Raw genomic sequence first — 229,209 nt, 5'->3', positions numbered from 1 at the left:
CCGGCATCATCTACATCGACGAGGTCGACAAGATCGCCCGCAAGGCCGAGAACCCCTCCATCACGCGCGACGTGTCGGGGGAGGGCGTTCAGCAGGCGCTGCTGAAGATCCTCGAGGGCACGGTCGCGTCCGTTCCGCCGCAGGGCGGCCGCAAGCACCCGCACCAGGAGTTCATCCAGATCGACACCACGAACGTGCTGTTCATCGTGGCCGGCGCGTTCGCGGGACTGGAAGACATCATCTCGTCGCGCGTGGGCAAGCACGGCGTCGGCTTCGGCGCCCCGCTCCACGACAAGGGCGACGATCTCAGCCTGTTCAGCGAGGTGCGGCCCGAGGACCTGCACAAGTTCGGCCTCATCCCCGAGTTCATCGGGCGTCTGCCTGTGGTCGCATCGGTCTCGCCGCTCGACCAGGAGGCCCTCATGGAGATCCTCGTCGAGCCGAAGAACGCCCTGGTCAAGCAGTACCAGCGCATGTTCGAGCTCGACGGCGTCTCGCTCGAGTTCGAGCGCGAGGCGCTCGAGGCGATCGCAGATCTCGCCGTGGCGCGCAAGACCGGTGCCCGGGGACTCCGCGCGATCCTCGAGGACGTGCTCGGGCCGATCATGTTCGAGATCCCGTCCACCGACGACGTCGACAAGGTGGTCGTGACCCGCGCCGCGGTCGACGAGGGCGCCGCCCCCACGCTGGTGCTGCGGGAGAAGCGCAAGAGCGCCTGATCGCGACCGGTCTGCGGGACTGCGGGCTGACAGGGACGCCGTACGCGTGGCTGTCGGGGGTGGCCGATAGCGTCGGCGTGTGACCGCGCGCCCCTTCTCGATCCACATCCCCGACGTTCAGCTGGCCGATCTGCGCGAGCGTCTCGATCGGTTCCGGCCGTTGCCGGATTCGCCGCGTCGGCCGGAGGCCGGCATGAGCGCCGACTACCTCGCGGATCTCGTCGCAACCTGGCGCACGTGGGACTGGCGAGCCCGCGAGGCCTGGCTCAACCGGCATCCCCAGTTCCTCGCAGACATCGGCGACAGCACCGTCCACTTCGCGCATCTGCGCTCCGGACGCGACGACGCGCCGGCGCTGCTCGTGATGCACGGCTGGCCGCACACCTTCGCGCTGCAGCTCGATTTCGCCGACCTGCTGCCTGACTTCCACGTCGTGGCGCCGAGCTTCCCGGGCTTCGCGTACTCCTCCGCCTACTCCGAGGGCCCCGTCACCGAGGTCCGCCTCGCGGCAACGATGCACGCGCTCATGACGGAGGTGCTGGGCTACGACAGGTACCTCACCTACGGCGAGGACGTCTCGGCCAACGTGAACGATCTGATCGCGGGCTCGTATCCCGACGCGGTGGCCGGCGTCATCGTGACCCACTCCCATTTCCCGTCGATGGCCGAGCGAGCGGAGCTGACGGCGCCCGACGAGGTGGCGTTCTTCTCACGCCTCGAGCAGTGGGGCGGCGCCAACGGCGCGTACGGCCACGTGCAGGCGACGCGACCCGACACGCTGGCGGCCGCACTGAACGACTCTCCGGCGGGGCTGGTCGCGTGGCTGGCGGAGAAGCTCGTCGAGTGGAGCGACACGCCCGCAGGCGATCCACGGGCCGTCGAACGCCGGATCTCGCGCGACCGCATCCTCACCGAGGCGATGGTCTACTGGACCACGCAGACCATCGGCTCTTCGTTCCGCCCTTACTACGAGGGGGCCGACCAGCCCGAAGAGATGCCACCGGTCGTGGTTCCGGCATCCGTCCACATCCAGCGCCACGAGGGCGACTACCCCGAATCACTGGCGCGCCGCTTCTACCGCGATCTGCGGGTCTTCGAGCGTCTCGAAGAGGGCGGGCACTTCGCGGTGGGGGAGGTGCCCGCCGTGATGGCCGCACGGGTGCGAGCTTTCGCCCGGAGCTTGGGCATGCTCTGAGGCACAGCTGACCGGAGCGGCGCGGCGACGGGCTCGACTCGCCGGCACGACCCGGGACTGGCCGGTTCGGGCCACCGGCGAATGGCCCGACCGTGCGACGCGGGCGGGCCGCCCTCGCACGTTCACTTGTGAGCATGTCAGCTCTCATCATCTCGCTTCACTCTCCGTCGACATCCGTCGAGACGCACGCATTCGGCTCGGATGACGGGCATGGCGCGCGTCCGGTCGGGACCGTCCTCATCGAGCGCCACCTCAACGGCCCCCGCGGCTCCGCCAACGGCGGGTTCGCGGCCGGCTCCATCGCGCAGCACGTCGACGGCGACACCGTGTCCGTCGTCCTGCAGAGCCCCGTCCCGCTCGGTCGGTCGCTCGGCGTCTTCGACGACGGCGCGGGCGGCGTGGTCGTCCGCGACCGGCGCAAGGACGTCGCGAGGGCGCATCCCGGCGCCCTGGTCGCCGCCGCCGCTCCGCTCGCACCCTCGTTCGCCGACGCCGTGCACGCGCGGGAGCGGCATCCGCTCGTCGGCGTGCGTCACGCGCTCTCGGACTGCGTCGTCTGCGGGCCGCGCCGGGCCGACGGCATGCACGTGACCCCCGGCCCCGTCGTCGGCCACGACGACCGGCTGGCGGCGCCGTGGACCGTGTCGGGCGCGTTCGCCCACGCGGGGCTCGCCTGGTATCCGGCGGTCTGGGCGGCGCTCGACTGCACCAGCTATCCGGCCGCGGCGCTCGAGCAGGGCATCCTCTGTCTCCTCGGCACGATGACCGCTCGTGTCGACCGCCGACCGCGCGTCGGCGAGCACCTCGTCGTGCACAGCTGGACGCGCGAAGCCCGCGGTCGTCGCTACGAGACGTCCGTCGCGATGGTAGACGCGCGTGGCGACGAGATCGCCCGCGCCGACGCGACCTGGATCGCCCTCAGGCATCAGAAGGCTGCGGCCGTGGCGAGCCGGCTGCGCTGAACCACCACCGGGATGGCCGGTTCCGGCCATCCCGCCCGATCCGCAATGGCAGATCCTGCCGATGCCGTCCACCGGCTCTGCCGGGTGGACTGTCCACCAGACGCGGGCATGCGCCCGGCGTCGCACCAGAAAGGAATCCGAATGTCCACCACCACGATCCTCGACCGCGCGGACGCGCTGTCAGAGCCGGTCATCATCGGCCCCGACGAGCAGGCGGCGGCACTCACGCAGCGCCTGCTGGAATCCGTCGGCCCCGCCCTCGAGCTGCTCACCATCGAGCTCGGACACCGGCTGGGCCTGTACGCCGCCATCGACGCCGCCGGCGGGGTCACGGCGCACGACCTGGCGGGCCTCACCGGATACGGTGAGCGTCAGCTGCGCGAGTGGCTCGACCAGCAGGCGATCGCCGGGATCCTCGAGAGCGAGGCGGGGACACGGCGGCGCTATCGGCTTCCGGCCGCGCATCGAGCGGTCCTGCTCGATCCGACGTCGCCCGTGCACGGTGCGGGGCTCGCCTCGATGTTCGCCGGCATCGCCTCGGCGTTCGATGCGGTCGCAGAGTCGTTCACCGCCGACGGCGCCGTGAGCTTCGCCCGCTTCGGCGCCCCCGTGCGCAACGGCCTGGAGGTCATCTACCGACCGGGCTACACGCACGCGCTGCCGTCGTGGCTCGAGCAGCTGCCCGACATCGAGTCTCAACTCGAGGCGGGCGGGACGATCGTCGACGCCGGTTGCGGCACCGGCTGGTCCACCATCGCCCTCGCCCGGCGTTTCCCGCGGGCTGTCGTCCTCGGCGTCGACCTCGATGCCGCGTCGATCGAGGAGGCGCGACGCAACGCCGAGACGGCGGGGGTCGCGGACCGCGTGCGCTTCGAGTGCGCCGACGTCGGCGACGACGCCGCGCTCCGGGCGCTGGTGGGCGGGCCGGCGACGCTGGTCACGGTCTTCCTCGCACTCCACGACATGAACGATCCGCAGCGGGCCCTGTCGTCGCTCGCCGGACTGCTCGCCCCCGGCGGCGCGGTCCTCATCGGGGACGCCAAGGTCGAGGACGAGTTCCTCGCGCCTGCCGGGCCGCTCGACCGGATGTTCTCGGCGTTCAGCGTGCTCCACTGCCTGCCCGCCACCCTCGCCGAGGGCAGCGGCCACGCCCACGGCACCGTGCTGCGCGCGCCGACCGTCATGGCCTGGAGTGCTGCGGCGGGGCTGCGACGCGCCGAACGCCTGCCGATCGAGCACCCGGCCTGGTCGTTCTACCGGCTGGACGCGTGACCGCGCTGCCCGCACCGACCCTCCGTGCGCCGCGGTCCGGCCCGCTCCCGGCGGGCCGGACCGTGGCCCATACTGATGTCGTGTCCACCCCCATCGACGTCCGGTATGCCTGGTCGGGCTCCGACGATGTCGCCTGGTCGCAGCTCGGCGACGGCGCACCGGTGCTGGTCGGCGGCTGGTGGATGAGCCACCTCGAGCGCGACTGGGAGTATGAGCCTTTCCGCCGGTTCGTCCAGGCGATGGCCCGCCACCGTCGTGTCATCCGGATGGACCCTCCGGGCAGCGGACTCTCGCGTTCCCGCACCGGCACCCCTGACACGCTGGAGCCGCACGTCGACGCGATGAAGGCGGTCCTCGACGCTGCCGACGCCGAGCAGGCGACGCTCTTCGCCGGCTCGTCGGGGTGCGCCGTCGCGGTCGCGTTCGCCGCACGCCACCCCGAGCGCGTGCGCCGGCTCATCCTGGCCGGCGCTTACCTCGACGGGGCCTCGATCGCGTCGGCGGGGGATCGGGCGGCGCTGGTCGACCTCGTCCGCAGCAGCTGGGGGGTGAGCTCGCGGGTGATGTCCGACATCTTCTACCCGGACGCGACGGCGGAGCAGCGCCGCGCGTATGCGCGCCATCAGCGCTCCACCGCGACGGCGGAGTCGGCCGCCGCCGGCCTCGAGGCGGTGTACTCGTTCGACGCGCGCGCCGACGCAGCCGCCGTGACGGCGCCCACTCTCGTGCTGCACCGCCGCGGCGACCGGGCCATCCGCCTCGCGCTCGGCACGGCCACGGCGTCCGCCATCCCCGGCGCGCATCTGGAGGTGCTCGACGGCTCCGACCACCATCCGTGGCACGGCGACTCATCTGCCTTCCTGAGGCGCGCCCTCGCGTTCGACGGCGTCCCGGAGGCCGCGCTGGCGGGCGACCTTGTGAAAGCTCCCCCTGCCGAGCCTGGCGCTCGCGAGGCCGATTCGCCCATCTCTGGCCGCGAACTCGAGGTCCTGCTGCTCGTGTCACAGGGCCTCACCGACGCCCAGATCGCCGCGGAGCTGTTCCTGAGTGTGCACACGGTGCACCGGCACGTGGCGAATGCGCGCACCAAGCTCGGCGTGCCCTCGCGGGCGGCCGCCGCGGCGTGGGCGGTCTCGCACCGGGACGGCGTCTAGCCTGCGAGACCCCGGCGCTCGAGGAGCGGCTGGGTGTCGGCATCCCGGCCCCGGAAGTCGCGGTACGCCTCCAGCGGGTCCTTGGAACCGCCGACGCCGAGCAGGCGATCACGGAAGCGATCGCCGTTCTCACGGCGCAGGCCGCCGTTCTCGCGGAACCATTCGACCGTGTCGGCGTCGAGCACCTCGCTCCAGATGTAGGAGTAGTACCCCGCGCTGTACCCGCCCGAGAACACGTGGGCGAAGTAGGTGGACGAGTAGCGTGTCGGCACCGCCGGGTTGTCCAGCCCGATGTCGGCGAGGGCGGATGCCTCGAACGCGGCGACGTCCAGGTCCGCCGCGGCGTCCTGGACCGAGAGCGAGTGCCACGCCTGGTCGAGCCACGCCGCGGCCAGGTATTCGCTCGTCGCGAAGCCCTGGTTGAAGGCCTCGGAGGCGTGAAGCCTCTCGACGATGCTGGCGGACAGCGGCTCGTCGGTCTCGATGTGCCGGGCGTACGAGGCGAGGATCTCGGGCCAGTAGATCCACATCTCGTTGACCTGGCTGGGGAACTCGACGAAGTCGCGGAACACGTTCGTCCCCGCGAAGTGCGGATATGTCACGGTTGCGAAGAGCCCGTGGAGGGCGTGCCCGAACTCGTGGAAGAGCGTGGTGACCTCGTCGAGGCTGAGGAGCGTCGGGCGCCCTGCGGCGGGCTTGGACACGTTGAGGTTGTTCACCACGATCGGAGCGGTGCCGCGCAGGCGCGACTGCAGCACGATCGAGTTCATCCACGCGCCCCCGCGCTTGGTGTCGCGCGTGTAGAGGTCGAGGATGAACAGCCCGAGCGCCGAGCCGTCCGCGTTGTGCACCTCGAACACCCGCGTATCGGGGTGGTAGCCGGCGAGGTCGTCGCGTTCGGTGAAGGTGATGCCGTACAGCTCGGTGGCCGCGCGGAAGACGCCGTCCTGCAGCACCCTCTCGGCCTCGAACCACGGGCGCAGCGCGGCACGGTCGAGGTCGTACTCGGCGGCGCGCACCTTCTCGGTGTAGAACGCCCAGTCGTGCGCCTCGACGGCGAACGGTGCCGGTTCGGCGTCGACGATGGCCTGCAGCTTCTCCTGCTCGCGGCGGGCGTTGCGGGCGGCGGGCACCGCCAGCCGGCGGAGCAGGTCGTGGACGGCGGCGGGGGAGCCCGCGGTCTGGTCGGAGGTGATGTAGGCCGCGTGCGAGTCGTAGCCGAGCAGTGCTGCGCGCTCCGCGCGCAGCCGCACGATCTCGAGGAGCGTCTTGCGATTGTCGTTGTCGTTGCCCCGAGAGCCGCGCGAGCGCGACGCCTCCAAGAGGCGCGCCCGCGACGCACGATCGGTCAAGGCGGCGAGGTACGGGTGGCCGGTGAAGAGCGTGAGCGTCACGACCCACTTGCCGTCCAGGCCGCGGTCGGCGGCGGCCTGGGCCGCAGCGGACAGCTCACCCTCCGAGAGCCCGTCGAGCTCGTGCGCGTCATCGAAGACGACCGCCAGGTCGTTCGTGTCGGCGAGGAGGTTCTTTTCGAACTGGGTGGTGAGGGTGGAGAGCCGCTGGTTCAGCTCCGTGAGTCGCTTCTTCGCCTCGTCTCCGAGGCCGGCGCCGGCGTGGGACATCTCGGTGTGGTGCCGCTCGACGAGGTAGCGCTGCTCCGGCGTGAGGTCGAGCTCGTCCAGCTGGTCGTGGATCGTCTTGATGCGCCAGTACAGGGCCGAGTCGAGCTGGATGGAGTCGTGGTGCGCCGACATGAGCGGCGCGAGCTCCTCCTCGATCGCCTGGATCTCCGGCGTCGCATCCGCGGACGAGACCGTGTAGAAGGTGCGCGCGATGTCGCCCAGCAGGCGGCCGCTCTCCTCGAGCGGGACGAGCGTGTTCTCGAAGGTCGGCATGGACCGGGCCCTCGTGATCGCCGACACCTCGGCCGAATGCCGGGCGAACGCCTCCTCGAATGCGGGGAGGTAGTGCTCGGGCCGGATCGCGGCGTAGTCGGGCAGTCCGTAGGGCAGCGCGCTGGGGGAGAGGAGGGGATTGCTGGTCGGCATCCCGCAAGCCTAGCCGCGGGCTCGACCGTTGCCGCCGAGACTTTGCAAACCAATTTATGCAAAGAATTGCTTGCAAAGAATCCTTTGCGGTCGTACGCTGAAGCCATGGACGAGGAGATCACGGCCCCGAGCACCGACGACCGTTCGCCGGCCCCGAGCGGGCGGCAGGACCGGGTCCTCGACGCCGGCGCGCTGCGGGCCCTGGCGCATCCGCTCCGCGTGAAGATCTACGACATCCTCAGCCAGTACGGCCCCCAGACGGCGAGCTCGCTCGCCGAGCGGCTGGGGGAGTCCTCGGGCGCCACCAGCTACCACCTCCGCGCGCTGGCCAAGCACGACCTCATCCACGAGGTGGCCGACCGCGGATCAGGCCGGGAACGCTGGTGGGAGCGTCCGGTCGGCGGCGTGTCGTTCGCGAACGAGGAGGCGCTCAAGACGCCCTCCGGCCGTGCGGCGACCCAGATCGTGATGAGCGAGTTCTTCCGGCTTCGCCAGGAGCAGCTCATGCGGTTCATCGACCGGGGCCTGAACGCGGAAGAGAACGCGTGGCAGGACGCGAGCTTGATCTCCACGGCCACCGTGCGCCTCACGCCCGAGCAGAGCAAGGAGCTCGCCACGGCGATCATGGCCCTCATCGACGAAGCGGTCGACACGTACCGCGAACAGAACGGCGAGGACGTCCGCCCGGTGACCATCCGGGCCGACCTGTTCCCGCTCCCCGGACTCGAAGGATAGGAGCGCAGTCATGACCACCATCACCCTCCCGGATGTGACGACGGGAACCCTCTCCGCCGCCGCCACGGGGCTCGACAGAGCCCTGCTGCGCGCGGCATCCGCCCTCGACGCCCACGTCCTCGGACGCGTCGAACGGCGCGCGGGCGTCGCCTTCCGACGCGCAGTGTCGGCTCAGGCGGCCGCCGACGGCGCCCGCCGTGACGCGACAGCTCGCGCGGCGATCGGGATCCTCCCGCGATGAGCGCCGCCACCGACACGCAGCCGCGGAAGGGGTCGCGCAGCGAGCGTCCGGCCAGGGTGCCGCTCGGCCGCGACTTCGGCAAGCTGTGGACCGCGGCAGCCTTCAGCAATCTCGCCGACGGTGTCGGACGCGTCGCGGTGCCGCTGATCGCGACGACGCTCACGCGGGATCCCCTCGCCATCGCGGCGATCAGCGCGCTCGCGTTCCTGCCATGGCTCGTGTTCGGGCTGCCGGCCGGGATGATCGTCGACCGCTTCGACCGGCGCTGGATCATGGCCATCGCGAACACGATCCGCGGCCTCGCCGCGGTGGGGCTCGCGACGCTGACGGTGTCCGGAGCGATCACGGTGTGGTGGCTGCTGGCCGGCGTGCTGGTCTTCGGCCTAGGTGAGACGCTCTTCGACAACGCGACGAACTCGATCGTCCCGACCCTGGTGCCCCGGCGAGGGCTCGACCGCGCAAACGGGTTCCTCCAGGCGGCGCAGATCACGATCGACAACTTCATCTCGGCGCCGATCGGAGGCGTCCTGTTCGCCTTCTCGCTCGCCCTGCCGCTCTGGGTGGGCGCCACCGGCTACGTCATCCCGATCGCCCTCGCACTGCTCCTTCCGCTCTCCGCAGCGCGACCCCTCCGCGAGCCGCGGGATCTCGACCGCGCGGCGACCATCGCCGCGCAGGGCGAGATCGCATCCGCGGAGCCGTTGGCCGCCGCCGAGCTGCCCGCCGCCGCACAGCCCCGTCCGGCGGAGGCGGTCTCGGCACGGGAGGCGCTGGGGTACCTCTGGAACCACCGCTTCCTGCGGGCGATGGTGCTCTTCACCTGCGTCGTCGGCTCGGCATTCGCCTTCGCCCAGGCCCCGATCTTCCTCTACTTCCTCGACGAGCTCGCGGTCGACCCCGCCGCCATCGGCTTCGTCACGGCGGGCATCGGACTGGGCGCCCTCGTGGGCTCGCTCATCGCCCCCGGTCTCGTGCAGCGGTTCGGACGGGGCCGCGTGATGCTCGCGGCGAACGTCGTCGCCGCGGCCGGGCTGTTCGGGGTGTGGCTGGCGCCGGAGGCGATCACCGGCACCGTGGCCTACGCGGTGATGGCGTGCGCCGTGTCGATCTGGAACGTGCCGTGGGGCGCTCTGCGTCAGTCGATCATCCCCGGCCACCTGTTCGGCCGCGTGCTCGGCATCATCCGCAGTCTGACGTGGGGCATCTTCCCCTTCGCGACGCTGCTGGGCGGCTGGGTGGCGCGCTTCGACCTCCGGCTGCCGTTCCTCATCGCGGCCGGCGTCACCCTCGTGGCGACGGCGGTCGCCGTGAGGCTCCTGCTCGAGGCGTCGCGGCACGACGCCCCGGAGGACTGACGGCGGATGCTACCCGAACCCGTCTTCCGGATCGTTCCGGGCGACGGGTTCGCCGTCGGCGTCGAGCGACACGATGATCCCGGTGTCGAGCTCGGCGATCGGCTTGCCTTCGAGCCACGTGAGCGTCCAGCGCGGCCGAGGCTGCCCGAACTGGTCGGCCGGGATCGTCGCGTCGACGGACTTGACGCCGCGGCGCAGCGCGTCCGGCACGGCGGCGGGGGGCTCGTCGCCCGAAGTCCAGCGTGTTCCGAGCTGCATGTCAGGCCTCCTGAGTGGCGAGCTGGATGTCGGTCACCGACACGGCGTCGGCGTCGGCGTACTCGATCCGCTCGATGCGGCCGACCGCCTTGAGGTCACCCTCGGCGAGCTTGAGCGCCTCGAGGGTCGCGGCCGGGGCGGCGATGACCGCCCGCGCCACCGGGGTCTTCTGCGACGCCTTGGCCTCCGTCTTGGCGCGACGCACGCCGACGAGCGCCGCGCTCACCGCGGTGAGCACGGCCGGGTCGCCCCACTCCTCGTCCGGCGCCACGGGCCACGCGGCCGTGTGCACGGAGCCCTCGTTGAACCAGGACCAGGCCTCCTCGGCGGCGAAGGCGAGCACCGGCGCGAGCAGCCGGAGGAGCGCCGACATCGCCAGGCGCAGCGCGAGTGCGGCGGAGGCCTGGCCGACATCGGTCTGGTTGTAGGCGCGCTCCTTGACCAGCTCGAGATAGTCGTCGCAGAACGTCCAGAAGAACGATTCGGTCACCTCGAGAGCACGGGCGTGGTCGTAGTCCTCGAGCGCCTTGGTCGCCTCGCGCACCACGCCGTGGAGCGTGGCGAGCATCGATGCGTCCAGCGCGTGGGTGACCTCGGCGCCCTCGGGGACCGGGAACGACAGGACGAACTTGGCGGCGTTGAGCACCTTGATCGCGAGGCGGCGGCCGATCTTGATCTGCGTCGGGTTCTGCGGGTCGAAGGCCGCGTCGGTGCCGAGACGGCTCGAGGCCGCCCAGTACCGCACCGCGTCCGACCCGTGCTGGGCGAGGATGTCGGCGGGCGTGACCACGTTGCCCTTGGACTTCGACATCTTCTTGCGGTCGGGGTCGACGATGAAGCCGGAGATCGCCGCATCCGTCCACGGCGCGCGGTCGTCTTCGAGGGCGCTGCGCAGCAGCGTCGAGAAGAGCCAGGTGCGGATGATGTCCTGTCCCTGCGGACGGACGTCGAACGGCGTGACGAGGTTCCACAGCTCGGGGTCGCGCTCCCAGCCTCCGGCCAGCTGCGGCGTGAGGGATGACGTCGCCCACGTGTCGAAGATGTCGTTCTCGCCGTCGAACCCGCCAGGGACGCCGCGCTGGTCCTCGGTGTAGCCGGGGGGCACGTCGGTGGAAGGGTCGATCGGGAGCGCGGCGAGGTCGGGCGTGAGAACGCGGCCGTAGTCGCGGTCGCCGTTCTCGTCGAGGGCGTACCAGACCGGGATCGGAACGCCGAAGAAGCGCTGACGGGAGACCAGCCAGTCACCGGTGAGACCGTTCGTCCAGTTCTCGAAGCGCACGCGCATGAAGTCCGGATGCCACGACATGCTCTTGCCCAGGGCGATGAGCTTGTCGCGCAGCGCCTCGTCCCGTGCGCCGTTGCGGATGTACCACTGGCGCGTCGAGACGATCTCCAGCGGGCGGTCGCCCTTCTCGTAGAACTTCACGGCGTGAGTGAACGGCTTCGGGTCGCCTTCCATCTCGCCGGACTCCTGGAGGAGCTCGACGATGCGCTTCTTCGCGCTGAAGACCGTCTTGCCGGCGATCTCGGCGTACGCCGCCTTGGCGGCATCCGTGGCGATGACGTCGGGCGCCTCGGCCATCACCCGGCCGTCCTGTCCGAGGATGGTGCGGTTCGGAAGCTGGAGCTCGCGCCACCAGACGATGTCGGTGACGTCGCCGAAGGTGCAGATCATCGCGATGCCCGAGCCCTTGTCCTGCTGGGCCAGCGGGTGGGCGAGAACGGGCACCTCGACGTCGAACAGCGGAGTGCGCACGGTGGTGCCGAAGAGCGGCTGATACCGCTCGTCGTCCGGGTGGGCGACGAGCGCCACGCATGCGGCGAGCAGCTCGGGCCGCGTGGTCTCGATGAAGACGTCGCCCGACCCGTCGGTCCTGTGGAAGGCGACGCGGTGGTACGCGGCCGGCTGGTCGCGGTCTTCGAGCTCGGCCTGCGCGACAGCGGTGCGGAAGTCGATGTCCCAGAGCGTCGGCGCCAGGTCCTGGAACGCCTCGCCGCGCTCGACATTGCGCAGGAACGCCAGCTGGCTGGTGCGCATCGTGTCGTCGGAGATGGTGCGGTAGGTCTGGGTCCAGTCGACGCTCAGGCCGAGCGAGCGCCAGAGCGCCTCGAAGTGCTTCTCGTCCTCGACGGTCAGCCTCTCGCAGAGCTCGATGAAGTTGCGGCGGCTGATCGGGATCTGGTCGGCGGCGCGGCTGGACTTGTTGTCGCCGCCCTCGTAGGGCGGCGTGAAGCCCGGCTCGTACGGCAGCGACGGGTCGCAGCGGACGCCGTAGTAGTTCTGCACCCGGCGCTCGGTCGGCAGGCCGTTGTCGTCCCAGCCCATCGGATAGAACACCGTCTTGCCGCGCATGCGCTCGTAGCGCACCTTGACGTCGGTGTGGGTGTAGCTGAAGACGTGGCCGATGTGGAGCGATCCCGAGGCGGTCGGCGGGGGAGTGTCGACCGAGTAGATGCCTCCGCGCCCGACCTCGACGGCGCGATCACGGTCGAAGAGGTACGTGCCCTGCGCGGACCACGCGGCGTCCCACTTCTGCTCGAGGCCCTCCAGCGCGGGCTTGTCGGGGATCTGTCCCTGTGCGGGGCGGGCGTCGGTCATGCGAACTCCTCGAGCGATATGTGCGGCACTGTGTGAGCGTGCCTGAGTGTGGGATGCCGCTCGATTCTAGCCCGGGCCGCGTGAAGGCGGAAAAGCGAGCGGATGCCGCGCGCTGCGGCATCCGCTCCCTCGATGTCTCGTCAGGCGTTCGCCGTCGCCGTCTCGGGTCGTGTCGCCAGCTCCGGCTCCACGCGGCGGCGGGACGCGAGGAAGGCCGCCACCAGCGTCACCGCCGACATGATCGCGAGGATGACGCCCGGGTGCCACCAGGCATAGCCGGTCGCCTCGCCGAGACTGAGCGTCAGGTACGGCACGAAGCCGCTCAGCGTCGCGGCCAGGGCGTACGCGAACGACAGCGCCGAGTACCGGAAGTGGTCGGGGAAGAGGTCGTTCATGAGCCCGCCCAGCGCCGCCCACGCCATCGTCGGCAGGATGCCGCCGACGATCATGGTCCCGACGAGGATCGGGAACGTCGCGAACTGCAGCAGGAAGTACATCGGGAAGGTGATGAGGAGCGTTCCCAGCGCACCCCACACCACCACGTTCGCCGAGCCGACGCGGCTCGCCCATGCGCCGAACAGCGGGATCGTCACGAGCTGCAGGAGACCGCCGATGGTCGTCGCGACCAGAAGGTCCTGGAAGCTGAAGCCGAGCTGCTCGACGCCGTAGTTGACGGTGTAGGTGTTCATGAGCGAGTACGACCCGATGCCCAGGAGCGCGGCGCCGACGGCGATCGCCATCGCACCGGGACGCTTCGCGAACATCGTCACGAACGGCACGCGGTCGCGGCGCCCCTCGGCGACGATCCCCTCGAACACCGGGGTCTCGGAGATGGACCAGCGCAGGTACAGCGAGACGAGCAGGAGGGGAAGCGCGAGGAGGAACGGGATGCGCCAGCCCCATTCGGCGATCTGCTCGGGCGGGAGCACGGCGGTGAGCACGATGAAGACCGTGGCGGAGAGGATCGAGCCGACGGGCGAGCCGAGCTGCGGGATCGCGGCGTAGAACGCGCGCTTGACCGGTCCGGAGTTCTCGGTGGCGATGAGGATCGAGCCGCCCCACTCGCCGCCCAGCGACAGCCCCTGGACGATACGCAGGACGATCAGCAGCACCGCGCCGAGCCATCCGGCCTGGGCGTAGGTGGGCAGCAGGCCGATGAGGCCCGTCGCGACACCCATGATGGCGACGGTCCACAGGAGGGTCGCGCGGCGCCCGACGCGATCTCCCATGTACCCGAAGATCACCGCGCCGATCGGGCGGACGACGAAGGCCAGCGCGATCGTGAGGAACGCCGCGCTGGTGGCGCCGAACTGCCCCAGCGGGTCGAAGAACAGCGGCCCGACGAAGAACGCCGAGAAGTACGCGAAGAGGTAGAAGTCGAACGACTCCAGGGAGGTCCCCACCATCGATGCCCATGCGACGCGGCGCGTCGGGGCGTTGTCGAGGGGGAGGGTGGATGCGGGTGCTGCGGCGGTCACGGACGTCAATCTTGGCACGAGTCCAGAAACCAGGACGCGGCCGTTCGCATTCCCGCCTTGCGCACGCCCGGTAGACTCGTGCGATCAGCACCGATCCGGCCATCACCGGGGAGCTCTCGGAAGAACAGGACGCCACCGAGTGGCGTCCCCATTAGAACCGAGCGGGTCAGGCCCGTCACAGCCGCAGTGAGAGAGGACGGATGCCTCCGCCGAGGCATCCGTCAATGCAGGGTGGTACCGCGGTCGGCCGGAGAGTCTCCGGTTCGGTCGTCCCCGCAGGAAGCACACGAGCGAGCACCTGCGAGAGATGATGACCTACCCACGATCTGAGTCACGGTCCCCGAGCACCGGCGAAGCCGCCGTCGTCCCGAGCCCCCGCTTCCCCGACATCGAGCGGGAGACGCTCGCCTTCTGGGAGGCCGACCAGACCTTCCGCGCGTCGATCGACCAGCGCGAAGGCGCCGACGAGTGGGTCTTCTACGACGGTCCGCCGTTCGCCAACGGCCTGCCGCACTACGGCCACCTGCTCACCGGCTACGCGAAGGATCTCTTCCCGCGCTTCCAGACCATGCGCGGCAAGAAGGTCGACCGCGTCTTCGGCTGGGACACGCACGGTCTCCCCGCCGAGCTCGAGGCCATGAAGCAGCTCGGGATCACCGAGAAGAGCGAGATCGAGGCCATGGGCATCGCCGCCTTCAACGCGAAGGCCCGCGAGTCCGTCCTCGCCTACACGCGGGAGTGGGAGGACTACGTCACGCGCCAGGCGCGATGGGTGGACTTCGAGCGCGGCTACAAGACGTTGAACCCGTCGTACATGGAGTCCGTGCTGTGGGCGTTCAAGACGCTTCACGACAAGGGTCTCGCGTACGAGGGGTACCGCGTCCTGCCGTATTGCTGGCGCGACGAGACACCGCTGTCGGCGCACGAGCTGCGCATGGACGACGACGTGTACAAGATGCGCCAGGACCCGTCGGTGACCGTCGCGTTCCCGCTGGTGGGCGCCAAGGCCGAGTCCCTCGGCCTCACCGGGGTGCGCGCGCTGGCGTGGACGACCACCCCCTGGACGCTGCCGACCAACCTCGCGCTGGCGGTCGGCCCCGGCATCCGGTACGTCGTGGTGCCCGGCGGGCCCGACGGCGCCGCCGACGTCCACCGCGGGCCCGACGGCCGGGCCGACGAGGCGGAGGAGGCGTACGCCCACCGCTACCTCCTCGCCGAGGAGCTGCTCGGTGGGTACGCGAAGGACCTCGGCTACGCGTCCGCCGAGGCCGCCCGCGCCGCCGTCGTCCAGACGGTCCTCGGGTCCGAGCTCGAGAACGTCGCGTACGACCGTCTGTTCGACTACTACGCGGATGCCGCGACCTGGGGCACCGAGAACGCCTGGCGCATCCTCGTCGACGACTACGTCACGACGGGCGACGGCACGGGCATCGTCCATCAGGCTCCGGCGTTCGGTGAGGACGACCAGCGGATCACCGAGGCCGCCGGCATCCCGCTCATCATGAGCCTGGACGACGGCGGGCGCTTCCTGCCGCAGGTGACCGACGTGGCCGGCGAGCTGTGGATGGACGCCAACCGGCCGCTCATCCGACTGCTGCGCCAGGAGGGCCGTCTCCTGCGCGAGGCGAGCTACGAGCACTCGTACCCCCACTGCTGGCGATGCCGCAATCCCCTCATCTACCGCGCCGTCTCGAGCTGGTTCGTGCGCGTGACCGACATCAAGGACCGGATGATCGCCGGCAACGAGCAGATCACCTGGGTGCCCGAGAACGTCAAGCACGGCCAGTTCGGCAAGTGGCTCGAGGGCGCGCGCGACTGGTCGATCAGCCGCAATCGCTACTGGGGCTCTCCGATCCCGGTGTGGAAGAGCGATGACCCGTCGCACCCGCGGGTGGACGTCTACGGCTCGCTCGAGGACCTCGAGCGCGACTTCGGCCGTATGCCGCGCAACGCGGAGGGCGAGGTGGACCTGCACCGCCCCTACATCGACGAGCTCACCCGCCCGAACCCCGACGACCCGACCGGCCGCTCGACGATGCGGCGCATCGAGGACGTCTTCGACGTGTGGTTCGACTCGGGGTCGATGCCCTACGCGCAGGTGCACTATCCGTTCGAGAACCAGCAGTGGTTCGACGAGCACTCGCCGGCCGACTTCATCGTCGAGTACATCGGGCAGACGCGCGGCTGGTTCTACGTGATGCACGTGCTGTCGACCGCGCTGTTCGACCGGCCGGCCTTCACGGGCGTCTCGTGCCACGGCATCGTGCTGGGCAGCGACGGCCTGAAGATGTCGAAGTCGCTGCAGAACTACCCCGACGTCAGCGAGGTGTTCGACCGCGACGGCTCCGACGCGATGCGCTGGTTCCTGATGTCGAGCTCGGTGCTGCGCGGCGGCAACCTCATCGTCACCGAGGAGGGCATCCGCGCGGGCGTCCGGGAGTTCCTGCTGCCGCTGTGGAACGCGTGGTACTTCTTCGCCACGTACGCCAACGCGGCGCGCGGCGCCGGCGGAGCGGGCTACGAGGCGTCGTGGCGCACCGACTCGACCGACGTGCTGGACCGCTACATCCTGGCGCTCACCGGCGACCTCGTGCGCGACGTCGCCGCCGACCTGGAGGCGCTCGACTCGACGCTGGCCGCGGCCAAGCTCCGCGACTTCGGCGAGGCGCTGACGAACTGGTACATCCGCCGCTCGCGCGACCGCTTCTGGACGGGCGTGTCGGACGACCCGGAGAGCCGCCAGGCGTTCGACACGCTGTACACGGTGCTCGAGACGCTCACCCGCGTGGCCGCCCCGCTTATCCCGCTGGTGGCCGAGAAGGTGTGGCAGGGACTCACCGGCGGCCGCAGCGTGCACCTGCAGGACTGGCCCGACGCCGAGGCGTTCCCCGCGGCGGACGACATCCGCGCCGCCATGGACGCCGTGCGCGAGGCATCGAGCGTCGCCAACGCCCTGCGCAAGAAGGAGGGCCGCCGCGTGCGCCTGCCGCTTCCCACGCTCACGGTGGCGGTCCCGGATGCCGCAGCCCTCGCGCAGTTCGAGGGCATCCTGCGCGACGAGCTCAACGTCAAGACGGTTCAGCTCATGGAGCTGGGCGACGACGTGTCGGAGCGCTACGGCATCAGCAAGCGCCTCTCCGTCAACGCCCGCGCCGCCGGCCCGCGCCTGGGCAAGCAGGTGCAGCACGTGATCGCCGGGGCGAAGGCGGGTGTGTGGGAGGAGCGCGACGGCGCCGTGATCGTCGACGGCATCGCCCTCCAGCCCGGCGAGTACGACCTGACGCTCGAAGCCGGGGGCGTGGCGGAGGGGACGGCGATCGCCCTCCTCGCGGGCGAGGGCTTCGTGCTGCTCGACACGACCACCACGCCGGAGCTCGAGGCCGAGGGGCTCGCGAGGGACGTCATCCGAGCCGTGCAGGACACGCGCAAGGCCGCCGGATTCGACGTCAGCGACCGCATCCGCCTGGCGCTGCTCTTCGACGAGGCCGCCGACGGCGAGGCCGTCGCGTCCGCGTTCGACGTCGCCGACGTCGCGGGTGAGACCCTCGCGGTCGCGCACTCGGTGAGCACCCGCGGCAGCCGGCTCGTCGTCTCGGGCGACGGCGACACGCCCGTCGAGTACGAGGCCGTCGTCGACGCGGGCACGTACGCCAATCGCGGCGCGTTCACCGTCTCGGTCGGCAGGGTGGGGGTCTCGGCATGAGCGACCGCGACCGCCGCAGGGCCGACGCCGTCTACGAGGCGCTGCTCCAGCGCCAGGGGGAGCGGTGGGTGCAGCCGCGCGTCGAGCGCACCCGCCGCGTGCTCGAGCTGCTCGACGACCCCCAGAAGACGTATCGCGTCGTGCACGTGACCGGCACGAACGGCAAGACCTCCACCAGTCGCATGATCGAGAGCCTCGTGCGTGCCCACGGCCTGCGCACGGGCCTGTTCACCAGCCCGCATCTCGAGCGGTTCACCGAGCGCATCATGATCGACGGAGAGCCGATCGACGACGCCGCCGTCGCCGACGCGTGGGACGAGATCTCGCCGTTCGTCGACATCGTCGATGCCGAGCTGGAGTCGAAGGACGATGCGCCGCTGACCTTCTTCGAACTGCTCACGGTGCTGGCGTTCGTGGCGTTCGCGGACGCGCCGATCGACGTGCTGGTGCTCGAGGTGGGAATGGGCGGGTCCTGGGACTCGACCAACACCGCGGACGGGGACGTCGCCGTGTTCGCGCCGATCGACGTGGACCACGCCGACCGGCTCGGCGACACGATCGCCGAGATCGCCGCGGTCAAGGCGGGCATCATCAAGGACGGCGCTGCAGTCGTCTCGGCGCGGCAGGATGCCGCCGCCGAGGCGGCGCTGCGCGAGGCAGCGACCCGCCACGGCGCCTCGATCGCCTTCGAGGGTGCCGAGTTCGCCCTCGCCGAGCAGCGTCTGGCCGTGGGCGGGCAGCAGATCACGGTGCGCGGGCTCGCGGGCACATACGAGGACGAGTACCTGCCGCTGTACGGCGCCCACCAGGGCTTCAACGCCGCCCTCGCGATCGCCGCGGTGGAGTCCCTCGTCGGGGGAGGAGCCCAGCGCATCGCCGGCGACGTCCTGGCCGAGGGTCTCGGCGCCGTCACCTCGCCGGGCCGTCTCCAGCTGGTCGGCGCAGCACCCACGGTGCTCGTCGACGCGGCGCACAACCCGCACGGCGTCCGCGCACTCGTCGGCGCCCTGCGCGAGAGCTTCGACTTCGACGAATGGGGCGTGGTGCTGGGCGTGCTCTCCGACAAGGACGCCGCCGGAATCGTGGCCGAGTTCGCACCGGTCGCCGCCCACGTCTTCGCCACGGCGCCGGACTCCGAGCGGGCCGAGGACGCCGACGCCATCGCCGACCTCGCCGAGGCCCACGACCTGCGGGTGTCGGTGCACCGCGACCTCGCGGATGCCGCGGAGGCGGCGCGCACGTGGGCGGCGGCATCCGATCGCCGTGCCGTCGTCATCGCGGGCTCGGTCGTCCTCGCCGGCGAGGCGCTGGCGCTGTCCGCCTCCGAGGACTGGAAGAGCGGGTCGAGCGATGAGCGCTGAACGGCCCGCACGGCCCCGCCGCGCCCGAGGGGCGGCGGAATCGCTGGGCGCCATCGTGCTCGGATTCGAGTCGCTCATCGCGTTCCTGGCAGGACTGGTGATCTACGGTCTGAAGGCGCTGCCCGCGCCGATCGAGCCGTGGTGGGGGATCGTCGCGGGCACCGTGGTGGCGGCGCTCATGATCGCCACCACGCGCGTGCTGCGCCACCGGTGGGGCATCGCGCTCGGCTGGGCCCTGCAGGTGATCGTGGCGCTCGGCGCCCTCTTCGTCCCCGCGCTGGCGCTCGTCGCCGTCATTTTCGGCGGCATGTACGGGTATGCGACGATCAAGGGGGCCGCTCTGGACCGGCGCAACGCGCAGCTCGCGGCGAATCCCCTCGAAGAAGCCTGATCCGAAACGAAAGGCCCGCATGCCCACCGAAGAGACCCTCGTCCTCGTCAAGCCCGACGGCGTCGCCCGCGGCCTCACCGGCGCGATCCTCGCCCGCATCGAGGCGAAGGGGTACGCCCTCGTCGACATCCGCCTGGTCGAGCCCGACCGCGAGCGGCTCGAGCGCCACTACGCCGAGCACGAGGGCAAGCCGTTCTACGAGCCGCTGCTGGAGTTCATGATGTCCGGCCCGTCCGTCGCCATCCGCCTGGCCGGCAACCGGGTCATCGAGGGGTTCCGCTCGCTGGCCGGGACGACGGATCCCACCACCGCGGCGCCCGGAACGATCCGCGGCGACCTGGGCCGCGACTGGGGCCTGAAGGTGCAGCAGAACCTCGTGCACGGCTCCGACAGCCCGGAGTCGGCCGCCCGCGAGCTGGACATCTGGTTCGCCTGAGCCGACCGGCGCGGGGGCCATCGTGCGCACGCGCGGTCGCGCCGGTCGACGGCGCGGCCGTCCGTCGCATCAGCCGAAGAGCGTCTGCCAGACGTTGACGATCGCGTTCATCTCGAGCTGCGCCAGCAGCAGGATGATCGCGTAGCTGAGGATCGCGGCCAGCGGCACCCACGCCATCAGCCGGTCGGCGACGCGCCGCACGCCTGCCGACGCCGGGAAGAGTCCCGCCCGCAGCAGGTGGAGGGTGACGGCGTAGAACGTCGGGATCGTCACCGACCACGTCACCATGCACCACGGGCACAGCGTATGCAGGTCATAGATGCTCTGGCCGATCAGCCAGATGACGAAGCCGAACGCGAAGGCGATCCCCGCCCAGAAGCACCACCAGAACCAGCGCGCGAACCGGGCCCGCGCGAGGATCGCCATTCCCACGACGATCGGCGCCATCCAGCCGGTGAGTCCGAGGATCGGGTTGGGGAAGCCGAACACGCTGCCCTGCCACGAGTCGAGGTTGGCGCTGCACTGGACCAGCACGGAGAAGTCGCACGACGCGATGGCGTCGGGATTCGCGAGCGCGTGGAGCTTCTCGAGGGTGAGCGAGAACGCCGCCCACCAGCCGATCACGCCGGCGACCACGAGCCAGACGGCGAGACCGGTCGGACGGGCGTGGCTGTGCTGCTCGGGCATGCCTCGGATTATGGCATCCGGCTCTGATCGGTTGCCGCACCCGGCGCCGTGCCAAATGCCCGAGACGGCGCTCCACCTCATCGGCGCGCCGCGAATGGGCAATATGGCGGGGGAAGTGCGATAATGGGGGTCGATCGATCACGGCCGCGCCGTGCCGGTCGCATACAGAAGACTTCAGGGCGACGAATGCCCTTGGCAGCGCGAACCTCCGCCAGAGCGCCGAGATCCGCTGCAGACCGAGTGAGTTCGCGGCACCGCCCCGTCCGGAGGGGCATGGGCGGCGCCGCACGAGATTTCGCCGGGCGACGCGCGGTGCCGCCCCGCTAGGAGTACGCCAGTGATGGCTGATGGAACCGATGCAGAATTCATCCCTGGGACCGATCCGGACGCTCCGCTGACAGCGGCGCCGGTCGACGACGCGACGTCCCCAGCGGCGGGCGCACAGGTCGAGGACCACGGGGTGGCCGACACGGACGGCGCGACGGCGGATGCCGGCGTCGCGACCGACGGCGACGGAGCCGACGGAGAGCCTGCGGCGACCGCCGACACCCCCGCGGGTGAGGCGGCTGAGGCAGCCGCAGCCGAGGGTGAGACGGCCCCCGGGGCCGCCGCCGTCCCGGCGCAGGAGTCGGCGGACGGCGCGAGCGCCGATGCGGACAGCCCCGGTGGTGCGCAGCCCGCGGACGCCGGTGGGCCGTCGCCCACGGAGCCGGTCACGGCGGTGAGCCTCGGCCTGCTGCCGCAGGAGTTCGTCTCGGCGGTCTCGACGCAGCTGCACTTCTACGCGCCCGAGATCGCCGTCCTCCCCGCCCGTCCCGGACGCGAGCGGGAACGGGAGCGGGAGCCCGAGGCCGACGCCTCCGGTTCGGGGTCGTCGCGCCGCCGCAGCCGTCGTCGCGGCGGCGAGGGCAGGGACGAGGCATCCGCGTCCTCCGATCAGCCGCAGCAGCCGCAGCAGCCGCGGCAGCGCGCGGTCGAGCTCATCACCGAGCCGCAGCGCATCAAGGGATCGACGCGGCTGGAGGCCAAGAAGCAGCGGCGCCGCGACGGCCGGGAGGCCGGTCGCCGCCGTGCGGTCGTCACCGAGGCCGAGTTCCTCGCCCGGCGCGAGTCCGTCGACCGCGTCATGATCGTCCGTTCGCGCAACGGCCGCATCCAGATCGCGGTGCTCGAAGACAACGTGCTCGTCGAGCACTACGTCGCCCGCAGTCAGGACGCCTCGCTGATCGGCAACGTCTACCTCGGCCGTGTGCAGAACGTGCTGCCGAGCATGGAGGCGGCGTTCGTCGACATCGGCCGTGGCCGCAACGCCGTGCTGTACTCGGGCGAGGTGGACTGGGATGCCGTCGAGACGGGCAACCAGCCGCGTCGCATCGAGCTCGCCCTCAAGAGCGGCGACCGCGTGCTCGTGCAGGTGACCAAGGACCCGGTCGGGCACAAGGGCGCCCGCCTCACCAGCCAGATCTCCCTTCCGGGCCGCTACCTCGTGTACGTGCCGGGCGGCGCCATGAACGGCATCTCCCGCAAGCTGCCCGACACCGAGCGCGCGCGCCTGAAGAAGATCCTCAAGGAGGTGCTGCCCGAGTCGTCGGGCGTCATCGTCCGCACCGCGGCGGAGGGGGCGACCGAAGAGCAGCTCACCCGCGACGTGCAGCGTCTCACCAACCAGTGGGAGCACATCTCCAAGCAGATCGAGTCCATCCAGGCGCCGGCGCTGCTGCACTCGGAGCCCGACCTGCTGGTCAAGATCGTGCGGGACGTCTTCAACGAGGACTTCTCGAAGATGCTCATCCAGGGCGAGGACGCCCACCACACGATCTCGAAGTACCTCGAGTCTGTCGCACCCGACCTCCTCGAGCGCGTCGAGCGCTTCGAGGGCGAGCACGACCCGTTCGACGAGTTCCGCGTCACCGAGCAGATCGAGAAGGCACTCGACCGCAAGGTGTGGCTGCCCTCGGGCGGCTCGCTGGTCATCGACCGCACCGAGGCCATGACCGTCGTCGACGTCAACACCGGCAAGTTCGTCGGCTCGGGCGGCAACCTCGAAGAGACCGTCACCAAGAACAACCTCGAGGCCGCCGAGGAGATCGTCCGCCAGCTGCGCCTGCGCGACATCGGCGGCATCATCGTCGTCGACTTCATCGACATGGTGCTCGAGTCCAACCGCGACCTCGTGCTGCGGCGGCTCGTCGAGTGCCTGAGCCGCGACCGCACCAAGCACCAGGTCGCCGAGGTGACCTCGCTCGGACTCGTGCAGATGACCCGCAAGAAGCTCGGCCTCGGTCTGCTCGAGACCTTCAGCGAGGCGTGCGAGGTGTGCGCGGGCCGTGGTCTGATCGTGCACCACGACCCCGTGGTCAAGCACCGCGCGCCGGCCGCGGGTGCGTCCTCGTCCGGTCGCCGGGGCCGCGGCGCGTCGCCCGCGCCGACGAACGGCGGCTCGAACGGCACCCATGTCATCACCGAGGGCGTGAAGTCGGCCCTGGCCCAGATCGCCGCCTCGACCATCCACCACCATGACGAGGCACCGGTGGCCGAGGCCGCCCCCGTCGTGGAGCAGCCGCAGGCCGAGCGTCCCAAGAAGCGCAAGAAGCGTCAGGACGCCGGCCAGAAGCGCGAGACGAAGACCGAGAAGGACATGCTCCTCGATTCGGTACTCAACGCCCTCCCCGAGCCCAAGGCTCCTGGTCAGGGGCGCTCGCGTCGGCGCGTGACCACGGCGGCCCTCACCGGCACGCCGGTTCCGCACACGCCCGCCGAGGACTGAGGTCGCCCGGGGCCCGGCGCACGCCGGGCCCCGGCGGCCACCCCCTGTCGGCGCTTCCCCGCCATCGCTAGTGTGAGCGCCGAGGGGCCGGGGGAGCGGGGGCGCCATGGCGCGCTACATGTTCGTCACGTGGGACGGCGGTGGGAACCGCGTGCCGACGATCGCCGTCGCGCGGGCTCTCGTCGATCGCGGGCACGATGTGCGGGTGCTGGGGCACGACTCGCAGGCCGAGGCCTATCGCGCCGCGCACCTGCGCTTCACGGCGTACCCCAGCGCGCCCGGATTCGTGCTCGATCCCCGTCCGGGCGGCCTGCTGCGGCTGTTCACGGACAGGGGACTGGCCGACGACGCCGTGGCCCAGCTGACCGCGGCTCCGGTCGACATCGTGGTCGTGGACTGCACCCTCGTCGCGGTGCTGGACGTACTCGACCGCATGGATCAGCGCTTCGCCGTGCTCGAGCACACCATGCACGACTTCCTCGTCCCCGGGTTCCGCGCCCTCGAGGCGATCGCCTGGACGCGAGGGATCCGCGTCGCGCGGCCGCGCTCGCATGCGACGCCGATCCTGGTGGCATCCGTCCCCCGCCTGCGTGCGCCCTTCCCGCCGCAGCGGCCGCTGTCGGCGGGGCCGGGGGAGGTCGTGTACGCCGGAGTCATGACGCCGGCGGTGGCGGCGCGCCCCGACGCGTCGACCGTCGTCCTCACCCTCAGCACCTTCCGGTTCCCCGATCTGGTCGCGATGTGGCAGCGGATCCTCGATGCCGCGGACGGGATCGAAGCGCCGGTGGTCGCGACGCTCGGCCGCGCGGTCGCGCCGGGCGAGGTGACTGCGCCGCCGGGTGTGCGGGTTCACGAGTGGATGCCCCATGACGAGCTGTTCCCGGACGCTTCGCTGATCGTGGGGCACGGCGGGCACGGGACGACCCTCGCGGCGCTCGCCCACGGCGTGCCGGTGCTCGTGCTCCCGCTGGACACCACGTCGGATCAGCCCCGCATGGCTCGCGCGGTGACGCTGGCCGGAGTCGGGGAGACCCTTCCGCGGCGGGCCGGTCCGGCGGCCATCCGCGCGACGATCGAGCGGATGCGGCGCGATGCGGCGCTGCACCGCCGTGCGCAGGAGCTCGGGGCGGCGATCAGACAGCTCGACGGACCCCGGCGGGCGGCACAGGTCCTGGAGCTGGCGGTTTCCGGCGGCCGGTGAGGCTCAGCGTCGGTCGCGGGCCTTCACCCGGAGCCCGGATGCGATGAGACGGCGCACCAGCTCGTGTCCGCTCACGTGCTGCGCTCCGGCCGCCACGAGCCTCGCATGCGCCTCTTCCGGGACGTCGTAGTGGTCGAGATCGAAGCCTCGTCGCGGGATGCCGTTGGCCGCGGCGAACGCGTGCAGCTCGCCGAGGTCGGAGTCCGTCACCAGGTGCGCCCACAGTCGCCCGTGCGCCGGCCAGCGCGGATCGTCGATGAGGATCGCCACGTCCGAATCCTACGCACGGATGCCGCGCGCGCCCGCTTTCGCGACCGCATCCGGCATCTGATAAAGTGGACCCTTGGTGCGTCGAGATATCCGCACCGAGTCTTTCATGACGTCCTGAGCGCGTGCGCGTGCTCCCAGAAGAAACAGGTGTGAAGTGGTTTACGCAGTTGTGCGCGCCGGTGGCCGGCAGGAGAAGGTCGAGGTCGGCACGATCGTCGTTCTCGACCGCCAGGCCGCGAAGGTCGGCGACAAGATCGAGCTCCCCGCGGTGCTCTTCGTCGACGGTGACACCGTGACGACCGACGCCGACAAGCTCGCGAAGGTCACCGTGACCGCCGAGGTGCTCGGCGAGGAGCGCGGCCCCAAGATCGTGATCCAGAAGTTCAAGAACAAGACCGGCTACAAGAAGCGCCAGGGCCACCGTCAGGACCTCACGCGCGTCAAGGTCACCGGCATCAAGTAAGCCACAGGAGACGCAGAGATGGCACACAAAAAGGGCGCAAGCTCCACCCGCAACGGTCGTGACTCCAACGCGCAGCGCCTCGGCGTGAAGCGCTTCGGCGGCCAGGCCGTCAACGCCGGCGAGATCCTCGTCCGCCAGCGCGGCACCCACTTCCACCCCGGCGCCAACGTCGGCCGCGGTGGCGACGACACCCTGTTCGCGCTCGCCGCGGGCGCGGTCGAGTTCGGCCACAAGGGCGGCCGCAAGGTCGTCAACGTCGTGGCGGTCGCGGAGTAATCCTCGACAGGCTCACGCACCGCGAAAGTGGCGCAGACTTCGAGAAGGGGCGGGCTTCGGCTCGCCCCTTCCCTTTATCCCTGAGGGGGACCGGATGGTCACGTTCGTCGATCGGGTGACGCTTCACCTGCGCGCAGGCAAGGGCGGCAACGGCTGCGTCTCGGTGCGCCGCGAGAAGTTCAAGCCGCTCGCCGGCCCCGACGGCGGGAACGGCGGGCACGGCGGCGACATCGTGCTCGTCGCCGACCCGCAGGTGACGACGCTGCTGTCGTACCATCACTCTCCGCACCGCAACGCCGGCAACGGCGGGTTCGGCATGGGCGACAACCGCTCCGGTGCCGCCGGAGAGGGCCTCGAGCTCCCCGTGCCCGTCGGGACGGTCGTGCGCGACCCCGACGGCGAGGTCCTGGTCGACATGATCGAGCCCGGCATGCGCTTCATCGTGGCGCCGGGCGGTCAGGGCGGTCTCGGGAACGCGGCGCTGGCCAACCCCAAGCGCAAGGCGCCCGGGTTCGCGCTGCTGGGCGTGCCCGGCTGGGAGGGCGATGTCCTCCTCGAGCTGAAGACCGTCGCCGACGTGGCGCTGGTCGGCTTCCCGTCCGCCGGCAAGTCGAGCCTCATCGCCGCGGTGTCGGCGGCACGGCCGAAGATCGCGGACTACCCGTTCACCACCCTCCATCCCAACCTCGGTGTCGTGCAGGCCGGCGACGTGCGCTTCACCGTGGCCGACGTGCCGGGTCTCATCGAGGGTGCGAGCGAGGGCAAGGGGCTCGGACTGGAGTTCCTCCGCCACGTCGAGCGCTGTACGGCGCTCGTGCACGTCCTCGACTGCGCGACGCTCGAGCCCGGCCGCGACCCCATCACCGACCTCGACGTCATCCTCGCCGAGCTCGGCGCCTACCCGGTCCCGGAGGGTCAGGTCCCGCTCCTGGAGCGACCTCAGCTCATCGCGCTGAACAAGGTCGACGTCCCGGAGGCGAAGGATCTGGCCGACCTCGTGCGACCCGACCTCGAGGCACGCGGCTACCGCGTGTTCGAGATCTCCACCGTCAGTCACGCAGGCCTGCGCCAGCTCACCTTCGCCCTCGGCGACATCGTCGCGGCGCATCGACTCGAGCAGGCGAAGACACCCGCGCCCGAGCGCATCGTGATCCGGCCGAAGGGCGCGGACCGGGACTTCACCGTGCGGGTGGAGGGCGGCACCTACGGCAACGTGTACCGCATCCTCGGCGACAAGCCGGTGCGCTGGGTGCAGCAGACCGACTTCCAGAACGACGAGGCCGTCGGCTTCCTGGCCGACCGTCTCGACAAGCTCGGCATCGACGACGCGCTGTACCGCGCGGGAGCCACGCCGGGGGCCACCGTCGTCATCGGCGAGGGCGACGGCATCGTCTTCGACTGGCAGCCGGCGCTGACGTCGGCCGCCGAGGTCATGACGGCCCCGCGCGGCACCGACCCTCGTCTGTACCAGGGCGGCCGGCGCACCAGCTCCGAGCGCCGTGAGCAGTACCACGAGCTCATGGACGCGAAGGCTCAGGCCCGCGCCGACCTCGAGGCCGAGCGCCTCGCCGAGCGCGGGTGGGCCGAGGAGGACGCCGAGTGAGCACCCCCGAGCGCCGCGACCTCCCGGCCGCGCGCCGCGTCGTGGTGAAGGTCGGATCGAGCTCGATCAGCGGTGACAACGCCCACAAGATCGCGCCGCTCGTCGACGCCCTCGCCGCGGCGCACGGGCGCGGGACCGAGGTCGTGCTCGTGTCGTCCGGCGCGATCGCGACGGGCATGCCCTACCTGCTGCTCGACGAGCGGCCCAGCGACCTCGCCACGCAGCAGGCGGCGGCGGCCGTCGGCCAGAACGTGCTGATCTACCGCTACCAGGAGGCGCTGCGACCGTTCCGCATCGTCGCGGGTCAGGTGCTGCTGACCGCGGGTGATCTCGAGAACCCGACGCACCGCTCCAACGCCCGCCGCGCGATGGAGCGCCTGCTCGGCCTCCGCATCCTCCCGATCGTCAACGAGAACGACACCGTCGCGACCCACGAGATCCGCTTCGGCGACAACGACCGCCTCGCCGCGCTCGTCGCACAGCTGATCGGTGCCGACGCACTGGTGCTGTTGAGCGACATCGAGTGCCTCTACACGCGCCCGCCGGACGAGCCGGGCGCAGCGCCCATCCCGCGCGTGGCATACGGCGACGACCTGCACGGCTTCCAGTTCGGGTCCGTCGTGGTCAACAGCGTCGGCACCGGCGGCGCGGCGACCAAGGTGTCCGCTGCACGTCTGGCGGCGGCATCCGGGATCGGAGTGCTCGTCACGAGCGCCGACCTCGTCGCCGAGGCGCTCGCGGGCGCCGAGATCGGCACGTGGTTCCAGCCGAATCCCGAGCCCGCTGCGCCCGCCGCGACCGGACCCGTGCGCACCGCCGCCGATAGACTGGTCCGATGACCACCACCGCCACGACGGCACGCGAACGGATGCTTCTGGCGAAGGACGCCGCCCGCACCGTGGGCCTTCTCGGCGACGATGCCAAGCGCGACGCGCTGCTGGCCATCGCCGATGCGATCGAGGCCGCGGCGCCCCGCATCGTGGCCGCGAACGCGGAGGATCTGCAGCGCGGCGCCGAGACGGGACTCTCCACGGCACTGCAGGACCGGCTGCGGCTGGATGAGCCGCGGGTCGCCGCGCTGGCGGCAGCGGTGCGCGAGATCGCGGCACTGCCCGATCCGGTGGGGCGGGTCCTCGACGAGCGCACCCTCGCCAACGGCGTCTCGCTGACGAAGGTCGCCGTGCCGTTCGGCGTCGTCGGGTCGATCTACGAGGCACGTCCGAACGTCACCGTCGACATCGCCGCTCTCGCCCTGCGGTCGGGCAACGCCATGGTGCTCCGCGGCGGCACCGCTGCCGAGCGCACCAATGCCGCTCTCGTGAGCGCCATGCGCGGAGCCCTGGCCGATCGCGGCCTCGACCCGGAGGCGATCCAGACGGTCGACGAGTTCGGGCGCGAGGGCGCGCGGGAGCTCATGCATGCTCGGGGGATCGTGGACGTGCTGGTGCCGCGGGGGAGTGCGCAGCTCATCGAGACGGTCGTGACCGAATCGTCGGTCCCGGTGATCGAGACAGGTGCCGGCGTCGTGCACATCGTGCTCGACGAGACCGCGCCGCTGGAGTGGGCCCGCGACATCGTGGTCAACGCCAAGACGCAGCGTCCCAGCGTCTGCAACGCGGTCGAGACCGTGCTCGTCCACCGGGCGGCCGCCGAGCGACTCGTGGGCCCCGTCGTCGAGGCGCTGCAGCAGGGCGGCGTCACCGTGCACGGCGACGAGTCCGTCGCGCGGCTCGCGCCGGGGGTGACACCGGCCACCGACGAAGACTGGGCGACGGAGTACCTGAGCCTCGACCTGGCGATGCGCGTCGTGGACGATCTCGACGATGCGCTCGACCACATCCGGCGCTACTCCACCCATCACACGGAGTCGATCGTGACGCGGGATGCCGCGAACGAGGCCCGGTTCCTCGCCGAGGTGGACTCTGCCGTGGTGATGGCGAACACCTCCACCCGGTTCACCGACGGCGGCGAGTTCGGGTTCGGCGCCGAGGTCGGCATCTCGACGCAGAAGCTGCACGCCCGCGGGCCCATGGGCCTGGCCGAGCTCACCAGCTCCAAGTGGCTCGCGCGCGGCGCAGGGCAGGTCCGCGCGTAACGGAATAGACTGGTCCAGTCCTGCGCCCCAGAGGCGAACCCGAACGGAGCCCGAATGACACTCGCCACGATCATCGCCCTCGCCGCCGAAGAGGCCGAGCACCACGGAAACGTCGCTCTCGAGACGGTCTGGTACGGCATCGTCGCGGTCATCGTCTTCGCCGCGCTGGCACTCGTGACGCTGTCGTACCGCAACGTGGCCAACCGTCACTCCCACAAGGCCGAGGCGTACGCCCGCGCCCACGCCGACGACCTCCAGCGAGCGGGGCACGGCCACTGAGGCTGCCCCATGACGGCGACGGCGGCCCCGCGGATCGGGGTCATGGGCGGGACGTTCGACCCGATCCATCACGGTCACCTCGTCGCCGCCAGCGAGGTGGCGCAGTGGTTCGATCTCGATGAGGTCGTCTTCGTCCCCACGGGCGAGCCATGGCACAAGGCCGACGTCTCGCCGTCCGAGCATCGCTATCTGATGACCGTCATCGCGACGGCATCCAATCCCCGCTTCACGGTCAGTCGCGTCGACATCGACCGCGAAGGAACCACGTACACCATCGACACGCTCCGCGATCTGAAGGCCCAGCGCCCCGATGCGGAGCTGTTCTTCATCACCGGTGCCGACGCCATAGCGCAAATTCTCAGTTGGAGAGACCATGATGAACTGTGGGACCTCGCCCACTTCGTCGCGGTGTCCAGGCCCGGACACGTTCTGAACACGGACGGTCTGCCCAGCGACGACGTCAGCCAGCTCGAGATCCCCGCCCTCGCCATCTCATCGACGGACTGCCGCGATCGGGTTCAGCGGGGACACCCCGTGTGGTACCTCGTTCCCGACGGGGTCGTCCAATACATTGCGAAGCACCACCTCTACCGGAGCAAGGAATGAGCACACCCGAGCACCCGGCGACACCAGCCCTCACGCGCAAGCAGATCCGCGAGCTGCGCAACACGGGATCCACCCCCGTGATCACCGGAACCCCGGCATCGGCCGACGAAATCACCGAGACCTCCGAGACCGAGGCGCCTGCCGACGCCGCGCCCGTCGCGCCGCCGGCCGCTGCGCCGTTCCCGCGTCCTGCCGAGCCGGTCGACGTGCCCCCGCCCCCGGTCGCGGACTCCGCGGTGGATCTCGGCGTCTCGCCGTTGACCCGACGGCAGGCCCGTCAGCAGGAGCGCATCCGCACCGCATCCGTCCCCGTCATCACGCCGGAGATCGTCGCGGCGCACGCCGCAGGCGTCCCCGCACCCGCCCCCAGCCTGCCTGCAGCGCCCGTGGCCGCCGCGCCGGACGCCGCGACGCAGGAGTCCGGGCGTCCGCTCTTCACCGCCCCGGACGACGCGTCGCAGGTGTCCACCGACAGCGGCGTGCATTCGCTGTTCGGCCTCTCGCGCGAGAGCGAGCCGGCGGCTCCCGCAGCCGGCCGCGATCAGGGCGCTTCGGCGTCGGCCAGCGTGGCGCCGGTGCTCGCTCCCGAGCGCACCGCCCGGACGGACGAGGACGAGGCCTCCGCCGACGCGTCCTCCGACCCCGAAGAGGATGAGTCGCGCGAGGAGGAGCAGCCGAAGTCGGTCGTCAGCCCTCACCTCGGTGCGAGCCTCCTCGACGCCGACCCCGTCGCCGGCACGCCGCAGGCCGTGGAGTTCCCGCCGTCGTTCGATCAGCTGCTGTCGCGGACCACGGGGGCGACGGTCATCCCGAACACCCTCATCGTCTCGCAGGCGCCGGAGGTGTCGCCGCTGGTGGCGCCCGTCACCGCGACCGGCGAGGTCATCGTGACCGGAACCTTCAACCTGCCCGAGGGACTGGGCTCGACCGGGCACGCGAAGGGGACCGCGGACGGCAAGGAGATCGACGCGACCCTCATCGACGGTGAGCTGCCGCGCCACTCCTCGCCGACGCCCATCGCCGCCAGCGCCGCGGTCAGCACCTCCAAGATGCCGGGCGAGGTCATCAAGCCGCCGGCACCGGAGAAGGGCGGCAAGCTCATGATGTCGCTGGCGATCACGGCGGGCGTCCTCGCCCTCGCGCTGGTGGGCGTCCTCATCCTCGCGTTCGTGACGGGAGTCTTCTGATGGTCGCGAGTGCGCAGTCGCACGACATGCTCCGGATCGCCGCGGCCGCGGCGGACGCGAAGGGCGGCGAGGATCTCATCGCCCTCGACGTGTCCGAGCCGCTTCCGCTCGTCGACATCTTCCTCCTCGTCACCGGTCGCAGCGAGCGCAACGTCGCGGCCATCGCCGACGAGATCGAGGACAAGCTGCTCGAGGCCGGCTACAAGCGACTGCGCCGCGAGGGACGCCAGGAGTCGCGCTGGGTGCTCATCGACTTCGGCGACCTCGTCGTGCACGTCTTCCACGAGCAGGAGCGCGTCTACTACGGCCTGGAGCGGCTGTGGAAGGACTGCCCGGTGGTGCCGGTGACCCTTCCCGCTCGTGCGGCCGCGGAGGAGTGACGGTGGTTCGGAGCACCCCGAGCGGTGTTGTAAGCTAGACGAGTTGCCCCGCGAGAGCGGGGAACGTCAGGGCCTGTGGCGCAGCTGGTAGCGCACCTGCATGGCATGCAGGGGGTCAGGGGTTCGAGTCCCCTCAGGTCCACCAAAACTTCCGGTAAAGCACCGAATCTTCCTTCCCTCATCAGGGATTGTCACTGGTTCGCAGTCGTCTTCTGGACCCTGAGTGTTCACCGTGATCCGGGACGGGATGCCGGCACCGGCGTAGCCTTGCCGCATGAGCAGCAGGAGCCGTGTGCTCGCCGGTCGTCCCCTCGCGTGGGTAGCGGCGATCGCCGCACCGATCGCGGTGGGCGCCGCGGTGCTCGTGCCGATGGCGGCCAGCGGAGCGGTCGATCTGCCCGACAAGTCCGTCGAGGAACTGATCGCGTTCGCGAGCGCCAGTGAGGTCGATGCGCTCAGCGGGACGATCGAGCAGTCGTCCGAGCTCGGACTGCCGGACCTGGCCGGGTTGACCGGCGGACCACGGGAGCGCGACGACGGGCCGCGCGCGGCAGAGGTCGACGATCTGATCGCCCTGGTCACCGGCTCGCACACGGCGAACGTCTACCTCGACGGCGATCAGGCGCGCCTGCAGGTGCTCGACCAGCTCGGCGAGCGCAACGTCTACGTCGACCACGACGCGGGGGAGGCCTGGTTCGTCGACAGCGAGTCGCAGACCGCCACGAGGCTCACCGTTCCGGCGGGCGCGTCACCCGGTGCGGGCGATGCCGACCGCACCCTGCCGACTCCCGACCGGATGCTCGACGAGGCGCTGGCCCGGCTCGACGCCACCACCGAGGTGACGGTGGGAACCGACGCGCGTGTGGCCGGGCGCGAGGTGTACGAGCTCCTCATCGTGCCGCGCACGGAGGACACCCTCGTCGGCGAGGTGCGCTTCGCCATCGACGGCCAGAACGGCGCTGCGCTCGCGGCATCCGTCACCGCGCGGGGCGCGAGTGCGCCCGCCTTCGAGATCGCGTTCACGCGCATCGACTTCTCCGCTCCGGCCCCCGACACCTTCGCCTTCGAGCCCGGTGCCGACATGGTCGTGGTGGAGAAGGACCTCACCGGGCCGGATGACGCCGAGCACGAGGGGGACGCAGAGAAGGGGGATGCCGCCCCTGTGGTCATCGGAGAGGGCTGGGCGACAGTGGTCGCGCTGACCGCGGCCGATGGCTCGGGCGTGCCGCAGGCGCTCGAGCCTGCGCAGCTCGCGATGCTGGAGAGCGTCACCACCGCCGTCGAGGGCGGCCGCGCCCTGCAGACCTCCCTGGTCAGCGTCCTGTTCACGGACGACGGTCGCGTGCTTGCGGGCGCCGTGCCCGCTGCGCGTCTCGTCGAAGCCGCCCGGACCGGCCGCTGACGGACCGCCGGTGACGATCCCGACTCCGGTGCGCCCGACCGAGGGCGCCGAGCCGGCCATCGTGACCACCGGCCTCACGAAGCGATTCGGTGCGCAGACCGCCGTCGACGCCATCGACCTCGCGGTGCCCCGCGGGTCGGTCTACGGGTTCCTCGGGCCGAACGGGTCGGGCAAGACGACGACGATCCGGATGCTGCTGGGACTGCTGAGGCCGACGGGCGGTGAGGCGCGCGTCCTGGACGCACCGATGCCCCGGTCGCTGGACACCGTCCTTCCCCGCGTGGGAGCGCTCGTCGAGGGCCCCGCGTTCTCGCCCTTCCTCACCGGGGAGCAGAACCTGACCCGCTTCGATGCCGCGGACCGTCATTCGCCGAGCCGCACGCGCACGGCGCGGGTGGCGGCGGCGCTCGAGCGCGTCGGCCTCGCGCACGCCGCGAGGAAGAAGGCGCACGCCTACTCGCTCGGCATGAAGCAGCGCCTCGGGCTCGCCAACGCACTGCTGATGCCGCGAGAGCTGCTCGTGCTCGACGAACCCACCAACGGGCTCGATCCGCAGGGCACCCGCGAGGTCCGGTCCCTCATCCGCTCCTTCGCCGCCGACGGCACGACGGTGTTCGTGTCGAGCCACCTGCTCGCCGAGGTCGAGCAGCTGTGCACCCACGTCGGAGTGATGAGCGGCGGACGGCTCGTGGCCCAGGGCACCCTCGACGACTTCCGCCGCCGCGGCGGACCCACCCGCGTCCGCGTCCGCACCCCCGACGTCGACGCGGCCCGGGCGGTGCTCGCATCGATGAAGATCCGCCCCGACGCGCAGGATGGGGCATCCGATCATGATCTGGTGACCGGGATGCTGCACGACGGCGTCCCCCCGGAGGCGCTGGTGGCCGCGCTCGTCGCGGCAGACGTGCGCGTGCGAGGGTTCGACGTGGTGGGCGAGACTCTCGAGCAGCGGTTCGTCGAGCTGACCGGCGAGGGCTTCGATGTCGTCGCGTGACGTCGCGACGGCCACACCCCGCGCCGGATCGGGGACGTTGCAGCTGTTCGGCAACGAGCTGTCCACCCAGTACCGGCGCCGGCGCACGTGGGCGATGCTGGCCGCTCTCGCGCTCATCCCGATCCTGCTGGGGGTCGCGATCCGGCTCGTGGGCGGATCGAGCCCTGGTCGCGGACCGGCGTTCCTCGATCAGATCACCGGCAACGGGCTCTTCGTCTCGCTGGCGGCGCTGACGGTCGCGATCCCGCTCTTCCTCCCCCTCACCGTGAGCGTCGCGTCGGGCGATGCGATCGCCGGCGAAGCGAGCCACGGCACGCTTCGCTATCTGCTCATCGCCCCGGCCGGACGCGTGCGCCTCCTCCTCGTGAAGTACCTCGCTGCGGTGGCGTTCTGCCTCTCGGCGACGCTCACGGTGATCGCGATCGGAGTGCTGGTGGGGTGGATCCTCTTCCCCGTCGGGCCGGTCACGCTGATCACCGGGACTCAGGTGTCGGTCGGCGAGGGCCTGCTGCGTCTTCTCGCCGTGGGCGCCTATGTGTCGGTGTCGCTGTGCGGACTGGCGGCGATCGGACTGTTCCTCTCGACGCTCACCACCGTGCCCATCGGAGCGATGGCGGCGACGGCGATCCTCGCGGTCGCCGCCCAGATCGTCGGTGCGATCCCGCAGCTCGACGCCGTGCACCCGTGGCTCTTCACCGACCGGTGGCTGGACTTCGGCGACCTGCTGCGCTCGCCGATCGCCTGGGACTCGTTCGCAGGCAACGCGCTGCTGCAGGGCGGCTACATCCTCGTGTTCGGGTTCGCCGCGATCACCAGGTTCACCACGAAGGACGTCCTCTCGTAGGACCAGGGGCAGGCCGCCCGACCGGCCGGCCCTTCCCCTTCCCGGGATGCGCCGGCCATTGCGCGAGGGGGCCGCGTCGGCGAGGGTGGGACGCATGAGCGGCGTGACTCCCTTCCTCTGGTTCGACGACTCGGCGGAGGAGGCGGTCAGCTTCTACACCGCGCTCATCCCGGACTCCGAGATCGTCTCGCTGGGCCGGTATCCCGACGAGGTGCCCGGCATGGGCGGCAAGGTGATGCACGTCCACTTCCGACTGGCGGGCCGGGACTACTACGGCATGGATGCGGGTCCGCAGTTCCCCTTCACCGAGGCCGTCTCGCTGTACGTCTCGTGCGCCGACCAGGCCGAGGTCGACCGGTACTGGGACGCGCTGACCGCCGACGGCGGCCAGGAGCAGCCCTGCGGGTGGCTGAAGGACCGCTGGGGGCTGTCGTGGCAGATCATCCCGGATCGCCTCGTCGAGCTCATCCGCCATCCCGACGCCGACGTCGCGCACCGTGCCGTTCAGGCGATGCTCCGGATGCGGCGCATCGACCTCGCGGCTCTCGAGGCCGCCGTGGCGGACACCGCCGTGGGCGACGGATGACGTCACCCGCCCGCGTGGCGGCGGCCGCGTTCCTCGTGCTCGCACTCCTCGCGGCATCCGGCTGCACCTCCCGCCCGCAGGGCGGGGCGCCGACGTCGCAGGCCCCCACGCTCGGGCCGAGCCCTGCCCCCGAAGCCGGCACACGGTGGCGCGCCGGCTCGGCGACCGGCACGCTGGCATCCGGCCTCGACGCGCCCTGGTCGGTGGTCCCGCTCCCGAACGGTGGAGCCCTCATCTCCCAGCGCGGGGACGGGACCGTGCTCGAGCTCACGGCACACGGCGGTCTGCGTCTCGCGGGGACGATCCCGGGCGTGGTCTCCGGAGGCGAGTCGGGCTTGCACGGCCTGGCACTGCGGGAGGCGGGGGAGACCACGCTGCTGTACGCGTACTTCGGCGCGGCGGAGGACAACCGGGTGGTCCGGATGCCGTTGCAGGGGGAGGCCGGGGCATACGCCCTCGGTCCGGCCGAGATCGTCGTCGAGGGCATACCGCGCGCGAGCACGCACGACGGCGGTCGCCTCGCGTTCGGCCCGGACGGTTACCTGTACGTCACGACGGGCGACGCGCAGCGGTCTGATGCCGCGCAGGATCCGGACGCCCTCGGCGGGAAGATCCTGCGCGTCACGCCGGACGGCGACCCGGCGCCCGGCAACCCCTGGGGCAACGCGGTCTACTCGATGGGACACCGCAACGTGCAGGGCATCGCCTGGACCTCCGACGGCACGCTGTGGGCGAGCGAGTTCGGCCAGAACACCTGGGACGAGCTGAACCGCATCGACGCCGGCGCGAACTACGGATGGCCGGTCGTCGAAGGCGTGGGCGGGCGGGCGGAGTTCGTGGATCCGGTCGTCACATGGGCGACGAGCGAGGCGAGCCCCAGCGGAATCGCCGCGTATGGCGACACCGTCTTCGTCGCGGGTCTGCGCGGCGAGCGGCTGTGGCAGATCGACACACGGGACGGCGAGGCCGTGGGGAGCCCGGTCGCCGCTCTCGACCGCGCGCACGGCCGGCTCCGCGACGTCATCGCGCTGCCGGACGCCTCGCTCTGGGTGCTCACGGGCAACACCGACGGCCGCGGAACGCCGCGAGAGGGCGATGACCTCCTGCTCCGCGTCCCGCTGACACCGGCGACCTGACGCGGGCCGTCTGCTGTCGCGGCGCGCTACGGTGAGAGCGTGAGCTCGCAGCCCCGCTGTCCGCATTGCCGCCATTTCGTCTACCTCGACACGCTGCAGTGCCCCAACTGCGAAGGGGAGATCGCGTACCACCTGCTGACGCGCGAGTTCTACGGCATCCGTCACGGTCAGGTCGTCATCGACGGCGCCACCTGGTACACGTGCTCCAATCGCGACTGGGCGTGCAACTGGCTGGTGTGGGAGAACGCACCCGCCGGGCGCTGCTTCTCGTGCCGCCTGACGCGCCGCCGGCCCGCGGCGGACGACACCGTCGCCCTGGACAAGCTGGCCAAGACGGAAGAGGCCAAGCGCCGGCTGATTCTGCAGCTGGCCGACCTCGGCCTGCCCATCGTGGGGTGGGACGTGCGTGAGGGCGGCCTCGGCTTCGACCTCATCTCCAGTCTCTCCGACGGCAAGCCGGTGACGATCGGACACGCGAACGGCATCATCACGATCGACCTGGCGGAGAGTCTGGACGACCGGCGCGAGGCCCTGCGGGTACGGCTCGGCGAGCCGTACCGCACGATCCTCGGCCACCTCCGCCACGAGGTGGGCCACTACTTCCAGAACGTCCTCCTGACCGACGACGAGCTGTGGGCGCGCTCTCGCGAGCTGTTCGGCGACGAGCGCACGAGCTACCGCGACGCGCTCACCCGCTACTACCAGGTGGGCGCGCCGGCCGGCTGGCAGGAGTCCTTCATCTCGGAGTACGCGACGATGCACCCCTGGGAGGACTTCGCCGAGACCTTCGCCCACTATCTGCACATCACCGGCACCCTGCAGACGGCTGCGATCATCGGCATCCGCCTGGACGCGGCGGTGACCAATCTGCGCGACACCGACGTCGTTCCGCTCGTCTCCTACGAGCGCGAGCCGATCCAGCGCCTGCTGACGGACTGGGAATGGCTCTCGCAGAGCTTCAACCGCATCAACCGGTCGATGGGCTTCGGCGACCTGTACCCGTTCACGATCGTCACGCCCGTGCGGCACAAGCTGGCGTTCGTGCACGACATCGTCACGCGGGCACCGCTGACGCCGGAGCAGCAGTATGCGCTGGCCCTGCCGGTGGAGAGCGAACGGGCATGACCTCGCTCGGGCGCGGTGATCGGGTGATCGGGCAGGCGACGCACCACGTCGAGAATCAGCCGCCGTGGCGCGTCGACGTGAACGAGTACGACCTGAACGTCCCGCTCGGCGAGGCGGTGCGGACCTTCGGGGCGGGCTGGGCCGAGGACGACCTCCTCGAGGCCGGACGGCTCGTCGGATCGGCGTCGTTCCAACGCGATGCGCAGCTGGCCGAGGTGCATCCGCCCGCCTCGCACGCGCACGATCGCTGGGGCTTCCGGCTGGACGAGGTCGAGTACGACCCGTCCTACCACCGGGTGATCGGCGAGGCGATCGCGCGCGGCGCGCACACCTCGGCGTGGGCGGATCCGCGGCAGGGCGCGCACGTCGCACGGGCGGCGATGTTCATGCTGTTCGCGCAGGTGGAGCCGGGCCACGCCTGCCCGGTGTCGATGACCCACGCCGCCGCGGCGTCGCTGCAGGACGCGGGGTGGATCTCGGACGAATGGCTGCCCAGGCTCCTCTCACGCGAGTACGAGCCGCGCCTCGTCGTCGAGGGCGGGAAGCGCAGCGCGCTGGTGGGCATGGCCATGACCGAGAAGCAGGGCGGCTCGGACGTGCGCGCCGGCACCACGGTCGGCGAATCGATGGGCGGCCGGGCGTACCAGCTGACCGGGCACAAGTGGTTCTGCTCGGCGCCGATGTCGGATGCCTTCCTCGTCCTGGCTCACACGCGGAACGGCGGCACCGACGAGGGACTGTCGTGCCTCTTCGTCCCGCGGATCCTTCCCCACGGCATGCGCAACGTCTTGCGCATCCAGCGGCTGAAGGACAAGCTCGGGAACCGCTCGAACGCGTCCGCCGAGATCGAGCTCGACGGGACCGTCGGATTCCTGGTCGGCGAAGCCGGCAGGGGCGTCCGTGCGATCATCGAGATGGTGCAGCGCACCCGGCTGGACTGCGTGCTGGGCACGGCCGCCGGGATGCGGCAGTCGCTGGCCGAAGCGGTGTGGCACACGCGTGGCCGCCGCGCGTTCGGCGCGCTGCTGGTGGACCAGCCGGCGATGACGGCGGTGCTCGCCGACCTCGCGCTCGAGTACGAGGCGGCGATGCTCTCCGGCCTGCGTCTGGCGCAGCTGTTCGAGGCCGGGGCGTCCGACCGGGACGTCGCGCTGCGGCGGCTGGCGACCCCGGTGTCGAAGTACTGGGTGTGCAAGCGGGGTCCGCAGCACGCCTACGAGGCACTGGAGTGCCTCGGCGGCAACGGCTACACCGAGTCCTTCCCGCTGGCCCGCCGATACCGCGAGCAGCCGGTGATGGCGATCTGGGAGGGCTCCGGCAATGTGATCGCTCTGGACGTCCTCCGAGCGCTGACACGCGACCGCGACTCGGGCGAGGCGTTCGCCGACGAGCTCGCCGGCACGGCGGGGGCTTCGGCCGTCCTCGATCGGCACGTCGACCGCACGCTCTCGCTGCTGAGCCGGCTGTCGGGTGCCGCATCCGGCGACGCGGCGCCGCAGGCGCGGCGGATCAGCGAGGACCTCGCGCTGGCCTTCCAGGCCTCGCTCATGCTCCGCCATGCTCCTTCGCGCGATGCCGAGGCGTTCATCGCCGCGCGGCTGGGCGACGAGCGCCGCGCGCAGTACGGCGTGCTGCCGGTCGGGACGGATGCCGCTGCCGTCGTCGCGCGCCACTGACACCTCGACGCCGCTTAGGCTTGATGGATGACGGCAGCGGCGCGGGTGGGATGCTTCGCCGCGGTCGTCGCCGCCGCGGTGATCGCGTGCGCGTCCTGCGCTCCGGCGCCCACGCCCACCGCCTCGCCCACGCGCTCACCGTCCGCGGCCTCGACGCCCACGCCGTCGCCGTCGCCCGACGAGGCGGCGACGCCCGCTGAGAACGCGGTGGCGGCGATGACCCTGCGGGAGCGGGCTGCCAGCGTCGTGATGGGGCACATCCCCACGACAGACGCCGCGGCGCTGCACTCGTACATGTCGGAGACCGGCATCGGCGGCTTCCTCCTCATGGGGGCCAACATGCCCGCCGACGAGGCCGCTCTGCAGGAGATCACCGCCGCCCTCACCGTCGATCCCGGGAGCCCTCCGCTGATCGCGATCGACCAGGAGGGCGGGGACGTCTCGCGTCTTCCGTGGGACGACCTCCCCGCGCCGTACGAGCTGCAGCAGGCCGACCCGTCCGCGTCCGAGGCCGCCTATTCAGGCCGCGCGGCGCTTCTCGCCCAGAGCGGCATCACCGTGAACTTCGGCATCGTCGCCGATGTGTCGGCCGACCCTGCCTCGTTCATCCACCGGCGCGTGCTCGGCACGACGCCGGACTCGGGAGCCGCGAGGGTGGCCGCCGCGGTGAAGGGCGAGCAGGGCGTCGTGCTCTCCACACTCAAGCACTTCCCGGGTCACGGCGCAGCTCCCGGCGACTCCCACGCATCGATCCCGTCGACGGGGATGACGCTCGATCAGTGGCGGGCCGCCGATGCGCTGCCGTTCGGCGCCGGTATAGACGCGGGGGCGGAGCTCCTCATGTACGGGCACCTCGCCTACACCGCGGTCGACGCGGCGCCGGCCAGCCTCTCCACCGAGTGGCACCGGATCGCGCGCGAGGAGCTCGGCTTCGACGGCGTCGCGATCACCGACGATCTCGGCATGCTGCAGGCCTCCGGCATCGACGCGTACGCAGACCCGGTCGCCAACGCCGTCGCCGCCCTGGCGGCGGGCAACGACATGGTGCTGGCCGTCGTGTACTCGACGGCCGACACCGCGCCGCAGACGGTCGACGGCATCGTCGCAGCCGTGGAGTCGGGGGCGCTCCCCGCCGAGCGGCTCCAGGAGGCGGCGGAGCGCGTGACCGAGCTGCGCCTGGCCATCGCGGAGGCTGACGGCGGCGAGCTGCCGTGCACGACCTGCGCGCCGGCGGGCTGACTCAGCCCGCTGCGATCTCGAGCAGACGGGCACGGATGATCGCGCCGCGCTCGGCGAACCCGCGCTGCTCGCGGACATACGCGGCCTTGCCCTCGGCGGTCTCGATGGGCACGGCGTCGTACCCCCAGTCGGCGAGGTCGTACGGGGATGCCCGCATGTCGAGCACCCGGATGTCGCGCGCGAGCTCGAAGGCGTCGAGCAGAAGCTCGCCGGGCACCAGCGGCCCCAGCTTGACGGCCCACTTGTAGAGATCCATTCCCGCGTGCAGGCATCCGGGCTGCTCGAGCTCCGCCTGCCGCTCGCGGGTCGGCGTCACGCGATTGCGCGGGACGGCGGCCGGGGTGAAGAACCGGAAGGCGTCGAAGTGGGTGCAGCGCAGGTCGTGCGCATCGACCACGGCATCGGTGGCGTCCTGCCCGAGACGCAAGGGGACCGGATGCCGGTGCTCCGCCTGCCGGTAGACCATCGCCCATTCGTGGAGACCGAAGCAGCCGAACCCGGGTGTCCGGTCCGCGGTGGCACGGAGGATCCGGGCGATGTTGCCCACGAGGGCGCCGCGCTCCGCGCGGAATCCCGCGCCGTCGACGGCGATCGCCCCGCGCGCGCTGCCGGGGCGGTACCAGCGCCACCGGGCACGGGCATCGGCTGCGGCATCCGCGAGCTCCACGCCCTCACCCGGATGCCAGCGGTGCAGCACGGCCGGCTTGTACGAGTAGTACGTGAAGAGGAAGTCCTCCACCGGGTGCGTCTCGCGGCGCTCCTGGCGCGCCCGGCGGGCGGCCGTCGAGGCCCGTGCCCGCGTCTCGTGCGCGGCCTCGCGCTCACGCCAGACCGCCGCCGGCAGCACGGGGGCGGAGGGCGGCGCGATGGTCACCGTTCGAGGATACGCGGGCTCGTACAGCCGCCGAGCTGGAGCGTCACACCGGCTCGATGAGCTCCGGCGCATCGTTGCGGACGTTGCCGACGGCGGTGGACACCTCGTGGTCGTCGAGCGTCTCGGCGAGGGCGGGGGCGGCGTCGATGGCGGCGTCGAGCACGTCCCGCACATTGTCGGTGGTGGGATCGAGCCACGCGTCGGCGTGATCCGGGTCGAGGAACAGCGGCATGCGGTCGTGGATCGAGCCGAGCCGCCCGATGGCGTCGCGCGTGAGGATCGTGAAGCTCAGCAGCCAGCGATCGGGGTCGTCGTCGCCCTTCGTCTTGTCGCGCCACCACTCGTACAGGCCCGCGAGGAACAGCGGCTCGCCGTCGGCCGGGTGGATGTAGTGCGGGATCTTGACGCCGTCGACGTTCTTCCACTCGTAGTAGCCGGAGGTGGGCACCACTGCTCGGCGCTTCTCGAGCGCTCCGCGGAACATCGGCTTGTCTTCGAGCTCTTCGGCGCGCGCGTTGAAGGCCCGCGCCCCGATCTTGGTGTCTTTCGCCCACGACGGGACGAGCCCCCACCGCGCCGCCTCGAGCCGCCGGGTCGGCGGTTCGGTCTTGGCGGAGTCGAGCACGATCGCCACGCGGGAGGTCGGCGCCACGTTGTACGACGGCTCAGGGAGGTCATCGCCTTCGACGTCGACGCGCAGCACCCCGACGAGGTCGGAACCGGCACTTGCCACCACGAAGCGTCCGCACATGCGGCCAGCCTACGCGCGGCCGCCGACGTCGGCGCGGCCGCTCAGGCCTCGATCGTGCCGCCGCTGCCGAGGACGCCGACTCCCTCCAGGCGCTCCAGCAGGCCGGCGCCGTCGTCGTCGCTCACCCAGGGCACGGATGCCGCGGCGTGGTCGTTCACGGCCGTGCGGCCACCGGCGAGCACGGCCTCGGCGGGGGAGAGGCGCCGGATCGCGACCGCCACCACCTGTGAGGGGTGCTCGTCGGTGAAGGTGGTGTAGATCTCGTCGTCGTGCTGGCCGTCGTCGCCGATCAGCAGCCACCGCACGTGCGGGAACTCGTCGGCCAGGCGCCGGAGGTTCGTGAGCTTGTGGGTCTTCCCGCTGCGGAACCACCGATCGTGGGTGGGACCCCAGTCGGTCAGCAGGAGCGACCCCGGAGGGAAGACGTGACGGCTCAGGAAGCGGATGAGCGTGGGCGCGATGTTCCAGGCGCCGGTCGAGAGGTAGATCAGCGGCGAGCCCGGGTTCTCGCGCACCACCCGCTCCATCAGCACCGCCATTCCGGGGACCGGCTGGCGGGCGTGCTCATTGAGCACGAACGAGTTCCACGCCGCCAGCAGCGGGCGGGGCAGCGCCGTGACCATGACGGTGTCGTCGACGTCCGAGACGACTCCGAACTCCACGTCGGAGCCCACCACGAACGTGCGCGTCTCGACCGGCTCGCCGCCCTCGACCGACATCGTGAAGGTCTGCCAGCCCGGCTCGAGCTTCGCCGGAAGCCGCGTGTCGATGACGCCGCCGCGATCGGCGACGACCTCGTGGTCGACGCCGCCGATGGAGACCGTCACCTGCGCATAGCCGATCGGGACGGCGACGAAGCTGCGCCAGCCGCGGACGCCCGCGTACTCGCCGGACTCGGTCGTCTTCGCCGGCGGGGCGATCATGACCCGCCCCAGCACGCGCACCCAATCGGGCCCCGCATACCCCGGGAAGGGGGCCACCGTCGGCCTCTGGCCGCGTCGCCGGGCGCGTCGCTCCCGCCAGGCGTGGAAGCGATACTCCAGGCGAGCGAACCACAGCACGTTGGCGGGCTCGGACCGGGTATCGGTGGCAGACACTCCTTCAGTCTTCCATGTCCGCCACGGCGGCCTGGTCGGGACCGTCATGATCGAGGTGCTTCCGCTCGGCGCGCTCGATCACCTTCTTGCTGACGAAGACCAGGCCCAGGAACAGCACGATGACCCCGACGAAGATGTAGCCGGCGTAGTGCAGCTGATCGGCCAGCTCCCGGTACGTCCCCGCCGCGAGAGCGGCCACGGAGATGTACAGCGTGGACCAGATGACGCACGCGGGGATGGTCCACGCGAGGAAGCGCCGATAGGGGAATCCGCTCATCCCCACCGTGAGCGGGACCAGCGAGTGGAGCACGGGCAGGAAGCGGGAGATGAAGATGGCGGGGCCGCCGCGACGCCGCAGATAGCGCTCGGAGCGGGCCCAGTTCTCCTCGCCGATGCGGCGCCCGAGCCGGGAGTGCCGGATCTTGGGGCCGAGGAATCGTCCGAGCCAGAAGCCGATGCTCTCGCCGGCCAGCGCGCCGAGAACGACGGCGATCCCGAGCAGCACGCCCTCCAGGGGCGACGCCACGGCCGTCCCGGCGACGATGACGATGGTGTCGCCGGGCACGACGAGCCCGATGAGCACGCTGGTCTCGAGCATCACCGCGACACCGGCGAGGAGGGTCCTGACGAGGGGGTCGACGCTCTGGACGGCGTCGAGGAGCCACGTGAGGAACTCGTTCACGCCACGAGCCTAGAGCTCCGTCCGTCCCTCTAACCTGGGAACATGTCGGACCCTCTCGCCGTCGCGGACCTCGCGGAGTGGGTGGATCCGGCATCCGTCTTCTCCGCGCTGCTCGCCGATGCGGAGCACGTCTTCTGGCTGGATGCCGGGCCGGCGGCCGAAGCCGGCTGGAGCTTCATGGGCACGGGCACGCCTCAGGACGCCGCCGTCGTGCGCGCGACGGCGTGCGGCGGCGGCGAGGACGACGGCGACAGCCCGTTCCGCGGCGGCTGGGTGGGCTGGATCGGCTACGACGACGCCGCGGCCCGCGCCGGCGCCCCCGCCGTCCGCGACGACGACGCCGTGCCGCACGAGCGGTGGCTGCGGGTCGAACGGCTCGTCGCCTTCGACCATGCCCGCCGGCGCGTCCGCGTGTTCGCGCCCCCGAGCGCGCTGACCGGGCTGCTCCAGGCCGTCGCCGCGGCGACGACCGGGCCGGCGCCTGCGCCGCCCGCGCCCCTGGGACACGCCCGCTCGCGCCACACGCCGGACGAGTACGCGACTCTCATCGAGCGCTGCCGCGATGCGATCCGCGAGGGCGACGCCTACCAGCTGTGCCTGACGACGCGTTTCGAGGTCGAGGCCTCCGTCGACCCGGTGCAGGTCTACCTGCGGCTGCGCGCTGCGACCCCCGCCCACCACGGCGGGTTCGTGCGCTCGGGCGACTCTGCGCTGCTGAGCGCGAGCCCGGAGCGCTTCCTCCAGGTGGAGCGCGGCGGCGAGGGCGCGGCGATCGTGCGGACCCGCCCCATCAAGGGCACCCGCCCGCGCGGCCGCGACGCTGCCGAGGACGCGGCGCTTCGGGCGGAGCTGCGCGGGAGCGAGAAGGAGCGCGCCGAGAACGTCATGATCGTCGACCTCATGCGCAACGACCTCTCGCGCGTGAGCGTGCCCGGCACGGTCGGCGTCGACGCGCTCCTGGAGGTGGAGTCGTATCCCGCCGTGCATCAGCTGGTCAGCACGGTGTCCGGTGCGCTCGTCCCCGGCACGACGCTCGCGGACCTGCTCGACGCGACGTTCCCCGCCGGGTCGATGACCGGTGCGCCGAAGCTCTCCGCCATGACGATCCTGCATCGGCTGGAGGCCGCGCCGCGCGGCGTGTTCTCGGGCTGCTTCGGGTGGGTCGGCGACGACGGCGCGCTGGATCTCGCGATGGTCATCCGATCGATCGTGGTGCGACCGGACGGCGCGTACGTCGGCGCGGGCGGGGGGATCACATGGCGATCGGATGCCGCGGCCGAAGTCGCCGAGGTGGGCATCAAGGCGCGGGGGCCGCTGGCGGCGCTCGGCGCCGGACTGCCGCCCGGCTGGTGAGGGCGCCCTTCCGCTAACCTGGAAGACGCGCTTCGCGCGCTGAGCGCGTCTCAGCCCCTCCCATGATTGGTTCTTCCCCCGTGAGTCAGACCATGTCCTCCGACACCAGTGCGCCCGCAGAGGGCTACGACGCCTACGCCATCCAGCAGAAGTGGCAGGCGCGCTGGGCCGAGGCCGACCCCTTCCGTGCGGGCGGCGACGACGACACGCGGCCGCGCAAGTACGTGCTGGGCATGTTCCCGTATCCCTCGGGCGACCTGCACATGGGCCACGCCGAGAGCTACGCGTACGTCGACATCGTCGCGCGCTTCTGGCGCCACCGCGGCTACAACGTCCTGAACCCGATCGGCTGGGACTCGTTCGGGCTGCCCGCCGAGAACGCCGCCATCCAGCGCGGCGCCGACCCGCGCGAGTGGACCTACGCGAACATCGCGCAGCACAAGAAGAGCTTCCGGGAGTACGGCTCGTCGTACGACTGGAGCCGCATCCTGCACACCAGCGACCCGGAGTACTACCGGTGGAACCAGTGGCTGTTCCAGCGCCTGTACGAGCGCGGCCTGGCCTACCGCAAGGAGAGCCCGGTCAACTGGTGCCCCAACGACCAGACGGTCCTCGCCAACGAGCAGGTCGTCGACGGGCACTGCGAGCGGTGCGGCGCCGAGGTGATCAAGAAGAAGCTCACGCAGTGGTACTTCAAGATCACCGAGTACGCCGACCGCCTGCTCGACGACCTGAACCAGCTCGAGGGGTTCTGGCCGCAGAAGGTCATCCGCATGCAGCGGAACTGGATCGGCCGATCGGTCGGGGCCGACATCGACTTCGAGATCGAGGGTCGCGCCGAGAAGGTCACGGTCTTCTCCACCCGCCCCGACACGCTGCACGGCGCGACGTTCATGGTCGTCGCCCCTGACAGCGACCTGGCGGCGGAGCTCGCCGCGGGCTCGACCGCCGAGGTGCGCATGCGCTTCCAGGACTACCTCGAGACCGTGCAGCGCGAGACCGAGATCGAACGGCAGAACACCGACCGGCCGAAGACCGGCGTCTTCCTGGACCGCTTCGCGATCAACCCGGTCAACGGCGACCGCCTGCCCATCTGGGCCGCCGACTACGTGCTGGCCGACTACGGGCACGGCGCGGTCATGGCGGTGCCCGCCCACGACCAGCGCGACCTCGACTTCGCCCGCGCGTTCGACCTGCCCGTGAAGGTGGTCGTCGACACGACCGCGCCGATCACGGGCGCGATCCCCGTCATCGAGCTCGACGACGACGGCGTCCCGATCGACCCGGGCCCGGTGGACACCCTCGACGACATCGACCCCGCGCGCACCGGCATCGCGCTCACCGGCGACGGCCGCATGATCAACTCCGGCTCGCTCGACGGCCTGTCCAAGCGCAACGCCATCGCGCGGGTCATCGAGGAGCTGGATGCCGCGGGCACCGGCCGCGCCGCGAAGTCCTACCGCCTGCGCGACTGGCTGATCTCGCGCCAGCGCTTCTGGGGCACGCCCATCCCGATGATCCACACCGAGGACGGGCGCATCGTGCCGGTGCCGGACGACCAGCTGCCGCTGCGCCTCCCCGACGCGCAGGGCCTGGACCTCGCGCCCAAGGGCACCTCGCCGCTGGGCGGTGCCACGGAGTGGATGCAGACGACCGACCCCGAGACGGGGGAGCCCGCGCTGCGCGACCCCGACACGATGGACACGTTCGTCGACAGCTCGTGGTACTTCCTGCGGTTCCTGTCGCCGACGGACGACGCCGAGGCGTTCCCGCCGCGTGCCGCCGACCGGTGGGCTCCCGTCGACTCGTACATCGGCGGTGTCGAGCACGCCATCCTCCACCTGCTGTACGCGCGCTTCATCACGAAGGTCCTCTTCGACATGGGGCTCATCGAGTTCACGGAGCCGTTCTCGAGCCTCATCAACCAGGGCATGGTGCTGCTGGACGGCTCGAAGATGTCGAAGTCGAAGGGCAACCTCGTCGAGTTCGCCTCGAGCATGGTCGACCCCGGCGCCGACGCGGTGCGGATCGCGATCGCGTTCGCCGGTCCCGTCGAGGACGACATCAACTGGGAGGACGTGTCCACGACGGGCGCCCAGAAGTTCCTCGCGCGCGCCTGGCGCGTCGCCAAGGACGTCGCGAGCGACCCCGATGTCGTCTGGGCCGAGGGCGACACCGCGCTCCGCCGCGTCACGCATCGACTGCTCGCGGATGCCCCCGGGCTGGTCGAGCAGACGAAGTTCAACGTCGTCGTCGCCCGCCTGATGGAGCTGGTCAACGCCACCCGCAAGACGATCGACACCGGCGCCGGCCCCGCCGACCCCGCCGTCCGCGAGGCCGCCGAGGCGACCGCGATGATCTTGGATCTGTTCGCCCCGCACACCGCCGAGGAGATGTGGCAGATCCTGGGCTACGAGGGCTTCGTCGGCCTCGTGCCGTGGCGCACGGCCGACCCGACGCTGCTGGTCGAAGAGAGCGTCACGGCGGTCGTGCAGATCGACGGGAAGGTGCGCGGAACCCTGCAGGTGCCCGCGCGCATCGAAGCCGCCGAGCTCGAGCGCCTCGCGCGGGCGGACGAGAAGGTCGTCCGTTCGCTGGCGGGTCGTGAGATCACGCGCGCGGTCGTGCGAGCGCCGAAGGTCGTGAGCTTCAGCACGCACTGACGCTCCTCCCCAGGAGCGGACGGGCGCGCGGACTGCACAATCGCGTTCCGGGCGTCCCGGGCGGTCGCGGCGCACTCGTAGCGTGGGCGCGTGACAGCCGGTGCCCGTGACGACCCGGAGCAGGCGCCGGGTCCTGGCGCGCGGCGACGCTTCGGCGCGGGTGCCGTCGTGGTCATCGTGCTCGTGGCCCTCGCCGTCACCATCGCGATCGGCATCGTCCGCGGCGCGACGACTCCCGTCGACGAGGTGGCCGTCGACCCCTCGCCGGTCGCGACCCCCGGCGGGGGCGAAGAGCTGTTCGTCCACGTCTCGGGCGCCGTGCGGGAGCCCGGCCTGTACGTCCTCCCCGCCGGCGCCCGGGTGGTCGACGCGATCGCGGCCGCGGGCGGATTCGCCGACGACGCGGCGCGCGATGCGGTGAACCTCGCGCGGCCGATCGACGACGGCGAGCAGCTGCCCGTTCCGCGCCAGGGCGAGGCCGCGCCGCCCACGGCGGCACCGCCGGGACAGGCGCCGGACGGCCGTGTGGACATCAACACCGCCGACGCGACGCTGCTCGAGACGCTGCCGCGAATCGGACCGGCCCTGGCGGAGCGGATCATCGCCTGGCGGGATGACAACGGCGGGTTCACCAGCGTCGAGGACCTGCTGGCCGTCCCGGGGATCGGCGACACCATGCTCGAGGCACTCCGCGACCTGGTGACGGTGTGACACGGCGTCTCCCGGCACTGCGCCTCGTCCCCGTCGCCGGCGCGACGTGGGCGGTCGCCGCGGCGGCGATCCTCGCTCCCGCGGCGGCGGGCTGGATCGCGTCGGGGTCCTGGGCGGTCGCCGTCGTCGCCGTCGCCGTCGTCGCGCGAGCGGGTCGCCGCGTCTCGAGCGGGCGTCTCTCCCCGGCTGCGGCGCCGATTCCGGCCGCCGGAGTCGCACCGAGGCTCGGGATGCCGACCCGGACAGCACGCGTCGTCCTGGCGGTGATCGTGCTCGCCGCCGCGGCCGCGGGTACGACCGCCGCGCACGTGGCGGCGGCCTGGCCCGGGCGCCAAGCCGTCACGGAGCTGGCCCTGCAAGGCGGCCGGGCGGTCGACGTGCGGGCCGACGTGGCCGGCAAGGTCGAGCGGCGCGCCGGCACGCTCTCGTTCGCCGCGCGCGCCCGCAGCGTCAACGCCGGCAGCGAGACCCACCGCGTGGCGATCGACGTCACGGTACGCGTCGCTCCCGACGACGTGGACCGCCCGGACCTGCTCGATGTGGGCGCCGACGTCGAGGTCCACGGCACCGCGAGCACTGGCCGGGCGGGGGATCGCGCGGTCCTGGTGCTGTGGGCATCTCGCGGCGTGGAGGTCCGGCAGGCGGCGAACGGTGCCGCGGCGCTGACCGGCGACCTCCGGCGCGGCCTCGTCCGCGCCGTCGCGGATCTGCCGGGGGCGGGCGCCGGACTCGTGCCGGGGCTGGCCGTCGGCGACACGTCGATCGTCTCCCCGGAGCTCGACGCCGCCATGAAGGAGGCCTCCCTGTCACATCTGACCGCCGTCTCCGGCGCGAACTGCGCCCTCGTCGTGGGCATCGCGTTCGGCCTCGCGGCGGCGGCCGGCGCCTCCCGCGGGCTGCGGGTCGGCTGCGCGCTGGCGGTGCTGCTGGGCTTCGTCGTCCTGGTGACCCCCGAGCCGAGCGTCGTTCGCGCCGCGACCATGGCGGCGATCGCGATGCTCACCGTCCTCCTCGGCCGTCCCGGCGCCGGAATGGCGCTGCTGTGCCTCGCGGTGACGCTGCTCCTCGTCTTCGACCCGTGGCTGGCGGCATCCCTCGGATTCGGGCTCTCCGTCGCCGCGACCGGGTCGTTGCTGCTGTTCGCGCGCCCGCTCGCCTCCGGGCTGGCCCGCTGGGTACCCCGCCCGCTGGCGCTGGCGCTCGCGGTGCCGCTGGCGGCTCAGCTCGCCTGCGGCCCGTTGCTGATCCTGATCCAGCCCACGGTGCCGGTCTACGGGGTGGTGGCCAACCTGCTGGCAGGGCCGGCCGCGCCGGCGGCGACCGTGCTCGGCCTCGCCGCGTGCCTCAGCGCGCCGTTGCCGTTGCTGCAGTCGGGCCTCGCGGTGCTGGCATGGGTGCCGGCGTCCTGGATCGCGGCGACCGCGGTGACGATGTCGGAACTGCCCGCCGATCAGCTGCCGTGGCCCGAGGGCGTGCCCGGCGCCGTGGCGCTCGCGCTCGTCGGTCTCGCGGTCGGCACCGCGATCGCGCTTCCGCGCGCCGGCCCGCCCGCGCTTCGCGCCGCGCGCGCCGGCGCGGCGGTCCTCGTGGCGACGGTGGTGGGGGCGGGACTCGGCACGGGCGCGCTGGCGACGGTCGCCGGGCGTCTGACCCTCCCCTCGGGGTGGGCGATGCTGGCGTGCGACGTCGGCCAGGGCGATGCCGTGCTGCTGCGCTCGGGCGGCGCCGTGGCGCTCGTCGACACCGGACCGGACCCCGGCGCCCTCGAGGCATGCCTGTCGCGCGCCGGAGTCGGACGCATCGAACTCCTCGTGCTGACGCACTTCGACCTCGACCACGCGGGCGGTCTCGACGCCGTGCAGGGGCGGGTGGGCACGGTGCTGCACGGCCCCACCGACGCCGCCGGGCACGCCGGGATCGCCGCCCTCGAAGCGGCGGGCGCCCGCGCCGTCGAGGCGTCCGCGGGGATGTCGGGGTCGCTCGGCGGGGCGCGGTGGCGGGTGCTCTGGCCGCGCGCCGACAGCCGCGCCTACCCGGCCGGCAACGACGCGAGCGTGGTGCTCGACGTGCGTGGCGGCGGCGTGCCGCCCACCCTGCTGCTCGGCGACCTGTCCGCGTCGCCGCAGCGCGCTCTCGTGGCATCCGCGACGCTGGACCCGCCGTACGCGATCGTCAAGGTCGCCCATCACGGCAGCGCGGATCAGGAGGCCGCACTCTACGCCGCCGCCCGGCCCGCCGTCGCGGTGATCACGGTCGGGCTCGACAACGACTACGACCACCCGCGCCCCGAGCTCCTCGCGGTCCTCGCGGACGCCCGCGCACGCGTGGTGCGCACCGACGAGGACGGATCCGTCGCGCTGTGGGCGACGGCCGGGGGAGCGGTGGCGCTCTGGCGCGACCGGGGCGGCTGATCCCCATCGGGGGGGCGCCGCGGCTCGCGTCGGCGGTCGTCGGTAGGCTGAGGGGATGGCATCACCCGCGCGCCGATCACCGGCGAAGTCGGCGCGCAGCGCCATCCCTCAGCTGTCGTGGCGCACCCCGCAGCCGGCTCCCGTCGTGCTCGTGTCCGGCCCCGAGGAGGTCTGCGCCGAGCGCGCGATCGCCGGTGTCCGCGACTATCTGCGCGCAGAGGATCCGACGCTCGAAGTGTCCGACATCCGGGCCGACGACTACTCGGCGGGGTCTCTGCTGGGTGTGACGTCGCCGTCCCTGTTCGGCGAGCCGCGCCTGGTGCGGGTCAGCGGCGTCGAGAAGTGCTCCGACACCTTCCTCTCCGAAGCGCTCGCGTACCTCGCCGCCCCGCAGGACGGCGCCACGGTCGTGCTCCGGCACACCGGCGCGAGCGTGCGCGGGAAGAAGCTCCTCGACGCGATCCGGGCAGGCCAGGGCGCGGGGGTGGAGATCGCCTGCCCGGCGATCAAGCGGGACTCCGACAGGTTCGACTTCGCGGCGGGAGAGTTCCAGGCTGCGCGCAAGCGGATCGCCCCGGTCGCGCTGCGCGCGCTCGTGTCCGCGTTCGCCGACGACCTCACCGAGCTCGCCGCGGCGTGCCAGCAGCTCATCGCCGACGTCCCCGGCGACATCACCGAGCAGATCGTCGAGCGGTACTACGGCGGTCGGGTCGAGACCTCGGCCTTCACCGTCGCCGACACGGCCATCGCCGGGCGCTACGGCGAGGCGCTGATCGCGCTCCGGCACGCGCTGGCCTCGGGAGCCGACCCGGTCCCGCTGGTCGCCGCGGTCGCGATGAAGCTGAGGACCATGGCCAGGGTCGCAGGCAACCGCGAGCCCGCCGCGGCGCTCGCCGCGCGCCTGGGCATGAAGGACTGGCAGGTCGACCGCGCGCGCCGCGACCTGGTCGGGTGGAACGAAGAGAGCCTGGGCCGCGCGATCCAGGCGACGGCGCGCGCGGACGCCGAGGTCAAGGGCGGCTCGCGAGACCCGATCTTCGCGCTGGAGCGCATGATCACGGTCATCGCCACGCGCGCTCCCTACGGCTCCTGACCCCGCGGTCCTCGCCGCTCGGGGGGCGTCGCCGACACCGCCGGGGCCGTGGACATGCGAAAGGCCCGCCCCTCGCGGGACGGGCCTTCTCATGCGATGCGGACCTGCCGAGCCGTTCCGGCGTCAGAGCGCAGCAACCTGCTTGGAGATCGCCGACTTGCGGTTCGCCGCCTGGTTCTTGTGGATGACGCCCTTGCTGACGGCCTTGTCGAGCTTCTTGGTGGCCTTGCCGAGCGCCTTCTCAGCGGCCGCCTTGTCGCCCGCGGCGACGGCCTCGCGCGTGCGGCGCACGAGCGTCTTCAGCTCGCTCTTGACGGACTTGTTGCGCTCTCGCGCCTTCTCGTTGGTCTTGTTGCGCTTGATCTGCGACTTGATGTTCGCCACGTGTCGACGTTTCTTTCGTTCGAAGGGAATCGGATTGATGATGCCGGTCAGCGGGAGAGGGGCGCTGCTCGGCGGTCGTGAGGGCGAACCCACACGCAAGCCAAACAAGGATTCTATCAGGTCGGTCGCCCGGTCGATGACGGGAGTCCGCCGACGCTGCGGCCCGGGTGCTCGTGCCGCCCCGCCTCGAGCGTCGCGAGGGCGACCTCCAGCACCGCATTGAACACCCGCGGGCGCATCACGGTGACGTGATGGGTCGTGCGGGGGACGACGATGAGCTCGGCGTGCTGCGCCACGCGGGTGAAGAGCCGCTCATTCACCCGCAGCTGGTCGTACTGCCCGTTGACGATCCACAGCGGCACCTCGATGCGCCTGAGCGCCGACAGCAGGTCCAGCACCGACAGACTCCGCAGGGCGACGTCCTGCGCGTCCAGCGCGTAGCCGCCTGCCCCGAAGTCCGCGCGGGTCTCCTCGGGGAGGATGCGATCGAGCATCCGGTCCGTCAGCCACATGCCCCGGTCGGGGAGCGAGTCGAAGCCCCGCGCCAGCAGGCGGTAGGCCCGCAGGCCGATGCCCCGCGGGATCGCGGTGCACGACGCCGCGATGAATCCCGAGACCGGCGGCCGCTCCTCGGCCCCCGCGTACTCGATGCACAGCAGCCCGCCCATGGAGTGCCCCACCAGCAGCACCGGGCCGCGCTCCGCCGCGGCCTGCACGGCGTCGTCGATCGTGGCGAAGGCGGACTCGATCGTGAACTCCTCGCGCATGCGGGATCCGTGCCCGGGCAGATCGACCGCCGTGACCGGGGTCCCGCGCGCCTGGAGATACGCGACCTGCGACCGCCACATCGTCGCGGATGTGCGGATGCCGTGGACGAGGACGACGTGGACCGCCATGACGACAGGCTAGCCACAGCGCCCGCCCTAGCATGGCGGCATGCCCGAGATCGCCCCGCACATCGCGCGCATGCCCGGCTCGGGCGTGCGACACATCCTCGAGCGCGCGCTGCGCCGGCCGGGCACCATCGTCCTGGCCGTCGGCGAGCCCGGAGAGGTGGCGGGCGCGGCGATCAGAGACGCGGCGGCGGCGGCGTGGACGGCCGGGGCCATCCGCTACACGCCGAACGGCGGCATCCCGGCCCTGCGCGAAGCCATCCGCGCGAAGCTCGCGCGCGAGAACGGGCTCGAGGCCGACGTCGAGCAGATCTGGGTGACGGTCGGCGCGACGCAGGCGCTGCACCTCGCGATGGCCCTGACCCTGTCGCGCGGCGACGAGGTGCTCGTGCCCGACCCCGGGTACACGACCTTCACCATGAACGCGCACCTGCTGCAGGCGACGCCGGTGCCCTACCCCCTGCGTCCGGACCGCGGCTTCCAGCCCGACCTGGACGAGCTGGACGCCCTCGTCACCCCGCGGACGCGCGCCCTGATCGTGAACACACCGTCCAATCCGCTGGGGTCCACCTTCGATCGAGCGACACTCGAGGCGCTGATGGCGCTGGCTCGACGGCACGACCTGTGGGTGATCAGCGACGAGGTGTACGAGCGCTTCACGTGGGGACATCCGCACGTGAGCCCGGCGACCCTGGACGACGACGGGCGCGTGCTCTCGGTGTTCTCGATGTCGAAGACGTACGCGATGACCGGTGCGCGGGTGGGCTGGCTCGTGACGCCTCCCGGATGGCGCCAGACCATGCTGCGGGTGCAGGAGTCGGTGGTCAGTTGCGTCGACGAGCCCGCGCAGCGGGCGGCTGTCGCGGCGCTGACGGGGGAGCAGACCGCCGTCGCGGCGAGTGCGGCGCACTACCGCGACAACCTGGCCGCCGCGACGGCGCTGCTGGATGCCCGCGGCCTGCGCTATCTCGCACCCACCGGCGCGTTCTACCTCTGGATCGACGTCTCGGACGCCTCGGGCGGCGACGTGGTCGCGTGGTGCGAGCGGTTCCTCGACGAGCACGGGGTGGCCGTCGCACCGGGCAGCGCGTTCGGGGCCTCCGGCGAGGGATGGGTGCGCGTCTGCGTCGCGAGCGACAAGGCGGAGCTGCTGGAGGGCCTCAGCCGCCTGCCGGCCCCGGCGCGGCCTGCGCACGGCGGGATCCGGTGACGCGCAGGGTCGCGGCATCCGTCACCCGTACAATCGTCTGGACATGTCACCCCGTGCCCTGAAGCCTCTCGAGCCGTCTGCGACCCCTCCTGAGCTGATCCGCAACTTCTGCATCATCGCCCACATCGACCACGGAAAGTCGACGCTGGCGGACAGGATGCTGCAGATCACCGGCGTCGTATCCGACCGCGACATGCGCGCGCAGTATCTCGACCGCATGGACATCGAGCGCGAGCGGGGAATCACGATCAAGTCGCAGGCCGTCCGCATGCCGTGGTCCACCGCGGACGGGACGTTCGCGCTGAACATGATCGACACGCCCGGGCACGTGGACTTCACCTACGAGGTGTCGCGCTCGCTCGCCGCCTGCGAGGGCGCGATCCTGCTCGTCGACGCCGCGCAGGGGATCGAGGCCCAGACCCTCGCCAACCTCTACCTCGCGCTCGAGAACGACCTGCACATCATTCCGGTGCTCAACAAGATCGACCTCCCGGCAGCCGACCCCGAGAAGTTCGCCGCCGAGCTGGCCAACCTGATCGGCGGCTCGCCCGACGACGTGCTGCGGGTGTCCGGCAAGACGGGGATGGGGGTCGAGGACCTGCTGGACCGCATCGTCGAGCAGATCCCCGCGCCCACGGGCGACGCCGACGCCCCGGCCCGCGCGATGATCTTCGACTCGGTGTACGACTCGTACCGCGGCGTCGTGACGTACGTCCGCATGGTCGACGGCAAGCTCGAGCCGCGCGAGCGGATCCAGATGATGTCGACGCGAGCCACCCACGACCTCCTCGAGATCGGCGTGTCCAGCCCCGAGCCGGTGCCCACCCGGGGTCTCGGCGTCGGCGAGGTCGGCTACCTGATCACCGGCGTGAAGGACGTGCGCCAGTCGAAGGTCGGCGACACGATCACCAATCAGCGCAAGCCCGCCGCCGAGGCCCTGCCGGGGTACACCGACCCGAAGCCGATGGTGTTCTCCGGCATCTACCCGATCGACGGCAGCGACTACGGCGATCTGCGCGAGGCGCTGGACAAGCTCAAGCTGTCGGATGCCTCCCTCCAGTACGAGCCCGAGACGTCGGTCGCGCTGGGCTTCGGCTTCCGCTGCGGCTTCCTCGGGCTGCTGCACCTCGAGATCATCACCGAGCGCCTGTCGCGCGAGTTCGACCTCGACCTCATCACGACCGCGCCGTCGGTGACCTACGAGGTCACCACCGACACGGGGGAGACGGTCGTGGTCACCAACCCCAGCGAGTACCCCGACGGCCGCGTCGCCGAGGTCTCGGAGCCCGTGGTGAAGGTGGGGATCCTGCTGCCCAAGGACTACGTCGGCACGGTCATGGAGCTGTGCCAGTCGCGCCGCGGGTCGCTGCTGGGCATGGACTACCTCAGCGAGGACCGCGTCGAGCTGCGCTACAACATGCCGCTCGGCGAGATCGTGTTCGATTTCTTCGATCAGCTGAAGTCCAAGACGCAGGGCTACGCGAGCCTCGACTACGAGCCCGCCGGCTCGCAGACGGCCGACCTGGTCAAGGTCGACATCCTGCTGCAGGGCGACAAGGTCGACGCCTTCAGCTCGATCGTGCACCGCGAGAAGGCGTACGCGTACGGCACCATGATGACCGAGCGCCTGCGCAAGCTCATCCCGCGGCAGCAGTTCGAGGTGCCGATCCAGGCCGCCATCGGCGCCCGCATCATCGCGCGCGAGAACATCCGCGCCATGCGCAAAGACGTCCTGGCGAAGTGCTACGGCGGTGACATCTCGCGCAAGCGCAAGCTCCTCGAGAAGCAGAAGGAGGGCAAGAAGCGCATGAAGATGGTCGGGCGCGTGGAGGTCCCCCAGGAGGCGTTCATCGCCGCGCTCTCGGGTGACGTCGAGACCAAGGGCGCCAAGTAGGCTGGTCCTCATGCGTCGAGGGACCTTCCGTGACGACACCGTCGACTACGCCGCCGTCGGGGCGACGCAGGCGGCCGATCTGATGCACTTCCCGCCGGAGCGCAGCATCCCCGCGGAGCAGTCGTGGCGCATCGGCAGCGGCGAGGCCCGCTTCCACGCCGCGAGCGATGCGCTGCTGTCGTGGACCGCCCAGCGCGGCGCCGGACTCGAGGTGACCGACGTCCGCCCGGCTTCCGGGCCGATGTACTCGGGCGTGAGCTTCGACGCCGAGGGCAACCCGGTCGCGCCGAGCCGCACCGAGTCGGAGCAGCGCTTCGACGCCGACGGCACCCCGTATGTGGGGCCCGGCACGACGATCCGCGTCGCGGGCCGCGTCAAGGGGCTTCGGGCGGATGCCGAGCTCCGGGTGATCTTCGCCATCGAGGAGCCCCGGCGCGTCGGCTTCGCCCTGGGCACGGTCGGCGACTCGGTGGTCAGCGGCGAGGAGTCGTTCATGCTGGACTGGAACGACAAGGACGAGGTGTGGTTCACCGTGCGCGCGTTCGACGCCCCGCACGCGCTGCTGTACCGGATGCTGCCCGCGTTGACCAGGCGCCGCCGGCGTGAGCTGTTCACGCGCTATCTGCGCGCGATCTCGCCGCTGTACACCACCCCCGCGTGAGGCGCTGATGGGCTCCGCTCTTCCTCTCGGCGAGCCCGTTCCGGCGGACGGCTCGCTGCCGGCCGGCATCCGCATCGATCAGGCCACCGACTTCGGCGTGTACCTGCACGTGCCCTTCTGCCGCGTGCGGTGCGGGTACTGCGACTTCAACACCTACACGTCGTCCGAGCTGCGCGGGGCACGCCAGGACCAGTACGCCGACACGCTCCTGCGCGAGATCGGCCTCGCCCGGAGCGTCCTCGAGCGCGCCGGCGGCACCCGGCCTGCATCGACGGTCTTCTTCGGCGGAGGCACGCCCACGCTGCTGCCGCCGGGGGATCTCGCGCGCATGCTCGACGGGGTGCGCGAGGCGTTCGGGCTCCGGGACGACGCGGAGATCACCGTCGAGGCCAATCCCGACACGGTGTCGCCGGCGGTGGCGGCCGAGCTGGCGGCAGCGGGGGTCACCCGGATGTCGATCGGCATGCAATCCGCCGTCCCCCGCGTCCTGGCAGCGCTCGATCGCACCCACGACCCCGACAATGTGCGCACCGCCGTGTCGGCCGCACGCGAGGCGGGACTCGACGTCAGCGTCGACCTCATCTACGGCGCACCGGGCGAGACGCTCGACGACTGGCGCAGCTCCCTCGCGACGGCCGTCGCGCTGGAGCCCGACCACATCTCGGCCTACGCGCTGATCATCGAGGATGGCACCAAGCTCGCCCGTCAGATCCGCCGCGGCGAGGTCGCCGCGCCCGACGACGACCTGCAGGCCGACATGTACGAGCTCGCCGACGACCTGCTGTCCGTCGCCGGCTTCGACTGGTACGAGGTGTCGAACTGGTCCCGCGGCCCCGAGCACCGCTCCCGGCACAACCTGGCGTACTGGACGGGCACCGACTGGTGGGGCTTCGGCCCCGGCGCCCACAGCCACGTCAACGGGGTGCGCTTCTGGAACGTCAAGCACCCGGCGGCCTACGCCCAGCGCCTCGCGGCCGGCGAGTCGCCCGCGGCGGGACGGGAGATCCCGGATGCCGCCGCCCGCGGTCTGGAGAGCGTACTGCTGCGCACCCGCATCCGCGAGGGGATGCCCGTCGACGAGCTGCTGGGCGAGGGTCGGCACGCGGTGGCCGCGCTGATCGCCGACGGCCTGATCGAGGGGCGGGACGCGCTCCGGGGCCGTGTCGTGCTCACCCGACGCGGGCGGCTCCTGGCCGACGCCGTCGTCCGGGCGCTGACGCCGTGAGGCGGCCGCGCCGGGGCGTGCCGGGGCGGAGCCGCGCGGACATCTGCGGACGCGGCGTCGCTCAGCGATCGTGACGGGCTCATCGGATAGAATTGGCACTCCAGTCATGCGAGTGCCAGATCGGGCGTGAGGAGGCGTGATGGTCAGCGAGCGCGGTCTCCAGGTGCTGCGGGCGATCGTCCAGGACTACGTCGACACGCGCGAGCCGGTCGGCAGCAAGGCGATCGTCGAGCGGCACGCCTTCGGCGTGTCTGCGGCGACCATCCGCAACGACATGGCCCTGCTCGAAGACGAGGAGCTCATCGCCGCCCCGCACACGTCGTCGGGCCGCGTGCCGACCGACAAGGGGTATCGGGTGTTCGTCGACCATCTGGCGGAGCTGCGGCCGCTCTCGCCGGCGCAGCGGTCCGCGATCGCCTCGTTCCTCGACGGCCCCGGAGACCTCGACGACGTGCTCGTGCGCACGGTGCGCGCACTCACGCAGCTCACGGGCCAGGTCGCGATCGTGCAGTACCCGTCGTTCGCCCGCGCCACCGTCACGCACGTCGAGCTCGTGCAGCTCGGCGCCGGGCGCATGCTCGTCATCGTCGTCACCGACACCGGCCGGGTCTCGCAGCGGCTCGCCTTCGTGGGCGACGAGTTCGACGAGGCCGACCTCGCGCGCATCCGCGCCGAGCTCGGCACGCTGCTGGTGGGCCGGCCCGTCCGGGAGGGGCTGCAGCGCATCGCCGACCGCCTGGAGGCGCAGGCCCCGCAAGCCCCCGCCCACGAGCGCGCCACCGACGAGATCGTGCGTGCGGTCGCCGAGGAGCTCGAGGAGTTCCGCCAAGACAGGCTCGTGATGGCCGGCAGCGCCAATCTCGCGCGCAGCGAGTCGGACTTCCGCGGCAGCATCTATCCGCTCCTCGAGGCGATCGAGGAGCAGGTGACGCTGCTGCGGCTCATGGGCGAGATGGTGGCCGACGAGCAGGGGCTCGCCGCCAGCATCGGACGCGAGAACGAGCCGTTCGGCCTGGCCGAGGCATCCGTCGTCGCCAGCGATTACGATGCCACCGGCTCGCTCGCGCGTGTCGGCGTGCTCGGCCCCACCCGCATGGACTACCCCTCGAACCTCGCGGCGGTCCGTGCCGTCGCGCGCTACCTCACGCGCATGCTCGAGCAGGACGACAGCTCCCGCTGACGCGGACGCGTACCCACGATCCCGCGGCGCCGCCGCGGCAGGAAGGCGAAAGTGGCTGACCACTACGAGGTCCTCGGCGTTTCGCGCGAGGCCACCCCCGACGAGATCAAGAAGGCCTACCGCAAGCTCGCGCGCCAACTCCACCCGGACGTGAACCCCGGCGAGGACGCGGCCGAGAGGTTCAAGCTCGTCACGCACGCCTACGACGTGCTCAGCGACCCCGAGCAGCGCGCCCGCTACGACATGGGCGGCGCCGATTCTCCGTTCGGCGGCGCCGGCGGGTTCGGCGGGTTCAACGACATCTTCGAGACCTTCTTCGGCGCGGCCGGGGGCACGCGCGGCGGCCGGCCGCGGTCGCGGCGCGAGCGCGGGCAGGACGCCCTCGTGCGCGTCACCCTGGAGCTCGGGGACGTGGTGTTCGGCGCCCACCGCGACATCGACGTCGACACCGCCGTGCTGTGCGAGACCTGCCAGGGGTCGTGCTGCCAGCCCGGCACCAGCCCCGTGACGTGCGACATCTGCCACGGCACGGGCAACGTCCAGCGTCAGGTGCGGAGCCTGCTGGGCAACGTCGTGACGTCGCAGCCGTGCAACGTGTGCCAGGGCTACGGCACCACGATCCCGTACCCCTGCGCGACGTGCCAGGGGCAGGGGCGTGTGCGCGCGCGCCGCACCGTGTCCCTCGACATCCCCGCCGGCGTCGAGACCGGCCTGCGCCTGCAGCTGCCCGGCTCGGGCGAGGTCGGCCCCGCCGGCGGCCCGAACGGCGACCTGTACATCGAGGTGACGGTGTCGCCCCACGAGGTGTTCAGCCGTGACGGCGACGACCTGCTGGCGACCCTCGAGGTGTCGATGCCCGACGCGATCCTCGGCACGACCACGACGATCCAGTCGCTGGACGGCCCGGTCGAACTCGAGGTGCGCCCCGGCGTGCAGGCCGGCGACATCCTGACGATCAAGGGGCGCGGCATCACCCCGCTGCGCGGCTCGCAGCGGGGCGATCTCAAGGTCGGCGTGCACGTGGTGACCCCGACGCGGCTGGACCACAAGGAGCGCGCCCTGATCGAGGAGTTCGCCAAGCGCACGAAGGCCCCAGGTCCCCGGCTCGCGGAGTTCCACCAGGGACTGTTCGCCAAGCTGCGCGACCGCTTCCGGAACGGCTGAGCCATGCCGCTGCACTTCCTCGTCGACGACGCCGCTGGGCTCTCGCCCGGGAGGACCGTGACCTTGACCGGCCCCGAGGCGCATCACGCCGCCACCGTGCGCCGTGTCCGCGTCGGCGAGGGTGTCACCGTCGGCGACGGGAGGGGTGCGTGGCTGACCGGCGAGGTCGAGGCCGTCGCGCCGCGCGAGGTCGTCGTCCGGGTCCGCGAGCGGACGGATGCCCCCGCACCGCGACCACGGGTCGTGCTCGTGCAGGCGCTGGCCAAGGGAGACCGCGACGAGCTCGCCGTGCAGGCGGCGACCGAGCTGGGCGTGGACGAGATCGTGCCGTGGCAGGCAGCCCGGAGTGTGTCGCGCTGGGACGCGGCGAAGGCGTCGAAGGGGCGGGCGCGATGGGCCACGATCGTCCGCGAGGCCGCGAAGCAGGCTCACCGCGCGTGGCTCCCGGACGTCGCGGAGCTGACGACCACCGCTCAGCTGGCACGCCGGGCGGAGGCATCCGTCGTCCTGATCCTGGAGCCGACGGCGACGGAGCCCCTGAGCGCCCTGCGGGTGGGCGAGGGGGAGGAGCGCGACATCGTCCTCGTCGTCGGCCCCGAGGGCGGCATCGCCCCCGAGGAGCTGGACGTCCTCACCGCCGCGGGCGCCCGGGCCGTGCGCCTGGGCGACACCGTCCTGCGCACCTCCACCGCGGGCCCGGCCGCCCTGGCCGTCGTCAGCGCGGCGTTGGGACGGTGGTGAAGGGTGGGCCGTGCGCCGGGCCGGCATGGCGCACCGGTCGATCGGCGCCCGAGCCGGTGGCAGGGCCCCGTCGCTAGACTTGCCGCATGAGCGAACCCTCGATCTTCACGCGCATCCACAACGGGGAGATCGCGTCCGAGATCATCGCAGAGACCGAGAACGCGTTCGCGATCCGCGACATCCACCCGCAGGCGCCCGTGCACCTGCTGGTGATCCCCAAGAGCGAGGACTACCGGAACGTCGTCGAGCTCGCCGCCGGCGACCCCGACCTGATGGCGGAACTCGTGGGCCTGGCCAACAAGCTCGCCGCCGAACACGCGGACGGCGACTTCCGGCTGGTCTTCAACACCGGCCCCAACGCGGGCCAGACCGTCTTCCACGTGCACGCCCACGTGCTCGCGGGAGGCCTCGAAGAGAAGAGCGTAGGTGCCTGACCAACCTGCTGATCACGACGCGCGCGAGCGCGCCACCACCGTCGAACGCGTCTGGGCCGATGGCGTGGCCATGGTCCAGCTGCTCGGCCCGCAGGACCGCCTGCTCCGCGTGGTCGAGCGGGAGCACCCCGATGTCGACGTGCACGTGCGCGGCAACGAGATCACCCTGACCGGCGAGGCCGGAGCGGTCGCCGCGGCGCGCTCCCTCGTCGACGAGCTGCTCACGATGACCAAGGCCGGCCACGCGCTGGGCGAGGAGGACGTCGCTTCGTCGAACCGCATCCTGCGCACCGAGGGCGGGCCGCGTCCGTCGGAGGTGCTCGGAGAGGCGATCCTGTCGTCGCGCGGCAAGATCATCCGGCCCAAGACGCTCGGCCAGAAGGCCTACGTCGACGCGATCGACGAGCACACGATCGTGTTCGGCATCGGCCCCGCCGGCACCGGCAAGACGTATCTCGCCATGGCGAAGGCCGTCCAGGCTTTGCAGCGCAAAGAGGTGAGCCGCATCATCCTCACGCGCCCGGCCGTCGAGGCGGGGGAGCGCCTGGGATTCCTCCCGGGAACGCTGACCGACAAGATCGACCCCTACCTGCGCCCGCTGTACGACGCGCTCAACGAGATGATGGACCCCGAGCTGGTGCCCAAGCTCATGGCGACGGGCACGATCGAGGTCGCGCCGCTGGCGTACATGCGCGGCCGCACGCTGAACGACTCCTTCGTCGTGCTCGACGAGGCGCAGAACACCACGCCCGAGCAGATGAAGATGTTCCTGACCCGCCTCGGGTTCGGAACGCGCATGGTCGTCACCGGCGACATCACGCAGATCGACCTGCCGCAGGGCGCCTCCGGCCTGCGGCTGGTGACGCGGGTGCTGAACGAGGTGGACGACATCCACTTCTCGTACCTCACCAGCCAGGACGTGGTGCGTCACACGCTCGTCGGCCGCATCGTCGACGCCTACAGCGAGTACGACGAGCGCCGGCTCGCCGCGCGGAGGGAGCGCGACGAAGCATCCGAGTTCGCCAATCGCGCGGAGCGCCGGGCCGCGACGGTCCGCCACGGCGGACCGCGCGACCACCTTCCGAAGCGAGGACGCGCATGACCATCGAGATCGGCAACGAGTCCGGCATCGCCGTCGACGAGACCGTGCTGCTGCGGCTCATGGAGCACCACCTCGCGGAGCTGCACGTCAGCCCCGACGCCGACATCGCGATCCTCCTCGTGGACGAGGGTGCGATGGAGGCCCTGCACGTGCAGTGGATGGACGAGCCCGGCCCGACCGACGTGCTGAGCTTCCCGATGGACGAGCTGCGCCCCGGCACCGAGGACGCGCCCACGCCGCCGGGGCTCCTCGGCGACATCGTGCTCTGCCCGCAGGTCGCCGAGACGCAGGCCGTCGCGGCGAAGCACTCGACCCTCGACGAGCTCATCCTCCTCACCACGCACGGCCTGCTCCACCTCCTCGGCTTCGACCACGCCGAGCCGGAGGAGGAGCGCGAGATGTTCGGACTGCAGCGCGAGCTGATCGCGGCGTTCCAGGCGTCCGAGCGTCGACGACCGCGCACATGACCGCCGCTCTCCTCCTCGCCGCCGCGGTCCTGCTCCTCGGGTTCGGCGCGCTGATGGTCGCGATCGACGCTGCGCTCGGCGTGACCTCGCGCGCCGACCTCGCCGAGCTGGGCGCCGAGGGTCGCAACGCGGACGCCCTGCGGCGGATCGCCGCCGATCCGGACGCGCACGCGAACGCCGTCGTGTTCATCCGCGTCCTCGCCGAGACCACGGCCGCAGTCCTCGTCACGGTCGCCTTCATCCTGCTGTTCGACGACACCTGGTGGGCGATGCTCGCCGCGGCGCTGCTGATGACGGGCGTGTCCTACGTCGTGGTCGGGGCCAGCCCCCGCACCGTGGGCCGCCTTCACGCGAAGGGCCTGCTGCGCGGTGCGGCGCCGATCATCCGCGGCGTCCGCGTCATCCTCGGCCCCCTCGCCCATGGGCTGGTCGCCCTCGGCACGCGCATCACCCCGGGCGCCTCGCGCGGCTCGTCGTTCGCGTCGGAGGAGCAGCTGCTCAGCATCATCGACGAGGCGGCCGAGAACGAGCTCATCGAGCAGGACGACCGCGAGCTGATCCACTCGGTGTTCGACTTCACCGACACGTTCGTGCGCGCGGTGATGGTGCCACGGACCGACATGGTCACGGTGGATGCCTCGACCTCGACCCGCGAGGCCATGACGGTCTTCCTCGAGAAGGGCGTCTCGCGTGTGCCGATCGTGGACGACGAGGCCGACGACGTGGTCGGAGTGCTGTACCTCAAGGACCTGGTGCAGTTCGCCTTCCGTGACGAGGTGGGCTGGCGCGACGCCCCCATCAGCCGCATCGCCCGCCCCGCCGTGTTCGTGCCGGAGTCGATGAAGGCCGAGACGCTGCTGCAGCAGATGAAGCGCGACGCCGTGCACGTGTGCCTCGTCGTCGACGAGTACGGCGGCGTCTCGGGACTCGTGACGCTCGAGGACCTCATCGAGGAGCTCGTCGGCGACATAGCCGATGAGTACGACCCGCGCGCCACGGAGGTCACCGAGCTCGAGCCCGGTCACTACCGCGTCAGCGCACGGCTCGGGCTCGACGAGGTCGGCGACCTGTTCGGCATGGAGCTCGAGGACGAGGACGTCGACTCCATCGGCGGACTTCTCGGGAAGGCGCTCGGCCGCGTCCCCCAGCCGGGCGCGACGGCGGAGTACGCCGGCCTCGTGCTCACCGGCGGCGCCTCGCGCGGCCGCGGCCGCGGCATCTCGACGGTCTTCGTCGAGCGCGGCGAGACGCCGCCCGACTCCTCGCGTCAGCCGCGGACCGGCGAGAACCGCACGGTCGGCACGCGCACCGGCGAGATCCGCACCGTGAGCCCCCGCAGCGGAGAGGTCCGCCTGCCGAGGAAGGAAGACACGCCATGACCGATTCCGACACCGGCCGGGACCCCGAGGCCGCTCCGGCCACCGAACCCACGGCTTCTCCCGCGCCCGTCGACGGGCGCTCGGGCTTCGTGACCTTCGTCGGCCGCCCGAACGTCGGCAAGTCCACGCTCACCAACGCCCTCGTGGGCGAGAAGGTCGCCATCACGAGCGACAAGCCGCAGACGACGCGGCGCGCGATCCGCGGCATCCTCAACCGGCCCGGCGGCCAGCTGGTCATCGTGGACACCCCCGGGCTCCACAAGCCGCGCACGCTGCTGGGCCAGCGGCTCAACGACCTCGTCGAGCAGGTGCTCGGCGATGTCGACGTCATCGGCTTCTGCGTCCCGGCCACCGAGAAGGTCGGCCCCGGCGACCGCCGCATCGCGGAGTCGCTGGGCGGCTACGGCAGGGCGAAGAAGGTCGCGATCGTCACGAAGACCGACGCGGCGACTCGGGACCAGATCACCGAGCGTCTGATCGAGGTCGACCAGCTGCGCGAGGACTGGGCCGCCGTCATCCCGCTCTCGGCGCTCACCCGCGACCAGCTGGACGTGCTGAGCGACGAGCTCCTCTCGCTGATGCCCGAGGGGCCGGCGCTGTACCCCGACGACGTCGTGACCGACGAGTCCACCGAGGACCGGGTCGCCGAGATCATCCGCGAGGCTGCGCTGGACGGCGTGCGCGACGAGCTGCCGCACTCGATCGCCGTCGTCGTGCAGGAGATCGCGGCCCGCGAGGACTCCGACATCACCGACGTCTTCGCCGACATCGTCGTCGAACGCGACAGCCAGAAGGGCATCATCATCGGGCACAAGGGCTCCCGGCTGCGCGACGTGGGCGCCCGCGCACGCGCGCAGATCGAGCCGCTGCTGGGCACCAAGGTGTTCCTCAAGCTGCACGTGCGCATCGCGAAGGAGTGGCAGCGCGACCCCAAGCAGCTCGGCCGTCTCGGCTTCTGAGCCGCCCCTGACTCCGGAAGGATGCCGCGCCCCGGTCGTGCACTCGGCGCCGGGTCAGCCGCCGCTCTCGCGCAGCGCGGAACGGATGAGCACGACGTCCTCGCCGAACTCGCGGTCGGCGGCGTCCTGCCAGGTGCCGTCGTCCCAGACGACGTCGACCCAGAGCCGCCCGTCCTGCGGGTATGAGCTCAGATACGACGAGCCGAGGCGGTCGGGCAGCTCCTCCTGGATGCGCGCGAGCGTCTGCTCGTCGCCCGCACCGGGCTCACCGCCGGTGGGGTCCTCGGGGGCCATCGGGTCGTAGAGGGCCAGCATGACGGGCGGCTGCGTGACGGTGAACGACTCGCCGTCGAAGGTGCCCTGCAGCGCGTACGCGCCCCACGTCACGTCACCCGACGACTCGGCACCCTCGACGCCCTCCCACGTCCAGTCCTCGAGCGGGATGCCGGAGCACTCCGGGGGGTACGACTCGGCCACCGGCCCGAGGCAGAGCTCCGGGACGCCGCCGGTGTCCAGCACCGTCCCCACCGCCGTCACCTCGCCCTCGGGCGGCACGGGGGTGACGGCGCCGAGCGACGGGGGAGAGGGCGTTCCTGATGGCGCCGCACCCGCGCAGCCGGCGAGGGCGAGCGCGGTGACGGCGACGATGGCGAGGCGCAGCGGACGACGAAGACCTGTCATGTCCTCTTGGTGTCGCCCGCGCGCCGATCGTCTCAGAAGCGGATGCCGCGGCATCCGGCGGTCGTCACGCGTTCGCCCTGTCTCGCGACGGGGTGTAGCCTGGTGCCATGCGCTTCCGCGGGCTTCTCCTTCTTAGCCGCCGCGACGAGACCTCGATCTAGGGCCTTCCTCGTCGCGGAGCTTTCGTTGGCCCGCATCATCAGGCATCGAGCCGGTCCGATCCGGTGACCGCTCGAGAACAGACGGAAGCGACGAATCATGGAGAACACCCAGAAGCCCTCGGGCATGCCGATCCACAAGTATCGGCCCTTCCACGAGCAGATCCGGGTGGATCTGCCCGACCGCACCTGGCCCGACCAGCGGATCACCGCCGCGCCGCGGTGGTGCGCCGTGGACCTGCGCGACGGCAACCAGGCGCTCATCGACCCGATGAGCCCCGAGCGCAAGCGCATCATGTTCGAGCTCCTGGTGCGGATGGGGTACAAGGAGATCGAGGTCGGCTTCCCGTCGGCGAGCCAGACCGACTTCGACTTCGTGCGCCAGCTCATCGAAGAGGACCTCATCCCCGAGGACGTGACGATCCAGGTCCTGACGCAGGCCCGCGAGCATCTGATCGAGCGCACCTACGAGTCGATCGCCGGCGCCAAGCAGGCCATCGTGCACCTGTACAACTCCACGAGTGTGCTGCAGCGCGAGGTCGTGTTCCGCACCGACCGCCAGGGCATCGTCGACATCGCCCTCGAAGGCGCACGGCTGTGCCGCGAGTTCGAGAAGCGCATCCCCGATACCCAGGTCTTCTACGAGTACTCGCCCGAGAGCTACACCGGCACCGAGCTCGAGTTCGCACTCGACGTCTGCAACCGGGTCATCGAGATCTTCGAGCCGACCCCGGAGCGCAAGGTCATCATCAACCTACCCGCCACGGTCGAGATGGCCACGCCGAACGTCTACGCCGACTCGATCGAGTGGATGAGCCGGCGCCTGGCGCATCGCGAGAACGTGATCCTGTCGCTGCACCCGCACAACGACCGCGGCACCGCGATCGCCGCCGCCGAGCTCGGCTACATGGCCGGCGCGGATCGCATCGAGGGATGCCTGTTCGGCAACGGGGAGCGCACGGGGAACGTCGACCTGGTGGCGCTCGGCATCAACCTGCTCACGCAGGGCATCGACCCGCAGATCGACTTCAGCGACGTCGACCAGGTCAAGCGGACCGTCGAGTACTGCAACCAGCTGCCCGTCCACGAGCGCAGCCCGTGGGCCGGCGACCTCGTGTTCACCGCGTTCAGTGGTTCGCACCAGGACGCCATCAAGAAGGGCTTCGAGGCGATGGAGGCCCGCGCGGCGGCGGCCGGGGTGACTGTCGACGACATCGACTGGGCAGTTCCGTACCTGCCGATCGACCCCAAGGACCTGGGACGCTCGTACGAGGCGGTCATCCGGGTCAACTCGCAGTCGGGCAAGGGCGGCGTGGCCTACCTGCTGAAGACCGACCATTCGCTCGATCTGCCCCGCCGGCTGCAGATCGACTTCTCGGGCGTCGTGCAGGCCAAGACCGACGCCGAGGGCGGCGAGGTCACGAGCGAGCAGATCTGGAAGATCTTCACCGACGAGTACCTGCCTTCCGACAACGCCGACGAGCGCTGGGGCCGGTTCGAGCTGCTGGCGACGAGCACGCGCAGCGACCTGTCGGGCGATGTCTCGCTCGACATCACGCTGCGCGACGGCGACGAGCGGTTCGAGGCATCCGGGCGCGGCAACGGTCCCGTCGCGGCGTTCCTCGAGATCATCCGCGCGCAGGGATTCGACGTGACGCTCTACGACTACGTCGAGCACGCCCTGAGCGCAGGCGGCGACGCGCAGGCCGCCGCGTACATCGAACTGCAGGTCGATGGCGAGCGCCTGTGGGGCGTCGGCATCGACTCCGATATCTCGACCGCGTCGCTGAAGGCGATCGTGTCGGGCGTGAACCGCGCCATCCGCACGCGGCAGCGCTCCGGGGCCCTCGCGGGCGTCTGAGCGCGAACCGTCGACGGGCGTGCGCGGGTGATCCCCGCGCGCGCCCGTCGGTGTGTGGTGGGCGTCGTCAGGGCTTGACGATGGGGATCGTCGACGTCTCCACGGCCACCTTGCGGCGGTAGAGGGCTCGCTGCTCGGGCAGCGAGATGTCGAAGATCACCGCGAGAAGGCGGATCACCGCCGTGACGAGGATGCCGATCGCCGACGCCGCGACGACGTTCAGCCCGAGCTGCTGCGAGATCGCCAGCACGAGGCATCCGGCACCGGCGGCGACCGCGTAGAGCGAGCCGACGTGCATGATGGCGACCGGAAGCCCCATGATCATGTCGCGCAGGATGCCGCCCCCCACGGCGGCGCAGACGCCGACGAACACGGCGGGCACCACGGGGAGACCGAGGGCCAGCGCCTTGCTCGTGCCGAAAGCGCCGAACATGCCGATGACCACGGCGTCGAGGCCGACGATGAGGGCGTTGAGGCGCTGGAAGACGCCGGCGAGGAGCATCCCGAACAGCGCCGCGCCGGTCGCGGTCAGCAGGTACCAGTTGCTCTGCAGCGTGGTCGGCGCGACGTTCAGGAGCAGGTCGCGGATGAGGCCGCCGCCCATGCCCACCACGACGCCGATGATGGCGACGCCGAGCAGGTCGAGTCGGCGCTGGCCCCGGAAGCCGGAGGCGAACAGGGCGCCCTGCACCCCTCCGAGGCCCACGGCGGTGAGGTCCGCCCACAGCGGGATGATGAAGACCGGCTCGTTCACAGGACCATTGTCGCGGGCGACGCCACGAGGAGTGCGCATCCATCTTCCGTGCGTGGGCCGTGCGGTGAGAGGCGTGGTGCAGGATGGGGGCATGCCCGAGGGCGACGAGGAGAGCAGGGATGCCGCGGCCCACGCCCGTGCCCGCCTCATCAGCGCCGTCGACGTCGTGCGCGGCCGCCTCACCGCCGCCGCGCTGCCGCTCGAGGGAACCGGCGTCGTCGAGGCTCGGGCGCGCCGGCACGAGGTGCTCAGGCAGATCGACGACTACCTCCTGCCCCGGCTGCGGTCCGACGGAGCCCCGCTGCTCGTCGTCGTCGGCGGATCGACCGGCGCCGGCAAGTCGACGCTCGTCAACTCCGTGCTGGGCGCCGCGCTCACCTCACCGGGCGTCCTGCGCCCCACGACGCGGTCGCCCGTCCTCGTGCATCACCCCGCCGACGCGCCGTGGTTCGCGCCCGAGCGCGTGCTTCCCACCCTGACGCGCGTCCACACGACGACCATCGCCTCGGGTGAGGCCCCTGCGATCGAGGGCGACGGCACCGCGGCCTCCGGCGTGCGGGCGCTCCGGCTCGCGCCGTTCGCCGGGATGCCGCCGGGGCTCGCGCTCCTGGACGCCCCCGACATCGATTCGGTGGAGGTCGCCAACCGCGAACTCGCCGCCCAGCTGCTGGCAGCGGCCGACCTCTGGCTGTTCGTCACGACGGCCGCCCGCTACGCCGATGCCGTCCCGTGGGATCTGCTGCGCGCGGCCGCGGCACGCCATGCCCAGCTGGCCCTCGTGCTGGACCGCGTCGACCCGGGCAGCGAGCCGGTGGTGGCCGACCTGCAGCGCATGATGCGCGAGCACGGACTGGGAGACGCGCCGCTGTTCGTCGTCCCGGAGGCGCGACTGGACGCGGACGGACTCCTGCCCGACGGCGCGGTCGCCGACGTCTCTGGCTGGCTCACCGATCTCGCCGGCAGCGCGGACGCCCGCGACGACGTCGCCCTCGCCACACGCGACGGCGTGGTGGGCGACCTCGCCGAGGCCGTGAAGCGCCTCGCCGGGGCGGCCGATGCGCAGGCGGCCTCCGCCGCGCGGCTGCGGGGGATCGTAGAGGCCGCCTACGGCGAGGCCGCGTCGCGGATCGCCGAGGCGACCAGTGACGGCGCCATGCTCCGCGGCGAGGTGCTCACGCGGTGGCAGGACTTCGTCGGCGCGAGCACCGTCATGCGCTCGATCGAGCGCGGCGTGAGCCGGGCGCGGGATGCCGTCGTCTCGTTCTTCCGCGGCGGGGAGCCGGATGCCAAGCCGTTGGAGCTCGCGATCGCCCACGGACTCGAGGCCATCACGATCGATGCGATCGAGACGGCCCGTGAGAGAGTGCGCTCCGCCTGGCGCAGCGACCCTGCAGGCTCCGGCATCCTCGTCGACGCGGGAGCGACGGCGGGCGTCACGGGCGTCAGCACCGCCGACCTCAGATCGGCGATCGGCGAGCAGATCCGCGCGTGGCAGGGTGACGTGCTCGCCATCGTTCAGGAGCAGGGCGCAGACCGGCGCGGCCTCGCCAGAGGGCTGAGCTTCGGCGTCAACGGGCTGGGCGTGGCACTCATGCTCGTCGTCTTCGGCAGCACCGGCGGCCTGACCGGGATCGAGGTCGGTGTGGCGGGCGGGACGGCTCTCCTGGCGCAGAAGGTGCTCGAAGCCGTCTTCGGCGACGACGCGGTGCGGCGGCTCGCGTCCGAGGCGTCGGAGCGCCTCTCGCAGCGGCTGGGCTCGCTTCTGGAGGCGGACGCCTCCATCGCCCTGACGGCCGTCACCGCGCTCGCCCTCTCGGGCTCGGCGGGGAACGAGCTGCGCGCCGCCGCCGACGAGCTGCAGCTCGCCTCAGCGCAGGAGCGCCTCGCGCGGGTGGAGCACTCGCCGCGCGGCGCGAGCCCGGTCCCCGCGCTCCGCGGCGCTCACCTGCGCACGGTCGGCATGGCCGAGCGCGGCATCGCCTCCGATGCGGGCGACGCCGGGACCCCGGCTCCGGCACCCGGTCCGGTGGAAGAGCGCAGGAAGCCCGGCTTCTGGCAGCGCCTGCTCGGCAGGGAGGGCTGATGGCCCGGACCACGCTCGCCGAGCGCGCCGCCGATCTGGGCGCAGCAGCCGTTTCCGCCGAAGGACGGGTCGCCGCCGACGTGCTCGCGTCCGCGCGACGGGTGCTGCAGTGGGCGGGGGAGCGCTCGCAACTGTCAGCGGAGCACACCGTCGTCGCCCTCGCCGGAGGGACGGGGACGGGGAAGTCGACGCTGTTCAACCTGCTCACCGGGTCCGAGCTCGCCAGGACGAGCCAGCAGCGCCCCACGACGGCGTTCCCGCTCGCCGCCGTCGCCGAGTCCGCTGACATCGTCTCGGGCTCCGCCGCCCTCCTCGAGTGGCTCGGCGTGCAGGAGCGGCACGAGATCGACGTCTCGCCGGCGCGTCCCGGGGGGCTGGTCCTGCTCGACCTGCCCGACCACGACTCGGTCGTCGCCGAGCACCGGCTGCGCGCAGATCGCGTGACGGAGCGAGCTGACCTGCTGGTGTGGGTGACGAACCCGCAGAAGTATGCGGACGCGGTCCTGCACTCCCGTTATCTCCTTCCGCTCGCCGGGCACGAGGACTCGGTGGTCGTCGTGCTCAACCAGCTCGATCGCCTGACCCGCGAGGAGGCGGAGGCCTGCCTCGCCGACCTCCGGCGTCTCGTGCAGGCCGACGGGCTCCGCGCGCGCATCGTCGGCACGTCCGCCCGCACCGGGGACGGCGTGCCCCAGCTCGAGGCCCTCATCGCCCGCGCCGTCGAGCGACGCGAGGCGGCCACGGCACGGCTCACGGCCGATGTTCGTCATGCCGCGTCCGACCTTCTCGCTGCGCTGCCCGACATCGCGCCCGATGCACGGGCCCTCGCAGACGCACGCCGGAGCCTGATCGACGCCCTCGAACACGCCGCGGGCATCCCGCTCGTCGTCGACGCGGTGCGCGAGTCGACCAGGCGCGACGGGATCGCACGGACGGGCTGGCCGCCGACACGCTGGGTGCGGACCCTTCGCGCCGACCCGCTGCGCACCCTGGGTCTCCGGCGTCCCGAGCGTCGGGAGGTGGAGGCGCCCGCGAGCGCGGAGCTCATCCGCTCCTCGCTCCCGACCGCCTCTACCGCCGTGCGCGCACAGATCGCGAGCGCCACCCGCACCTATGTCGCCGCTGCCGCGGCCCCGCTGCCCGGTGACGCGCAAGAACGCGTCAACGCCCGCGCGGTCGCCGCGTCGGCCGGCCTCGTCGATGCCCTCGACCGCGCCGTCGTCCGCACGGTGGAGGTGCGACGGGCGCGCTGGTGGAGTCTGGTGAACGTCGTGCAGTGGCTTCTTCTCGCCGTCGCCGTCGCCGGCGGCGCCTGGCTCGGACTGCTCGCACTCCTGGACTATCTTCGGATGCCGGCCGCGGACCTCGCGCCCACTCTGAGGTTGGGTGAGTTCGACGTGCCGTGGCCCACGCTGCTGCTCGTGGCGGGCGCGGCGGCGGGGCTGGTCCTCGCCCTCGTGGCCGGGGCAGCGGTCCGCGCCGGCGCCCGGAGACGCGCGGCACGCGTCGCGGACCGGCTGCGCGACAGCGTCGCGGCCGTCGCGCACGATGAGATCCTGGGCGAGGTGGACGCCGAGCTCACCGCACTCACGACGGCGCGGGAGGCAGCCCGCCGCGCCGCACGCTGACCGCGGCGCCGACGACGCGGGCGGCGCCGCGAGGGTTCAGGGGATGTGGGTGCGCACCGCGTCGAGGAACCCCTCCACGTCGTCGGCCCAGAGCCGGACCGCGTCGATCTCGACGAGACGGTCCGACACGCGCGTGCGGATCGGGCTCTCGAGCACGACGAGGACATTCGTCTCATTCGCCATGCGCAGAGACAGCGTGCGCCCGTGCACCTCGTCGCGGAGCTTCGGCGCCTTCTCGACGACGTCGTGCGATCTCTCCACCGAGGCGACGGCGCCCCAGGGCAGGTCGAGGTCGACGTCGGCACCCACTCGTGCGCGGATGCCGTCCGGCCCGACCGCGTGGGGCCGGGTCAGGTAGCTCAGCGCGAGGCCGATCATCCAGGTGAGGCCCCAGATGCCGAGGATCAGGAGCGGGATGCGCAACCACGGCCACGGGTGGACGACGAGGTCGATGATCGGGATCTCGACGGCCGAGAGGGCGATGAAGACGATGAGGATCGTCATGACGGGGGCGTGATACGCGAACCCCGTGGCCCCGGCGGGTACGCGCGGGCGGCGGAAGATCCAGCGGTAAAGGCTCTGCCAGATGCCGACCTCGGCGCGCCACGCGAGCCGGGCGAGCCGGGATGCGCCCCTGGCCGCGCGCACCGGGACGCTGAGGGTCGCCGGCGCGGTCATGCCGTGTCCGCCCGCTCGTCCAGTCGCGCCTGGTGCTCGGCCACCAGCGCCTCGAGTCTCGACCGCACGTGATCGAGGACGCTCGTCGCCACGCGGACGGATTCCTCGTCGAGACCCGTCACGAGGGCCGCGCCCAGCGCCTCGTGCTCGGCGTCCATCGTCTGCATCGTCGAGCGGCCCCGCTCGGTCAGGCTCACAAGAACGGCGCGCCGGTCGGTGGGATGCGGGCCCCGGAGGGCGAAACCGGTCGCCTCCAGCGCGTCGACCAGGGTCGTCACGTGACGCGGCGTCACGCCGAGCGCCTCGGCGAGATGCGCCTGCGTCGCCGGCCCGCCGTGGTGCAGCACCCACAGCAGGTGCGTCCGCGGCTGCGTGAGACCCCGGCGCTCCAGTTCGCGAGTCTGGTCCGCATCGAGCACCAGTGAGACGGCGAGGAGGGAATCCAGAAGCTGAGTTCCTGACATAGTGAACACCATACACGATGTCTGGCGACCGCCGCGGGGGTCCTCGCCGGTCGCGCCGCCGGCCGATCCGCCCGGCCTGCAGGGATAATTGACTCGTGCCCACCTACCGCGACGAAGTCGTGGTCCTGCGCACCCACAAGCTGGGTGAGGCCGACAGGATCCTGACGATGCTCAGCCGCCGTCACGGCAAGCTGCGCGCGGTCGCGAAAGGCGTGCGGCGCACGTCGTCGCGCTTCGGCGCGCGGCTCGAGCCGTTCATGGTCGCCGACGTGCAGCTCTACCAGGGCCGCTCGCTCGACATCGTGCAGCAGGCCGAGTCGCTCGGCTCCTACGGCGCCGACATCGCCGCGCACTACGACCGCTACACCTCCGCGCACGCGATGGTGGAGGCGGCCGATCGCCTGAACGAGGCCGAGGCCACGCCCCAGCAGTACCTGCTCCTGGTGGGCGGGCTGCGCGCGCTGTCGCGCGGGGAGCACGCCTCGCGCAGCGTGCTGGACTCCTACCTGCTGCGGGCCATGGCGCTGTCGGGCTGGGCGCCCGGGCTGGGGGAGTGCGCCCGCTGCGGACGCATCGGGCCCCACGACACCTTCGTCGCCCAGCAGGGCGGAATCGTATGCCGCGACTGCGCGCCCACGGGCGCGGCGCGCGTCGATCCCGCCACCGTCTCGCTGCTGCAGTCGCTCATGGCCGGCGAGTGGGACGTGGTGGATGCCGCGTCCCCTGGCGCGACCGCGGCCGCCTCGGGCCTCATCGCGGCCTATGCGCAGTGGCACCTCGAGCGCGGCATCCGCTCGCTCTCCCACGTCTCGTCACCCTCGCAGGAAGGCCGCCGGTGACCCCCAAGCCCTACACCCACCGCGACGCGGTTCCGTACCGGCCGCTCGACTGGACCGGAGTGCACCCGCCGGAGTACCCGAAGGGAGCGGTGCCGAACCACATCGCCATCGTCATGGACGGAAACGGGCGCTGGGCGAATCGTCGCGGGCTCACTCGGATCGAGGGACACAAAGCGGGGGAGGCGGCGCTGCTCGACGTCGTCGCGGGCGCGATCCAGGCAGGCGTCAAGCACCTGTCGGTGTACGCGTTCTCGACGGAGAACTGGTCGCGCTCGCCCGAGGAGGTGCGGTTCCTCATGGGCTACAACCGCGACGTGCTGCACCGCCGGCGCGACCAGCTGAACGAGTGGGGCGTGCGCATCCAGTGGGCGGGACGCAGGCCGCGACTGTGGTCGAGCGTCATCAAGGAGCTGCAGTTCGCCGAGCGGCTGACGGCGGGCAACGACGTGCTGACCCTCACGATGTGCGTCAACTACGGCGGCCGCATCGAGCTCGTCGACGCGATGCGCTCGATCGCCGACGACGTGGCCGCGGGACGCCTCCGGCCTTCGGCCGTGTCGGAGAAGCTGATCCAGCGGCGGCTCTACCGCCCGGACATGCCCGACGTCGACCTCTTCCTCCGCTCCAGCGGCGAGCAGCGCACGTCGAACTTCCTGCTCTGGGAGTCCGCCTACGCCGAGTTCGTCTTCCTCGACACGCTGTGGCCGGACTTCAGTCGCGCGGACCTGTGGCACGGCATCGACGTCTACCTCGGGCGCGATCGCCGCTTCGGCGGCGCGGTGGACGCGCCGGACGCGTCGACCGGCTGACCGGCCGCGCCTCGGCCGGGGTATCCACGGCGCCCGCGCGCGCTCATCATTGACGTGAGCCGCATGCGCGGCCGGTCGGAGGTGCATCGTGGCGCTGTCGAGACCGAGGGCGGGTGCCACCGCCCTGTGCGTCGTCCTGCTGCTCGGCCTCGCCGGGTGCGGAACGCCCGTGAGCCCCGACGACGCCGGGGCGACGACGAGCGCGAGCCCGTCGCCGTCGCCCGACCGCTCGGACGACGGGACCGACGCCGACGGTGAGGACGATGGCGGGACCGACTCCGACGGGGGCGGCTCCGACGGCGGCGAGGACCCCGCACAGGACCGCGTGCGGACCGGCCCCGTCGCGCAGTACGGGGGACCGGCGTACGGCGACCAGGGCGTCGCCGAGGTCATCGCGGCCGGTGTCTGGTGCAAGACCATCGCCGTCTTCTGGGGCGGCGGCGAGCCGATCCCCGAAGGAGTGCGCTTCACGTTCGACGGCGCGGTGACCGATCGGCCGGGACTGCAGGTGGAGGGCGAGGCCTGCGGCTCCCGCGGGGCCGACCGCTCCTGCCTCGGACTGACTGTCGCCGCCAACGAGTCGGGGATCTTCTGCGGTCTCCTCCTGCGCCCGTCCGCCGACTTCCAGGACGGCACGCTGATCTCGTTCGTCGGCACGCTCGAATGCCCGAGCACGGAGATCTGCGACGCGGTCGCGGCCCGCGCGGTCGACCCCGGCCCGCCGATCGTCGTCACCGACCCCGAGGCGGACGGCGGCGACGCGCCGATCGACGGCGAGGAGGAGTCCGACGAGCAGGCGCCGGGCGAACAGCAGCCGTCCGAAGACCCCGACCAGCCACCGGCCGACGAGCAGCCCGGGGAGGAGCCTTGAGCGCCTGGCGGGTACGCCCGGCGGCCCCCACGCCCGGGGCAGCACCGGCCGAGCAGGCCGCCGTCGACGCCGAGCCCGTCCCGAAGGGCGCCGTTCAGGTGGAACCAGGCCTCGGCTTCGAGAAGTGGATGGGGTTCCTCTCGTCCTTCGTCGCGCCCCTCACCCTCGTCACGGCGCTGCTGTTCTACTTCGGATACGTCTCGACGCGGGAGTTCTTCCGCTACTTCGGCGTCGACGTCGACATCATCGGACTCAGCACCCAGGAGTTCGTCATGCGCAGCCCGGGGGCCCTGTTCATCCCGGTCATGGTGCTCCTGCTCCTGGCGGCCGCGGGGATCGTGGGGCACCGCGCGCTGCGACGCCGGCTCGGCGACCGGCCCGATGCGGTGCGGCGCCGCGTGGTGGGCGTGATCGCCTGGACGGGGATCGCGTTCCTCCTAGCCGGCCTGGCGTGCGCGTTCCTCGTGCCGTTCTTCCCCGCCTGGGCGTGGGGGCAGCTGCTCACGCCGCTGTCGCTGGCGATCGGCGCAGGACTGGCCGCCTATGCCGCCTCCACCGCACGCGCCTTCGGAGGCGCGACCGTGAGCCGCGCGGTGGTGGTCCTCCTCGTCCTCGTCATGGTCGCGGGCACGTTCTGGTCGACCGCCACGATCGCCCAGTGGTGGGGACGCGGGCAGGCGCGCTCGCTCGCCGCCGACCTCACGACCCTTCCCGCCGTGGTGCTCGACACGACCGAGCGACTGTACCCGGGCAACGACGACATCGCGTTCCAGCAGCTCGGTGCGCAGGCGCCGGCCGACGCTGAGGGGCTCACGCCGCCGGCCTTCGCCTATCGCTACTTCGGACTCCGGCTGCTCGCCCAGGGCGGTGGCAGGCTCTACCTCGTCCCTGATGCCTGGTCGCCGGACGCGTCCACGATCGTGGTGCCGTACGACGACGTCCGCGTGAGATTCCGGTTCGTGCCCGACGCCGATCCGCCCACCTCCTGACGGACGCGTCGCGCAGACCCATGCGACGGAATAGATGAGCATCCGCGCGCGGTTGTCCCTCAGCATGACGGAAGCGATCAAGATCGACGTGTGGAGTGACATCGCCTGCCCCTGGTGCTACATCGGCAAGCGCAACCTGGAGAACGGGCTGGCCGCGGCATCCGCCGACGAGGACGCGCCCGCTGTGGAGGTCACGTTCCACTCGTTCGAGCTGTCGCCGGACACCCCCGTCGACTTCGAGGGCGGAGAGGCGGACTACCTCGCCACCCACAAGGGCATCTCGTCGGCGCAGGCGCAGCAGATGCTCGAGCGCGTCACCGGCGTCGCCGCCGAGGCGGGTCTGGCGTACCGGTTCGATCTGCTCAAGCACACCAACACCGTCAATGCGCACGAGCTGCTGCACTTCGCGAAGGAGCACGGTCGTCAGCCCGAGCTCGCCGAACGCCTCATGTCGGCCTACTTCACCGAGGGACGGCACCTGGGCCGCGAGGACGAGCTGGTCTCGCTGGCGGCCGATGCCGGACTCGACGCCGAGGCGGCCCGTGAGGCGCTCGTCAGCGGCCGGTACCTCAGCGCGGTGCGCGCCGACCAGGCGCAGGCCGCCGCGTACGGCATCAACGGAGTGCCGTTCTTCGTGATCGACGGCAAGTACGGCGTCTCGGGCGCGCAGCCGGCCGAGGCGTTCGCGCAGATCGTGCGCCAGGTGTGGGCGGAGCACCACGAGCCCGCCGACGTCGACGCCTGACCCGCACCCGCCCAGGGCCCGTCGCGATCCGCGGCGGGCCCGTCCCGTGGCCGCGCCGCGCCACGCGGATCCACAGCCGAGACGGGCGTTCAGCCAAGGAACGGATTCCTGTACGAGAATGGAACGCGTGACCACCGCCCTCGCCTCGACCCGCGCGCTGCGCCTCGGGCCCATCGAACTCGACGCGCCCGTGGTGCTCGCGCCGATGGCGGGCATCACCAACACCGCGTTCCGCCGGCTCTGCCGCGAGTACGGCGCGGGGCTGTACGTCAGCGAGATGATCACGACGCGCGCACTCGTCGAGCGCAACGCGACGACGATGCGGCTCATCACCCACCACGAGTCCGAGACCCCGCGTTCCATCCAGCTCTACGGCGTCGATCCCGCGACGACGGAGGCGGCGGTGCGGCTCCTCGTGGAGGAGGACCGGGCCGATCACATCGACCTGAACTTCGGATGCCCCGTCCCCAAGGTCACGCGCAAGGGCGGCGGAGCGGCGCTGCCGTGGAAGCTCGGCCTGTTCCGTGAGATCGTGACGCGCGCGGCGCGTGCCGCCGGCGACATCCCCCTCACGGTGAAGATGCGCAAGGGCATCGATGCCGACCACCTGACGTACCTCGACGCCGGGCGGATCGCGGAGGACGCGGGCGTGGCCGCGGTCGCGCTCCACGCGCGCACGGCGTCGGAGTTCTACTCCGGCCAGGCCGACTGGTCGGCGATCGCCCGGCTCAAGGAGGCCGTGACCAGCGTCCCGGTACTCGGCAACGGCGACATCTGGTCGGCCGACGACGCGGCGCGGATGATGGCTGAGACCGGTTGCGACGGCGTCGTCGTCGGACGCGGATGCCTCGGCCGGCCGTGGCTGTTCGGAGACCTGGCGCGCGCCCTCGGCGGCCCGGGGGCGGCGCCCGCGCAGCCGGTCGACGCGACCCTCGGGTTCGTCGCCCGCGCGTTCCGGCGGCACGCCGAGCTCCTGGTCGAGTTCTTCGAGGACGAGGGCCGCGGCTGCCGAGACATCCGCAAGCACGTCGCCTGGTACTTCAAGGGCTACCCCGTCGGCGGCGAACTGCGCGCGAGCCTGGCGACGGCGTCCAGCCTCACCGAGATCGACGATCTGCTGGCGACCCTCGACGCCGACGCGCCGTACCCCGGCGCCGCCGCCGAGGGGCAGCGGGGCCGCGCGGGGACCCCCAAGCGTCCGGCGCTGCCCGACGGCTGGCTGAACTCGCGCGAGCTGAGCGCCGAGGCATCCACCGCCATCGCCGACGCGGAACTCGACCACAGTGGCGGCTGACGACTCCGCGGGCGCCGCCGACCGGCCCGCCGGCTACGACGACGCCGACGCCGCCCGCTTCCACGCCGAGCAGCACCGCTCCCAGCGCGACGACTTCGCCCGCGACCGCGCGCGCGTGCTCCACTCCGCCGCGCTGCGGCGCCTCGCGGCCAAGACCCAGGTGCTCAGTCCCGCGAGCCCCGCCGACTTCGCACGCAACCGTCTGACGCACTCGCTCGAGGTCGCCCAGGTCGGTCGCGAGCTCGCCACCGCGCTCGACCTCGCCGCGGACGTGGTCGACACCGCCTGTCTCAGTCACGACCTGGGGCATCCGCCGTTCGGCCACAACGGGGAGCGCGCGCTCAACGAGTGGGCCGAGGACTTCGGCGGCTTCGAGGGCAACGCGCAGACGCTGCGCATCCTCACCCGGCTCGAGCCGAAGGTCATCGACGCCGACGGGCGCAGCTTCGGCCTCAACCTCACGCGCGCGAGCCTGGACGCATCGTGCAAGTATCCCTGGACCGCCGACCACCCGCTTCCCGATCCCGGCGGACGGCTGAAGTTCGGCGTCTACCCCGAGGACGAGGACGTCTTCCGCTGGCTGCGTGCGGACGCGCCCGGACGTGTGCGGTGCATCGAGGCCGAGGTCATGGACCTGTCCGACGACATCGCCTACTCGGTGCACGACTTCGAGGACGCGATCGTCAACGGCTACCTGGATCCCGCGCGCCTGGCCGATCCCCGCGAGCACGAGTGGCTGCTGACCGCGATCCAGTCGTGGGTCGGCTTCGACTTCGCCCGCGACGAGCTCGAGGACGCCCTGTTCCGGCTCACGCGCATGCCCGAATGGATCGACGCGTTCGACGGATCCCGCGCCGCGCTCGCGCGCTTGAAGAACCTGACCTCCGATCTGATCGGCCGCTTCGCCCGCGCCGCCACGACGGCCACCCGCGAGTCGTACGCGACCTCCGTCCTCACGCGCTACCGCGGTCACCTCGTGGTGCCGCGCGTCGTCGAGGCCGAGATGGCGGTCCTCAAGGGCATCATCGGGGCGGCCGTCGTCTCGATCGAGGGACGCAAGGATCTCTACAAGGAGCAGCGGCGGGTCCTCAAGCGCCTGGCGAGCGCGCTGTGGGAACGGCCGGAGGCGCTGGACCGCCTGCACGCGCAGGACTTCGCGTCGGCGCGGACGGATGCCGCGCGCCGGCGGGTCGTCGTGGATCAGGTCGCGAGCCTCACCGATCAGCTGGCGATCGCGTGGCACGGGTCCCTCGTCGGACAGCTGGATCCGGCCTCCGTCGGCGTCTGGGCTCCCGGCGCCCGCCCGATGGACGCACCGGCGGGCCCCGCGCCCGAGCGATCCGAGGTGCGCTGATGGCGGGGCGCATCCGGCAGGCCGACGTCGACGAGGTGAAGGCCCGCACGAACATCGCCGACATCATCGGCGAGCGCGTGGCCCTCAAGTCCGCCGGCGTGGGCTCGCTCAAGGGGCTGTGCCCCTTCCACGACGAGCGGAGCCCCAGCTTCAACGTGCGCCCGCAGGCCGGATTCTACCACTGCTTCGGCTGCGGCGAGTCCGGGGACGTCTACTCGTTCCTGCGCGCGATGGACCACGTGACGTTCACCGAGGCCGTCGAGCGCCTCGCCGGGCGGATCGGCTACGCCCTGCACTACGAGGACGGCGGCGCAGCCCCCGAGCACACCGGGCGCGCGCGGCTGTACGCCGCCAACGCCGCCGCCGCCGAGTTCTTCCGCGCGCAGCTCATGACCGCCGAGGCCGACACGGCGCGGAGGTTCCTCGGCCAGCGCGGCTTCGACGCCGGGGCGGCTGCCCATTTCGGGGTGGGCTACGCCCCGAAGGGCTGGTCGGGGATGCACTCCGTCCTGCGCGCGCAGGGCTACACCGACGAGGAGCTGTCGTCCGCGGGGCTGGTGTCGCAGGGGCAGCGCGGGGTGTACGACCGCTTCCGCGGCCGCGTCGTGTGGCCGATCCGCGACGTCACCGGGCAGGTCATCGGCTTCGGCGCACGCAGGCTCTACGACGACGACCAGGGACCCAAGTACCTCAACACCCCCGAGACGACCATCTACAAGAAGGCCCAGGTGCTCTACGGCCTCGACCTCGCCAAACGCGAGATCTCGCGGGAGCACCGCGTCGTGGTCGTCGAGGGCTACACCGACGTCATGGCCTGTCACCTCGCCGGCATCACCACGGCTATCGCGACGTGCGGTACCGCTTTCGGCTCCGACCACATCTCGGTGCTGCGACGCGTGATGGGCGACGACTCCACGGCGGGCGAGGTGGTCTTCACCTTCGACCCCGATGCGGCCGGCCAGAAGGCGGCGCTGCGCGCCTTCGCCGACGCCAAGCGCTTCAACGCGCAGACCTACGTCGCGACCGGGCCCGAGGGGCTGGATCCGTGCGACCTGCGCCTCACCCGCGGCGACAGCGCGGTCCGCGGGCTTCTGGAGACGAAGGTCCCGATGGTGGAGTTCGTCCTGGACCAGCGCATCTCGGGCTACGACCTCGCGAGCGTGGAGGGGCGAGTCGGGGCGCTCCGCACCGCCGCCCCCGTGGTGGCCGAGCTTCGCGACCCGCTGCTGCAGCCGGAGTACGTGAGGGTGCTCGCACGCCGGCTCGGCATGGACACCGAGGACGTCCGGCGGGAGGTGGAGCGCGCCGGGCGCGGCGGGAGACGGGATGCCCCGGCCGCTGCGGAGCCGCCCGCACCCTCCTCCTCGGAGGACGGCGCCCTGCATGTCACGCTCGCCACGCTGCCGCGCACGCCGGAGGTGGGACTCGAGCGCGACGCCCTGATGGGCGTCCTGCAGTTCGGCCACCGCATGGAGCCCGCCCTCGTCGCACGGGCGCTGGAGCAACCGTTCCGCCACCCGGCGCTCGACGCCGTCCGCGCCGCGGTGGTCTCGGCCGCCGACATGCAGCGGCCCGGCTGGTCGGCTGCGGTCGTCGGCACCGTGCGGGAGCCCTACCGGTCGCTGGCGGCCGAGCTGCTTGCGGGCGACTTCCCGGCCCTGAACGACGAGGCGGCCGTCGCCTCGGCCGGTGACCTGGCGCGGCGGCTCGTGATGCGCGCCATCGATCGCGAGAAGGCCGAGCTGCTGGGCGCGATCCAGCGGGTGCCCGCCGATTCCGAACAGGGTCGCAGCATCCGCCTGCGCCTGCGCGAGCTCGACGCACGACGTCAGGCGATCGCCGACGAGTCCTCCTGACGGACTGCTCCGACTGGCGCGAGGGTCCGCTGCCGGGCAGGATGAGGAGATGGCTCGACGACGAACCGCGGATGCCGCGATCGACTGCTCCGACCTGTCGATCGCCCGCGCGGGTCGTGGCGGCCCGAGTCAGCGCGTCGTCGACGGCGTCACATTCCGCCTGGCGCATGGACGCAACCTCGCCGTGATGGGACCGACCGGATCCGGCAAGTCCTCGCTCGCCGCGGTCCTGGCCGGAGCCGACGAGCCCGGCCTCGCGGTCGTGGGCGGGGACGGCACGGTCGAGGGCGTCTCCGTGCGCCGGCCAGGGCGTGACCATCGCTTCCTCACCTACTACGCCGGATACCTGCCCCAGTCGGCGGGGGCGCGCCTTCCCGCCCGGCTCACCGTCGCCGAGGTCATCAGCGCACCCATCACCAGCCGCGACCGGCGGGTGAGCTCGCGCGCTCTCGCGGTGCGCGTCGCGTCACTGCTGGACGAGATGATGCTTCCGCTGGGCGCCTCAGCCAAGTACCCCTACGAGCTGAGCGCGGGCATGCGCCAGCGCGTCGCGCTGGCGCGCGCGCTCGTGCTCCAGCCGCGTGTCCTCATCGCCGACGAGCCCTACGCGAACATGGACGTCGAGGTGCGCAAAGCCGCGCGCGAGGCGATCCTCCGGCGGCAGCGCGACCTCGGCATGGCCGCGCTGGTGGTGACGAATCAGGCCGACGTCGTCGACGAGCTCGACGCCGACGTGCTGGTGCTGCGCGCCGGCCATGCCGTCGCATTCGGCCACGGAACACAGGACCTGCTGTGGACGCCGAGCGGCGAAGCGGATCGGAGACTCGTCGGGTCCTGAGGTCTCCCGTGGTCATGACCATGGGTGGAGCTTTGCTAATATGGACTGGTTGCCCGCGCGAGAGTGCGGAACATTCCTCCATAGCTCAATTGGCAGAGCAATCGGCTGTTAACCGATAGGTTCTTGGTTCGAGTCCAAGTGGGGGAGCGGATCGGCCCCGAGCTCCACCTCGGGGCCTTTCTTCGTCTTCAGACGCCCTGAGGACGCCGCGCGGCAGGTCGCGTCACGCGTCGAGGTCGTCGACGCCGGGGGTCCATGAGCTTCCCGGCCGGCCCCAGCCGCGCTTGCGGGCGATCTTCTGCACGGTCTTCCAGTCGCCGTCGTCGAGGCGGTCCACGTACAGCACGCCGTCGAGGTGGTCGAACTCGTGCTGCATGATGCGGGCGCGCCAGCCGTCGACCTGAATGCGCACGGGCTCGCCCTCGAGGTCGGTCCCGGTGACGAGCACCTCGTCGGAGCGCCGCAGCGGGAACCGCTCGCCCGGGAACGACAGGCACCCCTCGGATTCCTCGTCGGGGTCGGGCGCGCCGGGCTCGAGCGGCCGCATCCACAGTTCCGGGTTGACGATCACGCCGCGCCAGGGAGCGCCCTCGTCATCGGTGTACGAGTAGGTGTAGATCCGCAGTGGGACGCCGACCTGCGGGGCTGCCAGGCCCACGCCGGGGGCGGCATCCATCGTCTCGAACATGTCGGCGACGAGCGTGCGGACCTCGTCCGTGATCGCCTCGACACGGGATGCGGGGGAGTGCAGGACGGGATCGCCCATGATGCGAATCGGGAGAACAGCCACGCCTTGAGCCTATCGAGCGACGCCTGCGGCTAATGTCGATGTGTGCTGTGGACCGCGGTGGAGCTCGAGGACGTGGGGGACCAGCTGGTCGGCGCGTTTCAGAACCCTGGCCTGCTGTACGGCATCCCGCTCGCCCTGCTGGGCGCGGTCTTCATGTCGTTCGGGGCCCAGTATCAGCACCGCGGGGTGACCAAGGTCGAACGGATGAGCCGTTCGCAGCCGACTCAGGGCGGCCTCGATGCGAGCCACCTGCTCAAGCTGCTCTCGCGCCCTTCGTGGGTCATCGGCACGGTCATGCTCGCACTGGCCATCGTGTGTCAGCTCTCCGCCCTCGCCGTGGCGCCGCTCATCGTGGTGCAGCCGCTGGGTGCGATCGCGCTCGTCATCACGACCCTTCTGAACGCGCAGATCAGCGGGCACAAGCCCACGCGACGCTCGCTGATCGCGATCGCGGCGTGCGTGGGGGGCATCTTCGTCTTCGTGACCATCGCGGCGCTCTTCGCGACCGAGAAGCCGGTCTCCAGCGGACAGCTGATCACGATCCTGGTGCTGCTCGCCGTGGTGACGCTGGTCTTCGCGGGGTTGTGGGTGTGGCTGCGCAAGCGGATGGGCGCTCTCTTCTACATCACCGCCGCGGGGGTCATCTACGGCTTCGTCGCGACGCTCGCCAAGGTCGTCATCGAGCGCATCAAGGACAACGACTTCGACGGGCTCACCTTCCTGTGCCTCGCCGCCCTCATCGTCGGGGCGATCGTCGGCGCGTACTTCGTGCAGAGCGCCTACGCCTCCGGCCCGCCGGACCTCGTGGTCGCCGGCCTCACCGTCATCGACCCGATCGTCGCCATCCTCATCGGCCTGATCGTCCTGCAGGAGGTCGCGGGGGCGCCGCTGTGGGTGTACATCGCCTTCGCCGTGGTGGGCGCGGTCGCGGTATGGGGCGTGTTCCAGCTCGCGCGCCATCACCCGCAGGTGCTCAGCGAGAGCCAGGAGCTCCCGATCCAGCGGGGGAGCACCGGAACGGCACCGGACGACGCGCACCCCTCCACCGCGTCGATCAAGGTCACCGAGGCGGTGGCGAAGGTGTGGCCGGAGCCGCCCGTGAAGGACCCGGCCGACAAGCCCGACACCCGCTGACGCCGCGGATCGCTCCGGCGGGCGGGTAGGCTTCTTCGCGCACCCGATGTGCGGGGGGCGGTGGCCAAGCTGGTCAAGGCAGCGGGCTCATAACCCGACGATCGTGGGTTCAAGTCCCACCCGCCCTACCGATGAGGACCGCCGCGGCATCCTGTCCGCGGCGGTCCTCTGCGCTCCCGGTCTGCGTGCGCGCCGCCGCCGCGCCCGATCGAGCCGGATTCGTTCACCATCCTTACTTTCGGAGGGAGTGGCACTGACGGCGATCGCCGATTGACGGTAGCGTCATCGTCACAACCCATTCCTGGCCCCCCCCCTGGAGGAGAACAATGAAGTTCCTGCAGAGGCTCGGCAGATCGATCATGCTTCCGGTGGCAGTGCTGCCGGTCGCTGCGATCCTGTCCGGCATCTCGTACTGGATCAGCTCGGCAGCCGGTCCCAACGTCGTCTCGACATTCCTCGGCGCCGCCGGCGGCTCGCTGCTGGACAACATGGCGCTGCTGTTCGCCGTCGGCATCGCGCTGGGCATGGCGGAGAAGTCGGACGGCACCTCGGCGCTGGCGGGCCTGGTGTCGTGGCTCGTGGTCACGACGCTGCTCAAGCCCGAGACCGTCCTCCTCTTCACCGGCGTCGACAACGTCAATGAGGTCGACCCGGCGTTCCTGCGTGTGCAGAACGTCTTCGTCGGCATCATCTGCGGCCTCATCGGCGCCTACTGCTACAACAAGTTCAAGGACACGCGCCTGCCCGACGCGCTGTCGTTCTTCTCGGGCAAGCGCTCGGTGGCGATCGTCACGGCCGGCTTCTCGCTGGTCGTCGCCGTCGTCCTGTTCTTCGTCTGGCCGTTCGTGTACGGCGGCCTGGTCGGATTCGGCGAGTGGATCGTGACGCTCGGCGCGTTCGGCACGGGCATCTACGGGTTCCTCAACCGCCTGCTCATCCCGGTGGGGCTCCACCACGCCCTGAACTCGGTGTTCTGGTTCGATGTCGCGGGCATCAACGACCTCAACAACTTCCTCGCCGGCGAGGGCACGTACGGCGTGACCGGGCAGTACATGACGGGCTTCTTCCCGATCATGATGTTCGGCCTCCCCGGCGCCGCCCTCGCGATGTACCTCACGGCGAGGACCACCAGGAAGAAGCTCGCCTACGGCATCCTGTTCTCTGGCGCCATCGCCTCCTTCTTCGTGGGTGTGACCGAGCCCCTCGAGTTCGCCTTCATGTTCCTCGCGCCGGTGCTCTACCTCACGCATGCCGTGTTCACGGGCATCTCGATGGCGATCAGCCAGATCCTTCCGGTGCGCATGGGATTCGGCTTCTCCGGCGGCTTCATCGACCTCGTCCTCAACTGGATGAACCCGATGGCGCAGAACCCGTGGCTCATCCCCGTGATGGGCGTCTTCTGGTTCTTCATCTACTTCGTGGTGTTCTACTTCTTCATCAAGCGGTTCAACCTCAAGACGCCGGGACGCGAGGACGACGACATCCTCGGCGAGGGCACCGAGTACGACACCCACACGGCCGACGACAAGTACCTCGTCACGGGAGGACGGTTCATCGACGCCCTCGGCGGCAAGGACAACATCCTCGAGCTGGAGAACTGCGCCACCCGCCTGCGCATGGAGATCGACGACGTGAGCAAGGTCGACGACGCCGCGCTCAAGCGCGCCGGTGCGGCGGGAACCATGAAGCCCGGCGGCAAGTCCGTGCAGGTGGTCTACGGAACGAACGTGCAGTTCGTGAAGGACGCCATGGAGGCGATCCTCGCGGGCCGCGCATCGGCTCCCGCCGGCGCGACGGCCGAGCCGGCACCCGCGCCGGCCGCGGGTGGGACCGCCGTGCTGACCGATGCTCCCGCGACGACCACGATCCGGCTGCGCCAGCCGCTGGCGGGCCGCGTCGTGCCGCTCTCGGAGGTGCCCGATCCGACCTTCGCCGAGGGCGTCATGGGCCCGGGCGTCGCGATCGAGCCGACCGGCGACACGGTGGTCGCTCCCGCTGACGGCACCATCGGCGCCACGTTCGACAGCAGCCACGCCGTGGCCCTCGTGCTGGAGGACGGCACCGAGCTGCTCATCCACGTCGGCATCGACACGGTCGGCATGAAGGGCGACGGATTCGAGACCCTCGTCCAGAAGGGGCAGAAGGTGACGGCAGGCACTCCGCTGCTGCGCTTCGACCTGGCGAGGATCCGCGCCGCCGGCCACCCCGCGGTGACCCCGGTCATCGTCCTCAACAACGAGAACGCGGCCGTCTCGTTCGAGTGACGCCGGCAGGACCCCGATGACGGGTGGGACGGATGCCTCGGCGCGAGGCATCCGTCCCGCCCGTCACATCGCCTCGCCGATGTAGGAGTACTTGACGAAGACCTCGGGGGCCATGCCCGCCTCCTCGAGGACGCCCTGCACGGCGCTCAGCATGTAGCTGGAGTCCCACCCCATGTAGAGCGAGTGATGGTCGTCGAGTCGATCCCACTGACCGTTCCAGGACTGCGCGGTGTAGACCGGGCCGCCGCGGCGGGCGCTGTACGACACGACCGCCGCACGCGCATCAGCCCACAGCCGCTTGAAGACGCGGTTGAAGAGGTGCTTGACGTCGTAGACCTCCCAGTGCTCGCCGCAGTACTCGACGTACGACCACTCGCGGTGCCAGCCGGGGGGCCATCCCCGCCGGCGGACCGCGTCGAGGATCGGGGTGAGGCCGTCGTCGTCGATGGCGGGCCCACCGGGGCGCTTCCACACCTGCACGAAGCGCTCGGTCAGGTGCCGGGAGCGCTCGGCGATGGCGGCGGTGCCCCACGCCGGCACCTCGGCGAGCTCGGCGGTCGTCACGATCGCGCTCCGGGCGTAGAGGGCCTTCTTCTCGGGGAACGAGCGGTCGAAGGCTCGGAACGCGAGGTCCTCCTCGAGCACGGCCAGGTTGCCGATGGTCTGGGCGAGCGCGCGATGACTGTTCTGCTCGTCCTCGCTGTACGCGGCCCACTCCCGCACGCCGTCGCCCGACCAGGCATCGCCGGGGGCCAGGGGGAAGATGTGCTCGATGTCGACCTCGGCGGCGGGGTCGAGTCCGGCGATGCGCCCGAGCGCATATCGCGCGTGCGGCAGCTCGGAGTACTTGAGCGCCACGGCGATGCGCTCGTCGGACGGCGTGATGCGTGAGATCGCCGCGACGAGGGCCTCCCATCCCGCTTCTCGGGCGCGGCACAGGCGCGCGACGAGGCGCTGCGTGCCCGTCCCGACGACCGACCGGCGCATCAACAGCGCCTGGATCATCTCCAGGGTCTCGATGAACGCCTCGCGGGCGAGCGCACCGGTCTCGACGTCCCGGTATGCGCGCATGACGAGCGGGTACATCGCGGTGCCGAAGGTGTTGAGGTGACGGAGCTGCTGTGCGATCTCGGCATCCGGCGCCTCGTCCGGCCGCAGCAGCACCCGGTACACGCGTGACAGCGCGCGCCACTCCTCGGCCCGCGCGACGAGCTCGGGGAACGGGAGGCGGGGGAACTCGTGACGGAAGGCGTCGTAGACACCGCGTCCGCCGACCACGGTGACCTCGCGGCCGGTCCGCATCACGAGGTACTGCCGCCAGAAGTCGGCGATCGCGTCGCCCGTGTTCGCCTCGATCGGCCGCCAGAAGTCCGCCTCGACCTCGCGCTGCTCGGCGTGCGTGAGCCCCATCAGGACGTAGTTGTGGATCAGCTCGTGGTCGCGCAGCGGCTCGCCCGTCGAGTTGAGGCTCTCGAAGATCTGCTGGGCGTTCGCGCCCGCACCCAGCGTGATCGCGACGTGCTCGAGCTTCTGCAGCCCCCGCCAGATGTGCGGCGCCTCCTCCACGCTGATCTGGCTGCGGAAGAACGCGTAGTTGTCGTCGAAGCGGGAGTCGCGGTGCTCACCGGGCGGCAGCGGGAGGTCGAGCACGACGCGCTCGAACACGCCGGCCCACGCGCGGTGCGGTCGCAGCTTCGTGCGGGTGACGTCGTGGGAGTGGACCAGGACGCGCTGCAGCTCGTCGGCGAGGTCGGGCCGGGCCTCCCGCACCGTGTGGTGCAGGGCCGCGACGAGGAGCATCAGTGTGGTGGTGCGCTGCTGCCCGTCGATGAGCACGAGCTCCGCGCCCTCGCCCTCGCCGCTCGCGGAGGACAGGATCGAGCCGATGAAGTGCATGTGCCGGTCGTCGAGGTCCGCGACGGCGCGGATGTCGGCCAGCAGCTGCTCGCATCCGCCGATGTCCCACCGGTACTGCCGCTGGTAGACGGGGACGACGATGGTCCAGTCCGCGGCGGAGAGCCACCCGATCGTGTTGACAGCAGTCGCATCGACGTTCGTGGCAGTGACCATGGCTCCTTCAGTCTATTCGGGGCCCCTGGCGCGGAATCGGCGGGCCGCCGGGGCGCCGGTTATTCACGGCTCGGTCACGGGGGCGCCCGAGGGGTGCGAGGTAGGCTTGCCTAAGTTGAGCCTGTTAAAACGTGCTGGCTCACTGACCGAAAGGCATGATTCGTCATGGGTTACATCAAGTCCGCCGCTCTCGATGAGACCGGCTTCGTGGTGCTCGACTCCTACGGGGAGGAGATCGATCCCCAGGAGTGGCTCTCGATCGAGTACGTCGACTGGAAGTCTTCCGGCGACACCCGGTTCGCACCGCTCGCCTCCGCCAAGGGCGAGATCGAGTGCAACGGGTTCTGGAACCACACGCCGCCGCGCACCGACAAGGACGGCGTCTGGATCCCCGAGCAGACCGAGAAGGCGCCGACCCTGACGCGTCGCGCGCAGGAGCCGGGCTCCAACGTGGGGCGCTGCCGCATCATCGAACTGCAGCCGAACACGTACGCCGACGCGCTGTACAACCTGCACCAGGACGACAACAACCGCCTCAACCCCGACGGCACCGGCTGGGTGGTCCGCGGCTTCTTCAACCTGACGGACGACAAGAACAGCTACTTCGTCCTGCGCGAGAACCGCACCGACCCGAGCATCGAGTACCGCGTGGCGCTCCCTGCCGGCGCGCAGCTCATCGTCGACACGCAGCGACTGTGGCACGCGGTGCACCACGACGGCGACGCGCCGCGCTACTGCCTCATCACGTCGTGGGAGTCCGGCCCCGAGCTCGACGCCTACATCGAGAAGTACCACGGCAAGCCCACGACGGACCAGTTCGAGGTCCCCCAGGACGTCCTGGACGCCGGGCAGGCAGAGCAGGCGCGCCGCGACGCCGCCCGCGCGGCCTACTACGCGGCCAAGGGCAAGGCCGCGGTCCAGGCCATGAGCGAGGCCTGACCCGCATCTCATCAGGGGGCGGTGGAATCACACACTTGTGATTCCACCGCCCCCTCGGCGATAATGGCGACAGCACAACCGAACAGCACGCTGTGACACCGTCTCAGGTCGTAGGGGAAGACGCACCTGACGAACGGAGAGATCATGGCGACACACAAGGCGCGTGGGGTGATCTTCATCCACTCCGCGCCACGAGCGTTGTGCCCGCACCTCGAGTGGGCGGTCGGTCGGGCCCTCGGCCGCGCCGTCAGCTTCGACTGGGCGGAACAGCCGGTGCTGGCAGGAAGCCGCCGCGCCGAGTTCTACTGGGAGGGCGCGGCAGGCACCGGCTCGGCCCTCGCGACGGCGATCCGCGGCTGGGAGCACCTGAGGTTCGAGGTGACCGAGGACCCGACCCCGCGCAGCGACGGCGGCCGCTGGCTGCACACCCCGGGACTCGGCATCCACTACGCCCAGACCGATTCCGCGGGCAACGTCGTGATCGGCGAGGACCGCATCCGGTATGCGATGGAGATCGCCGGCGGCGACGCCTCGGAGCTGCACCGGGAGCTGCAGGTCGCCCTCGGTGCGGCGTGGGACGAAGAGCTCGAGCCGTTCCGGCACGCGAGCGACGAGGCGCCGGTCGTCTGGCTCCACAAGGTCGGCTGATCTCCGGCCGGGCGCGGCCCGGCCGCCGCCACGTCGGCGTGACACAACTTCACAGACCCGGGCGGTGCGAGGCGCCACTACCGAGGCTCGGAGGCCGATGATCCCGGGCAGCGGGACCGCGAACCACCGCCTGTCACCACAGACGCCCCGATCTCCCTCTCGCCGAGGGGATCGGGGCGTCTTGGACGTGCGTGCGACTCAGACCGATGCGAAGGCCGCTACCGCGTTGTGCCCGCCGAAGCCGAAGGAGTTGCTGATCGCGAACTGCGGCCCGTCGCCGAGCGGGGTCGGCGACCCGGAGATGCGGAAGGGCACCGCCGGATCCTGCGTCGTCAGGTTGATGGTCGGGGGCGCCACGCGGTCGCGCAGCGCCAGCACCGTGAAGATCGCCTCGAGCGCTCCGGTGCCGCCGAGCAGGTGACCGGTCGAGGCCTTCGTCGCCGACACCGGGATCTCGTCGATGCGCGGGCCGAAGACGGCCCGGAGCGCCTGGTACTCGTTCGGGTCGCCGACCGGGGTCGAGGTGGCGTGCGCGTTGATGTGCGTGACGTCGTCGGCCGAGGCATCCGCCATCTCCAGCGCGAGGTTCACCGCCCGGGCCGCTCCGAGTCCCTCGGGGTCGTTCGCCGTGATGTGGTACGAGTCCGCCGTCACGCCGCCGCCGGCGACGACGGCGTAGATCTTGGCGCCGCGCGCGCGGGCGTGCTCCTCCGTCTCGAGGATGAGAGCTCCGGCGCCCTCGCCCATGACGAAGCCGTCGCGGTCGATGCTGCACGGCCGCGAGGCGGTCGCCGGGTCGTCGTTGCGCCGGGACAGCGCCTGCATCGACGAGAACGCGGCGATCGTGACGGGGTGGATGACCGACTCGGTGCCTCCCGCGATCACGACGTCGGCGAGCCCCGAGCGGATGTGCTCGATGGCGTTGACGATCGACTCGGTGCTCGACGCGCAGGCGCTCGCGACGGTGCGCGCGTAGGCCCGGGCGTTGAAGTGCAGCGACAGGTTGCCCGCCGCGGCGTTGGGCATGAGCATGGGCACCGTCATCGGCAGGACCCGACGCGGGCCCTTCTCGCGCAGCGTGTCCCAGCCGTCGAGGAGGGTGTGCAGACCGCCGATACCGGTCGCGAAGTCCACGCCCAGGCGCTCCGGCTCCACCTCGGGGCTTCCGGCGTCCGCCCAGGCCTCCATGGCCGCGACGAGCGCGAACTGAGACGACGGGTCGAGACGCTTGGCGACGGGGCGCTCGAGCACGGTGTCGGGACGCACCTTCGCCTCCGCGGCGAAGGTCACCGGCAGCTGGTACTGCTCGACCCACTCGTGCTCGAGGGACCGCGTGCCGGACACGCCGTCCAGAAGGGCCGACCAGCTCTCGGGTGCCGTGCCGCCCAGGGGCGATGACGCGCCGATGCCGGTGACGACGATGCGGGAGTTGCTCATGACGGTGAAAGTCCTCGTGGGTGTGCCGGTGGGGGCCGCAGCCCCCACCGGAAGGGGTTACGCCTGGTTGGACGTGATGTAGCTGACGGCGTCGCCGACGGTCTTCAGGTTCTTGACCTCGTCGTCGGGGATGGTGACGCCGAACTTCTCCTCGGCGTTGACGACGATCGTCATCATCGAGATCGAGTCGATGTCGAGGTCGTCGGTGAACGACTTCTCGAGAGCGACCTCGTCGGACGAGATGCCCGTCTCGTCGGTGATGAGCTCGGCGAGTCCGGCGAGGACCTCGTCGCTGGTGAATGCCATGGGATTCTCCTGTTTCTTGGGGGTACGCGGACCCGGGGGCGGGCCGGGTCTCAGTCTATGGTCGGGGCTCGCGGCCTCAGGGAAGCACGACCACCTGTGCGCCGAAGACCAGCCCGGCGCCGAAGCCGATCTGCAGCGCCAGGCCGCCGGAGAGCTCGGGGTGCTCCTCGAGCAGCCGGTGCGTCGCGAGCGGGATCGAGGCCGCCGAGGTGTTGCCGGTCGTCTCGATGTCGCGGCCGATCAGCACCGTGTCGGGGAGGCCGAGCTGCTTGGCGAACTCGTCGATGATGCGCATGTTCGCCTGGTGGGGGACGAAGGCGGCGAGATCCGCTGCCTCCACACCGGCGGCCTCCAGGGCCTGGCGGGCGACCTTGACCATCTCCCACACGGCCCAGCGGAAGACGGTCGGCCCTTCCTGGCGCAGCGTGGGCCAGGGCGCCGCGCCCTCGCGGAACTCGATGAGGGTGTGGTTCATCCCGACCGCGTCGGCCTTCGAGCCGTCCGAGCCCCACACCGTGGGTCCGATGCCGGCGCTGTCGCTGGGGCCGATGACGGCCGCGCCCGCTCCGTCGCCGAGCAGGAACGAGATGCTGCGGTCGGTCGGGTCGACGATGTCGCTGAGCTTCTCGGTGCCGATGACGAGCGCGTAGTGCGCGGCGCCGGCGCGGATGAGGGCGTCCGCCTGCGCGACGCCGTACGCGAAGCCCGCGCACGCGGCGTTGAGGTCGTACGCGGCGGCGGGGTTCGCACCGACGCGGTCGGCGACGATGGCCGACACCGACGGGGTCTGCTTGGGGTTCGAGATCGTCGCGACGATGACGGCGTCGATCTGCGACGCCTCGACGCCCGAGCGCTCGATCGCCTCGCGCGCGGCATCCGTCGCCAGATCGATCGCATCGGTGCCGGCCGACGCGCGCATGCGGGTCACGATCCCGGTGCGCTGACGGATCCACTCGTCGCTGGAGTCGATGGGGCCGACGAGGTCGTCGTTCGGCACGGCGTTCTCGCCGCGTGCGGCGCCGTACGCGTAGATGCGCGTGTGCGCGGCGCCGGTGGGCTGGATGAGGCTGGCGATCATTCGGGTACTCCGGTCAGGCATCGGCGGCCGGCAGTGCGCCGGCGGCCTCCAGGTCGGCGGGTGTCTTGACGGCGACGGCCGGGACCCCGCGCAGCGCGCGCTTGGCGAGCCCGACGAGCGTGCCCGCCGGCGACAGTTCGACGATGCCCGACACGCCGCTGTCGGCGAAAGAGGCCATGCACAGGTCCCAGCGCACCGGCGAGGCGACCTGCTCGACCAGAAGGTCGACGAAGGCGCGTCCGGAGGCGACAGCGGAACCATCGCGGTTGGTCCACAGCGTCACGCCCGGGTCCGACACCTCATGGTCGGCCGCCGCTGCCCGCAGCGTCTCGACCGCCGGGGACATGTACTGCGTGTGGAACGCGCCGGCGACCTGCAGCGGGATCACGCGCGTGCCCGCGACGGGCTCGGCGGCGAGGGCCTGGAGGGCGGGAAGCGCGCCTGCCACGACGAGCTGGCCGCCGCCGTTGTAGTTCGCGGGGGCGAGCCCCAGCTCGTCCAGGCGGGCGAGGACGGATGCCTCGTCTCCGCCGATCACGGCGCTCATCCCGGTCTCGGCCGCCGCTGCCGCCTCCGCCATGGCTCTGCCGCGGATGCCGACGAGCGTCAGCGCCGCCTCTTCGCTCAGGACGCCTGCGACCGCCGCGGCGGCGAACTCGCCGACGGAGTGACCGGCGACGCCCCCGATGGCGGCTCGGTCGGGGAGGGCGTTCCACGACAGCAGGCTCGCCGCCACGATGAGCGGCTGGGCGACCTGGGTGTCGCGGATGCGGTCGGCATCCCACTGGGTCCCGGCGGCGACGAGGTCGACCCCCGACCACTCCGAGTAGCGGGCGAGCCGCTCCGCGGCGCCGTCCTCGTCGAGCCACGGAGCCAGGAAGCCGGGGGTCTGGGAGCCCTGCCCGGGGAAGACGGCGATTATCACCGTTCCATCCTGTCAAGGATCATCCGGCGGGTTCTGGCGATACCGTCAAAGAATGCCGGCATGCTTTGTGCGTGGTGCACACCGGGCGCCGTCGCGATCAGGCTGGTGCCCGTCGCTGGGAGGGCGCACGCCGGCGCGCGGCATCCGTCCCGATGGAGCCCAGGATCAGCGCCGTCTGGAGGATGAGCGCCTCGCGCGGGCCCGTCGCATCCCAGCCGATGACCTCCGATACGCGCTTGAGGCGGTAGCGGACGGTGTTCGGATGCACGAAGAGCTCGCGCGCGGTCGCCTCGAGCGACCGGCCGTTGTCGAGGTACGCCCACAGCGTCGACACCAGGTCGGCGCTGTGTGCCTGCAGTGGTCGGTAGATGCGCTCCACCAGCGTGACCTTGGCCAGCGGGTCTCCGGCGAGGGCGCGCTCGGGAAGCAGGTCGTCGGCCTCCACCGGACGCGGCGCGTGGCGCCACGCCCGTGCGACGGCGAAGCCCGCCAGCGCCGCGCGGGCGCTCTGACTCGCGTCCACGAGCGCCGGGACGGTGGGACCCAGCACGAGATACCCGGTGCCGAAGCCCGGCTCCAGCCGGCGCGCGATCTCCGCGAAGGGGAGATCGGTCGCGGCGTCGTCCGCGCGCGAGCCGGGGTCCGCGCGGCCGACCACGAGCACGAGGCGGGAGCCCTGCACGCCGATCAGCACGTCGACGCCCAGCTTGCGGGCGGTCCGGCGCAGCTGGTCGACGTCGAACTGCGGCGGGGTCGTGCCTACGAGCACCGCGACCTCGCCGTGGCCGTGCCACCCGAGGGCGGCGATGCGGCTGGGCAGCTCCTCGTCGGCCTCGCCCGTGAGGATCGAGTCCACGACGAGGGCCTCGAGGCGGGCGTCCCACAGTCCGCGGGCCTCGGCTGCCCGCGCGTAGACGTCCGCCGCCGCGAACGCGACCTCACGCGAGTACAGCAGGATCGCCTCGCGAAGGTGCTCGCCCTTGCCCGCGACCCGCTCCTCGGTCACCTCCACGGTGACCCGGATGAGCTGGAGGGTCTGCTGCAGGCTGACGCTGCGCAGCAGCTCGCGGGGGGCGACGGCGAAGATGTCCGCCGCGATCCACGGGGTGGAGGCGGGATCCTCGTACCAGGAGATGAACGAGGTGATGCCCGCCTGTGCCACCAGCCCGACGGCGGAGCGTCGGGCCGGCGGCATCTCGGCATACCAGGGCAGCGTCTCTTCGAGGCGCTTGATCGTGACGGTGGCGAGATCGCCCGAGATGCGTCGCAGCCAGGCGAGCGTCTCGGGCTTGTCCATCACCTCGGCGGACTTGCCCATTCGCGGATCAGCTCTCGCCGCCCGCGTTTCCGCTCGTTCCGGCCGTGACGTCGTGCAGGCGGTACTTCTGGATGGCCTGCGCGGCGAGGCTGCGGTCCACGGCGCCTTCGGCGGCGAGGGCCTGGAGCGTGCGGACCGCGACCGAGGGGCCGTCGATCTTGAAGAACCGGCGAGCCGCTGCGCGGGTGTCGGAGAAGCCGAATCCGTCGGCACCCAGCGTGGCGAAGTTGTGCTGCACCCAGGGGCGGATCTGGTCCTGCACCGCGTGCATGAAGTCGCTGACCGCGACGACCGGCCCGGGCGCTCCCGCGAGCTTCTCGGTGATGTACGCCGTACGGGGCTCCTCGTCCGGGTGCAGGAAGTTGTGCTCGTCCGCCGCGAGACCGTCGCGGCGCAGCTCGCTCCACGACGTCACCGACCACACGTCGGCCTGCACGCCCCAGTCGTCGCGCAGCAGCTGCTGCGCCTCGAGCGCCCACGGCACGCCCACGCCCGAGGCGAGGATCTGCGCGCGGGGCCCTTCGCCCTCGAGCGACGAGATGCGGTGGATGCCGCGCACGATGCCGTCGACGTCCACGCCCTCGGGCTCGGCCGGCTGCACGAGCGGCTCGTTGTACACCGTGAGGTAGTACATGACGTTCGGGTCGGGGTGGTTGCCGCCGTACATCCGCTCGAGCCCCGAGCGGACGATGTGCGCGATCTCGTAGCCGTAGGCCGGGTCGTACGAGACGGTCGCCGGGTTCGTCGATGCCAGCAGCGGCGAGTGGCCGTCGGCGTGCTGCAGGCCTTCGCCGGTGAGCGTGGTGCGGCCGGCGGTGGCGCCGATGATGAAGCCGCGCGCCATCTGGTCGCCCGCCGCCCACTGGGCGTCGCCGGTGCGCTGGAAGCCGAACATCGAGTAGAAGACGTACACCGGGATCAGCGGCTCGCCGTGCGTCGAGTACGACGTGCCGGTCGCGGTGAAGGCCGCGACGGCACCGGCCTCGTTGATCCCGACGTGCATGATCTGGCCCTGCGGGCTCTCTTTGTACGCCAGGAGCAGCTCGCGGTCGACCGACGTGTAGTTCTGACCGTGCGGGTTGTAGATCTTCGCGGTCGGGAAGTACGCGTCCATGCCGAACGTGCGGGCCTCGTCCGGGATGATCGGCACGATCCGGTGGCCGAAGTCCTTCGCGCGCAGCAGATCCTTCAGCAGGCGGACGAACGCCATGGTCGTGGCGATCTCCTGCGTGCCGGAGCCCTTCTTGGGCAGCGCGTAGGCCTCGTCGCCCGGAAGCTGGAGGCCGACGTGGTGCGAGCGGCGCTCGGGGAGGAAGCCGCCCAGGGCCTTGCGGCGCTCCAGCATGTACTGGATGGTCTCGTCCTGTGCGCCGGGGTTGAAGTACGGCGGCAGGTAGGGGTTCTCGTCCAGCTGCGCGTCCGAGATCGGGATGCGCATCGAGTCGCGGAAGTACTTGAGGTCCTGAAGGGTCATCTTCTTCATCTGGTGGGTCGCGTTGCGGCCCTCGAAGTGGTGACCCAGGCCGTAGCCCTTGATGGTCTTGGCCAGGATCACGGTGGGCTGGCCCTTGTGCTCGGTCGCGGCCTTGTAGGCGGCGTAGACCTTGCGGTAGTCCAGGCCGCCGCGACGCAGCTTGCCCCAGATGTCGTCGTCCGACCAGTCCTTCACCAGCGCCGCGGTGCGCTCGTCGCGCCCGAAGAAGTGCTTGCGGATGAAGGCGCCGTCCTCGGCGCGGTACGTCTGGAAGTCGCCGTCGGGCGTGGTGTTCATGAGGTGCACCAGCGCGCCGTCGACGTCCTTCGAGAGCAGCTCGTCCCAGCCCGACCCCCACACGACCTTGATGACGTTCCAGCCGGCGCCGCGGAAGAAGCTCTCCAGCTCCTGGATGATCTTGCCGTTGCCGCGGACCGGGCCGTCCAGGCGCTGCAGGTTGCAGTTGACGACGAACGTCAGGTTGTCCAGGCCCTCGTTCGCGGCGACCTGGAGCTGGCCGCGGCTCTCGACCTCGTCCATCTCGCCGTCGCCGAGGAAGGCCCACACGCGTGAGTTCGAGAGGTCCTTGATGCCCCGGTTCGTCAGGTACTTGTTCGTCATCGCCTGGTAGATGGCGTTGATCGGGCCGAGACCCATCGAGACGGTCGGGAACTGCCAGTACTCCGGCATGAGACGCGGGTGCGGATAGGACGGGATGCCGTCGGGGAACTTCGACTTCTCCTGGCGGAAGCCGTCGAGCTGCGCTTCGTCGAGGCGCCCCTCGAGGAAGGACCGCGCATAGATGCCGGGGGAGGCGTGACCCTGGATGAAGACCTGGTCGCCGCCGGAGGGGTCGTCGAGGCCGCGGAAGAAGTGGTTGAAGCCGACCTCGTAGAGGGACGCGGAGGAGGCATAGGTCGAGATGTGACCGCCCACGCCGATGCCGGGGCGCTGCGCGCGGTGCACCGTGATCGCGGCGTTCCAGCGGATCCACCGGCGGTAGCGGCGCTCGAGCTCCTCGTCACCGGGGAACTCGGGCTCGTTGTCGGGGGCGATCGTGTTGATGTAGTCCGTCGTGGGAACCTGCGGCACGTTCAGCTGCAGCTCGTGGGAGGTCTGCAGCAGGCTCAGCATGATCTCGCGGCCACGGCCGTGGCCCTTCGCCTGCACGAGCTGCTGGAGGGACTCCTGCCACTCGGAGGTCTCATCGGGATCGCTGTCGAGGGGTTCCTGCGAGTACGGATCCTGATCGTTGACAGTCACAGAAGACCTTTCGTCGTCTGGCAGATCGTGCCAGGGAATCTCTACCGGAGCGGCGCAGGCTTTGTCTGCCGTGCACAACGCACCAGCTGCCAGCCTAGCGAGTTCACGACGATCCGGACGCACCTCGTAGACTGACCGCGCGGGCCTTTAGCTCAGCTGGTAGAGCGCCACGTTTACACCGTGGATGTCGTCGGTTCGACCCCGGCAGGGCCCACTTCGCCGTCACGTTCAGCGGCGCGGATCGCCGTCGCTGTCGTCGCGCGTGTGCGAGACCACATGCGGCAGGGCGAACTCCTCGTAGCCCGGCTGACCGACCTTCGAGTGCCGGTGCGAGTAGGCGAAGTAGATGACGAACCCGATCGCGAGCCACACCAGGAATCGCAGCCACGTCTCGACGGTGAGGTTGAGCATCAGGTAGACGCAGACCGCCGCCGACAGGCCCGGCAGCCAGGGGCTGAAGGGCACGCGGAAGGTGCGCGTGAGATCGGGCCGCTTGCGGCGCAGCACGATGACCCCGACCGACACGAGCACGAAGGCCGACAGCGTCCCGATGTTGACCATCTCCTCGAGGAGGCCGATCGGGGTGAGACCCGCCACGACCGCGACGATGACGGTCACGATGATCGAGATGAGCCACGGCGTGCGGTACCTCGGGTGCACCTTGGCCAGGCCCGCGGGAAGCAGCGCGTCGCGCGACATCGCGAAGATGATGCGGGTCGCGCCGATCAGCAGCGTCAGCACCACCGTCGTGAGGCCGGCGACCGCGCCGGCGGAGATCAGCGTTGCCATCCACGCCTGCCCGTGGTAGGCGAAGGCGTTCGCCAGCGCCGCGGCGGGGTCGAGCTCCTCGTACGAGACCATTCCCGTGACCACCAGGGCGACCGCGCAGTAGAGGACCGTGCAGATCGCCAGCGAGGCGATGATGCCGATCGGCATGTCCCGCTGCGGATTCCTGGTCTCCTCGGCCGTGGTGGCCACGACGTCGAACCCGATGTATGCGAAGAACACCAGCGCCGCACCGGCGAAGATGCCGCCGACGCCGAATGCCATCGGCTCGATGCCCGACAGGAACTGCAGCAGCGGCTGGCCGAGGCCGGTCGCGGTCTCGCGGGGCGCGGCCTCCGGCACGAAGGGCGACCAGTTGGCGGGGTTCACGAACAGGATGCCGGCGATGATGACGAACAGCACGATGAAGATCTTCACCGCCACCAGGACGAGGTTGACCCGGAGGGACTCCTTGATGCCGAAGGTCATCAGCCCGCCCAGCACCAGCACCAGCAGGATCGCCATGAGGTCGACCGTGCCGCCGTAGCCGATCTCCGCGGGGATCGGCGCACCGAGCTGCTCCATGAGGGTTCCGAGGTACGCGCTCCAGCCCTGTGCGACCACGCTGGCGCCGAGGAACATCTCGAGGATGAGATCCCACCCGATGATCCACGCGAAGAGCTCGCCCAGCGACGAGTACGAGAAGGTGTAGGCCGATCCGGACACCGGCACGGTGGAGGCGAACTCGGCGTAGCACAGCGCCGCGAGCGCGCAGGCGATCGCCGCGACGACGAAGCTGATCACGATCGCGGGGCCGGCGACCTCGTGCGCCGCCCGGCCGGTGAGGGTGAAGATGCCGGCGCCGATGACGACGCCGATGCCGAAGACGGTGAGGTCCAGCGCCGACAGCGACTTCTTGAGCCGGTACTCCGGTTCGTCGGTGTCGGCGATGGATCGCTCGACGGACTTGGTGCGGAGAACGCCCATTGTTCGCGCCTTTCGTCATCGGGAGCCGATCGTCGAATGCTAGTCCCCGCCGCTCCTGGCGTCGACGGCTCGCGGGGTAGGTTGGTGACGTGAAAGCCACCGCCGCAGACCAGCGCCGCCTCGTCGAGGTGGCCCAGCTCGACGCCCGCATCCGCCAGGCGGACCACGCCCGCCGGAACCCGCCGCAGGCCGCGAGGGTGCAGGAGCTCCTCGGCCGCCGGCAGGAGCTCTCGGCGGAGCTGTCGAACCGCCTGGGCGCGCGCGACGATCTGCGCACCGAGCTGTCGCGCATCGAGTCCGACGTCGCGGTCGTGGACGCCCGGGCGGCGCGCGACGCGCAGCGGCTCGCCTCCTCGAGCAACGCCAAGGAGGCCCAGGGGCTCGAGAGCGAGCTGGCCGCGCTGGCGCGTCGCAAGAGCGACCTCGAGGACGCCGAGCTGTCCGTCATGGAGCGGCTGGAGCTCGCCGATGCGGCCGTCGCCGAGCAGGAGGGTCTCATCGCGGCGACGAACGCCGAGGGCGCCGAGCTCAGCGCCGAAGGCAAGCGTGCCGTGGCCGAGGCCGGAGCCGCCTTCGATGCCGCCACCCGCGACCGCGCGGCGATCGCGGGCGGGCTCCCCGGCGAGCTGATGGCGCTGTACGAGCGCGTGGCCGCCCGCAGCGCCGGCGCGGCCCTGCTCCGGCGCCGCACGTGCGAGGGATGCCGCATGGTGCTCGCCGGCACCGACCTGCAGGTGCTGCGCCAGGCGCCCGAGGACGAGGTGGTGACGTGCCCGGAATGCGGCTGCATCCTGGTGCGCGACGACGAGTCCGGTCTGTGACCCGACGCCCGCTGTGCCGCGATGGCCGGCGTTGAAGCGGCCGCGTGGATCGTCCTCGGACGCACCGACGGCGGCGCGATCGGCGTCCCGCTCGGCTCGACGGGTGAGGAGCTCGGCCGTCACCGGATCCCCGACGCCGATCTGAGCTCGTGGGTCGCGGCGCAGGAGTCCTCCCTCGCGCCGCGCTGGGTCTGGAACGACGCGCCCCAGTGGTACCCGCGACTGCTCTCCGACGGCGTGCGCGTCGCGCGGTGTCACGACCTGCGACTGTGCCACGCCATCCTGCGCGACTCGGTGCTGGTGGGCGGGTCCGCCGCCGTCCGGGGTGCTCACGAGTGGGATGCGGCCCCATTCGACGACGACGCCGCGCCTCCGGCACTGTTCGAGCTCGACGGCACCGCGCGCCCCTCCGGACCGCCGTCCGACGTGGACAGCGCGCTGTCGGAGTTCGCGCGACAGCGCGACGCGATGGCCGGCGGCCGCGAGCCGGGCCGCCTGCGCCTGCTCACGGCGGCGGAATCCGCGGGCGCGCTCATCGCCTGCGAGCTGCGGGCCGCCGGACTGCCGTGGGACGCCGCGGCGCACGACCGGATCCTGGTGAGGATGCTGGGGGAGCGGCCCGCGGGCGGAGGCCCGCCCGCGAAGCTCGCGGAAGCGGCCGCCCGCGTCCGCGCAGCCCTCGGCGATCCGACCGCCAGTCTCGACTCGCAGCCGAAGCTGCTGCGGTCGCTGCACCGCGCCGGAGTGCTCGTCCAGTCCACGAGCCGGTGGGAGCTCGCCGAGCAGCGGCATCCCGTGATCGAGCCGCTGCTGGAGTACAAGAAGCTCTCGCGCCTGCTCTCGGCGAATGGGTGGACATGGCTGGCGGACTGGGTCGAGGACGGACGGTTCCGGCCGGTGTACGTCCCCGGCGGCGTGGTGACCGGTCGCTGGGCGTCGTCGGGCGGCGGCGCGCTCCAGCTTCCGCGGCAGCTGCGAGAGGCGGTGCGGGCCGATCCCGGCTGGCGCCTCGTCGTCGCCGATGTGGCGCAGCTCGAGCCGCGGGTCCTCGCCGCGATGTCACGCGACACGGCGCTGGCCGCGGCGGCGCGGGGGCGCGACCTCTATGCCGGCATCGTCGACAGCGGGGCGGTGGGGACGCGGCAGGAGGCGAAGATCGCGCTGCTGGGCGCGATGTACGGCGCCACGACCGGCGAGTCGGGGCGCCTCGTCCCACGGCTGCGGCGGGCCTACCCCCGCGCGATGGGACTGGTCGACGACGCGGCGCGCACCGGCGAGGACGGCGGGGTCGTCTCGACGTGGCTGGGCCGCACGTCCCCGCCGCCGTCGCCGTCGTGGGCGGCCGCGCAGTCGCGGGCGACCGAGGCCGAGGCATCCGGTATCGACGAGACGCGGGCGCGGCGATGGGCGCGCGATCGCGGCCGGTTCACCCGCAACTTCGTCGTGCAGGGCACCGCCGCCGAGTGGGCGCTGGCGTGGCTGGCCGACCTCCGCACGCGTCTGGCCGCGATCGCGCCGGTGGCGGTCGCCGACGCGGCGCCGCGCTCGGGTCCGGCGTTCGCGAGACAGCCGCACCTGGCTCTCTTCCTCCACGACGAGGTGATCGTCCACACGCCCGACGAGCACGCCGAGGAGGTCGCTCAGGCCGTGACGGATGCCGCGGCCGCCGCCGGCCGCCTGCTGTTCGGAGACTTCCCGCTCGACTTCCCGCTCGATGTGCGCGTGGGCGACACCGCGCTGAAGGACTGACGCCGAGGCGGGCCACGGACCGCGGCGGTAGACTGCCAGACGCGAATGGGTCGGCTGGACGGTCGCGTCGCGGGCGGATCTCCGTTCCGCGCCGAGGAACGTCCGGGCTCCACAGGGCAGGGCGGTGGGTAACACCCACCCGGAGCGATCCGCGAGACAGTGCCACAGAGAGCAGACCGCCCGGCTACGGCCGGGTAAGGGTGAAAGGGCGGTGTAAGAGACCACCGGGGTCGTGGTGACACGGCCCGCACGGCAAACCTCGCCCGGAGCAAGGCCAGACAGGGGATGACGACGCGGCCCGCCGAGTCCCCGGGTAGGCCGCTGGAGCGGCACGGCAACGTGTCGCCGAGAGAGATGACCGTCCACGGGGCTTCGGCCCCCGGACAGAACCCGGCGTACAGGCCGGCCCATTCGCCTCCGAAGAGCTCGTCCGTGGGATCCGCTCGACCGGACGACCCGACCGCACCGGGCGCGGGTGCGGCGACTCGGGTCAGCCGCGCGCGAGCGCGGCCGCTCCGATGATCCCGGCGTTGTTGCGGTGCACGGCGGGCACGATCGGGGTCTTCAGCTGCAGGAGGTGCAGGAACTTGGCGGCGTGCTTGCTCACGCCGCCGCCCACGACGAACAGGTCGGGGCTGAAGAGGAACTCGATGTAGCTGTAGTACCACTGCAGCCGCGCGGCCCACTGCTCCCACGACAGCTCGTCGCGCTCCATCGCGGAGTACGCGGCGAACGCCTCGGCGTCCTTGCCGTGCTCCGCCCGCTGGACGTGGCCGAGCTCGGAGTTCGGGATGAGCACGCCGTCGTACAGCAGTGCCGAGCCGATCCCCGTGCCGAGCGTGGTGAGGATCGTCAGACCCGGCTGGTCCCTGGCCGCGCCGTAGCGCACCTCGGCGATCCCGGCGACATCCGCGTCGTTGGCGAAGTGGATGTCGCGACCGAGTCCGTCCTCGAAGAACTTCTCGGCCTCGAAGTCGATCCACCGCTCGGAGACGTTGGCCGCCGACAGGGTGCGCCCGTGCTTGACGATGGCGGGGAATGCCACGCCGAGTGCGACCGAGGGGTCGTCGGCGACGCCGAGCGTGGAGAGCACCTCGGTCACCGCGGCCAGGACATCCGGCGGATGCGCTCCCTCCGGGGTCGCGACCTTCACGCGGTCGCTGATCAGTTCGCCACGCTCGAGGTCGACGATTCCCGCCTTGATGCCGGTGCCGCCGATGTCCACGCCGACGGCGCGTGCCGCGTCAGATGCCATGCCGTCAGCCTACCGATCGTGATCCCGGACGATGACGCGCCCCGTCAGTAGGATCGACCTGACGGCGAACTGCCCGCGATCCAGAGGAGCGCACGATGACGAACGGCAGCGAGAAGTACTGGTACAACCTCCGCACCGGCGAGGTCGAGAAGGGCTTCGAGTCACCCTCGGTGGACCGGGCCGGTCCCTTCGACACTCCGGAGGAGGCCGCCGAGGCTCCCGAGGTCATGCGCCGGCGCTCGCGTGCGTGGGCGGAGGAGGAGGCCCGCGAGGATTCCTGGGGTGGCACGGGCGTGTCAGGAGAGCCCGCCGACGACCAGTAGTCTGGCTTCGACCGCGGTCTTGCCGACGGTTCGGGCACCGGAGAGGACGCGATGGACAAGCAGCGTGACTTCGTTCTGAGGACCATCGAGGAGCGGGGCGTCAAGTTCGTCCGGCTCTGGTTCACCGACGTGATCGGCACACTGAAGTCCGTCGCGATCGCCCCCGCCGAGGTGGAGGGCGCCTTCAGCGAGGGGCTCGGCTTCGACGGCTCCGCCATCGAGGGCCTGACGCGCTCCTACGAGTCCGACCTGCTCGCGCATCCCGACCCGACCACGTTCCAGACCCTGCCGTGGCGCGGCGAGATCGACCCCACTGCGCGCATGTTCTGCGACATCACCACCCCCGACGGGCAGCCGGCCGTGGCCGACCCGCGCCACGTGCTCAAGCGCACGCTCGCGAAGGCGGCCGATGCCGGATTCACCTTCTACACACACCCCGAGATCGAGTTCTACCTCCTGAAGTCGTCGGCGTTCGGCGCCGAGGGGCCCGAGCCGGTGGACTCCGCCGGCTACTTCGACAACGTGCCGGGCGGGACCGCCCACGACTTCCGGCGTCGCTCGGTGCGGATGCTCGAGGACCTCGGCATCTCGGTCGAGTTCAGCCACCACGAGGGCGGCCCGGGACAGAACGAGATCGACCTGCGCTACGCCGACGCTCTCACGACCGCCGACAACATCATGACCTTCCGCACGGTCATCAAGGAGGTCGCGATCGAGCAGGGCGTCTACGCGACGTTCATGCCCAAGCCGATGACCGGCAAGCCCGGCAGCGGCATGCACACGCACATGTCGCTCTTCGAGGGCGACGTCAACGCGTTCTACGAAGAGGGCGCGCAGTACCAGCTGTCGAAGGTCGGCCGCCAGTTCATCGCCGGGCTGCTGCGCCATGCGAACGAGATCTCGGCGGTCACCAACCAGTTCGTGAACTCCTACAAGAGGCTGTGGGGCGGCGACGAGGCCCCGAGCTTCATCTGCTGGGGCCACAACAACCGCTCGGCGCTGGTGCGCGTGCCGCTGTACAAGCCCAACAAGGGGCAGTCGTCGCGCGTGGAGTACCGCGCCCTCGACTCGGCCGCGAATCCGTACCTGTCCTTCGCGCTCATGCTCGCCGCGGGCCTCAAGGGCATCGAGGGCGAGTACGAGCTTCCCGCCGAGGCGGAGGACAACGTCTGGTCGCTGACGGATGCCGAGCGACGGGCGCTGGGCTATGCGCCGCTGCCGGCGAGCCTGGACCACGCGCTGGAGTACATGGAGGAGTCGGAGCTCGTCGCCGAGACGCTGGGCGAGCAGGTGTTCAACTACGTGCTGCTGAACAAGCGGCGCGAGTGGCAGGAGTACCGCTCCCAGGTGACCCCCTTCGAGCTCAAGAGCAACCTCGAGATGCTCTGAGGCCGGTCGAGGCATGTCCGCGAGCGAACGTCCGGCATCCCTCACCCCTCTCGCGCGATTGGGTTTCAGCCGGCTCACCGAGGCCGAGGCGCTGCTCGAGGAGCTGACCGAGCTCATCGGCGCGCCGCGCAGCGACGTCCTCGACGCCGCTTCGCACGCAGCCGACCCCGATGAGGCGCTGTTCGGGGTGACCCGCCTGGCACGCCGCGACTCCGAGCCCGTCCGGCGCGCCCGGGAGCATCCGGCCGCCTGGCGCGCCCTGTGGGCGCTCCTGGGCGCATCGACGGGCTTCGGCGAGTTCTTCCTGCGTCATCCCGCGGAGGTCGACGAGCTCGCCGCCGCGGGCGAACGCCTTCCCACCGGCGCAGAGCTGCGCGAGACGCTGCTGGAGTCGGTGGGAGCGGTGGACGGCTTCGCCGCAGAGGGCGGCGAAAGCGCCTGGGTGGCGCTGCGCGTGCGCTATCGGCGGATGCTGGCACGCATCGCGGCATACGACCTGCTCAGTCCTGCACCCGTCGACGAGATCGCCAACGTGTCGGCGCGGCTGGCGGATGCCGCGGGCGCCGCGCTGGAGGCATCCCTCGCCGTCGCCCGCACGCGGGTGTCCGGCGGCGCGGTGGGGGCGGGGCTCTTTCCGCGCGACCAGGTGGCGCGCACCGAGCTCGCGATCATCGGCATGGGCAAGACCGGTGCCCGCGAGCTGAACTACGTCAGCGACGTCGACGTGATCTTCGTCGCCGGCGGTGATGACGAGGCCGTCCAGGAACTGGGGGAGAGCAGGATCGTCGACATCGCCACGCGACTGGCCGTGCAGACGATGCGCGGCATCAGCGGGGTCGAGATCGAGCCGCCGCTGTGGGAGGTCGACGCCAACCTGCGCCCGGAGGGCAAGCAGGGAGCGCTGGTGCGGACGCTGGACTCCCATCTGGCGTACTACGACCGCTGGGCCAAGAGCTGGGAGTTCCAGGCGCTGCTCAAGGCGCGACCCATCGCCGGCGACGAGGCGCTCGGGCGCGCGTACACCGAGGCCGTCCAGCCCAAGGTGTGGACCAGCGCGGCGCGCGAGAACTTCGTCGACAGCGTGCAGCGGATGCGGGAACGCGTCACCGAGCACATCCCCGCCGCGGATGTGCCGTACCAGCTCAAGCTCGGTCCCGGCGGCATCCGCGACATCGAGTTCACCGTGCAGCTCCTGCAGCTCGTCCACGGGCTGACGGACGACCGCATCCGCCAGCGCGGCACCCTCGACGCCCTCGCCGCCCTGGTGACCGAGGGCTACATCGGCCGGGCCGAGGCATCCGCGTTCTCCCGGGACTATCGTGTGCTGCGACTCCTCGAGCATCGTGTGCAGCTGCGCCAGCTGCGCCGCACGCACCTCATGCCGCAGCGCCCGGAGGACCTTCGCGTCCTCGCGCGGGCCAGCGGGCTCGCCGACAGCGGCAACGGCGTCTGGTCGCTGTGGGAGTCCGTCAAGCGCGAGGTGCGCGACATCCACGTCCGGCTGTTCTACCGTCCGCTGCTGTCCGCGGTGGCCGCGCTGCCCGCCGACGAGCGCGCGCTCTCCACGGAGCAGGCGCACGACCGGCTCGCGGCGATCGGCTTCACCGATCCCGCCGGCGCGCTGCGCCACATCGCCGCCCTGACCAGCGGCCTCAGCCGCAAGGCGACGATCCAGCGACACCTCATGCCCGTCATGATCCGATGGTTCGCCGACGGCGCGGATCCGGACTACGGACTGCTCGCATTCCGCCGACTGAGTGAGCGGCTCGGCGACACCCACTGGTTCCTGCGGATGCTGCGGGACTCGTCGGGGGCCGCCGAGAGCCTCTCGCGCGTCCTCTCGGGGTCCCGTTACGTGGGCGAGCTGATCGAGTGGATCCCGGAATCCGCAGCCTGGCTCGACGATCCCGAGCTGCTGCGCCCTCGGTCGGGCGCGGTGCTGCAGCAGGAGGCGCGCGCGATCCAGACGCGCCACGCCACCACGCTCGACGCCATGCGCGCGGTGCGCGCGCTGCGGCGGCGGGAGCAGCTGCGCGTGGCGATGGGCGCCATTCTCGGAACGATGACGATCGAGGAGCTGGCCGAGGCGCTCACCACGATCACCGAGGTGACGATCCAGGCGACCCTGCGCGCGGTGCGCCGCGAGGTGGTGCCGCCGGAGGACGAGGCGCTCGACTTCTCCGTGATCGCCATGGGCCGCTTCGGCGGAGCCGAACTCGGCTTCGGCTCGGACGCGGACGTCATGTACGTCTACCGGGCGAACGGCGTCGACCCCCAGCGGGCGCACGAGCTCGCGCTGAAGCTCGTCGCGGCGCTGCGGACGCACTCGGAGGACCACCGTGTTCCGCTCGAGCTGGACGCCGACCTGCGTCCGGAGGGACGCAACGGACCGCTCGCGCGCTCGCTCGAGGCGTACGCCGAGTACTACCGGCGCTGGGCGCTGCCGTGGGAGGCGCAGGCGCTGTTGCGCGCGCGCGGCGTCGCGGGGAGCGTCAAGCTGATCGCCGACTTCACGAGTCTCATCGACCAGGTGCGCTACCCCGAGCGCATCGACGCGGCCGCGGTCCGCGAGATCAAGCGGATCAAGGCGCGGGTCGAGAGCGAGCGCCTCCCGCAGGGCGTCGATCCGTCGCGGCATCTGAAGCTGGGCCGCGGTTCGCTCAGCGATGTCGAGTGGCTGGTGCAGCTGCTCCAGCTGCAGCACGCGCACGCCGTCCCCGAGATGCGCACGACGTCCACGCTGCGCGCGCTCCGTGCGGCCGAGACGGCGGGTCTCATCCCGACGAGCGCGGCCGACCGGCTCACCGAGGCCTGGCGCCTGTCCAGCCGGCTCCGCTCGGCGAACACCCTGCTGTCCGGGCAGACCAGCGACGTCCTGCCAGTCGACCGGAAGAAGCTCGACGGGATCGGCCGCCTCCTCGAGTACCCGCCGCGGTCGGCCACGCGGGTCGAAGAGGACTATCTCGGCACCACCCGTCGCGCACGCCGCGTCTTCGAGAAGCTCTTCTACGGATAGGGGCCGGGCCGCAGTCTGCGCCGGCCGCGAGCTTCAGGAGCCAGCACAGAGCGGGATGCCGTCGATGCGGTCGCCGTCCAGCGGAGCGCCGCCCAGGGCCGCCACCACGCGGACGGCGCGGTCCCAGTACCGCGCGTAGTGGTACGGGTCCTTGTTGACCTGGGTGCGGTGGGCGACGAGCGTCGGCTCCAGCGCTGCCCTGTCGGGAACGCGCGCGGCCATCGCCCGATAGAAGACGCCTGCTGCGGTGTACGGGTCGAGTCGGGCCTCGCGGGTCCCCCAGGAGTCCTGCTGCTGGAACAGGCCGATGGACGTGGTGCGCGATCCGTCGGGGTTGGTCACCCCGCTGGTCTCCCAGTCGCCGTAGTCGATGTTGCGCAGCGACGATTCGCCCATCGCGGTCATCACGGCGATGGTCTGGTCGCGTCCGTCGAACCCGAGGTCCCTGCCGGCGGCGAGGATGGTGCACGCGTTGGCCAGCTGCTCGAGCCCGTAGCCGGCGACAGCGGGTTCGGCGATCGCGGCCGGCGGCACGGGGAGGGCCGGTGCGCGACCGTCGGCGGCGAAGGCCCTGCCGAACGCCCCGGCCAGCACGCCGCCGCCGAGCAGCACGGCCGCCGCGAGCACCACCGCGACCGTCACCGCGATCGCGACCGCGGCACCGGCTCGCCGCACGGACCGGCCTCGGCGGCGGGCACGCGCCGTGCGCCGCCGCGCCGACGCCTTCGAGGTCTTCGCCTTCGGCCGGCGCGCGCGACGTCGTCGCGTCGGTGTGGAGCGGCCGGTCGGCATCGGAGATTCGCTTTCGTCACGAGGCGCGGGTGCGCCCGTTCAGCATAAGCACGCGCGCCGGGTCACGGCATCCGTCAGCCACGCGAAAGAGCCCCGGTCTCCCGGGGCTCCCTCGCGTGCTGGAACGTCAGACGCCGAAGTACAGCTCGTACTCGAACGGGTGCGGACGCGCGTTGAGCGGCTGGATCTCGTTCTCGATCTTGTACTCGATCCACGTCTCGATGAGCTCGGGCGTGAACACGCCGCCCTTCAGCAGGAACTCGTGGTCGGCGCGCAGCGCCTCGAGCGAGTCGAGCAGCGAGTTCGGGACCTGCGGGATGTTCTTGGCCTCCTCGGGGGGAAGCTCGTACAGGTCCTTGTCGACGGGCTCGTGCGGCTCGATGCGGTTCTGGATGCCGTCCAGGCCCGCCATGAGCTGCGCCGCGAAGGCGAGGTAGGGGTTGCCCGACGCGTCCGGCGCGCGGAACTCGATCCGCTTGGCCTTCGGGTTCGAGCCGGTGATCGGGATGCGGATGGCCGCCGAGCGGTTTCCGGCCGAGTACACCAGGTTGACCGGTGCCTCGTAGCCCTTCACCAGACGCTTGTAGGAGTTCAGCGTCGGGTTGGTGAACGCCAGCAGCGCGGGCGCGTGGGCCAGGATGCCGCCGATGTACCAGCGGGCGGTGTCGGAGAGCTGTGCGTAGCCCTTCTCGTCGTAGAAGAGAGGCTTGCCCTCGAGCCACAGCGACTGGTGGGTGTGCATGCCCGAGCCGTTGTCGCCGAAGAGCGGCTTGGGCATGAAGGTCGCGACCTTGCCCCACTCGTTGGCCACGTTCTTGACGATGTACTTGAACTTCAGGATGTCGTCGGCCGCGTGCACCATGGTGTCGAAGCGGTAGTTGATCTCCTGCTGGCCACCGGTGCCGACCTCGTGGTGGGCACGCTCGAGGTGCAGGCCCGACTCGATGAGGCGGAGGCTGATGTCGTCGCGCAGGTCGGCGGTCTTGTCGACCGGCGAGACGGGGAAGTAGCCGCCCTTGTACGGGGTCTTGTTCGCGAGGTTGCCGCCGTCCTCGACGCGGCCGGTGTTCCAGGCGCCCTCCTCGGAGTCCACCGAGTAGAAGCTGGAGTTCTGCTTCACCTCGTAGCGGACGTCGTCGAAGATGTAGAACTCGGCCTCCGGGGCGAAGAACGCGGTGTCGGCGATCCCGGTCGACGCGAGGTACTTCTCGGCCTTCTTGGCGACCTGGCGCGGGTCCTTGGCGTAGATCTCGCCGTTGCGCGGGTTGTAGATGTCGAAGACCATGACGAGCGTCTTCGCCTCGCGGAACGGGTCGAGGTACGCCGTCGACACGTCGGGGATGAGCTGCATGTCAGATTCGTGGATGTTCGCGAATCCCCGGATGGAGGAGCCGTCGAACAGCTGGCCGACCGTGAAGAACTCTTCGTCGACGGTGGAGGCCGGGATGTTGAAGTGCTGCTGCACGCCAGGAAGGTCCGTGAAACGGATGTCGAGGAACTTGACGTCCTCATCCTTGATGTACTTCAGCACCTCGGATGAATCTTTGAACATGAAGACTCCAGAGGTAGGGCATTCGGAACCGCCCGTGCGGGTCGGGCTTGCAGGCAAGCTACCCAAAGGGGATTGCCCGGCAGTATCACTCGTGTTTCCGGCATGTTACGGGGACCTGGATACGCTTGTCCCGTGACGCAGAGCACGCAGGATTACCCCGGAGAACGGCTCGGACTGCCCCGCGAGGGCACGGGATCCATCGGCCGGCTCGGCCGACGGGTGGGTGCGCTGTTCATCGACTACGGCGCCGCGTACCTGATCTCGGGCTTCTTCGGCTGGGATCCGCTGGCGATCTTGGCGCTGTTCGCCGCGATCCAGCTCGTCTTCCTGCCGACCCTGCAGGGGAGCCCGGGTCACCGGCTCTTCGGCCTGCGACTGGTGCGGCTGGACGGCGCGTGGGTGGGCCTGTGGCGGCCCGTCGTGCGCACGGCGCTGCTGATCGTCGTCATCCCGGCCGTCATCTGGGACGCCGACCAGCGAGGACTCCACGACAAGGCCGCCGGGACGGTCCTCGTCCGCGCCTGACCGCGGCCCCGCGCGGTCAGCGCGGGCGCGGCGCGCGCACCTTCGTCGGATCGATCCCCTTCGGGATGGGCAGCGACGACAGCGACTGCGAGACCGAGTCGATGCGCTTGATGACGGCGGCCATGGTGGCGCGGTCGATCTTCTTCGGCAGCGCCTTGATGGCGGGGGCGAGCTTCGCGATGGGGACCTCGCCGTCACCGTGGCCGACGTAGAAGACGGTCACCGGCACTCCGGCGGCCACGCGCTGGACCTTCGAGCGCTCGTCGTTGACGAGGCGGGTCAGCCGGCCGCGGGCCCCCTCGCCGACGATGACCACGCCACCGCGTCCGACCGCGCGGTACACGGCCTCCTGCGTCTTGGGGTTGATGCCCACCGGCATCTCGCTCGCCGACCACTTGCGGCCGAGCGAGCTGGACAGGACGTGGCCGGTGGCGCCCGGCATCCCGTCGATCTTCTTGTACATCGCCTGGGTCGACAGGCGCGTCATCGTCATCATGGACGCCAGCACGCCGAGCATCAGGCCGGTGAGACCCCAGAGGATCACGCTCCAGATCGCGACCGGCGGGATGAGGAACCCGATCGCCACACCCACCGCGATGCCGAGGAGCAGGATGCCGATCAGCAGGAACGGCAGCCAGCGGAACTCCTTCTGCGTGAAGGTGTACAGGGTGCGGACCTGGGAGAAGAATCCAGGGCGTTTCTCGGGGGCGGAACTGCGCGCGGCCATGCCCTCCAGCCTACCTTTTCGCGCGTGCCTTCTCGGCTCCTCCCCACACCCGCGCTGAAGGCGTTCGTCCACAGAGGCGTCCGCTCGCAGCGCGTCACTCCGCGCGCACGACCACGCTGGGATGGTGGACACCGATGACGCGCCGCTGGGCCGGGCCTACCGCGCCGTACGCGCCGTGCGCGCGCACGAGGACGGCCCATGGCCCGGAACCCTGGTCCGCACAGACGACGGCGCCTCCCGCATCCTGGTCGATGCCGCGGTCCTCGGAACCGACTGGGCCGGATGGGAGGCGGATCCGGAAGGTCACGTGCTCGCCGCGCTCGACGTCACCCGGCGCGCGGGCGGGCACGATGCGGTCCTCCCGGTGTGCCTCGAGCGACTGGACGACTTCGTCCGCCGCCGTCAGGAGCGGATGCCGCTCAGCCCCGGCGAGGCGGTGACGCTCGGTGTCAGCGTGCTGCGCGGCTGCGCTCAGCTGGCGGGCGTGGCCGAGACGGGCGGCCAGTGGTGGCTCGACGACGCCGGTCGCCCGGTGCTGGCCACGGATGCCTCCGACAACCGTGCGCTCGACGCATCGGTGGCGGTCCTCGAACGGGTCACCCCACCCCCCGTCATGCAGCGGACGTGGGACACCGCGGTGCGCATTCTCGGGGCGGACCGGGTATCGGTCGCCGAGCTCGCCGCGGCCGAGGACGCCCTGTTCGCGCTCTCACCAGCGGAGCCCCTCGTCACGGTGAGCCTGAGCCCGCGAAAAGCGTCGGAGGGCATGGCGCGCAGCAGCGCCGCGGGTGAGCGCCCACGCGTCGTGCATGAGCCGCCGCCGCGCTCGATGTGGCAATCGCTGCTCCGCGGCGTCGACGAGGAGCTCGCCGACACCGTCTCGCGCGCGACCACGGCCGTATGGCGGCGGGTGAGGCCGGGGGATCGGCCGGCTCGGGCCACCTCCCGCCGGGCGCCCTGGCTGGTGGCCGGTGCCGTCGCGGCCGCCGTGCTGACGGGTGGTGCCCTGTGGCCATCCGCCGACGTCGTGGCCACCGGCGGACCGGCCGCGTCGACGCCGGCTGCGACGGCGGGCGCCGGGACGCAGGTCGCCGCCCCCGCCGCCGGGCCGGATGCGGACTCGGTCGAGGACGTCGGCGCCTCGCCGGGCACCGACGCGGAGGCGCCGGCCGCGCCGGCCGCGGCGCCGGCCGACCTCGCCGCGATCGCGGGTGGACTGCTCGACGCCAGGCTGGACTGCGGAGCCGATGCGGAGTGCCTGCGCAGGGTCGTCGTCGATGGCGCTGCGATCGCCGACGGCGCCATCGACCTGCCGGCGGACGAGCGCACGGTCACGATGCTCGACGACTTCGGAGACCTCGCGGTCGTGCGAGTGGACCCGGACGAGGGCGGCATCCCGTCGCAGCTCGTGGTGATCCTGCGCCACGAGGAGAAATGGCTGCTGCGCGACGTCCGTGACGTCGCGCAGCAGCCGTAGACCCTGGGGGCGCGGGATCAGATGCCGAGCTGGCCCTCGAACTGCGCGGCCTCCAGGCGAGACTTCACGGCGCCGAGGAAGCGCGCCGCGTCGGCGCCGTCGATCACGCGGTGGTCGTACGAGAGCGCCAGGTACACGTAGGAGCGCACCGAGATGGCGTCCTTGCCGTCGACCGTCACCACGCCGGGCCGCTTGACGACGACACCGGTGCCGAGGATGGCCGTCTGCGGAAGGAACACGACCGGCGTGTCGAAGAGCGCGCCGCGCGAACCGGTGTTCGTCAGCGTGAACGTGCCGCCGGCGAGCTCGTCGGGCTTGAGCTTGTTCTCACGCGTGCGAGCCGCGAGGTCGGCGATCTCGCGAGCGATCTGGGCGAGGTTCTTGGTCGCCGCGTCGCGCAGAACCGGCGTGAGCAGGCCCCGCTCGGTGTCGACGGCGATCGAGAGGTTCTCGGTCGCGGGGTAGACGATCTGGTCGCCGTCCACGGTCGAGTTGACGACCGGGTAGGCCTGGAGGGCCTCCGCGGCGGCCAGCGCGAAGAACGGCAGGAACGACAGCTTGTCGCCGGTCTTGGCCTGGAAGTCGCCCTTCACCTTGTCGCGGAACGTCGCGAGCTTGGTGACGTCGACCTCCACGACGGACGTGAGCTGAGCGGTCGACTGCATCGACTCGACGGCGCGCTGCGCGAGAACCTTGCGCAGACGCGACATGGGCTGCGTGGTGCCCCGCAGCGGCGACACCTCCAGCGGCGCGGGGGCATCCGGCGCGGCGGGCGCCGCGGCAGCCGGAGCCGACGCGGCCTCCGCGGCCTTCAGGACGTCCTCCTTGCGGATGCGGCCGCCGACGCCCGTGCCCTTGACGGACGCCAGGTCGACGCCCTGCTGCTGTGCGAGGCGGCGCACCAACGGCGTGACGTAGGTGATGCTGTCCTCGTCGGTCGAGAGAGACGGAGCCGATGCCGCGGGCGCCGCAGCCGGAGCCGGCGCGGCAGCGGGAGCCGGCGCAGCGGCCGGAGCCGGGGCAGGCGCCTCGGCCGGGGCGGCCTGTGCCGGCGCGGGAGCCGGAGCGGCGGGCGCCTCGGCTTGTGCCGGTGCGGGAGCCTCGGCCTGTGCCGGTGCGGCGGGAGCCTCGGCCTGTGCCGGCGCGGGAGCCTCGGCCTGTGCGGGCGCGGGAGCCTCGGCCTGTGCGGGCGCGGGAGCCTCGGCGGCCGGAGCCGGCGCGGCACCCGCCTCGCCGATGCGCGCCAGCGGCGATCCGACGGCGACCGTCTCGTCCTCCTGCACGAGGATCTCCTGCAGCGTGCCGGCGAACGGCGAAGGGATCTCGGTGTCGACCTTGTCGGTCGAGATCTCGAGGAGCGGCTCGTCGACCGCGACCTCGTCGCCGACCTGCTTGAGCCAGCGCGTGACGGTCCCCTCGGTGACGCTCTCGCCGAGCTCGGGGAGGACGACGTCCTTGCCGCCGCCCGCGGGCGCCGGGGCAGCCTCGGCCGCAGGTGCGGGCGCCTCAGCGGCAGGTGCGGGAGCCTCAGCCGCGGGCGCCGGAGCGGGTGCGGGGGCCTCCGCCGGGGCGGGGGCGGAAGCCTGAGCCGGAGCGGCGTCTGCGGCAGCAGCCTCGGGAGCGGGTGCCGCCTCTGCGCTGCCGGAGCCGTCGCCGATCTTCGCCAGCACCGCGCCGACCTCGACGGTCTCGTCTTCCTGAACGAGGATCTCCTCGATGACGCCGCTGACCGGTGAGGGGATCTCGGTGTCCACCTTGTCCGTGGAGATCTCGAGCAGGCCCTCATCGGCCTGAACGGTGTCGCCGACGTTCTTGAGCCAGCGGGTGACCGTTCCCTCGGTCACGCTCTCGCCGAGAGCGGGGAGGACCACGGATGTGCTCATGAGGAAGTCTCCTTCTGAAGATATATCGGATCTAGCTTAGTGATGGGCGGCGGCGCGGAGGGTCACAGCGCGTGCAGCGGCTTGCCCGCCAGAGCGAGGAACGCCTCGCCGAGCGCCTCCGACTGCGTCGGGTGCGCGTGGACGAACGGGGCGATGTCCTCGGGGTGCGCTTCCCACCCGACGACGAGCTGGCCTTCGGTGATCAGCTCGCCGACGCGGTCGCCGATGAGGTGGACGCCGATGACCGGCCCATCCTTCGATCGCACCACCTTGACGACGCCCCCGGTGCCGAGGATCTCGCTCTTGCCGTTCCCGGCGAGGTTGTACTCGTACGTCACCACGGCGTCCGCGCCATGCGCTTCGATGGCCTGCGCCTCGGTCAGTCCGACGGAGGCGACCTCCGGGTGGCTGTAGGTGACGCGGGGGATCTGGGAGTCCGGGATGGCGACCGGGGACAGTCCGGCGATCTCCTCCGCGACGAAGATGCCCTGCTGGAACCCGCGGTGCGCGAGCTGGAGGCCAGGGGTGATGTCGCCGACGGCCCACACGTGCGGCACGCCGGTGCGGAGGCGCTCGTCGACCGTGACGAAGCCCCGCTCGATGGATACGCCCGCCTCCTCGTAGCCGAGGCCCGCGGTCGCCGGCCCGCGGCCGACGGCGACCAGCAGGTGGTCGGCGGTGAGGCTCTTGCCGTCCTCGAGCGTCACGGTCACGGCATCCGGCGTCTGCGACGCGCTCTGGAACCGCACTCCGAGGGAGTACTGGATGCCGCGCCGGCGGAAGGCGCGCTCGAGGCCCTTGCTCAGCGCGACGTCCTCGTTGGGGACGAGGTGGTCGAGCGCCTCCACGATCGTCACCTCGGCGCCGAAGGAGCGCCACACGCTCGCGAACTCCACGCCGATGACACCGCCGCCGAGGATGACGACGCTGCGGGGGATCTCCTCGAGCTCCAGCGCCTGCTCGCTGGTGAGGATCCGACCGGCGATCTCGAGTCCGGGCAGGGTCCGGCTGTAGGAGCCCGTCGCGAGCACGACGTCCGTGCCGCGGTAGAGGTCGTCGCCGACGCGCACCGCCGGCCCCGCCTCCAGCCGGCCCTCGCCGTTCACGACGGTGATGCCGCGCGCCTTCACCAGGCCCTCGAGCCCCTTGTACTTCTTGGCCACGATGCCTTCGCGGTACGCGCGCACGCCCGCCGGGTCGATGCCCTCGAGCGACGCGCGCACGCCCACCGACGCGGCATCCCGCGTCAGGTCCGCCACCTCGGCGGCGTGCAGCAGCGCCTTGGTGGGGATGCAGCCGCGGTGCAGGCAGGTGCCGCCGACCTTGTCCTTCTCGACGAGGGCGACGCTCCTGCCGAGCTCGGCGGCGCGCAGCGCGGCCGCATAGCCTCCGCTGCCACCCCCCAGTACGACGAGATCGAAGGTGTGGTCGGTCATCGTGCCTCCTCATCGAGGTCTGCCAGGACGAAGCGGACCAGACTGCGCACGGTGGCGGCCGTCGGCCCCTTGTCGGTGTAGCCGTACGGCGCGCCCTTGTGGGTCCCGCTGCCGGCGATGTCCAGATGCACCCAGGGGATCCGGGGAGCATCGGCGTCGTCGCCCGTGCGGCCGACGAAGTGACGCAGGAACAGCCCTGCGAACAGCGATCCGCCCGCAGGGTCGCCGATCTTGGCGTTCTGCAGGTCGGCGATGGGCGAGTCGAGCTCCTCGACCATGTGGGCGGGGAGCGGCAGCTGCCACGCCGGCTCGCCCGTCTCCGCCGCGGCGGCGAGGTACGCCGCGACGGCGTCGTCATCGCCCATGACGCCGGTGTGCCGGGTGCCGAGGGCGATCAGGATCGCGCCGGTGAGCGTGGCGACGTCGACGATCACGTCGGGGCGCTCGCGGCTGGCGGCCGCGAGCCCGTCGGCGAGCACGAGGCGCCCCTCGGCGTCGGTGTTGAGCACCTCGACGGTCGTGCCGTCGAGCATCCGCAGCACGTCGCCGGGGCGGGTGGCGCGGCCCGAGGGCATGTTGTCGGCCAGGCACAGCCAGGCGGTCACCTTGACGGGGGCGGAGACGGATGCCACGGCCCGCAGCACGCCGAGCACCGTCGCGGCGCCCGCCATGTCGTACTTCATGCCCACCATCGAGGCGGCGGGCTTCAGCGACAGGCCGCCGGTGTCGAACGTGATGCCCTTGCCCACGAGCGCGATGTGGCGTCGCGCCCCGTCGGGGGAGTACTGCAGGCGGACGAGGCGCGGCGGGCGGTCCGACCCCTGCCCCACGCCCAGGATGCCGCCGAAGCCCTGATCGCGCAGCGCCTGCTCGTCGAGGACGTCGACCGTGACGGGAAGCTCCGCCACCGCCTGGGCCGCACGCTCCGCGACGTCGGCGGGCCCCAGCCACTCCGCGGGCATGTTCACGAGGTCCTTCACCAGCGCCACCGAGGTCGCGGTCTCGACCACGAGCCGCAGCGCGTCGTCGTCGGCATCCGCGGTGCCGTGCACGATGACCTTGGACGCCCGGGCCTTCGGCGCCTCCGACTTGTAGCCGTCGAACCGGTAGCCGCCCAGCGCGGCGCCTTCGGCCGCCGCGGTCCACAGCGCGGGATCCGCCAGCGGCGCGGCGACGGCGACCGTGGCGAAGCCGGTCAGCGAGCGGATCGCCGCGCCGACCGCGTCGCGCAGCGCCGCGGCATCCGGGTTCGCGCCGGTGCCCACGACGGCCAGCGGCATCGACGTGCTGTCGGGTGCGTACACCCGGACGAGCGCGCCGCACGACCCCGTGAAACCCACCGCGGACAGCGACTCTCGCAGACCCGGCCAGTCCGCGAGGTCGTTCGGGGCGTCGGCCTCGAGCGGGGGGAGTGCGAGGAGAAGAGCGTCGGCTTCGGACTCTCGGACGGGTGACGTGCGGTACTCGAGGTCGGGGAACGACATGCTGTCCATCCTAGGTTTCGATAGGTCCTCCTCCGTCGCACGACTCAACCCGGCGGGGACGACGGGTGTTCGCTCTGAGCGCGATGGCAGCGACCCGGCGTCGGCGGTCGGCTCGTAGCATGGGACCATGCCCCTTACCGGCCCGCTGTTCGAGCGTGCGGCCTCCGCGCCGCCCGTCCCGCGCGGACTCCCGCTGGTGATCGCCCTCACCGGGTTCACGGACGCGGGCAGCGCCGTGAGCCAGGTCATCGACTACTTCCGCGATGAGCTGTCGCCGTCTCCGCTGGCCGTGTTCTCCAACGACGTCCTCCTCGACTACCGTGCTCGACGGCCGATCGTCGCCTTCGAGAAGGACCACCTCACCGACTACCGCCCGCAGCGCCTGGAGCTGTCGTTCGCGCACGACGCCCTGGGCCAGCCCTTCCTGCTGCTGGCCGGGTACGAGCCCGATTTCGCGTGGGATGCCTTCGCCGCGGCGGTGCTCGACTTCACCGAGGCCTACGGCGTGTCGACGGTGACCTGGGTGCACGCGATCCCGATGCCGGTGCCGCACACCCGGCCGATCGGCACGACCGTCAGCGGCACCCGGTCGGAGCTCACGGAGGCGCACTCGGTGTGGCAGCCGCACACGCAGGTGCCCGCCACCGCGGGCCACCTTCTGGAGTACCGCCTCGCGGCGGCCGGTGTGCGCATCGCGGGCTTCGTCCTGCTCATCCCTCACTACCTGGGCGACACCGAGTACCCCGCGGCGGCGCTCGCGGCGCTGGACAGCCTCACGGTCGCGACCGGGCTGGTCTTCGCGGGGGACGACCTGCGCGACGAGAACCGCGAGTACCTCGAGAAGGTGACCGAGCAGATCGAGGGCAGCGACGAGCTCGCCCGCATGGTGCAGGGGCTCGAGGAGCGCTACGACGCCTACATGGCGGGATCGACGCTCGCCACGCCGATGATCCACACGGGGGATCTGCCCAGCGCCGACGAACTGGCGGCGGAGCTCGAGCGCTTCCTCGCGTCGCGACCGGGCGAGGACGACAAGCGCGGTTCCTGACGCGACCGCCGCCCCGGCGGAATGTCCGCGTGCGCCGCGGCGTTGAAGCCTTCGATGGAGGTGCGCCGCACTCCGCGGGGCGATGCTGGCGGCGCACGGCAAGTATGAGATACTAGACGCTCTGACCCGTTGTCAACCGTCTTCGTCAGGCTTCCTGCCGAAGATGTGGACTTGACAAGGGTCTTACTAGTGTCCGAAACCGACCGGAGGCGCGCGGCGCGCGTCGACCGGTGAAAGGCGAAACGTGACTCCAGGCACGAACACCAAGGCTCGCTCGGCCGCGAAGGACACCGAGTCGGACGAGAAGAAGGCTCCGGCTGCGACGAAGGCCGCGGCGCCGAAGGGCGGCGCGAAGGCGAAGGCCGCGCCGAAGACGGCGTCCAAGCGCGCGAAGAAGTCGGACGACGAGTTCGAGGACGACGTCGAGGAGCTCGACGACGACGTCGAGCTCGAGGGCGACGACGTCGACGCCGACGAGGAGTCGGGCGACACCGCCGCCGCCAAGACCGAGGGCAAGCCCGCTGCCGCCGACGACGCGAACCCCGCCGAGGAGGAGGACGAGGAGGAGAGCACCAAGCCGGTGTTCACCGAGCCCCTCCCGACCGGCGCCATCGTCATCTCGTCGAGCGACGAGGACGACGTCCCCGTCTACTCGACGCAGATCACCGGCGCGACCGCCGATCCGGTCAAGGACTACCTCAAGCAGATCGGCAAGGTGCCGCTGCTGAACGCGGCCGAAGAGGTCGAGCTCGCGATGCGCATCGAGGCGGGCCTGTTCGCCGAAGAGAAGCTGTCGCACATGTCGGCCGCCGAGAAGACGTCGCAGCTCGGTCTCGACCTGCAGTGGGTCGCCCGGGACGGTCAGCGCGCGAAGAGCCACCTGCTGGGCGCCAACCTGCGCCTCGTCGTGTCGCTCGCCAAGCGCTACACCGGCCGCGGCATGCAGTTCCTGGACCTCATCCAGGAGGGCAACCTCGGTCTCATCCGCGCGGTGGAGAAGTTCGACTACACCAAGGGCTTCAAGTTCTCGACCTACGCGACGTGGTGGATCCGTCAGGCCATCACGCGCGCCATGGCCGACCAGGCGCGCACCATCCGCATCCCGGTGCACATGGTCGAGGTCATCAACAAGCTCGCGCGCGTGCAGCGGCAGATGCTGCAGGACCTCGGTCGCGAGCCCACGCCCGAAGAGCTCAGCCGCGAGCTCGACATGACCCCCGAGAAGGTCATCGAGGTGCAGAAGTACGGCCGCGAGCCGATCTCGCTGCACACGCCCCTGGGTGAGGACGGCGACAGCGAGTTCGGCGACCTCATCGAGGACACCGAGGCGGTCGTGCCGGCGGATGCGGTGGGCTTCACGATGCTGCAGCGCCAGCTCGAGTCGCTCCTCGACTCGCTCTCCGAGCGCGAGGCCGGCGTGATCCGCATGCGCTTCGGACTCGGCGACGGCCAGCCCAAGACGCTCGACCAGATCGGCGACACGTTCGGGGTCACCCGCGAGCGCATCCGCCAGATCGAGTCGAAGACGATGGCGAAGCTGCGGCATCCGTCGCGCTCGCAGTCCCTCCGGGACTACCTCGAGTGAGTGAGGCGAACGCCGGCAAGGCACTCACCGTCCAGGTCGAGGGTTCGTCGTTCGCGCGCATCCCGATCCGCACGCGGGTCGTGATGCCCGGCGACGATCTCGACGCCTTCGTGCGCGAGTACGCGGCGGACGTGGTGCGCGAGGGCGACCTGCTCTTCGTGACCGAGAAGATCGTCGCGATCACGCAGGGCCGTTCGTACCTCGTGGAGGACATCCAGCCGCGCAAGCTGGCCTTCTTCCTCTCGCGGTACGTCACGCGCACGCCCTACGGCATCGGCCTCGGCATGCCCGAGACGATGGAGATGGCGCTGCGCGAGTGCGGGACGATGCGAATCCTGTTCGCCGCGGCGGTTTCGGCCGTGACGAAGCTCTTCGGCCGCAAGGGCGACTTCTACCGCATCGCCGGCGACAAGGCCCGCGCCATCGACGGGCCGACGTCGGGCACGATCCCGCCGTACAACAAGGCTGTCGTGCTCGGACCCGAGCGCCCCCGCGAGGTCGCACAGCACCTGAAGGCGCTCCTCGGCGGCGTGTCCGAGATCGCCGTCGTCGACATCAACGATCTCGGCGGCAACGTCCTCGGCTCCACGCTCGACAAGGCGCAGGAGCGGCGACTGGTCGCGATCCTCAAGGACAACCCGCTCGGGCAGGGGCACCAGTCCACGCCGCTCGGCATCGTCCGGGCGGTCTGACCGCCGTCACGCGAAAGGCGCGGCATCCGCTCGGATGCCGCGCCTTCGACGTGTTCAGGTCCGCCTCAGAACCCGATGGCCTTCCGATAGCGCGGCTTGTGGCCGGTGCGGATGCCGGTGACGCTCGGCTTGTTCTCGTACACGCCGGCACCCCAGTTGCCCTCGACGAGCACGGGCCCGTCGGGCGTGACGACGATGTCCCAGCCCACGTACTGGATCTGCGGCACCACGCGCGCCACCTGGTCGACGAACGCCTTGACCTCGTCGACCATGGGCAGCTGGAAGTCGGCGATCACGAAACCGCTGTCGGGGTGTGCGACGTGCACGTGCCCGTGCGAGTCGTAGCCGGGGCCGACGGCGCGGCCGTCGTCATCGAGCATCGTGTAGAAGCCGCCGAAGGTCATCTGGTCGCTCACCTCGCCGCGCCCGAACTTCTGGGCCATCGCCAGGATGTGCGTCTCCTCGCCGTCGAAGAAGGCGGTCACCCTGGTCGTGTTCACCGTCCCCGGGCAGACCGCCGCGAGGTCGGCGTGCTGGCGGATGACCTCCTCGATGAGGAGCTCGCCGCGCGCGAGGAGACCGCGGTGGAACTCGTCCCAATCCGACACCTCGCTCGCGTGGTAGCGGTGCACGCCCGTCCCGGCCTGGCCCACGGGCTCCTTCGTGACGATCGTCCCGTGCTTCTCCGCGAAGGCGCGCACGGCGTCGGCGTTGCCCTCCTCGACGATCATCCAGTCGCGCCGCAGGAACTCGCTGAACGTGCGGTCGAAGGCCACCTTGTCGTGGAAGAGGTGGCGGTAGTCGGGGTGGTCGTACTTCTGCGACAGCTCGTTCGACACCGGATGGGTCATGTAGGTGGCGCGCTCGGCGCGGCTGAGGATCGCGAAGTCGTAGTCGACGTAGTCCTGGAAGCCCACCTGCCGGAAGCCGGCGGACCACAGCATGTCGGCGAGCACCGCGGGGGTCCACTTGCCGTGTGCGTGCGAGGTCTCCTTCGCGCGTTCGAGCACCGAGCCCACATCGATGCGGCGGGCGCGGGCGGCGAGATAGCGAAGGCGGGGCGCGAGGCCGAGGCCCTGAGAAGGCATGCGTGCTCCGGGGTCGGGTTCGGGGGACCCCGTTAGTCTAGAGGCGTGAGTTCGTCGATCCCTGGGCATGCCGCGACGGGATCCGATCCACGCAGCGCTCCGGTCGCCCGCGTCTCGCGCGCGGCGCTGGCGGCCAATGCGCGCGCCGCGCGGGAGCGCGGCATCCGTCGCTACGGGACCGCCGTGCTGCAGGCGGACGCCTGGGGGCACGGCGCGGCGCTCGTGCAGCAGGTCCTCGACGCCGCGCGGTTCGCTTCCGCCGGCGACGGCACGCCCGCCGACGCCGACGACGTGCTCGCTCCCGAGACCCTGTTCGGCCTCCCCGGCGGCGATGCCGGCACGACACCGGCCCTGCGCCTGTCGGGCACGGTGCTGTCGATCAAGGACCTCCGCGCCGGCGAGGGGGTCTCGTACGGCTACGCCTTCCGCGCACCCGCCGACACGCGGATCGCGCTCGTCACGGGCGGGTACGCGCAGGGCGTCGTCCGCGAGCTCGGAGGGGCCGTGGACGTGAGCATCGCGGGGGAGCGGCATCCGGTCGTCGGACGCGTCGCGATGGACGTCTGCGTCGTGGACGTCGCGGATGCCGCGGTCCGACGCGGCGACGAAGCGCTCTTCCTCGGCGACCCCGGCGCAGGAGAGCCGTCGCTCGCCGACTGGGTGGGCGCGACCGGGCTGCGCTCCTCGGAGCTGATCACGACGGTCGGGCTCCGCGCACTCCGCGAGGAGCTGCCGTGACCGCGACGCTGCACGTGGACCTGACCGCCCTCGTCGCCAACATCACGAGGGTGCGCGAGGCCGTCGCTCCGGCCGAGCTGATGCTCGTCGTCAAGGACGACGCGTACGGGCACGGCCTGGCACCCGTCGTGCGGGCCGCGGCGGGCGCCGGCGTCCGCTGGTTCGGCGCGTTCGACATCGGCACGGCCCGGGCGGTGCGCGGGGAGCTCGGCGAAGACGTCCGCATCTTCGCCTGGATCGCGGCCGCGCACGCGGATCTCCGCGCCGCCGCCGAGGCGGGCATCGACCTCGGGGTGGGAGACGCCGACCTGCTCGAGGACGCGGCGGCCGTGGCCGGGCGCGTCGGGCGGCCGCTGCGCGTGCACCTCAAGCTCGACACGGGCCTGCACCGCAACGGCGTGCGCCCCGAGGCGTGGCCCCGCTTCGTCTCCCGGGCGGCCGCGCTGGAGGCGGAAGGCGCGCTGGACGTCGTGGGCATCTGGAGCCACATCGCCGAGGCGTCGGACGACGAGGACGACGACGCGCGGGCCCTGTTCGAGCGCGGGCTGCAACAGGCGCACGACGCGGGGCTCCGCCCCGTCGTCAGGCATCTCGCCGCCAGTGCGGCCTCGTTCGCGCGCCCGGAGTTCCGGTACGACATGGTTCGCGTGGGCGCCTTCTGCTACGGCATCCGCTCGGCCGGAGGTCCGTCCGCAGGCCAGCTCGGACTCGTGCCCATCGCCCGGCTGGAGGCTGAGGTGCTCGGCGTCGGAGAGGACGGGGTACGCGTCGACGTGGGCGCGCTGCACGGCCTCCCTTCGCGCCTGGGGGGGCGGGCGAGCGTGGCCACCCCGGCGGGGACCCGGCGGCTCCTGTCCGTGGGGGAGATGGACTCGCTGATCGCTGCGTGGCCCGGAGCGGCCCCCGGAGGCCGCGTGATCGTGTACGGGTCCGGCGCGGACGGCGAGGCGAGCGCGACCGATCTCGCCGAGCTCATCGGCACGATCGGCGAGGAGATCGCCGTGCGCGTCTCACCGCTGGTCCCGCGTTCGTACGCGGTGGAGTGAAGCCCGTCGCCGTCAGTCGGTGTCGGACAGCCGCGCGGTCTCGTCGTGCCAGCTCGTGGCGATCGCGCGAAGCTTCTCTTCGTACTTGCGGCCGTGGTGCGCGCAGAACAGCAGCTCGCTGCCGTTGACCTCGGCGGCGATATACGCCTGGGCGCCGCAGGAGTCGCAGCGGTCGACCGCCGTGAGGCGGTGCTCGAGGACGGCGCCATTCTCGGTGGGTGTCGAAAGCGTGGTCATCTCGGTGCCTCCTCGTATGCGTAGAACTCCGTAGCGGTCATGAAATACAACCACGCCCACGTCTGAGAATGCCCGGAACCGACCACATTTCGCTGAGCGCGTACGCGTCCTGCCCCATGGTGCGTGTCTGCGCGGACGTGTCGGGAGCCCCGATTACCATGGGAGATTGTGACCTCCGAGTACTCCGCCCATCATCTGCAGGTGCTCGAGGGGCTGGAGGCGGTCCGGAAGCGCCCCGGCATGTACATCGGCTCGACCGACGCCCGCGGCCTCATGCACTGCCTCTGGGAGATCATCGACAACTCCGTCGACGAGGCGCTCGCGGGGCACGGCTCCCGCATCGACATCGTGCTCCACGCCGACGGCAGCGTGGAGGTGCGCGACCGCGCGCGCGGCATCCCGGTCGACATCGAGCCCCGCACGGGCCTGTCCGGCGTCGAGGTCGTCTTCACCAAGCTCCACGCCGGCGGCAAGTTCGGCGGAGGGTCGTACGCCGCGTCCGGCGGCCTCCACGGCGTCGGGGCATCCGTCGTCAACGCGCTCTCGGAGCGGCTCGACGTCGAGGTCGATCGCGGCGGCAAGACGTGGGCGATGTCGTTCCACCGCGGCGAGCCCGGGATCTTCTCCAACGGCAGTCCGGACTCCGCCTTCACGCCGTTCGAGGAGCGCAGCGAGCTGCGCGTCGTGGGCCGCGCGGCCAAGGGCGTCACGGGCACGCGCATCCGGTACTGGGCCGACCGCCAGATCTTCACGAAGGACGCGGCGTTCAACCTGCAGGAGCTCGAGCAGCGCGCCCGGCAGACGGCGTTCCTCGTCCCCGGTCTCGAGATCGTCATCCGCGACGAGCGTCCCGGCACCGAGACCGGCGAGCCTGTCGAGACGAGCTACCGCTTCGACGGCGGCATCTCCGAGTTCGCCGACTTCCTTGCACCCGACGCCGGCGTGACCGACACGTGGCGCCTCACCGGCTCCGGCACCTTCACCGAGACCGTGCCGGTTCTGCAGGCATCCGGCGCCATGGTCCCCACCGAGGTCGAGCGGGAGTGCCAGGTCGACATCGCCGTGCGCTGGGGGACCGGCTACGAGACGGTGTCCCGGTCGTTCGTCAACATCATCGCCACCCCGAAGGGCGGCACGCACCAGCAGGGATTCGAGCAGGGTCTGATGAAGGTGCTGCGCGATCAGGTCACGCAGAACGCGCGACGGCTGAAGGTCGGGAACGACAAGCTCGAGAAGGACGACATCCTCGCCGGTCTCACCGCCGTCCTCACCGTCCGCCTCCCCGAGCCTCAGTTCGAGGGACAGACCAAGGAGGTCCTGGGCACCCCGGCCGCCCGCCAGATCGTCGCCAACGTCGTCACGCGGGAGCTCACGGCCCGATTCTCCTCGTCCAAGCGGGATGACAAGGCCCAGACCTCGCTGCTGCTGGACAAGGTCGTCTCCGAGATGAAAGCGCGCATCTCCGCGCGCACGCACAAAGAGACCCAGCGCCGCAAGAACGCCCTCGAGTCGTCCTCCCTCCCTGCGAAGCTCGCCGACTGCCGTTCGAACGACGTGGGCGAGTCCGAGCTGTTCATCGTCGAGGGCGACTCTGCGCTGGGCACCGCCAAGCTCGCCCGCAACAGCGAGTACCAGGCGCTGCTGCCGATCCGAGGCAAGATCCTCAACGTGCAGAAGGCGTCGGTCAGCGACATGCTGTCCAACGCCGAGTGCGCCGCGATCATCCAGGTGATCGGCGCCGGGTCGGGCCGCTCGTTCGAACTGGACGCCGCACGCTACGGCAAGATCATCCTGATGAGCGACGCCGACGTCGACGGCGCGCACATCCGCACGCTGCTGCTCACGCTGTTCTTCCGGTACATGCGCCCCCTCATCGAAGAGGGCCGCGTGTTCGCCGCCGTGCCGCCGCTTCACCGCGTGGTGGTCATGAACCCGGGCTCCAAGCCCAACGACACCATCTACACCTACTCCGAGGCGGAGCTGCACGGGCTGCTCACCAAGCTCACGAAGGCGGGCAAGCGCTGGCAGGAGCCGGTGCAGCGCTACAAGGGGCTCGGCGAGATGGACGCGGATCAGCTCGCGACCACGACGATGGATCGCGCCGGCCGCACGCTGCGTCGGGTGCGGATGGAGGACGCCGAGTCCGCGGCATCCGTCTTCGAGCTGCTGATGGGCAACGACGTCGCTCCCCGCAAGGAGTTCATCATCGACTCGAGCGACCGGCTCGCGCGCGAGCGCATCGATGCGTGACGCGAGTCGGATCAAGGTCGGGTAGCGCGCGAGGAACGAGCACGCGTATCGAGACCTCCCACCGCCGACCCGCCCCGGTCAGCGGACGCCGGTGCCGATCGCCCCGATGACGCCGTCCAGCGTCGTGCCCGAGGCATCGCGCTTGGCCCCCGATGCCGGGAGCGCGCGAACGGCGCCGTCCGGCCCGATCGCGCGCGGATCGGTGCCGACCCAGGCGATCGTGATCGCGTCTTCGCCCCTGAGGAACCGCTGAGCCCGCACTCCGCCGGTCGCACGTCCCTTCGCGGGGAACTCGCTGAACAGCGACACCTTGGCGCTCCCGGCGTCGGTGCCGGCGATCGCCGTGGTCGATCCGGCGACCGTGACCACCACGGCGTCGAACTCGGACGGTCCCACGACGTCGAAGGCGACGACCTGGGCGCCGTCAGCGAGGCGCATGCCCGCCATGCCCCCGGCCGACCGGCCCTGCGGGCGCACCGAGGATGCGTCGAAGCGCAGCAGCTGGGCGTCGCTGGCGACGAACACGAGCTCGGCCCCGTCGGAGGCGGGTGCGGCGCCGACCACGCGGTCGCCGTCCTTGAGGGAGATGATCTCGATGTCGTGCTTGGTGCCGAGCTCCCCGGCCGCGACGCGCTTGACGACGCCCTGCGCGGTGCCGAGCGCGATCGGCGGGGTGCTCGCCAGCGGAACGATGGCGACGACGTGCTCGCCGCCGCTGAGGCCGAGGTACTGGTCGCCGCGGGTCCCCGCCGCGAGCTGCACCGAGTTGCCGGGCACGGAGGGGAGATCGACGGGGGAGAAGCGGATCAGTCTGCCGAGGCTCGTCACCGCGCCGAGGTCACCGCGGGTGGTCGTATCGACCGCGGATCGGACCGCGTCGTGCTTGGAGCGGCGGGCGGGTGGGACGATGCCGCCGCCGGGGGCGTCGGCGACGAGCTCGGCGCGCACCATGCGGCCGGTCGCCGACAGGAACACACGGCACGGCGCGTCGGCGATCTGCAGATCGGCGGGGGCCGCGGCCGCACGCGATCGGGGCTGCACGGGGCCGCCGTTGAGGAGGAGCGTGCGGCGGGGGGTGCCGAACGCCTCGGCGGCGGCATCCAGCTCCTTGGCCACCTGCGCGCGCAGCAGGACGTCGCTGCCGAGGAGCTCCTCGAGCTCGGCGATCTCGCGCTTGAGATTGTCACGCTCCGTCTCCAGCTCGATGCGCGAGAACTTCGTCAGCCGCCGAAGCCGGAGCTCGAGGATGTACTCCGCCTGCGGCTCGGAGAGATCGAAGACGTTCATCAGGCGCCCGCGCGCCTGCTCGCCGTCGTCGGAGGTGCGGATGACCTGGATGACCTCGTCGATGTCGAGGATGGCGATGAGCAGACCCTCGACCAGGTGCAGGCGCTCGTTGCGACGGGCCAGGCGGTAGCGGCTGCGCCGGGTCACCACGCTGATGCGGTGATCGAGGTACACGCGCAGCAGCTCGCGGAGGCCGAGCGTCTGCGGCTGGCCCTCGACGAGTGCGACGTTGTTGATGCCGAACGAGTCCTCGAGCGGGGTCAGCCGGTAGAGGTGCTCGAGGACGGCCTGCGGGTCGAATCCGGTCTTGATGCCGATGACGAGGCGCAGGCCCTTGTGGCGGTCGGTCAGGTCGGTGACGTCCGAGATGCCCTGGAGCTTCTTGGCGTTGACCGCGTCCTTGATCTTCTCGATCACGCGCTCGGGACCCACGAGATACGGCAGCTCGGTGACGACGAGGCCAGTGCGGCGCGGCCCGAGCGACTCGATGGAGACCTTCGCGCGGGTGCGGAAGCTGCCGCGGCCGTTCGTGTAGGCGTCCTTGATCCCGTCGAGACCGACGATGATGCCGCCGCCGGGGAGGTCGGGCCCGGGCACGAACTCCATGAGCTCGTCCACCGTGGCGTCGGGGTTGTCGAGCAGGTGGGTCGCGGCGCCGACCACCTCGATGAGGTTGTGCGGCGCCATGTTGGTCGCCATGCCGACGGCGATGCCGGTGGTGCCGTTGACGAGCAGGTTCGGGAACGCCGCCGGCAGCACCTCGGGCTGCTGGAACTGCCCGTCGTAGTTCGGGATGAAGTCGACGACGTCCTCGTCGAGGTTCTCGGTGAGCGCCAGGGCGGGTGGCGCGAGACGCGCCTCGGTGTAGCGCGGGGCCGCGGGGCCGTCATCGAGCGAGCCGAAGTTGCCGTGCCCGTCCACGAGCGGCACGCGCAGCGAGAACGGCTGGGCCAGACGCACGAGGGCGTCGTAGATGGGCGCATCGCCGTGCGGGTGCAGCTTTCCCATCACCTCGCCCACGACACGGGCGCTCTTGACGTGCCCGCGGTCGGGACGCAGGCCCATGTCGGCCATCTGGAAGAGGATGCGCCGCTGCACCGGCTTCAGCCCGTCGCGGGCGTCCGGCAGCGCGCGCGAATAGATGACCGAGTACGCGTACTCGAGGAACGACGTCTGCATCTCGGACGAGACGTCGACGTCCTCGATGCGTCCGTGATCGGCGGCTGCGGGATCGGTGCGGGAAGCGGGCATGTGACGATGAGGCCTCGGGTGACGGCGGGAGCGAGGTGGGGAGATCGCAGTGTGCGAGACTGGCCCCGATGTCCTTCAGCCTACCCGCGGACCCGCCCCGCGCCCGGAGCCTCACCCGTGTCGTTCCCGAGATGTCGGCGGCTCTGACGGGCGACTCCGAATGGTTCGCGCCCGCCCGGAGCGCGATCGTGTGGGTGCTCGACGGGCTCGGCGCGCACAGCCTCTCCGCCCGCGCGGGGCATGCCCGCTTCCTCGCCGAGGCCCGATCGAAGCGGGATGTCGCACGAACGGTCTTCCCCTCGACGACCGCCGCCGCCCTCACGAGCCTGCTCACCGGCGCGCAGCCGGGGGAGCACGGCATCGTCGGCTACCGCGCCCGCGTGCCCGGCACCGATGACGTCGTGAATCAACTGCGCGGCTGGGACACCGACGATCTGCCGCTCTCGTTCCAGCGCGCGACGCCGCTTTCGGCGACGCTCGGCCGCCCCTTCTTCGCCGTCTCGCGCGAGGAGTACCAGAGCACCGGTTTCACCGTCGCCACGCTCGGCGACGCCGAGTTCCACGCCGCCGACGACCTGGAAGACCGCGTGCGGATCGCCGCCGACCTCGCGGCGGGGCATCCGGGCTCCCTCGTCTACCTGTACGCGCCGGATCTCGACGCCGTCGGACACAAGCGCGGCTGGGAGTCCGACGAGTGGATCGCGGTGCTGGAGCACGTGGATGCCGCCGCGCGCACGCTCGCCGCCGCGGTCGACCGCGGCACGGGCGTCGTGGTGACCTCCGACCACGGAATGATCGACGTGCCGCGCCACCGGCACGTCCTGCTCGAGGAGGGTCCGCTGCTGGAGGGGGTGCGCCTGATCGGCGGCGAGCCGCGCATGCTCCACCTGTACGCCGAGCCCGGGCAGGCGGACGCCGTGCTCGACCGGTGGCGCGAGGCCGAGGCATCCCGCTCCTGGGTCGTCTCGCGCACCGAGCTGGAGGCGTCCGGCCTGATGGGTGACGTGGCACCGGAGGTCCGCGAGAGGATCGGCGACGTCGTGGTCGCCGCCCGCTCGGGCATCGCCTACTACGACGACCGGCTGGCCGACAGGGCGCCGCAGAAGATGGTCGGTCAGCACGGATCGTTGACCGACGAAGAACGGGTCGTCCCGCTCATCCGGCTCGGCGCGTTCGCCTGATCCGCAGACCTGACGGCAGCGTCCGCGTGGTCCCGGTCAGTCGTCGGAGCGGGCGCCGAAGACGATCTCGTCCCACGAGGGCATCGACGTGCGGCCCTTGCGGCGACCCGCCTCGGCCACGGCGGGCGAGGGAGGCTGGTAGTCGGATGCCGGCGGCTCGTCGTCGCCGGCCGTCTCCTCGTAGCCCGGCTCGAGCGCGTCGAACAGGGCGACCGGCGCGGTGCTGCGGGGCGACGCAGCGACCTCCTCGGCCCCTGGCAGCGGTTCGCGCTGGCCCCGCCTGCGACGCAGCGCCTCGAGCAGGTCGGCTGTCTCGGCCGAGGTCGTCACGGGAGGCTCGCTCGCGCGCTTGATCGCCGCCTGCTGCACGGCCGCCGCTGCCGGCGCCGGCAGGTCCGGCGACTCGAGGTCGGCGTCGGGAAGCCGGCGCGGGCCGAACGCGCCGCTGTCGAACCGGGAGTCGTCCTTGGCGGGGGCGGTCTCGAGCGCCCGCAGACGGGGGATCAGGCCTTCCGGCAGCGATCCCTGACGCGAGAGCTGGATCGCGTCGGAGTTCAGCGGCGACAGCGTGGAGCGGCGCGGATCGAATCCCCAGCGGGCGTCGTGGCCGATGTCGTTCGAGGTGAACTCGAGCTTGACGATCCAGCCGGTCGGTTCCTTCCAGCTGGTCCACCGCTCTCCGACGGCTCCGGCCTCCGCGAGCTTGCCGCGCACCGCCGACCCGAAGGTGGTCTGGCCGTCGCCCTCGAGGTCGCCGCCCAGCAGCACCGGGACGGCCAGCGCCTGGCCGACGACGTGCTCGCGCTCGGCGAGCACGGGACCCTCGAAGCGGACGACGTCCTCGACGCGGGCGCCCAGCAGTTCGGCCACCTCGCGCGCGGAAAGCCCCGAGCGGATGTGCGACTGTATCTCGCGCGGGCTCGGCCGAGGAGTCTGCGCGTCGGTGTCGCGCTCCTTGCGCGCCTTGCGCAGCTCCACACGCAGCACGTCGTCGACGTCGAGCGAGAATCTCTCGCCGGACTCGGTCGCCAGAACGAGCTTGTCGTCCTCGGTTCCGATCACCTTGAGCTGTTCCATGCGAAACGCCCCTCCGATCCTGCCTGTCCGCCCATGCTGACACAGCGGACTGCGCGCGCCGGGAATATCCGGCGCGCGCCGCGAGTTTCACGCGGCAGCACCCCCGAGAGCGGCCGGATCGCATTTGCGAAATGAGGACCGGTCGTGCAAACTATCGCCGCCCGCAAGGGCCAGCGCAACCCGCGATACCCCGGAAGTAGAGACCTTCACGCATGGCCACCGATTACGACGCCCCCCGCAAGACCGAGGACGACAGCGAGTCGATCGAAGCGCTCAAGGAGCGCGTTCCCGACAAGCTCTCGGGTTCGGTCGACGTGGAGGACGCCGACAACCCGTCGGGCTTCGAGCTGCCCGGTGCCGACCTGTCGGACCTCGAGCTCGACGTCGTCGTTCTCCCGCCCCAGGAAGACGAGTTCACCTGTTCGAACTGCTTCCTCGTCAAGCACCGCTCGCAGCTCGATCACGACACCGCGCACGGGCCTATCTGCTCGGAGTGCGCCGCCTGATCTGAGCCCGCCGCACCGCGGCGGCCAGCCGATCCGGCGTCCGCGAGGAGATCACCCACGCGGTCGTCGGGTCGTCGGGATCGGTCACGGGGATCACCACGACCCCGTCGATGCCCCCGCGGATGAGATGCCACGACCGCGGATCCAGACCCGCCCCGCGCGCGTGACGCGCATCGTCGCCCGTGTGCATCGCCGGGTCTCCGAGGAACTCCACTCCGATGTGAGCGCGCCCCGCCCGCAGCTCGCCGTCCCGGATCTCCAGGACCGGCGCTGCCGCGATCAGCACGCCGACGAGGAGCACCCCCACCGCCACCCCGATGACGAGCGCGACCGTGGTGTCGACGGGAGTGAGCACGAGCGCCACCATCGGAGCGGCCAGCGCCGCCGCCACCAGGATCCACAGCGAGGGACCCAGCCGCTCGCGATAGCCGTCGGTCCGAGGGCCCGCGGCTCCGGCATGACGCGTTGAGTTCTGCATTAGCCTCATGGGGTGACTGAAACGGTGGACGTCCCCATTATCGCCCCCGACGTCCCGGCGTACGCCCACCCGGGCGACGCGGGCGCCGACCTCGTGGCGGCCGAGGCGGTGCGCCTGGAGCCCGGTGGGCGCGCCCTCGTCGGGACCGGCGTGCGCATCGCGCTCCCGGAGGGCTACGTCGCGTTCGTGGTGCCCCGCAGCGGTCTGGCCGCGAAGCACGGCATCACGGTCGTCAACGCCCCCGGCACCATCGACGCCGGCTACCGCGGCGAGATCAAGGTCATCCTGCTCAACACCGACCGCGAGCAGGCCCACGACATCGCCGTCGGCGACCGCATCGCGCAGCTGATCGTGATGCCGGTGCCCCGCGCCGTGTTCATCCGCGTGGAGACCCTGCCCGACAGCGTGCGCGGCGAGGGCGGCTTCGGCTCCACCGGCTATCAGAAGGACGGAGTCCTGGCATGACCGATCCCTCATCCGCCGACGGGCCGCGCAAGGTCGCGCCCGAGGACCGCGCCGAGACGGGGCCCTTCGACGAGTCCGAGGCGAATCCCGTGCGGCCGTACATCGACCTCGGCGGGATCAAGATCCTCCCGCGCGAGGGCCTGAACCTGCGCCTCGAGGTCGAGGAGCAGACCAAGCGCATCGTCGCCGTCGGGCTGGACTACGCCGGCTCGACACTCCAGGTGCAGCCCTTCGCCGCCCCGCGCTCGGCGGGCCTCTGGGAGGAGACGCGCGAGCAGATCCGCCAGCAGATCCGCCAGCAGGGCGGCCGCGTCGAGGCGCGCGAGGGCCCGCTCGGGCCCGAGCTGCTGGCCGAGGTGCCGGTCGTGGCAGGCCCGGACGGCACCGCCGGCAAGCGCCTCGCGCGCTTCGTGGGCGTCGACGGACCGCGCTGGTTCCTGCGCGGCGTGATCGGCGGGGCGGCCACCGCCGACGTCGAGGCGGCCGCTGCCGTCGAGGACCTCTTCCGCTCCATCGTGGTGGTGCGCGGCGGATCGCCGATGCCCCCGCGCGACCTCATCCCGCTGCGGATGCCGGCGACGCCGGGCACGGCGTGAGCGACGCCCCGCGGTTCGACGACGACGCCGGCCGTCCCGCTCCCGGCGGCACGGCGGGCGACGGCGGCGAGCAGACGGATGCCGCGCCCTCGGCATCCGACGTGCTCGGCGCCGCCCTGGGCGGCGCCGCGCGCCGCGCCGGACTCGACCCCGCCGAGGGGAAGAGCACGGGCCACGTCGTGTGGGCCGCCATGGGCGGCTGGCGCGGCATCCTCGAGTCCGTGCTCCCCGGCGTGGTGTTCCTCGTCGCCTGGACCGCGACGTACGACTCCGATCCGGACGTGCGCTCGGGGAACCTTCCGCTGAGCCTCGGGCTGTCGGTCGGCCTCGCCGCGGTCTTCACCGTCGTGCGCCTGATCCAGCGCCAGTCCGCGAGCGCGGCGATCGGCGGTCTGATCGCCGCAGCCGCCGCAGCGGGACTGTCCCTGTGGACCGGACGGGGAGAGGACAGCTTCATCCCGGGCTTCCTCACCAACACGCTGTACGGCACCGCGTTCCTCGTCTCGGCGTTCGTCGGATGGCCGCTCATCGGCCTCGCCGTCGGATTCCTGATGGGGGAGGGCACCGCGTGGCGCGCCGACCGGCGCAAGCGGCGCGTGTTCTTCTGGCTCTCGATCGCCTGGGCCGCGCTGTTCGCACTGCGCCTCATCGTCCAGGTGCCGCTGTACCTCGCCGGTGACGTGGCCGCCCTCGGCACGCTCAAGCTCATCATGGGCCTGCCGCTGTTCGCGCCTCTCGTCGCCGTGACGTGGCTCGCCGTGCGTGCGCTCTACCCGTCCTCGCCGAAGTGATACATTTATCTTGACATCAAGATACTTTCCCGCCGCACGATAAGGGAGACCTCACTAGCCGAGGGCTCCGGTGCGGGGGAAGATGGGGATGCCGGACTCCGGCCCGATCCCGCCGCCGACGAAGGAGACAGACGTGTCCACGGTTGACAGCTTCGGTGCGAAGAGCACCCTGACGGTCGGCAGCACCGACTACGAGATCTTCCGCATCGACACCGTCGACGGCTACGAGAAGCTCCCGTTCAGCCTCAAGGTGCTGCTGGAGAACCTGCTGCGCACCGAGGACGGCGCGAACGTGACGAAGGAGCAGATCAAGGCCCTCGGCTCGTGGAACCCCGACGCCGAGCCCGACACCGAGATCCAGTTCACGCCGGCCCGCGTCGTGATGCAGGACTTCACCGGCGTGCCCTGCATCGTCGACCTCGCCACGATGCGCGAGGCCGTGACCGCCCTCGGCGGCGACCCGAACCGCATCAACCCGCTGTCGCCCGCCGAGATGGTCATCGACCACTCCGTGATCGCCGACCTGTTCGGCACCGAGAACGCCCTCGAGCGCAACGTCGAGATCGAGTACGAGCGCAACGGCGAGCGGTACCAGTTCCTCCGCTGGGGGCAGACGGCGTTCGACGACTTCAAGGTGGTCCCGCCCGGCACCGGCATCGTGCACCAGGTGAACATCGAGCACCTCGCGAAGGTGATCTACGACCGCCAGGTCGACGGGGTCCTGCGCGCCTACCCCGACACCTGCGTCGGAACCGACTCGCACACCACCATGGTCAACGGCCTGGGCGTGCTGGGCTGGGGCGTCGGCGGCATCGAGGCCGAGGCCGCCATGCTCGGCCAGCCGGTCTCGATGCTGATCCCGCGCGTCGTCGGCTTCAAGCTGACCGGCGAGATCCCCGCCGGCGTCACCGCGACCGACGTCGTGCTGACCATCACCGACATGCTGCGCAAGCACGGCGTGGTCGGCAAGTTCGTCGAGTTCTACGGCGAGGGGGTCGCCTCGGTGCCGCTGGCGAACCGCGCCACCATCGGCAACATGAGCCCGGAGTTCGGCTCGACCGCCGCGATGTTCCCCATCGACGACGTCACGCTCGAGTACCTCCGCCTCACCGGGCGCGACGAGGACGCCGTCGCGCTGGTCGAGGCGTATGCCAAGGAGCAGTCGCTCTGGCACGACCCGACGCGGGAGCCGGTCTTCAGCGAGTACATGGAGCTGGACCTCGGGACCGTCGTCCCCTCGATCGCAGGCCCCAAGCGCCCGCAGGACCGCATCCTGCTGTCCGAGGCGAAGGCGCAGTTCGAGAAGGACATCGTCAGCTACGCCACGGCCTCCACCTCCGACGACATCGTCGACCTCGAGTCCAAGCACTCCTTCCCCGCTTCCGACCCGGGCCAGGTCCCCGGCGAGGAGGAGCCCACCACGCGTCCGGTGCACATCAACAGCGGCGCCCCGGCGACGGCGTCCAAGCCGGTCAAGGTCACCACGCCCGACGGCGAGGCGTACATCCTCGACAACGGCGCCGTCACGCTGGCCGCCATCACGTCGTGCACCAACACCTCGAACCCGTCGGTCATGATCGCGGCCGGTCTGCTGGCCAAGAAGGCGGTCGACAAGGGCCTCAAGCGCAAGCCCTGGGTGAAGACCACGCTCGGCCCGGGTTCCAAGGTCGTCACCGACTACTACGAGAAGTCCGGCCTGGACAAGGCGCTCGAGGGCCTGGACTTCTTCACCGTCGGCTACGGCTGCACCATCTGCATCGGCAACTCGGGTCCCCTCATCGAGGAGGTCTCCGCCGCGATCAACGACCATGACCTCGCGGTGACCGCGGTGCTCTCGGGCAACCGCAACTTCGAGGGCCGCATCAGCCCCGACGTGAAGATGAACTACCTCGCCTCGCCGCCCCTCGTGGTCGCGTACGCGCTGGCGGGCTCGATGAACTTCGACTTCGAGACCGACCCGCTGGGCAAGGACACCGAGGGCAACGACGTCTTCCTGAGGGACATCTGGCCCTCGCCCGACGAGGTCCAGCAGATCATCGACACGTCGATCTCGCGCGAGCAGTTCATCACCCAGTACGCGACGGTGTTCGAGGGCGACGAGCGGTGGAAGAACCTGCCCACGCCGACCGGTCCGATCTTCGAGTGGAACGACGAGTCGACCTACGTGCGCAAGCCCCCGTACTTCGAGGGCATGACGATGGAGCTGACCCCGGTCAGCGACATCACCGGCGCACGGGTCATGGCGACGCTGGGCGACTCGGTGACCACCGACCACATCTCGCCGGCGGGCAACATCAAGGCCGGCACGCCGGCCGCGCAGTACCTCACCGAGCACGGCGTCGCGCAGAAGGACTTCAACTCCTACGGCTCGCGTCGCGGCAACCACGAGGTCATGATCCGCGGCACGTTCGCGAACATCCGCCTGAAGAACGAGCTCGTCGCCGCGGTCAACGACGGTCAGATCGTCGAAGGCGGCTTCACGCGCGACTTCACCCAGGAGGGCGGCCCGCAGTCGTTCATCTACGACGCGAGCATGAACTACCAGGCGCAGGGAACGCCCCTGGTCGTCTTCGGCGGCAAGGAGTACGGCTCCGGCTCGTCGCGCGACTGGGCGGCCAAGGGCACGAGCCTGCTCGGCGTGAAGGCCGTGATCACCGAGAGCTTCGAGCGCATCCACCGCTCGAACCTCATCGGCATGGGCGTGGTCCCGCTGCAGTTCCCGGCCGGCGAGAGCTGGCGCTCGCTCGGTCTGGACGGCACCGAGATCGTCTCGATCGAGGGCCTCGAGCAGCTCAACGAGGGCGTCACGCCGAAGACGGTGCGCGTCACCGCCGAGCCCAGCGAGTTCTCGCCCGAGGGCAAGCAGACCGTCGTGTTCGACGCGGTCGTCCGCATCGACACGCCCGGCGAGGCCGACTACTACCGCAACGGGGGCATCCTGCAGTACGTGCTCCGCTCGCTGGTCTGACAGCCGATTCACGGGGGACCGGATGCCGAGGCATCCGGTCCCTCGTTCATGCCGCGGGTAGACTGACAGGGCCCTTCCGGGCTGGAAAGGAGCGGGGATGTCGCTGCTGTCGTCCATCGCCGGACCCCGTGACCTCGACGCGCTGACCACCGACCAGCTGGAGCAGCTCGCGGACGAGATCCGCGGCTTCCTCGTCGAGAACGTCGCCCGCACCGGGGGTCACCTCGGCCCGAATCTCGGCGTCGTGGAGCTCACCATCGCTCTGCACAGGGTGTTCGACTCGCCGAACGACCCGATGATCTTCGACACCGGTCACCAGTCGTACGTGCACAAGCTGCTGACCGGCCGCCAGGACTTCTCGCGGCTCCGCGCACGTGGGGGCCTGGCCGGCTACCCCCAGCGCTCGGAGAGCCTCCACGACGTCGTCGAGTCCTCGCACGCCTCCAGCTCGCTGAGCTGGGCCGACGGCGTATCCCGGGCCCTCACGCGCACCGGGCGCAAGGACCGCCACGTCATCGCCGTCGTCGGCGACGGATCGCTCACCGGCGGCATGACGTGGGAGGCGCTCAACAACATCTCCGACGACAACGACCGGAACCTGGTGATCGTCGTCAACGACAACGGGCGGTCGTACGCCCCCACGATCGGCGGCATGGCGCGGTATCTGAACCGCGTGCGCACCGCCGAGTCGTACCGCACGCTGCACCGCGGCTCCGACAACCTGTTCCGCAAGCTCGGCCCGGCCGCGCGCGCGGTCTATCGCGGCGTGCGGGGCGGGACCCACGGATTCCTGTCCCGCTTCACCAACAACGCCGCCCTCTACTCGAACCTCGACATCAAGTACCTGGGTCCGGTGGACGGCCATGACCTGCCGACCCTCATCGAGACGCTCGAGCTGGCCAAGGAGTACGGCGCGCCCGTCATCGTCCACGCCATCACCGAGAAGGGCCGCGGCTACGCGCCCGCACTGTCGGACGAGGCCGACCAGTTCCACGCGGTGGGCAAGATCGACCCCCTCACGGGAGCGGCCCTGGGCTCCTCCGGCGGCCTCGCATGGACCGACGTCTTCGCCGACGAGCTCGTCGCGGTCGGCGACGAGCGCGAGGACATCATCGCCATGACCGCCGCCATGCTGCGGCCCACGGGACTCCTCTCGTTCGCGCAGCGCTTCCCCGACCGCGTCTACGACGTCGGCATCGCCGAGCAGCACGCCGTCGCCTCGGCGGCCGGCCTCGCCTTCGGCGGGCTGCACCCCGTCGTCGCGATCTACGCGACATTCATGAATCGCGCGTTCGACCAGGTGCTGATGGACGTCGCGCTCCACCGCGCGGGCGTCACGTTCGTCCTCGACCGCGCGGGGGTCACCGGACCCGACGGTCCCAGCCACCACGGCATCTGGGACCTCGCGATGCTGCAGATCGTGCCGCACATCCGCATCGCCGTGCCCCGCGACGAGCCGCGGCTGCGCGAGGAGCTCCGCGAGGCCGTCGCCGTCGACGACGCGCCGACCGTGGTCCGCTTCCCGAAGGGCGCCGTCAGCCCGGAGCTGCCGGCGATCGAGCGCCTCGAGGACGGTGTCGACGTGCTGGTGCGCTCCGACGCCCACGACGTCCTCCTCGTGGGCATCGGCCCGATGGCGCACATCGCCGTCGACGTGGCCGAGCGGCTACGCGCCCAGGGGATCGGCGCCACCGTCGTCGACCCGCGGTGGGTCGTCCCGGTGCAGCCGTCGATCGTGGAGCTGGCGGCATCCCACCGCCTCGTCATCACCATCGAGGACGGCATCCGTGTCGGCGGCATCGGCACGCGCGTGCGGCAGGTGCTGCGCGAAGCGGGAATCGACACGGCCGTCGACGAGCTCGGCGTGCCCGACGAGTTCATCGACCACGCGAGCCGCGAGCAGATCCTCGAGGACGCCGGTCTCACGCCCGCGAAGATCGCGCAGGACGTCGTCGCCCAGGTGCTCGGCACGCGCATCCCCGTCGCCCGCGGAGCCCAGACCAGCGAGATCCCCACGCTGCCGGACCTGGCCCGCACGCGCGACGAGCGCCGCTAGACGGAGCTCAGCCGGTCCGCCAGCACGGCGGCCGCCGCGCCCCACTCGGACCGTGCGGGACCGGGCGCAAGGGGCGCGACCGCCTGCGACAGCAGGTATCCGTCGGTGAGCGCATCGCCGGTCACGATCACGCGCAGCAGCTCCACGCCGCATTCCCTGCGCACGAGCTCGGTGCACGCAGCCACGATGCGCGGCGACAGCGCGTCGTTCGGCGGGAGGACCGCGCCGTCCAGCTCGTGCACGAGGTCGCGCAGCGCGGCGCCGACGATGTTGCCCGCCCGCTCCTTCACGTTCAGCACGTTCCAGCTCGAGCACCCGCAGGTCGTGGCCCGAGACGATGGGCCGCCAGTCGAACGACGCATGGACGAGGTGCTGATGCCCGCTCGCCGCCGTGAGGCAGCGCGCCGGGAGATCCGTCGATCGGGCCCGGACGTCGACCATGCGGTACCAGTACAGGATCGGGAACGCCCCGTGGGTGCCCGGTCGCAGCACCACGACTTCGCCGCGGCCGTCGTCCGACCCGCGCACCCGTCGGATGATCGGCTTGCCGTTGCGCGTGCGGATCGCGGCCGAGCCCTCGTCCACCGTGACGAGGAAGAGCTTCATGAGCGCCGGGATCACCACGAGGAGGGTCAGCGCCGCCCCGCTCGTCTTGACGAGCACGCTGAGCGCGTTGCCGCTGAACAGCCCCGAGATCGCATCCAGCACCCGGACTCCTCCCGATCGTCCCTGAGTAAAGGATGCCCTGCGTCGATCCCGGGACACCGCCGAAGACGCCCGTGCTCGCGAGATGTTCACCGGCATGACCGCCGGCGTTCCACGGCGGGGGTGCGGTCGTTCGCCGCGCCGGCCGCTGTCGCCCCCGCGGCACGCACAGGGCGCACCCTCCGAGGAGGATGCGCCCTGCGCGGCCCGCCTGTCGTCGGTCGGCTCAGCTGCCGATGCCCGTGATCACCGGGTGGTGGAAGGTGTCGCCGAATGCCCGCTGCGAAGCCCCCTCGCGGTCGAGGTAGGGCGATGCGCCACCGTCGATGAACGGCCAGCCGGCTCCGAGGATGAGGCACAGGTCGATGTCCTGCACCTCCGGGACCACGCCCTCGTCGAGCATGATCCTGATCTCCTGGGCGAGTCCGTCCTGCACGCGCTCGAGAATGGTCTCCGCCGAGGCGGGCGAGGAGCCGACGGCGGGCTTGAGCACCTTCTCCGCCGCCTTCGTCCAGCCGGTCACGCGGCCGCCCTTGTCCTTCTCGACCACCTGCGGCAGCTCCGCGAGGGCGTGGAAGTTCTCGTTCGCGTAGAAGCGGTCGGGGAAGGCACGCACCATCGTGTCCTGCACGTGTGCGGCGACCTTCCATCCGACCAGGTCGATCAGCTGGAACGGTCCCATCGGCAGTCCGAGCGGCGCGAACGCCTTCTCGACGTCGGCGATGGGAGTGCCCTCGTACACCGCGCGCGCCGCCTCGCCCATGACCTTGGCGAGCAGCCTGTTCACCACGAAGCCCGGCGCATCCGCCGTCAGCACGCCGTTCTTCCCGAGGCTCTTCGCCACGACGAAGGCCGTCGAGAGTGCGGCATCCGACGTCTGCGGCGTCTTCACGATCTCGATCAGCGGCATGACCGCCACCGGGTTGAAGAAGTGGAAGCCCACCAGGCGCTCGGGATGCGTCAGCTTCGCGCCGATCTCCGCCACGGACAGCGACGACGTGTTGGTGGCGAGGATGGCGTCCTCCGCGATGATCTTCTCGATCTCGCCGAACACCTGCTGCTTGACCGCCACCTCCTCGAATACGGCCTCGATCACGAAGTCGCAGTCGGCATAGAGCGTCTTGTCGGTCGTGCCGGTCACGAGGGCGCGCAGCCTGTTGGCCGCGTCGCCGTCGAGTCGCCCCTTCGCCTCGAGCTTGCCGATCTCGTCGTGGATGTAGGCCACACCCTTGTCGACGCGCGCCTGATCGAGGTCGGTGATGAGCACCGGCACCTGCAGCTTGCGGACGAACAGCAGCGCGAACTGGCTGGCCATGAGGCCGGCGCCGATGATGCCGACCTTGGCGACCTTCTTCGCCAGGGCCTTGTCAGGAGCCCCGACCGGCCGCTTGGCGCGCTTCTGCACGAGATCGAACGCGTACATGGATGCCGCGAACTGGTCGCCGGTGACGAGCTCGGCCAGCGCCTCGTCCTCGCGGGCGAAGCCCTCGGCCTTGGTGCCGCCCTTCGCCTTGTCGAGGAGGTCCAGCGCCACGTACGGCGACTTCGGGACCGTCCCGATCCTGGACTCGAGCATGCCGCGTGCCATCTTGATCGCGATGGGCCACTTGGTGAGGCGCTCGATCTTCCCGGGCTCGTGCTTGCGCTCGACCTTGGTCTTGCCGCTGAGCACGCGGTCCGCCCAGCTCAGCGAATCCTCGAGGTAGTTCGCCGCCGGGAAGATCGCGTCCACGATCCCGTAGTCGAACGCCTGCTGCGGCTTGAGCATGCGGTTCTGCTTCAGCGGGTTGGAGATCACGACCTCGAGGGCGTTCTCGATGCCGATGAGGTTCGGCAGCAGGTAGGCGCCGCCCCAGCCGGGGATGATGCCGAGGAAGACCTCGGGCAGGGCGATCGCGGCGGCCGAGGCATCCACCGTCCGGTACGTGCTGTTCAGCGCGATCTCGAGGCCGCCGCCCAGCGCCAGCCCGTTCACGAACGCGAACGTCGGCACCCCCAGCTCGGACAGCATGCCGAAGACCTTGTGACCCAGCTGGGCCACCAGGCGTGCGTTGTCCTTCGAGCCGACCTTGCTGATGTCGGAGAGGTCGGCGCCCGCCGCCAGGATGTACTGCTTGCCGGTGATGCCGACCGCCTGGATCTCACCGGCCGCGGCACGCCCCTCGAGCGCCTCGAGCGTCTCGCCCAGCTGGAACATCGTCGCCGGTCCCAGCGTGTTGGGGCGGGCGTGGTCGCGACCGTTGTCGAGCGTGATGAGGGCGAGCACCTTGCCGGAGGGGAGGCGGATGTCGCGCACCCGCGAGTGCGTGATCACCTCGCCCTCCGTGACGGCGAGGATGGGGGAGAAGTCGATGTCGTCGTAGTTCGTCATTCCGCGCTTACTTCCGCTTCTTTCCGTCGTAGAACGGGTTCTCCCAGATGACCGAGCCGCCTTGGCCCAGACCGACGCACATCGCGGTGAGGCCGTAGCGCACGTCGGGTCGTTCGGCGAACTGCGCCGCGAGCTGGATCATCAGGCGGACGCCGGACGCCGCCAGCGGGTGGCCGAAGGCGATGGCGCCGCCCCACTGGTTGACGCGCGGGTCGTCGTCGGCGATGCCGAAGTGGTCGAGCAGGGAGATCACCTGGATGGCGAACGCCTCGTTGAGCTCGAACAGTCCGATGTCGCCGATCGTCAGGCCCGCCTTCTTCAAGGCCTTCTCCGTCGACGGGATCGGCCCGATGCCCATGATCTCGGGCTGGACGCCGGCGAACGCGAACGAGACGAGCTTCATCTTCGGCGTGAGCCCGAGCTCCTTGACCGCGCCGCCACCGGCGAGGAGCGACATCGTCGCGCCGTCGGTGAGCGGCGACGAGGTGCCCGCGGTCACCCGGCCGTGCGGGCGGAACGGGGTCTTGAGGCTCGCGAGGTCCGCCATCGTGGTACCCGGCCGCCGGCCCTCGTCCTCGGTCGCGAGACCCCACGAGCCGTCGGCGTCCTTGATCGCGACCGGCACGAGATCCGGCTGGATCTTGCCGGCGTCGTACGCCGCCTGCACCTTGTGCTGGCTGAGCATGCCGAAGCGGTCGGAGCGCTCCTTGGTCAGGTGGGGGAACCGGTCGAAGATGCGCTCGGCGGTGACGCCCATGTTGAGCGCGCCGGGGTCGACCATCTTCTCGGCGACGAAGCGGGGGTTGGGGTCGGCGTTGCCGCCGATCGGGTGGTGGCCCATGTGCTCCACCCCGCCGGCCAGGGCGACGTCGTACATGCCCACGCCGATCGAGGCGGCCATCGTCGTGACGCTGGTCATCGCGCCCGCGCACATGCGGTCGATCGCGAAGCCCGGGACGGTCTGGGGGAGCCCGGCGAGGATCGCGACGCTGCGGCCGAGGGTGAGGCCCTGATCGCCCGTCTGCGACGTCGCGGCGATGGCGACGTCGTCGACGCGGTCCCTCGGAACGCCCGGATTGCGCTCCATGAGTCCGATCGTCGCCTTGACGGCGAGGTCGTCCGCGCGGGTGTTCCAGTACATGCCCTTTTCGCCGGCGCGCCCGAACGGGGTGCGCATGCCATCGACGAAGTAGACGTCCGAAATCTCGGCCACTCTGCCTCCAAAAGTTGGGATGACGCCAGCCTAGGAGGGCGGTCGGAGCGGTCTGAATCGGGTGGCGGAAACCTACGAAGCCGTTTCGGAGGGCTCCGACACGGCTTGCACGGATCCCACAAAGGCATCGGCGATCAGCTGTGCAGTCTGCGCAATCTGCCACGACCGCGCGCCGAGCGAGGCGAGCGCGTCGCCGATGGATGCCTCGGTCACCGGCTCCGGCGGCGTCCACGCGATGCGCCGAAGCAGCTCGGGAGTCAGCAGGTTCTCGGTCGGCATGCGCAGCTCCTCCGCCCGCCGCTCGACGACGGGGCGCGCCGCCTTCAGGCGCGCGTCCGCCTCGGGGTTGCGGTCCGCCCACGCGCGGGGCGGCGGGAGCGAGTCCCCGCCCGTCGCGCGCTCCAGCGGGAGGTGGCTCGTGGCACGGCCCGCCTCGATGGCGGCCCACCAGCGATCGAGCTGAGAGCGGCTGGCCCGCCCGGTGAACTCCTTCACAGCGGCCAGTGCGCTCTTCGACTTGGGGTCGGCGAGCACCGCGGCCACCAGCGCGCGGTCGGGCACGAGTCGCCCGGGCGCGACGTCCTCCGCCCGCGCGTACTCCTCGCGCGCGGTCCACAGCTCACGGGCGACGGCCAGCGCCTTGCGTCCACGTACCGTGTGCAGGCCGCTCAGGCGACGCCACGGCTCTTCGCGCGGCGGCTTCGGCTCGCGTTCGAGCACGGCGCGGAACTCCTCGGCCGCGAAGTCGGCCTTGCCCTGCTCGTGAAGCTCCTCGAGCAGCTTGTCGCGCACGTCCACGAGGTGCTCGACGTCCAGTGCCGCGTACTCCAGCCACGACTGCGGCAGCGGACGGGTGGACCAGTCCGAGGCGGAGTGCGCCTTGGCGAGGGTGATCCCGAGGGTGTCCTCCACGACCGCACCGAGGCCAACCCGGTCATGACCCAGAAGTCGCGCGGCGAGCTCGGTGTCGAAGATCGAGTCGGGCACGAGGCCCAGTTCGCGCAGTGACGGCAGGTCCTGGCTGGCGGCGTGGAGGACCCACTCCTCGTGACCGATCGCGTCCTGCAGCGCCTGGAAGTCCCCGATGGGCGGAGGGTCGAACAGGAACACGCCGACGCCGCGACGGAACACCTGCACGAGGTATGCGCGTTGCGAGTAGCGGAATCCGGAGGCGCGCTCGACGTCGACGGCCACAGGCCCCTGGCCGGCGGCCAGCCGGCGCGCGGCGTCGGCGAGGTGGCCCACCTCGTCGATCACCTCATAATCAACCACGCGGCGTCCTGCGCGAACCCAGCATCGCGATCCCTTCCGAGCCGGGCGGGAGCCCGGCGAGCATGCATACCAACTCCGCCCATGCTTCCACGTGCGGAGCGATCGCGCCTTCCGGTGACCAGGACGCCCGCAGCTCGATCTGCGCACCGTCTCCTTCCGCGGCAAGGGAGCCGAAACCTTTGGAGAGCGTCTTCGTGGCCGTCCCGGAGGCCGAATGGAACTCGGCGCGACGCGACGCCAGCGCGTCGGTGAGCCACGTCCACGCGACATCGGCCAGGAGCGGATCGACTCCGATCTCCGGCTCGAGCGGCGCCTGGGCGAAGCACACGATGCGCCAGGGGCCGTTCCACGGCGCCGGCTCCTCCGGATCGTGCAGCAGCACGAGCCGACCCGTGCCGTACGGGGAGTCGACGTCGTCGGGGGAGGAGCGCACATCGCCCGCGATCGCGAGCGCCTGGGGCGCCAGCCCCTGCGGTGCCGGGATCTCACGCACCGTCAGGTCGTCGCGGAACGAGATCGAGCGCACCGCCTCGGCCGCCTGCTCGAACGAGCTCGGTGCCGCGGGGGGACGCTGGTCAGCCACGCGGACAGACTAGAGTGATGCCTCGATGGTCGCCTTCAGGCGCGCCGCGATGGGCGGCGCAACCCGCAGCTCCGCCACCCGGCCCCGCACACCCGCCTACGTCGCCGGGGTCAAAGCCGCGCTCACGGTGCTGAGCGTCGCGCTGGCCGGGACGCTCGGCGCCCTCGCCGCCGGGTCCGTCCTGATGGCCCGCCGCGTCGTCACGCCGACGCGGCGCGAGCCCGACACGCGCATCCTCGCCCTGGACACCGCCGCGCAGACGATCACGCTGTCGCGGACGCCCGACACCGCGCTTCCGGGGCGCTACGGCCTGTTCACCAAGGGCACCTCGGACTACATCAAGCTCGGCTCGGTGCTCTCGGAGGACGCCACCAGCGTCAAGCGCAAGCTGCTCACCCATATCGGCTCCGACGCCGAGCTCGCCCCCGAGGCGGCCTTCAGCGGCTGGTACTACGACCGTCCCGAGCAGCTGCACCTTCCCTTCAGCCCGGAGCTCATCGGCTCGACCGTCGGCCCGTGCCCGGCGTGGCTCTTCCCGGCGGGCTCCGGCGAGACGTGGGTCATCCAGGTGCACGGGCGCGGTACGACGCGCGCCGAGTGCCTGCGCGCGGTCCCCGTCTTCCACGGGCTCGGCATCACCTCGCTCGTGGTCTCGTACCGCAACGACGGTGAGGCGCCGCGCAGCCGCAGCGGCACCTACGGGCTGGGATCGACGGAATGGCGCGACGTCGATGCCGCCGTCGGGTTCGCCCGGCGACGCGGCGCCCGCCGGATCGTGATCATGGGCTGGTCGATGGGCGGAGCGATCGCGCTGCAGCTGGCCCTGAACTCCGCACACCGCGACGCGATCGCCGGCCTGATCCTCGAGTCGCCCGTCGTGGACTGGAGCCTCGTGCTGAAGTACCAGGCGCGCGAGCAGCGCGTGCCCGACGCGATCACGGGTCTGGCGATGGAGGCGCTCCGTACGGAGTGGGCGGCCCCGCTCACCCGCACCGGCGCGGCGATCCGCCTCGACCAGCTCGACGTGCTGTCGCGCGCGAGCGAGCTGCGGCATCCGATCCTCATCCTCCACAGCGACGACGACGGCTACGTCCCCTCGGACGCCTCGCACGACCTCGTCGTCGCCCGCCCCGATCTCGTCCAGATGCAGGTGTTCGAGGTCGCGCGGCACACGAAGCTGTGGAACTACGACCAGGAGCGATGGAGCGACAGCATCCGCTCGTGGCTCGCAGCGCAGGGCCTCCTGCCTGACTGAGGAGTGCGCGCGGGTCAGGCGGCCGCTTTGGCGCGCACCTGCCGCTGCGCGCGCAGCAGCATGCCCGTCATGCCCGAGATCCGCAGCGGCGACACGACGCGGGTGAGCCCCAGCGTCTGGGGATAGTCGCCCGGCACCGCGAGGACCTCGCCGGCTGTCAGCCCGGTGAGGCCCTGGGCCAGGATGCTGGCGAAGCCGCGCGTCGTCGGCGCCTCGGGCGGCGCCGTCGCGTGCATGGCCACGGTGCCGTCGCCGTCGACGTCCACGACGATGAAGACGGGGGACTGGCACTCGACGACGCGCTCGTAGAGCTCGGGGTGGCCTTCGTACTCCGCCGGCACGGCGGGCAGCTCGTACGAGTACTCCAGGAGCAGCTGCAGCCGGTCGGCTTCGGGCAGCTCCAGGAACTCGTCGCGGATCTCGGCGAGGCGCTCGGGCAGGGCGGTGTCGGTCATCCCCGCCATCATCCCACGCCCGAATGGCGAGGGACCCGGCCGGTCACCGGCGGGGGGCGTCGCCGGGCTCGGCTCCCGCGACGATCGGCACACGCACCGCGCTGCCCCACTCCGTCCAGGACCCGTCGTAGTTGCGCACGTCGTCGAAGCCCAGGAGATGCCTGAGCACGAACCAGGTGTGGCTGGACCGCTCGCCGATCCGGCAGTAGGCGACGATCGCATCGTCGTCTTTCAGCCCGACCTCGCCCCGGTAGATCGCGTCGAGCTCGGCGCGGCTCTTGAAGCCGCCGTCCTCGGCGACGGCGCGTCCCCACGGGACGCTCCTCGCCGTGGGGATGTGCCCGGCGCGCAGGGCGCTCTCCTCGGGGTAGGCCGGGGCAGTGGTGCGCGAGCCGTCGTACTCCTCAGGGGAGCGCACATCGATGAGCGGACCGCTGCCGAGGTGTGCGAGGACGTCCTCCTTGTATGCGCGCAGCACCGAGTCGTCGCGCTCGACGACCGGGTAGCGCGTGGGCGCGGGCTTGGGCACCTCGGTCGTCATCGGGCGGCCCTCGGCGATCCACTTGTCACGGCCGCCGTCGAGGAGCCGGACGTCCTCGTGCCCGAAGAGGGAGAAGACCCACAGCGCGTAGGCTGCCCACCAGTTGTTCTTGTCCCCGTAGATCACCACCGTGTCATCGCGGGAGATCCCCTTGCGGCCGAGCAGCGCGGCGAAACCCTCGCCGTCGACGTAGTCGCGCACCACGGGGTCGTTGAGCTCGGTGTGCCAGTCCACCTTGACGGCACCGGGGATGTGCCCCGTCTCGTACAGCAGCACGTCCTCGTCGGATTCGACGACGACGAGCCCCGGCCGGCCCAGCCGGGCCTCGAGCCACTCGCCGGTGACGAGCCGTCCGGGCTGGGCGTACTCGGCGAACTTCTCGGACGAGGTGTCGGTCTCGACGGGCATGGCGTCTCCTGATGTCGGCGGGGTGCGGGCACGCGTCGGCGCCCGCGGGCGGCGGTTAGGGTTGAACCGTCGCCTTCGACCCTAGATTCCCGGGCGGGCGAGCACAGCCCTGCTGTAACGCGCCGTCCACTTCCACCGAGGATCCGCATGACCGTCTCCGCCACCCGCTCCGGCGTCGTCCACCTCGCAGAGCGGACCCCGCAGCTCGCCGGTGCCGAGATGGTCGCCGCCCTCGTGCCGCCGCCGCAGTTCGCCGACGCGACTTTCGACACCTACCGGGCCGATCCCGCATATCCCTCGCAGCAGGAGGCGAAGGACCTGCTCCTGGCGTTCACCGGAACCGCGGCACCCGTCAAGGGCGGGCTCTTCCGTCGCGCGAAGCGGCCGGAGGTCAAGCCGGGCGTGTACCTCGACGGCGGCTTCGGCGTGGGCAAGACCCACCTCCTGGCCGCGGTGTACCACGCGCTGCCCGCGCGGCGGAAGTACTTCGGGTCGTTCATCGAGTACACGGCGCTCGTGGGCGCGCTCGGCTACCAGAACACCGTCGAGCTGTTCCGCGGCTCGGATCTGCTGTGCATCGACGAGTTCGAGCTGGACGACCCCGGTGACACGATGGTGATGACCCGGCTGCTGGGCGAGCTCGTCGCCTCCGGGACGCGTCTGGCGGCGACATCCAACACCCCTCCCAACGCGCTCGGGGAGGGGCGGTTCGCCGCGCAGGACTTCCTGCGCGAGATCCACGCCATGGCGGCGAGCTTCCATACGGTGCGCATCGACGGGACGGACTACCGTCACCGCGCCGTCGACGGCCACGCGATGGTGCTCGAGCGCCCGCAGTACGACGCGGCGATCGCGGATGCCGCGGCCACGAGCCTCGTCTCCGACGATGCGTTCGACGACCTCGTAAGCCACCTCGCCCGCGTGCACCCGTCTCGCTACATCCGCCTGATCGAGGGGCTCTCGATGGTCGGACTGCGCGACGTCGAACCCTTCACGGACCAGTCCGCGGCGCTGCGCTTCGTCGCCTTCATCGACCGCGTGTACGACGCGCAGCTGCCGATCCGGGCGACGGGGACGTCGCTGGACCTCGTCTTCCCGGAGGAGATGCTCGCCGGGGGGTACCGCAAGAAGTATCTCCGGGCGATCTCCCGCCTGGTCGCGTCGACCCTCGCCTGATTCCCGGCGGGTCCTCGGAGCCCCGAAACACGATGTTTACGTGCGGGGCGGCTCCGTAACGAAGGAGAAACACGGGTCGTCCCGCTGCCGAAACGGACGGTCGACACACTGAGGGAACCCGACGCTTTCAGCTGCGTCCCCCGCAGAGAGGTTCTCCACCGAGATGGATCAAGGCAACACCGCATTCATGCTCATAGCGGCCGCGCTCGTCTTGTTGATGACGCCCGGTCTCGCGTTCTTCTACGGCGGCCTGGTGAAGGCCAAGAGCGTCATCAGCATGATGATGCTCAGCTTCGGCGCACTCGGCCTCATCGGCGTGCTGTGGGTCGTCTACGGCTACGCCATCGCCTTCCCCGGCGCTGAGGGCCTCGTCGCCCCGTGGTCGATCGACTGGTCGGCCATCGGACTGACCAGCCTCCTCGAGGTGCCGGAGGGCGCGGCATACCCGCCGCTGGCCTTCGTCGCGTTCCAGGCCACCTTCGCGATCCTCACGGTCGCTCTGGTGTCGGGCGCCATCGCCGACCGCGCCAAGTTCGGATCGTGGATGATCTTCGCGGCCATCTGGGCCACGATCGTCTACTTCCCGGTCGCCAGCTGGGTGTTCAACTTCGGCCTCGCCGAGGATGGGAGCTTCGCCTACGGCGGCTGGATCACCTACGGCATGCAGGAGTGGTTCGGAGTCGGCGCGATCGACTTCGCGGGCGGCACGGCCGTCCACATCAACGCCGGCGCGGCCGCTCTCGCGCTCGCCCTGGTGCTCGGCAAGCGCGTCGGCTTCCAGAAGGGCGTCCACGTCCCGCACAACCCGCCGTTCGTGCTCCTGGGCGCCGGCCTGCTGTGGTTCGGCTGGTTCGGCTTCAACGCCGGCTCGGAGCTCGCCGCCGACGGCACCGCGGCCCTCGCGTTCGTCAACACGATCGCCGCCCCCGCCGCGGCCCTCCTGGCCTGGCTCGTGGTCGAGAAGCTGAAGGACGGCAAGCCCACCTCGGTCGGTGCCGCCTCCGGCGCCGTCGCGGGTCTGGTCGCCATCACCCCGGCGTGCGCGTCGGTGACCCCGATCTGGGCGATCGTGCTCGGCCTCGTCGCCGGCGCCGTCTGCGCCCTCGCGATCGAGCTCAAGTACAAGTGGGGCTTCGACGACTCGCTCGACGTCGTGGGCATCCACCTCGTCGGCGGCCTCATCGGAACGCTGTACCTCGGCTTCTTCGCCAACGGCACCGGCCTCATCTACAGCGGCTCGTTCACGCAGCTGCTCGTGCAGGCCATCGCCGCGATCGCCGTCCTCGTGTACTCGTTCGCCCTGGCCTTCGGCATCGGCCTGGTCATCGAGAAGACGATCGGCTTCCGCGTCAAGAACGAGGACGAGGTCGCCGGCATCGACACCGTCGTGCACGGCGAAGAGGGATACGTCCTGGAGGGCACTCGCGCCTGACGCTCTTCGCACAGCGCCGAAGGGGCGCCGCGGTCTCCCCCCGACCGCGGCGCCCCTTCGGCGCGCCGGGGCGGCCCGACGCGCCTCGTAGGATGACGCGTGTGACACAGCGAAGAGGTCTGCTCGGCGTCCTGAGCGGCATTCTGCGGCCGCGGCGGTCCGCAGCGCCGGCGGTCCCCGCCGCGTCGCACGCCGGCGCGACCGCCACGATCGAGGTGCCGCCACCGGGCCGGAGCGCGCTGCGGATCGCGTACGCCCCCGACCGCGACGGCGAGCCGGACGCCGGAGAGGTCGTCTGGACCTGGGTGCCGTACGTCGAGAACGACGGGCGTGGCAAGGACCGTCCCGTGCTCGTCATCGGAAGGCAGGATTCCGAACGCGTCTACGCCGTCAAGCTCACCAGCAAGGCCCACGACGGCGACCGCGACTTCCTCCCCCTGGGCGCGGGGGAGTGGGACGCGCGCGGCAGGCCGTCGTGGGTCGACATCGACCAGATCTACAGCGTGCATCGCGAGGGACTGCGGCGTGAGGCATCCGCCCTCGATCTCGAGCGCTTCATGCGGGTCGCCGACGCGCTCCACCGCCGCTACGGCTGGGCGATTGACGACTGACCGGATGCAGAAGAGGCCGGCCACTGACGTGGCCGGCCTCATTCGTCGTGGTGGGCGATACCAGACTCGAACTGATGACCTCTTCCGTGTGAAGGAAGCGCGCTACCAACTGCGCCAATCGCCCGTACCCCGAGGGGGACGAGTAACGATCCTACCGGATGGCGAAGCGCGCCTCGAACCACATCCGTGTGACACGCGCGGGGTCCGTCCGGTTTTGCATGACGGCGAGGATCGGCTAAAGTCGTTCAAGTGCCCGGGGTGCGAATCCCGGAAGCGAAATGCGGATGTAGCGCAGTTGGTAGCGCATCACCTTGCCAAGGTGAGGGTCGCGAGTTCGAGTCTCGTCATCCGCTCGAGTGCAGGGATCCCCTCCAGGGATCACGGCACGTGGGGTCAAACCACACGCGGTGGCGTGGCCGAGCGGCTAGGCACCGGCCTGCAAAGCCGTTTACACGGGTTCGAATCCCGTCGCCACCTCCACTCCCGGTCCCGACCGGAGTTCGACTCGGGCGATTGGCGCAGCGGTAGCGCGCTTCCCTGACACGGAAGAGGTCACTGGTTCGATCCCAGTATCGCCCACCACTGGAAACCCCCGGATCCCCGGGGGTTTCTTCGTTCCTCGCCATGCCGGCCGTGCTCGATCGGTCAGTTGTACCGGTCCAGCTCAGCGGTGAGGACCGGGTAGACATCGCGCGCGGCATCCGTCCCGATGAAGCAGTCCATGTGGGCGTAGCCGGGGATCACGTGCCGCGTGTAGTACCCGTCGCCGTTGACCTCCCGCAGGTGCTCGTACGTGATCCGGCTGCCCTCCGGCAGGAAGAGGCGATTGGCCTCGCCGTGGACGAACGCGATCGGGACGCGCAGGCCGGAGACGTCGTCGAGGTAGTCGTGCTCGCCGTCCATGCTCACGGCATGGTCCTCGCGGAGGATCTTCGTGATGTGGGTGAGCGCCGTCAGATTGGCCACCCCGAACGCCTCATGCAGGTGATCGTGCGTCGCCTCGTTGAGGCGGTCGTGGTCGTAGACCTCGCCGTAGATGAACATCACCCGGCGGCAGAACGGCCTGTCGCACGGCTCCTCGCCCGCGGGATACAGCGCCAGGGCACGGTCGTAGAGCGACTCGGCCCACGACGGATCGTCGGCGGGCTCGGTGGTCAGCGTGTCGACGCCGAGCGCCTGGAGGACGTTGCCCGTGTAGATGCCGGCGCGGAACTCGTTGAGCGCGCCCGCGCGCGGGTGGAGCGTCACCTGCGAGGCCACCGCCGACCGCACGCCGCGCAGGCCCAGCCCGAGCGACATCAGCAGGGTGAGCGATCCGACGCAGTGCGCGACGATCTGCACCGACTCGGCGCCGCTGACGTCTCGGACCTTCTGCACGGCGGCCGGGTAGTCGAACCGCGCGATGTCGTCCAGCGTGAACTGCGAGCTCGCCGACGCCAGGGCGGGGCTCGCGCGATAGTCCAGCACCCACACGTCGTAGCCGCGCTCGTAGAGGTGCTCGGGGAGGTTGGTCTCGGTCGTGTCGAGCGTGTAGGCCAGCGCCGACGTCCCGAAGCCGGGGGAGAGCACGACAGGTCCCCTGCGCCCGCCCCGGAACCGCGTGAGCCGCAGCGCCACGCCGTCGGCCGCGTCGAACCCGTGGATCACCGGCTCACCGCAGCGGAGCCTCCGCCTGATCCGATCGCCGGTCGCCGCCGGCAGGACATCGCCCTCGCTCATGTCGACCCCCAGTGGTCGCGGTGCGCGTGTCGCCGCACGCCGGGCGGCTTCCGCACCGCATGCGACGACGCCGTCAGCCTATTGCCCGCAGCGCGGCCCCGCCACGAGCTCGTCCACATCGGCCGCCGTCCGGCGGGCACGGGCGCCGCCGTCGGCTGACTAGACTCGGAGCGTGGAACTCGTCTGGTCGGCCGCCGCTGCGGCACTCGAGACCGACACGCGAACGCTCGGCGCCTGAGCGGGCGGGGCGTGTCGTGCGCCCGAAGCTGAGTAGCCTTGATCCGAGCCATTCCCTGGAGAGTTTCCGTGACTGACGCTGTGTCCTATCCCGCCGACGGCTTCGCCCTGTTCCCCGATCGCTCCGTGGTCGCCCTCCGCGTCAACGGTGAGCTGAAAGACCTCGCGACGGTGGTGGAGCAGGCGGATGCCGTGGAGCCCGTCACCATCGACAGCCCCGACGGCCTGGCGATCCTGCGCCATTCGACGGCCCACGTCCTCGCGCAGGCCGTCCAGCGCATCCACCCGCAGGCGAACCTCGGCATCGGCCCGCCGGTGACCGACGGCTTCTACTACGACTTCGGCGTCGAGCATCCCTTCACCCCCGAGGACATCAAGGCCATCGACAAGGAGATGCAGCGCATCGTCCGCGAGGGCCAGCGCTTCGTGCGCCGTGTCGTGACCGAGGAGGAGGCGCGCGTCGAGCTCGTCGACGAGCCGTTCAAGCTCGAGCTCATCGACCTGAAGGGCGGCGGCGCCGCCGACAAGGCCGAGGGCGCCTCCGTCGAGGTCGGCGCGGGCGAGCTGACGATCTACGACAACGTCGACCGCGACGGCCAGACCGTGTGGAAGGACCTCTGCCGCGGACCGCATCTGCCCAACACCCGCATGATCGGCAACGGGTGGGCGCTCCAGCGGATCGCGGGTGCATACTGGCGCGGCAGCGAGAAGAACCCCCAGCTGCAGCGCATCTACGGCACCGCCTGGCCGACCAAGGACGAGCTGCGCGCCTACCAGACGCGCCTCGAGGAGGCCGCGAAGCGCGACCACCGCAAGCTCGGCAAGGAGCTGGACCTGTTCTCGTTCCCGGACGAGATCGGATCGGGCCTGTCGGTCTGGCACCCGCGCGGCGGCGTGGTGCGCGGCGAGATGGAGCAGCACGCGCGCCGGCGCCACATCGAGGGCGGCTACACCTACGTCTACACGCCCCACATCTCCAAGCAGGACCTGTTCCTGCAGTCCAACCACCTCGTCACCTACAAGGAGGGGATGTTCCCGCCCATCCACCTCGACGAGGAGCGCGACGAGCAGGGCGAGATCACCAAGCACGGCCAGGACTACTACCTGAAGCCGATGAACTGCCCGATGCACATCCTCATCTACAAGGAGCGCGCGCGCAGCTATCGCGACCTGCCCATGCGGCTGGCCGAGAACGGCACGGTGTACCGCAACGAGCTCTCGGGCGCGCTGCACGGCCTCACCCGGGTGCGCGGCTTCACCCAGGACGACTCGCACCTGTTCGTCACTCCGGAGCAGCTGGAGGAGGAGGCGACCCGCGTCCTGGAGTTCGTCATCTCGATGCTCCGCGACTTCGGCCTCGAGGACTTCGAGCTCGAGCTGTCGATGCGCGACGACGAGAAGGAGAAGTGGATCGGCTCGGACGAGTTCTGGGAGCACTCGACCGACGCGCTTCGCAACGTCGCCCTCGCGAGCGGCCTGAAGCTCACCGAGGTCCCGGGCGAGGCGGCCTTCTACGGTCCGAAGATCGACCTCAAGACGCGTGACGCGATCGGCCGCACCTGGCAGCTGTCCACCGTCCAGGTCGACCCGAACCTGCCGGAGCGGTTCGAGCTGGAGTACACCGATCGCGACGGCCAGAAGAAGCGGCCGATCATGATCCACCGGGCGCTCTTCGGCTCGATCGAGCGGTTCTTCGCGATCCTGCTCGAGCACTACGCCGGCGCGTTCCCGGTGTGGCTCGCGCCCGTGCAGGTGGTCGGCATCCCCGTCGCCGAGGACTTCGCCGACTACCTCGGCGACGTCATCGCGCAGCTGAGGGCAGCGGGAGTGCGCGCCGAGCTCGACCACTCCGACGACCGCATGCAGAAGAAGATCCGCACCCACACCACCCAGAAGGTGCCGCTGCAGCTGATCGCGGGCGCGCAGGACCAGTCCGCCGGCACCGTGTCGTTCCGCTTCCGCGACGGCTCGCAGGAGAACGGCGTGCCGATCGCCGACGCCGTCCGCCGCGTCCGCGACGCGATCGCCTCGCATGCCCTGGTGAACACGGCGGAGGACTTTTCGTGACGGACGTCGGCGAGCCCGGTCCGGGGACTCCGGGAACGGATGCCCCGGACCCGGTGCTCGTCGACGCCGCGACGCTCCCGGGGGTGCCCGACCAGTTCCAGCGGCTGTGGACCCCGCACCGCATGGCGTACATCCAGGCAGGTCCCGAGGTGCTGCGGCAGGAGTGCCCGTTCTGCGAGGCGCCCCGCCGGTCCGACGAGGACGGCCTCATCGTCTTCCGCGGGAGGACGGCGTACGCGCTGCTGAACCTCTTCCCGTACAACTCGGGCCATCTGCTGATCTGCCCGTATCGCCATATCGCGACCTACGACCAGGCGACGGACGAGGAGGTCGCCGAGATCGGCCTCCTGACCCAGCAGGGCATGCGCGTGCTCCGTCAGGTGTCGCGCTGCGACGGCTTCAACATCGGCATGAACCAGGGGCACGTCGCCGGCGCGGGCGTGGACGAGCACCTGCACCAGCACATCGTGCCCCGCTGGGCCGCGGACGCGAACTTCTTCCCGATCATCGCGAAGACCAAGGCGCTGCCCCAGCTGCTGGGCGACGTGCGCCGCGCGGTGGCCGACGCCTGGAGCGCCTGACCGGAGTCGATGCGATCAGCAGACCCGCGTGACCTCGAACTGCAGACGCGGGTGGGCGTAGGCCTCCTGCGACTCGACGAGCTGCAGCTCGCGCTCGCCCGACGCGTGCGTGCGCTCGAGGAGGTCGAACACGCTCGATGTGGTGCGGGCGAGCGCATCGGCCGCGTCGCCGGTGCGGCGGTAGTGCGCGGTGAAGAGGGCGGCCGTGACGTCGCCCGATCCGTTCGCCTTCATCGGGATGTGGGGCGTCTGCACGATCCAGGCGCCGTCATCGGTCACGGCGAGCATCTCGATCGTCCCCTCCGGGCGATCGGGCCGTTCGACGCTCGTGACCAGCACCGTTCCGGGGCCCATCGCCCGGGCGAGGTCTGCCGAGGCGAGCGTCGATGCGAGGTCGGCGGGCTCGGTGCCGGTCAGGAAGCCGAGCTCGAACTGGTTCGGGGTGATGATGTCGGCGGCGGGGACCACGCGCTCCCGCAGCAGCACGGGGATGGCCGGCGCGACGAAGCAGCCCGACTTCGCGTTGCCCATCACCGGGTCGCACGCGTAGACGGCCTCGGGGTTGGCCTGCTTGACCCGTGCGACGGCGTCGAGGATCACGTCGGCGATGCCCTCGCCGCCCTGGTACCCCGAGAGCACGACGTCGATCTCCGGGAACGCGCCGCGCTCCTCGATGCCCGTGATGACCTCGCGCACGTCGTCCGGGCTGATGAGGGGGCCGCGCCATGCGCCGTAGCCGGTGTGATTGGAGAAGTTCACCGTGTAGACCGGCATGACCTCGACGCCGATGCGCTGGAGCGGGAAGACGGCGGCGGAGTTGCCGACATGACCGTAGGCGACCGCGGACTGGATCGAGAGGATCTTCACCGCTCGATCATGCCACTTCGCGCGTGACGAGCCGTCCACCGGCCGCTCGCACGGCGGCGGCGACGTCGGCGGCGAGCCGGTCGGCGTCGGGGTCGTCCAGATCGTGCACCGTGAGCCGCAGGCGGTGCGACGGGCCCGCCTCGGCCAGCACGAACTCGTCGCCGGGCCGGGCGAGCCACCCGCGGCGCATCAGCTGCTCCGAGACCGCCCGCGCCGGCACGGGGAGCGCGATCCACAGGTTCAGCCCGTCACCGGCGCCCGCCGGCACGCCCTGCGCCGACAGGCGCTGCACGAACGCCGCGTTGCGCGCCGCGTAGTGAGCGCCCGCGCGCTCGATGGCCGCCATGGTCGCGGCATCCTTCACCAGAGCGAGCGTGAGCCGCTGGAGCAGGTGGCTGACCCAGGTCGTGCCGGGAGTGAGCCGCATCGCGAGCCGCTCGGCCGTCTCGGGATCGGATGCCGTCACCGCCAGGCACATGTCGGGACCCAGGAACTTCGACACCGACCTGACCAGCGCCCACCGTCGGTGGCCCGCCGCGACGAGGGAGTGGAACGGCTGCCGCGACAGCAGCGAGAAGTGGTCGTCCTCGATGACGAGGACGTACGGGTGGTCGCGCAGCACCGCCCGCAGCTGCTCGGCGCGACGCTTCGAGAGACTCGCCCCGGTGGGGTTCTGCGCCCGCGGCGTGTGGACGACGGCGCGGACGCCCTGGTCGAGCGCCGCCCGCAGTCCCTCGACCGTCATGCCCTCGTCGTCGACGGGGACCGGGACGGCGCGGTACCCGCCGATGCGGACGGTGTGGATGCTGGTGAGGAAGCAGGGGTCCTCGAGCGCCACGGCGTCGTCCCGCGTGAGCGCCTGGGCGAGCAGGCGCTCGACGGCGTCGGCCGCGCCGCTGGTGATCGTCAGCCGCATGTCCGCGGCGGGTGCCAGGTCCTGCCGCATCCACTCCCGCGCCCATTCCTCCAGGGCGGGGTCGATCACCGGCTCGCCGTACAGGACGGGCCGCCCGGCCACGCTCGCCAATGCGGACGACGGGTCGGGGATCAGGTCGGGGTCGGGGTTGCCCGTGCCGACGTCGCGCAGCACGCTGCCGGCGGCGAAGCCCTCCTGGGCGACGGGGGCGGGGTCGGCCACGCGCGTGCCGCCGCGGCCGCGCGTCACGATGACGCCGGCCTGCGTGAGCTGGCGATAGGCAGCGACGACCGTGTTGCGGTTGACCCCCAGCCCGTCTGCCAGGGCGCGGACGGGCGGGATCGCCTGCCCGGGGCGAAGGTCGCCGCGCTCGATCAGGGCACGCAGGCTGTCGGCGATCTCGGACGCCGACCTGCCGCGGATGTCCAGGTCCATTGCGCATCCCCCTTCAGCGGCCGTCTTCGGATGAGTGTAGGGCCCAGCTCATGCTATCTTTTGGCCTAGGCCAATACCCGCATTTGTCCTCACCGCTGCGCGCACCGCGCCGAACGAAGGGAACGCTCGTGACCACTGCCGACACGGGAACCGACCGCGTCAAGCGCGGACTCGCCGAGATGCTCAAGGGCGGCGTCATCATGGACGTCGTCACTGCCGAACAGGCGAAGATCGCCGAGGACGCGGGCGCCGTCGCGGTCATGGCGCTCGAGCGCGTGCCGGCCGACATCCGCGCGCAGGGGGGCGTCGCCCGCATGAGCGACCCCGACCTCATCGACGACATCATCGCGTCGGTCTCGATCCCGGTGATGGCCAAGGCCCGCATCGGCCACTTCGTCGAGGCGCAGGTGCTGCAGGAGCTCGGCGTGGACTACATCGACGAGTCCGAGGTGCTCTCGCCCGCCGACTACGTCAACCACATCGACAAGTGGAAGTTCACCGTCCCGTTCGTGTGCGGCGCGACCAACCTCGGCGAGGCGCTGCGCCGCATCAACGAGGGTGCGGCGATGATCCGCTCCAAGGGCGAGGCCGGCACCGGAGACGTGTCGGAGGCGACCAAGCACATCCGCAAGATCAGCTCGGAGATCAACGTCCTGCGGTCGATGACCAAGGACGAGCTGTACGTCGCGGCCAAGGAGCTCCAGGCGCCGTACGAGCTGGTCGCCGAGATCGCCGAGACGGGCAAGCTCCCCGTCGTCCTCTTCGTCGCCGGGGGCGTCGCCACGCCCGCCGACGCGGCGATGATGATGCAGCTGGGCGCCGACGGCGTCTTCGTCGGCTCGGGGATCTTCAAGTCGGGGAACCCCGCCGAGCGCGCGGCGGCGATCGTGAAGGCCACCACCTTCTACGACGACCCCACGGTGATCGCCGACGTGTCCCGCGGACTCGGCGAGGCGATGGTGGGCATCAACGTCGCCGACCTCGCCGCGCCGCATCGGCTCGCCGAGCGCGGCTGGTGACGAGGCCGCGACCCCGGGTCGGCGTCCTCGCGCTGCAGGGCGACGTCCGTGAGCACGTGCGCGTGCTCTCGGACCTCGGGGCCGAGGTCGCGACGGTCCGACGCCCCGAGGAGCTCGCCCAGGTGGACGGCCTCGTCCTCCCGGGCGGCGAGTCGAGCGTCATCGACAAGCTCGCCCGCGCGTTCGGGATGCGCGACCCGGTGCGCGCCGCGATCGCGGAGGGGATGCCCGTCTACGGGACCTGCGCCGGCCTGATCCTCCTCGCCGACCGGATCACGGACGGGATCGAGGGTCAGCAGACCTTCGGCGGCCTCGACGTGACGGTGCGCCGCAACGCCTTCGGCAGCCAGGTGGACTCGTTCGAGGTGGATCTGGACGTCCCCGTGCTCGGCCGCCCCCCGGTGCACGCGGTGTTCATCCGCGCGCCGCTCGTGGAGCAGGCGGGGGAGGGCGTGGAGCGCCTGGCCGCGCTCGCCGACGGACGCGTGGTGGCCGTCCGCCAGGGAGCGCTCCTGGGCACGTCCTTCCACCCGGAGGTCGGCGGGGAGCAGCGGTTCCACGCGCTGTTCCTCGACATGGTCCGCGAGCGCGTCGGCTGACCGGCCGGATCCGCCTCCCGGGGTAGATTCTGATCCATGACGATCAACGACTGGTGGCGCGAGCACCCGGAGGAGCGCTACTGGATGATCGCCCCGTCGCGCGGCGTCGTCGGCGACGCGCTGACGGCTCCGAAGGCGGCCGACGACCGCCGCTTCGAGTGGTCCCACGAGCTCGTCGGGTTCACCGAGCCCGGTGACACGCTCTTCGTGTGGGATCGCACGCTGCCGGTTCCCGGCATCGCCGCGTGGGGTCGCGTGCTCGGCCCGCTCGGCGAGGAGACCCGCTCACGGCGCGGCGACGAGCTGCGCCACTGGCGCATGCCCATCAGCGACACGCTGCGCCTCGCCTCGCCGATCACCCTTCCCCGCCTGCGGCGCGTGGGCGCCGAGATCGTCGCCGTCCGCGATCGGGTCGAGCAGCTGACCGAGGGTCCGGTGTACTTCCCGTTCATCGGCTCGGCGGACAGGCTCGCCCCAGCCCCCGCCTATCTCACGAAGGTGCCGCGAGACCTCGTGGCGCTGCTGTCGTCGCGCTTCGGGTTCGAGTTCGCCCTGTGACGCGGGGATAAACTAGTCCGTCGTGGCGCCGCGATCGAAGCGCCGGCCGCCGACGAGCGTGATTCAGGAGGACCATGTCCGGGCATTCCAAGTGGGCGACGACCAAGCACAAGAAGGCGGTCATCGACGCGCGCCGTGCGAAGTCGTGGGCCAAGCTCATCAAGAACATCGAGGTCGCCGCGAAGCTCGGCGGTCCCGACCTGGCGGGCAACCCGACCCTGTTCGACGCCGTGCTGAAGGCGAAGAAGACGTCGGTCCCCAAGGACAACATCGACCGCGCCATCAAGCGCGGCGCCGGCATCGGCGGGGAGTCGGTCGAGTACTCCTCGATCATGTACGAGGGGTACGGCCCCTCCGGCGTCGCCCTCCTGATCGAGTGCCTCACCGACAACAAGAACCGCGCGGCCGCCGAGGTGCGCACCGCGCTCACCCGCAACGGGGGCACGCTCGCCGACCCGGGCAGCGTCGCGTACAACTTCACCCGCAAGGGCGTGATCGTCGTCGGCGGCGAGTCGACCACCGAGGACGACGTCATGATGGCGGTCCTGGAGGCCGGCGCGGAGGAGGTCGAGCCCCACGCCCAGGGCTTCGAGGTCATCACCGAGGCATCCGACCTCGTCACGGTGCGCACCGCGCTGCAGGAGGCGGGCATCGACTACGAGTCGGCCGACGTCGAGTTCGTCCCCAATCTCAAGGTCGAGGTGGACGCCGAGACGGCGCGCAAGGTCTTCCGCCTCATCGACGCCCTCGAGGACAGCGACGACGTGCAGAACGTCTACAGCAACTTCGACCTCACGCCCGAGGTGCAGGCGGAGCTCGAGGACGACGAGGACTGACGATCGCTCCGGATGCCCCGCCCAGGCGCGCCTGGGCGGGGCATCCGTCCGCCTGGCCTAACGTGGGGGAGTGGCGTCCTCCCGTGGTCCTCTGCGCGTGCTCGGCATCGACCCGGGCCTCACGCGCTGCGGCGTCGGCGTCGTCGACGTGCGTCCCGACCGCTCCGCGACGCTCGTGCACGTCGGCGTCGTGCGGTCCGACCCGAGCGCCCCGATCGAGGAGCGGCTCGCACTGATCGCGACGGGTCTGCGTGCGGTGCTCGACGCGCACGAGCCCCACGTCGTCGCGGTGGAGCGCGTGTTCGCACAGCACAACCGCGCCACGGTGATGGGCACCGCGCAGGCGAGCGGCATCGCGCTCCTGGTCGCCGGGGAACGCGGACTCGCGGCGGCGACGCACACGCCGTCGGAGGTCAAGGCGGCGATCACCGGGTACGGGAACGCCGACAAGCGGCAGGTGCAGACCATGGTGGCGCGCGTGCTGCGGCTCGACGAGCTGCCGAGACCCGCCGACGCCGCCGACGCGCTCGCCCTCGCGCTCTGCCACGCGTGGCGCGGAGCCCCCGCGACCGGGTCGCCCTCCGAGCCCCTCACACCGGCGCAGCGCGCATGGGCCGATGCCGAGCGTCTCGCCCGGAAGTGAGCGGTGCGCCGCAGAGCGTGTCGCTCGAACAAACGTGCGAACCGCACCGTAGGCTCGGAGCATGATCTCCTCAGTCCGCGGCACGGCCGTGCACGTCGACGCGGACGCGGTCGTCGTCGAAGTCGGCGGAGTCGGCCTCCACGTGGCCGTGACGCCGCAGGTGGCACGCATGACGCAGGTCGGCGACACCCTCACGCTGCACACGTCGCTGATCGTCCGCGAGGACGCGCTGTCGCTGTTCGGGTTCGAGTCCCGCGAAGAGCTGGGCGTGTTCGGGCTTCTGCTGGGCGTCACGGGCGTCGGACCGAAGTCGGCGCTCGGGGTGCTGTCCACCCTGACCGTCCCGCAGATCGCCGACGCGGTCGCCGCCGACGACGACGCGCCGTTCCGCCGCGTGTCGGGGATCGGCCCCAAGACCGCGAAGCTCATCGTGGTGCAGCTGGCGGGGAAGATCGCCGTCACCAGGCCCGCCGGCCCCGCCGGCGGCGCAGGCGCCGCCGCGGCGATCCCGGCGCAGGTCGTGCAGGCGCTCGTCGGGCTGGGGTGGTCTGAGCGCGTGGCAGCCGAAGCGGTGGACCTCGTCGCCGCCGACGCCTCCGACAGGGACCGCTCCTCGGTCCCCGCCCTGCTGCGACTGACCCTGGCGACCCTCGGGCCCGCGCGGAAGGAGCCGGTCGGTGGCTGAGGTGCGCGAGGCGACCGAGCCGGTCGACGAGGCCGAGCTCGCGATCGAGGGCGCGCTGCGCCCCGGCTCGCTCGCCGAATTCGTCGGACAGCAGAAGGTGCGCGGTCAGATGCAGCTGCTGCTGGACGCCGCGCGCATCCAGCAGCGCCCCGCCGACCACATCCTGCTCTCCGGACCCCCGGGCCTCGGCAAGACGACGCTCGCGATGATCGTCGCGCACGAGAGCGAACGGCCGCTGCGGCTGTCCAGCGGTCCGGCGATCCAGCACGCCGGCGACCTGGCGGCGCTGCTGTCGAGCCTGACGCCGGGAGAGGTGCTCTTCATCGACGAGGTGCACCGCATGGCGCGCTCGGCGGAGGAGATGCTGTACCTCGCGATGGAGGACTTCCGCATCGACATCATGGTCGGCAAGGGCGCCGGTGCGACCAGCATCCCGCTCGACCTCGCCCCCTTCACGCTGGTCGGCGCGACGACGCGGTCGGGGCTGCTGCCCAATCCGCTGCGCGACCGCTTCGGATTCACCGCGCATCTGGAGTACTACGAGCCGGAAGAGCTCGAGCGCGTCATCGAGCGCTCGGCGGCCATGCTCGGCGTCTCGCTGCCGCCGGCGGCCCGCGCCGAGATCGCCCGCCGGTCCCGGGGGACGCCGCGCATCGCCAACCGCCTGCTGCGTCGCGTGCGCGACTACCTCGTGGTGCACGGCAACCGTCGCGGCGCCGACATCGCCACCGTCGACGCCGCTCTGGACCTCTACGACGTCGACGCCATCGGGCTGGACCGCCTGGACCGCGCCGTCCTCGACGCGCTCGTGCGGCGGTTCCGCGGCGGTCCCGTGGGCCTGGGCACCCTCTCCGTCGCGGTGGGCGAGGAGCCCGACACGATCGAGTCGGTGGTGGAGCCGTACCTGGTCCGCATCGGCTTCATGGGCCGCACACCGCGCGGACGCATCGCGATGCCGGAGGCGTATGCCCACCTGGGGGTGCCCCTCGCAGACTCGGCGCTCCGATTCGATGACCTATAATCGCTGGAGGCTTTCGCCCACCCCCTCCTGCAAGGCAGTGCCGCCGCTGGCGCGCACGCCTTAACCGAAAGGTGCTCCCGCCTCCATGGACCTCGCTACGTTCCTGAGCAATTACGGCCTCATCATCCTGCTGGTCGGACTCCTCGTCTTCATGTTCTGGAGCTCGCGCCGCCGGATGCAGAAGCAGAAGCTGGAGCAGGAGGAGAAGGCCCGCCAGACCGTCCCCGGCGCTGAGGTGCTCCTGCAGGGCGGCCTGTACGGCACGATCGTCTCGTACGACGCCGACAACCTCGACCAGCCCGCCATCGTCGAGCTGGCCCCGGGCGTGCAGATCAAGGTGCACAGCCAGGCGATCCTGCGCATCGTGAACCCCACCGTCGGCGCCGTCAGCGAGGACGAGTACCTCGCGGCCGAGGAGAGCCACGCCGAGTACGCCGAGGGCGTCGCCAACGGCGACATCAGCTCGATCAGCGACGACCAGGCCGCCACCGGCAACACGAAGGCCGACCCCGACACCGAGCCCGGCACCAAGTCGCAGGGCTGACGCCCCTCCTCCGCCCGTTCGGGCATCCCAAGAAAGCAGAGACGTGGCGACATCCACTCCCGTCCGGCATGCGTGGCGCGCGCTGACCGGCCTCCTCGCCATCACGGCCCTCCTGTTCGGCATCAACGCCCTGGGCGTGTACGTGTTCGGCCAGAGCTCGTGGACCCCCGCTCTCGCCCTGGACCTCCAGGGCGGCACCCAGATCGTGCTCGAGGCCCAGACCGAGGACGGCGCCGACCCGTCGGCCGAGCAGATGGAGCAGGCCGTCACGATCATCCGTCAGCGCGTCGACGCCTCCGGCGTCGGCGAGGCCGAGGTGACCACGCAGGCGGGCAACCAGATCGTCGTGCAGATCCCCGGGCAGGCCGACGAGGAGACCCGCAACCGGATCGAGGCCTCGGCGCAGCTCCAGCTGCGCGCCGTGCTGTACGCAGGCGACCCCGCCACCGAGTTCGTCGGAGAGGACGGCAACGCCACGCCGTATCCGACTCCCGATCCCACGCTGCAGGCGACGCCCACGACCTCGCCGACCAACGGCAGCGACACCGCGTGGATCACGCCGGCCCTGCAGGCCGAGTTCCTCGCGTACGACTGCTCCGACCCGGCCAACGACCCGGCCAGCGCTCCGGCCGACGAGCCGCTGATCACCTGCGACGCCGACCGCACGGTCAAGTACATCCTGGGCCCGGTCGAGCTCGACGGCTCGTCGATCGACGACGCGACGTTCGGCCTGCAGCAGCAGAACGGGCTGTGGGCGGTCAACCTGCAGTTCGACGGCGAGGGCACCCAGATCTTCGGCGAGATCAGCCAGCGCCTGTACGGCGCCCAGGCGCCGCTGAACCAGTTCGCGTTCGTCCTGGACGGGTACGTGCTCTCGGCGCCCTCCATGAACGGCGTCATCACCGACGGCAAGCCGAGCATCACCGGCAGCTTCACCCAGGAGACCGCCAAGGTGCTCGCCGACCAGCTCAAGTACGGCGCGCTGCCGCTGAGCTTCACGGTCGAGAGCTCCAACTCCATCTCGGCGACGCTCGGCTCGCAGCAGCTGCAGATCGGCCTCATCGCGGGTCTCATCGGTCTCGCGCTCGTCGCGCTGTACTCGCTCATCGTCTACCGCGCGCTCGGGTTCGTCATCATCGCCTCGCTGGCGGTCATGGCCGTGCTCACCTACGTCACGCTGTGCATCCTCGCGTGGCGCATGGGCTTCCGCCTCTCGCTGGCCGGCGTCGCGGGCCTCATCGTGACGATCGGCTTCACGGCCGACTCCTTCATCGTCTACTTCGAGCGCATCCGCGACGAGCTGCGCGACGGCAAGTCGGTCACGGCGGCCGTCGAGGACGGCTGGGGACGCGCGAAGCGCACGATCTACATCTCGAAGTCGATCAACATCCTCGCCGCAGTGGTCCTCTACATCCTCGCGGACTCGACGGTGAAGGGCTTCGCCTTCACCCTCGGCCTCACCACGGCCATCGACGTCCTGATCTTCATCCTGTTCACGCACCCCGTGATGCAGCTGCTCGTGCGCACGACGTTCTTCGGGTCGGGGCATCCGCTGTCAGGGCTCGATCCGACGGCGCTGGGCGCGGTGTACCGCGGGCGCGCGCAGTTCCGCGAGCCGGTGCTCGCCGGCGGCGCCGCCGGACGCCGCACCGTCAAGGCCCGCGGCGAGGCCGTGCGCCGCCAGACGATCGCCGAGCGCAAGCAGGCCGAGCTCGCCGCGGCCGACAGCAGACCGGGCACGACCGTCAAGGAGGGAGACGACTGATGCGCTCCATGAGCCAGCTCGGCAACGACCTCTACACGGGCAAGACGTCGTTCCCCTTCGTCGGACGCCGCAACCTGTGGTTCCTCATCGCGGCGCTCCTCGTCCTCGGCTCGGTTCTCGTGCCGCTGTTCCGCCCGATCCAGTTCTCGATCGAGTTCACCGGCGGCTCGCAGTTCACCGTCAACGGCGTGCAGTCGCCGGTCGACCAGTCGCTGGCGACCGACGCCGTGCTGTCGGTGGTGCCCGAGGCGACGACGAAGGTGGTCACGATCGGAGAGGACGCCGTCCGCGTCCAGACCGATCAGATGACGGATGCCGAGAGCCGCGAGGTCTCCGACGCCCTCGCCGAGGCGTACGACGTTCCGGAGAGCGAGGTGAGCTACGCGTTCATCGGCCCCAGCTGGGGTGCCGACGTGACGCGGCAGTCGCTGTGGGGACTGGCGATCTTCCTGGCCCTGACCTTCATCATCCTCGCGCTGTACTTCCGCACGTGGAAGATGTCGGTGTCGGCGATCATCGGCCTCGTCGACGTCCTCATCATCACCATCGGCGTCTACGCGCTGTTCGGGTTCGAGATCTCGCCCGCCGCGGTGATCGGCTTCCTGACGATCCTCTCGTACGCCCTGTACGACACCACGGTCGTGTTCGACAAGATCCGGGAGAACACCAGCGAGGACGGAGAGGTGTCGGGGCGCACCTTCGGTGAGTCGGTCAACCTCGCGGTGAACCAGACGCTCGTGCGCTCCATCAACACGACCGTCGTGGCGATCCTGCCGACGGGTGCGATCCTGTTCATCGGCCTCATCTGGGCCGGCGCGCAGACGCTCACAGACCTGTCGCTGTCGATCTTCGTGGGAACGATCGTGGCCGCGTACTCGACCATCTTCGTCGCCGCGCCGCTGTACTCGCTGCTGCGTGAGAACGAGCCGGCGATCAAGACGCGCGACGCGCGCGTCGTGACGGCGCGCGAGCTGGCCGGCACCCCGGCCTGAGCGCACGACGCGCGGGCGTAGGATTGTGAGGTCCGGCGGAGGGGAGGGTTTCGAATGACCGAGACCGTTCCCCCCGCCCAGTCCTCGTCGCTTCGGCGTCTCGTGCCGCGCATCTTCTCGCGGTCGGCACGGCGCGACGACGTCGAGCAGCTCCTGCGCACGGTGCGCACGCACCACCCCAAGGGCGATCTGTCGATCGTCGAGCGCGCGTACTCGGTCGCCGAGTCCGCCCACTCCGGCCAGGCGAGGCAGAGCGGCGAGCCCTACATCACGCATCCGCTCGCGGTGGCCCAGATCCTCGCCGACCTCGGTCTCGGCCCGCGTGCGATCGCGGCGGCCCTGCTCCACGACACAGTGGAGGACACGCACTACTCGCTCGAGATGCTCACGAGCGAGTTCGGCGACGAGGTCGCGATGCTCGTGGACGGGGTCACGAAGCTCGACAAGGTCAAGTACGGCGAGAGCGCCCAGGCCGAAACCGTCCGCAAGATGATCGTCGCGATGTCCCGCGACATCCGCGTACTCCTCATCAAACTCGCCGACCGGCTGCACAACGCGCGCACCTGGGGCTTCGTCCCGCCGGAGAAAGCTCGCAAGAAGGCCACCGAGACGCTCGAGATCTACGCGCCGCTGGCTCACCGGCTCGGCATCCAGGCGATCAAGTCCGAGCTCGAGGACCTCTCGTTCGCCGTGCTGCACCCGAAGCTGTACGCCGAGATCGACAGCCTCGTCAAGCAGCGCACGCCGCAGCGCGAGCAGTACGTGCAGAACGTGATCGCCGCGGTCGACAGCGACCTCCGCGAGCTGCGCATCCGCGGCCGCGTGATGGGCCGCCCCAAGCAGCTGTACTCGGTGTACCAGAAGATGGTCGTGCGCGGTCGCGAGTTCGACGACATCTACGACCTCATCGGCATCCGTGTCCTCGTGGGCAGCGTCCGCGACTGCTACGCCGTGCTCGGTGCGATCCACGCACGCTGGACGCCGCTGTCCGGGCGCTTCAAGGACTACATCGCGACGCCGAAGTTCAACCTGTATCAGTCGCTCCACACCACGGTGATCGGCCCGGGCGGGCGCACCGTCGAGATCCAGATCCGCACGCACGAGATGCATCAGCAGGCGGAGTACGGCGTGGCCGCCCACTGGAAGTACAAGGAGCAGATGAACGGCGGCAAGACGGACGCCAAGTCCGTCGACACCGACATGGCGTGGCTCGCGCACATCTCCGACTGGCAGGCAGAGACCGCCGACCCGGGCGAGTTCCTCGACTCGCTGCGGTTCGAGATCGGCGCGAAGGAGGTCTACGTCTTCACGCCGAAGGGGCGCGTGATCGGCCTCCCGGCCGGCGCGACCCCGGTGGACTTCGCCTACGCCGTGCACACCGAGGTGGGCCACCGCACGATGGGTGCGAAGGTGAACGGCCGCCTGGTGCCGCTGGAGTCCGAGCTCAAGAGCGGTGACGTCGTCGAGGTGTTCACCTCCAAGAACCCCGACGCCGGCCCCAGCCAGGACTGGCTCGGGTTCGTCAAGAGCACCCGCGCGCGCAACAAGATCCGCGGCTGGTTCACCAAGGAGCGCCGCGAGGAGGCGATCGAGCAGGGCAAGGAGTCGATCGCCCGCGCGATGCGCCGGCAGAACCTGCCGCTGCAGCGCCTGATGAGTCAGGACTCGTTCACCGAGGTCGCCCACCAGCTGCGCTACGAGGACGTCTCCGCGCTGTATGCCGCCGTCGGCGAAGGTCACGTCTCGACGCAGTCCGTGATCGAGAAGGTGACCGCGCTCGTCGCCGCCAACGACACCACGACGGGTCCGATCGACCTGCCGGTCGTCGGTCGCTCCCGCGCGCCGCGCGGCGGGGACTCCGGCGTCCTCGTCCGCGGAGCCCCCGACATCCTCGTGAAGCTGGCCAAGTGCTGCACGCCGGTCCCCGGAGACGAGGTCGTCGGCTTCGTGACCCGCGGCAGCGGCGTCTCGGTGCATCGGACCGACTGCACGAACGTGAAGTCGCTGATGGCGGACCAGGAGCGCCTGATCGACGTCGAGTGGGCGCCGACCACCAAGAGCGTCTTCCTGGTGCAGATCCAGGTCGAGGCGCTGGACCGCTCCGGGCTGCTGAGCGATGTCACGCGCGTGCTCAGCGAGCACCACGTCAACATCCTCTCGGCCACCGTCTCGACCTCGAACGACCGGCTCGCCCTCAGCCGGTTCGTGTTCGAGATGGGCGACATCGTCCACCTCGACCGCGTGCTGAACGCGGTCCGGCGCATCGACGCGGTCTACGACGTGTACCGCGTCACGTCGTCCTGATCCGCGGCCTGGATCCGTTGGAGCACCGACAGGGCTGATCGCTTGTGGGGGAGCGTCCCGGCCTCCAGACGTGCGATCGCGAGGGGGACGAGGGCCGGAGCGGCCGCGGCGAGCAGCCGCGCCGCCCGCACGTGAGGCCCGTCGCCGAGCCGGGCGAGGTCGGCGAGCGTGCGCTCCGGCGTCGTCACCAGGACGCCGCCGACGCGCTGGAGGTCGTCGGGCGCGACGGCGAGGTCGCGGTAGACCAGCCGGCGGTCGGGGACGAGGTGCAGCCGCCGCGCCACCGCCCGCTGGACGGTGTGCCGGGCAGGCGGCAGCGGGAGCCCGCCATGGACCCACGCGGCGGTGAGGTGGGTGGCGGCGAGGGTGTCGCCGAGGATCGGGGTCAGCGACCCCGCCCGCAGCGCCGCCGTCTCGACGGCGTCGGCCGGGATGTACGCGTCACCGAGTGCGACGAGGTCGCCGTCGAGGCAGGCGGCCGTGAGCTCGGCCTCCGAGAGGCGATCGTCGGTGAAGTAGAGGAACGGCGATCCCATGGGGGAAGTGTGCCGCAGCGCGCGGCCGTCGCGGGCGCCGCATCGGCCGGGCTGTGGAGAACGCGATCGGCGTCAGTCCCTCCGGCCGTGCGTGCGTCGGCTCAGCCGCCCAGTGCCTTCAGCCACGAACGGCGGGCTTCCAGCGCCTCGGTCGCCTTCGCGATCGCGCGCTTGTCGCCCGTCGCTTTGGCCGCCTCCACCTCGTCCTCGAGCTTCTGGATCGCGTCGGTCAGCTGGCGCGTCATGTCGTTGGCGCGCGCCTTCTGCTCGGGGTCGTTCCGCTTCCAGTCGGCGTCCTCGCGGGTGCGCAGCGCGTTCTCGACGCGCCGGAGCTCGTCGTCGAGGGAGCGCTCGGTGTCGCGCGGGAAGACCCGTCCGATCTCGTCCCAGCGGCGCTGGATGCCCGTGAGGATCGACCTCGCCTTGGCGATGTCGCGCTCGTCGCCGACCGCCTTCGCCTCCTCGAGCAGACCGCGCTTGAGCTCGATCTTCTCGCGGGATGCCTCGGCGTCCGCCGCCTCGCGCTCCACGCGTGCGCCGTAGAGGGCGTCGCCGGCGGCCTTGAACCGGGCCCACAGCGCGTCGTCGACCTTCTTGCCGGCGCGGCCGGCGGTCTTCCACTCGTCAAGCAGCTCGCGGTAGGCGGGGATGCCGTCCTCGCCCTTGGACGACAGCGCCTCGGCCTTCTCGACCAGACGGCTCTTGCGGTCGCGGACGGTCTTGTGGGCCTCGTCGAGCTCGGCGTAGAACGCACGACGGTGCTTGTCGACCGTCGCACGGGCGTCGCGGAATCGCTTCCAGAGCTGCTGCGCGGTCGACTTCGGCAGGCGGGGGCCGCTCTGCTGCTGCGACTGCCACTGCTCGAACAGCGCGTTGAGGTCGGCGCTCGCCTGCTTCCACTGCACCGTCTTGGGGTCGCGCGCCGCGAGGGCCTCGGCCTTCTCGACGAGCTCCGTGCGTGCCTTGACGGCGTCGTCGACGGCCGCGCGGGCCGCCACGGCCTCGGTCTCGGACTCCGCGGCGAGGGTCTCGGTGAGAGCAGCCACGCGGGCCGCAAGGCTCGCGAGGTCGCCGACCGCCGCGGCGCCGTCGAGCTTGCCGTTGATGGTGCGGGCGGTGGCGCGCAGGTCGGATGCGGACGCGCCGCCGCGGCGGTGACGCACCTCGAGGAGCGTCACCTCGCTCGCGAGGTCGGAGTACTTGCGCTCGAAGTACGCCAGGGCCTCCTCGACGGAGCCGTCGGGATACTGGCCCACGACGCGCCACCCGGCGGCCTCGCGAACCGAGACGGTGCCGTCCTCGTCGACGCGGCCCCAGGGCTCGTCGGACGCCGGAGCGGGCGTCTCGGCGCCGGCGGCGGGCTCGGCGTCGGCGACTGCGGGCTCGGCGTCGGCGACCGCAGGCTCGGCGTCGTCCGTCGCCTCTGGGGTCTGCTCGGGCTCGGCGTCCGCGGGGGCCTCGTCGGGCAAGCCGTCGGCCGCGGCCGCGGCATCCGTCCCGTCCGCCGTGCTCTCGGCCGCCTCCGCGGTCGCGGGGTTCTCGTTCTCGCCGGTCCCGGTGTTCTCGGGGGCGTCGGTCTCGGGCTGGAAGTCTGCTGCGGCAGTCACGGGATGCACCTCATCGCGGCTCGCGCCGTCTGTAGGGAGTAGGACGGCTAAAGCCTAGTACGGCGGATGCCCCGACTCCGATGACTTCGCCGCCTCGGGGATCGACCTCGTCAGGACGTCGCGGTGGGGCTCGGCGTCGGCTCGGGCGTCGTGGTGGGCGCGGGCGTCGACGACGGGGTGGGCTCCGTCGGCGAGGGCGTGGGCGTGGTCACCGACGTCGGGGACGGGGCAGGTGCTCCGGGCCCCGCCACGAAATAGACCGTCTGCGCGGCGATGAGTCCCAGCACCAGCACGCCTCCCGCGATGCCGGCGATGAGATTGTCGCGGCGACGGCGACGGGCCTGGTCCTCATGGAACTGCCGACGCGCCTGATAGAGCCGCGAGCGCTCCTTCTCGGCACGTGCGCCGCGATCCTTGCCACCGGTCGCCACGGGACCTCCTCGTTCGCCTCGTCGCCGGCCGTCCCGCGCGGGGGAGGGCCCGGTCGTCCGCTCCGGACCGGATCGGGCCGCGCGGTGCTCCCGGGGCGCGCCCGGGCGGGTTGATCCTACGGGGCACGCCCGGCGGCGGCCAAAACGCCCCGGATCCGCCGTCCGCGCACCGGGATAGCCTGGAGGCGTGACCAGTCCGACCGCGCTCTTCCAGGGGCTCACCCCTCTCGCGGTCCGCATGCGTCCGACCTCGCTCGACGAGGTGGCCGGTCAGTCGCACCTGCTGCGCGCGGGATCCCCGCTCGTGACGCTCGCGAACCCCGAGGCGGCCGCGCGCGCCGCGACCTCGGTCATCCTGTGGGGGCCGCCCGGCACCGGCAAGACGACCCTCGCCCAGGCGATCGCGCGCTCCTCCGGCCGGCGGTTCGTCGAGCTGTCCGCCGTGACGGCGGGCGTGCGCGACGTGCGCGAGGTGATGCAGGAGGCGCTGACGCAACGCGATCTGTACGGGCAGTCGACCATCCTCTTCCTCGATGAGATCCACCGCTTCACCAAGGCGCAGCAGGACGCCCTGCTGCCCGGCGTCGAGAACGGCTGGGTCGTCCTCATCGCGGCGACCACCGAGAACCCCTCGTTCTCGGTCATCTCCCCGCTGCTGTCGCGCTCGCTCCTGCTCACCCTCAAGCCGCTCACCGACGACGACCTGCGCATGCTGCTCGACCGGGCGGTGGCCGATCCGCGCGGACTGTCCGGCGCGGTCGCGCTGGGCGACGAGGCTCGCGACGCGATCGTGCGCCTGGCGTCGGGGGACGCGCGGCGAGCCCTGACGGCGCTCGAGGCCGCGGCATCCCTCGCGGTTCCCGACGACGATCCCGACGACGCCGAGGCGGCCGGGGTCCCCGAGATCACGACCGAGCAGGTGTCGCAGGCCGTCGACCGGGCACTGCTGCGCTACGACCGCCAGGGGGACGAGCACTACGACGTCATCAGCGCGTTCATCAAGTCGATCCGCGGCTCGGACGTCGATGCCGCCATGCACTACCTCGCCCGCATGATCGAGGCGGGTGAGGACCCCAGGTTCATCGCCCGCAGGCTCATCATCTCCGCGGCCGAAGACATCGGACTGGCCGATCCGCACGCGCTGCCGATCGCGGTGGCAGCCGCGGATGCCGTGCAGTTCATCGGCATGCCCGAGGGCCGCCTCCCGCTGGCAGAGGCGACGGCGTACCTCGCGACCACGGCGAAGTCCAACGCCGCCTACCTCGCGATCGACAAGGCGATCGCCGACGTGCGCGCGGGCGGCTTCGGGCGGGTCCCGGTCCACCTGCGCGACGCGCACTATCCGGGCGCCAAGCGCCTCGGTCACGGCAAGGGCTACGTCTACCCGCACGACGCCGAGATCGGCATCTCGCCGCAGCAGTACCTTCCGGACGAGCTGCGCGGACGCCGGTACTACGAGCCCAAGGCGCTCGGCGCGGAGCGCGACGTGCAGGCGCGCCTCGAGAAGATCCGGCGCATCCTCGACGGCAGCTGATCGATATCCCTCAGAGGTAGATATATATCCCTCAAAGGAATATCGTGGCGTTCGACCTCGGAGGCGCCCATGCAATTCGTCATCCTCGGCCTGCTGCTCGGCGGGCCGCTGTCGCTCTACGACCTCCAGAAGCGGTTCGCCGCGGGGATCTCGCTGTTCTACAGCGCGAGTTCCGGCAGCATCCAGCGCGCCCTGCAGCACCTGACCGCCGTCGGCGCGGTGGTGGTCGAAGAGGCCGACGGCACCAGGCGCGGCCGAAAGGTCCACCGGATCACCGACGAGGGCACCCGACGGTGGCGGGCCTGGATGCTGGCGCCCATCCCGCAGGGGACGGAGGCCGAGACGACCGTGCTCGCCAAGGTGTTCCTCCTCGGCAGGCTCGAGCCGGCGTCGGACCGCGCCGGCGTCCTCCGCACCATCCGCGAGCACGTGGACGACGCGCGGCGGGCGCTGGAAGCCCTCGCCGTCGAGGTGGACGCGCGGACGGGGGATCTCGACCCCGCCACCCAGCGGCTGTTCGCGTACCAGCGCGCGACGCTGGACTACGGCCTGCGCTCGCACGCGCTGATGCGCGCCTGGATCGACGAGATGGGGGAGAAGCTGCCATGACCGCGAAGCCCCGCGCCCGCGCGCGCACCCTCTTCGGACTCGCGTCCGCGGCCGCCCTGGTGGTGACCGTGGTCTTCGCCACCGTCGGCGACGGCGTTGAGGTTCCCGAGGCCACGGGGCTGCGCCTGGCCGTCGTCGACGGCGGCCACACGCTGGTGTGGGCCCTCCTGACCGCCGCCTTCGCGATCGCGGCCGTCCGCGCGCGCTGGGGCCGCCTGTCGAACGGGCTCGCCGTCGCAGCGGGCATCGCGTACGCCATCTTCCTCATCGCCGTCTTCGTCTGGAGATAGGGATGCCGCCGACACCCGCCCTCGTCGCGGCCACCGTTGCCACGCTGATCCTGTGCGCGCTCGCGGTGCTGCAGGCCTGCGTGGCCGCAGGCGCACCGTGGGGAAGGTTCGTGTGGGGCGGCGCCCATCGTGTGCTGCCGCGTCGCCTGCGCATCGGCAGCGCCGTCTCGGTGGTGCTGTACGCGGCCTTCGCTGTCGTGCTGCTCAGCCGGGCGGGCGCGCTGCCCGGCGGCGACAGCCCCGCCGTCGCGGTGATCACCTGGGTGCTCTTCGGTTACTTCGTCGTCGGCATCGCCATGAACGCGGTCTCGCGCAGCCGGGCCGAGCGCCTCACGATGACCCCCGCCTGCGCCGCTCTCGCAGCCGCCACGCTGGTCGTCGCCCTCTCATGAAGGGCCCGGCGGACCTCTGGTAGGCTTGAGCGGCTCGAAACTCCGTTTTCGGGCATCCCCTCTCTTCTTCACCGACCTGCCGGCATGCCCCGGCGTGCAGTCCGGACAGGGCGAAGACAGGGCGATACGCCCGCGAGCCGTGAGAGACACGGCAGCGTCATCGAAAGGAACACTTCGTGGCTACGAAGTCCCAGGACCGCCGCAAGGTCCGTCTGTCGCGCGCGCTCGGCGTCGCGCTCACCCCGAAGGCCGCCCGCTACCTCGAGAAGCGTCCCTACGCTCCGGGCGAGCACGGCCGCACCAAGCGCAAGGCCGACAGCGACTACGCCGTCCGTCTCCGCGAGAAGCAGCGTCTGCGCGAGCAGTACGGCATCCGCGAGAAGCAGCTGCGCATCCAGTTCAACGAGGCTCGCCGCACCCAGGGCCTGACCGGTGAGAACCTGGTCGAGCAGCTCGAGATGCGCCTGGACGCCCTCGTGCTCCGCGCCGGCTTCGCCCGCACCACCGCGCAGGCGCGTCAGCTCGTCGTGCACCGCCACATCCTCGTGGACGGCCAGCTCGTCGACCGCCCGTCGTTCCGCGTGAAGCCGGGTCAGCTCATCCATGTCAAGGGCAAGAGCGAGGGCCTCGAGCCCTTCCAGGTGGCGGCCGCCGGCGGTCACGCCGACGTCCTGCCCCCGGTCCCGGGCTACCTCGAGGTCGAGCTCGACAAGCTCCAGGCCCGCCTGGTGCGCCGCCCGAAGCGTGCCGAGGTCCCCGTGGTCTGCGACGTCCAGCTCGTCGTCGAGTACTACGCGGCCCGGTAACACGGTCGCACGAAGGGCGCCGGGGCAACCCGGCGCCCTTCGTCGTTTCCGCATACGATGGGAGGATGCCGCGCTCCGGCGGCCCCGCGAGGAAGTGGTGACATGAAGCTCCTGTGGTTCCTGTTCGGCATCGCCGGCGGATTCGTCCTCGCGCACCTGGTCAACAAGGACCCGCGCGGCCACGAGATCCTCGCCGAGGTCGACGCCCGCATCACGGAGTTCACCGACCGCATCGGCGACGCGTACCGCGAGCAGGAGTCCCGGTTCGCGGGGATCGTCGACGACGTGCGCGATGCCGCCGCCGACGCCGCGGGCACGGCCGCCGCCGCGGCATCCGAGGTCCTCGACTCGGCTCAGACCGCCGCCCGCAAGATCGCGGACTGACGACGCCGGCCGCCACGCGGCCACCGGCTCCGAACACCCTCGAAACACCCTCTCCCTCACGCACGCCCCCGCACGCATCAGCAAGGACCCGCATGAAGACCGCCGAGATCGCCCAGCGCTTCCTCGATTACTTCGAGAAGAACGGCCACACCATCGTCCCGTCGGCCTCGCTCGTGACCGACGACCCTGCGCTGCTGTTCACCGTGGCCGGCATGGTGCCCTTCATCCCGTATCTGTCGGGGGACGTGCCCGCGCCCTATCCGCGGGCCGCCGACAACCAGAAGTGCATCCGCACGAACGACATCGAGGAGGTCGGCAAGACCCCTCGGCACGGCACGTTCTTCCAGATGCTGGGCAACTGGTCGTTCGGCGACTACTTCAAGGAAGGCGCGATCCGCTACGCGTGGGAGCTCCTCACGAGCGCCGAGGCGGAGGGCGGCCTGGGCTTCGACCCGAAGGACCTGTGGGTGACCGTCTACGAGGAGGACGACGAGGCCCACGACCTGTGGCTGCGGCTCACCGGCCTGCCCGAGGAGCGGATCCAGCGTCTGGGCAAGGACACCAACTACTGGAGCACCGGGCTGCCCGGCCCCGCCGGCCCCTGCTCGGAGATCTTCTTCGACCGCGGCCCCGCGTACGGCGTCGACGGCGGCCCCGCCACCGATGACGACCGGTACGTCGAGATCTGGAACCTCGTGTTCATGCAGTACGAGATCACCAACGTGCGCTCGAAGTACGACTTCGACGTCGTGGGGGAGCTGCCGAACAAGAACATCGACACCGGCATGGGCCTGGAGCGCATCGCGTTCATCAAGCAGGGCGTCGACAACATGTACGAGACCGACCAGGTGCGTCCGGTCCTCGACCGCGCGGTGGCGCTGTCGGGCCGCACGTACGGCGCGAACCACGACGACGACGTGCGCTTCCGTGTGGTCGCCGACCACGTCCGCTCGTCCCTCATGCTCATGTCGGACGGCGTCACGCCGTCCAACGACGGCCGCGGCTACATCCTGCGCCGCCTGATGCGACGGGTCATCCGCTCGATGCGCCTGCTCGGCGTCGACGGGCCGACGTTCGCAGAGCTGTTCGCGGCCTCGCGCGACGCCATGAAAGATGCCTACCCCGTCGTCGAGACGGACTGGGCGCGCATCTCGCAGTACGCCCTCGCCGAGGAGGCCACCTTCCTGCGCACGCTCGCCGCGGGTGAGGCGATCCTCGAGGAGTCCCTGACCGGGACGAAGGCCGCCGGCGGGACCTCCATCCCCGGCGATGAGGCGTTCCTGCTGCACGACACCTACGGCTTCCCGATCGATCTCACCCTCGAGATCGCCGAGGAGGCGGGCCTGAGCGTCGACCGGGCCGCGTTCGACACCCTCATGCAGGAGCAGCGCGCGCGGGCCAAGGCCGATGCGCGCGCCCGCAAGCGTCAGCTCGCCGACACCAGCGTGTACCGCGATCTGCGCGCGCAGGGCGAGACGGTCTTCACGGGGTACACCGACCTCGAGACCGAGTCGCGCGTGCTCGGCATCCTCGTCGACGGCACGTCGGTCGATCGCGCGAGCGTCGGGCAGATCGCGGAGGTCATCCTCGCCGAGACGGCGCTGTACGCCGAGTCGGGCGGACAGGTCGCCGACAAGGGCGTGATCGTGGGTCCGGGCTACGAGCTCGAGGTCCTCGACGTGCAGAAGCCCGTGCCGGGCCTGGTGAGCCACACCGTCGAGGTCTCCACCGGAGAGGTCGGCGTCGGCCAGCCGGCCACGTCGGTGGTGGATGCCGCGAACCGCCGCGCCGCCCGCCAGGCGCACTCCGCGACCCACCTCGTGCACGCCGCCCTGCGCGACACGCTCGGCAAGACCGCGACGCAGGCCGGCTCGCTGAACCGCGCCGGCTACATGCGCTTCGACTTCTCGTGGGGCCAGTCGCTGTCCGACCAGACGAAGTCCGAGATCGAGGAGATCGCCAACAACGCGGTGCGGGACAACCTCGAGGTGACCACGCGCGTGCTCCCGCTGGATGAGGCCAAGGCCCTGGGCGCGATGGCGCTGTTCGGCGAGAAGTACGGCGACACGGTGCGCATGGTCGACATCGGCGGCCCGTGGTCGCGCGAGCTGTGCGCCGGCACGCACGTGTCGGCGAGCGCCGAGGTCGGACTCATCAGCCTCGTGGGCGAATCGTCTGTCGGCGCCTCCAACCGCCGTGTCGAGGCGCTGGTCGGCCTGGACGCCTTCCGGTCGCTGGCCGCGGAGCGCGCGCTCGTCTCGCAGCTCACCTCCTCGCTCAAGGCGCCGCGCGAGCAGCTCCCCGCCCGCATCGCCGAGCTCCAGGCCAGCCTCAAGGCCGCCGAGAAGAAGATCGCGGCTTTCGAGGCCAAGGCGCTCGGGGACCGCCTGCCCGCCCTCGCGGGCACCGCGACCCGCGTCGGTGAGACCCTGGTGGTCGCCGAGTCGCTCGGCACCGCCGCGTCGGCCGACGACGTCCGCTCGCTCGCCCTGCAGGTGCGCGAGCGCCTCGGATCGGACGCCGCCGTCGTCGCACTGGGCGCCGTCGTGAACGACCGCCCCGTCGTCATCGTCGCGACCAACGACGCCGCGCGCGCCGCGGGCGCCAAGGCGGGCGCTCTCGCCAAGGGCGCCGCGGGCGTGCTCGGCGGCGGCGGAGGCGGCCGAGACGACGTCGCGCAGGGCGGGGGAGCGGATGCCGCCTCCCTGCCGGCCGCGCTGGCCGCCGTGAAGGACGCCCTCGCCGCGTGAGCGGCGCGCGCTCATGAGCGGGTTCCGCAGGGGCACGCGGCTCGGTGTCGACGTCGGCAAGGCCCGCGTCGGGGTCGCGAAGTGCGACCCCGACGGGCTGCTCGCGACGCCGGTCGAGACCGTGCCGCGCGACGACGGCTCCGTCGCGCGCGTCATCGCCCTCGCCGACGAGCACGGGGCCTTCGAGGTGCTGGTCGGTCTGCCGCTGAACATGAGGGGCGAGGACACCGCCTCGACCCGGGACGCACGGGAGTTCGCAGCGGCGCTGGCCGCGGCATCCGCTCTCCCGGTGAGGCTCGTGGACGAGCGCCTCTCGACGGTCTCCGCACACGCGGCCCTGCGCAGTTCGGGCAGATCCCAGCGTTCGTCGCGTACCATCATTGACCAGGTCGCCGCGGTCGTCCTGCTCCAGCAAGCGCTCGATGTCGAGAAGAGCACCGGCCGTCCGCCCGGAATCACCGTCCCCCAGGAGCCAGCCTGATGCCCGACTCATCGCCTGACGGCGAAGCGATCCCCCAGTCGCGTCGCGCCGCCCGCGAAGCCGCAGCCCGCCGGTCCTCGACCGGCGCCACACCTGCGCAGGCCCCGGCCTCGTCGCCGGCGGCCGCTCCGCCGGCGTCGTGGGAGACGCTCGTCTCCGGGCCGTCGCCGGTGAGCCGGAGCGATTCCGCGCCGTCGCCGGCTCACGCCGCGCCGGCGGGCGACGGCTCCGGCGAGGGATTCCAGCCCGTGCCGATTCGGACCCCGCGACCGGCGGATCCGGTCGGCGCCGAGGGCTCGTCCTCCGACGACGACCCATGGATCTTCGCCGGCGCCGGCGTCGGCCCCGCGATGCCCTACAGCCGCGCCGCGAACGGCACCGCCGCCGGGGCCGCGCCCTCCGCAGCGCGGTCGGCGGCGCCCCGCGGCGACGCGCCGGCGGCGGACTTCGCGAGCGGGACGCTCGAGGAGCTGTTCAGCGGTTCCACCTCGACGGAGGACATCGGAGACGTGCCACCCGCCAAGAACCGGAGGCGCCGGCGCGCCGCGGGGTGGATCGCGCTCGGCGTGGTCCTCGCCATCCTCGGCGGCGTCGCCGCCGGCGGCCTCTGGGTGTGGAACACCTATGAGGACAACATCCGCGAGGTCATGGGGTGGGAGGAGCCCAAGGACTACGAGGCGGGCCTGGCCAACGGCGAGGCGTTCGTGACGATCGCCTCGGGCGACACCGGCTCGCCCATCTCGCAGTCGCTGTACGACGCCGGGGTGACCAAGACGCCCGACGCGTTCTACGACTACCTCATCGAGAGCGGGCAGAACCCGAACTTCCAGCCGGGCGTGTTCAAGCTGCAGAAGCAGATGACGAGCGAGGCCGCGCTGGCGGCGCTGCTCGATCCGGCCAACAAGCAGGAGTTCACGGCGCAGATCCCCGAGGGCTTCACGGTGGACGGCACGCTCGAGCGGCTCGCCGAGGGCGCCGGGCTGCCGCTGGATCAGCTGCAGGCCGCCGCGGCGGACCCCGCCGCGTACGGCGTGCAGGCCGACAGCCTCGAGGGCTGGCTCTTCCCCGCGACCTACACGTTCGATCCGAGCGTCACCCCCCAGTCGGCGATCCAGACGCTCGTCGACCGCACGGTGCAGTCGCTGGACGAGGCAGGGGTGCCGCCCGAGGATCGTCAGCGCATCCTGACGATCGCGTCGATCATCCAGCGCGAGGCGCGGTTCGAGCAGGACATGCAGAAGGTGTCGACCGTCATCCAGAACCGGCTCGATCCGAGCAACCAGGAGACGTTCGGCAAGCTGCAGATGGACTCCACCGCGCAGTACGGCTACGGCGAGATGCACGACGGGACGGTGAGCTCCTCCGAAGAGGCGCTGAACGACCCCAACCCGTGGAACACCTACGTCCACACGGGGCTGCCGGTCGGACCGATCGCCAACCCCGGCGACGTCGCGATCGACGCGGCCATGCATCCCGCCGAAGGTCCGTGGCTCTACTTCGTCACGGTCAACATGAACACCGGCGAAACCGTCTTCACCGAGACCTACCGCGAGCACCTGCGATACGTCGAGCAGTGGCAGCAGTGGTGCGCCGACAACCCGGACTCGGGGTGCTGACGCCCGGCGCGACGCGTCTGGAGGTATGGGGCGATCCCATCGCGCACAGCCGCTCGCCGCAGCTGCACGCCGCCGCCTACGCGGTGCTGGGCCTGGACTGGTCGTACGGCCGCCGCCGCGTCGACGCAGCGTCGTTCGGGCAGGAGCTCGCCGGGCTCGACCGTGAGTGGCGCGGTCTGTCGCTCACGATGCCCCTGAAGGCGGTCGCCTTCGACGCCGCGGCGACCCGCGACCGCCGGGCCGAGCTCACCGGCGCCGTCAACACGCTCCTGCTGCGGGGCACGGACTCGGGCATGCCCCGCGGCTTCAACACCGACGTCGGCGGCATCGTGCGCGCGCTCTCGGACGACCGGATCACCGTCGTCCCCCGTGCGCGGATCGTGGGAGCGGGCGCCACGGCGACGTCCGCCCTCGTGGCGCTGTCCGAGCTGGGAGCCAGCGAGGTGGAGGTGGCCGCCCGTCGGCCCGAGGCCGTCCACGCTCTGGTGCAGCTCGGAGAGCGGCTCGGCATCGCGGTCTCCCCGGCGCCGCTGGCGGCATCCGATCATCCCGCCGTCCCCGTGACGATCGCGACGCTCCCGGGCGAGGCGCAGCTGCCCGCCGCCGTCGCCGATGCGCTCGCGCGCTCGGGCGGGCTGCTCCTGGACGTCGTGTACGGGCACTGGCCGACCGCTCTCTCCGACGCGTGGGAGCGCGCGGGCGCTCCGGCACGGTCGGGCCTGGGCATGCTGCTGCACCAGGCCCTGCTGCAGATCCGCATCTTCCGCCACGGCGACCCCGACATGCCGATGGACCGGGAGGACGAGGCCCTCGCAGCCATGCGCCGCGTGCTCGTCGATCCTCACACGGCGTAACCCGCCCGCCCCGCGTGGGAGACTGGAGCAATGCTCCGCGTGCTCACGGCCGGCGAATCGCACGGCCCAGAACTCGTCGCCATCATGGAGGGACTTCCCGCCGGCGTCCCGATCTCCCGCGCTGCGATCCAGGCGGACCTCGCGCGCCGCAAGCTCGGCTACGGTCGAGGGTCGCGCATGAAGTTCGAGGAGGACGAGCTGACCATCTCGTCCGGCGTGGTCCACGGATCCTCGCTCGGCAGCCCCATCGCGCTGCGCATCGGCAACACCGAGTGGCCGAAGTGGGTCGAGGTCATGAGCGCCGAGCCGGTCGAGCTGACGGAGAAGTCGCGCGGTCGCGGTGCCGCGCTCACCCGCCCGCGCCCCGGACACGCCGACCTCGTCGGCATGCAGAAATACGGCTTCGACGAGGCCCGGCCGATCCTCGAGCGCGCGAGCGCCCGCGAGACGGCCGCTCGCGTGGCGCTCGGCGCCATCGCCCGCGCCTTCCTGGCGGAGCTCGGCATCCGCCTGGTCAGCCACACCCTGTCGATCGGCCCGGTCCGCGTCCCAGAGGGCGCAGCGCTGCCCGCACCCGACGACGTCGAGGTCCTCGACGCCGATCCGCTGCGCTGCTTCGACCCGGCCACGAGCCAGGCGATGGTCGCAGAGGTCGACGCCGCCCGGAAGGACGGCGACACGCTCGGTGGGATCGTCGAGGTGCTCGCCTACGGCCTGCCGCCCGGCCTCGGCTCGCACGTCCACTGGGACCGGCGCCTGGACGCCAAGCTCGCACAGGCGCTCATGAGCATCCAGGCGATCAAGGGCGTCGAAGTCGGCGACGGCTTCGAGACCACGCGCCGGCGCGGATCGGCGGCGCACGACGAGCTGTTCACGGCCGAGGACGGCATCACGCGCTCCAGCGACAAGGCGGGCGGCACCGAGGGCGGCATGTCCACCGGCACGGTGCTGCGCGTGCGCGCCGGCATGAAGCCGATCGCGACGGTGCCCCGCGCCCTGCGCACCGTCGACGTCTCCACCGGAGACGCCGCCTCTGCACACCACCAGCGCTCCGACGTGTGCGCGGTCCCGGCCGCCGGCGTCGTCGCCGAGGCGATGGTCGCCGTCGTCCTGGCGGACGTGGTCCTGGAGAAGTTCGGCGGCGACAGCGTCGCCGAGACGCGTCGCAACATCGACGGCTACCTCGCGGCGATCCCCGAGGAGCTGCGCACGGCTGCCCGGAGCGACGCCGGCCTGCTCTCGCATGACGCCGCACTCTGACCCGGTCGTGCTGATCGGCCCGATGGGCTCGGGCAAGACCAGCATCGGCAAGAAGGCGGCGCGGGCACTGGGCGTCCCGTTCTTCGACACCGACGCCGCCGTGGTGCGCGAGCACGGACCGATCGAGCGGCTGTTCGCCGAGCACGGCGAGGAGCACTTCCGCGCGCTCGAGCGCGAGGCGGTCGTCGCCGGGCTCCGCGGCGGCGGCATCGTGTCGCTCGGCGGCGGCGCGGTCATGCACCCGCAGACGCGCGCCGACCTCGCCGGCCACCGGGTCGTGCTGCTGACCGTCACGGCGCGCGTGGTGGCCGGCCGCGTCCGCGACTCGGCCCGCCCGCTGCTGCAGGGCGAGGATGCCGTCCAGCGCTGGACCGCCATCTACGAGCAGCGGCGTCCGGTGTACGAGGAGCTCGCCGACGTGACCTTCGACACGTCGAGCGGAGCGGTGCAGGATGTCGTGGACGCCCTCGTGGACTGGGTGCGCGGCGACGCGGCGCACGAGGCGCTCGGGCCCGCCGGGGCCGAGCAGGAGGAGACGGACGTGCCCAGCGAGCGGAGCGAGTCGAGATGACGGATGCCACGACCATCGGCGTGAGCGGCGACGCGCGCTACGACATCACCGTGGGGCGCGGCATCCTGTCGACGCTCGGCGAGGCGCTGCCCCCCGCCGCCCGCAAGGTGCTGGTGATCCACCCCCCGACGCTCGCGGCGCAGGCCGAGCGCCTGCGCGCGCAGCTGATCGACGACCGCGAGGTGCTCCTCGCCGAGATCCCCGACGCCGAGGCCGGCAAGCGCATCGAGGTCGCCGCGTTCTGCTGGCAGGTGATGGGCAAGGCGGACTTCACCCGCACCGACGCCGTCGTCGGATTCGGCGGGGGAGCGGTGACCGACCTCGCCGGCTTCGTCGCGGCGACCTGGCTCCGCGGCGTCGAGGTCGTGCAGGTGCCGACGACGGTGCTGGGCATGGTCGACGCGGCGGTGGGCGGCAAGACCGGCGTCAACACCGCCGAGGGCAAGAACCTCGTCGGCGCGTTCTGGGCGCCGCGCGCGGTCATCTGCGACCTCGATCTGCTCGATTCGCTCTCGCGCAACGAACTCGTCGCCGGGTACGCCGAGGTGGTCAAGGCGGGCTTCATCTGGGCTCCCGAGATCCTCGACCTCGTCGAGGCCGACGCCGAGGCCGCGGTCGATCCCCGCAGCGACGCGTTCCGGCGCACGATCGAACTCGCCATCGACATGAAGGCGCGGGTCGTGGGGGAGGATCTCCGCGAGGCCGGACTGCGCGAGATCCTCAACTACGGCCACACGCTCGGCCACGCGATCGAGCACGCCGAACGGTACCGCTGGCGCCACGGCGCCGCGATCTCGGTCGGCATGGTGTTCGCCGCCGAGCTCTCGCGGCTGGCGGGACGCCTGCCGGATGCCGCGGCGCAGCGTCACCGCGAGATCCTCGAGACCCTCGGGCTTCCGACGAGCTACCGCCCCGGCGCGTGGCCGCAGCTCCTGGCCACGATGCAGCGCGACAAGAAGAGCAGGGGCGGCATGCTGCGCTTCATCGTGCTGGACGACATCGCCAAGCCCACCGTGCTGCAGGCGCCGGACGAATCCCTGCTGTTCGCGGCCTACCAGGAGGTCGCGGGGTGACGGCGGCGGTCGCGCGACGCGTCCGCGAGGACGAGTGGGCGCGCGTGCGCGACCTCCGGATCCGTGCCGTGGGCGATCCGGACGCCGGCATCGCCTTCCTCTCCACCCCCGAGCAGGAGCTCGCGCACGACGACGAGTTCTGGCGCCGACGGACTCTGGACGCGGCGATCGGCGACGAGGCGGCGCAGTTCGTCGCCGAGGCCGACGGCCGGTGGGTCGGATCGGCCACCGTCCTCGTGCGCGCCGTCGGCACCGTCGACCACACCGGTCGCACCGTGTACACCGCCCGTGCCGACGTCGTCGGCGTCTACGTGAGCCCGGAGCACCGCGGCGCCGGCACGATCGACGCGCTGTTCGACGCCGCCGCCGCGTGGGTCGCCGGGCTCGGCATCCGTCGTCTCACCCTGGACGTCCACGCCGACAACGCCCGTGCGCAGGCCGCCTACCGGCGCAACGGATTCGTCCCCACCGGCGAGACCTTCACGAGCACCATCGGGCCCGAGATCGTGATGGCGCGCGCGCTCTGAACCGGCGAGCCGGACCCACCGGCGCGGCGGCGTCACCCCGGTAGGGTGGGCGCGTGACCGTTCCGCGCCGCCTTCTCCTCGTCAACGGCCCCAACCTGAACCTCCTGGGCACCCGGGAGCCCGCCGTGTACGGGACGGCGACGCTCGCCGACGTCGAGCGGGTGACGACGGATGCCGCGGCCCGCCGCGGCTTCGAGGTCCGTGCCGTGCAGAGCAACCACGAGGGCGTGCTGCTGGATGCCATCCACGCCGCCCGCGAGGACTGCGCCGGCATCGTCATCAACCCGGGCGGGCTCACGCACACCTCGGTGGTGCTGCGCGACGCCTTGTCCGGCGTCGGGCTCCCCGTCGCCGAGGTGCACATCTCCGACATCCTCTCCCGCGAGGAGTTCCGTCACCGTTCGTACGTCGCGGACGTCGCCATCGTCCACGTGATCGGCGAGGGCGTTCCCGGGTACGCCCGGGCGGTGGAGCTTCTCATCGACGCCGTCACAGGCCAGGCCGAGGGCTGACGGACCGGCGGGGGACCGGGCATCCCGTAGAATCGACCGTCGGCGCTCTCCGGCCCCCGGCCTCTTCGCCGGGCGTGACGCCCTCTCCTCTCGAACGAAACGGACCCGCACCCTCATGGCATCCACCGCAGACATCAAGAACGGCGTCGTCCTCAACATCGACGGTCAGCTCTGGAGCGTCGTGGAGTTCCAGCACGTCAAGCCCGGCAAGGGCGGCGCGTTCGTGCGCACCAAGCTCAAGAACGTCATGACCGGCAAGGTCGTCGACAAGACGTTCAACGCCGGCGCGAAGGTCGAGCTCGAGAACGTCGACCGCCGCGACTTCACCTACCTCTACAACGACGGCGAGGGCTTCGTCTTCATGGACGTCGCCGACTACGACCAGATCACGGTCGGCGCGGCGACCGTCGGCGACGCCGCGAACTTCCTGCTCGAGAACCAGCAGGTGCAGATCGCGCTCAACAACGGCAACCCGCTGTACGTCGAGCTCCCGGCATCCGTCGTCCTGGAGATCACCTACACCGAGCCGGGCCTGCAGGGCGACCGCTCGTCGGCCGGCACCAAGCCTGCCACCGTCGAGACCGGTTACGAGATCCAGGTGCCGCTGTTCCTCGAGACCGGAACGAAGGTCAAGGTCGACACCCGCACGGGCGACTACCTCGGCCGCGTCAACTGACGTCGGCGGCTGCTGACGATGAGCGCTCGTTCGAAGGCGCGCAAACGCGCGCTCGACATCCTGTTCCAGGCGGACGTCCGCGGCGACCAGCCGGCGACGATCCTCGCCGCCGAGGCGCGCCGCGCCGCCGGCGAGCCCGCACGCCAGGCCTCGTGGCTGTACGCCCGTGAGATCGTCGACGGGGTGATCGACAACCAGGACGCGATCGACGAGCAGATCACGACGTTCGCGAAGGACTGGTCCCTCGCCCGCATGCCCGCCGTCGACCGCGCCGTGCTGCGCATCGCCACGTGGGAGCTGCTGTACAACGACGAGGTGCCTGCCGCCGTCGCGATCGACGAGGCCGTGGAACTGGCGAAGGAGTTCTCCACCGACGACTCGGGCGCCTTCGTGCACGGCGTGCTCGCACGCATCGCCCGCGCGTCCTGACCGACCCCGGCCGGCCCGGCTGCCCCGACTGTCCGGAGCACTTGCCAGGATGGATGCCGTGACCCCGCCGTTCGTCGACCCGTCGCACATCCGCGGCCTCACCGACGCCGGCTCGTTCGAACGGGGCCGGGCCTATCTGGCCGAGGGCGCCGTGCAGCAGCTGTCGTGGGACCCGGCGACGTCCGTCATCGAGTCCGCGGTCGCCGGAAGCGGCGGCCGCACCTACCGCTGCCGCGTGCGCCTGGACGCACAGCGTCCCGACCGCCCGATCGCGGCGACGTCGTGCACCTGCCCCGTGCAGTTCGACTGCAAGCACACCGTCGCCACGCTGCTGGCGAGCAACCGTCTCGCCGGGTCCGCCCCTGCCGCCGGGGAGGGGACGTCGTGGCGCGCGGTCTTCGCCCCCTCGGCGCCCGCGCCGACGGAGCACGCGCCGCTCGCACTGGGTGTCGAGCTGCGCCAGCGCGTCCGCCGCGGCGCCTCCACGTGGGCGCCGGCACGGGTCGAGACGGCGACGCCGCGCGGCCTGCACCAGTTCGGCGCCGACGTGCTCGTCGGGCTGCGCCCCCTCCAGCGATCGGACCGGTCCGACGCATGGATCAAGGGCGCCGTCTCGTGGGACGCGCTGCGCCGGCCCGGCACCGCGTTCGACCCCGCGCAGGCGCGGTGGTTCGCCGAGCTCCACAGCATCGGGCGGGACGTCCGCTCCTTCGGTGCGTTCTCCGACGTCTCGGAGTGGCTCACCCTCGACGACATCGAGTCGAGCCTGCTCTGGCCGCATCTGGCCGCGGGGGCGGACCGCGGCATCCCCCTCGTCCCGACGAAGCGGGGCACCGTGGTGACGCTCGCGAGCACCGCGACGGTCGCCGTCCACGCCCGGCGCTCGGCGCGCGGCCTCGACGTCGCCCCGGTGGTCACCATCGACGGCGAGCGGGCGGATGCCGCCACCGTGCGTCCGGTGGGACGCACGGGCGTCTACCGCTTCGCCGTCGCCCGAGAGCGGATCGAGCTCGTGCTGGCGCCCGTCGCGCTCCCCGAGCCGGTGCCTCGGCTGCTCGGCGCGCGCGAGGTCGTCAGAGTGCCCGTCGAGGAGGCCGACGAGTTCCTCCGCGACCATCTCCCGAGGATCGCGCGCCGCGTGAGCGTCGAGGCGCCCGGGATCGATCTGGCGGCACCGTCGCGTCCGCAGCTCGTGCTGCGCGTCCACTTCGAGCCGAACCACCGGCTCGTGTACGCCCTGGCGTGGCGCTACGACGGGAAGGAACTCGGCTTCGACGCCACCGGCGACGACGGGGACGCCGAGACCGAGTCGGAGATCCGCGCCCGGGTCCACGGGCTGTGGAGCGAGCACGCGCCGGTGGACTTCGCCTCCTCGGGCTCGCTCTCGGGCCTGGACGCCGCCGAGTTCTCCTCGCGGCTGCTGCCGCTGCTCGAGGCCGACGCCGACGTCCGCGTGGAGGTCTCCGGCGAGCGCCCGCGGTACCGCGAGCTCACCGGCGACCCGCGCATCGGCGTGCGCACGGTCGAGACGACCGACTCCGACTGGTTCGACCTGGGGGTGGTCGTCACGATCGACGGCCGGCGGATCCCCTTCGGCACGCTGTTCACCGCGCTCGCACGCGGCCGCCGGCGGATCCTGCTCAGCGACGGCGCCTACTTCTCGCTCTCGCACCCCTCGCTGCGACGCCTGCGCGATCTCATCGAAGAGGCGGGCGAGCTCGAGGAGTGGGAGGCCGGCCCCCGGATCAGCAGGTATCAGACGGCCCTGTGGGCGGACTTCGAGGATCTGGCCGACGAAGCGGAACCCGCGGTGGCCTGGCGTGAGACGGTCGACGCGCTGCGCGATGCCGACGGCGTACCGGCCGCGCCGCTCCCGTCCGCTCTGCACGCCGAGCTTCGGCCGTATCAGCGGGCGGGGTACGACTGGCTCGCCTTCCTCTGGCGGCACCGGCTGGGCGGCATCCTCGCCGACGACATGGGCCTGGGCAAGACGCTGCAGCTGCTGGCGCTCATCGCCCACGCGCGCGAGAGCGGCGAGACCCGCCCGTTCCTGGTCGTCGCGCCCACCTCGGTGCTGTCGACGTGGCGCAGTGAGAGCGAGCGGTTCACGCCGGACCTGCGGGTCGAGGTCGTCGACGCCACGCGAGCCAAGCGGCGGCGGTCGCCGGCCGACGCCGCCGGCACGGCCGACGTCGTCGTGACGTCGTACACGCTGCTCCGGCTGGACGAGCGCGAGTTCGCCGGCCTGGAGTGGGCCGGTCTCATCCTCGACGAGGCGCAGTTCGTCAAGAACAGCCGCACCCAGGCGTACCGCGCGGCACGGGATCTCCGCACCGACGTCGTCTTCGCCGTGACCGGCACCCCGCTGGAGAACAGTCTGACCGAGCTGTGGGCGCTGCTCTCGCTCACGGCACCCGGCCTGTTCGCCTCGTCCCGGCGGTTCCGCGAGGAGTACGTGGGCCCCATCGAGAAGGGCAAGGTGCCCGAGAACCAGGAGGGCGGGGCCTACCGTGCCGCTCGGCTGGACCGGCTGCGGCGACGCATTCGGCCGCTCGTGCTGCGGCGCACGAAGGAGCTCGTCGCCGCGGACCTGCCTGCCAAGCAGGAGCAGGAGGTCCGCATCGAGCTGGGCGCCGCCCACCGCGCCCTCTACGACACCGTGCTGCAGCGCGAGCGTCAGAAGGTGCTCGGGCTCCTGGAGGACCTGGATCGCAACCGCTTCATCGTGTTCCGGTCCCTCACGCTGCTGCGGATGCTGAGCCTTGCACCCGAGCTCGTGGATCCCGCGCACGCGAACATCCCGCCGAGCAAGCTCGGCGCCCTCTTCGAGCAGCTGGACGAGGCCCTCGCGGAGGGTCACCGGGCCCTCGTGTTCAGCCAGTTCACGTCGTTCCTCGGCCTCGTCGCCGCCGAGCTGGAGAAGCGCGGGGTGGCCTACGCGTACCTCGACGGGTCCACGCGGGATCGGGATGCCGCCGTGGCCGCGTTCCGCGGGGGAGAGGCCCCGGTGTTCCTCATCAGCCTGAAGGCCGGCGGCTTCGGCCTGACGCTGACCGAGGCCGATTACGTCTTCCTGCTCGACCCGTGGTGGAACCCGGCCGCCGAGGCGCAGGCCGTGGACCGCGCCCACCGCATCGGCCAGCACCGCAGCGTCATGGTCTACCGCCTCATCGCCTCGGGCACGATCGAGGAGAAGGTCATGGCACTGCAGCGGCGCAAGGCGCGGCTGTTCCGCTCGGTCATGGACGACGACGCCCTCTTCGGGCAGGCGCTCACCGCCGACGACATCCGCGGGCTGTTCGACGCCTGAGGACGAGCACACGCGGGTGGATCGGGTTTTGCACGGCCGGTGCGACAGGTGCCCGCGCGAGCCTCGCCTAGAATCATCTGGTTCGACACGGGAGGACACCCATGCGCATCACGGGCCTCGGCCACGCCGGAATGTTCATCGAGACGGCGGGGGGAAGCATCCTCTGCGACCCTGTGATCGGCCCGACCTTCTTCGGGTCGTGGTTCCCGTTCCCCGACAACCGGGGACTCGACTGGGAGCGGTTCGGCAACGCCGACTTCCTCTACGTCTCGCACCGGCACCGCGACCACTTCGACCCGGCGCTCATGGACCGGTACGTGCCCAAGACCATCAAGGTGCTGCTGCCGGAGTACCCGACGGACGACCTCGAGCAGGATCTCCGCAGGCTCGGCTACGACGACATCATCTACACCCAGGCCGGCGTGCCGCTGGAGTTCGGACCGCTCAAGCTGATGGTGACGCCGCTGCGCGCGCCGAGTGACGGCCCGATCGGCGACTCGTCGCTGAGCGTCGACGATGGGACCGCCAGCATCCTGAACCAGAACGACTCGCACCCTCTGGATCTCGAGAAGCTGATGGCGTTCTCCAAGCCGGAGGCGTACTTCACCCAGGTGTCGGGCGCCATCTGGTGGCCGATGGTCTACGACCTGCCGCAGGACGCCAAGCAGAACTTCGCCAAGCTCAAGCGCGACGCGCAGAACAAGCGCGCGATGTACTACATCGAGAAGGTCGACGCCGAGCACGTCTTCCCGATGGCCGGCCCCCCGATGTTCCTGCGCGAGGAGCTCTTCCGCTACAACGGGACGGGGCTCGAGAACGACTCGATCTTCACCGACCAGCGCGAGTTCCTTGCGCACATGAAAGAGCTCCGGCCCGATCAGAAGGGCTACGAGTTCGTGCCCGGCACGGTCGTCGAGCTGAACGACGGCGAGCTCACGGTCACCCAGACGCTGTACACGGATGCCGAGATCGACCGCATCTTCGACGACAAGTGGGCCTACCTCGCCGAGCAGCGCGACTCCCGCCAGGACGAGATCCGCGCGGAGGAGGCGTCGCGGGCCCCGGTGCTCGCGCCGGATGAGATGCTCGCGGCGATCAAGGAGTGGTGGGAGCCGCTGCTGCGCCGCGCCCGCACGATCCGCAACGGCGTGGGCGGCGTGGTGCGCTTCCGCATCGGCGAGCTGGACATGGTCGTCGATTTCCCGAAGGCGAAGGTCCGGGAGTATGCCGGTGAGGAGTGCATCTACTGGTACACGATCCCCGCCGACCTCGTCTCCACCAACATCGCCGACCACGAGATCGACTGGTCGAACTCGATCTTCCTGTCGATGCAGTTCGAGGTGGGCCGCAGCGGCAAGTTCAACGAGTTCCTCACGACCTTCCTCAAGTGCCTCTCGCGCGACCGCATCGAGTACGTCGAGAACTGGTACGCCGAGCAGACCGACCAGACCGAGGACGCCCAGCTCGGCGACTGGCTGGTGCAGCGGCGGTGCCCGCATCTGCGCGCGGACCTCACCAAGACCGGGAAGATCGAGGACGGCGTGCTCACCTGCTCGCTCCACGACTGGAAGTGGGACCTCGCCAGCGGCAAGTGCCTCACCAGCCAGGGACACCCGATCCGCGCGTCGCAGGTGGAGGACGATCGCGCGGCGACGACGCCCGCCGCCTGAACCACCGCGCCGCCGTCTGGTTGTAGCTCATCTACAACCAGACGGCGGTCTGCTGTCGGTGCGGCTGTAGCAGGAGCGTCAATCTCGGGGCGCGCGTATCACTGCGGCTCCGATCGGGTCCTGATCACCGTGCCCGCCATCGCGGGCGATCACACCCGAAGGAGTCACGCCATGACCACCGTCCCCGTCCACGGCGCCGCCGGCGTCGTTCCCGCGTCCGCCGGCCGCCAGAACCCGCTCCGCGCCCTGATCGCCCTCGAGGCACGCGCGGAGTCCGCGCTCAAGGTGTCGCTGCAGCGCTGGAGCATCCCGGCGCTGCGCGTCGCGCTGGGAGCCGTCTTCGTCGTCTTCGGCGCGCTGAAGCTGATCCCCGGCGTGAGCCCCGTCGAGGCGCTGGTGAGCGCCACGTGGGAGAAGCTCACGTTCGGCATGGTCAGCGGCCAGGCCGCGTTGATCGCGACCGCCGTCATCGAGGTGCTCGCCGGAGCCCTGCTCATCGCCGGCGGCGCTTTCGCCCGAATCGGCCTCGTGGTGCTGGCGCTGGCGTTCGTCGGCATCCTGTCGCCGATCGTCCTGCTGCCCGCGGAGGTCTTCGGCCCGGTCGGTCCGACGCTGACCGGCCAGTACATCTTCAAGAACGTCGTGCTGATCGCCGCCGCCCTCGTGGTGGCATCCCGCGTCCTGCGCGGTCCCGCTGCCAGGCACTGACGTCGCCTCCACCGCGTGAAGGCCGGTCCCGTACGGGGCCGGCCTTCGCCGTGCCGTAGGATGGACGACGATCGCAGCAACCTTTAACACCGTCCTGTGAGGCGGAGAAGGGAGCCGGATGAGCACGCGCACCGTGCTGCACGAGGCCGACATCGCCCGGGCACTGACTCGGATCTCGCACGAGATCCTCGAGTCCAACAGAGGCCCCGACGGCCTCGTCCTCCTCGGCATCCCCACCCGCGGCGTCACGCTCGCCCACCGCATCGGCGCGCTCGTCGAGCAGTTCGGCGGAGCTTCGGTCGCCGTCGGCGCGCTGGACGTGACGATGTACCGCGACGATCTGCACCGCAACCCCACGCGCGCACCCCAGCCCACCCAGATCCCCGCGGGCGGCATCGACGGCAAGGTGGTCGTGCTCGTCGACGACGTGCTGTTCTCGGGCCGGAGCATCCGGGCGGCGCTGGATGCCCTGCAGGACATCGGACGACCGGCGGCCGTGCGCCTGGCGACCCTCGTCGACCGGGGCCACCGCGAGCTGCCCATCCGCCCCGACTTCGTCGGGAAGAACCTCCCGAGTGCGCGCGACGAGCGGGTGAACGTCCGTCTCACCGAGACCGACGGCCGCGAGGAGGTGACGATCGAGTCATGAGGCATCTCCTGGACACCCAGACGCTCGGCCGCGAGGACGCCCTGCGCGTGCTCGACGTCGCCGAGGACATGGCCGACACCCAGCAGCGCGAGGTGAAGAAGCTGCCGACGCTGCGCGGCAAGACCGTCGTCAACCTCTTCTTCGAGGACTCGACGCGGACGCGCATCTCGTTCGAGGCGGCCGCCAAGCGCCTGTCCGCCGACGTCATCAACTTCTCCGCGAAGGGCTCGAGCGTCTCCAAGGGGGAGTCGCTGCAGGACACGGCGCAGACGCTGCAGGCGATGGGGGCGGATGCCGTCGTCATCCGTCACGGTGCCTCCGGCGCCCCGCGCACGCTGGCCACGAGCGGGTGGATCAGCGCCGGCGTGGTCAACGCCGGCGACGGCACCCACGAGCATCCCACGCAGGCCCTGCTCGACGCGTTCACGATCCGCAGGCGCCGCTTCGGCCGGGAGAGCCGCGGACGCGACCTCGCCGGGGTCAAGGTCGCCATCGTCGGCGACATCCTGCACTCCCGCGTCGCGCGCTCGAACGTCTGGCTGCTGAACACGCTGGGCGCCGCGGTCACACTCGTCGCCCCGCCCACGCTCGTCCCGCAGGACATGTCCGGGTGGCCCGTGTCGGTCGTGTACGACCTCGACGAGGCGATCTCCGGCGCTCCGGACGCCCTCATGATGCTCCGCATCCAGCTGGAGCGCATGAACGCGGCGTATTTCCCCACTGAACGGGAGTATTCGCGCCGCTGGGGCCTGGACGCACGCCGCCTGGCCGCGCTCGGAGCCGATAGCATTGTCATGCACCCCGGACCCATGAACCGGGGCCTGGAGATCTCCGCCGAAGCCGCCGATTCGCCGCGCTCGACCGTGCTCGAGCAGGTGGCGAACGGGGTCTCGGTGCGCATGGCCGCGCTCTACCTGCTGCTGGCGGGAGCGGAGCGCACCACGGCCGACGACATCCCTGCGACGGACATCCCCGCGGCGGATCGCACAGCGAAGGAGAACACCCGATGAGCGAGACCTTCCTCTTCCGCGGAGCGCTGATCGAGGGCAGCGGCGCCGCCGACGTGATCGTCTCGGACGGTGTGATCGCCGAGATCGGCGCCGGCCTGAGCCGCATCGGCGCGACGACGGTCGACGTCGGCGGGCTCGTTCTTCTCCCCGGCCTGGTCGACCTGCACACGCATCTCCGCGAGCCCGGGTACGAGGCATCCGAGACGATCCTCACCGGGTCCCGCGCCGCCGCCGCCGGCGGCTACACGGCCGTCTTCGCGATGCCGAACACCTCACCGGTCGCCGACACCGCCGGCGTCGTCGAACAGGAGCTCGCCCTCGGCGAGGCCGCCGGGTACGTCACCGTGCAGCCGATCGGTGCCGTCACCGTCGGGCAGAAGGGCGAGCGCCTGGCCGAGCTCGGCGCGATGGCGGACTCCCGCGCCCGCGTGCGCGTCTTCAGCGACGACGGCTTCTGCGTGTGGGACCCGCTCATCATGCGGCGCGCCCTCGAGTACGTGAAGGCGTTCGACGGCGTCATCGCGCAGCACGCCCAGGACCCCCGGCTGACCGAGGGCGCCCAGATGAACGAGGGCGCCGTGTCGGCCGAGCTCGGCCTCGCCGGCTGGCCCGCCGTCGCCGAGGAGTCGATCATCGCGCGCGACGTCCTCCTCGCCGAGCACGTCGGCTCGCGCCTGCACGTGTGCCACCTGTCGACGGCCGGTTCGGTCGAGATCATCCGCTGGGCCAAGAAGCGGGGCGTCGACGTCACCGCCGAGGTGACCCCCCACCACCTCCTCCTCACCGACGAACTGGTGCGCGACTACGACGCGCGCTTCAAGGTGAACCCGCCGCTGCGCCGCGAGGAGGACGTGATCGCGGTGCGCGAGGGCCTGGCCGACGGCACGATCGACATCGTCGCCACTGATCACGCGCCGCATCCGGCGGAGGCGAAGGCCTGCGAGTGGCACGCGGCCGCGAACGGCATGGTGGGGCTGGAGAGCGCGCTGCGGGTCGTGCAGCAGTCGATGGTCGACACGGGTCTCATCACCTGGGGAGACGTCGCACGGGTCATGTCGCGGGAGCCCGCGCGCATCGGCCGGCTCTCGGGCCACGGCACTCCGCTCACCGAGGGCCAGCCCGCCTCCCTGACGTTCTACGACCCCTCGCCGCGGCGCACCTTCACCGCCGGTGACCTCCGCGGCCGCAGCGTCAACTCGCCCTACCTCGGGCGGGAACTCCCGGGTGACGTGCGGTGGACCCTCCACGGCGGCACGGCCACGGTCGCCGACGGCGCCCTCCTGGACGCACCGGGGGTCCGCGCATGACCCGAGAAGGCGCACTGGGCATCATCGTCGCCGTCACGGTCGTGCTCCTCGCCCTGCTCGTCTGGGCATGGCGACGACGCACCCGTCGTGACGCGCATCTCGCCGCTCCCGTGGGCGAGATCCCCCCGGGCGCCACCACCCGTTCGTCGTGGCCCGCGCTCTACGTGGCGACCACCCGGCACGGCCAGCCGCTGGAGCGCCTCGCCATCGGCGGCCTGGGCTTCCGCTCGCGGTCCGACGTCACGGTGACCGACGCCGGCATCGCCCTCGACGTGACCGGCCGGCCGCGGGTCTTCCTCGCCGCCGACCGGATCCAGGACGTCGCGCAGGCGACCGTGGCGATCGACCGAGTGGTCGAGCGCGACGGCCTCGTCCGCCTCGCCTGGCGCCTCGACGACGGCACCGTCGTCGACTCCTACTTCCGACCTCAGGATGCCTCCGCCCGCGCCCTCGCCGACGCCATGGCCGCCATCCTTCCCCCGACCCAGACGGGAACACGCGCATGAACTCCCTCTTCCAGACCGACCCCGCCGTCCTGGTGCTCGAGGACGGCACCCGCCACGTCGGGCGCGCCTACGGCGCCATCGGCACGACGCTCGGCGAGGTCGTCTTCTCCACCGGGATGACCGGCTACCAGGAGACCCTCACCGACCCCTCGTACGCGGGCCAGATCGTGCTGCAGACCGCGCCCCACATCGGCAACACCGGCATGAACCGCGAGGACCCCGAGTCACGGCGCATCTGGGTGTCCGGGTACATCGTGCGCGACCCCTCGCGCGTGGTGTCGAACTGGCGGGCCGACGAGTCGCTCGACGACGCGCTCGTGAACGACGGCGTGGTCGGCATCAGCGGCATCGACACGCGCGCCGTCACGCGCCACATCCGGTCGGCAGGAAGCATGCGCGGCGGCGTCTTCTCCGGCGAGGCCGCGGGGATCGACCCGGAGGAGCAGCTGCGCCTCGTCCGCGAGGCGCCCGAGATGGCGGGCCGGAACCTCTCGGCCGAGGTGTCGGTCGCGGCCGCCGAGGTCACGAAGGCGACGGGGGAGCGGATCGGCAACCTCGCGGTGCTCGACCTCGGCGTCAAGCGGGCCACGGTCGACAACCTCGCAGCACGGGGCTTCGACGTCCACGTGCTGCCGCAGGACGTCTCCATCGACGACATCCGCGCGATCGACCCGGTCGCGGTGTTCTACTCGAACGGCCCCGGCGACCCCGCCGCCTCGGGGGATCACGTCGACCTCCTCCGCGGCGTCCTCGACGACGGCCTGCCGTTCTTCGGCATCTGCTTCGGCAATCAGCTGCTGGGGCGCGCCCTCGGACTCGGCACGTACAAGCTGCCGTTCGGCCACCGCGGGATCAACCAGCCGGTCCTCGACAAGGCCACCGGCCGCGTCGAGATCACCGCGCACAACCACGGGTTCGCCGTCGACGCCCCGGTCGAGGGCGCGTTCGACAGTCCGAACGGCTACGGCCGCATCGAGGTGAGCCATGTCGGCTTGAACGACCAGGTCGTCGAGGGACTGCGCGCGCTGGACATCCCGGCGTTCTCGGTCCAGTACCACCCCGAGGCGGCGGCCGGCCCGCACGACGCCAACTACCTGTTCGACCGCTTCCGCGACCTGGTCGTCGCGACCCTGGAGACCAAGAAGAATGCCTAAGCGCGACGACATCCACTCCGTCCTCGTCATCGGATCCGGTCCGATCGTCATCGGCCAGGCGGCCGAGTTCGACTACTCGGGCACGCAGGCCTGCCGCGTGCTGCGCGAAGAGGGCATCCGGGTCATCCTGGTCAACCCCAACCCGGCCACGATCATGACCGACCCCGACTTCGCCGATGCCACCTACATCGAGCCGATCACCCCCGAGGTGATCGAGACGATCCTCGCCAAGGAGAAGCCGGACGCCATCCTGCCGACGCTCGGCGGGCAGACCGCCCTCAACGCGGCGATGGCGCTCCACGATCGCGGCATCCTGGACAAGTACGGCGTCGAGCTCATCGGCGCGAAGGTCGACGCCATCCGCAAGGGCGAGGACCGCCAGATCTTCAAGGAGCTCGTCCTCGAGGCGGGCGCCGACGTGGCCCAGTCCGTCATCTGCCACTCGATGGACGACCTGATCGAAGGCGCCGAGAAGCTCGGATACCCGCTGGTCGTGCGTCCGTCCTTCACGATGGGCGGCCTCGGCTCGGGCTTCGCGTACGACGAGGCCGACCTCCGCCGCATCGGCGGTGCCGGCCTGCACGACTCGCCCACGAACGAGGTGCTCCTGGAGGAGTCCATCCTCGGGTGGAAGGAGTACGAGCTCGAGCTCATGCGCGACACCGCCGACAACACGGTCGTCGTCTGCTCCATCGAGAACGTCGACCCGGTCGGCGTCCACACCGGCGACTCGATCACCGTCGCCCCCGCTCTCACCCTCACCGACCGCGAGTACCAGAAGCTCCGCGACATCGGCATCGACATCATCCGGGCCGTCGGCGTCGACACCGGCGGGTGCAACATCCAGTTCGCCGTCGACCCCGCGACCGGGCGCATCATCGTCATCGAGATGAACCCGCGCGTGTCGCGCTCGTCGGCGCTGGCCTCGAAGGCGACGGGATTCCCCATCGCGAAGATCGCCGCGAAGCTGGCGATCGGCTACCGCCTCGACGAGATTCCCAACGACATCACGAAGGTGACGCCGGCGAGCTTCGAACCGACGCTGGACTACATCGTGGTGAAGGTCCCGCGCTTCAACTTCGAGAAGTTCCCGGCCGCCGACACCACGCTCACGACCACCATGAAGTCGGTCGGCGAGGCCATGGCGATCGGTCGCAACTACGCCACGGCCCTGCAGAAGGCGCTCCGCTCGCTCGAGAAGCGCGGCTCGAGCTTCCACTGGGGCGACGAGGACCGGTCGGTGGCCGAGCTCCTGGAGATCGCGAAGACGCCCACCGACGGCCGCATCGTCGTCCTGCAGCAGGCGCTTCGCAAGGGGGCCACCGTCGAGCAGGCCTTCGACGCCACCAAGATCGACCCGTGGTTCCTCGACCAGATCGTGCTCATCAACGAGGTCGCCGAGTTCGTGCGCCGGGCGGGGGAGTTGGATGCCGCCACCCTCCGCATCGCGAAGGAGCACGGCTTCAGCGACGCCCAGATCGCGCAGCTGCGCGGCGACACGGAGGCCGAGGTGCGGGGCGTCCGCCACGGGCTGGGCATCCGCCCGGTCTACAAGACCGTCGACACCTGCGCGGGGGAGTTCCCGGCGCTCACGCCCTACCACTACTCCAGCTACGACGCCGAGACCGAGGTGTCCGCCTCCGAGCGCACCAAGGTCGTCATCATCGGCTCGGGCCCCAACCGCATCGGGCAGGGCGTCGAGTTCGACTACTCGTGCGTGCACGCGTCGTTCGCGCTCGCCGACGCCGGCTACGAGACCATCATGGTCAACTGCAACCCCGAGACGGTCTCGACCGACTACGACACCTCCGACCGCCTCTACTTCGAGCCGCTGACGCTCGAGGACGTGCTGGAGGTGCTGCACGCGGAGTCCCGGTCGGGGAGGATCCTCGGCGTCATCTGCCAGCTCGGCGGCCAGACGCCGCTGGGCCTGGCCAAGGGCATCGAGGAGGCAGGCTACACGATCCTCGGCACGAAGCCCGCAGCGATCGACCTGGCGGAGGAGCGCGAGCAGTTCTCGCGCCTGCTCGACGACGCCGGGCTCGTCGCGCCGCGCAACGGCACCGCGATCGACGTCGAGGGCGCTGTCGCCGTGGCCGAGGAGATCGGCTACCCGGTCCTCGTGCGCCCGAGCTTCGTGCTGGGCGGCCGCGGCATGGAGATCGTGTACTCGACCGAGGCGCTGCGCGACTACTTCGTGCGCATCGCCGACCAGGCCATCATCGGCCCCGGCCTTCCGCTGCTCGTGGACCGGTTCCTCGACGACGCCATCGAGATCGACGTCGACGCGCTGTTCGACCGTGAGGAGCTCTACATCGGCGGCGTGATGGAGCACCTCGAGGAGGCCGGCATCCACTCCGGCGACTCGTCGTGCACGCTGCCGCCGGTGAGCCTCGGACGCACCGACATCGACCGCGTGCGCGAGGCGACGCGCGCCATCGCCGAGGGCGTGGGCGTGCGGGGCCTGCTCAACGTGCAGTTCGCCATCTCGGCCGGCGTCCTCTACGTCATCGAGGCGAACCCGCGCGCCAGCCGCACGGTGCCGTTCGTGTCGAAGGCGCTGGGCATCCCGCTGGCCAAGGCCGCCGCGCGCGTCATGGCCGGCGCGACCATCGCCGAGCTGCGGGGCGAGGGCATGCTGCCCGAGCAGGACGGCTCGCGCGTGCCCCTGGACGCCCCGGTCGCCGTCAAGGAGGCCGTGCTGCCGTTCAAGCGGTTCCGCACGGCGGACGGCCAGACGGTGGACTCGGTCCTCGGCCCCGAGATGCGCTCCACGGGCGAGGTGATGGGGATCGACCGCGACTTCCCGACCGCGTTCGCGAAGTCCCAGGAGGCGGCCTACGGCGGCATGCCGCAGTCGGGCACCGTGTTCATCTCGGTGGCCGACAGCGACAAGCGCGCCGTGATCCTGCCCGCCCACCGGCTGCAGGAGCTGGGCTTCGACCTCGTCGCCACGGAGGGCACCGCCGAGATCCTCGCCCGCAACGGCATCGCGGTCGACGTCGTCCGCAAGTACTCCGAGACGCACGGCTCCGGCGACACGAACATCGTCGACCTCATCAACGCCGGCGAGATCGACATCGTCGTGAACACCCCCTCGGGAGGAGCGGCGCGCGCCGACGGCTACGAGATCCGCGCCGCGGCCGTCGCCGGCGACAAGGCGCTGTTCACCACGATGGCCGTCCTCGGAGCGGCGGTCAGCGCGCTGCCGGTGCTGCGCGACGGCTTCGACGTGAAGAGCCTGCAGGAGTACGCCGCCGACCGGCGGGCGGACGCATGACCTCATTCGGCGAGCGCATCCGCGCCGAGATGGCGGCGCACGGGCAGCTGTGCGTCGGCATCGACCCGCACGCGCACCTGCTCGCCGAGTGGGGGCTGGATGCCTCGCCCGCGGGCGTGCGCGAGTTCGGCCTCCGCGTGGTGGAGGCCGCCGCGGGACGCGTGGCCGTGGTCAAGCCGCAGGTGTCGTTCTTCGAGCGCTTCGGATCGGCGGGGATCGCCGCGCTGGAGGACGTGCTCGCCGCCGGCCGCGAGGCCGGGCTCGTGGTCATCGCCGACGCCAAACGCGGCGACATCGGCTCGACGATGGACGCGTACGCCGAGGCGTGGCTCGAACCCGGGTCGCCTCTGGAGGCGGACGCGGTCACGGTGAGCCCGTTCCTCGGCGTCGGGGCGCTGGAGGGCACGTTCGAGCTCGCGCAGCGCCACGGCAAGGGCGTCTTCGTGCTCGCCGCGACCAGCAATCCCGAGGCGCTGACCCTGCAGCGCGCGCATCACGCGGGCGGCGAGACCGTCTCCGCCGCCATCGTGCGGGAGGTCTCCGCGCGCAACGCCGCCGTGACGCCGGACGGCCGGTGGGGGAGCCTCGGCTTCGTCGTCGGGGGCACCGTGGACTGGGCGGATGCCGGGCTCCGGCCGTTCTCCCCGGTGGCGCCGATCCTGGGTCCCGGCTTCGGGCACCAGGGCGCCGAGCCGCACCAGCTCCGCGCGCGCTTCGGCGCGCTGTCGCAAGCGGTGATAGCGTCGGAGAGCCGCAGCATCCTGGCTGCCGGACCCGACCGGCTCGCCGCGCGCATCTCCGAGCGCGCCCTTCTCTACCGTGGTGAGTGACATGCCCGATTCGCGCACTGTACCCAATGGGGCTTCGCCCCATGCCTCCGGCGCACCTGGGCGGCCGCCCGAGGTCGACCGCGCGGCGGCATCCCGCCGTGCCGTCGCCGCCCGCCGCGAGCGCGCCGCACTGAAGAAGGACGTCGCGATGCGGGTGATCACGCCGCAGGAGCTCCTGCGGCGCGCCCTCGCCGACCCCTCATCACCGGCGGGCGCGATGCGCGTGCCCGAGTTCCTCACCGCGATCCCCGCGATCGGCGAGGGCAAGCGCGACCGCATCCTCCACGACCTCGAGATCTCGCCGGTCAAGCGTCTGGGCGGCCTCGGCTCGCGCCAGCGCGAGGATCTGCGGCGATTCCTCGACACCCGCTGGCCGGAGCTGGAGCCCCGCGGCGGCCGCAGCCGCCTCGTGGTGCTGGCCGGTCCGACGGCCGTCGGCAAGGGGACGGTCGCCGCCTACATCAAGGAGCACCACCCCGACATCCACCTCTCGGTCTCGGCGACCACGCGCGCGCCGCGCCCGGGCGAGGTCGACGGCGAGCACTACTTCTTCGTCGACGACGCCGAGTTCGATCGCATGGTCGAAGGTGGCGAGCTGCTCGAGCACGCGACGGTCCACAACGCGTACCGCTACGGCACGCCGCGCGGCCCGATCGAGAAGGCTCTCGCCGCCGGACGCACCGTCCTGCTCGAGATCGACCTCCAGGGCGCGCGGCAGGTGCGCGAGGCCGACCCGTCGGCGACCCTGGTGTTCCTGCTGCCGCCGAGCTGGGACGAGCTCGTCCAGCGCCTCGTGGGTCGCGGCACGGAGGACGCCGCCGAACGCGCACGGCGTCTGCGGACCGCCAAGACCGAGCTGGCGTCGCAGAGCGAGTTCGACTACCGCGTCGTGAACGACGACGTGGCCCGCGCCGCCGCCGAGGTCGCCGCCCTCGCGCACTGACAGCGGCCCGTCCCGTAGACTAGTGGGATGCCTCGGCACCCGAGGCCCGCAGACTCCCACTCCTTCCATCCGATCCAGGAGGTTTCGCCATGGCCGGAACGAACCAGGGCATCATCGAGCCCCCCATCGACAGCCTGCTCGAGAAGGTCGACTCGAAGTACCAGCTCGTGATCTACGCGGCCAAGCGCGCGCGCCAGATCAACGACTACTACTCCGACCTGCACGAGGGCAACCTCTTCGACAACGTCGGTCCGCTCGTGGACTCGACGGTCGAGGACAAGCCGCTGACGATCGCGCTGCACGAGATCCACGAGGACAAGCTGCGCCTTCGCCACCTCGAGTGACCTGTGACACCCTGATGCCCCCGTCGACGGAGATGTCCGTCCACGGGGGCATACTGGTGTCCGCCCCCTCGGCGCCCACGTCCGCGTCCGAGGCCCGACAACTGGAGCATCGATGACCGAACTGCGTCTGTTCACGTCCGAGTCCGTCACCGAGGGGCACCCCGACAAGATCTGCGACCAGATCTCGGACTCGATCCTCGACGCGATCCTCACCGACGACGCCGACGGACGCGTCGCGGTCGAGACGCTGGTGACCACCGGGCTGGTCCACGTCGCGGGCGAGGTGTCCACCTCGGCGTACGTCGAGATCCCGGCCATCGTGCGCGACGTCGTCAACCGGATCGGGTACACCTCGAGCGAGACCGGCTTCGACGGCGACTCGTGCGGCGTGAGCGTGTCGATCGGCGCGCAGTCCTCCGACATCGCCGCCGGCGTCGACAAGGCGTTCGAGCGGCGCGAGGACGGCTCGGAGGATCCTCACGACCTGCAGGGCGCGGGCGACCAGGGCATCATGTTCGGCTACGCCACGACCGAGACGCCGCAGCTCATGCCGATGGCCGCTTGGACCGCTCACCGCATGGCCGAGCGCCTCGCCGAGGTGCGCCGCTCCGGCGAGCTGCCGTTCCTGCGGCCCGACGGCAAGACGCAGGTCACGCTCGGCTACGAGGGCCACACCCCCAGAACGGTCGACTCGGTCGTGCTGTCCACGCAGCACCACCCCGACATCTCGCAGAAGGCGCTGCGCGCCGCCGTGCGGGCCGAGGTGATCGACCCCGTGCTCGAGGCGACGGGGCTCGACCTCGCCGACGTGAAGTTCTACATCAACCCCGCGGGGCCCTTCGTGATCGGCGGGCCCAAGGGCGACGCCGGCCTCACCGGGCGCAAGATCATCATCGACACCTACGGCGGCGCCGCCCGTCACGGCGGCGGTGCGTTCAGCGGCAAGGACCCGTCGAAGGTCGACCGCTCCGGCGCGTACGCGATGCGCTGGGTCGCGAAGAACGCGGTCGCCGCCGGTCTCGCCGAGCGGCTGGAGGTGCAGGTGGCGTACGCCATCGGCAAGGCCAAGCCCGTGGGACTGTACGTCGAGACGTTCGGCACCGGCACGGTGGCCGACGAGGTGATCACGCGGGCCATCCTCGAGGTCTTCGACCTGCGTCCGAAGGCCATCATCGACCAGCTCGATCTGCTGCGCCCGATCTACGCGCAGACGGCGGCGTACGGCCATTTCGGGCGGGAGCTGCCCGACTTCACGTGGGAGCGCACCGACCGCGCAGACGCGCTGCGCGCGGCCGCCGGGCTCTGACTGCGGCCGCGTGACCGCGGTGCACGACGAGCCTCAGCCCGACGAGGGCGACGCACGGCGTGGGCGTCGCATCGCCCGCGTGCTCATCGACTCCCCACTGCCACAGCTGGATCGCCTCTTCGACTACGAGATCCCCGCCGCGCTCACCGCCGATGCGGTCCCCGGCGTGCGCGTGCGGGTCCCGCTGCGCAGCGCAGGCCGGATGGTCGACGGGCTGCTCGTCGAGGTGGGGGAGCCCGATGCCGATGGGCGGCCCCTCTCTCAGCTCGAGGCCGTGGTGTCGCCGGTGCCGGTGCTGACCCCCTCGCTGTACGCCCTGGCCCGCAGGGCCGCCGACCGGGCCGCGGGTTCGGCGGGCGACATCCTGCGCCTCGCGATCCCCAAGCGCATGGTGAGGGCCGAGAAGGCCTGGCTGGCCGCAGACCCGCCGGCCCGTCCCGAGGTGGATCCCGCCCACGTCGCATGGGCGGACGACGTGCTGGGCGCGTATCCGGGGCTGGCGGAGGCGCTGGACCGCGGCGAGCGCCTCGCTGTCGACGCACCCCCCGTTCCGGCGGTGCTCGACGACGGGCGCGCGGTCGGCTCGTGGGCGGTGCTGCTCGCCGCTGCGGCGACGCACACGCTGGCCGCAGGGCGCAGCGCCGTGGTGGCGGTGCCCGACCATCGTGACCGCGCCCAGCTGGAGGCCGTGCTGGAGGCGCGGATCCCCGCCGATGCGCTCGTCCGCGACGACGCCAAGCAGAGCGGGCCGGCCCGCTACGCCGCGTTCCTGCGCACGCTGGACGCCGCGCCGTGCGTCGTCATCGGCAACCGGTCCACCGTGTACGCGCCTGTCTCCGACCCCGGGCTCGTCGCGATCTGGGACGACGGCGACCCGCTGCTCGGCGAGCCGCTCAGTCCCGGCGTCCACGCGCGCGATGCCGCCCTGCTGCGCCACGAGCTCGACGGCGGCGCGCTCGTGTTCGCGGGGCACACCCGCACCGCCGACGTGGAGCGCCTCGTGGCGATCGGCTGGGTCAGGGACCTCCCGGCCGCGCGGCGGATGAGCCCCCGGGTGGTCCTCAGCGCCACCCGTGAAGGGGAGTCGCGCGCCGCGCGCGTGCCCTCCTCGGCGTTCGCCGCGGCGCGCGAGGCGCTCTCGGGGGGACCGGTCCTCGTCCAGGTCGCGCGCCCCGGCTACGCCCCGGTCCTGGTCTGCGCGGCGTGCCGGCACCCGGCGCGCTGTCCGCACTGCGGCGGCCCCCTGCACGCCGCCCGCCACGGCGCGGTGCCGACGTGCTCCTGGTGCGGGCGCGCCGCCCACGCGTGGGCCTGTCCCGAGTGCTCCTCCACGATGCTGCGGATGGCTTCGGCCGGGAGCGAGCGCACCGCAGACGAACTGGGCCGCGCGTTCCCCGGCATCCGGGTCATCCTCGCCGACGGGGACCACCCCGTGATGCAGGTCGACGAGCGTCCGGCCCTCGTGGTCGCGACCCGCGGCGCAGAGCCTCTCGCTCTCGGCGGCTACCGGGCGGTGATCCTGCTGGACGGCGACCGGATGCTGATGGCCGACGACCTCCGCATCGGCGAGTCGTGCCTGCGCTGGTGGTCGAACGCCGCCGCCCTGGCCGCGCCCGGGGCGCCGGTCCACCTCGTCGGCGTGGCGGGCGAGATCGCGCGCGCGCTGGCCACGTGGACGCAGGCGTCGTACGCCCGCGCCGAGCTGGCCGACCGTGCACCGCTGCGCATGCCGCCCACCGTGCGGGTGGCCGCCGTGGACGGGCCGCGCACCGCCGTGGACACGGCTCTGGCGGAGCTGCGCCGGGCGGTTCCGGAGCTCGACGCGGAGGCCGTGCTGGGGCCGCTCCCGCGCGGCGAGGCGGTGCGGGCTCTGGTGCGCTTCGAGTACGCGCTCGGCGCGCGGGTCGCCGAGAGCCTGCGCGCCTCGGTCGTGAGCCAGGCCGTGAAGGGCAGGCGTCCGGCGAAGGGTCGTGCCCCCGCGGCCGCCAATACACTGAAGGTCCGGGTCGACGTGCCCGACCCCGACCTCTGACATGTTCAGGAGCTCCATGCGCCTCGTCTTCGCCGGCACGCCGGCGCCGGCTGTGCCGTCGCTGCGCCGGCTCGCGGCATCCGCCCACGACATCGCCGCGGTCGTCACCCGCCGTGACGCGCCCGTCGGGCGCAAGCGGGTGCTCACGCCGTCGCCCGTCGCGGCGGCCGCAGAGGAGCTGGGGCTCCCGGTGATCCGCGCCGATCGGCTGGACGAGGACGCCACCGGGCGGATCGCGGCGCTCGCGCCCGACCTCGGCGTCATCGTCGCCTACGGCGGCCTCGTGCGGGAGCCGCTCCTGTCGACGCCGGCGCACGGGTGGATCAACCTCCACTTCTCGCTGCTTCCGCGCTGGCGGGGCGCCGCGCCCGTCCAGCACGCGCTGATCGCCGGTGACGCGCAGACCGGGGCGAGCGTGTTCCAGCTGGTGCCCGAGCTCGACGCCGGCGATGTGTTCGGCGAGCTCGCCGTCGACATCCCGGGCGATGCGACCGCGGGCGACCTCCTCGCGTCGCTCGCGGAGGACGGCGCCGGGCTCCTCGCCGAGGTCGTGGACGCCATCGGCCGCGGGGCCGCCGTCGCTCGCCCGCAGGCCGGCGAGGTCACCTACGCCGGCAAGCTCGGCGACGAGGACGGTCGCATCCGGTGGGACGAGGCGGCGCCGGCGGTGCTCGGCCGCATCCGCGGCGTCACCCCCGAGCCGGGGGCGCACACGACGATCGAGGGCGCACGCTTCAAGGTGCTGGCGGTCGCCGAGGCGCCCGCGGACGCACCCGCCCTCGCGCCCGGGATGCTCGCCCTCCACGGCAAGGAGGTCCTCGCCGGCACGGGCTCGACGCCGATCGTGCTCGACACCGTGCAGCCGGCGGGCAAGGGTGCCATGCGCGCCGCGGACTGGTGGCGGGGCCTGCGCGACGCGACCCCGGTGGCGGGATCGTGAGCCGCACGGTCGCCGCGCGCCGGGTCGCCTACGACACGCTGCGAGCGGTCCACGAGTCCGACGCCTACGCCAATCTCCTGCTGCCCACCGCGATCACGCGTGCGGGGCTCTCGACCGCCGACGCCGCCCTCGCGACGGAGCTCACCTACGGGACGCTGCGGCGGCAGGGTACCTACGACGCCGTCATCTCCATCGCCGCCGACCGTCCCGTCGCCGACATCGACCCCGCGGTGCTGGATGCTCTGCGCCTGGGCGTCCACCAGCTGCTGTCGACCCGGGTGGCCTCGCATGCCGCCGTCAACGAGTCGGTCGAGCTCGCCCGCGCGGCGGGCGGCCGCGGTGCGGGCGGGTTCGCCAACGCGGTGCTGCGGCGCGTCTCGCGCGACACCCCCGGCGACTGGATGACCCATGTGGCCGCCAGCGCCCGGTCCGATGACGAGCAGCTCGGCCTGCTGTTCTCGCACCCGGTGTGGGTCGTGCGCGCATTCCGGCGCGCCCTCGCCGCGGAAGGGCGCGCCGACGAGCTGGAAGCGCTCCTCACCGCCGACAACGCATCGCCGCGCGTCACGATGGCCGCGCTCCCGGATCTCGCCGAGGTGCCCGACGACGCCCGCCGCACGCCGTTCTCGCCGATCGGCTTCCGTCTGGGCGGCGGCGACCCCGACGCACTGGTGCGGGGATCCGAGGGGCGCGTGCGCGTGCAGGACGAAGGCTCGCAGCTGGCCGCACTCGCCCTGACGCGGGCGATGCCGGTCTCGGCGGGGGAGCGCTGGCTCGACCTGTGCGCCGGCCCCGGCGGCAAGACCGCCGTGCTCGCGGCCGAGGCGCTCGCGCACGGGGCGTCGCTCGAGGCTAACGAGATCTCGCCCGCGCGGGCGGGGCTCGTCCGCCAGGCGCTGGCCGGGGTGCCGCTGGAGGTTTCGGTGTCGGAGGAGGACGGTCGCACGCGCGCCGGCGGTTCTCCCGACACCTACGACCGGATCCTGGTGGATGCCCCGTGCACCGGCCTCGGCGCGCTGCGGCGCCGTCCCGAGGCGCGGTGGCGCAAGGCGCCCAGCGACGTCCCCGGACTCACCGAACTGCAGCGTGAGCTGCTGAACGCCGCTGTGAGCGCGCTCCGGCCGGGCGGCGTGGTCGCGTACGTCACGTGCTCGCCGCACCTCGCCGAGACCTCGGGCGTGGTGTCCGACATCCGCCGGGAGTGGGACGGCGCGCTCGAAGAGCTGTCGGCGCGCGAGGTCATCACGTCCCTGTCCGCCGCCGACCCCGGCCTGCCTCCGCAGACGGACGGCAGCGGACGCGCGCAGCTGTGGCCGCACCGTCACAACACCGACGCGATGTCGGTGTCACTCCTGCGCCGCGTCTGAGCACACTTCCGCAGCGCCGCGTCGGGGCGACGAGCCGCAACACCGGAGTCACTCGGCGAGTCGCATCGACCGGGGCATCTGCTCGAACTCGGCGCGCAGCGCGATCAGCGCCGCGCTGTGCGCGCGGCCGAGGGCGCGCGCGTCGACGGTCACCTCGGCGCCCTCGGGCAGAGCCTCCGCGATCTCGCGCAGCACCGCGACGACGCGCTCCATCCCGGCCAGGCCCAGCTCGCCGGAGAGGCGCAGCGTGCGCCCGTGGTCGGTGTCCTCGACGGTGAACGCCGGAACGGCGATGCTGTCGTGAGCCTCGAGCATGTGCATGCCGAAGCGCTCGGCCAGCGTCTCGAGCAGAGCGATGGCGCGCACGGAGTTGCCGTGCACATCGAGGCGGGGGCTGAACGCGGCGACGCCGAACTGCGAGGGGGCGACGGCGAGGAGCCCGCCGCTGACGCCGCTCTTGGCGGGAAGGCCCACCCGCAGCAGCCACTCGCCGGAGTAGTCGTACATGCCGCAGCTCGTCATGATCGACAGCACGTCGCGCGCGACCGCCTCGGCGACGACACGCTCGCCCGTCACCGGGTTCACCCCGCCGAACGCGAGCGTCGCGGACATCACCGCCAGGTCGCGCGCGGTCACGAGCAGCGAGCACTGCCGGAAGTAGGTCTCGACCGCTGCGTCGACCGGGCCGTCGATGATGCCGTGGGACCGCAGGAGGTGGGCGAGCGCGCGGTTGCGATCGCCGGTGGCGGACTCGGAGGCGTACACCCGCTCATCGACCCACAGCGAGCGTCCCGCGAACGCGGACAGTCCGGCGACGATGTGCGCCGTCCTCTCGTCCACGCCGTCGCCGGGGATGAGCGCCGACGTCGCGATCGCGCCGGCGTTGACCATCGGGTTGGCGGGGCGTCCGGTCACCGGCTCGAGACTGATCGCATTGAACGGCTCGCCGCTGGGCTCGGCACCCACCTTGCGCAGCACGGCATCCCGCCCGCGGTCGGCGAGCGCCAGCGCCAGGACGAACGGCTTCGAGATCGACTGGATGGTGAACTCGTGGTCGACGTCTCCGACCGCGCGCACCCTGCCGTGGGGGCCCACCACCGCGAGCGCGAGCCGGTCGGGATCCGCCGACGCGAGCTCGGGGATGTACCCGGCGGGCGCGCCGCCGCCGAGGGGCCGCACATCCTCGAGGACCTCGTGCAGGAGTACGGTGATCGGATCCACGGCTCGACCATAATGGACGGGTGCTCCCGAACGACGAGACCGGCCGCGCGGGCGGCATCCGCATCAACCCCAGCATCCTCGCCGCCGACTTCGTGAACATGCAGGCAGAGCTCGCGCGCATCGCCACCGCGGACTTCGTGCACGTCGACGTCATGGACAACCACTTCGTGCCCAACCTCACGTTCGGGCCGCAGATGGTCGAGCGCGTCCAGGCGACCAGCCCCGTGCCGCTGGACGTCCACCTCATGATCACGAATCCCGACCGGTGGGCGCCCGGCTACGCCGAGCTCGGAGCCGCGTCCGTCACGTTCCACCTGGAGGCGGCGAAGGAGCCCGTGGCCCTCGCCCGGCGGCTGCGCGCGATCGGCGCCCGCGCGGGGGTCGCGGTGAAGCCCGCGACGCCGGTGGAGGGTCTGTTCGACCTGCTCGACGACTTCGATCAGATCCTCGTCATGACGGTCGAGCCCGGCTTCGGCGGTCAGTCCTTCATGCCCGAGACCATGCCGAAGCTGCGCCGGCTCGCCGACGAGGCACGCCGTCGCGGATCCTCCGTGTGGCTGCAGGTCGACGGCGGGATCGGCGAGAGCACGATCGCGCAGGCCGCCGAGGCGGGCGCCGACACGTTCGTCGCCGGATCCGCGGTGTTCGGCGCCGACGACCCCGCGAACGCCATCGCGGGGCTGCGCGCGACGGTCGCCGCCCACCACCACGTGCACTGAGCCGCGGCGTCACGCGGCACCGGGGCATCCCGGCCGGACGGTAACCTGTCATGGTGAAGACGTTCGACACGCTGTACGCCGAGCTGGCCGCGAAGGCGGCCGAGCGCCCTGAGGGATCGGGCACCGTCGCGCAGCTGGACGCGGGCGTCCACGCGATCGGCAAGAAGATCGTGGAGGAGGCCGCCGAAGTCTGGATGGCGGCCGAGTACGAGTCGACGGATGCCGCAGCCGAGGAGATCTCGCAGCTGCTGTACCACCTTCAGGTGCTGATGCTCGCGAAGGGGCTGAGCCTCGAAGACGTCTACCGACATCTCTGAGCGCGCGTCCCCGTCCGCCCTCGAACCCGAAAGCCCCGCTGCCATGCTGCGAATCGCCGTGCCGAACAAGGGCTCGCTCGCCGAGACCGCCTCCGAGATGCTCCACGAGGCCGGCTACATCGGCCGCCGCGACCCGAAGGACCTCCACGTCATCGACCCTCAGAACGAGGTCGAGTTCTTCTATCTGCGCCCCAAGGACATCGCGACCTACGTCGGCTCGGGTGCACTCGACGTGGGCATCACCGGCCGCGACCTGCTCCTGGACGCCCGCATGCCGGGCGCGCGCGAGATCGAGGCCCTCGGCTTCGGCGACTCGACGTTCCGCTTCGCGGGCCCGCCCGGACGCTTCGCCGACGTGAAGGACCTCCAGGGCTTCCGCGTCGCCACGGCGTACCCGGGTCTCGTCGACGCGTTCCTGGACGACCACGGCGTCGCCGTGGACCTGGTGCCGCTGGACGGCGCCGTCGAGTCGGCGGTCCGTCTGGGAGTGGCGGATGCCGTCGCCGACGTCGTCTCGACGGGCACCACGCTCCGTCAGGCGGGCCTGGAGATCTTCGGCCCCGTGCTGCTGCAGTCCGAGGCGGTGCTCATCACCTCGCCCACCGAGGCGGAGGGGACCGACACGCTGCTGCGCCGCCTGCGCGGCGTCATGGTCGCCCGGCGGTACGTGATGGTCGACTACGACCTCCCGGCCGAGCTCGTCGACGACGCCGTCAAGATCGCTCCGGGCATCGAATCGCCCACGATCTCGCCGCTGCGCGACCCGGCGTGGGTCGCGGTGCGCGTGATGGTGGCCCGCAAGGGCGTCAACCAGGTCATGGACGCGCTGTACGCGATCGGCGCCCGCGCGATCCTGGTCACGGCGATCCACAACGCGAGGCTGTGATGGGCCTCGTCTGCCGCGTCATCCCCTGCCTCGACGTCGCCGCCGGACGCGTCGTCAAGGGCGTCAACTTCCAGAACCTGCGCGACATGGGCGATCCCGTCGAGCTCGCGCGGGAGTACTTCCGCCAGGGCGCCGACGAGATCACCTTCCTCGACGTCACCGCCACCGTCGACGAGCGCTCCACGACGTACGACGTCGTCCGGCGCACCGCCGAAGAGGTCTTCATCCCGCTCACCGTCGGCGGTGGCGTGCGCTCGGCCGACGACGTGGCGCGGCTGCTCTCCGTCGGTGCGGACAAGATCGGCGTCAACTCGGCGGCGATCGCCCGCCCCCCGCTCCTGGACGAGATCGCCGACCGCTTCGGCGCGCAGGTGCTGGTGCTGTCGCTGGACGTCAAGCGCTCGCCGGCGACCGCGTCCGGCTTCGTCGTGACGACGCACGGCGGGCGCACCGAGACCACCCTCGACGCGCTGGACTGGGCGCGCGAGGCGATCGAGCGCGGCGCGGGCGAGCTCCTGGTGAACTCCATCGACGCCGACGGCACCAAACAGGGCTTCGACCTCGAACTCGTCGCCCTCATGCGCGAGCTCTCCAGCGTCCCCGTGATCGCCTCGGGCGGCGCGGGCAAGGCGTCGGACTTCGGGCCCGCCATCGCCGCGGGCGCGGACGCGGTGCTCGCGGCATCCGTCTTCCACTCGGGTCAGCTCACCATCGGCGACGTGAAGGCGGCGATGATGGCCGAGGGCATCGCGGTGCGGGAGGTGGCCGCGGCATGAGCGAGACGGTCGACGAGCGCATCGCGCGCGTGACGTTCAACGGCGACGGGCTCGTCGCCGCGATCATCCAGCAGTGGGACTCCCGCGAGGTGCTGATGCTCGGATGGATGGATGCCGAAGCCCTGCGCCGCACGCTCACCGAGGGGCGCGTCACATTCTGGTCGCGCTCCCGTCAGGAGTACTGGCGCAAGGGAGACACCTCCGGCCACATCCAGATCGTGCGCGGCGCCCGCCTGGACTGCGACGGCGACGCGGTGCTGGTCGAGGTGGAGCAGGTCGGGCCCGCGTGCCACACCGGCACGCGCACGTGCTTCGACGCCGACGATCTCGAGCCCACCCGCGGCGTCTGACGTGGGGCGGACGGTGCCCTGCGGCGGCGGCGCGACCTTCGACCACGTCCACCTCGTCATCCGGCGCGGCGGCGTCCCGGTCTCGGTCGAGGGCATGAGGTTCGGCGCCTACACCGCGCGCAGCGACGGGCGGGACTACTGGGGCTTCTGGACCGACGCGTGGGGCAACCGGGTGCTCACGGCCCCCGGAGATGCGCGCTGCTGCCTCCCTGCGGAGTGACTACAGTGAACGGGTGATCCGCCGCTCCCGCATGCTCGCCGTCGTCGTCGCCGCCCTGTGCGGGGCGGTCGGGGTCATCTCGTCGACGCAGACGTGGCTGACCGTCGTCCTGCGAGACGGCGCCCAGGAGGCGCTCGAGGTGCCCGGCGCATCCGCGATCCCCGTCCTGGCCCCGCTCAGCCTCGCCGCCCTCGCTCTGGGGGCGGCGCTGTCGATCGTGGGGCTCGTCCTGCGCTACGTCTTCGGCACGCTGGCCATCCTCATCGCCGGCGTCCTCGCGTGGCTGACCGTCCCGGTGGTGTTCGCGCCGCCGGTGGCGGCGGTCGCCGCCGTGGTGACGGGATCGACGGGCATCGCCGGTGAGGCATCCGTCGCAGCGCTCGTCGCCGGCATCGACACGACGCCGTGGCCGGCGGTGACCCTGGTCGTGTGGGTGGTCCTGTTCGTCACGGGCGTCTTCGTGCTCGCCACCGCGCACACGTGGCCGCGCAGCGGACGCCGGTACCGCACCGACGATGCGGCGGCGTCTTCCGCTCCGGCCGGATCCCGCCCCCACGACGCCGCAGGATCGCGGGCCATCGACGACTGGGACGACCTGTCGCGTGGCCAGGACCCCACCGCCTGACCGCTAGACTGGCGACATTCCGCGCTTCCCAGGCTTCACCGAGGAGACATCCACATGAGCAACAACATCGGCGACCCCGGCCACGGACACTCGCCCGCCGCCTGGACGGCCGTCGTGATCATGCTCGTCGCGGTCTGCCTCGGCACACTCTTCTTCTTCCTCGACATCCCCGCCCTGGTGTGGGCATCGGCGGCTCTGCTGATCGTCGGCCTCATCGTGGGCTGGGCGATGGCCAAGGCGGGCTACGGCGTCGGCGGTTCGAAGTACACCGCGAAAGAGCACTGAGCATGCTCGCCGACCTGACGGCCGGCGCTGTTGAGGACGCCGAGGCACGCGCCTCGGGGCGTCCCCTGGCGGCGGTCGAGGCGGCGGCCCTCGCACAGCGTCCCGCACTCGACGTGCTCGCTGCGCTGGCACCCGCCGACCGCGTGAAGATCATCGCCGAGGTCAAGCGCGCGAGCCCTTCGCGCGGCGACCTCGCCGCCATCCCCGACCCCGCGCTGCAGGCTCGCCGGTATGAGGAGGGCGGCGCGTCCGCGATCTCCGTGCTGACTGAGGGCCGGCGCTTCAAGGGCAGCCTCGCCGACCTCGAAGCGGTCAAGTCCGCCGTGTCGCTTCCGGTGCTGCGCAAGGACTTCATCGCCACCGAGTATCAGGTGCTGGAGGCCCGGGCGTCGGGCGCCGACCTCGTGCTGCTCATCGTGGCGGCCCTGGAGCAGGACGACCTGGCACGGCTGTACGCGCTGACCCGCGAGCTGGGCATGGCCGCGCTCGTCGAGACGCACAGCGCCGACGAGGTCGACCGGGCCGTCGACCTCGGCGCCGAGCTCATCGGTGTCAACGCGCGGGACCTGTCGACGTTCGAGCTCGACCGCGACCTGTTCGGGCGGCTCGCGGAGCGCATCCCCGCGGGGGCGGTGAAGATCGCGGAGTCGGCTGTGCTCGTGCCCGCGGACGTCGCCCACTACCGCGCGGCCGGCGCCGACGTCGTGCTGGTCGGCGAGGCCCTCGTCACCAACGATCCCGTGTCCACACTGCGTGCATTCCTGGAGGCCGGCGCATGAGTCTACGTGAGGCTCCCGGGCCACTGTACGGCGAGTTCGGCGGGCGGTACATGCCCGAATCCCTGATCGCCGCGATCGACGAGCTGACCGCCGAATACGAGGCGGCGAAGATCGACCCCGACTTCCAGGCGGAGTTCGTGCGCCTGCTGCACTCGTACGCCGGCCGCCCGTCGCCGATCACCGAGGTGCCCCGGTTCGCCGAGCACGCCGGGGGAGCGCGGGTGTTCCTCAAGCGCGAGGACCTCAATCACACCGGCTCGCACAAGATCAACAACGTGCTCGGCCAGGCGCTGCTGACCAAGCGCCTGGGCAAGACGCGCGTGATCGCCGAGACCGGCGCGGGCCAGCACGGCGTGGCCACAGCCACGGCCGCGGCGCTGTTCGGGTTCGACTGCACCATCTACATGGGCGAGGTCGACACCGAGCGGCAGGCGCTCAACGTCGCCCGCATGCGTCTTCTCGGCGCGGAGGTGGTGCCGGTGAAGACCGGCTCGCGCACGCTGAAGGACGCCATCAACGACGCCTACCGGGACTGGGTCGCGAGCGTCGAGACGACGAACTACATCTTCGGCACGGCCGCGGGGCCCCATCCCTTCCCCGCCATGGTGCGCGACTTCCAGAAGGTGATCTCCGAGGAGGCGCGCGCGCAGCTGCTCGAAGAGGCCGGGCGACTGCCCGATGCGGTCCTCGCGTGCGTCGGTGGCGGCTCCAACGCGATCGGCATGTTCGACGCGTTCCTGGACGACGAGGGCGTCAAGCTCTTCGGCGTCGAAGCGGCCGGCGACGGGGTCGACACGGCGCGCCACGCCGCGTCGATCGAACGCGGCCGGCCGGGCGTCCTGCACGGCGCCAAGACGTTCGTGCTCCAGGACGAGGACGGCCAGACCATCGAGTCCCACTCGATCTCGGCGGGCCTGGACTACCCGGGCGTCGGTCCCGAGCACGCCTGGCTCGCCTCGATCGGCCGCGCCGACTACATCCCGGCGACGGATGACGAGGCGATGCAGGCGCTGCGCCTGCTGTCCGAGACCGAGGGGATCATCCCCGCCATCGAGTCCGCCCACGCGCTCGCCGGCGCGCTGCGCATCGGCCGCGAGCTCGGCCCGGACGCGATCCTCGCGATCTGCCTGTCCGGCCGCGGCGACAAGGACATGGACACCGCTGCGCGCTACTTCCACCTCTACGACGAGGGAACGGATGCCGCAGCCGCCGCGGCCGCGCCGCACGACGACGCCGCCAAGGGCGAGGGGGAGAAGCTGTGACCTCGCGCGTCGCCGCGGCGATCGACGCCGCCCGCGCCCAGGGCCGCGGCGCCTTCGTCGGCTACCTTCCCCTCGGATACCCGGATCTGCGTACGAGCATCGAGGCGGCCGTCACGCTCGCCGAGAGCGGCGCGGACGTGCTCGAGCTCGGGCCGCCGTACTCCGACCCGGTCATGGACGGCACCGTGATCCAGGAGGCGACCCAGGAGGCGCTCGCGCGCGGCTTCCGCATGCGCGACACCTTCACCGCCGTGCGCGAGATCACCCGGCGCGTCGACGTGCCCGTGCTCGTGATGACGTACTGGAACCCCGTCCTGCAGTACGGCGTCGACCGGTACGCGGACGACCTGCGCGATGCCGGGGGAGCAGGGCTCATCACGCCCGACATCACGCCGGACGCGGCACCGGAGTGGATCGCCGCCAGCGAGCGCACGGGCCTCGACCGTGTGTTCCTCGCCGCGCCCACGTCCACCGACGAGCGCCTCGAGCTCATCGTGCGGGAGTCGACCGGCTTCGTCTACACCGTCTCGACGATGGGCATCACCGGGGAGCGCGCCGAGCTGGATGCCGCGGCCCGCACGCTCGTCGCCCGCCTGCGCGCGCACGGCGCCGAGCACGCCTGCGTCGGCATCGGCATCTCCAACGCCGCGCAGGTCGCGGGAGTGCTGGAGTACGCCGACGGCGCGATCGTCGGGACGGCGCTCGTGCGGGCGCTGCGGGAGGGGGGCCTGGAGGCCCTCGATCGCACCGCCCGCGCCCTCGCCGCAGGCACCGCGCGGAGCGCGAACTAGAATCTCAAGGTCGGCGGTCGCCGCCACCCACCCCAGCAAGGACACGGTTCTCCCATGATCAACGCCGCCGCGAGCGTCGTCGCCAGCATCCCGAGCCCGGAGATCAGCTACTTCGACCTCGGCCCCCTGCGCATCCACATCTACGCGCTGTGCATCATCACGGGCATCATCGCCGCGGTCCTGTGGACCAACGCGCGCTTGACGAAGCGGGGCGCCGAGCCCTGGGTGGTCATCGACATCTCGCTGCTGGCGGTGCCGCTGGCGATCATCGTCGCCCGCATCTACCACGTGCTCACGCACTGGGGCTTCTACTTCGGCGAGGGCGCGAACCCCATGTCGGCGCTGTACATCTGGGAGGGCGGCATCGCGATCTACGGCGCCCTCATCGGCGGTGCCATCGGCGCCTGGCTCGGCTGCCGCTGGACCGGGATCCGCTTCTGGACCTTCGCCGACGCGCTGGCGCCCGGCCTCCTCCTGGCCCAGGCCATCGGCCGCTTCGGCAACTGGTTCAACCAGGAGCTGTACGGTCTTCCCACCGACGTGCCGTGGGGTCTCGAGATCGACTACCCGAACCCCGCGTGGCCCATCGGGCTGCCCGAGGGCACGCTGTTCCACCCCACCTTCCTCTACGAGGTGATCTGGAACGTGCTCGGCGTCGTCTTCCTGGTGGTGGTCGGTCGGGCCTTCCGTCTGCAGTGGGGTCGCCTCTTCGCCCTCTACCTCGTCTGGTACAGCGCCGGGCGCATCGTGTGGGAGACGATCCGCGTCGACCCGAGCGAGATCATCCTGGGCCTGCGCACGAACGTGTGGGCCGCGATCTTCGGCGTGATCCTCGGGCTCGTGATCTTCTTCGTCCAGAAGCGCCGCCACCCCGGCCTGGAGCCGTCGCCCTACGTGTCCGGCCGCGAGTGGAATGCCGGACAGGCTGTACAATCGCAGGACACCGACGACTTCGTCGACGTCAGCGAACCCCCGACGTCCGAGGCCGACGGGGTCAGCGCCACAAGCACCCCTGCCACGAAATAACGCGCTCCTCGCCCCGAGAGAGAGCGCGCCCGGGCCGACGTCGTCCCATCTTGAGTATCAACGTGAGGACGGTAGGTATGGCTTCGAGCCCCCGTCATGTCACCTCCACCGAGGTGAGGACCCCCGCATCGTCGGGACAGGCCGGCTTCCCCGCGAAGCAGGGCATGTACAACCCTGCGTTCGAGAAGGACGCGTGCGGCCTGGCGATGGTCGCGACGCTGCGCGGCGAGGCCGGACACGACATCATCGACCTGGCGCTCACCGCGCTGCGCAACCTCGAGCACCGCGGAGCCATCGGCTCCGACGCCGGCACCGGTGACGGTGCGGGCATCCTCACGCAGATGCCGGATGCCTTCCTGCGCGCCGTGGTCGACTTCGAGCTGCCGCCCGTCGGCGAGTACGCCGCCGGCATGGTGTTCCTCCCGCGCGACGACGAGGCACGCAAGGCCCAGAAGGCGGGGATCGAGCGGATCGCGGCATCCGAGAACCTGACCGTCCTCGGATGGCGCGACGTGCCCACCGCGGAGGAGAACCTCGGCAAGCTCGCCTTCCAGGCGCGGCCGGTGTTCGAGCAGCTCTTCGTGTCGCGCCCGGCGACCGGCGACGCCCCTGCGCTGTCGGGGATCGCCCTGGACCGGCGCACCTTCCGCCTGCGCAAGCGCGCCCGCACCGAGCTCGACGCGTACTTCGTGTCGCTGTCCGCGCGGACGCTCGGCTACAAGGGCATGGTGACGACGCTGCAGCTCGAGCCCTTCTACCCCGACCTGCAGGACGAGCGCTTCGCGTCGGAGCTGGCCGTCGTCCACTCGCGCTACTCCACCAACACCTTCCCGTCGTGGCCGCTCGCGCAGCCGCTGCGCATGCTCGCGCACAACGGCGAGATCAACACGGTCAACGGCAACCGCAACTGGATGCGCGCACGCCAGTCCCAGCTCGAGTCCGAGCTGCTGGGCGACATCCGTCCGCTGCTGCCGATCTGCACCGAGGGCGCCAGCGACTCCGCGTCCTTCGACGAGGTGCTCGAGCTCCTCACCCTGACCGGCCGCAGCCTGCCGCACGCCATCATGATGATGGTGCCGGAGGCGTACGAGAAGCAGGCCGACATCGACCCGAAGCTGCGCGCGTTCTACGAGTTCCACTCCATGCAGATGGAGCCCTGGGACGGCCCGGCCGCCCTCATCTTCACCGACGGCACGCTCGTCGGCGCCACCCTCGACCGCAACGGCCTCCGCCCCGGGCGCTGGACCGAGACCACCGACGGCCTGATTGTGATCGGCAGCGAGACCGGCGTGCTCGACATCGCGCCGGAGCGCATCAAGCGCCGCGGACGGCTCCGCCCCGGACGCATGTTCCTCGTCGACACCGAGCAGCGCCGCATCATCGAGGACGACGAGATCAAGGCGGGCCTGGCCGATCTCGAGCCCTGGCAGGAGTGGCTGGACGCGGGCCGCGTGCGTCTGGCCGAGCTTCCCGAGCGCGAGCACATCGTGCACCCGATCGCCTCGATCACCCGCCGTCAGCGCACGTTCGGGTACACCGAGGAGGAGGTCAAGATCCTCCTCGCGCCGATGGGTCAGAACGGCGCGGAGCCGCTCGGCGCGATGGGTTCCGACACCCCGGTCGCCGTGCTCAGCGAGCGTCCGCGACTCCTGTTCGACTACTTCACGCAGCAGTTCGCCCAGGTCACCAACCCGCCGCTGGACTCGATCCGCGAAGAGGTCGTCACGTCCCTGTCGCTGGGCCTCGGACCGGAGCGCAACCTCCTGGAGTGGGGACCCGACCACACGCGCGTGGTCACCCTCGACTTCCCGGTGATCGACAACGACGAGCTCGCCAAGATCCAGCACATCGACACGGCGCTGCCGGGCCGCACCTCGGTCACCATCCGCGGCCTGTACCGCGTCGAGGCCGGCCACAAGGGCATGCGCAAGCGCCTGGAGCAGATGTGCCAGGAGGTCGACCAGGCCATCGAGGACGGCGCCGAGTTCATCGTGCTGTCCGACCGCGACTCCAACAAGGACCTCGCGCCCATCCCGTCGCTGCTCATGCTCGCCGCGGTGCACCACCACCTCATCCGCAAGCAGACCCGCATGAAGTGCGGTCTGGTGGTCGAGGCGGGCGACGTGCGCGAGGTGCACCACATCGCCACGCTCATCGGCTACGGCGCGTCCGCGGTGAACCCGTACCTGGCGATGGAGACCGTCGAGTACCTGGTGCGCGCCGGCATGATCACCGGCATCTCGCCGCAGAAGGCCGTCAAGAACCTGATCTACGCGCTCGGCAAGGGCGTGCTGAAGATCATGTCGAAGATGGGCATCTCGACCGTCTCGTCGTACGCGGGCGCCCAGGTGTTCGAGGCCGTCGGCCTGTCGCAGGACTTCGTCGACACCTACTTCACGGGTACGGAGTCCAAGCTCGGCGGCGTCGGGCTCGACGTCATCGCCGCCGAGAACGCCGCCCGGCACGCCTACGCGTACCCCGAGGACGCCGCCGTGCGCGCGCACGAGCGGCTCTGGACGGGCGGCGAGTACCAGTGGCGCCGCGACGGCTCGCCGCACCTGTTCAACCCCGACACGGTGTTCCGCCTGCAGCACTCGACGCGCACGCGGCGGTACGACATCTTCCGCGAGTACACCAAGCTGGTCGACGACCAGGCGGGCGAGCTGAAGACGCTGCGCGGACTGTTCGCGCTGAAGACCGAGGGACGCACGCCGGTGCCGATCGACGAGGTCGAGCCGGTCTCGTCCATCGTCAAGCGGTTCTCGACGGGTGCGATGAGCTACGGGTCGATCTCGAAGGAAGCGCACGAGACGCTGGCGATCGCGATGAACCGCCTCGGCGGCAAGTCGAACACCGGCGAGGGCGGCGAGGACGTCGATCGCCTGCTCGACCCCGAGCGCCGCAGCTCGATCAAGCAGGTGGCCTCGGGTCGCTTCGGCGTCACGAGCCTGTACCTCACGGAGTCCGACGACATCCAGATCAAGCTGGCCCAGGGCGCCAAGCCGGGCGAGGGCGGGCAGCTGCCCCCGACGAAGGTGTACCCGTGGGTGGCGCGCACGCGCCATGCGACCGCGGGCGTCGGCCTCATCTCGCCGCCGCCGCACCACGACATCTACTCGATCGAGGACCTCAAGCAGCTGATCTTCGACCTCAAGCGCGCGAATCCCGGCGCCCGGGTCCACGTGAAGCTCGTGAGCCAGTCGGGCATCGGGGCCGTCGCCGCGGGCACGGCGAAGGCGCTGGCGGACGTCATCCTGGTCTCCGGCCACGACGGCGGGACGGGCGCGAGCCCGCTGAACTCGCTGAAGCACGCCGGTACGCCGTGGGAGCTGGGCCTGGCCGAGACGCAGCAGACGCTCATGCTCAACGGCATGCGCGACCGGGTGGTCGTGCAGGTCGACGGCCAGCTGAAGACCGGCCGCGACGTGATCATCGGCGCGCTGCTCGGCGCGGAGGAGTTCGGCTTCGCCACGGCTCCGCTCGTGGTCTCGGGCTGCATCATGATGCGCGTGTGCCACCTCGACACCTGCCCCGTGGGTGTCGCCACGCAGAACCCGACGCTGCGCGCACGCTTCAACGGCAAGCCCGAGTTCGTGGTGAACTTCATGGAGTTCATCGCCGAGGAGGTGCGCGAGTACCTCGCCGAGCTGGGCTTCCGCTCGCTCGACGAGGCGATCGGCCGCAGCGACCTGCTCGACGTCGACGGCGCGGTCCGGCACTGGAAGGCGAGCGGACTCGACCTCGCACCGGTGCTCGCCGGCCCCGTCTTCGCCGACGACGAGCCCCGCCGCAACACGACGGGCCAGAAGCACGAGCTCGAGGAGCACTTCGACGTCGCCCTGCTCGAGCGCGCCCAGGATGTCGTCGCCCACGGCGGCCAGATCACCATCGATCTGCCCATCCGCAACACCGAGCGCGCGGTCGGGACCCTGCTGGGCCACCACGTCACGCGCGCCCACGGCGAGAACGGCCTGCCGTCGGGCAGCATCGTGGTGAACCTGACCGGCTCGGCCGGGCAGTCGTTCGGCGCGTTCATGCCCGCCGGCATCACGCTGCGACTGGAGGGCGACTCCAACGACTACGTCGGCAAGGGCCTGTCCGGCGGACAGATCGTGGTCCGGCCGCCGCGGGGTGCCTCCTTCGACGCGTCGAAGAACGTCATCGCCGGCAACGTCATCGGCTACGGCGCGACCCAGGGCACGATGTTCCTGCGCGGTGTCGTGGGCGAGCGCTTCTTCGTGCGCAACTCGGGCGCGACGGCGGTCGTCGAGGGTGTCGGCGACCACGCGCTGGAGTACATGACCGGCGGCCTCGCCGTCATCCTCGGCGCGACGGGCCGCAACCTCGGCGCCGGCATGTCGGGCGGCACCGCGTACGTGTACCGGCTCGACACCAAGCTTGTCAACCGGGAGGCCCTCGCCAGCGGCGAGCTCGTCCTGGGCGAACTCGGCTCCGGCGACGCCGAGATCCTCCGCGACCTGCTCGAGCAGCACGTCGCGGAGACCGAATCGACTCTCGCCCAAGCGCTCCTCGACGACTTCGAGGCGGAGCTGGCGAACTTCGTCCGGGTGCTGCCGCGCGACTACGCCGCAGTGCTGCAGACCCGGCAGGCGGCCGTCGCGGAGGGGCTCGACCCCGACGGAGACGTCGTCTGGAACCGCATCCTGGAGGTGACAGGTGGCTGACCCGAAAGGCTTTCTCAAGGTCACCGAGCGCGAGCTGCCCCCGCGGCGGCCGGTGCCGGTGCGCATCATGGACTGGAAAGAGGTCTACGAGCCGGGCGACTCCGCCGTGCTGCGCCGGCAGGCCGGCCGCTGCATGGACTGCGGCGTCCCGTTCTGCCACAAGGGCTGCCCGCTGGGAAACCTCATCCCGGAATGGAACGACCTGACGTGGCGCGGCGAGGGCCGTGCCGCCAGTGAGCGCCTGCACGCCACGAACAACTTCCCGGAGTTCACCGGCAGGCTCTGCCCGGCGCCGTGCGAGAGCTCGTGCGTGCTCGGCATCAACCAGCCTGCCGTGACCATCAAGCAGGTCGAGGTCTCGATCGCCGACGAGGCGTTCGCGAACGGCTGGATCGAGCCGGAGCCCCCCGGTCGCCTGACCGGCAAGACCGTCGCCGTCGTCGGCTCGGGTCCCGCCGGGCTCGCGGCGGCCCAGCAGCTCACGCGCGCCGGCCACACGGTGGCGGTGTTCGAGCGCGACGACCGCATCGGCGGTCTCCTGCGCTACGGCATCCCGGACTTCAAGATGGAGAAGAAGCACCTCGAGGTCCGGCTCCGCCAGATGCAGGACGAGGGCACGCGCTTCCGCGCCGGCGTCGAGATCGGCAAGGACATCTCGTGGGCCGATCTGCGCGCCCGGTACGACGCGGTCGTCGTCGCGACGGGCTCGACCGTGCCGCGAGAGCTGCCGATCCCCGGACGGGACCTCGCCGGCGTGCACTTCGCGATGGAGTACCTCGTGGAGTCCAACAAGGCTGTCGCGGGCGACGCGGTTCCCCATCAGATCACCGCGCAGGGCAAGCACGTCGTCGTCATCGGCGGCGGCGACACCGGCGCCGACTGCATCGGCACGGCCCACCGTCACGGTGCGCTGAGCGTGACGAACCTCGCGATCGGCCGCCAGCCCCCGGGCGAGCGCCCCGAGCACCAGCCCTGGCCGATGACGCCGACGGTGTTCGAGGTGCAGTCCGCCCACGAAGAGGGCGGGGAGCGCTCCTACCTGGCCTCCACCGTCGAGTTCCTCGCCAACGGCGCGGGAGAGGTGCGCGCGCTGCGCGTCGCCGAGACCGAGTTCGTCGACGGCCGCCGCGTCCCCAAGAGCGGCACCGAACGGGAGATCCCGGCCGACCTCGTGCTCATCGCGATGGGCTTCACCGGCCCCGAGCGCAGCCTGCTCGAGGAGCAGCTGGGCGCGCGCTTCACCGAGCGCGGGAACGTGCGTCGCGAGGACGACTACCAGACGACCGCCCCGGGCGTCTTCGTGGCCGGCGACGCCGGTCGCGGCCAGTCGCTGATCGTGTGGGCCATCGCCGAGGGCCGTGCCGCCGCGGCGAGCGTCGACCGGTACCTCATGGGCGACACCGAGCTGCCCGCTCCGGTGCGCCCCACGGATGTCGCCATCGGCCTGCAGCCCGCGTAGGCTGGCCGAGGCATTCGCCAATCCACCCCAACCCGGAGATACCACGGATGAGACGCGCGAAGATCGTCGCCACCCTGGGTCCGGCCACATCCACGTATGAGATGGTCCGTGCGATCATCGATGCCGGTGTGGACGTCGCCCGCTTCAACCTGAGCCACGGGGACTACTCGGTCCACGACAACAATTTCGCCAACGTGCGCAAGGCCGCGGAGGACGCCGGCCGCGCCGTCGCGATCCTCGTCGACCTGCAGGGCCCGAAGATCCGACTCGGCAAGTTCGAGAACGGTCCCCACGAGCTCGCCGTCGGCGACATCTTCAAGATCACCACCGAGGACATCCTCGGCACGAAGGAGATCGTCGGGACGACGTTCAAGGGCCTCCCGAACGACGTCAAGGCCGGCGACTTCCTCCTCATCGACGACGGCAAGGTGCGCGTGAAGGTCCTCGAGACCGACGGCACGGTCGTGACCACCGAGGTCGTCGTGGGCGGCGCGGTGTCCAACAACAAGGGCATCAACCTCCCCGGTGTCGCCGTCAACGTCCCGGCCCTGTCCGAGAAGGACGAGGCGGATCTGCGCTGGGGCCTCCGCGCCGGCGCCGACCTCATCGCGCTGTCGTTCGTCCGCGACGCCAAGGACGTGCAGCGCGTGCACGTGATCATGGCCGAGGAGAGCCGGCACGTCCCGGTCATCGCCAAGATCGAGAAGCCGCAGGCGGTCGACAACCTCGAAGAGATCATCGACGCGTTCGACGGCATCATGGTGGCCCGCGGCGACCTGGCCGTCGAGCTGCCGCTGGAGGCGGTGCCGATCGTGCAGAAGCGCGCGGTGGAGCTCTGCCGCCGCATGGCCAAGCCCGTCATCGTCGCGACGCAGATGCTCGAGTCGATGACGCACTCCCCGGTGCCCACCCGCGCCGAGGCCTCCGACGTCGCCAACGCCGTCCTCGACGGCGCCGACGCCGTGATGCTGTCGGGCGAGACCAGCGTCGGCGACTACCCGGTGGTGACCGTCGAGACCATGGCGCGCATCATCGGCTCGACCGAGGAGCACGGCCTCGAGCGCATCCTGCCGCTCACGACGAAGCCGCGCACCCAGGGCGGAGCCATCACGCTCGCCGCCAACGAGGTGGCCGAGTTCGTCGAGGCCAAGTTCCTGTGCATCTTCACGGAGTCCGGCGACACGGCCCGGCGCATGTCGCGCCTGCGCCCGCGCATCCCCATGATCGGGTTCGCCCCCGAGCCGGCGATCCGCCGCCGCATGGCCATCACGTGGGGCGTGCAGTCGACACTCGTCGAGCACGTCGCGCACACCGACCTGATGTTCATCCAGGTCGACGACTACCTGCTGTCGAACGACCTGGCGAAGGTCGGCGACAAGGTCGTCGTGATCTCGGGATCGCCTCCCGGGATCATCGGCTCGACGAACGACATCCGCATCCACAAGGTGGGCGACGCGGTGCACGGCAAGGCGCCGATCTACAAGACGCGCGACTGACCGGACTCAGCCCACGCGGCTGAGCAGGTCGTTCTCGATGACGGTGTCGAGGGCGAGCGTCTTGTAGCCGTGTCCCTCGAAGAACACGGTGAGACGGTCGCCCTCCACCGCCGAGACCGCTCCCCGGCCCCACTCGGTGTGCTCGACCTCCGCGCCGGAGGGGAACGGCGCCCCGGCCTCGTCCGTCGCCGCGTCCACCGCGGTGCCGGCACGGCACGTGTCGCAGCTGCCGCAGCGCGCGTCGAGTTCCTCGCCGAAGTAGCGCAGGAGGGCGCGTCGGCGGCAGTCGCGCGTCTCCGCGTAGCGCCGCATCACGTCCAGCCGCGACTGCTCGATCCGCTCGCGACGCTCCGACGCCTCCGCGGCGCGGGCCGCTGCTTCGGACGAGCTGACGGATGCCGCCGCCACCGCCCCGCGGCGGCCGACGCGAACCACCCCGCCTTCGACGAGCAGGTTGATCAGGTGCGTGACCCTGCGGGGCGGCGCATCGACGGCCGCCGCCAGCGCCTTCGTCGGGAGCGGTCCGTCGGCCTTCGCCACGGCGGAGTACGCCGCGGCGAGCTCGTCGAGGTCGACGCTGCGCGAGACGAAGTAGGTGCGGATGCCGAGGTCCTCCTGGCGGTAGAAGAGCGTGGCGTCCGCCGCGTCGCCGTCCCTGCCCGCACGGCCGATCTCCTGGTAGTACGCGTCGAGCGACTCGGGCACCGATGCGTGCGTCACGAAGCGCACGTCGGGCTTGTCGATGCCCATCCCGAACGCGTTGGTGGCGACGACCAGGTCGACCTCGTCCGCGAGGAAGGCCCGGTGGGTCTCCTCGCGCTCGGACCGCGACAGGCCGGCGTGGTAGACGCGGACGCGGGAGCCCGCCTCGGCGATCGTCGCCGCGTACTCCTCGGCCTCGCGCCTCGTCGCGGTGTAGAGGAGTCCCGATCCCGTCATCGCCGACACGTGTGCGATGACGGCGGCGCGCTTCTCGTCGGCGGTGACGGCTCGGCGCACGGTCAGGTCGATGTTCGGGCGGTCCACCCCGTGCACGACGACGGCGGGGTCGACGAGCCGCAGCCGTTCGGCGACCTCGACCCGCACCGGCTCGGCACCCGTGGCGGTGAGCGCGACCACCGGGGGAGCGCCGAGCCTCTCGCGCACCGCGCCCAGCCGCAGGTAGTCAGGCCGGAAGTCGTGGCCCCAGCTGGCCACGCAGTGCGCTTCGTCGACGGCCAGCAGCGCGACTCCGACGTCGCGGAGCGCGGCCACGACGTCGTCCTTCGACAGCTGCTCCGGCGTGAGGAACAGATATCCCACGGCGCCCGACCGGAGCTCGTCCCACAGCTCGGCGGTCGCACGCTCGCCGAGCGTCGAGTTGAGGACCGCCCCGCGCGCGGCGCGCGGTGCGGACGACAGCTGCGCGACCTGGTCGTCCTGCAGGGCGATGAGCGGGGACACCACGACGGTGAGACCGTCGCGCAGTGCGCCCGCGAGCTGGTAGACGGCGGACTTCCCGGCGCCGGTGGGCAGGACCACGATGGCGTCGCGCCCGGCGACCAGCGCGTCGATCGCCTCGGACTGCCCGGCGCGCAGCGTCGTCCAGCCGAAGATCTCGCGCGCCGCCCGGGCGATGGCCGTGTCGGGCATCCGGGTCCTCTCCCTCGTGACGGAGTGGCCATCCTCGCATCCCGCGTGAATCCGCCCCGCGGGGTTGACACGCCCGGCGCGCCCATAGGTCCCGGCACGGCCGGACGCTACGCTATCGCCACCACATCTCGCCGACAGGGGACGCCATGTTCTTCAACGACTTCATCTGGTTCCTGCTCTGGAGCTTCTACTTCATCGCCTACCTCTACGTGGTGATCGTGATCATCACGGACCTGTTCCGTGACGACAAGCTCAACGGCTGGATGAAGGCGCTGTGGATCATCCTCCTGGTGTTCGTGCCTTTCCTCACTGCGCTGATCTACGTGATCGCCCGCGGGAAGGGCATGGCGGAGCGCGCCCAGGCCGCGCGCGGGGGAGTGGTGGCCGAAGCGGACGACTACCGTCCGGCCGCCTCCACCAGCCCCGCCGAGGACATCGCCAAGGCGAAGGAGCTCCTCGATGCCGGCATCATCACGCAGGGCGAGTTCGACGCCCTCAAGAGCAAGGCCCTGGGCAACCAGTACTTCGGCGCCTAGCGCCGGCGCAGCAGAAGAGCGGATGCCTCGGGGTCGAGGCATCCGCTCATCTGCTCTCGGGCCGGAGCGCGCGTCAGCTGATCTTGCGACGGTAGATCGCCATCGACGCGACGTAGGCGACGACGAGGATGCCCACGAGCCACGCCATCGCGACCCAGATCTCGCTGCCCACGGGCTCGCCGGCGAACAGTGCCCGCATCGAGTCGACGATCGACGTCACCGGTTGGTTCTCGGCGAACCACTGCACCGGGGCCGGCATGCTCTCGGTCGGCACGAAGGCCGAGCTGATGAACGGCAGGAAGATCAGCGGGTACGAGAACGCGCTCGCGCCGTCGACGGTCTTCGCGGTCAGTCCGGGGATCACCGCGAGCCACGTGAGCGCCAGGGTGAACAGCACGAGCATGCCCGCCACGCCGAGCCAGGCGCCGAGGCTCGCCCCGGTGCGGAAGCCCATGAGCAGCGCGACGCCGATGACGATCGCGAGCGAGACGACGATCGACACGAGCGACGTCAGCACGTG

At 71.4% G+C, this 229,209-nt stretch carries 204 protein-coding genes, 8 tRNA genes and 1 other RNA gene (2 of these 213 only partly in view); 158 read left to right on the top strand and 55 right to left on the bottom strand.

Annotated elements, in window-relative coordinates:
* From clpX to ACWGUG_RS08800, 5 genes are all read left to right on the top strand, one after another.
* On the top strand, positions 1–719 hold the 3' portion of the coding sequence (clpX, locus tag ACWGUG_RS08820) for an ATP-dependent Clp protease ATP-binding subunit ClpX (protein ID WP_336397003.1). Its footprint begins 550 nt before the window's first position; the window shows 719 of its 1,269 coding nt (coding positions 551–1,269); its start codon lies beyond the left edge, outside the window; the stop codon is at positions 717–719.
* Between the two features lie 79 nt (positions 720–798).
* Positions 799–1,914, top strand: a complete 1,116-nt coding sequence (locus tag ACWGUG_RS08815; protein WP_452324442.1) for an epoxide hydrolase family protein — start codon at positions 799–801, stop codon at positions 1,912–1,914.
* A 134-nt stretch (positions 1,915–2,048) separates the two neighbouring features.
* Positions 2,049–2,876 carry a hypothetical protein gene (locus ACWGUG_RS08810; protein WP_452324441.1) on the top strand — a complete coding sequence of 276 codons (828 nt, stop codon included), beginning with the start codon at positions 2,049–2,051 and terminating at the stop codon, positions 2,874–2,876.
* Positions 2,877–3,017: 141 nt separating this feature from the next.
* The gene (locus ACWGUG_RS08805) at positions 3,018–4,148 is read left to right on the top strand and encodes a class I SAM-dependent methyltransferase (RefSeq protein ID WP_336397006.1); all 1,131 of its coding nucleotides are present in this window, start codon (positions 3,018–3,020) and stop codon (positions 4,146–4,148) included.
* An 80-nt stretch (positions 4,149–4,228) separates the two neighbouring features.
* Positions 4,229–5,302, top strand: coding sequence for an alpha/beta fold hydrolase (locus ACWGUG_RS08800; protein WP_336397007.1), 1,074 nt, complete (start codon positions 4,229–4,231; stop codon positions 5,300–5,302).
* Here ACWGUG_RS08800 and ACWGUG_RS08795 read toward each other — a convergent pair.
* The gene (locus tag ACWGUG_RS08795; RefSeq protein WP_452324440.1) at positions 5,299–7,350 is read right to left on the bottom strand and encodes a M3 family metallopeptidase; all 2,052 of its coding nucleotides are present in this window, start codon (positions 7,348–7,350) and stop codon (positions 5,299–5,301) included. The two genes, ACWGUG_RS08800 and ACWGUG_RS08795, sit on opposite strands and share 4 nt — an antisense overlap.
* Positions 7,351–7,455: 105 nt before the next feature.
* Between ACWGUG_RS08795 and ACWGUG_RS08790 the strand changes: the two genes are divergently transcribed.
* Genes ACWGUG_RS08790 through ACWGUG_RS08780 form a run of 3 tightly spaced genes read left to right on the top strand, consistent with a single transcriptional unit; the run spans position 7,456 to position 9,681 of the window.
* Entirely contained in the window at positions 7,456–8,085 is a 630-nt protein-coding gene (locus ACWGUG_RS08790) for an ArsR/SmtB family transcription factor (protein ID WP_336397009.1), read from the top strand.
* Between the two features lie 10 nt (positions 8,086–8,095).
* The gene (locus tag ACWGUG_RS08785; protein WP_452324439.1) at positions 8,096–8,326 is read left to right on the top strand and encodes a hypothetical protein; all 231 of its coding nucleotides are present in this window, start codon (positions 8,096–8,098) and stop codon (positions 8,324–8,326) included.
* Positions 8,323–9,681, top strand: coding sequence for an MFS transporter (locus ACWGUG_RS08780; protein WP_452324438.1), 1,359 nt, complete (start codon positions 8,323–8,325; stop codon positions 9,679–9,681). Before ACWGUG_RS08785 ends, ACWGUG_RS08780 begins: the two co-directional genes overlap by 4 nt.
* Positions 9,682–9,690: 9 nt before the next feature.
* Here the strand turns inward: ACWGUG_RS08780 and ACWGUG_RS08775 are convergent, their stop codons facing one another.
* The 3 genes from ACWGUG_RS08775 to ACWGUG_RS08765 form a co-directional block, all read right to left on the bottom strand.
* Positions 9,691–9,939, bottom strand: coding sequence for a hypothetical protein (locus ACWGUG_RS08775; protein ID WP_336397012.1), 249 nt, complete (start codon positions 9,937–9,939; stop codon positions 9,691–9,693).
* A 1-nt stretch (position 9,940) separates the two neighbouring features.
* On the bottom strand, positions 9,941–12,538 hold the full coding sequence (gene valS, locus ACWGUG_RS08770; RefSeq protein WP_452324437.1) for a valine--tRNA ligase: 2,598 nt from the start codon (positions 12,536–12,538) through the stop codon (positions 9,941–9,943).
* A 140-nt stretch (positions 12,539–12,678) separates the two neighbouring features.
* Positions 12,679–14,016, bottom strand: coding sequence for an MFS transporter (locus ACWGUG_RS08765; protein ID WP_336397014.1), 1,338 nt, complete (start codon positions 14,014–14,016; stop codon positions 12,679–12,681).
* Between the two features lie 310 nt (positions 14,017–14,326).
* Here ACWGUG_RS08765 and ileS point away from each other — a divergent pair, with 310 nt between their 5' ends.
* Genes ileS through ndk form a run of 4 tightly spaced genes read left to right on the top strand, consistent with a single transcriptional unit; the run spans position 14,327 to position 19,907 of the window.
* Positions 14,327–17,719, top strand: coding sequence for an isoleucine--tRNA ligase (ileS, locus tag ACWGUG_RS08760; RefSeq protein WP_452324436.1), 3,393 nt, complete (start codon positions 14,327–14,329; stop codon positions 17,717–17,719).
* Positions 17,716–19,080 carry a bifunctional folylpolyglutamate synthase/dihydrofolate synthase gene (locus ACWGUG_RS08755; RefSeq protein ID WP_336397015.1) on the top strand — a complete coding sequence of 455 codons (1,365 nt, stop codon included), beginning with the start codon at positions 17,716–17,718 and terminating at the stop codon, positions 19,078–19,080. The genes ileS and ACWGUG_RS08755 overlap by 4 nt, the downstream gene beginning before the upstream one ends.
* On the top strand, positions 19,070–19,471 hold the full coding sequence (locus ACWGUG_RS08750) for a DUF4233 domain-containing protein (protein ID WP_452324435.1): 402 nt from the start codon (positions 19,070–19,072) through the stop codon (positions 19,469–19,471). The genes ACWGUG_RS08755 and ACWGUG_RS08750 overlap by 11 nt, the downstream gene beginning before the upstream one ends.
* A 19-nt stretch (positions 19,472–19,490) precedes the next feature.
* Positions 19,491–19,907 carry a nucleoside-diphosphate kinase gene (ndk, locus tag ACWGUG_RS08745; protein WP_336397017.1) on the top strand — a complete coding sequence of 139 codons (417 nt, stop codon included), beginning with the start codon at positions 19,491–19,493 and terminating at the stop codon, positions 19,905–19,907.
* 69 nt (positions 19,908–19,976) lie between these two features.
* Here ndk and ACWGUG_RS08740 read toward each other — a convergent pair whose 3' ends face one another.
* A complete protein-coding gene (locus ACWGUG_RS08740; RefSeq protein ID WP_336397018.1) occupies positions 19,977–20,594 on the bottom strand; it encodes a vitamin K epoxide reductase family protein in 618 nt (205 codons plus the stop codon).
* A gap of 340 nt (positions 20,595–20,934) precedes the next feature.
* Between ACWGUG_RS08740 and ACWGUG_RS08735 the strand changes: the two genes are divergently transcribed.
* Both ACWGUG_RS08735 and ACWGUG_RS08730 read left to right on the top strand, forming a co-directional pair.
* On the top strand, positions 20,935–23,361 hold the full coding sequence (locus ACWGUG_RS08735) for an Rne/Rng family ribonuclease (RefSeq protein WP_452324434.1): 2,427 nt from the start codon (positions 20,935–20,937) through the stop codon (positions 23,359–23,361).
* 106 nt (positions 23,362–23,467) lie between these two features.
* Positions 23,468–24,562 (top strand): glycosyltransferase, encoded by a 1,095-nt coding sequence (locus ACWGUG_RS08730; RefSeq protein ID WP_336397020.1) that lies wholly within the window; start codon positions 23,468–23,470, stop codon positions 24,560–24,562.
* Positions 24,563–24,565: 3 nt separating this feature from the next.
* On the opposite strand, the gene ACWGUG_RS08725 is transcribed toward ACWGUG_RS08730, so the two are convergent.
* The gene (locus tag ACWGUG_RS08725) at positions 24,566–24,832 is read right to left on the bottom strand and encodes a DUF4031 domain-containing protein (protein WP_336397021.1); all 267 of its coding nucleotides are present in this window, start codon (positions 24,830–24,832) and stop codon (positions 24,566–24,568) included.
* A gap of 154 nt (positions 24,833–24,986) precedes the next feature.
* Here ACWGUG_RS08725 and rplU point away from each other — a divergent pair, with 154 nt between their 5' ends.
* The 17 genes from rplU to ACWGUG_RS08640 all read left to right on the top strand — a co-directional run bounded on the left by rplU (position 24,987) and on the right by ACWGUG_RS08640 (position 39,484).
* A complete protein-coding gene (gene rplU, locus ACWGUG_RS08720; RefSeq protein ID WP_109211193.1) occupies positions 24,987–25,295 on the top strand; it encodes a 50S ribosomal protein L21 in 309 nt (102 codons plus the stop codon).
* 18 nt (positions 25,296–25,313) lie between these two features.
* Complete coding sequence (gene rpmA, locus ACWGUG_RS08715) at positions 25,314–25,571, top strand: 50S ribosomal protein L27 (RefSeq protein WP_109211194.1); 258 nt, start codon at positions 25,314–25,316, stop codon at positions 25,569–25,571.
* Between the two features lie 94 nt (positions 25,572–25,665).
* Positions 25,666–27,174, top strand: a complete 1,509-nt coding sequence (obgE, locus tag ACWGUG_RS08710; RefSeq protein ID WP_452324433.1) for a GTPase ObgE — start codon at positions 25,666–25,668, stop codon at positions 27,172–27,174.
* Complete coding sequence (proB, locus tag ACWGUG_RS08705) at positions 27,171–28,013, top strand: glutamate 5-kinase (RefSeq protein WP_336397023.1); 843 nt, start codon at positions 27,171–27,173, stop codon at positions 28,011–28,013. Before obgE ends, proB begins: the two co-directional genes overlap by 4 nt.
* Entirely contained in the window at positions 28,010–29,269 is a 1,260-nt protein-coding gene (locus tag ACWGUG_RS08700) for a glutamate-5-semialdehyde dehydrogenase (RefSeq protein WP_452324432.1), read from the top strand. Before proB ends, ACWGUG_RS08700 begins: the two co-directional genes overlap by 4 nt.
* 54 nt (positions 29,270–29,323) lie before the next feature.
* Entirely contained in the window at positions 29,324–29,548 is a 225-nt protein-coding gene (locus tag ACWGUG_RS08695) for a hypothetical protein (RefSeq protein WP_336397025.1), read from the top strand.
* Positions 29,549–29,557: 9 nt separating this feature from the next.
* Positions 29,558–30,154, top strand: a complete 597-nt coding sequence (nadD, locus tag ACWGUG_RS08690; protein ID WP_336397026.1) for a nicotinate-nucleotide adenylyltransferase — start codon at positions 29,558–29,560, stop codon at positions 30,152–30,154.
* Positions 30,151–31,341 (top strand): hypothetical protein, encoded by a 1,191-nt coding sequence (locus ACWGUG_RS08685; protein ID WP_452324431.1) that lies wholly within the window; start codon positions 30,151–30,153, stop codon positions 31,339–31,341. The genes nadD and ACWGUG_RS08685 overlap by 4 nt, the downstream gene beginning before the upstream one ends.
* A complete protein-coding gene (rsfS, locus tag ACWGUG_RS08680; RefSeq protein ID WP_336397028.1) occupies positions 31,341–31,721 on the top strand; it encodes a ribosome silencing factor in 381 nt (126 codons plus the stop codon). Before ACWGUG_RS08685 ends, rsfS begins: the two co-directional genes overlap by 1 nt.
* A 69-nt stretch (positions 31,722–31,790) precedes the next feature.
* Positions 31,791–31,866, top strand: a tRNA-Ala gene (locus tag ACWGUG_RS08675).
* 129 nt (positions 31,867–31,995) lie between these two features.
* Entirely contained in the window at positions 31,996–33,123 is a 1,128-nt protein-coding gene (locus tag ACWGUG_RS08670; RefSeq protein WP_452324430.1) for a LolA family protein, read from the top strand.
* 10 nt (positions 33,124–33,133) lie between these two features.
* Positions 33,134–34,117, top strand: coding sequence for an ABC transporter ATP-binding protein (locus tag ACWGUG_RS08665; RefSeq protein ID WP_452324429.1), 984 nt, complete (start codon positions 33,134–33,136; stop codon positions 34,115–34,117).
* Positions 34,104–34,961 (top strand): ABC transporter permease, encoded by an 858-nt coding sequence (locus tag ACWGUG_RS08660; protein WP_452324428.1) that lies wholly within the window; start codon positions 34,104–34,106, stop codon positions 34,959–34,961. Before ACWGUG_RS08665 ends, ACWGUG_RS08660 begins: the two co-directional genes overlap by 14 nt.
* Before the next feature lie 94 nt (positions 34,962–35,055).
* Positions 35,056–35,547: a VOC family protein gene (locus tag ACWGUG_RS08655; RefSeq protein WP_452324427.1), complete on the top strand. Its 492-nt coding sequence runs from the start codon at positions 35,056–35,058 to the stop codon at positions 35,545–35,547.
* Positions 35,544–36,683, top strand: a complete 1,140-nt coding sequence (locus ACWGUG_RS08650; protein WP_452324426.1) for a PQQ-dependent sugar dehydrogenase — start codon at positions 35,544–35,546, stop codon at positions 36,681–36,683. The genes ACWGUG_RS08655 and ACWGUG_RS08650 overlap by 4 nt, the downstream gene beginning before the upstream one ends.
* 39 nt (positions 36,684–36,722) lie before the next feature.
* Positions 36,723–37,808 (top strand): zinc-binding metallopeptidase family protein, encoded by a 1,086-nt coding sequence (locus ACWGUG_RS08645; RefSeq protein WP_452324425.1) that lies wholly within the window; start codon positions 36,723–36,725, stop codon positions 37,806–37,808.
* On the top strand, positions 37,805–39,484 hold the full coding sequence (locus ACWGUG_RS08640; protein WP_452324424.1) for an acyl-CoA dehydrogenase family protein: 1,680 nt from the start codon (positions 37,805–37,807) through the stop codon (positions 39,482–39,484). The genes ACWGUG_RS08645 and ACWGUG_RS08640 overlap by 4 nt, the downstream gene beginning before the upstream one ends.
* A 14-nt stretch (positions 39,485–39,498) precedes the next feature.
* Here the strand turns inward: ACWGUG_RS08640 and ACWGUG_RS08635 are convergent, their stop codons facing one another.
* Positions 39,499–39,795, bottom strand: coding sequence for a hypothetical protein (locus ACWGUG_RS08635; RefSeq protein ID WP_452324423.1), 297 nt, complete (start codon positions 39,793–39,795; stop codon positions 39,499–39,501).
* Between ACWGUG_RS08635 and ACWGUG_RS08630 the strand changes: the two genes are divergently transcribed.
* Positions 39,779–40,723, top strand: a complete 945-nt coding sequence (locus ACWGUG_RS08630; RefSeq protein WP_452324422.1) for a glycoside hydrolase family 3 N-terminal domain-containing protein — start codon at positions 39,779–39,781, stop codon at positions 40,721–40,723. The two genes, ACWGUG_RS08635 and ACWGUG_RS08630, sit on opposite strands and share 17 nt — an antisense overlap.
* Position 40,724: 1 nt before the next feature.
* On the opposite strand, the gene ACWGUG_RS08625 is transcribed toward ACWGUG_RS08630, so the two are convergent.
* From ACWGUG_RS08625 to ACWGUG_RS08610, 4 genes are read right to left on the bottom strand one after another with little or no spacing between them, the layout of a single operon-like run.
* Positions 40,725–41,597, bottom strand: coding sequence for a 3-methyladenine DNA glycosylase (locus ACWGUG_RS08625; RefSeq protein ID WP_452324421.1), 873 nt, complete (start codon positions 41,595–41,597; stop codon positions 40,725–40,727).
* Between the two features lie 43 nt (positions 41,598–41,640).
* A complete protein-coding gene (locus ACWGUG_RS08620) occupies positions 41,641–42,348 on the bottom strand; it encodes an SOS response-associated peptidase (RefSeq protein WP_336397063.1) in 708 nt (235 codons plus the stop codon).
* A 41-nt stretch (positions 42,349–42,389) separates the two neighbouring features.
* Entirely contained in the window at positions 42,390–43,445 is a 1,056-nt protein-coding gene (locus tag ACWGUG_RS08615; RefSeq protein ID WP_452324420.1) for an App1 family protein, read from the bottom strand.
* Positions 43,446–43,449: 4 nt separating this feature from the next.
* On the bottom strand, positions 43,450–44,127 hold the full coding sequence (locus ACWGUG_RS08610) for a DedA family protein (RefSeq protein WP_336397065.1): 678 nt from the start codon (positions 44,125–44,127) through the stop codon (positions 43,450–43,452).
* Positions 44,128–44,169: 42 nt separating this feature from the next.
* On the opposite strand from ACWGUG_RS08610, the gene pabB reads away from it, so the two are divergent.
* The 5 genes from pabB (at position 44,170) to holA (ending at position 52,358) form a co-directional block, all read left to right on the top strand.
* Positions 44,170–45,480, top strand: coding sequence for an aminodeoxychorismate synthase component I (gene pabB, locus ACWGUG_RS08605; RefSeq protein WP_452324419.1), 1,311 nt, complete (start codon positions 44,170–44,172; stop codon positions 45,478–45,480).
* Between the two features lie 92 nt (positions 45,481–45,572).
* Positions 45,573–48,143: a leucine--tRNA ligase gene (leuS, locus tag ACWGUG_RS08600; protein ID WP_452324418.1), complete on the top strand. Its 2,571-nt coding sequence runs from the start codon at positions 45,573–45,575 to the stop codon at positions 48,141–48,143.
* Positions 48,144–48,233: 90 nt separating this feature from the next.
* Complete coding sequence (locus tag ACWGUG_RS08595; protein WP_452324417.1) at positions 48,234–48,854, top strand: helix-hairpin-helix domain-containing protein; 621 nt, start codon at positions 48,234–48,236, stop codon at positions 48,852–48,854.
* Positions 48,851–51,265: a ComEC/Rec2 family competence protein gene (locus ACWGUG_RS08590; RefSeq protein ID WP_452324416.1), complete on the top strand. Its 2,415-nt coding sequence runs from the start codon at positions 48,851–48,853 to the stop codon at positions 51,263–51,265. The genes ACWGUG_RS08595 and ACWGUG_RS08590 overlap by 4 nt, the downstream gene beginning before the upstream one ends.
* A 55-nt stretch (positions 51,266–51,320) precedes the next feature.
* On the top strand, positions 51,321–52,358 hold the full coding sequence (gene holA, locus ACWGUG_RS08585; protein WP_378881015.1) for a DNA polymerase III subunit delta: 1,038 nt from the start codon (positions 51,321–51,323) through the stop codon (positions 52,356–52,358).
* Between the two features lie 123 nt (positions 52,359–52,481).
* Here holA and rpsT read toward each other — a convergent pair whose 3' ends face one another.
* Together rpsT and ACWGUG_RS08575 are read right to left on the bottom strand one after the other, a co-directional pair.
* The gene (rpsT, locus tag ACWGUG_RS08580; RefSeq protein ID WP_336397071.1) at positions 52,482–52,742 is read right to left on the bottom strand and encodes a 30S ribosomal protein S20; all 261 of its coding nucleotides are present in this window, start codon (positions 52,740–52,742) and stop codon (positions 52,482–52,484) included.
* A gap of 116 nt (positions 52,743–52,858) precedes the next feature.
* Positions 52,859–53,638 carry an alpha/beta fold hydrolase gene (locus ACWGUG_RS08575; RefSeq protein ID WP_452324415.1) on the bottom strand — a complete coding sequence of 260 codons (780 nt, stop codon included), beginning with the start codon at positions 53,636–53,638 and terminating at the stop codon, positions 52,859–52,861.
* A gap of 40 nt (positions 53,639–53,678) precedes the next feature.
* Here ACWGUG_RS08575 and ACWGUG_RS08570 point away from each other — a divergent pair, with 40 nt between their 5' ends.
* From ACWGUG_RS08570 to era, 12 genes are all read left to right on the top strand, one after another.
* Positions 53,679–54,845, top strand: a complete 1,167-nt coding sequence (locus ACWGUG_RS08570; protein WP_336397073.1) for a pyridoxal phosphate-dependent aminotransferase — start codon at positions 53,679–53,681, stop codon at positions 54,843–54,845.
* 43 nt (positions 54,846–54,888) lie between these two features.
* Positions 54,889–56,739 carry a translation elongation factor 4 gene (lepA, locus tag ACWGUG_RS08565; RefSeq protein ID WP_336397074.1) on the top strand — a complete coding sequence of 617 codons (1,851 nt, stop codon included), beginning with the start codon at positions 54,889–54,891 and terminating at the stop codon, positions 56,737–56,739.
* Positions 56,740–56,749: 10 nt separating this feature from the next.
* On the top strand, positions 56,750–57,400 hold the full coding sequence (locus ACWGUG_RS08560; protein ID WP_336397075.1) for a DUF1990 family protein: 651 nt from the start codon (positions 56,750–56,752) through the stop codon (positions 57,398–57,400).
* A 7-nt stretch (positions 57,401–57,407) separates the two neighbouring features.
* A complete protein-coding gene (gene hemW / locus ACWGUG_RS08555; protein WP_452324414.1) occupies positions 57,408–58,625 on the top strand; it encodes a radical SAM family heme chaperone HemW in 1,218 nt (405 codons plus the stop codon).
* Positions 58,626–58,764: 139 nt separating this feature from the next.
* Positions 58,765–59,805, top strand: a complete 1,041-nt coding sequence (gene hrcA / locus ACWGUG_RS08550; RefSeq protein ID WP_336397077.1) for a heat-inducible transcriptional repressor HrcA — start codon at positions 58,765–58,767, stop codon at positions 59,803–59,805.
* Positions 59,806–59,856: 51 nt separating this feature from the next.
* Positions 59,857–60,969: a molecular chaperone DnaJ gene (gene dnaJ, locus ACWGUG_RS08545; RefSeq protein ID WP_336397078.1), complete on the top strand. Its 1,113-nt coding sequence runs from the start codon at positions 59,857–59,859 to the stop codon at positions 60,967–60,969.
* Between the two features lie 3 nt (positions 60,970–60,972).
* Positions 60,973–61,710: a 16S rRNA (uracil(1498)-N(3))-methyltransferase gene (locus ACWGUG_RS08540; protein ID WP_378880999.1), complete on the top strand. Its 738-nt coding sequence runs from the start codon at positions 60,973–60,975 to the stop codon at positions 61,708–61,710.
* Positions 61,711–61,796: 86 nt separating this feature from the next.
* Entirely contained in the window at positions 61,797–62,144 is a 348-nt protein-coding gene (locus tag ACWGUG_RS08535; protein WP_452324413.1) for an HIT domain-containing protein, read from the top strand.
* A gap of 70 nt (positions 62,145–62,214) precedes the next feature.
* Positions 62,215–63,246 carry a PhoH family protein gene (locus ACWGUG_RS08530; protein ID WP_336397138.1) on the top strand — a complete coding sequence of 344 codons (1,032 nt, stop codon included), beginning with the start codon at positions 62,215–62,217 and terminating at the stop codon, positions 63,244–63,246.
* Positions 63,243–63,713: an rRNA maturation RNase YbeY gene (gene ybeY / locus ACWGUG_RS08525; RefSeq protein ID WP_336397081.1), complete on the top strand. Its 471-nt coding sequence runs from the start codon at positions 63,243–63,245 to the stop codon at positions 63,711–63,713. The genes ACWGUG_RS08530 and ybeY overlap by 4 nt, the downstream gene beginning before the upstream one ends.
* Positions 63,710–65,092 carry a hemolysin family protein gene (locus ACWGUG_RS08520; protein WP_336397082.1) on the top strand — a complete coding sequence of 461 codons (1,383 nt, stop codon included), beginning with the start codon at positions 63,710–63,712 and terminating at the stop codon, positions 65,090–65,092. Before ybeY ends, ACWGUG_RS08520 begins: the two co-directional genes overlap by 4 nt.
* A complete protein-coding gene (era, locus tag ACWGUG_RS08515) occupies positions 65,089–66,051 on the top strand; it encodes a GTPase Era (protein WP_336397083.1) in 963 nt (320 codons plus the stop codon). The genes ACWGUG_RS08520 and era overlap by 4 nt, the downstream gene beginning before the upstream one ends.
* 54 nt (positions 66,052–66,105) lie before the next feature.
* Here the strand turns inward: era and ACWGUG_RS08510 are convergent, their stop codons facing one another.
* Complete coding sequence (locus tag ACWGUG_RS08510; RefSeq protein ID WP_452324412.1) at positions 66,106–66,732, bottom strand: hypothetical protein; 627 nt, start codon at positions 66,730–66,732, stop codon at positions 66,106–66,108.
* Between the two features lie 258 nt (positions 66,733–66,990).
* Between ACWGUG_RS08510 and leuA the strand changes: the two genes are divergently transcribed.
* Positions 66,991–68,751 (top strand): 2-isopropylmalate synthase, encoded by a 1,761-nt coding sequence (leuA, locus tag ACWGUG_RS08505; protein WP_452324411.1) that lies wholly within the window; start codon positions 66,991–66,993, stop codon positions 68,749–68,751.
* Between the two features lie 67 nt (positions 68,752–68,818).
* Here leuA and ACWGUG_RS08500 read toward each other — a convergent pair whose 3' ends face one another.
* Positions 68,819–69,505 (bottom strand): trimeric intracellular cation channel family protein, encoded by a 687-nt coding sequence (locus ACWGUG_RS08500; RefSeq protein ID WP_452324410.1) that lies wholly within the window; start codon positions 69,503–69,505, stop codon positions 68,819–68,821.
* Positions 69,506–69,596: 91 nt separating this feature from the next.
* On the opposite strand from ACWGUG_RS08500, the gene ACWGUG_RS08495 reads away from it, so the two are divergent.
* Both ACWGUG_RS08495 and ACWGUG_RS08490 read left to right on the top strand, forming a co-directional pair.
* Positions 69,597–71,588: a dynamin family protein gene (locus ACWGUG_RS08495; protein WP_452324409.1), complete on the top strand. Its 1,992-nt coding sequence runs from the start codon at positions 69,597–69,599 to the stop codon at positions 71,586–71,588.
* Positions 71,588–73,216, top strand: a complete 1,629-nt coding sequence (locus tag ACWGUG_RS08490) for a GTPase (RefSeq protein WP_452324408.1) — start codon at positions 71,588–71,590, stop codon at positions 73,214–73,216. The genes ACWGUG_RS08495 and ACWGUG_RS08490 overlap by 1 nt, the downstream gene beginning before the upstream one ends.
* A 36-nt stretch (positions 73,217–73,252) precedes the next feature.
* Here the strand turns inward: ACWGUG_RS08490 and ACWGUG_RS08485 are convergent, their stop codons facing one another.
* Positions 73,253–73,894 (bottom strand): hypothetical protein, encoded by a 642-nt coding sequence (locus tag ACWGUG_RS08485; protein WP_452324407.1) that lies wholly within the window; start codon positions 73,892–73,894, stop codon positions 73,253–73,255.
* Positions 73,891–74,358: a MarR family winged helix-turn-helix transcriptional regulator gene (locus tag ACWGUG_RS08480; protein ID WP_452324406.1), complete on the bottom strand. Its 468-nt coding sequence runs from the start codon at positions 74,356–74,358 to the stop codon at positions 73,891–73,893. The genes ACWGUG_RS08485 and ACWGUG_RS08480 overlap by 4 nt, the downstream gene beginning before the upstream one ends.
* 95 nt (positions 74,359–74,453) lie before the next feature.
* On the opposite strand from ACWGUG_RS08480, the gene recO reads away from it, so the two are divergent.
* The 10 genes from recO (at position 74,454) to ACWGUG_RS08430 (ending at position 84,100) form a co-directional block, all read left to right on the top strand.
* The gene (gene recO, locus ACWGUG_RS08475; RefSeq protein WP_336397089.1) at positions 74,454–75,197 is read left to right on the top strand and encodes a DNA repair protein RecO; all 744 of its coding nucleotides are present in this window, start codon (positions 74,454–74,456) and stop codon (positions 75,195–75,197) included.
* A complete protein-coding gene (locus ACWGUG_RS08470; RefSeq protein ID WP_378880978.1) occupies positions 75,194–76,006 on the top strand; it encodes an isoprenyl transferase in 813 nt (270 codons plus the stop codon). The genes recO and ACWGUG_RS08470 overlap by 4 nt, the downstream gene beginning before the upstream one ends.
* Before the next feature lie 88 nt (positions 76,007–76,094).
* On the top strand, positions 76,095–76,877 hold the full coding sequence (locus ACWGUG_RS08465) for a hypothetical protein (RefSeq protein WP_452324405.1): 783 nt from the start codon (positions 76,095–76,097) through the stop codon (positions 76,875–76,877).
* Positions 76,874–77,866, top strand: a complete 993-nt coding sequence (locus ACWGUG_RS08460) for a hypothetical protein (protein ID WP_452324404.1) — start codon at positions 76,874–76,876, stop codon at positions 77,864–77,866. Before ACWGUG_RS08465 ends, ACWGUG_RS08460 begins: the two co-directional genes overlap by 4 nt.
* A gap of 64 nt (positions 77,867–77,930) precedes the next feature.
* On the top strand, positions 77,931–78,611 hold the full coding sequence (locus ACWGUG_RS08455) for a DsbA family oxidoreductase (RefSeq protein ID WP_452324403.1): 681 nt from the start codon (positions 77,931–77,933) through the stop codon (positions 78,609–78,611).
* Between the two features lie 118 nt (positions 78,612–78,729).
* A complete protein-coding gene (gene dusB, locus ACWGUG_RS08450; protein WP_452324402.1) occupies positions 78,730–79,905 on the top strand; it encodes a tRNA dihydrouridine synthase DusB in 1,176 nt (391 codons plus the stop codon).
* Positions 79,895–81,259, top strand: coding sequence for a deoxyguanosinetriphosphate triphosphohydrolase (locus ACWGUG_RS08445; protein ID WP_378880969.1), 1,365 nt, complete (start codon positions 79,895–79,897; stop codon positions 81,257–81,259). Before dusB ends, ACWGUG_RS08445 begins: the two co-directional genes overlap by 11 nt.
* A complete protein-coding gene (gene dnaG / locus ACWGUG_RS08440) occupies positions 81,259–83,115 on the top strand; it encodes a DNA primase (RefSeq protein ID WP_378880966.1) in 1,857 nt (618 codons plus the stop codon). The genes ACWGUG_RS08445 and dnaG overlap by 1 nt, the downstream gene beginning before the upstream one ends.
* Before the next feature lie 49 nt (positions 83,116–83,164).
* Positions 83,165–83,953, top strand: a complete 789-nt coding sequence (locus ACWGUG_RS08435; RefSeq protein ID WP_336397097.1) for an ATP-binding cassette domain-containing protein — start codon at positions 83,165–83,167, stop codon at positions 83,951–83,953.
* Between the two features lie 74 nt (positions 83,954–84,027).
* Positions 84,028–84,100, top strand: a tRNA-Asn gene (locus tag ACWGUG_RS08430).
* Positions 84,101–84,176: 76 nt separating this feature from the next.
* On the opposite strand, the gene def is transcribed toward ACWGUG_RS08430, so the two are convergent.
* Positions 84,177–84,743: a peptide deformylase gene (gene def, locus ACWGUG_RS08425; RefSeq protein WP_336397098.1), complete on the bottom strand. Its 567-nt coding sequence runs from the start codon at positions 84,741–84,743 to the stop codon at positions 84,177–84,179.
* A gap of 42 nt (positions 84,744–84,785) precedes the next feature.
* On the opposite strand from def, the gene ACWGUG_RS08420 reads away from it, so the two are divergent.
* The 3 genes from ACWGUG_RS08420 to nagE all read left to right on the top strand — a co-directional run bounded on the left by ACWGUG_RS08420 (position 84,786) and on the right by nagE (position 88,141).
* Positions 84,786–85,877 carry a DMT family transporter gene (locus ACWGUG_RS08420; RefSeq protein ID WP_336397099.1) on the top strand — a complete coding sequence of 364 codons (1,092 nt, stop codon included), beginning with the start codon at positions 84,786–84,788 and terminating at the stop codon, positions 85,875–85,877.
* A gap of 54 nt (positions 85,878–85,931) precedes the next feature.
* Positions 85,932–86,005 (top strand) — tRNA-Ile (locus ACWGUG_RS08415).
* A gap of 198 nt (positions 86,006–86,203) precedes the next feature.
* Positions 86,204–88,141 carry an N-acetylglucosamine-specific PTS transporter subunit IIBC gene (gene nagE / locus ACWGUG_RS08410; protein ID WP_336397100.1) on the top strand — a complete coding sequence of 646 codons (1,938 nt, stop codon included), beginning with the start codon at positions 86,204–86,206 and terminating at the stop codon, positions 88,139–88,141.
* Between the two features lie 63 nt (positions 88,142–88,204).
* Here the strand turns inward: nagE and ACWGUG_RS08405 are convergent, their stop codons facing one another.
* Entirely contained in the window at positions 88,205–90,211 is a 2,007-nt protein-coding gene (locus tag ACWGUG_RS08405; RefSeq protein WP_336397101.1) for a DUF262 domain-containing protein, read from the bottom strand.
* Between the two features lie 165 nt (positions 90,212–90,376).
* On the opposite strand from ACWGUG_RS08405, the gene ACWGUG_RS08400 reads away from it, so the two are divergent.
* Both ACWGUG_RS08400 and ACWGUG_RS08395 read left to right on the top strand, forming a co-directional pair.
* Positions 90,377–91,150, top strand: coding sequence for a hypothetical protein (locus tag ACWGUG_RS08400; protein ID WP_336397102.1), 774 nt, complete (start codon positions 90,377–90,379; stop codon positions 91,148–91,150).
* Positions 91,151–91,294: 144 nt separating this feature from the next.
* Positions 91,295–91,798 (top strand): DUF3145 domain-containing protein, encoded by a 504-nt coding sequence (locus ACWGUG_RS08395; RefSeq protein ID WP_336397103.1) that lies wholly within the window; start codon positions 91,295–91,297, stop codon positions 91,796–91,798.
* A 198-nt stretch (positions 91,799–91,996) separates the two neighbouring features.
* Here the strand turns inward: ACWGUG_RS08395 and ACWGUG_RS08390 are convergent, their stop codons facing one another.
* The 6 genes from ACWGUG_RS08390 to aceE all read right to left on the bottom strand — a co-directional run bounded on the left by ACWGUG_RS08390 (position 91,997) and on the right by aceE (position 99,599).
* Positions 91,997–93,235, bottom strand: a complete 1,239-nt coding sequence (locus tag ACWGUG_RS08390) for a beta-ketoacyl-[acyl-carrier-protein] synthase family protein (RefSeq protein ID WP_336397104.1) — start codon at positions 93,233–93,235, stop codon at positions 91,997–91,999.
* A 57-nt stretch (positions 93,236–93,292) separates the two neighbouring features.
* A complete protein-coding gene (locus ACWGUG_RS08385) occupies positions 93,293–93,541 on the bottom strand; it encodes an acyl carrier protein (RefSeq protein ID WP_336397105.1) in 249 nt (82 codons plus the stop codon).
* A gap of 76 nt (positions 93,542–93,617) precedes the next feature.
* Positions 93,618–94,619 carry a beta-ketoacyl-ACP synthase III gene (locus ACWGUG_RS08380; RefSeq protein WP_452324401.1) on the bottom strand — a complete coding sequence of 334 codons (1,002 nt, stop codon included), beginning with the start codon at positions 94,617–94,619 and terminating at the stop codon, positions 93,618–93,620.
* Between the two features lie 13 nt (positions 94,620–94,632).
* Positions 94,633–95,544: an ACP S-malonyltransferase gene (locus ACWGUG_RS08375; protein WP_452324400.1), complete on the bottom strand. Its 912-nt coding sequence runs from the start codon at positions 95,542–95,544 to the stop codon at positions 94,633–94,635.
* Between the two features lie 97 nt (positions 95,545–95,641).
* A complete protein-coding gene (locus ACWGUG_RS08370; RefSeq protein WP_378880954.1) occupies positions 95,642–96,862 on the bottom strand; it encodes a PucR family transcriptional regulator in 1,221 nt (406 codons plus the stop codon).
* Between the two features lie 7 nt (positions 96,863–96,869).
* Positions 96,870–99,599 carry a pyruvate dehydrogenase (acetyl-transferring), homodimeric type gene (gene aceE, locus ACWGUG_RS08365; RefSeq protein WP_452324399.1) on the bottom strand — a complete coding sequence of 910 codons (2,730 nt, stop codon included), beginning with the start codon at positions 99,597–99,599 and terminating at the stop codon, positions 96,870–96,872.
* A gap of 141 nt (positions 99,600–99,740) precedes the next feature.
* Between aceE and ACWGUG_RS08360 the strand changes: the two genes are divergently transcribed.
* Positions 99,741–99,813, top strand: a tRNA-Val gene (locus ACWGUG_RS08360).
* 14 nt (positions 99,814–99,827) lie between these two features.
* On the opposite strand, the gene ACWGUG_RS08355 is transcribed toward ACWGUG_RS08360, so the two are convergent.
* Positions 99,828–101,351, bottom strand: coding sequence for an amino acid permease (locus ACWGUG_RS08355; protein ID WP_336397109.1), 1,524 nt, complete (start codon positions 101,349–101,351; stop codon positions 99,828–99,830).
* Positions 101,352–101,440: 89 nt separating this feature from the next.
* On the opposite strand from ACWGUG_RS08355, the gene ACWGUG_RS08350 reads away from it, so the two are divergent.
* The 3 genes from ACWGUG_RS08350 to rnpB all read left to right on the top strand — a co-directional run bounded on the left by ACWGUG_RS08350 (position 101,441) and on the right by rnpB (position 104,335).
* The gene (locus ACWGUG_RS08350; RefSeq protein ID WP_336397110.1) at positions 101,441–102,172 is read left to right on the top strand and encodes a zinc ribbon domain-containing protein; all 732 of its coding nucleotides are present in this window, start codon (positions 101,441–101,443) and stop codon (positions 102,170–102,172) included.
* 21 nt (positions 102,173–102,193) lie between these two features.
* The gene (locus tag ACWGUG_RS08345) at positions 102,194–103,921 is read left to right on the top strand and encodes a bifunctional 3'-5' exonuclease/DNA polymerase (RefSeq protein ID WP_452324398.1); all 1,728 of its coding nucleotides are present in this window, start codon (positions 102,194–102,196) and stop codon (positions 103,919–103,921) included.
* Positions 103,922–103,967: 46 nt separating this feature from the next.
* Positions 103,968–104,335, top strand: an RNA gene (rnpB, locus tag ACWGUG_RS08340) — RNase P RNA component class A.
* Between the two features lie 76 nt (positions 104,336–104,411).
* Here the strand turns inward: rnpB and ppgK are convergent.
* Positions 104,412–105,176: a polyphosphate--glucose phosphotransferase gene (gene ppgK, locus ACWGUG_RS08335; RefSeq protein WP_452324397.1), complete on the bottom strand. Its 765-nt coding sequence runs from the start codon at positions 105,174–105,176 to the stop codon at positions 104,412–104,414.
* Positions 105,177–105,271: 95 nt separating this feature from the next.
* On the opposite strand from ppgK, the gene ACWGUG_RS08330 reads away from it, so the two are divergent.
* From ACWGUG_RS08330 to ACWGUG_RS08320, 3 genes are read left to right on the top strand one after another with little or no spacing between them, the layout of a single operon-like run.
* The gene (locus ACWGUG_RS08330; protein WP_336397113.1) at positions 105,272–105,499 is read left to right on the top strand and encodes an SPOR domain-containing protein; all 228 of its coding nucleotides are present in this window, start codon (positions 105,272–105,274) and stop codon (positions 105,497–105,499) included.
* A 51-nt stretch (positions 105,500–105,550) separates the two neighbouring features.
* Complete coding sequence (glnA, locus tag ACWGUG_RS08325) at positions 105,551–106,888, top strand: type I glutamate--ammonia ligase (RefSeq protein ID WP_378880943.1); 1,338 nt, start codon at positions 105,551–105,553, stop codon at positions 106,886–106,888.
* A gap of 13 nt (positions 106,889–106,901) precedes the next feature.
* Positions 106,902–109,904, top strand: a complete 3,003-nt coding sequence (locus tag ACWGUG_RS08320) for a bifunctional [glutamine synthetase] adenylyltransferase/[glutamine synthetase]-adenylyl-L-tyrosine phosphorylase (protein WP_452324396.1) — start codon at positions 106,902–106,904, stop codon at positions 109,902–109,904.
* A 33-nt stretch (positions 109,905–109,937) separates the two neighbouring features.
* Here the strand turns inward: ACWGUG_RS08320 and ACWGUG_RS08315 are convergent, their stop codons facing one another.
* Positions 109,938–110,579 (bottom strand): peptidase M23, encoded by a 642-nt coding sequence (locus ACWGUG_RS08315; protein ID WP_452324395.1) that lies wholly within the window; start codon positions 110,577–110,579, stop codon positions 109,938–109,940.
* A gap of 244 nt (positions 110,580–110,823) precedes the next feature.
* On the bottom strand, positions 110,824–112,248 hold the full coding sequence (gene glnA, locus ACWGUG_RS08310; protein WP_336397117.1) for a type I glutamate--ammonia ligase: 1,425 nt from the start codon (positions 112,246–112,248) through the stop codon (positions 110,824–110,826).
* Between the two features lie 132 nt (positions 112,249–112,380).
* Between glnA (ACWGUG_RS08310) and ACWGUG_RS08305 the strand changes: the two genes are divergently transcribed.
* Positions 112,381–112,773 carry an RDD family protein gene (locus ACWGUG_RS08305; RefSeq protein WP_336397118.1) on the top strand — a complete coding sequence of 131 codons (393 nt, stop codon included), beginning with the start codon at positions 112,381–112,383 and terminating at the stop codon, positions 112,771–112,773.
* A 16-nt stretch (positions 112,774–112,789) separates the two neighbouring features.
* Here the strand turns inward: ACWGUG_RS08305 and ACWGUG_RS08300 are convergent, their stop codons facing one another.
* A complete protein-coding gene (locus ACWGUG_RS08300; RefSeq protein ID WP_336397119.1) occupies positions 112,790–113,500 on the bottom strand; it encodes a DUF4191 family protein in 711 nt (236 codons plus the stop codon).
* Between the two features lie 121 nt (positions 113,501–113,621).
* On the opposite strand from ACWGUG_RS08300, the gene ACWGUG_RS08295 reads away from it, so the two are divergent.
* Complete coding sequence (locus tag ACWGUG_RS08295; RefSeq protein WP_452324394.1) at positions 113,622–114,977, top strand: hypothetical protein; 1,356 nt, start codon at positions 113,622–113,624, stop codon at positions 114,975–114,977.
* Between the two features lie 17 nt (positions 114,978–114,994).
* Here ACWGUG_RS08295 and sucB read toward each other — a convergent pair whose 3' ends face one another.
* The 3 genes from sucB to ACWGUG_RS08280 all read right to left on the bottom strand — a co-directional run bounded on the left by sucB (position 114,995) and on the right by ACWGUG_RS08280 (position 119,780).
* Complete coding sequence (gene sucB, locus ACWGUG_RS08290) at positions 114,995–116,860, bottom strand: 2-oxoglutarate dehydrogenase, E2 component, dihydrolipoamide succinyltransferase (protein WP_452324393.1); 1,866 nt, start codon at positions 116,858–116,860, stop codon at positions 114,995–114,997.
* A 62-nt stretch (positions 116,861–116,922) separates the two neighbouring features.
* A complete protein-coding gene (gene lpdA, locus ACWGUG_RS08285) occupies positions 116,923–118,296 on the bottom strand; it encodes a dihydrolipoyl dehydrogenase (protein WP_452324392.1) in 1,374 nt (457 codons plus the stop codon).
* Entirely contained in the window at positions 118,293–119,780 is a 1,488-nt protein-coding gene (locus tag ACWGUG_RS08280) for a leucyl aminopeptidase (protein ID WP_378880921.1), read from the bottom strand. The genes lpdA and ACWGUG_RS08280 overlap by 4 nt, the downstream gene beginning before the upstream one ends.
* A gap of 127 nt (positions 119,781–119,907) precedes the next feature.
* On the opposite strand from ACWGUG_RS08280, the gene ACWGUG_RS08275 reads away from it, so the two are divergent.
* The 3 genes from ACWGUG_RS08275 to ACWGUG_RS08265 all read left to right on the top strand — a co-directional run bounded on the left by ACWGUG_RS08275 (position 119,908) and on the right by ACWGUG_RS08265 (position 123,105).
* A complete protein-coding gene (locus tag ACWGUG_RS08275; RefSeq protein WP_336398041.1) occupies positions 119,908–120,828 on the top strand; it encodes a PAC2 family protein in 921 nt (306 codons plus the stop codon).
* A 244-nt stretch (positions 120,829–121,072) separates the two neighbouring features.
* Entirely contained in the window at positions 121,073–122,413 is a 1,341-nt protein-coding gene (locus tag ACWGUG_RS08270; RefSeq protein WP_378880917.1) for an RNA polymerase sigma factor, read from the top strand.
* Positions 122,410–123,105, top strand: a complete 696-nt coding sequence (locus tag ACWGUG_RS08265) for a coenzyme F420-0:L-glutamate ligase (RefSeq protein ID WP_452324391.1) — start codon at positions 122,410–122,412, stop codon at positions 123,103–123,105. The genes ACWGUG_RS08270 and ACWGUG_RS08265 overlap by 4 nt, the downstream gene beginning before the upstream one ends.
* Positions 123,106–123,170: 65 nt before the next feature.
* On the opposite strand, the gene ACWGUG_RS08260 is transcribed toward ACWGUG_RS08265, so the two are convergent.
* Complete coding sequence (locus ACWGUG_RS08260) at positions 123,171–124,193, bottom strand: sugar-transfer associated ATP-grasp domain-containing protein (RefSeq protein WP_336398039.1); 1,023 nt, start codon at positions 124,191–124,193, stop codon at positions 123,171–123,173.
* 45 nt (positions 124,194–124,238) lie between these two features.
* Between ACWGUG_RS08260 and ACWGUG_RS08255 the strand changes: the two genes are divergently transcribed.
* Positions 124,239–124,931, top strand: a complete 693-nt coding sequence (locus ACWGUG_RS08255; RefSeq protein WP_452324390.1) for an alanine racemase C-terminal domain-containing protein — start codon at positions 124,239–124,241, stop codon at positions 124,929–124,931.
* Positions 124,928–125,977: an alanine racemase gene (locus ACWGUG_RS08250; protein WP_452324389.1), complete on the top strand. Its 1,050-nt coding sequence runs from the start codon at positions 124,928–124,930 to the stop codon at positions 125,975–125,977. The genes ACWGUG_RS08255 and ACWGUG_RS08250 overlap by 4 nt, the downstream gene beginning before the upstream one ends.
* 12 nt (positions 125,978–125,989) lie before the next feature.
* Here the strand turns inward: ACWGUG_RS08250 and ACWGUG_RS08245 are convergent, their stop codons facing one another.
* The gene (locus tag ACWGUG_RS08245; protein WP_452324388.1) at positions 125,990–126,214 is read right to left on the bottom strand and encodes a DUF7455 domain-containing protein; all 225 of its coding nucleotides are present in this window, start codon (positions 126,212–126,214) and stop codon (positions 125,990–125,992) included.
* 165 nt (positions 126,215–126,379) lie between these two features.
* Between ACWGUG_RS08245 and ACWGUG_RS08240 the strand changes: the two genes are divergently transcribed.
* On the top strand, positions 126,380–128,464 hold the full coding sequence (locus ACWGUG_RS08240) for a DNA gyrase/topoisomerase IV subunit B (protein ID WP_336398067.1): 2,085 nt from the start codon (positions 126,380–126,382) through the stop codon (positions 128,462–128,464).
* 78 nt (positions 128,465–128,542) lie between these two features.
* Here ACWGUG_RS08240 and ACWGUG_RS08235 read toward each other — a convergent pair whose 3' ends face one another.
* Entirely contained in the window at positions 128,543–131,002 is a 2,460-nt protein-coding gene (locus tag ACWGUG_RS08235) for a DNA gyrase/topoisomerase IV subunit A (RefSeq protein ID WP_336398035.1), read from the bottom strand.
* A 68-nt stretch (positions 131,003–131,070) separates the two neighbouring features.
* Between ACWGUG_RS08235 and ACWGUG_RS08230 the strand changes: the two genes are divergently transcribed.
* Complete coding sequence (locus ACWGUG_RS08230) at positions 131,071–132,183, top strand: alkaline phosphatase family protein (RefSeq protein WP_452324387.1); 1,113 nt, start codon at positions 131,071–131,073, stop codon at positions 132,181–132,183.
* A 36-nt stretch (positions 132,184–132,219) separates the two neighbouring features.
* Here ACWGUG_RS08230 and sepH read toward each other — a convergent pair whose 3' ends face one another.
* Positions 132,220–133,260 (bottom strand): septation protein SepH, encoded by a 1,041-nt coding sequence (sepH, locus tag ACWGUG_RS08225; protein ID WP_378880902.1) that lies wholly within the window; start codon positions 133,258–133,260, stop codon positions 132,220–132,222.
* Positions 133,261–133,472: 212 nt separating this feature from the next.
* Between sepH and ACWGUG_RS08220 the strand changes: the two genes are divergently transcribed.
* On the top strand, positions 133,473–133,766 hold the full coding sequence (locus ACWGUG_RS08220) for a DUF4193 domain-containing protein (RefSeq protein WP_336398032.1): 294 nt from the start codon (positions 133,473–133,475) through the stop codon (positions 133,764–133,766).
* Here the strand turns inward: ACWGUG_RS08220 and ACWGUG_RS08215 are convergent.
* Positions 133,741–134,244 (bottom strand): DUF3093 domain-containing protein, encoded by a 504-nt coding sequence (locus ACWGUG_RS08215; protein WP_336398066.1) that lies wholly within the window; start codon positions 134,242–134,244, stop codon positions 133,741–133,743. The genes ACWGUG_RS08220 and ACWGUG_RS08215 overlap by 26 nt on opposite strands.
* Positions 134,245–134,256: 12 nt before the next feature.
* Between ACWGUG_RS08215 and dut the strand changes: the two genes are divergently transcribed.
* The 5 genes from dut (at position 134,257) to dxs (ending at position 141,120) form a co-directional block, all read left to right on the top strand.
* Positions 134,257–134,709, top strand: a complete 453-nt coding sequence (dut, locus tag ACWGUG_RS08210) for a dUTP diphosphatase (RefSeq protein ID WP_336398031.1) — start codon at positions 134,257–134,259, stop codon at positions 134,707–134,709.
* On the top strand, positions 134,706–135,305 hold the full coding sequence (locus tag ACWGUG_RS08205; RefSeq protein WP_452324386.1) for a DUF3710 domain-containing protein: 600 nt from the start codon (positions 134,706–134,708) through the stop codon (positions 135,303–135,305). Before dut ends, ACWGUG_RS08205 begins: the two co-directional genes overlap by 4 nt.
* The gene (locus ACWGUG_RS08200) at positions 135,302–136,096 is read left to right on the top strand and encodes a DUF3159 domain-containing protein (RefSeq protein WP_452324385.1); all 795 of its coding nucleotides are present in this window, start codon (positions 135,302–135,304) and stop codon (positions 136,094–136,096) included. Before ACWGUG_RS08205 ends, ACWGUG_RS08200 begins: the two co-directional genes overlap by 4 nt.
* 133 nt (positions 136,097–136,229) lie before the next feature.
* The gene (gene acnA, locus ACWGUG_RS08195; RefSeq protein WP_452324384.1) at positions 136,230–139,064 is read left to right on the top strand and encodes an aconitate hydratase AcnA; all 2,835 of its coding nucleotides are present in this window, start codon (positions 136,230–136,232) and stop codon (positions 139,062–139,064) included.
* Positions 139,065–139,161: 97 nt separating this feature from the next.
* Positions 139,162–141,120, top strand: coding sequence for a 1-deoxy-D-xylulose-5-phosphate synthase (gene dxs, locus ACWGUG_RS08190; RefSeq protein WP_336398028.1), 1,959 nt, complete (start codon positions 139,162–139,164; stop codon positions 141,118–141,120).
* Here the strand turns inward: dxs and ACWGUG_RS08185 are convergent.
* The 5 genes from ACWGUG_RS08185 to ACWGUG_RS08165 all read right to left on the bottom strand — a co-directional run bounded on the left by ACWGUG_RS08185 (position 141,117) and on the right by ACWGUG_RS08165 (position 147,264).
* Positions 141,117–141,419, bottom strand: a complete 303-nt coding sequence (locus ACWGUG_RS08185) for a hypothetical protein (RefSeq protein ID WP_452324383.1) — start codon at positions 141,417–141,419, stop codon at positions 141,117–141,119. The genes dxs and ACWGUG_RS08185 overlap by 4 nt on opposite strands.
* 632 nt (positions 141,420–142,051) lie before the next feature.
* A complete protein-coding gene (locus ACWGUG_RS08180; protein ID WP_452324382.1) occupies positions 142,052–144,196 on the bottom strand; it encodes a 3-hydroxyacyl-CoA dehydrogenase NAD-binding domain-containing protein in 2,145 nt (714 codons plus the stop codon).
* Between the two features lie 7 nt (positions 144,197–144,203).
* Positions 144,204–145,409 (bottom strand): thiolase family protein, encoded by a 1,206-nt coding sequence (locus ACWGUG_RS08175; protein ID WP_378880889.1) that lies wholly within the window; start codon positions 145,407–145,409, stop codon positions 144,204–144,206.
* A 72-nt stretch (positions 145,410–145,481) separates the two neighbouring features.
* Positions 145,482–146,681 carry a ribonuclease D gene (locus tag ACWGUG_RS08170; protein WP_336398024.1) on the bottom strand — a complete coding sequence of 400 codons (1,200 nt, stop codon included), beginning with the start codon at positions 146,679–146,681 and terminating at the stop codon, positions 145,482–145,484.
* Entirely contained in the window at positions 146,674–147,264 is a 591-nt protein-coding gene (locus tag ACWGUG_RS08165) for a DUF3000 domain-containing protein (protein ID WP_452324381.1), read from the bottom strand. Before ACWGUG_RS08165 ends, ACWGUG_RS08170 begins: the two co-directional genes overlap by 8 nt.
* A gap of 25 nt (positions 147,265–147,289) precedes the next feature.
* Here ACWGUG_RS08165 and ACWGUG_RS08160 point away from each other — a divergent pair, with 25 nt between their 5' ends.
* Complete coding sequence (locus tag ACWGUG_RS08160; protein ID WP_336398022.1) at positions 147,290–148,519, top strand: alpha/beta hydrolase; 1,230 nt, start codon at positions 147,290–147,292, stop codon at positions 148,517–148,519.
* Positions 148,520–148,533: 14 nt separating this feature from the next.
* Here the strand turns inward: ACWGUG_RS08160 and ACWGUG_RS08155 are convergent, their stop codons facing one another.
* Entirely contained in the window at positions 148,534–148,974 is a 441-nt protein-coding gene (locus ACWGUG_RS08155; protein ID WP_452324380.1) for a SufE family protein, read from the bottom strand.
* A 43-nt stretch (positions 148,975–149,017) separates the two neighbouring features.
* Complete coding sequence (locus ACWGUG_RS08150) at positions 149,018–149,923, bottom strand: sulfurtransferase (RefSeq protein ID WP_452324379.1); 906 nt, start codon at positions 149,921–149,923, stop codon at positions 149,018–149,020.
* 147 nt (positions 149,924–150,070) lie between these two features.
* Here ACWGUG_RS08150 and zapE point away from each other — a divergent pair, with 147 nt between their 5' ends.
* The 3 genes from zapE (at position 150,071) to ACWGUG_RS08135 (ending at position 153,142) form a co-directional block, all read left to right on the top strand.
* Positions 150,071–151,099: a cell division protein ZapE gene (zapE, locus tag ACWGUG_RS08145; protein ID WP_336398019.1), complete on the top strand. Its 1,029-nt coding sequence runs from the start codon at positions 150,071–150,073 to the stop codon at positions 151,097–151,099.
* Between the two features lie 163 nt (positions 151,100–151,262).
* On the top strand, positions 151,263–152,531 hold the full coding sequence (locus ACWGUG_RS08140) for an ammonium transporter (protein WP_336398018.1): 1,269 nt from the start codon (positions 151,263–151,265) through the stop codon (positions 152,529–152,531).
* 92 nt (positions 152,532–152,623) lie between these two features.
* Entirely contained in the window at positions 152,624–153,142 is a 519-nt protein-coding gene (locus ACWGUG_RS08135) for a type II toxin-antitoxin system PemK/MazF family toxin (RefSeq protein WP_378880873.1), read from the top strand.
* A gap of 48 nt (positions 153,143–153,190) precedes the next feature.
* Here the strand turns inward: ACWGUG_RS08135 and ACWGUG_RS08130 are convergent.
* Positions 153,191–153,266 (bottom strand) — tRNA-Val (locus ACWGUG_RS08130).
* A 156-nt stretch (positions 153,267–153,422) separates the two neighbouring features.
* On the opposite strand from ACWGUG_RS08130, the gene ACWGUG_RS08125 reads away from it, so the two are divergent.
* The 3 genes from ACWGUG_RS08125 (at position 153,423) to ACWGUG_RS08115 (ending at position 153,724) form a co-directional block, all read left to right on the top strand.
* Positions 153,423–153,495, top strand: a tRNA-Gly gene (locus ACWGUG_RS08125).
* A gap of 53 nt (positions 153,496–153,548) precedes the next feature.
* Positions 153,549–153,622: transfer RNA gene (locus tag ACWGUG_RS08120), tRNA-Cys, on the top strand.
* A gap of 27 nt (positions 153,623–153,649) precedes the next feature.
* Positions 153,650–153,724, top strand: a tRNA-Val gene (locus tag ACWGUG_RS08115).
* A 63-nt stretch (positions 153,725–153,787) separates the two neighbouring features.
* Here the strand turns inward: ACWGUG_RS08115 and ACWGUG_RS08110 are convergent.
* Entirely contained in the window at positions 153,788–154,861 is a 1,074-nt protein-coding gene (locus ACWGUG_RS08110; protein ID WP_378880870.1) for an alpha/beta fold hydrolase, read from the bottom strand.
* Positions 154,862–155,167: 306 nt separating this feature from the next.
* Here ACWGUG_RS08110 and thrS point away from each other — a divergent pair, with 306 nt between their 5' ends.
* The gene (thrS, locus tag ACWGUG_RS08105) at positions 155,168–157,165 is read left to right on the top strand and encodes a threonine--tRNA ligase (RefSeq protein ID WP_452324378.1); all 1,998 of its coding nucleotides are present in this window, start codon (positions 155,168–155,170) and stop codon (positions 157,163–157,165) included.
* A 53-nt stretch (positions 157,166–157,218) separates the two neighbouring features.
* Positions 157,219–157,746 carry an HIT family protein gene (locus tag ACWGUG_RS08100; RefSeq protein WP_336398064.1) on the top strand — a complete coding sequence of 176 codons (528 nt, stop codon included), beginning with the start codon at positions 157,219–157,221 and terminating at the stop codon, positions 157,744–157,746.
* Between the two features lie 15 nt (positions 157,747–157,761).
* Here ACWGUG_RS08100 and pdxY read toward each other — a convergent pair whose 3' ends face one another.
* Complete coding sequence (gene pdxY / locus ACWGUG_RS08095; protein ID WP_452324377.1) at positions 157,762–158,613, bottom strand: pyridoxal kinase PdxY; 852 nt, start codon at positions 158,611–158,613, stop codon at positions 157,762–157,764.
* 7 nt (positions 158,614–158,620) lie between these two features.
* Positions 158,621–159,964: an aminotransferase class I/II-fold pyridoxal phosphate-dependent enzyme gene (locus ACWGUG_RS08090; protein WP_336398013.1), complete on the bottom strand. Its 1,344-nt coding sequence runs from the start codon at positions 159,962–159,964 to the stop codon at positions 158,621–158,623.
* A gap of 128 nt (positions 159,965–160,092) precedes the next feature.
* Between ACWGUG_RS08090 and pdxS the strand changes: the two genes are divergently transcribed.
* The 11 genes from pdxS to ACWGUG_RS08035 all read left to right on the top strand — a co-directional run bounded on the left by pdxS (position 160,093) and on the right by ACWGUG_RS08035 (position 170,930).
* Positions 160,093–160,983: a pyridoxal 5'-phosphate synthase lyase subunit PdxS gene (gene pdxS / locus ACWGUG_RS08085; protein ID WP_336398012.1), complete on the top strand. Its 891-nt coding sequence runs from the start codon at positions 160,093–160,095 to the stop codon at positions 160,981–160,983.
* On the top strand, positions 160,977–161,582 hold the full coding sequence (gene pdxT / locus ACWGUG_RS08080) for a pyridoxal 5'-phosphate synthase glutaminase subunit PdxT (RefSeq protein WP_336398063.1): 606 nt from the start codon (positions 160,977–160,979) through the stop codon (positions 161,580–161,582). Before pdxS ends, pdxT begins: the two co-directional genes overlap by 7 nt.
* Positions 161,583–161,618: 36 nt before the next feature.
* Positions 161,619–162,140 carry a hypothetical protein gene (locus ACWGUG_RS08075; RefSeq protein WP_336398011.1) on the top strand — a complete coding sequence of 174 codons (522 nt, stop codon included), beginning with the start codon at positions 161,619–161,621 and terminating at the stop codon, positions 162,138–162,140.
* 74 nt (positions 162,141–162,214) lie between these two features.
* Positions 162,215–162,976 (top strand): YebC/PmpR family DNA-binding transcriptional regulator, encoded by a 762-nt coding sequence (locus ACWGUG_RS08070; protein ID WP_336398010.1) that lies wholly within the window; start codon positions 162,215–162,217, stop codon positions 162,974–162,976.
* A gap of 70 nt (positions 162,977–163,046) precedes the next feature.
* Complete coding sequence (gene ruvC / locus ACWGUG_RS08065) at positions 163,047–163,619, top strand: crossover junction endodeoxyribonuclease RuvC (RefSeq protein WP_452324376.1); 573 nt, start codon at positions 163,047–163,049, stop codon at positions 163,617–163,619.
* Between the two features lie 61 nt (positions 163,620–163,680).
* Entirely contained in the window at positions 163,681–164,304 is a 624-nt protein-coding gene (gene ruvA, locus ACWGUG_RS08060; RefSeq protein ID WP_452324375.1) for a Holliday junction branch migration protein RuvA, read from the top strand.
* The gene (ruvB, locus tag ACWGUG_RS08055; protein WP_336398007.1) at positions 164,297–165,325 is read left to right on the top strand and encodes a Holliday junction branch migration DNA helicase RuvB; all 1,029 of its coding nucleotides are present in this window, start codon (positions 164,297–164,299) and stop codon (positions 165,323–165,325) included. The genes ruvA and ruvB overlap by 8 nt, the downstream gene beginning before the upstream one ends.
* A gap of 85 nt (positions 165,326–165,410) precedes the next feature.
* The gene (locus ACWGUG_RS08050) at positions 165,411–165,869 is read left to right on the top strand and encodes a preprotein translocase subunit YajC (RefSeq protein WP_336398006.1); all 459 of its coding nucleotides are present in this window, start codon (positions 165,411–165,413) and stop codon (positions 165,867–165,869) included.
* A 43-nt stretch (positions 165,870–165,912) separates the two neighbouring features.
* A complete protein-coding gene (secD, locus tag ACWGUG_RS08045; protein WP_452324374.1) occupies positions 165,913–167,634 on the top strand; it encodes a protein translocase subunit SecD in 1,722 nt (573 codons plus the stop codon).
* Entirely contained in the window at positions 167,634–168,626 is a 993-nt protein-coding gene (gene secF, locus ACWGUG_RS08040; protein WP_336398004.1) for a protein translocase subunit SecF, read from the top strand. Before secD ends, secF begins: the two co-directional genes overlap by 1 nt.
* Positions 168,627–168,680: 54 nt before the next feature.
* Positions 168,681–170,930 (top strand): RelA/SpoT family protein, encoded by a 2,250-nt coding sequence (locus tag ACWGUG_RS08035; RefSeq protein ID WP_336398003.1) that lies wholly within the window; start codon positions 168,681–168,683, stop codon positions 170,928–170,930.
* Here the strand turns inward: ACWGUG_RS08035 and ACWGUG_RS08030 are convergent.
* The 3 genes from ACWGUG_RS08030 to ACWGUG_RS08020 all read right to left on the bottom strand — a co-directional run bounded on the left by ACWGUG_RS08030 (position 170,900) and on the right by ACWGUG_RS08020 (position 173,504).
* A complete protein-coding gene (locus tag ACWGUG_RS08030; protein WP_336398002.1) occupies positions 170,900–171,466 on the bottom strand; it encodes a hypothetical protein in 567 nt (188 codons plus the stop codon). The genes ACWGUG_RS08035 and ACWGUG_RS08030 overlap by 31 nt on opposite strands.
* 101 nt (positions 171,467–171,567) lie before the next feature.
* On the bottom strand, positions 171,568–173,073 hold the full coding sequence (locus ACWGUG_RS08025) for a DUF349 domain-containing protein (protein WP_452324373.1): 1,506 nt from the start codon (positions 173,071–173,073) through the stop codon (positions 171,568–171,570).
* A gap of 110 nt (positions 173,074–173,183) precedes the next feature.
* Entirely contained in the window at positions 173,184–173,504 is a 321-nt protein-coding gene (locus ACWGUG_RS08020; RefSeq protein ID WP_336398000.1) for a dioxygenase, read from the bottom strand.
* Positions 173,505–173,742: 238 nt separating this feature from the next.
* Between ACWGUG_RS08020 and ACWGUG_RS08015 the strand changes: the two genes are divergently transcribed.
* The 33 genes from ACWGUG_RS08015 to ACWGUG_RS07855 all read left to right on the top strand — a co-directional run bounded on the left by ACWGUG_RS08015 (position 173,743) and on the right by ACWGUG_RS07855 (position 209,624).
* On the top strand, positions 173,743–175,038 hold the full coding sequence (locus ACWGUG_RS08015; RefSeq protein WP_452324532.1) for a replication-associated recombination protein A: 1,296 nt from the start codon (positions 173,743–173,745) through the stop codon (positions 175,036–175,038).
* Positions 175,039–175,107: 69 nt separating this feature from the next.
* Positions 175,108–175,647, top strand: a complete 540-nt coding sequence (locus tag ACWGUG_RS08010) for a helix-turn-helix transcriptional regulator (protein ID WP_452324372.1) — start codon at positions 175,108–175,110, stop codon at positions 175,645–175,647.
* Positions 175,644–175,937 (top strand): hypothetical protein, encoded by a 294-nt coding sequence (locus tag ACWGUG_RS08005; protein WP_336397997.1) that lies wholly within the window; start codon positions 175,644–175,646, stop codon positions 175,935–175,937. The genes ACWGUG_RS08010 and ACWGUG_RS08005 overlap by 4 nt, the downstream gene beginning before the upstream one ends.
* A gap of 2 nt (positions 175,938–175,939) precedes the next feature.
* Positions 175,940–176,329 (top strand): hypothetical protein, encoded by a 390-nt coding sequence (locus tag ACWGUG_RS08000; protein WP_336397996.1) that lies wholly within the window; start codon positions 175,940–175,942, stop codon positions 176,327–176,329.
* A gap of 176 nt (positions 176,330–176,505) precedes the next feature.
* Complete coding sequence (rpsD, locus tag ACWGUG_RS07995; RefSeq protein WP_336397995.1) at positions 176,506–177,135, top strand: 30S ribosomal protein S4; 630 nt, start codon at positions 176,506–176,508, stop codon at positions 177,133–177,135.
* 102 nt (positions 177,136–177,237) lie between these two features.
* Positions 177,238–177,519, top strand: a complete 282-nt coding sequence (locus ACWGUG_RS07990) for an ATPase (RefSeq protein WP_336397994.1) — start codon at positions 177,238–177,240, stop codon at positions 177,517–177,519.
* 92 nt (positions 177,520–177,611) lie between these two features.
* Positions 177,612–180,269, top strand: a complete 2,658-nt coding sequence (alaS, locus tag ACWGUG_RS07985) for an alanine--tRNA ligase (RefSeq protein ID WP_378880840.1) — start codon at positions 177,612–177,614, stop codon at positions 180,267–180,269.
* Positions 180,270–180,282: 13 nt separating this feature from the next.
* On the top strand, positions 180,283–180,750 hold the full coding sequence (gene ruvX, locus ACWGUG_RS07980; RefSeq protein ID WP_452324371.1) for a Holliday junction resolvase RuvX: 468 nt from the start codon (positions 180,283–180,285) through the stop codon (positions 180,748–180,750).
* A complete protein-coding gene (gene mltG, locus ACWGUG_RS07975; protein ID WP_452324370.1) occupies positions 180,750–182,366 on the top strand; it encodes an endolytic transglycosylase MltG in 1,617 nt (538 codons plus the stop codon). Before ruvX ends, mltG begins: the two co-directional genes overlap by 1 nt.
* Complete coding sequence (locus ACWGUG_RS07970) at positions 182,333–183,220, top strand: shikimate dehydrogenase family protein (protein WP_452324369.1); 888 nt, start codon at positions 182,333–182,335, stop codon at positions 183,218–183,220. Before mltG ends, ACWGUG_RS07970 begins: the two co-directional genes overlap by 34 nt.
* Before the next feature lie 30 nt (positions 183,221–183,250).
* Positions 183,251–184,480: a chorismate synthase gene (gene aroC / locus ACWGUG_RS07965; protein WP_452324368.1), complete on the top strand. Its 1,230-nt coding sequence runs from the start codon at positions 183,251–183,253 to the stop codon at positions 184,478–184,480.
* Complete coding sequence (locus ACWGUG_RS07960; RefSeq protein ID WP_452324367.1) at positions 184,464–185,051, top strand: shikimate kinase; 588 nt, start codon at positions 184,464–184,466, stop codon at positions 185,049–185,051. Before aroC ends, ACWGUG_RS07960 begins: the two co-directional genes overlap by 17 nt.
* Positions 185,048–186,124, top strand: a complete 1,077-nt coding sequence (gene aroB, locus ACWGUG_RS07955; RefSeq protein ID WP_378880823.1) for a 3-dehydroquinate synthase — start codon at positions 185,048–185,050, stop codon at positions 186,122–186,124. The genes ACWGUG_RS07960 and aroB overlap by 4 nt, the downstream gene beginning before the upstream one ends.
* Positions 186,121–186,651 carry a GNAT family N-acetyltransferase gene (locus ACWGUG_RS07950; RefSeq protein ID WP_378880821.1) on the top strand — a complete coding sequence of 177 codons (531 nt, stop codon included), beginning with the start codon at positions 186,121–186,123 and terminating at the stop codon, positions 186,649–186,651. Before aroB ends, ACWGUG_RS07950 begins: the two co-directional genes overlap by 4 nt.
* Positions 186,652–186,704: 53 nt before the next feature.
* Complete coding sequence (locus ACWGUG_RS07945; protein WP_378880819.1) at positions 186,705–187,163, top strand: type II 3-dehydroquinate dehydratase; 459 nt, start codon at positions 186,705–186,707, stop codon at positions 187,161–187,163.
* Between the two features lie 115 nt (positions 187,164–187,278).
* Entirely contained in the window at positions 187,279–187,839 is a 561-nt protein-coding gene (gene efp, locus ACWGUG_RS07940; protein WP_336397984.1) for an elongation factor P, read from the top strand.
* An 18-nt stretch (positions 187,840–187,857) separates the two neighbouring features.
* On the top strand, positions 187,858–188,268 hold the full coding sequence (gene nusB / locus ACWGUG_RS07935; protein WP_378880815.1) for a transcription antitermination factor NusB: 411 nt from the start codon (positions 187,858–187,860) through the stop codon (positions 188,266–188,268).
* 58 nt (positions 188,269–188,326) lie between these two features.
* Positions 188,327–191,578, top strand: coding sequence for a DEAD/DEAH box helicase (locus ACWGUG_RS07930; RefSeq protein WP_452324366.1), 3,252 nt, complete (start codon positions 188,327–188,329; stop codon positions 191,576–191,578).
* A gap of 101 nt (positions 191,579–191,679) precedes the next feature.
* On the top strand, positions 191,680–193,248 hold the full coding sequence (locus tag ACWGUG_RS07925) for a Rieske 2Fe-2S domain-containing protein (protein WP_378880809.1): 1,569 nt from the start codon (positions 191,680–191,682) through the stop codon (positions 193,246–193,248).
* Positions 193,249–193,419: 171 nt separating this feature from the next.
* Complete coding sequence (locus ACWGUG_RS07920; protein ID WP_336397981.1) at positions 193,420–193,956, top strand: DoxX family protein; 537 nt, start codon at positions 193,420–193,422, stop codon at positions 193,954–193,956.
* A 118-nt stretch (positions 193,957–194,074) separates the two neighbouring features.
* The gene (gene pyrR / locus ACWGUG_RS07915; RefSeq protein WP_336397980.1) at positions 194,075–194,605 is read left to right on the top strand and encodes a bifunctional pyr operon transcriptional regulator/uracil phosphoribosyltransferase PyrR; all 531 of its coding nucleotides are present in this window, start codon (positions 194,075–194,077) and stop codon (positions 194,603–194,605) included.
* Positions 194,602–195,615 carry an aspartate carbamoyltransferase catalytic subunit gene (locus tag ACWGUG_RS07910; RefSeq protein WP_378880806.1) on the top strand — a complete coding sequence of 338 codons (1,014 nt, stop codon included), beginning with the start codon at positions 194,602–194,604 and terminating at the stop codon, positions 195,613–195,615. The genes pyrR and ACWGUG_RS07910 overlap by 4 nt, the downstream gene beginning before the upstream one ends.
* Positions 195,612–196,922 (top strand): dihydroorotase, encoded by a 1,311-nt coding sequence (locus ACWGUG_RS07905; RefSeq protein ID WP_452324365.1) that lies wholly within the window; start codon positions 195,612–195,614, stop codon positions 196,920–196,922. Before ACWGUG_RS07910 ends, ACWGUG_RS07905 begins: the two co-directional genes overlap by 4 nt.
* Entirely contained in the window at positions 196,919–197,428 is a 510-nt protein-coding gene (locus ACWGUG_RS07900; protein WP_378880802.1) for a PH-like domain-containing protein, read from the top strand. Before ACWGUG_RS07905 ends, ACWGUG_RS07900 begins: the two co-directional genes overlap by 4 nt.
* A complete protein-coding gene (carA, locus tag ACWGUG_RS07895; RefSeq protein ID WP_336397976.1) occupies positions 197,425–198,582 on the top strand; it encodes a glutamine-hydrolyzing carbamoyl-phosphate synthase small subunit in 1,158 nt (385 codons plus the stop codon). The genes ACWGUG_RS07900 and carA overlap by 4 nt, the downstream gene beginning before the upstream one ends.
* Positions 198,575–201,862 (top strand): carbamoyl-phosphate synthase large subunit, encoded by a 3,288-nt coding sequence (gene carB / locus ACWGUG_RS07890; RefSeq protein WP_452324364.1) that lies wholly within the window; start codon positions 198,575–198,577, stop codon positions 201,860–201,862. The genes carA and carB overlap by 8 nt, the downstream gene beginning before the upstream one ends.
* A complete protein-coding gene (gene pyrF / locus ACWGUG_RS07885) occupies positions 201,859–202,692 on the top strand; it encodes an orotidine-5'-phosphate decarboxylase (protein WP_336397974.1) in 834 nt (277 codons plus the stop codon). Before carB ends, pyrF begins: the two co-directional genes overlap by 4 nt.
* A gap of 1 nt (position 202,693) precedes the next feature.
* Positions 202,694–203,635 (top strand): guanylate kinase, encoded by a 942-nt coding sequence (gene gmk / locus ACWGUG_RS07880; RefSeq protein WP_452324363.1) that lies wholly within the window; start codon positions 202,694–202,696, stop codon positions 203,633–203,635.
* Positions 203,636–203,724: 89 nt separating this feature from the next.
* Positions 203,725–203,979, top strand: coding sequence for a DNA-directed RNA polymerase subunit omega (gene rpoZ / locus ACWGUG_RS07875; RefSeq protein ID WP_194398411.1), 255 nt, complete (start codon positions 203,725–203,727; stop codon positions 203,977–203,979).
* A gap of 112 nt (positions 203,980–204,091) precedes the next feature.
* Positions 204,092–205,285 carry a methionine adenosyltransferase gene (gene metK, locus ACWGUG_RS07870; protein WP_336397972.1) on the top strand — a complete coding sequence of 398 codons (1,194 nt, stop codon included), beginning with the start codon at positions 204,092–204,094 and terminating at the stop codon, positions 205,283–205,285.
* A gap of 10 nt (positions 205,286–205,295) precedes the next feature.
* On the top strand, positions 205,296–207,317 hold the full coding sequence (locus ACWGUG_RS07865) for a primosomal protein N' family DNA-binding protein (RefSeq protein ID WP_452324362.1): 2,022 nt from the start codon (positions 205,296–205,298) through the stop codon (positions 207,315–207,317).
* 16 nt (positions 207,318–207,333) lie between these two features.
* Entirely contained in the window at positions 207,334–208,257 is a 924-nt protein-coding gene (gene fmt / locus ACWGUG_RS07860) for a methionyl-tRNA formyltransferase (RefSeq protein ID WP_452324361.1), read from the top strand.
* Complete coding sequence (locus ACWGUG_RS07855; protein WP_378880783.1) at positions 208,254–209,624, top strand: RsmB/NOP family class I SAM-dependent RNA methyltransferase; 1,371 nt, start codon at positions 208,254–208,256, stop codon at positions 209,622–209,624. Before fmt ends, ACWGUG_RS07855 begins: the two co-directional genes overlap by 4 nt.
* A 48-nt stretch (positions 209,625–209,672) precedes the next feature.
* On the opposite strand, the gene glsA is transcribed toward ACWGUG_RS07855, so the two are convergent.
* Positions 209,673–210,845: a glutaminase A gene (gene glsA, locus ACWGUG_RS07850; RefSeq protein ID WP_336397968.1), complete on the bottom strand. Its 1,173-nt coding sequence runs from the start codon at positions 210,843–210,845 to the stop codon at positions 209,673–209,675.
* Between the two features lie 20 nt (positions 210,846–210,865).
* Between glsA and rpe the strand changes: the two genes are divergently transcribed.
* The 15 genes from rpe to pyk all read left to right on the top strand — a co-directional run bounded on the left by rpe (position 210,866) and on the right by pyk (position 226,521).
* On the top strand, positions 210,866–211,564 hold the full coding sequence (gene rpe, locus ACWGUG_RS07845; RefSeq protein ID WP_336397967.1) for a ribulose-phosphate 3-epimerase: 699 nt from the start codon (positions 210,866–210,868) through the stop codon (positions 211,562–211,564).
* Positions 211,565–211,617: 53 nt separating this feature from the next.
* Entirely contained in the window at positions 211,618–211,881 is a 264-nt protein-coding gene (locus tag ACWGUG_RS07840; protein WP_045302883.1) for a phosphoribosyl-ATP diphosphatase, read from the top strand.
* Positions 211,882–211,924: 43 nt separating this feature from the next.
* Complete coding sequence (gene hisG, locus ACWGUG_RS07835) at positions 211,925–212,767, top strand: ATP phosphoribosyltransferase (RefSeq protein WP_336397966.1); 843 nt, start codon at positions 211,925–211,927, stop codon at positions 212,765–212,767.
* Positions 212,767–213,543: an imidazole glycerol phosphate synthase subunit HisF gene (gene hisF, locus ACWGUG_RS07830; RefSeq protein ID WP_336398062.1), complete on the top strand. Its 777-nt coding sequence runs from the start codon at positions 212,767–212,769 to the stop codon at positions 213,541–213,543. Before hisG ends, hisF begins: the two co-directional genes overlap by 1 nt.
* Positions 213,540–213,893, top strand: coding sequence for a phosphoribosyl-AMP cyclohydrolase (gene hisI, locus ACWGUG_RS07825; RefSeq protein WP_336397965.1), 354 nt, complete (start codon positions 213,540–213,542; stop codon positions 213,891–213,893). Before hisF ends, hisI begins: the two co-directional genes overlap by 4 nt.
* A gap of 1 nt (position 213,894) precedes the next feature.
* The gene (locus ACWGUG_RS07820) at positions 213,895–214,113 is read left to right on the top strand and encodes a hypothetical protein (RefSeq protein WP_452324360.1); all 219 of its coding nucleotides are present in this window, start codon (positions 213,895–213,897) and stop codon (positions 214,111–214,113) included.
* Positions 214,114–214,126: 13 nt separating this feature from the next.
* Entirely contained in the window at positions 214,127–214,738 is a 612-nt protein-coding gene (locus ACWGUG_RS07815) for a Trp biosynthesis-associated membrane protein (protein WP_378880771.1), read from the top strand.
* 54 nt (positions 214,739–214,792) lie between these two features.
* Positions 214,793–215,023 (top strand): DUF6704 family protein, encoded by a 231-nt coding sequence (locus ACWGUG_RS07810; protein ID WP_336397962.1) that lies wholly within the window; start codon positions 214,793–214,795, stop codon positions 215,021–215,023.
* 2 nt (positions 215,024–215,025) lie between these two features.
* On the top strand, positions 215,026–215,802 hold the full coding sequence (trpC, locus tag ACWGUG_RS07805; RefSeq protein WP_378880767.1) for an indole-3-glycerol phosphate synthase TrpC: 777 nt from the start codon (positions 215,026–215,028) through the stop codon (positions 215,800–215,802).
* Positions 215,799–217,064: a tryptophan synthase subunit beta gene (trpB, locus tag ACWGUG_RS07800; protein WP_452324359.1), complete on the top strand. Its 1,266-nt coding sequence runs from the start codon at positions 215,799–215,801 to the stop codon at positions 217,062–217,064. The genes trpC and trpB overlap by 4 nt, the downstream gene beginning before the upstream one ends.
* On the top strand, positions 217,061–217,855 hold the full coding sequence (trpA, locus tag ACWGUG_RS07795; RefSeq protein ID WP_378880764.1) for a tryptophan synthase subunit alpha: 795 nt from the start codon (positions 217,061–217,063) through the stop codon (positions 217,853–217,855). Before trpB ends, trpA begins: the two co-directional genes overlap by 4 nt.
* 54 nt (positions 217,856–217,909) lie before the next feature.
* Positions 217,910–218,881, top strand: a complete 972-nt coding sequence (lgt, locus tag ACWGUG_RS07790; protein WP_336397958.1) for a prolipoprotein diacylglyceryl transferase — start codon at positions 217,910–217,912, stop codon at positions 218,879–218,881.
* Positions 218,882–218,958: 77 nt separating this feature from the next.
* Positions 218,959–223,566: a glutamate synthase large subunit gene (gene gltB / locus ACWGUG_RS07785; RefSeq protein ID WP_378880759.1), complete on the top strand. Its 4,608-nt coding sequence runs from the start codon at positions 218,959–218,961 to the stop codon at positions 223,564–223,566.
* Positions 223,559–225,025 carry a glutamate synthase subunit beta gene (locus ACWGUG_RS07780; protein WP_336397957.1) on the top strand — a complete coding sequence of 489 codons (1,467 nt, stop codon included), beginning with the start codon at positions 223,559–223,561 and terminating at the stop codon, positions 225,023–225,025. Before gltB ends, ACWGUG_RS07780 begins: the two co-directional genes overlap by 8 nt.
* A 47-nt stretch (positions 225,026–225,072) precedes the next feature.
* A complete protein-coding gene (gene pyk / locus ACWGUG_RS07775; protein ID WP_336397956.1) occupies positions 225,073–226,521 on the top strand; it encodes a pyruvate kinase in 1,449 nt (482 codons plus the stop codon).
* A gap of 6 nt (positions 226,522–226,527) precedes the next feature.
* Here pyk and ACWGUG_RS07770 read toward each other — a convergent pair whose 3' ends face one another.
* On the bottom strand, positions 226,528–228,153 hold the full coding sequence (locus tag ACWGUG_RS07770; protein WP_452324358.1) for a RecQ family ATP-dependent DNA helicase: 1,626 nt from the start codon (positions 228,151–228,153) through the stop codon (positions 226,528–226,530).
* A 146-nt stretch (positions 228,154–228,299) separates the two neighbouring features.
* Here ACWGUG_RS07770 and ACWGUG_RS07765 point away from each other — a divergent pair, with 146 nt between their 5' ends.
* A complete protein-coding gene (locus ACWGUG_RS07765) occupies positions 228,300–228,689 on the top strand; it encodes an SHOCT domain-containing protein (RefSeq protein ID WP_336397954.1) in 390 nt (129 codons plus the stop codon).
* A gap of 73 nt (positions 228,690–228,762) precedes the next feature.
* Here the strand turns inward: ACWGUG_RS07765 and ACWGUG_RS07760 are convergent, their stop codons facing one another.
* Positions 228,763–229,209 carry the 3' portion of an ABC transporter permease gene (locus ACWGUG_RS07760; RefSeq protein WP_336397953.1) on the bottom strand. 321 nt of this gene lie beyond the right edge of the window, so only the last 447 of its 768 coding nucleotides appear in the window; its start codon lies beyond the right edge, outside the window; its stop codon occupies positions 228,763–228,765.

The organism is Microbacterium sp. NPDC055455 (assembly GCF_053619935.1).
The sequence above is the reverse complement of the archived record's forward strand: the minus strand, read 5'-3'. Positions and strand labels throughout refer to the sequence as shown.

What these genes read in the sequence shown, in the direction of transcription:
- ACWGUG_RS08510 (WP_452324412.1), bottom strand. Translation starts at nt 66,732, where the DNA reads ATGACAGGTCTTCGTCGTCCGCTGCGCCTCGCCATCGTCGCCGTCACC.
- nadD (WP_336397026.1), top strand. Translation starts at nt 29,558, where the DNA reads ATGACGGCGACGGCGGCCCCGCGGATCGGGGTCATGGGCGGGACGTTC.
- ACWGUG_RS07925 (WP_378880809.1), top strand. Translation starts at nt 191,680, where the DNA reads ATGCGCATCACGGGCCTCGGCCACGCCGGAATGTTCATCGAGACGGCG.
- ACWGUG_RS08395 (WP_336397103.1), top strand. Translation starts at nt 91,295, where the DNA reads ATGGCGACACACAAGGCGCGTGGGGTGATCTTCATCCACTCCGCGCCA.
- ACWGUG_RS08780 (WP_452324438.1), top strand. Translation starts at nt 8,323, where the DNA reads ATGAGCGCCGCCACCGACACGCAGCCGCGGAAGGGGTCGCGCAGCGAG.
- ACWGUG_RS08635 (WP_452324423.1), bottom strand. Translation starts at nt 39,795, where the DNA reads ATGCCGGTCTCCGACATGTACGAGTGCAGCGCCGCGGCGTCTGTCGTG.
- ACWGUG_RS08280 (WP_378880921.1), bottom strand. Translation starts at nt 119,780, where the DNA reads ATGTCGTTCCCCGACCTCGAGTACCGCACGTCACCCGTCCGAGAGTCC.
- ruvA (WP_452324375.1), top strand. Translation starts at nt 163,681, where the DNA reads ATGATCTCCTCAGTCCGCGGCACGGCCGTGCACGTCGACGCGGACGCG.
- ACWGUG_RS08530 (WP_336397138.1), top strand. Translation starts at nt 62,215, where the DNA reads ATGGTCCAGCTGCTCGGCCCGCAGGACCGCCTGCTCCGCGTGGTCGAG.
- trpB (WP_452324359.1), top strand. Translation starts at nt 215,799, where the DNA reads ATGAGTCTACGTGAGGCTCCCGGGCCACTGTACGGCGAGTTCGGCGGG.
- ACWGUG_RS08015 (WP_452324532.1), top strand. Translation starts at nt 173,743, where the DNA reads ATGCGTCCGACCTCGCTCGACGAGGTGGCCGGTCAGTCGCACCTGCTG.
- ACWGUG_RS08660 (WP_452324428.1), top strand. Translation starts at nt 34,104, where the DNA reads ATGTCGTCGCGTGACGTCGCGACGGCCACACCCCGCGCCGGATCGGGG.
- ACWGUG_RS08670 (WP_452324430.1), top strand. Translation starts at nt 31,996, where the DNA reads ATGAGCAGCAGGAGCCGTGTGCTCGCCGGTCGTCCCCTCGCGTGGGTA.
- ACWGUG_RS08010 (WP_452324372.1), top strand. Translation starts at nt 175,108, where the DNA reads ATGCAATTCGTCATCCTCGGCCTGCTGCTCGGCGGGCCGCTGTCGCTC.
- nagE (WP_336397100.1), top strand. Translation starts at nt 86,204, where the DNA reads ATGAAGTTCCTGCAGAGGCTCGGCAGATCGATCATGCTTCCGGTGGCA.
- ACWGUG_RS08755 (WP_336397015.1), top strand. Translation starts at nt 17,716, where the DNA reads ATGAGCGACCGCGACCGCCGCAGGGCCGACGCCGTCTACGAGGCGCTG.
- ACWGUG_RS08110 (WP_378880870.1), bottom strand. Translation starts at nt 154,861, where the DNA reads ATGAGCGAGGGCGATGTCCTGCCGGCGGCGACCGGCGATCGGATCAGG.
- efp (WP_336397984.1), top strand. Translation starts at nt 187,279, where the DNA reads ATGGCATCCACCGCAGACATCAAGAACGGCGTCGTCCTCAACATCGAC.
- ACWGUG_RS08220 (WP_336398032.1), top strand. Translation starts at nt 133,473, where the DNA reads ATGGCCACCGATTACGACGCCCCCCGCAAGACCGAGGACGACAGCGAG.
- ACWGUG_RS08000 (WP_336397996.1), top strand. Translation starts at nt 175,940, where the DNA reads ATGCCGCCGACACCCGCCCTCGTCGCGGCCACCGTTGCCACGCTGATC.
- ACWGUG_RS08810 (WP_452324441.1), top strand. Translation starts at nt 2,049, where the DNA reads ATGTCAGCTCTCATCATCTCGCTTCACTCTCCGTCGACATCCGTCGAG.
- ACWGUG_RS08785 (WP_452324439.1), top strand. Translation starts at nt 8,096, where the DNA reads ATGACCACCATCACCCTCCCGGATGTGACGACGGGAACCCTCTCCGCC.
- ACWGUG_RS08295 (WP_452324394.1), top strand. Translation starts at nt 113,622, where the DNA reads ATGGTGGACACCGATGACGCGCCGCTGGGCCGGGCCTACCGCGCCGTA.
- ACWGUG_RS08300 (WP_336397119.1), bottom strand. Translation starts at nt 113,500, where the DNA reads ATGGCCGCGCGCAGTTCCGCCCCCGAGAAACGCCCTGGATTCTTCTCC.
- era (WP_336397083.1), top strand. Translation starts at nt 65,089, where the DNA reads ATGACCGATTCCGACACCGGCCGGGACCCCGAGGCCGCTCCGGCCACC.
- ACWGUG_RS08180 (WP_452324382.1), bottom strand. Translation starts at nt 144,196, where the DNA reads ATGACGAACTACGACGACATCGACTTCTCCCCCATCCTCGCCGTCACG.
- ACWGUG_RS08490 (WP_452324408.1), top strand. Translation starts at nt 71,588, where the DNA reads ATGGCCCGGACCACGCTCGCCGAGCGCGCCGCCGATCTGGGCGCAGCA.
- ACWGUG_RS08435 (WP_336397097.1), top strand. Translation starts at nt 83,165, where the DNA reads ATGGCTCGACGACGAACCGCGGATGCCGCGATCGACTGCTCCGACCTG.
- pabB (WP_452324419.1), top strand. Translation starts at nt 44,170, where the DNA reads ATGTCGGACCCTCTCGCCGTCGCGGACCTCGCGGAGTGGGTGGATCCG.
- ACWGUG_RS08630 (WP_452324422.1), top strand. Translation starts at nt 39,779, where the DNA reads ATGTCGGAGACCGGCATCGGCGGCTTCCTCCTCATGGGGGCCAACATG.
- sepH (WP_378880902.1), bottom strand. Translation starts at nt 133,260, where the DNA reads ATGGAACAGCTCAAGGTGATCGGAACCGAGGACGACAAGCTCGTTCTG.
- valS (WP_452324437.1), bottom strand. Translation starts at nt 12,538, where the DNA reads ATGACCGACGCCCGCCCCGCACAGGGACAGATCCCCGACAAGCCCGCG.
- ACWGUG_RS08390 (WP_336397104.1), bottom strand. Translation starts at nt 93,235, where the DNA reads ATGAGCAACTCCCGCATCGTCGTCACCGGCATCGGCGCGTCATCGCCC.
- ACWGUG_RS08380 (WP_452324401.1), bottom strand. Translation starts at nt 94,619, where the DNA reads ATGATCGCCAGCCTCATCCAGCCCACCGGCGCCGCGCACACGCGCATC.
- ACWGUG_RS08405 (WP_336397101.1), bottom strand. Translation starts at nt 90,211, where the DNA reads ATGGTCACTGCCACGAACGTCGATGCGACTGCTGTCAACACGATCGGG.
- nusB (WP_378880815.1), top strand. Translation starts at nt 187,858, where the DNA reads ATGAGCGCTCGTTCGAAGGCGCGCAAACGCGCGCTCGACATCCTGTTC.
- ACWGUG_RS08355 (WP_336397109.1), bottom strand. Translation starts at nt 101,351, where the DNA reads ATGGGCGTTCTCCGCACCAAGTCCGTCGAGCGATCCATCGCCGACACC.
- ACWGUG_RS08730 (WP_336397020.1), top strand. Translation starts at nt 23,468, where the DNA reads ATGGCGCGCTACATGTTCGTCACGTGGGACGGCGGTGGGAACCGCGTG.
- pyrF (WP_336397974.1), top strand. Translation starts at nt 201,859, where the DNA reads ATGACCTCATTCGGCGAGCGCATCCGCGCCGAGATGGCGGCGCACGGG.
- ACWGUG_RS08090 (WP_336398013.1), bottom strand. Translation starts at nt 159,964, where the DNA reads ATGGACCTGGACATCCGCGGCAGGTCGGCGTCCGAGATCGCCGACAGC.
- ppgK (WP_452324397.1), bottom strand. Translation starts at nt 105,176, where the DNA reads ATGGCATCTGACGCGGCACGCGCCGTCGGCGTGGACATCGGCGGCACC.
- gmk (WP_452324363.1), top strand. Translation starts at nt 202,694, where the DNA reads ATGCCCGATTCGCGCACTGTACCCAATGGGGCTTCGCCCCATGCCTCC.
- rsfS (WP_336397028.1), top strand. Translation starts at nt 31,341, where the DNA reads ATGGTCGCGAGTGCGCAGTCGCACGACATGCTCCGGATCGCCGCGGCC.
- ACWGUG_RS08245 (WP_452324388.1), bottom strand. Translation starts at nt 126,214, where the DNA reads ATGACCACGCTTTCGACACCCACCGAGAATGGCGCCGTCCTCGAGCAC.
- leuS (WP_452324418.1), top strand. Translation starts at nt 45,573, where the DNA reads ATGTCCTCCGACACCAGTGCGCCCGCAGAGGGCTACGACGCCTACGCC.
- gltB (WP_378880759.1), top strand. Translation starts at nt 218,959, where the DNA reads ATGGCTTCGAGCCCCCGTCATGTCACCTCCACCGAGGTGAGGACCCCC.
- ACWGUG_RS08495 (WP_452324409.1), top strand. Translation starts at nt 69,597, where the DNA reads ATGCCCGAGGGCGACGAGGAGAGCAGGGATGCCGCGGCCCACGCCCGT.
- ACWGUG_RS08520 (WP_336397082.1), top strand. Translation starts at nt 63,710, where the DNA reads ATGACCGCCGCTCTCCTCCTCGCCGCCGCGGTCCTGCTCCTCGGGTTC.
- ACWGUG_RS07770 (WP_452324358.1), bottom strand. Translation starts at nt 228,153, where the DNA reads ATGCCCGACACGGCCATCGCCCGGGCGGCGCGCGAGATCTTCGGCTGG.
- fmt (WP_452324361.1), top strand. Translation starts at nt 207,334, where the DNA reads ATGCGCCTCGTCTTCGCCGGCACGCCGGCGCCGGCTGTGCCGTCGCTG.
- obgE (WP_452324433.1), top strand. Translation starts at nt 25,666, where the DNA reads ATGGTCACGTTCGTCGATCGGGTGACGCTTCACCTGCGCGCAGGCAAG.
- ACWGUG_RS08790 (WP_336397009.1), top strand. Translation starts at nt 7,456, where the DNA reads ATGGACGAGGAGATCACGGCCCCGAGCACCGACGACCGTTCGCCGGCC.
- ACWGUG_RS08075 (WP_336398011.1), top strand. Translation starts at nt 161,619, where the DNA reads ATGACGATCAACGACTGGTGGCGCGAGCACCCGGAGGAGCGCTACTGG.
- ACWGUG_RS08050 (WP_336398006.1), top strand. Translation starts at nt 165,411, where the DNA reads ATGGACCTCGCTACGTTCCTGAGCAATTACGGCCTCATCATCCTGCTG.
- holA (WP_378881015.1), top strand. Translation starts at nt 51,321, where the DNA reads ATGGCATCACCCGCGCGCCGATCACCGGCGAAGTCGGCGCGCAGCGCC.
- ndk (WP_336397017.1), top strand. Translation starts at nt 19,491, where the DNA reads ATGCCCACCGAAGAGACCCTCGTCCTCGTCAAGCCCGACGGCGTCGCC.
- ACWGUG_RS08235 (WP_336398035.1), bottom strand. Translation starts at nt 131,002, where the DNA reads ATGCCCGCTTCCCGCACCGATCCCGCAGCCGCCGATCACGGACGCATC.
- ACWGUG_RS08345 (WP_452324398.1), top strand. Translation starts at nt 102,194, where the DNA reads ATGGCCGGCGTTGAAGCGGCCGCGTGGATCGTCCTCGGACGCACCGAC.
- rpoZ (WP_194398411.1), top strand. Translation starts at nt 203,725, where the DNA reads ATGGCCGGAACGAACCAGGGCATCATCGAGCCCCCCATCGACAGCCTG.
- hrcA (WP_336397077.1), top strand. Translation starts at nt 58,765, where the DNA reads ATGGTCAGCGAGCGCGGTCTCCAGGTGCTGCGGGCGATCGTCCAGGAC.
- ACWGUG_RS07810 (WP_336397962.1), top strand. Translation starts at nt 214,793, where the DNA reads ATGAGCAACAACATCGGCGACCCCGGCCACGGACACTCGCCCGCCGCC.
- ACWGUG_RS08215 (WP_336398066.1), bottom strand. Translation starts at nt 134,244, where the DNA reads ATGCAGAACTCAACGCGTCATGCCGGAGCCGCGGGCCCTCGGACCGAC.
- ACWGUG_RS08540 (WP_378880999.1), top strand. Translation starts at nt 60,973, where the DNA reads ATGCCGCTGCACTTCCTCGTCGACGACGCCGCTGGGCTCTCGCCCGGG.
- dusB (WP_452324402.1), top strand. Translation starts at nt 78,730, where the DNA reads ATGGAACGCGTGACCACCGCCCTCGCCTCGACCCGCGCGCTGCGCCTC.
- lepA (WP_336397074.1), top strand. Translation starts at nt 54,889, where the DNA reads ATGTCACCCCGTGCCCTGAAGCCTCTCGAGCCGTCTGCGACCCCTCCT.
- ACWGUG_RS08140 (WP_336398018.1), top strand. Translation starts at nt 151,263, where the DNA reads ATGGATCAAGGCAACACCGCATTCATGCTCATAGCGGCCGCGCTCGTC.
- metK (WP_336397972.1), top strand. Translation starts at nt 204,092, where the DNA reads ATGACCGAACTGCGTCTGTTCACGTCCGAGTCCGTCACCGAGGGGCAC.
- ACWGUG_RS08155 (WP_452324380.1), bottom strand. Translation starts at nt 148,974, where the DNA reads ATGACCGACACCGCCCTGCCCGAGCGCCTCGCCGAGATCCGCGACGAG.
- pyk (WP_336397956.1), top strand. Translation starts at nt 225,073, where the DNA reads ATGAGACGCGCGAAGATCGTCGCCACCCTGGGTCCGGCCACATCCACG.
- ACWGUG_RS08620 (WP_336397063.1), bottom strand. Translation starts at nt 42,348, where the DNA reads ATGTGCGGACGCTTCGTGGTGGCAAGTGCCGGTTCCGACCTCGTCGGG.
- ACWGUG_RS08330 (WP_336397113.1), top strand. Translation starts at nt 105,272, where the DNA reads ATGACGAACGGCAGCGAGAAGTACTGGTACAACCTCCGCACCGGCGAG.
- ACWGUG_RS08740 (WP_336397018.1), bottom strand. Translation starts at nt 20,594, where the DNA reads ATGCCCGAGCAGCACAGCCACGCCCGTCCGACCGGTCTCGCCGTCTGG.
- ACWGUG_RS07765 (WP_336397954.1), top strand. Translation starts at nt 228,300, where the DNA reads ATGTTCTTCAACGACTTCATCTGGTTCCTGCTCTGGAGCTTCTACTTC.
- mltG (WP_452324370.1), top strand. Translation starts at nt 180,750, where the DNA reads ATGCCCGACTCATCGCCTGACGGCGAAGCGATCCCCCAGTCGCGTCGC.
- ACWGUG_RS07910 (WP_378880806.1), top strand. Translation starts at nt 194,602, where the DNA reads ATGAGGCATCTCCTGGACACCCAGACGCTCGGCCGCGAGGACGCCCTG.
- ACWGUG_RS08735 (WP_452324434.1), top strand. Translation starts at nt 20,935, where the DNA reads ATGGCTGATGGAACCGATGCAGAATTCATCCCTGGGACCGATCCGGAC.
- ACWGUG_RS08700 (WP_452324432.1), top strand. Translation starts at nt 28,010, where the DNA reads ATGACCACCACCGCCACGACGGCACGCGAACGGATGCTTCTGGCGAAG.
- ACWGUG_RS08485 (WP_452324407.1), bottom strand. Translation starts at nt 73,894, where the DNA reads ATGACCGCGCCGGCGACCCTCAGCGTCCCGGTGCGCGCGGCCAGGGGC.
- ACWGUG_RS07900 (WP_378880802.1), top strand. Translation starts at nt 196,919, where the DNA reads ATGACCCGAGAAGGCGCACTGGGCATCATCGTCGCCGTCACGGTCGTG.
- sucB (WP_452324393.1), bottom strand. Translation starts at nt 116,860, where the DNA reads ATGAGCACATCCGTGGTCCTCCCCGCTCTCGGCGAGAGCGTGACCGAG.
- lpdA (WP_452324392.1), bottom strand. Translation starts at nt 118,296, where the DNA reads ATGACCGACCACACCTTCGATCTCGTCGTACTGGGGGGTGGCAGCGGA.
- hemW (WP_452324414.1), top strand. Translation starts at nt 57,408, where the DNA reads ATGGGCTCCGCTCTTCCTCTCGGCGAGCCCGTTCCGGCGGACGGCTCG.
- aroB (WP_378880823.1), top strand. Translation starts at nt 185,048, where the DNA reads ATGACGGATGCCACGACCATCGGCGTGAGCGGCGACGCGCGCTACGAC.
- ACWGUG_RS07960 (WP_452324367.1), top strand. Translation starts at nt 184,464, where the DNA reads ATGACGCCGCACTCTGACCCGGTCGTGCTGATCGGCCCGATGGGCTCG.
- ileS (WP_452324436.1), top strand. Translation starts at nt 14,327, where the DNA reads ATGACCTACCCACGATCTGAGTCACGGTCCCCGAGCACCGGCGAAGCC.
- lgt (WP_336397958.1), top strand. Translation starts at nt 217,910, where the DNA reads ATGATCAACGCCGCCGCGAGCGTCGTCGCCAGCATCCCGAGCCCGGAG.
- ACWGUG_RS08775 (WP_336397012.1), bottom strand. Translation starts at nt 9,939, where the DNA reads ATGCAGCTCGGAACACGCTGGACTTCGGGCGACGAGCCCCCCGCCGCC.
- trpC (WP_378880767.1), top strand. Translation starts at nt 215,026, where the DNA reads ATGCTCGCCGACCTGACGGCCGGCGCTGTTGAGGACGCCGAGGCACGC.
- ACWGUG_RS08695 (WP_336397025.1), top strand. Translation starts at nt 29,324, where the DNA reads ATGACACTCGCCACGATCATCGCCCTCGCCGCCGAAGAGGCCGAGCAC.
- ACWGUG_RS08805 (WP_336397006.1), top strand. Translation starts at nt 3,018, where the DNA reads ATGTCCACCACCACGATCCTCGACCGCGCGGACGCGCTGTCAGAGCCG.
- ACWGUG_RS08650 (WP_452324426.1), top strand. Translation starts at nt 35,544, where the DNA reads ATGACGTCACCCGCCCGCGTGGCGGCGGCCGCGTTCCTCGTGCTCGCA.
- ACWGUG_RS08385 (WP_336397105.1), bottom strand. Translation starts at nt 93,541, where the DNA reads ATGGCATTCACCAGCGACGAGGTCCTCGCCGGACTCGCCGAGCTCATC.
- alaS (WP_378880840.1), top strand. Translation starts at nt 177,612, where the DNA reads ATGAAGACCGCCGAGATCGCCCAGCGCTTCCTCGATTACTTCGAGAAG.
- ACWGUG_RS08400 (WP_336397102.1), top strand. Translation starts at nt 90,377, where the DNA reads ATGGGTTACATCAAGTCCGCCGCTCTCGATGAGACCGGCTTCGTGGTG.
- glnA (WP_336397117.1), bottom strand. Translation starts at nt 112,248, where the DNA reads ATGTTCAAAGATTCATCCGAGGTGCTGAAGTACATCAAGGATGAGGAC.
- ACWGUG_RS08005 (WP_336397997.1), top strand. Translation starts at nt 175,644, where the DNA reads ATGACCGCGAAGCCCCGCGCCCGCGCGCGCACCCTCTTCGGACTCGCG.
- ACWGUG_RS08685 (WP_452324431.1), top strand. Translation starts at nt 30,151, where the DNA reads ATGAGCACACCCGAGCACCCGGCGACACCAGCCCTCACGCGCAAGCAG.
- secF (WP_336398004.1), top strand. Translation starts at nt 167,634, where the DNA reads ATGCGCTCCATGAGCCAGCTCGGCAACGACCTCTACACGGGCAAGACG.
- ACWGUG_RS08035 (WP_336398003.1), top strand. Translation starts at nt 168,681, where the DNA reads ATGACCGAGACCGTTCCCCCCGCCCAGTCCTCGTCGCTTCGGCGTCTC.
- ACWGUG_RS08320 (WP_452324396.1), top strand. Translation starts at nt 106,902, where the DNA reads ATGTCCGCGAGCGAACGTCCGGCATCCCTCACCCCTCTCGCGCGATTG.
- ACWGUG_RS08795 (WP_452324440.1), bottom strand. Translation starts at nt 7,350, where the DNA reads ATGCCGACCAGCAATCCCCTCCTCTCCCCCAGCGCGCTGCCCTACGGA.
- ACWGUG_RS07920 (WP_336397981.1), top strand. Translation starts at nt 193,420, where the DNA reads ATGACCACCGTCCCCGTCCACGGCGCCGCCGGCGTCGTTCCCGCGTCC.
- ACWGUG_RS08455 (WP_452324403.1), top strand. Translation starts at nt 77,931, where the DNA reads ATGACGGAAGCGATCAAGATCGACGTGTGGAGTGACATCGCCTGCCCC.
- ACWGUG_RS08575 (WP_452324415.1), bottom strand. Translation starts at nt 53,638, where the DNA reads ATGGCGGTCCACGTCGTCCTCGTCCACGGCATCCGCACATCCGCGACG.
- ACWGUG_RS08260 (WP_336398039.1), bottom strand. Translation starts at nt 124,193, where the DNA reads ATGCCTTCTCAGGGCCTCGGCCTCGCGCCCCGCCTTCGCTATCTCGCC.
- ACWGUG_RS07990 (WP_336397994.1), top strand. Translation starts at nt 177,238, where the DNA reads ATGAAGCTCCTGTGGTTCCTGTTCGGCATCGCCGGCGGATTCGTCCTC.
- hisF (WP_336398062.1), top strand. Translation starts at nt 212,767, where the DNA reads ATGGGCCTCGTCTGCCGCGTCATCCCCTGCCTCGACGTCGCCGCCGGA.
- pyrR (WP_336397980.1), top strand. Translation starts at nt 194,075, where the DNA reads ATGAGCACGCGCACCGTGCTGCACGAGGCCGACATCGCCCGGGCACTG.
- ACWGUG_RS08560 (WP_336397075.1), top strand. Translation starts at nt 56,750, where the DNA reads ATGCGTCGAGGGACCTTCCGTGACGACACCGTCGACTACGCCGCCGTC.
- glnA (WP_378880943.1), top strand. Translation starts at nt 105,551, where the DNA reads ATGGACAAGCAGCGTGACTTCGTTCTGAGGACCATCGAGGAGCGGGGC.
- carA (WP_336397976.1), top strand. Translation starts at nt 197,425, where the DNA reads ATGAACTCCCTCTTCCAGACCGACCCCGCCGTCCTGGTGCTCGAGGAC.
- aroC (WP_452324368.1), top strand. Translation starts at nt 183,251, where the DNA reads ATGCTCCGCGTGCTCACGGCCGGCGAATCGCACGGCCCAGAACTCGTC.
- leuA (WP_452324411.1), top strand. Translation starts at nt 66,991, where the DNA reads ATGGAGAACACCCAGAAGCCCTCGGGCATGCCGATCCACAAGTATCGG.
- ACWGUG_RS08370 (WP_378880954.1), bottom strand. Translation starts at nt 96,862, where the DNA reads ATGGGCAAGTCCGCCGAGGTGATGGACAAGCCCGAGACGCTCGCCTGG.
- ACWGUG_RS08275 (WP_336398041.1), top strand. Translation starts at nt 119,908, where the DNA reads ATGCCCCTTACCGGCCCGCTGTTCGAGCGTGCGGCCTCCGCGCCGCCC.
- ACWGUG_RS08480 (WP_452324406.1), bottom strand. Translation starts at nt 74,358, where the DNA reads ATGTCAGGAACTCAGCTTCTGGATTCCCTCCTCGCCGTCTCACTGGTG.
- carB (WP_452324364.1), top strand. Translation starts at nt 198,575, where the DNA reads ATGCCTAAGCGCGACGACATCCACTCCGTCCTCGTCATCGGATCCGGT.
- dxs (WP_336398028.1), top strand. Translation starts at nt 139,162, where the DNA reads ATGTCGCTGCTGTCGTCCATCGCCGGACCCCGTGACCTCGACGCGCTG.
- dnaG (WP_378880966.1), top strand. Translation starts at nt 81,259, where the DNA reads ATGGCGGGGCGCATCCGGCAGGCCGACGTCGACGAGGTGAAGGCCCGC.
- ACWGUG_RS07905 (WP_452324365.1), top strand. Translation starts at nt 195,612, where the DNA reads ATGAGCGAGACCTTCCTCTTCCGCGGAGCGCTGATCGAGGGCAGCGGC.
- ACWGUG_RS08030 (WP_336398002.1), bottom strand. Translation starts at nt 171,466, where the DNA reads ATGGGATCGCCGTTCCTCTACTTCACCGACGATCGCCTCTCGGAGGCC.
- ACWGUG_RS08750 (WP_452324435.1), top strand. Translation starts at nt 19,070, where the DNA reads ATGAGCGCTGAACGGCCCGCACGGCCCCGCCGCGCCCGAGGGGCGGCG.
- ACWGUG_RS08570 (WP_336397073.1), top strand. Translation starts at nt 53,679, where the DNA reads ATGCCCGAGATCGCCCCGCACATCGCGCGCATGCCCGGCTCGGGCGTG.
- ACWGUG_RS08535 (WP_452324413.1), top strand. Translation starts at nt 61,797, where the DNA reads ATGAGCGAACCCTCGATCTTCACGCGCATCCACAACGGGGAGATCGCG.
- ACWGUG_RS08230 (WP_452324387.1), top strand. Translation starts at nt 131,071, where the DNA reads ATGTCCTTCAGCCTACCCGCGGACCCGCCCCGCGCCCGGAGCCTCACC.
- ACWGUG_RS08135 (WP_378880873.1), top strand. Translation starts at nt 152,624, where the DNA reads ATGACGCGTGTGACACAGCGAAGAGGTCTGCTCGGCGTCCTGAGCGGC.
- ACWGUG_RS08640 (WP_452324424.1), top strand. Translation starts at nt 37,805, where the DNA reads ATGACCTCGCTCGGGCGCGGTGATCGGGTGATCGGGCAGGCGACGCAC.
- rpmA (WP_109211194.1), top strand. Translation starts at nt 25,314, where the DNA reads ATGGCACACAAAAAGGGCGCAAGCTCCACCCGCAACGGTCGTGACTCC.
- ACWGUG_RS08655 (WP_452324427.1), top strand. Translation starts at nt 35,056, where the DNA reads ATGAGCGGCGTGACTCCCTTCCTCTGGTTCGACGACTCGGCGGAGGAG.
- ruvX (WP_452324371.1), top strand. Translation starts at nt 180,283, where the DNA reads ATGAGCGGGTTCCGCAGGGGCACGCGGCTCGGTGTCGACGTCGGCAAG.
- zapE (WP_336398019.1), top strand. Translation starts at nt 150,071, where the DNA reads ATGACCGTCTCCGCCACCCGCTCCGGCGTCGTCCACCTCGCAGAGCGG.
- ACWGUG_RS08205 (WP_452324386.1), top strand. Translation starts at nt 134,706, where the DNA reads ATGACCGATCCCTCATCCGCCGACGGGCCGCGCAAGGTCGCGCCCGAG.
- hisG (WP_336397966.1), top strand. Translation starts at nt 211,925, where the DNA reads ATGCTGCGAATCGCCGTGCCGAACAAGGGCTCGCTCGCCGAGACCGCC.
- ACWGUG_RS08070 (WP_336398010.1), top strand. Translation starts at nt 162,215, where the DNA reads ATGTCCGGGCATTCCAAGTGGGCGACGACCAAGCACAAGAAGGCGGTC.
- ybeY (WP_336397081.1), top strand. Translation starts at nt 63,243, where the DNA reads ATGACCATCGAGATCGGCAACGAGTCCGGCATCGCCGTCGACGAGACC.
- ACWGUG_RS08160 (WP_336398022.1), top strand. Translation starts at nt 147,290, where the DNA reads ATGGTCGCCTTCAGGCGCGCCGCGATGGGCGGCGCAACCCGCAGCTCC.
- hisI (WP_336397965.1), top strand. Translation starts at nt 213,540, where the DNA reads ATGAGCGAGACGGTCGACGAGCGCATCGCGCGCGTGACGTTCAACGGC.
- ACWGUG_RS08150 (WP_452324379.1), bottom strand. Translation starts at nt 149,923, where the DNA reads ATGCCCGTCGAGACCGACACCTCGTCCGAGAAGTTCGCCGAGTACGCC.